General features: G+C 47.3%; 226 protein-coding genes, 22 tRNA genes, 3 rRNA genes, 1 pseudogene, 2 riboswitches and 1 other annotated feature (2 of these 255 running past the window's edge). Of the genes and pseudogenes, 178 read left to right on the plus strand and 74 right to left on the minus strand.

All coding sequences use genetic code 11. The features are described 5' to 3' along the window. The 3 genes from thrC to SB24_RS14055 all read left to right on the plus strand — a co-directional run. Positions 1-410, plus strand: the end of a protein-coding gene (thrC, locus tag SB24_RS14045; RefSeq protein WP_039254004.1) for a threonine synthase. Its footprint begins 649 nt before the window's first position; only the last 410 of its 1,059 coding nucleotides appear in the window; its start codon lies off the left edge, out of view; it ends in the stop codon at positions 408-410. Next, entirely contained in the window at positions 407-1,336 is a 930-nt protein-coding gene (gene thrB / locus SB24_RS14050) for a homoserine kinase (RefSeq protein ID WP_003151940.1), read from the plus strand. The genes thrC and thrB overlap by 4 nt, the downstream gene beginning before the upstream one ends. A gap of 103 nt (positions 1,337-1,439) precedes the next feature. Beyond that, a complete protein-coding gene (locus tag SB24_RS14055; protein WP_039254006.1) occupies positions 1,440-3,416 on the plus strand; it encodes a S9 family peptidase in 1,977 nt (658 codons plus the stop codon). 40 nt (positions 3,417-3,456) lie between these two features. Here the strand turns inward: SB24_RS14055 and SB24_RS14060 are convergent, their stop codons facing one another. Further along, positions 3,457-3,792 carry a NifU family protein gene (locus SB24_RS14060; RefSeq protein ID WP_169510385.1) on the minus strand — a complete coding sequence of 112 codons (336 nt, stop codon included), beginning with the start codon at positions 3,790-3,792 and terminating at the stop codon, positions 3,457-3,459. A 79-nt stretch (positions 3,793-3,871) separates the two neighbouring features. Here SB24_RS14060 and SB24_RS14065 point away from each other — a divergent pair, with 79 nt between their 5' ends. Further along, on the plus strand, positions 3,872-4,198 hold the full coding sequence (locus tag SB24_RS14065; RefSeq protein WP_015418136.1) for a YuzD family protein: 327 nt from the start codon (positions 3,872-3,874) through the stop codon (positions 4,196-4,198). A gap of 37 nt (positions 4,199-4,235) precedes the next feature. On the opposite strand, the gene SB24_RS14070 is transcribed toward SB24_RS14065, so the two are convergent. After that, positions 4,236-5,303: an NAD(P)/FAD-dependent oxidoreductase gene (locus SB24_RS14070; protein WP_015418135.1), complete on the minus strand. Its 1,068-nt coding sequence runs from the start codon at positions 5,301-5,303 to the stop codon at positions 4,236-4,238. Between the two features lie 266 nt (positions 5,304-5,569). On the opposite strand from SB24_RS14070, the gene SB24_RS14075 reads away from it, so the two are divergent. The 6 genes and pseudogenes from SB24_RS14075 to SB24_RS20670 all read left to right on the plus strand — a co-directional run. Next, positions 5,570-5,806: a YuzB family protein gene (locus tag SB24_RS14075; protein WP_007408721.1), complete on the plus strand. Its 237-nt coding sequence runs from the start codon at positions 5,570-5,572 to the stop codon at positions 5,804-5,806. Between the two features lie 133 nt (positions 5,807-5,939). After that, on the plus strand, positions 5,940-7,157 hold the full coding sequence (locus tag SB24_RS14080) for a NupC/NupG family nucleoside CNT transporter (protein ID WP_012118346.1): 1,218 nt from the start codon (positions 5,940-5,942) through the stop codon (positions 7,155-7,157). Positions 7,158-7,280: 123 nt separating this feature from the next. Further along, positions 7,281-8,135 (plus strand): diaminopimelate epimerase, encoded by an 855-nt coding sequence (gene dapF / locus SB24_RS14085; protein ID WP_012118345.1) that lies wholly within the window; start codon positions 7,281-7,283, stop codon positions 8,133-8,135. Positions 8,136-8,213: 78 nt separating this feature from the next. Further along, positions 8,214-8,576 (plus strand): HesB/IscA family protein, encoded by a 363-nt coding sequence (locus SB24_RS14090; protein ID WP_003151967.1) that lies wholly within the window; start codon positions 8,214-8,216, stop codon positions 8,574-8,576. 451 nt (positions 8,577-9,027) lie between these two features. Beyond that, a complete protein-coding gene (locus SB24_RS14095) occupies positions 9,028-9,393 on the plus strand; it encodes a hypothetical protein (RefSeq protein ID WP_033574898.1) in 366 nt (121 codons plus the stop codon). After that, positions 9,372-9,512: pseudogene (locus SB24_RS20670) on the plus strand (iron-sulfur cluster assembly accessory protein); the annotation flags it as partial. The gene SB24_RS14095 and the pseudogene SB24_RS20670, both read left to right, overlap by 22 nt. Positions 9,513-9,655: 143 nt before the next feature. Here SB24_RS20670 and SB24_RS14100 read toward each other — a convergent pair. Next, positions 9,656-10,417 carry an SDR family oxidoreductase gene (locus SB24_RS14100; RefSeq protein ID WP_015418134.1) on the minus strand — a complete coding sequence of 254 codons (762 nt, stop codon included), beginning with the start codon at positions 10,415-10,417 and terminating at the stop codon, positions 9,656-9,658. Between the two features lie 375 nt (positions 10,418-10,792). Here SB24_RS14100 and SB24_RS14105 point away from each other — a divergent pair, with 375 nt between their 5' ends. The 7 genes from SB24_RS14105 (at position 10,793) to SB24_RS14135 (ending at position 15,751) form a co-directional block, all read left to right on the plus strand. After that, complete coding sequence (locus SB24_RS14105) at positions 10,793-11,320, plus strand: GNAT family N-acetyltransferase (protein ID WP_039255048.1); 528 nt, start codon at positions 10,793-10,795, stop codon at positions 11,318-11,320. A 258-nt stretch (positions 11,321-11,578) separates the two neighbouring features. Next, positions 11,579-12,151, plus strand: coding sequence for a hypothetical protein (locus SB24_RS14110; protein ID WP_007408715.1), 573 nt, complete (start codon positions 11,579-11,581; stop codon positions 12,149-12,151). Between the two features lie 67 nt (positions 12,152-12,218). Next, complete coding sequence (locus SB24_RS14115; protein ID WP_003151973.1) at positions 12,219-12,554, plus strand: uberolysin/carnocyclin family circular bacteriocin; 336 nt, start codon at positions 12,219-12,221, stop codon at positions 12,552-12,554. Between the two features lie 82 nt (positions 12,555-12,636). After that, positions 12,637-14,292 carry a hypothetical protein gene (locus tag SB24_RS14120; protein ID WP_015418132.1) on the plus strand — a complete coding sequence of 552 codons (1,656 nt, stop codon included), beginning with the start codon at positions 12,637-12,639 and terminating at the stop codon, positions 14,290-14,292. Beyond that, positions 14,285-14,989 carry an ABC transporter ATP-binding protein gene (locus SB24_RS14125; protein ID WP_015418131.1) on the plus strand — a complete coding sequence of 235 codons (705 nt, stop codon included), beginning with the start codon at positions 14,285-14,287 and terminating at the stop codon, positions 14,987-14,989. The genes SB24_RS14120 and SB24_RS14125 overlap by 8 nt, the downstream gene beginning before the upstream one ends. Then, complete coding sequence (locus tag SB24_RS14130) at positions 14,986-15,513, plus strand: stage II sporulation protein M (RefSeq protein WP_015418130.1); 528 nt, start codon at positions 14,986-14,988, stop codon at positions 15,511-15,513. Before SB24_RS14125 ends, SB24_RS14130 begins: the two co-directional genes overlap by 4 nt. A 16-nt stretch (positions 15,514-15,529) precedes the next feature. Further along, positions 15,530-15,751 carry a DUF5970 family protein gene (locus tag SB24_RS14135; RefSeq protein WP_003151978.1) on the plus strand — a complete coding sequence of 74 codons (222 nt, stop codon included), beginning with the start codon at positions 15,530-15,532 and terminating at the stop codon, positions 15,749-15,751. A gap of 60 nt (positions 15,752-15,811) precedes the next feature. On the opposite strand, the gene guaC is transcribed toward SB24_RS14135, so the two are convergent. Continuing rightward, positions 15,812-16,792, minus strand: a complete 981-nt coding sequence (guaC, locus tag SB24_RS14140) for a GMP reductase (RefSeq protein ID WP_039254014.1) — start codon at positions 16,790-16,792, stop codon at positions 15,812-15,814. A gap of 217 nt (positions 16,793-17,009) precedes the next feature. On the opposite strand from guaC, the gene SB24_RS20245 reads away from it, so the two are divergent. Then, complete coding sequence (locus SB24_RS20245) at positions 17,010-17,153, plus strand: hypothetical protein (protein WP_003151982.1); 144 nt, start codon at positions 17,010-17,012, stop codon at positions 17,151-17,153. Between the two features lie 40 nt (positions 17,154-17,193). On the opposite strand, the gene yumC is transcribed toward SB24_RS20245, so the two are convergent. After that, complete coding sequence (gene yumC, locus SB24_RS14145; protein ID WP_003151984.1) at positions 17,194-18,189, minus strand: ferredoxin--NADP reductase 2; 996 nt, start codon at positions 18,187-18,189, stop codon at positions 17,194-17,196. 311 nt (positions 18,190-18,500) lie between these two features. Here yumC and SB24_RS14155 point away from each other — a divergent pair, with 311 nt between their 5' ends. The 4 genes from SB24_RS14155 to SB24_RS14165 all read left to right on the plus strand — a co-directional run bounded on the left by SB24_RS14155 (position 18,501) and on the right by SB24_RS14165 (position 21,151). Then, positions 18,501-19,721 (plus strand): NAD(P)/FAD-dependent oxidoreductase, encoded by a 1,221-nt coding sequence (locus tag SB24_RS14155; RefSeq protein ID WP_015418128.1) that lies wholly within the window; start codon positions 18,501-18,503, stop codon positions 19,719-19,721. A gap of 173 nt (positions 19,722-19,894) precedes the next feature. Beyond that, a complete protein-coding gene (locus tag SB24_RS20030; protein ID WP_007408708.1) occupies positions 19,895-20,020 on the plus strand; it encodes a YuiA family protein in 126 nt (41 codons plus the stop codon). A gap of 68 nt (positions 20,021-20,088) precedes the next feature. After that, positions 20,089-20,409, plus strand: coding sequence for a YuiB family protein (locus SB24_RS14160; protein WP_003151989.1), 321 nt, complete (start codon positions 20,089-20,091; stop codon positions 20,407-20,409). Between the two features lie 100 nt (positions 20,410-20,509). Beyond that, complete coding sequence (locus SB24_RS14165; RefSeq protein WP_012118336.1) at positions 20,510-21,151, plus strand: 3D domain-containing protein; 642 nt, start codon at positions 20,510-20,512, stop codon at positions 21,149-21,151. 28 nt (positions 21,152-21,179) lie between these two features. Here SB24_RS14165 and SB24_RS14170 read toward each other — a convergent pair whose 3' ends face one another. Next, a complete protein-coding gene (locus SB24_RS14170) occupies positions 21,180-21,656 on the minus strand; it encodes a divergent PAP2 family protein (RefSeq protein WP_039254019.1) in 477 nt (158 codons plus the stop codon). 147 nt (positions 21,657-21,803) lie between these two features. Between SB24_RS14170 and SB24_RS14175 the strand changes: the two genes are divergently transcribed. Continuing rightward, positions 21,804-23,294 carry a leucyl aminopeptidase gene (locus SB24_RS14175; protein WP_039254021.1) on the plus strand — a complete coding sequence of 497 codons (1,491 nt, stop codon included), beginning with the start codon at positions 21,804-21,806 and terminating at the stop codon, positions 23,292-23,294. 132 nt (positions 23,295-23,426) lie between these two features. Further along, positions 23,427-24,755: a Na+/H+ antiporter NhaC family protein gene (locus SB24_RS14180; RefSeq protein WP_025650207.1), complete on the plus strand. Its 1,329-nt coding sequence runs from the start codon at positions 23,427-23,429 to the stop codon at positions 24,753-24,755. 45 nt (positions 24,756-24,800) lie between these two features. Here the strand turns inward: SB24_RS14180 and SB24_RS14185 are convergent, their stop codons facing one another. Continuing rightward, entirely contained in the window at positions 24,801-25,394 is a 594-nt protein-coding gene (locus SB24_RS14185) for a biotin transporter BioY (RefSeq protein ID WP_039254025.1), read from the minus strand. A gap of 99 nt (positions 25,395-25,493) precedes the next feature. On the opposite strand from SB24_RS14185, the gene SB24_RS14190 reads away from it, so the two are divergent. From SB24_RS14190 to SB24_RS14225, 8 genes are all read left to right on the plus strand, one after another. Further along, positions 25,494-26,090 carry a sulfite oxidase-like oxidoreductase gene (locus SB24_RS14190; RefSeq protein WP_039254026.1) on the plus strand — a complete coding sequence of 199 codons (597 nt, stop codon included), beginning with the start codon at positions 25,494-25,496 and terminating at the stop codon, positions 26,088-26,090. Positions 26,091-26,265: 175 nt separating this feature from the next. Continuing rightward, positions 26,266-27,135, plus strand: coding sequence for an alpha/beta hydrolase (locus SB24_RS14195; protein WP_039254028.1), 870 nt, complete (start codon positions 26,266-26,268; stop codon positions 27,133-27,135). 135 nt (positions 27,136-27,270) lie between these two features. Next, positions 27,271-28,056 carry a 2,3-dihydro-2,3-dihydroxybenzoate dehydrogenase gene (locus SB24_RS14200; protein ID WP_039254030.1) on the plus strand — a complete coding sequence of 262 codons (786 nt, stop codon included), beginning with the start codon at positions 27,271-27,273 and terminating at the stop codon, positions 28,054-28,056. 23 nt (positions 28,057-28,079) lie between these two features. Beyond that, positions 28,080-29,276 (plus strand): isochorismate synthase DhbC, encoded by a 1,197-nt coding sequence (gene dhbC, locus SB24_RS14205; RefSeq protein WP_039254033.1) that lies wholly within the window; start codon positions 28,080-28,082, stop codon positions 29,274-29,276. An 18-nt stretch (positions 29,277-29,294) separates the two neighbouring features. After that, positions 29,295-30,920: a (2,3-dihydroxybenzoyl)adenylate synthase gene (locus tag SB24_RS14210; protein ID WP_031378404.1), complete on the plus strand. Its 1,626-nt coding sequence runs from the start codon at positions 29,295-29,297 to the stop codon at positions 30,918-30,920. A gap of 18 nt (positions 30,921-30,938) precedes the next feature. Then, positions 30,939-31,865, plus strand: a complete 927-nt coding sequence (locus SB24_RS14215) for an isochorismatase (RefSeq protein WP_033574909.1) — start codon at positions 30,939-30,941, stop codon at positions 31,863-31,865. Between the two features lie 14 nt (positions 31,866-31,879). Continuing rightward, the gene (locus SB24_RS14220; RefSeq protein ID WP_039254036.1) at positions 31,880-39,007 is read left to right on the plus strand and encodes an amino acid adenylation domain-containing protein; all 7,128 of its coding nucleotides are present in this window, start codon (positions 31,880-31,882) and stop codon (positions 39,005-39,007) included. 18 nt (positions 39,008-39,025) lie between these two features. After that, positions 39,026-39,241 (plus strand): MbtH family protein, encoded by a 216-nt coding sequence (locus tag SB24_RS14225; RefSeq protein ID WP_039254037.1) that lies wholly within the window; start codon positions 39,026-39,028, stop codon positions 39,239-39,241. Positions 39,242-39,285: 44 nt separating this feature from the next. Here SB24_RS14225 and SB24_RS14230 read toward each other — a convergent pair whose 3' ends face one another. The 3 genes from SB24_RS14230 to SB24_RS14240 form a co-directional block, all read right to left on the minus strand. Further along, positions 39,286-39,963 (minus strand): YukJ family protein, encoded by a 678-nt coding sequence (locus SB24_RS14230; protein WP_039254039.1) that lies wholly within the window; start codon positions 39,961-39,963, stop codon positions 39,286-39,288. A 117-nt stretch (positions 39,964-40,080) separates the two neighbouring features. Next, positions 40,081-41,211, minus strand: coding sequence for an alanine dehydrogenase (gene ald / locus SB24_RS14235; protein WP_003152011.1), 1,131 nt, complete (start codon positions 41,209-41,211; stop codon positions 40,081-40,083). Positions 41,212-41,314: 103 nt separating this feature from the next. After that, entirely contained in the window at positions 41,315-42,544 is a 1,230-nt protein-coding gene (locus SB24_RS14240) for a sporulation transcriptional activator AdeR (protein WP_039254041.1), read from the minus strand. A 315-nt stretch (positions 42,545-42,859) separates the two neighbouring features. Between SB24_RS14240 and SB24_RS14245 the strand changes: the two genes are divergently transcribed. From SB24_RS14245 to SB24_RS14320, 16 genes are all read left to right on the plus strand, one after another. Continuing rightward, positions 42,860-43,153: a WXG100 family type VII secretion target gene (locus SB24_RS14245; protein ID WP_003152013.1), complete on the plus strand. Its 294-nt coding sequence runs from the start codon at positions 42,860-42,862 to the stop codon at positions 43,151-43,153. 75 nt (positions 43,154-43,228) lie between these two features. Beyond that, positions 43,229-43,468, plus strand: a complete 240-nt coding sequence (locus SB24_RS14250) for an ESX secretion system protein YukD (protein ID WP_003152015.1) — start codon at positions 43,229-43,231, stop codon at positions 43,466-43,468. A gap of 14 nt (positions 43,469-43,482) precedes the next feature. Further along, positions 43,483-44,769: a type VII secretion protein EssB gene (gene essB, locus SB24_RS14255; protein ID WP_039255050.1), complete on the plus strand. Its 1,287-nt coding sequence runs from the start codon at positions 43,483-43,485 to the stop codon at positions 44,767-44,769. 54 nt (positions 44,770-44,823) lie between these two features. After that, positions 44,824-49,299, plus strand: a complete 4,476-nt coding sequence (essC, locus tag SB24_RS14260) for a type VII secretion protein EssC (protein WP_039254043.1) — start codon at positions 44,824-44,826, stop codon at positions 49,297-49,299. Next, positions 49,296-52,421, plus strand: a complete 3,126-nt coding sequence (gene esaA, locus SB24_RS14265) for a type VII secretion protein EsaA (protein ID WP_039254044.1) — start codon at positions 49,296-49,298, stop codon at positions 52,419-52,421. Before essC ends, esaA begins: the two co-directional genes overlap by 4 nt. A gap of 7 nt (positions 52,422-52,428) precedes the next feature. Next, positions 52,429-52,902 carry a type VII secretion protein EssA gene (essA, locus tag SB24_RS14270; RefSeq protein WP_039255053.1) on the plus strand — a complete coding sequence of 158 codons (474 nt, stop codon included), beginning with the start codon at positions 52,429-52,431 and terminating at the stop codon, positions 52,900-52,902. 60 nt (positions 52,903-52,962) lie between these two features. After that, positions 52,963-53,694, plus strand: a complete 732-nt coding sequence (locus SB24_RS14275) for a (S)-benzoin forming benzil reductase (RefSeq protein ID WP_007408685.1) — start codon at positions 52,963-52,965, stop codon at positions 53,692-53,694. Positions 53,695-53,858: 164 nt separating this feature from the next. Next, positions 53,859-54,389, plus strand: coding sequence for an HD domain-containing protein (locus SB24_RS14280; protein ID WP_003152022.1), 531 nt, complete (start codon positions 53,859-53,861; stop codon positions 54,387-54,389). Between the two features lie 137 nt (positions 54,390-54,526). After that, positions 54,527-54,763: a DUF2642 domain-containing protein gene (locus tag SB24_RS14285; RefSeq protein ID WP_003152023.1), complete on the plus strand. Its 237-nt coding sequence runs from the start codon at positions 54,527-54,529 to the stop codon at positions 54,761-54,763. A 135-nt stretch (positions 54,764-54,898) separates the two neighbouring features. Then, on the plus strand, positions 54,899-56,005 hold the full coding sequence (locus SB24_RS14290; protein ID WP_039254048.1) for an AI-2E family transporter: 1,107 nt from the start codon (positions 54,899-54,901) through the stop codon (positions 56,003-56,005). A 61-nt stretch (positions 56,006-56,066) separates the two neighbouring features. Next, positions 56,067-56,288: a spore germination protein gene (locus SB24_RS14295; RefSeq protein ID WP_003152026.1), complete on the plus strand. Its 222-nt coding sequence runs from the start codon at positions 56,067-56,069 to the stop codon at positions 56,286-56,288. Positions 56,289-56,360: 72 nt separating this feature from the next. Next, positions 56,361-56,609 carry a YueH family protein gene (locus tag SB24_RS14300; protein ID WP_003152028.1) on the plus strand — a complete coding sequence of 83 codons (249 nt, stop codon included), beginning with the start codon at positions 56,361-56,363 and terminating at the stop codon, positions 56,607-56,609. Between the two features lie 65 nt (positions 56,610-56,674). Further along, positions 56,675-57,073 (plus strand): YueI family protein, encoded by a 399-nt coding sequence (locus SB24_RS14305; RefSeq protein ID WP_003152031.1) that lies wholly within the window; start codon positions 56,675-56,677, stop codon positions 57,071-57,073. A 96-nt stretch (positions 57,074-57,169) separates the two neighbouring features. Continuing rightward, on the plus strand, positions 57,170-57,721 hold the full coding sequence (locus tag SB24_RS14310; protein WP_025853916.1) for a cysteine hydrolase family protein: 552 nt from the start codon (positions 57,170-57,172) through the stop codon (positions 57,719-57,721). 17 nt (positions 57,722-57,738) lie between these two features. Beyond that, positions 57,739-59,205, plus strand: a complete 1,467-nt coding sequence (locus tag SB24_RS14315; RefSeq protein WP_099686880.1) for a nicotinate phosphoribosyltransferase — start codon at positions 57,739-57,741, stop codon at positions 59,203-59,205. 129 nt (positions 59,206-59,334) lie between these two features. Beyond that, positions 59,335-60,555 carry an EAL and HDOD domain-containing protein gene (locus SB24_RS14320; protein ID WP_039254052.1) on the plus strand — a complete coding sequence of 407 codons (1,221 nt, stop codon included), beginning with the start codon at positions 59,335-59,337 and terminating at the stop codon, positions 60,553-60,555. 6 nt (positions 60,556-60,561) lie between these two features. On the opposite strand, the gene SB24_RS14325 is transcribed toward SB24_RS14320, so the two are convergent. Continuing rightward, positions 60,562-60,903, minus strand: a complete 342-nt coding sequence (locus SB24_RS14325; RefSeq protein ID WP_014305721.1) for a YuzC family spore coat inner layer protein — start codon at positions 60,901-60,903, stop codon at positions 60,562-60,564. A gap of 465 nt (positions 60,904-61,368) precedes the next feature. Between SB24_RS14325 and degQ the strand changes: the two genes are divergently transcribed. The 6 genes from degQ (at position 61,369) to SB24_RS14355 (ending at position 66,169) form a co-directional block, all read left to right on the plus strand. After that, entirely contained in the window at positions 61,369-61,509 is a 141-nt protein-coding gene (gene degQ / locus SB24_RS14330; RefSeq protein ID WP_003152043.1) for a degradation enzyme regulation protein DegQ, read from the plus strand. Between the two features lie 151 nt (positions 61,510-61,660). Further along, on the plus strand, positions 61,661-62,572 hold the full coding sequence (locus SB24_RS14335) for a polyprenyl synthetase family protein (protein WP_031378407.1): 912 nt from the start codon (positions 61,661-61,663) through the stop codon (positions 62,570-62,572). Further along, the gene (gene comX / locus SB24_RS14340) at positions 62,572-62,736 is read left to right on the plus strand and encodes a competence pheromone ComX (RefSeq protein WP_007613432.1); all 165 of its coding nucleotides are present in this window, start codon (positions 62,572-62,574) and stop codon (positions 62,734-62,736) included. Before SB24_RS14335 ends, comX begins: the two co-directional genes overlap by 1 nt. 11 nt (positions 62,737-62,747) lie before the next feature. Next, positions 62,748-65,039: a sensor histidine kinase gene (locus tag SB24_RS14345; protein ID WP_039254056.1), complete on the plus strand. Its 2,292-nt coding sequence runs from the start codon at positions 62,748-62,750 to the stop codon at positions 65,037-65,039. Between the two features lie 80 nt (positions 65,040-65,119). Then, entirely contained in the window at positions 65,120-65,764 is a 645-nt protein-coding gene (locus SB24_RS14350; RefSeq protein ID WP_003152052.1) for a two-component system response regulator ComA, read from the plus strand. Between the two features lie 21 nt (positions 65,765-65,785). After that, entirely contained in the window at positions 65,786-66,169 is a 384-nt protein-coding gene (locus tag SB24_RS14355; RefSeq protein WP_007613430.1) for a hotdog fold thioesterase, read from the plus strand. A gap of 39 nt (positions 66,170-66,208) precedes the next feature. On the opposite strand, the gene mnhG is transcribed toward SB24_RS14355, so the two are convergent. From mnhG to SB24_RS14390, 7 genes are read right to left on the minus strand one after another with little or no spacing between them, the layout of a single operon-like run. After that, a complete protein-coding gene (mnhG, locus tag SB24_RS14360) occupies positions 66,209-66,583 on the minus strand; it encodes a monovalent cation/H(+) antiporter subunit G (protein WP_003152056.1) in 375 nt (124 codons plus the stop codon). Next, positions 66,567-66,851: a Na(+)/H(+) antiporter subunit F1 gene (locus SB24_RS14365; protein ID WP_003152057.1), complete on the minus strand. Its 285-nt coding sequence runs from the start codon at positions 66,849-66,851 to the stop codon at positions 66,567-66,569. Before SB24_RS14365 ends, mnhG begins: the two co-directional genes overlap by 17 nt. Continuing rightward, positions 66,851-67,327, minus strand: a complete 477-nt coding sequence (locus tag SB24_RS14370; protein ID WP_003152059.1) for a Na+/H+ antiporter subunit E — start codon at positions 67,325-67,327, stop codon at positions 66,851-66,853. Before SB24_RS14370 ends, SB24_RS14365 begins: the two co-directional genes overlap by 1 nt. A gap of 5 nt (positions 67,328-67,332) precedes the next feature. Continuing rightward, the gene (locus SB24_RS14375; protein ID WP_039254060.1) at positions 67,333-68,814 is read right to left on the minus strand and encodes a Na+/H+ antiporter subunit D; all 1,482 of its coding nucleotides are present in this window, start codon (positions 68,812-68,814) and stop codon (positions 67,333-67,335) included. Beyond that, positions 68,807-69,148, minus strand: a complete 342-nt coding sequence (locus SB24_RS14380; RefSeq protein ID WP_039254062.1) for a Na(+)/H(+) antiporter subunit C — start codon at positions 69,146-69,148, stop codon at positions 68,807-68,809. The genes SB24_RS14375 and SB24_RS14380 overlap by 8 nt, the downstream gene beginning before the upstream one ends. Then, on the minus strand, positions 69,148-69,579 hold the full coding sequence (locus SB24_RS14385) for a Na(+)/H(+) antiporter subunit B (RefSeq protein WP_007613424.1): 432 nt from the start codon (positions 69,577-69,579) through the stop codon (positions 69,148-69,150). The genes SB24_RS14380 and SB24_RS14385 overlap by 1 nt, the downstream gene beginning before the upstream one ends. Then, positions 69,576-71,978: a Na+/H+ antiporter subunit A gene (locus tag SB24_RS14390; protein WP_039254066.1), complete on the minus strand. Its 2,403-nt coding sequence runs from the start codon at positions 71,976-71,978 to the stop codon at positions 69,576-69,578. The genes SB24_RS14385 and SB24_RS14390 overlap by 4 nt, the downstream gene beginning before the upstream one ends. Positions 71,979-72,221: 243 nt before the next feature. On the opposite strand from SB24_RS14390, the gene SB24_RS14395 reads away from it, so the two are divergent. Then, positions 72,222-72,440 carry a hypothetical protein gene (locus SB24_RS14395; RefSeq protein WP_039063527.1) on the plus strand — a complete coding sequence of 73 codons (219 nt, stop codon included), beginning with the start codon at positions 72,222-72,224 and terminating at the stop codon, positions 72,438-72,440. Between the two features lie 45 nt (positions 72,441-72,485). Here the strand turns inward: SB24_RS14395 and SB24_RS14400 are convergent, their stop codons facing one another. The 6 genes from SB24_RS14400 to malK form a co-directional block, all read right to left on the minus strand. Beyond that, positions 72,486-73,445 carry an ABC transporter permease gene (locus tag SB24_RS14400; protein ID WP_039254069.1) on the minus strand — a complete coding sequence of 320 codons (960 nt, stop codon included), beginning with the start codon at positions 73,443-73,445 and terminating at the stop codon, positions 72,486-72,488. Then, positions 73,446-74,492, minus strand: a complete 1,047-nt coding sequence (locus SB24_RS14405) for an ABC transporter permease (protein WP_012118308.1) — start codon at positions 74,490-74,492, stop codon at positions 73,446-73,448. It abuts the gene before it with no gap. Then, on the minus strand, positions 74,485-76,017 hold the full coding sequence (locus SB24_RS14410; RefSeq protein ID WP_039254072.1) for an ABC transporter ATP-binding protein: 1,533 nt from the start codon (positions 76,015-76,017) through the stop codon (positions 74,485-74,487). The genes SB24_RS14405 and SB24_RS14410 overlap by 8 nt, the downstream gene beginning before the upstream one ends. Positions 76,018-76,158: 141 nt before the next feature. Further along, positions 76,159-77,232, minus strand: a complete 1,074-nt coding sequence (locus SB24_RS14415; protein ID WP_007408665.1) for a BMP family lipoprotein — start codon at positions 77,230-77,232, stop codon at positions 76,159-76,161. Between the two features lie 401 nt (positions 77,233-77,633). Next, positions 77,634-78,341: a response regulator gene (locus SB24_RS14420; protein ID WP_003152077.1), complete on the minus strand. Its 708-nt coding sequence runs from the start codon at positions 78,339-78,341 to the stop codon at positions 77,634-77,636. Next, entirely contained in the window at positions 78,334-79,935 is a 1,602-nt protein-coding gene (gene malK, locus SB24_RS14425) for a malate sensor histidine kinase MalK (RefSeq protein ID WP_003152078.1), read from the minus strand. The genes SB24_RS14420 and malK overlap by 8 nt, the downstream gene beginning before the upstream one ends. Positions 79,936-80,109: 174 nt before the next feature. On the opposite strand from malK, the gene SB24_RS14430 reads away from it, so the two are divergent. After that, the gene (locus tag SB24_RS14430) at positions 80,110-80,667 is read left to right on the plus strand and encodes a YufK family protein (RefSeq protein ID WP_007408662.1); all 558 of its coding nucleotides are present in this window, start codon (positions 80,110-80,112) and stop codon (positions 80,665-80,667) included. Between the two features lie 14 nt (positions 80,668-80,681). On the opposite strand, the gene SB24_RS14435 is transcribed toward SB24_RS14430, so the two are convergent. The 3 genes from SB24_RS14435 to SB24_RS14445 form a co-directional block, all read right to left on the minus strand. Then, positions 80,682-81,095 (minus strand): thiol-disulfide oxidoreductase DCC family protein, encoded by a 414-nt coding sequence (locus SB24_RS14435; protein WP_003152080.1) that lies wholly within the window; start codon positions 81,093-81,095, stop codon positions 80,682-80,684. Between the two features lie 21 nt (positions 81,096-81,116). Beyond that, positions 81,117-82,991, minus strand: coding sequence for a transglycosylase domain-containing protein (locus SB24_RS14440; RefSeq protein ID WP_014305709.1), 1,875 nt, complete (start codon positions 82,989-82,991; stop codon positions 81,117-81,119). Between the two features lie 89 nt (positions 82,992-83,080). Beyond that, positions 83,081-84,325: a multidrug efflux MFS transporter gene (locus SB24_RS14445; protein ID WP_039254077.1), complete on the minus strand. Its 1,245-nt coding sequence runs from the start codon at positions 84,323-84,325 to the stop codon at positions 83,081-83,083. A gap of 150 nt (positions 84,326-84,475) precedes the next feature. On the opposite strand from SB24_RS14445, the gene kapD reads away from it, so the two are divergent. Further along, on the plus strand, positions 84,476-85,093 hold the full coding sequence (gene kapD, locus SB24_RS14450) for a 3'-5' exonuclease KapD (protein ID WP_003152084.1): 618 nt from the start codon (positions 84,476-84,478) through the stop codon (positions 85,091-85,093). Between the two features lie 24 nt (positions 85,094-85,117). On the opposite strand, the gene SB24_RS14455 is transcribed toward kapD, so the two are convergent. The 3 genes from SB24_RS14455 to SB24_RS14465 all read right to left on the minus strand — a co-directional run bounded on the left by SB24_RS14455 (position 85,118) and on the right by SB24_RS14465 (position 88,121). Further along, entirely contained in the window at positions 85,118-85,504 is a 387-nt protein-coding gene (locus SB24_RS14455) for a kinase-associated lipoprotein KapB (protein ID WP_003152087.1), read from the minus strand. Between the two features lie 47 nt (positions 85,505-85,551). Beyond that, entirely contained in the window at positions 85,552-86,835 is a 1,284-nt protein-coding gene (locus SB24_RS14460) for a sensor histidine kinase (RefSeq protein ID WP_031378408.1), read from the minus strand. A gap of 122 nt (positions 86,836-86,957) precedes the next feature. Beyond that, positions 86,958-88,121: a MalY/PatB family protein gene (locus SB24_RS14465; protein ID WP_031378409.1), complete on the minus strand. Its 1,164-nt coding sequence runs from the start codon at positions 88,119-88,121 to the stop codon at positions 86,958-86,960. Positions 88,122-88,207: 86 nt separating this feature from the next. Here SB24_RS14465 and SB24_RS14470 point away from each other — a divergent pair, with 86 nt between their 5' ends. After that, entirely contained in the window at positions 88,208-88,468 is a 261-nt protein-coding gene (locus SB24_RS14470; protein ID WP_039254081.1) for a DUF1871 family protein, read from the plus strand. 25 nt (positions 88,469-88,493) lie between these two features. Here SB24_RS14470 and SB24_RS14475 read toward each other — a convergent pair whose 3' ends face one another. Then, positions 88,494-89,315, minus strand: coding sequence for an alpha/beta fold hydrolase (locus SB24_RS14475; protein WP_003152096.1), 822 nt, complete (start codon positions 89,313-89,315; stop codon positions 88,494-88,496). A gap of 152 nt (positions 89,316-89,467) precedes the next feature. Between SB24_RS14475 and SB24_RS14480 the strand changes: the two genes are divergently transcribed. From SB24_RS14480 to yugI, 3 genes are all read left to right on the plus strand, one after another. Further along, complete coding sequence (locus tag SB24_RS14480) at positions 89,468-89,968, plus strand: Lrp/AsnC family transcriptional regulator (RefSeq protein WP_003152098.1); 501 nt, start codon at positions 89,468-89,470, stop codon at positions 89,966-89,968. Beyond that, a complete protein-coding gene (locus tag SB24_RS14485) occupies positions 89,969-91,138 on the plus strand; it encodes an aminotransferase (protein WP_003152100.1) in 1,170 nt (389 codons plus the stop codon). It abuts the gene before it with no gap. A 195-nt stretch (positions 91,139-91,333) separates the two neighbouring features. Further along, positions 91,334-91,726 carry a S1 domain-containing post-transcriptional regulator GSP13 gene (gene yugI, locus SB24_RS14490; RefSeq protein ID WP_003152102.1) on the plus strand — a complete coding sequence of 131 codons (393 nt, stop codon included), beginning with the start codon at positions 91,334-91,336 and terminating at the stop codon, positions 91,724-91,726. A 47-nt stretch (positions 91,727-91,773) separates the two neighbouring features. Here yugI and SB24_RS14495 read toward each other — a convergent pair whose 3' ends face one another. Then, positions 91,774-92,010, minus strand: a complete 237-nt coding sequence (locus SB24_RS14495; RefSeq protein ID WP_039254086.1) for a DUF378 domain-containing protein — start codon at positions 92,008-92,010, stop codon at positions 91,774-91,776. Between the two features lie 229 nt (positions 92,011-92,239). Here SB24_RS14495 and SB24_RS14500 point away from each other — a divergent pair, with 229 nt between their 5' ends. Beyond that, entirely contained in the window at positions 92,240-93,403 is a 1,164-nt protein-coding gene (locus SB24_RS14500; protein ID WP_039254089.1) for an iron-containing alcohol dehydrogenase, read from the plus strand. An 87-nt stretch (positions 93,404-93,490) separates the two neighbouring features. Next, positions 93,491-94,663, plus strand: coding sequence for an iron-containing alcohol dehydrogenase (locus SB24_RS14505; protein ID WP_039254091.1), 1,173 nt, complete (start codon positions 93,491-93,493; stop codon positions 94,661-94,663). Between the two features lie 301 nt (positions 94,664-94,964). Here SB24_RS14505 and ycaC read toward each other — a convergent pair whose 3' ends face one another. Both ycaC and SB24_RS14515 read right to left on the minus strand, forming a co-directional pair. Next, positions 94,965-95,609, minus strand: a complete 645-nt coding sequence (gene ycaC, locus SB24_RS14510) for an isochorismate family cysteine hydrolase YcaC (RefSeq protein ID WP_003152112.1) — start codon at positions 95,607-95,609, stop codon at positions 94,965-94,967. A 124-nt stretch (positions 95,610-95,733) separates the two neighbouring features. Then, positions 95,734-96,300, minus strand: coding sequence for an NADPH-dependent FMN reductase (locus SB24_RS14515; RefSeq protein WP_039254094.1), 567 nt, complete (start codon positions 96,298-96,300; stop codon positions 95,734-95,736). A 397-nt stretch (positions 96,301-96,697) separates the two neighbouring features. Here SB24_RS14515 and SB24_RS14525 point away from each other — a divergent pair, with 397 nt between their 5' ends. Genes SB24_RS14525 through SB24_RS14535 form a run of 3 tightly spaced genes read left to right on the plus strand, consistent with a single transcriptional unit; the run spans position 96,698 to position 98,896 of the window. Beyond that, positions 96,698-98,050, plus strand: a complete 1,353-nt coding sequence (locus SB24_RS14525; protein ID WP_007408647.1) for a glucose-6-phosphate isomerase — start codon at positions 96,698-96,700, stop codon at positions 98,048-98,050. A 20-nt stretch (positions 98,051-98,070) separates the two neighbouring features. Next, a complete protein-coding gene (locus tag SB24_RS14530; RefSeq protein WP_039254099.1) occupies positions 98,071-98,469 on the plus strand; it encodes a hypothetical protein in 399 nt (132 codons plus the stop codon). Between the two features lie 22 nt (positions 98,470-98,491). Then, complete coding sequence (locus SB24_RS14535) at positions 98,492-98,896, plus strand: YugN-like family protein (protein WP_003152121.1); 405 nt, start codon at positions 98,492-98,494, stop codon at positions 98,894-98,896. Here the strand turns inward: SB24_RS14535 and SB24_RS14540 are convergent. After that, positions 98,893-99,879: a potassium channel family protein gene (locus SB24_RS14540; protein ID WP_003152122.1), complete on the minus strand. Its 987-nt coding sequence runs from the start codon at positions 99,877-99,879 to the stop codon at positions 98,893-98,895. The two genes, SB24_RS14535 and SB24_RS14540, sit on opposite strands and share 4 nt — an antisense overlap. After that, positions 99,876-100,130 (minus strand): protein mistic, encoded by a 255-nt coding sequence (locus tag SB24_RS14545; protein ID WP_039254102.1) that lies wholly within the window; start codon positions 100,128-100,130, stop codon positions 99,876-99,878. The genes SB24_RS14540 and SB24_RS14545 overlap by 4 nt, the downstream gene beginning before the upstream one ends. Positions 100,131-100,262: 132 nt before the next feature. Here SB24_RS14545 and SB24_RS14550 point away from each other — a divergent pair, with 132 nt between their 5' ends. From SB24_RS14550 to SB24_RS14580, 7 genes are all read left to right on the plus strand, one after another. After that, positions 100,263-100,526: a YuzI family membrane protein gene (locus SB24_RS14550; protein WP_014305698.1), complete on the plus strand. Its 264-nt coding sequence runs from the start codon at positions 100,263-100,265 to the stop codon at positions 100,524-100,526. Between the two features lie 46 nt (positions 100,527-100,572). Next, positions 100,573-101,250 carry a zinc metallopeptidase gene (locus SB24_RS14555; protein WP_003152125.1) on the plus strand — a complete coding sequence of 226 codons (678 nt, stop codon included), beginning with the start codon at positions 100,573-100,575 and terminating at the stop codon, positions 101,248-101,250. A 42-nt stretch (positions 101,251-101,292) separates the two neighbouring features. Beyond that, a complete protein-coding gene (locus SB24_RS14560) occupies positions 101,293-102,582 on the plus strand; it encodes a hemolysin family protein (protein ID WP_007408640.1) in 1,290 nt (429 codons plus the stop codon). 89 nt (positions 102,583-102,671) lie between these two features. Then, entirely contained in the window at positions 102,672-104,330 is a 1,659-nt protein-coding gene (locus SB24_RS14565) for a glycoside hydrolase family 13 protein (RefSeq protein ID WP_039254106.1), read from the plus strand. A 121-nt stretch (positions 104,331-104,451) separates the two neighbouring features. Then, on the plus strand, positions 104,452-104,874 hold the full coding sequence (locus SB24_RS14570) for a secondary thiamine-phosphate synthase enzyme YjbQ (RefSeq protein WP_012118289.1): 423 nt from the start codon (positions 104,452-104,454) through the stop codon (positions 104,872-104,874). Then, positions 104,867-105,898, plus strand: coding sequence for a nitronate monooxygenase (locus SB24_RS14575; RefSeq protein ID WP_039254108.1), 1,032 nt, complete (start codon positions 104,867-104,869; stop codon positions 105,896-105,898). The genes SB24_RS14570 and SB24_RS14575 overlap by 8 nt, the downstream gene beginning before the upstream one ends. A 25-nt stretch (positions 105,899-105,923) precedes the next feature. After that, positions 105,924-106,175 (plus strand): hypothetical protein, encoded by a 252-nt coding sequence (locus SB24_RS14580; RefSeq protein WP_007408636.1) that lies wholly within the window; start codon positions 105,924-105,926, stop codon positions 106,173-106,175. 17 nt (positions 106,176-106,192) lie between these two features. On the opposite strand, the gene SB24_RS14585 is transcribed toward SB24_RS14580, so the two are convergent. Beyond that, on the minus strand, positions 106,193-106,930 hold the full coding sequence (locus SB24_RS14585) for a protein-glutamine gamma-glutamyltransferase (protein ID WP_039254110.1): 738 nt from the start codon (positions 106,928-106,930) through the stop codon (positions 106,193-106,195). Positions 106,931-107,073: 143 nt separating this feature from the next. On the opposite strand from SB24_RS14585, the gene tlpB (SB24_RS14590) reads away from it, so the two are divergent. The 5 genes from tlpB (SB24_RS14590) (at position 107,074) to SB24_RS14610 (ending at position 116,057) form a co-directional block, all read left to right on the plus strand. Further along, on the plus strand, positions 107,074-109,059 hold the full coding sequence (tlpB, locus tag SB24_RS14590; RefSeq protein ID WP_039254112.1) for a methyl-accepting chemotaxis protein: 1,986 nt from the start codon (positions 107,074-107,076) through the stop codon (positions 109,057-109,059). Positions 109,060-109,243: 184 nt separating this feature from the next. Beyond that, complete coding sequence (gene tlpB / locus SB24_RS14595; RefSeq protein ID WP_039254114.1) at positions 109,244-111,232, plus strand: methyl-accepting chemotaxis protein; 1,989 nt, start codon at positions 109,244-109,246, stop codon at positions 111,230-111,232. Positions 111,233-111,359: 127 nt separating this feature from the next. Further along, a complete protein-coding gene (tlpB, locus tag SB24_RS14600; RefSeq protein WP_007408632.1) occupies positions 111,360-113,345 on the plus strand; it encodes a methyl-accepting chemotaxis protein in 1,986 nt (661 codons plus the stop codon). A gap of 115 nt (positions 113,346-113,460) precedes the next feature. After that, complete coding sequence (gene tlpB / locus SB24_RS14605; protein ID WP_039254117.1) at positions 113,461-115,467, plus strand: methyl-accepting chemotaxis protein; 2,007 nt, start codon at positions 113,461-113,463, stop codon at positions 115,465-115,467. A gap of 65 nt (positions 115,468-115,532) precedes the next feature. After that, entirely contained in the window at positions 115,533-116,057 is a 525-nt protein-coding gene (locus SB24_RS14610; protein ID WP_003152143.1) for a type 1 glutamine amidotransferase domain-containing protein, read from the plus strand. A gap of 31 nt (positions 116,058-116,088) precedes the next feature. Here SB24_RS14610 and SB24_RS14615 read toward each other — a convergent pair whose 3' ends face one another. Continuing rightward, positions 116,089-117,075 (minus strand): Gfo/Idh/MocA family protein, encoded by a 987-nt coding sequence (locus tag SB24_RS14615; protein ID WP_015240454.1) that lies wholly within the window; start codon positions 117,073-117,075, stop codon positions 116,089-116,091. Positions 117,076-117,254: 179 nt separating this feature from the next. Here SB24_RS14615 and SB24_RS14620 point away from each other — a divergent pair, with 179 nt between their 5' ends. The 4 genes from SB24_RS14620 to SB24_RS14635 all read left to right on the plus strand — a co-directional run bounded on the left by SB24_RS14620 (position 117,255) and on the right by SB24_RS14635 (position 119,971). Further along, positions 117,255-118,415, plus strand: a complete 1,161-nt coding sequence (locus tag SB24_RS14620) for an AI-2E family transporter (protein WP_007613339.1) — start codon at positions 117,255-117,257, stop codon at positions 118,413-118,415. Positions 118,416-118,506: 91 nt separating this feature from the next. Beyond that, positions 118,507-119,337 (plus strand): undecaprenyl-diphosphate phosphatase, encoded by an 831-nt coding sequence (locus SB24_RS14625; RefSeq protein WP_039255061.1) that lies wholly within the window; start codon positions 118,507-118,509, stop codon positions 119,335-119,337. Positions 119,338-119,464: 127 nt separating this feature from the next. After that, positions 119,465-119,537 (plus strand) — tRNA-Ala (locus SB24_RS14630). Between the two features lie 113 nt (positions 119,538-119,650). Beyond that, positions 119,651-119,971 (plus strand): hypothetical protein, encoded by a 321-nt coding sequence (locus SB24_RS14635; protein ID WP_039254122.1) that lies wholly within the window; start codon positions 119,651-119,653, stop codon positions 119,969-119,971. A gap of 60 nt (positions 119,972-120,031) precedes the next feature. Here SB24_RS14635 and SB24_RS14640 read toward each other — a convergent pair whose 3' ends face one another. Beyond that, positions 120,032-120,673, minus strand: a complete 642-nt coding sequence (locus SB24_RS14640) for a cupin domain-containing protein (RefSeq protein ID WP_039254125.1) — start codon at positions 120,671-120,673, stop codon at positions 120,032-120,034. Positions 120,674-120,891: 218 nt separating this feature from the next. On the opposite strand from SB24_RS14640, the gene hmpA reads away from it, so the two are divergent. Continuing rightward, complete coding sequence (gene hmpA, locus SB24_RS14645; protein WP_039254126.1) at positions 120,892-122,067, plus strand: NO-inducible flavohemoprotein; 1,176 nt, start codon at positions 120,892-120,894, stop codon at positions 122,065-122,067. A gap of 141 nt (positions 122,068-122,208) precedes the next feature. Beyond that, positions 122,209-123,054, plus strand: coding sequence for a glucosaminidase domain-containing protein (locus tag SB24_RS14650; protein WP_039254129.1), 846 nt, complete (start codon positions 122,209-122,211; stop codon positions 123,052-123,054). A gap of 33 nt (positions 123,055-123,087) precedes the next feature. Here SB24_RS14650 and SB24_RS14655 read toward each other — a convergent pair whose 3' ends face one another. The 3 genes from SB24_RS14655 to cudC all read right to left on the minus strand — a co-directional run bounded on the left by SB24_RS14655 (position 123,088) and on the right by cudC (position 125,174). Beyond that, the gene (locus SB24_RS14655; protein ID WP_007613331.1) at positions 123,088-123,756 is read right to left on the minus strand and encodes a potassium uptake protein KtrA; all 669 of its coding nucleotides are present in this window, start codon (positions 123,754-123,756) and stop codon (positions 123,088-123,090) included. Positions 123,757-123,919: 163 nt separating this feature from the next. Next, positions 123,920-124,459, minus strand: coding sequence for a biofilm surface layer hydrophobin BslA (gene bslA / locus SB24_RS14660; protein WP_015240450.1), 540 nt, complete (start codon positions 124,457-124,459; stop codon positions 123,920-123,922). 160 nt (positions 124,460-124,619) lie between these two features. Then, on the minus strand, positions 124,620-125,174 hold the full coding sequence (cudC, locus tag SB24_RS14665; RefSeq protein WP_032869843.1) for a transcriptional regulator GbsR: 555 nt from the start codon (positions 125,172-125,174) through the stop codon (positions 124,620-124,622). A 200-nt stretch (positions 125,175-125,374) separates the two neighbouring features. Here cudC and betB point away from each other — a divergent pair, with 200 nt between their 5' ends. From betB to SB24_RS14680, 3 genes are all read left to right on the plus strand, one after another. Beyond that, positions 125,375-126,847, plus strand: coding sequence for a betaine-aldehyde dehydrogenase (betB, locus tag SB24_RS14670; RefSeq protein WP_015418071.1), 1,473 nt, complete (start codon positions 125,375-125,377; stop codon positions 126,845-126,847). 17 nt (positions 126,848-126,864) lie between these two features. Next, on the plus strand, positions 126,865-128,073 hold the full coding sequence (gbsB, locus tag SB24_RS14675) for a choline dehydrogenase (protein WP_039254135.1): 1,209 nt from the start codon (positions 126,865-126,867) through the stop codon (positions 128,071-128,073). Between the two features lie 71 nt (positions 128,074-128,144). Beyond that, positions 128,145-128,726, plus strand: a complete 582-nt coding sequence (locus SB24_RS14680; RefSeq protein WP_003152182.1) for an MOSC domain-containing protein — start codon at positions 128,145-128,147, stop codon at positions 128,724-128,726. 1 nt (position 128,727) lies between these two features. Here SB24_RS14680 and SB24_RS14685 read toward each other — a convergent pair whose 3' ends face one another. Next, positions 128,728-129,216, minus strand: coding sequence for a DinB family protein (locus SB24_RS14685; protein ID WP_015418069.1), 489 nt, complete (start codon positions 129,214-129,216; stop codon positions 128,728-128,730). A 146-nt stretch (positions 129,217-129,362) separates the two neighbouring features. Here SB24_RS14685 and SB24_RS14690 point away from each other — a divergent pair, with 146 nt between their 5' ends. Both SB24_RS14690 and SB24_RS14695 read left to right on the plus strand, forming a co-directional pair. Then, a complete protein-coding gene (locus SB24_RS14690) occupies positions 129,363-129,893 on the plus strand; it encodes an NfeD family protein (protein WP_007410165.1) in 531 nt (176 codons plus the stop codon). Positions 129,894-129,912: 19 nt separating this feature from the next. Beyond that, on the plus strand, positions 129,913-131,442 hold the full coding sequence (locus tag SB24_RS14695) for a flotillin lipid rafts scaffold protein FloT (RefSeq protein ID WP_039254138.1): 1,530 nt from the start codon (positions 129,913-129,915) through the stop codon (positions 131,440-131,442). A gap of 30 nt (positions 131,443-131,472) precedes the next feature. Here SB24_RS14695 and thiT read toward each other — a convergent pair whose 3' ends face one another. Then, complete coding sequence (gene thiT / locus SB24_RS14700) at positions 131,473-132,054, minus strand: energy-coupled thiamine transporter ThiT (RefSeq protein WP_007410163.1); 582 nt, start codon at positions 132,052-132,054, stop codon at positions 131,473-131,475. 100 nt (positions 132,055-132,154) lie between these two features. Beyond that, a riboswitch (TPP riboswitch) is annotated at positions 132,155-132,255 on the minus strand. A 366-nt stretch (positions 132,256-132,621) separates the two neighbouring features. On the opposite strand from thiT, the gene SB24_RS14705 reads away from it, so the two are divergent. The 24 genes from SB24_RS14705 (at position 132,622) to SB24_RS14820 (ending at position 139,364) form a co-directional block, all read left to right on the plus strand. After that, positions 132,622-134,171: ribosomal RNA gene (locus tag SB24_RS14705) — 16S ribosomal RNA — on the plus strand. A gap of 175 nt (positions 134,172-134,346) precedes the next feature. Beyond that, positions 134,347-137,276 (plus strand): 23S ribosomal RNA (locus tag SB24_RS14710). Between the two features lie 50 nt (positions 137,277-137,326). Continuing rightward, positions 137,327-137,442 (plus strand): 5S ribosomal RNA (rrf, locus tag SB24_RS14715). The 16S, 23S and 5S rRNA genes sit together here with 21 tRNA genes alongside, the layout of an rRNA operon. Positions 137,443-137,465: 23 nt before the next feature. Then, a tRNA-Val gene (locus SB24_RS14720) sits at positions 137,466-137,541 on the plus strand. Positions 137,542-137,570: 29 nt separating this feature from the next. Beyond that, positions 137,571-137,646, plus strand: a tRNA-Thr gene (locus tag SB24_RS14725). Between the two features lie 37 nt (positions 137,647-137,683). Then, positions 137,684-137,759, plus strand: a tRNA-Lys gene (locus tag SB24_RS14730). 10 nt (positions 137,760-137,769) lie between these two features. Beyond that, positions 137,770-137,853 (plus strand) — tRNA-Leu (locus tag SB24_RS14735). 9 nt (positions 137,854-137,862) lie between these two features. Then, positions 137,863-137,937: transfer RNA gene (locus SB24_RS14740), tRNA-Gly, on the plus strand. A 19-nt stretch (positions 137,938-137,956) separates the two neighbouring features. Further along, positions 137,957-138,042: transfer RNA gene (locus SB24_RS14745), tRNA-Leu, on the plus strand. A 9-nt stretch (positions 138,043-138,051) separates the two neighbouring features. After that, a tRNA-Arg gene (locus SB24_RS14750) sits at positions 138,052-138,128 on the plus strand. A 17-nt stretch (positions 138,129-138,145) separates the two neighbouring features. Beyond that, positions 138,146-138,222 (plus strand) — tRNA-Pro (locus SB24_RS14755). A gap of 4 nt (positions 138,223-138,226) precedes the next feature. Continuing rightward, positions 138,227-138,299: transfer RNA gene (locus SB24_RS14760), tRNA-Ala, on the plus strand. A gap of 19 nt (positions 138,300-138,318) precedes the next feature. Next, positions 138,319-138,395, plus strand: a tRNA-Met gene (locus SB24_RS14765). Between the two features lie 2 nt (positions 138,396-138,397). Next, a tRNA-Ile gene (locus SB24_RS14770) sits at positions 138,398-138,474 on the plus strand. A gap of 7 nt (positions 138,475-138,481) precedes the next feature. Beyond that, positions 138,482-138,574: transfer RNA gene (locus SB24_RS14775), tRNA-Ser, on the plus strand. Between the two features lie 19 nt (positions 138,575-138,593). Further along, positions 138,594-138,670 (plus strand) — tRNA-Met (locus SB24_RS14780). Positions 138,671-138,677: 7 nt separating this feature from the next. Next, a tRNA-Asp gene (locus SB24_RS14785) sits at positions 138,678-138,754 on the plus strand. A 10-nt stretch (positions 138,755-138,764) separates the two neighbouring features. Continuing rightward, positions 138,765-138,840: transfer RNA gene (locus SB24_RS14790), tRNA-Phe, on the plus strand. 20 nt (positions 138,841-138,860) lie between these two features. Further along, positions 138,861-138,936: transfer RNA gene (locus SB24_RS14795), tRNA-His, on the plus strand. Positions 138,937-138,944: 8 nt separating this feature from the next. Then, a tRNA-Gly gene (locus SB24_RS14800) sits at positions 138,945-139,018 on the plus strand. Positions 139,019-139,033: 15 nt separating this feature from the next. Next, positions 139,034-139,110: transfer RNA gene (locus SB24_RS14805), tRNA-Ile, on the plus strand. Positions 139,111-139,120: 10 nt separating this feature from the next. Then, positions 139,121-139,195 (plus strand) — tRNA-Asn (locus SB24_RS14810). A gap of 3 nt (positions 139,196-139,198) precedes the next feature. Beyond that, positions 139,199-139,289: transfer RNA gene (locus tag SB24_RS14815), tRNA-Ser, on the plus strand. A gap of 3 nt (positions 139,290-139,292) precedes the next feature. Then, positions 139,293-139,364: transfer RNA gene (locus tag SB24_RS14820), tRNA-Glu, on the plus strand. 35 nt (positions 139,365-139,399) lie between these two features. On the opposite strand, the gene SB24_RS14825 is transcribed toward SB24_RS14820, so the two are convergent. Both SB24_RS14825 and SB24_RS14830 read right to left on the minus strand, forming a co-directional pair. After that, on the minus strand, positions 139,400-139,870 hold the full coding sequence (locus SB24_RS14825; protein WP_020956249.1) for a TspO/MBR family protein: 471 nt from the start codon (positions 139,868-139,870) through the stop codon (positions 139,400-139,402). A 156-nt stretch (positions 139,871-140,026) separates the two neighbouring features. Beyond that, positions 140,027-140,746: a TraR/DksA C4-type zinc finger protein gene (locus SB24_RS14830; RefSeq protein WP_015418067.1), complete on the minus strand. Its 720-nt coding sequence runs from the start codon at positions 140,744-140,746 to the stop codon at positions 140,027-140,029. A 282-nt stretch (positions 140,747-141,028) separates the two neighbouring features. On the opposite strand from SB24_RS14830, the gene SB24_RS14835 reads away from it, so the two are divergent. From SB24_RS14835 to menC, 6 genes are all read left to right on the plus strand, one after another. Continuing rightward, positions 141,029-142,444 carry an isochorismate synthase gene (locus SB24_RS14835; protein ID WP_032868316.1) on the plus strand — a complete coding sequence of 472 codons (1,416 nt, stop codon included), beginning with the start codon at positions 141,029-141,031 and terminating at the stop codon, positions 142,442-142,444. Next, entirely contained in the window at positions 142,441-144,177 is a 1,737-nt protein-coding gene (gene menD / locus SB24_RS14840) for a 2-succinyl-5-enolpyruvyl-6-hydroxy-3-cyclohexene-1-carboxylic-acid synthase (RefSeq protein ID WP_032868315.1), read from the plus strand. The genes SB24_RS14835 and menD overlap by 4 nt, the downstream gene beginning before the upstream one ends. Then, the gene (gene menH, locus SB24_RS14845; RefSeq protein ID WP_007408847.1) at positions 144,165-144,989 is read left to right on the plus strand and encodes a 2-succinyl-6-hydroxy-2,4-cyclohexadiene-1-carboxylate synthase; all 825 of its coding nucleotides are present in this window, start codon (positions 144,165-144,167) and stop codon (positions 144,987-144,989) included. The genes menD and menH overlap by 13 nt, the downstream gene beginning before the upstream one ends. A 58-nt stretch (positions 144,990-145,047) precedes the next feature. Continuing rightward, positions 145,048-145,866: a 1,4-dihydroxy-2-naphthoyl-CoA synthase gene (menB, locus tag SB24_RS14850; protein WP_015418063.1), complete on the plus strand. Its 819-nt coding sequence runs from the start codon at positions 145,048-145,050 to the stop codon at positions 145,864-145,866. Between the two features lie 87 nt (positions 145,867-145,953). Continuing rightward, positions 145,954-147,417 (plus strand): o-succinylbenzoate--CoA ligase, encoded by a 1,464-nt coding sequence (locus tag SB24_RS14855; RefSeq protein WP_015418062.1) that lies wholly within the window; start codon positions 145,954-145,956, stop codon positions 147,415-147,417. Continuing rightward, complete coding sequence (gene menC / locus SB24_RS14860) at positions 147,414-148,529, plus strand: o-succinylbenzoate synthase (protein ID WP_007408844.1); 1,116 nt, start codon at positions 147,414-147,416, stop codon at positions 148,527-148,529. The genes SB24_RS14855 and menC overlap by 4 nt, the downstream gene beginning before the upstream one ends. A gap of 381 nt (positions 148,530-148,910) precedes the next feature. Here menC and SB24_RS19710 read toward each other — a convergent pair whose 3' ends face one another. The 3 genes from SB24_RS19710 to SB24_RS14870 are packed head-to-tail and all read right to left on the minus strand — an operon-like array spanning position 148,911 to position 151,521. Continuing rightward, positions 148,911-149,069 (minus strand): DUF1540 domain-containing protein, encoded by a 159-nt coding sequence (locus SB24_RS19710; RefSeq protein ID WP_007408842.1) that lies wholly within the window; start codon positions 149,067-149,069, stop codon positions 148,911-148,913. A 57-nt stretch (positions 149,070-149,126) separates the two neighbouring features. Continuing rightward, positions 149,127-150,167 carry a cytochrome d ubiquinol oxidase subunit II gene (locus SB24_RS14865; RefSeq protein WP_033574245.1) on the minus strand — a complete coding sequence of 347 codons (1,041 nt, stop codon included), beginning with the start codon at positions 150,165-150,167 and terminating at the stop codon, positions 149,127-149,129. A 22-nt stretch (positions 150,168-150,189) separates the two neighbouring features. Then, a complete protein-coding gene (locus SB24_RS14870) occupies positions 150,190-151,521 on the minus strand; it encodes a cytochrome ubiquinol oxidase subunit I (RefSeq protein WP_015418060.1) in 1,332 nt (443 codons plus the stop codon). Positions 151,522-151,718: 197 nt separating this feature from the next. Between SB24_RS14870 and SB24_RS14875 the strand changes: the two genes are divergently transcribed. Continuing rightward, positions 151,719-151,967 carry a type B 50S ribosomal protein L31 gene (locus tag SB24_RS14875; protein ID WP_007408839.1) on the plus strand — a complete coding sequence of 83 codons (249 nt, stop codon included), beginning with the start codon at positions 151,719-151,721 and terminating at the stop codon, positions 151,965-151,967. Between the two features lie 118 nt (positions 151,968-152,085). Next, a complete protein-coding gene (locus SB24_RS14880) occupies positions 152,086-152,655 on the plus strand; it encodes a beta-class carbonic anhydrase (RefSeq protein ID WP_003152233.1) in 570 nt (189 codons plus the stop codon). Here SB24_RS14880 and yidD read toward each other — a convergent pair. Then, a complete protein-coding gene (gene yidD / locus SB24_RS14885) occupies positions 152,652-152,879 on the minus strand; it encodes a membrane protein insertion efficiency factor YidD (protein WP_003152235.1) in 228 nt (75 codons plus the stop codon). The genes SB24_RS14880 and yidD overlap by 4 nt on opposite strands. A 125-nt stretch (positions 152,880-153,004) precedes the next feature. Here yidD and SB24_RS14890 point away from each other — a divergent pair, with 125 nt between their 5' ends. Together SB24_RS14890 and SB24_RS14895 are read left to right on the plus strand one after the other, a co-directional pair. Further along, positions 153,005-153,478 carry an S-ribosylhomocysteine lyase gene (locus SB24_RS14890; RefSeq protein ID WP_003152237.1) on the plus strand — a complete coding sequence of 158 codons (474 nt, stop codon included), beginning with the start codon at positions 153,005-153,007 and terminating at the stop codon, positions 153,476-153,478. 114 nt (positions 153,479-153,592) lie between these two features. After that, positions 153,593-154,036, plus strand: coding sequence for a FixH family protein (locus SB24_RS14895; RefSeq protein ID WP_015418059.1), 444 nt, complete (start codon positions 153,593-153,595; stop codon positions 154,034-154,036). Here the strand turns inward: SB24_RS14895 and ytzI are convergent. Next, positions 154,033-154,182, minus strand: coding sequence for a YtzI protein (gene ytzI / locus SB24_RS14900; RefSeq protein ID WP_015240433.1), 150 nt, complete (start codon positions 154,180-154,182; stop codon positions 154,033-154,035). The two genes, SB24_RS14895 and ytzI, sit on opposite strands and share 4 nt — an antisense overlap. Before the next feature lie 124 nt (positions 154,183-154,306). Between ytzI and SB24_RS14905 the strand changes: the two genes are divergently transcribed. From SB24_RS14905 to ytkD, 3 genes are all read left to right on the plus strand, one after another. Then, positions 154,307-154,744, plus strand: coding sequence for a Dps family protein (locus SB24_RS14905; RefSeq protein ID WP_007408835.1), 438 nt, complete (start codon positions 154,307-154,309; stop codon positions 154,742-154,744). A 151-nt stretch (positions 154,745-154,895) separates the two neighbouring features. After that, positions 154,896-155,300: a phage holin family protein gene (locus SB24_RS14910; RefSeq protein ID WP_007408834.1), complete on the plus strand. Its 405-nt coding sequence runs from the start codon at positions 154,896-154,898 to the stop codon at positions 155,298-155,300. 132 nt (positions 155,301-155,432) lie between these two features. Further along, entirely contained in the window at positions 155,433-155,912 is a 480-nt protein-coding gene (ytkD, locus tag SB24_RS14915) for an RNA deprotection pyrophosphohydrolase (protein ID WP_007408833.1), read from the plus strand. 34 nt (positions 155,913-155,946) lie between these two features. Here the strand turns inward: ytkD and SB24_RS14920 are convergent, their stop codons facing one another. The 3 genes from SB24_RS14920 to SB24_RS14930 are packed head-to-tail and all read right to left on the minus strand — an operon-like array spanning position 155,947 to position 158,532. Continuing rightward, positions 155,947-156,759: an ABC transporter permease gene (locus SB24_RS14920; RefSeq protein ID WP_039254148.1), complete on the minus strand. Its 813-nt coding sequence runs from the start codon at positions 156,757-156,759 to the stop codon at positions 155,947-155,949. Further along, a complete protein-coding gene (locus SB24_RS14925) occupies positions 156,734-157,516 on the minus strand; it encodes an ABC transporter ATP-binding protein (RefSeq protein ID WP_003152246.1) in 783 nt (260 codons plus the stop codon). Before SB24_RS14925 ends, SB24_RS14920 begins: the two co-directional genes overlap by 26 nt. Positions 157,517-157,527: 11 nt before the next feature. Beyond that, a complete protein-coding gene (locus tag SB24_RS14930; RefSeq protein ID WP_039254151.1) occupies positions 157,528-158,532 on the minus strand; it encodes an ABC transporter substrate-binding protein in 1,005 nt (334 codons plus the stop codon). A gap of 139 nt (positions 158,533-158,671) precedes the next feature. Here SB24_RS14930 and SB24_RS14935 point away from each other — a divergent pair, with 139 nt between their 5' ends. Both SB24_RS14935 and SB24_RS14940 read left to right on the plus strand, forming a co-directional pair. Continuing rightward, on the plus strand, positions 158,672-159,445 hold the full coding sequence (locus SB24_RS14935; protein WP_015418056.1) for an alpha/beta hydrolase family protein: 774 nt from the start codon (positions 158,672-158,674) through the stop codon (positions 159,443-159,445). Between the two features lie 57 nt (positions 159,446-159,502). Further along, positions 159,503-159,745, plus strand: coding sequence for a DUF2584 domain-containing protein (locus SB24_RS14940; protein ID WP_003152249.1), 243 nt, complete (start codon positions 159,503-159,505; stop codon positions 159,743-159,745). A gap of 42 nt (positions 159,746-159,787) precedes the next feature. Here SB24_RS14940 and pckA read toward each other — a convergent pair whose 3' ends face one another. Beyond that, on the minus strand, positions 159,788-161,371 hold the full coding sequence (gene pckA, locus SB24_RS14945; RefSeq protein ID WP_015418055.1) for a phosphoenolpyruvate carboxykinase (ATP): 1,584 nt from the start codon (positions 161,369-161,371) through the stop codon (positions 159,788-159,790). A 197-nt stretch (positions 161,372-161,568) separates the two neighbouring features. Then, positions 161,569-161,708: riboswitch (SAM riboswitch) on the plus strand. A 169-nt stretch (positions 161,709-161,877) separates the two neighbouring features. Between pckA and metK the strand changes: the two genes are divergently transcribed. From metK to alaP, 3 genes are all read left to right on the plus strand, one after another. After that, on the plus strand, positions 161,878-163,080 hold the full coding sequence (gene metK, locus SB24_RS14950) for a methionine adenosyltransferase (protein WP_003152253.1): 1,203 nt from the start codon (positions 161,878-161,880) through the stop codon (positions 163,078-163,080). Positions 163,081-163,223: 143 nt separating this feature from the next. Continuing rightward, positions 163,224-165,122, plus strand: a complete 1,899-nt coding sequence (gene asnB / locus SB24_RS14955; protein ID WP_003152255.1) for an asparagine synthase (glutamine-hydrolyzing) — start codon at positions 163,224-163,226, stop codon at positions 165,120-165,122. Positions 165,123-165,325: 203 nt separating this feature from the next. Beyond that, positions 165,326-166,729, plus strand: a complete 1,404-nt coding sequence (alaP, locus tag SB24_RS14960) for an alanine permease AlaP (RefSeq protein WP_017418420.1) — start codon at positions 165,326-165,328, stop codon at positions 166,727-166,729. Positions 166,730-166,905: 176 nt separating this feature from the next. Here the strand turns inward: alaP and SB24_RS14965 are convergent, their stop codons facing one another. Next, positions 166,906-167,421 carry a gamma carbonic anhydrase gene (locus SB24_RS14965; RefSeq protein WP_025285156.1) on the minus strand — a complete coding sequence of 172 codons (516 nt, stop codon included), beginning with the start codon at positions 167,419-167,421 and terminating at the stop codon, positions 166,906-166,908. Positions 167,422-167,467: 46 nt separating this feature from the next. On the opposite strand from SB24_RS14965, the gene SB24_RS14970 reads away from it, so the two are divergent. The 3 genes from SB24_RS14970 (at position 167,468) to SB24_RS14980 (ending at position 170,267) form a co-directional block, all read left to right on the plus strand. After that, positions 167,468-168,247 (plus strand): alpha/beta hydrolase, encoded by a 780-nt coding sequence (locus SB24_RS14970; RefSeq protein ID WP_003152261.1) that lies wholly within the window; start codon positions 167,468-167,470, stop codon positions 168,245-168,247. Between the two features lie 20 nt (positions 168,248-168,267). Next, positions 168,268-169,347 (plus strand): tetraprenyl-beta-curcumene synthase family protein, encoded by a 1,080-nt coding sequence (locus SB24_RS14975; RefSeq protein ID WP_031378716.1) that lies wholly within the window; start codon positions 168,268-168,270, stop codon positions 169,345-169,347. 110 nt (positions 169,348-169,457) lie between these two features. Beyond that, the gene (locus SB24_RS14980) at positions 169,458-170,267 is read left to right on the plus strand and encodes a glycerophosphodiester phosphodiesterase family protein (protein WP_031378717.1); all 810 of its coding nucleotides are present in this window, start codon (positions 169,458-169,460) and stop codon (positions 170,265-170,267) included. A 16-nt stretch (positions 170,268-170,283) separates the two neighbouring features. On the opposite strand, the gene SB24_RS14985 is transcribed toward SB24_RS14980, so the two are convergent. From SB24_RS14985 to SB24_RS14995, 3 genes are all read right to left on the minus strand, one after another. Further along, positions 170,284-170,478: a hypothetical protein gene (locus SB24_RS14985; protein WP_031378718.1), complete on the minus strand. Its 195-nt coding sequence runs from the start codon at positions 170,476-170,478 to the stop codon at positions 170,284-170,286. A 122-nt stretch (positions 170,479-170,600) separates the two neighbouring features. Next, the gene (locus tag SB24_RS14990) at positions 170,601-171,182 is read right to left on the minus strand and encodes a tRNA 5-(aminomethyl)-2-thiouridylate-methyltransferase MnmM (RefSeq protein WP_031378719.1); all 582 of its coding nucleotides are present in this window, start codon (positions 171,180-171,182) and stop codon (positions 170,601-170,603) included. Then, positions 171,179-172,147, minus strand: a complete 969-nt coding sequence (locus SB24_RS14995; RefSeq protein WP_007408822.1) for a tRNA modification radical SAM protein MnmL/YtqA — start codon at positions 172,145-172,147, stop codon at positions 171,179-171,181. The genes SB24_RS14990 and SB24_RS14995 overlap by 4 nt, the downstream gene beginning before the upstream one ends. A 237-nt stretch (positions 172,148-172,384) precedes the next feature. Here SB24_RS14995 and SB24_RS15000 point away from each other — a divergent pair, with 237 nt between their 5' ends. The 14 genes from SB24_RS15000 (at position 172,385) to SB24_RS15065 (ending at position 186,027) form a co-directional block, all read left to right on the plus strand. After that, positions 172,385-172,657 carry a YtzC family protein gene (locus SB24_RS15000; RefSeq protein WP_003152272.1) on the plus strand — a complete coding sequence of 91 codons (273 nt, stop codon included), beginning with the start codon at positions 172,385-172,387 and terminating at the stop codon, positions 172,655-172,657. Between the two features lie 347 nt (positions 172,658-173,004). Beyond that, a complete protein-coding gene (ytrA, locus tag SB24_RS15005; RefSeq protein WP_003152275.1) occupies positions 173,005-173,397 on the plus strand; it encodes a GntR family transcriptional regulator YtrA in 393 nt (130 codons plus the stop codon). Continuing rightward, positions 173,390-174,268, plus strand: coding sequence for an ABC transporter ATP-binding protein (locus SB24_RS15010; protein WP_031378720.1), 879 nt, complete (start codon positions 173,390-173,392; stop codon positions 174,266-174,268). The genes ytrA and SB24_RS15010 overlap by 8 nt, the downstream gene beginning before the upstream one ends. Further along, complete coding sequence (locus tag SB24_RS15015; protein ID WP_031378721.1) at positions 174,262-175,248, plus strand: ABC transporter permease subunit; 987 nt, start codon at positions 174,262-174,264, stop codon at positions 175,246-175,248. The genes SB24_RS15010 and SB24_RS15015 overlap by 7 nt, the downstream gene beginning before the upstream one ends. A 15-nt stretch (positions 175,249-175,263) precedes the next feature. Then, positions 175,264-176,250: an ABC transporter permease gene (locus SB24_RS15020; protein ID WP_039254158.1), complete on the plus strand. Its 987-nt coding sequence runs from the start codon at positions 175,264-175,266 to the stop codon at positions 176,248-176,250. Positions 176,251-176,286: 36 nt separating this feature from the next. After that, on the plus strand, positions 176,287-177,267 hold the full coding sequence (locus SB24_RS15025) for an ABC transporter permease ytrC (RefSeq protein WP_039254161.1): 981 nt from the start codon (positions 176,287-176,289) through the stop codon (positions 177,265-177,267). A 15-nt stretch (positions 177,268-177,282) separates the two neighbouring features. Beyond that, positions 177,283-177,978, plus strand: a complete 696-nt coding sequence (locus SB24_RS15030; protein ID WP_007408816.1) for an ABC transporter ATP-binding protein — start codon at positions 177,283-177,285, stop codon at positions 177,976-177,978. Then, positions 177,968-179,278 carry an ABC transporter permease gene (locus SB24_RS15035; RefSeq protein ID WP_012118242.1) on the plus strand — a complete coding sequence of 437 codons (1,311 nt, stop codon included), beginning with the start codon at positions 177,968-177,970 and terminating at the stop codon, positions 179,276-179,278. The genes SB24_RS15030 and SB24_RS15035 overlap by 11 nt, the downstream gene beginning before the upstream one ends. A 63-nt stretch (positions 179,279-179,341) precedes the next feature. Beyond that, positions 179,342-180,037, plus strand: coding sequence for a response regulator transcription factor (locus SB24_RS15040; protein WP_033574239.1), 696 nt, complete (start codon positions 179,342-179,344; stop codon positions 180,035-180,037). Further along, positions 180,030-181,034 carry a sensor histidine kinase gene (locus SB24_RS15045; protein WP_039254164.1) on the plus strand — a complete coding sequence of 335 codons (1,005 nt, stop codon included), beginning with the start codon at positions 180,030-180,032 and terminating at the stop codon, positions 181,032-181,034. The genes SB24_RS15040 and SB24_RS15045 overlap by 8 nt, the downstream gene beginning before the upstream one ends. Before the next feature lie 102 nt (positions 181,035-181,136). Continuing rightward, positions 181,137-181,892, plus strand: a complete 756-nt coding sequence (locus SB24_RS15050; RefSeq protein ID WP_033574237.1) for an ABC transporter ATP-binding protein — start codon at positions 181,137-181,139, stop codon at positions 181,890-181,892. Then, the gene (locus tag SB24_RS15055; protein ID WP_039254165.1) at positions 181,889-183,829 is read left to right on the plus strand and encodes an FtsX-like permease family protein; all 1,941 of its coding nucleotides are present in this window, start codon (positions 181,889-181,891) and stop codon (positions 183,827-183,829) included. Before SB24_RS15050 ends, SB24_RS15055 begins: the two co-directional genes overlap by 4 nt. 107 nt (positions 183,830-183,936) lie before the next feature. After that, positions 183,937-184,647, plus strand: a complete 711-nt coding sequence (locus tag SB24_RS15060) for a YwaF family protein (protein WP_033574235.1) — start codon at positions 183,937-183,939, stop codon at positions 184,645-184,647. Between the two features lie 195 nt (positions 184,648-184,842). Then, positions 184,843-186,027, plus strand: a complete 1,185-nt coding sequence (locus SB24_RS15065) for an MDR family MFS transporter (protein ID WP_031378729.1) — start codon at positions 184,843-184,845, stop codon at positions 186,025-186,027. 41 nt (positions 186,028-186,068) lie between these two features. On the opposite strand, the gene SB24_RS15070 is transcribed toward SB24_RS15065, so the two are convergent. Then, entirely contained in the window at positions 186,069-186,854 is a 786-nt protein-coding gene (locus SB24_RS15070; protein WP_031378730.1) for a YtvA family blue-light photoreceptor, read from the minus strand. A gap of 388 nt (positions 186,855-187,242) precedes the next feature. On the opposite strand from SB24_RS15070, the gene SB24_RS15075 reads away from it, so the two are divergent. The 4 genes from SB24_RS15075 to SB24_RS15090 all read left to right on the plus strand — a co-directional run bounded on the left by SB24_RS15075 (position 187,243) and on the right by SB24_RS15090 (position 191,402). Continuing rightward, positions 187,243-187,578 (plus strand): DUF4257 domain-containing protein, encoded by a 336-nt coding sequence (locus SB24_RS15075; RefSeq protein ID WP_015418038.1) that lies wholly within the window; start codon positions 187,243-187,245, stop codon positions 187,576-187,578. A gap of 102 nt (positions 187,579-187,680) precedes the next feature. After that, positions 187,681-187,894 (plus strand) — a binding site (T-box leader). A gap of 108 nt (positions 187,895-188,002) precedes the next feature. Then, positions 188,003-190,417, plus strand: a complete 2,415-nt coding sequence (gene leuS, locus SB24_RS15080) for a leucine--tRNA ligase (RefSeq protein WP_031378731.1) — start codon at positions 188,003-188,005, stop codon at positions 190,415-190,417. 115 nt (positions 190,418-190,532) lie between these two features. Next, positions 190,533-190,844, plus strand: coding sequence for a rhodanese-like domain-containing protein (locus SB24_RS15085; protein ID WP_003152299.1), 312 nt, complete (start codon positions 190,533-190,535; stop codon positions 190,842-190,844). A gap of 9 nt (positions 190,845-190,853) precedes the next feature. Further along, positions 190,854-191,402 (plus strand): GNAT family N-acetyltransferase, encoded by a 549-nt coding sequence (locus tag SB24_RS15090; protein WP_079891305.1) that lies wholly within the window; start codon positions 190,854-190,856, stop codon positions 191,400-191,402. A 35-nt stretch (positions 191,403-191,437) separates the two neighbouring features. Here the strand turns inward: SB24_RS15090 and melA are convergent, their stop codons facing one another. From melA to SB24_RS15115, 5 genes are read right to left on the minus strand one after another with little or no spacing between them, the layout of a single operon-like run. Continuing rightward, positions 191,438-192,736, minus strand: coding sequence for an alpha-galactosidase MelA (gene melA / locus SB24_RS15095; protein ID WP_031378733.1), 1,299 nt, complete (start codon positions 192,734-192,736; stop codon positions 191,438-191,440). A gap of 22 nt (positions 192,737-192,758) precedes the next feature. Further along, a complete protein-coding gene (locus SB24_RS15100) occupies positions 192,759-193,580 on the minus strand; it encodes a carbohydrate ABC transporter permease (RefSeq protein ID WP_031378734.1) in 822 nt (273 codons plus the stop codon). After that, positions 193,577-194,491, minus strand: coding sequence for a carbohydrate ABC transporter permease (locus SB24_RS15105; RefSeq protein ID WP_031378735.1), 915 nt, complete (start codon positions 194,489-194,491; stop codon positions 193,577-193,579). The genes SB24_RS15100 and SB24_RS15105 overlap by 4 nt, the downstream gene beginning before the upstream one ends. Then, a complete protein-coding gene (locus SB24_RS15110; RefSeq protein ID WP_031378736.1) occupies positions 194,488-195,765 on the minus strand; it encodes an ABC transporter substrate-binding protein in 1,278 nt (425 codons plus the stop codon). The genes SB24_RS15105 and SB24_RS15110 overlap by 4 nt, the downstream gene beginning before the upstream one ends. A gap of 41 nt (positions 195,766-195,806) precedes the next feature. Continuing rightward, the gene (locus tag SB24_RS15115; RefSeq protein ID WP_015418031.1) at positions 195,807-196,832 is read right to left on the minus strand and encodes a LacI family DNA-binding transcriptional regulator; all 1,026 of its coding nucleotides are present in this window, start codon (positions 196,830-196,832) and stop codon (positions 195,807-195,809) included. A gap of 200 nt (positions 196,833-197,032) precedes the next feature. Here SB24_RS15115 and SB24_RS15120 point away from each other — a divergent pair, with 200 nt between their 5' ends. Further along, the gene (locus SB24_RS15120) at positions 197,033-197,215 is read left to right on the plus strand and encodes a sporulation protein Cse60 (protein ID WP_003152309.1); all 183 of its coding nucleotides are present in this window, start codon (positions 197,033-197,035) and stop codon (positions 197,213-197,215) included. A gap of 35 nt (positions 197,216-197,250) precedes the next feature. Here SB24_RS15120 and opuD read toward each other — a convergent pair whose 3' ends face one another. Both opuD and SB24_RS15130 read right to left on the minus strand, forming a co-directional pair. Then, positions 197,251-198,786, minus strand: coding sequence for a glycine betaine transporter OpuD (gene opuD / locus SB24_RS15125; RefSeq protein WP_007408799.1), 1,536 nt, complete (start codon positions 198,784-198,786; stop codon positions 197,251-197,253). Positions 198,787-198,965: 179 nt separating this feature from the next. Further along, entirely contained in the window at positions 198,966-200,231 is a 1,266-nt protein-coding gene (locus SB24_RS15130) for a BaiN/RdsA family NAD(P)/FAD-dependent oxidoreductase (RefSeq protein ID WP_007408798.1), read from the minus strand. Positions 200,232-200,438: 207 nt separating this feature from the next. Here SB24_RS15130 and SB24_RS15135 point away from each other — a divergent pair, with 207 nt between their 5' ends. Together SB24_RS15135 and SB24_RS15140 are read left to right on the plus strand one after the other, a co-directional pair. Beyond that, on the plus strand, positions 200,439-202,076 hold the full coding sequence (locus SB24_RS15135; protein WP_039254168.1) for a putative polysaccharide biosynthesis protein: 1,638 nt from the start codon (positions 200,439-200,441) through the stop codon (positions 202,074-202,076). Between the two features lie 56 nt (positions 202,077-202,132). Next, positions 202,133-202,852, plus strand: a complete 720-nt coding sequence (locus tag SB24_RS15140) for a pseudouridine synthase (protein WP_007408795.1) — start codon at positions 202,133-202,135, stop codon at positions 202,850-202,852. A 127-nt stretch (positions 202,853-202,979) separates the two neighbouring features. Here the strand turns inward: SB24_RS15140 and SB24_RS15145 are convergent, their stop codons facing one another. Then, positions 202,980-203,201 (minus strand): DeoR family transcriptional regulator, encoded by a 222-nt coding sequence (locus tag SB24_RS15145; protein WP_003152337.1) that lies wholly within the window; start codon positions 203,199-203,201, stop codon positions 202,980-202,982. 280 nt (positions 203,202-203,481) lie between these two features. Between SB24_RS15145 and SB24_RS15150 the strand changes: the two genes are divergently transcribed. Further along, positions 203,482-204,186 carry an ABC transporter ATP-binding protein gene (locus tag SB24_RS15150; protein ID WP_031379302.1) on the plus strand — a complete coding sequence of 235 codons (705 nt, stop codon included), beginning with the start codon at positions 203,482-203,484 and terminating at the stop codon, positions 204,184-204,186. Then, positions 204,183-205,343, plus strand: coding sequence for an ABC transporter permease (locus SB24_RS15155; protein WP_039254170.1), 1,161 nt, complete (start codon positions 204,183-204,185; stop codon positions 205,341-205,343). Before SB24_RS15150 ends, SB24_RS15155 begins: the two co-directional genes overlap by 4 nt. Positions 205,344-205,376: 33 nt before the next feature. Here SB24_RS15155 and SB24_RS15160 read toward each other — a convergent pair whose 3' ends face one another. Then, positions 205,377-206,681 carry an NCS2 family permease gene (locus SB24_RS15160; RefSeq protein WP_014418668.1) on the minus strand — a complete coding sequence of 435 codons (1,305 nt, stop codon included), beginning with the start codon at positions 206,679-206,681 and terminating at the stop codon, positions 205,377-205,379. A 95-nt stretch (positions 206,682-206,776) separates the two neighbouring features. Here SB24_RS15160 and pepV point away from each other — a divergent pair, with 95 nt between their 5' ends. Further along, the gene (gene pepV / locus SB24_RS15165; protein WP_039254172.1) at positions 206,777-208,168 is read left to right on the plus strand and encodes a dipeptidase PepV; all 1,392 of its coding nucleotides are present in this window, start codon (positions 206,777-206,779) and stop codon (positions 208,166-208,168) included. A 37-nt stretch (positions 208,169-208,205) separates the two neighbouring features. On the opposite strand, the gene cysK is transcribed toward pepV, so the two are convergent. Next, the gene (cysK, locus tag SB24_RS15170) at positions 208,206-209,177 is read right to left on the minus strand and encodes a cysteine synthase A (RefSeq protein ID WP_095352847.1); all 972 of its coding nucleotides are present in this window, start codon (positions 209,175-209,177) and stop codon (positions 208,206-208,208) included. Positions 209,178-209,266: 89 nt separating this feature from the next. Between cysK and thpR the strand changes: the two genes are divergently transcribed. From thpR to SB24_RS15190, 4 genes are all read left to right on the plus strand, one after another. Further along, positions 209,267-209,818, plus strand: a complete 552-nt coding sequence (thpR, locus tag SB24_RS15175; protein WP_015418027.1) for an RNA 2',3'-cyclic phosphodiesterase — start codon at positions 209,267-209,269, stop codon at positions 209,816-209,818. Positions 209,819-209,844: 26 nt separating this feature from the next. Beyond that, positions 209,845-210,777: a hypothetical protein gene (locus tag SB24_RS15180; RefSeq protein ID WP_015418026.1), complete on the plus strand. Its 933-nt coding sequence runs from the start codon at positions 209,845-209,847 to the stop codon at positions 210,775-210,777. Between the two features lie 52 nt (positions 210,778-210,829). Further along, positions 210,830-211,759: a YegS/Rv2252/BmrU family lipid kinase gene (locus SB24_RS15185; protein ID WP_033574223.1), complete on the plus strand. Its 930-nt coding sequence runs from the start codon at positions 210,830-210,832 to the stop codon at positions 211,757-211,759. 270 nt (positions 211,760-212,029) lie between these two features. After that, positions 212,030-212,827, plus strand: coding sequence for a phosphotransferase family protein (locus tag SB24_RS15190; RefSeq protein WP_003152355.1), 798 nt, complete (start codon positions 212,030-212,032; stop codon positions 212,825-212,827). On the opposite strand, the gene SB24_RS15195 is transcribed toward SB24_RS15190, so the two are convergent. Then, a complete protein-coding gene (locus SB24_RS15195) occupies positions 212,828-213,106 on the minus strand; it encodes a YtzH-like family protein (RefSeq protein WP_003152357.1) in 279 nt (92 codons plus the stop codon). A 185-nt stretch (positions 213,107-213,291) separates the two neighbouring features. On the opposite strand from SB24_RS15195, the gene trmB reads away from it, so the two are divergent. From trmB to SB24_RS15210, 3 genes are all read left to right on the plus strand, one after another. Then, entirely contained in the window at positions 213,292-213,945 is a 654-nt protein-coding gene (trmB, locus tag SB24_RS15200) for a tRNA (guanosine(46)-N7)-methyltransferase TrmB (protein WP_003152359.1), read from the plus strand. Between the two features lie 58 nt (positions 213,946-214,003). After that, positions 214,004-214,849, plus strand: a complete 846-nt coding sequence (locus tag SB24_RS15205) for a YtnP family quorum-quenching lactonase (protein ID WP_039254176.1) — start codon at positions 214,004-214,006, stop codon at positions 214,847-214,849. A gap of 78 nt (positions 214,850-214,927) precedes the next feature. After that, positions 214,928-216,625 carry an NAD-dependent malic enzyme gene (locus SB24_RS15210; RefSeq protein ID WP_031379297.1) on the plus strand — a complete coding sequence of 566 codons (1,698 nt, stop codon included), beginning with the start codon at positions 214,928-214,930 and terminating at the stop codon, positions 216,623-216,625. A gap of 55 nt (positions 216,626-216,680) precedes the next feature. On the opposite strand, the gene SB24_RS15215 is transcribed toward SB24_RS15210, so the two are convergent. Beyond that, complete coding sequence (locus SB24_RS15215; RefSeq protein ID WP_003152366.1) at positions 216,681-216,998, minus strand: PepSY domain-containing protein; 318 nt, start codon at positions 216,996-216,998, stop codon at positions 216,681-216,683. Positions 216,999-217,156: 158 nt separating this feature from the next. On the opposite strand from SB24_RS15215, the gene SB24_RS15220 reads away from it, so the two are divergent. Further along, positions 217,157-218,230 (plus strand): M42 family metallopeptidase, encoded by a 1,074-nt coding sequence (locus SB24_RS15220; RefSeq protein WP_003152370.1) that lies wholly within the window; start codon positions 217,157-217,159, stop codon positions 218,228-218,230. A 32-nt stretch (positions 218,231-218,262) separates the two neighbouring features. Here the strand turns inward: SB24_RS15220 and SB24_RS15225 are convergent, their stop codons facing one another. Continuing rightward, the gene (locus SB24_RS15225; protein ID WP_007408781.1) at positions 218,263-218,709 is read right to left on the minus strand and encodes a YtoQ family protein; all 447 of its coding nucleotides are present in this window, start codon (positions 218,707-218,709) and stop codon (positions 218,263-218,265) included. A 197-nt stretch (positions 218,710-218,906) separates the two neighbouring features. Between SB24_RS15225 and SB24_RS15230 the strand changes: the two genes are divergently transcribed. The 12 genes from SB24_RS15230 to motS all read left to right on the plus strand — a co-directional run bounded on the left by SB24_RS15230 (position 218,907) and on the right by motS (position 230,520). Then, positions 218,907-219,230: a thioredoxin family protein gene (locus tag SB24_RS15230; RefSeq protein WP_003152373.1), complete on the plus strand. Its 324-nt coding sequence runs from the start codon at positions 218,907-218,909 to the stop codon at positions 219,228-219,230. Between the two features lie 15 nt (positions 219,231-219,245). Then, positions 219,246-220,055: a DUF1444 domain-containing protein gene (locus SB24_RS15235; RefSeq protein ID WP_012118213.1), complete on the plus strand. Its 810-nt coding sequence runs from the start codon at positions 219,246-219,248 to the stop codon at positions 220,053-220,055. A 14-nt stretch (positions 220,056-220,069) separates the two neighbouring features. Further along, complete coding sequence (gene ytpR / locus SB24_RS15240; RefSeq protein ID WP_033574220.1) at positions 220,070-220,675, plus strand: YtpR family tRNA-binding protein; 606 nt, start codon at positions 220,070-220,072, stop codon at positions 220,673-220,675. Between the two features lie 167 nt (positions 220,676-220,842). Next, a complete protein-coding gene (locus SB24_RS15245) occupies positions 220,843-223,446 on the plus strand; it encodes a DNA translocase FtsK (RefSeq protein WP_039254181.1) in 2,604 nt (867 codons plus the stop codon). A 240-nt stretch (positions 223,447-223,686) separates the two neighbouring features. Beyond that, positions 223,687-224,985 (plus strand): UDP-N-acetylmuramate--L-alanine ligase, encoded by a 1,299-nt coding sequence (gene murC / locus SB24_RS15250; RefSeq protein WP_039254183.1) that lies wholly within the window; start codon positions 223,687-223,689, stop codon positions 224,983-224,985. A 155-nt stretch (positions 224,986-225,140) separates the two neighbouring features. Beyond that, positions 225,141-225,563: a DUF948 domain-containing protein gene (locus SB24_RS15255; protein WP_007408777.1), complete on the plus strand. Its 423-nt coding sequence runs from the start codon at positions 225,141-225,143 to the stop codon at positions 225,561-225,563. A gap of 32 nt (positions 225,564-225,595) precedes the next feature. Continuing rightward, complete coding sequence (locus SB24_RS15260; protein WP_003152380.1) at positions 225,596-226,009, plus strand: YtxH domain-containing protein; 414 nt, start codon at positions 225,596-225,598, stop codon at positions 226,007-226,009. Between the two features lie 25 nt (positions 226,010-226,034). Beyond that, positions 226,035-226,361, plus strand: a complete 327-nt coding sequence (gene ytxJ / locus SB24_RS15265; RefSeq protein ID WP_033574218.1) for a bacillithiol system redox-active protein YtxJ — start codon at positions 226,035-226,037, stop codon at positions 226,359-226,361. 236 nt (positions 226,362-226,597) lie between these two features. Continuing rightward, a complete protein-coding gene (locus SB24_RS15270) occupies positions 226,598-227,674 on the plus strand; it encodes a bifunctional 3-deoxy-7-phosphoheptulonate synthase/chorismate mutase (RefSeq protein ID WP_003152383.1) in 1,077 nt (358 codons plus the stop codon). Positions 227,675-227,952: 278 nt separating this feature from the next. After that, a complete protein-coding gene (ccpA, locus tag SB24_RS15275; protein WP_003152385.1) occupies positions 227,953-228,957 on the plus strand; it encodes a catabolite control protein A in 1,005 nt (334 codons plus the stop codon). 68 nt (positions 228,958-229,025) lie between these two features. Further along, complete coding sequence (motP, locus tag SB24_RS15280) at positions 229,026-229,841, plus strand: flagellar motor protein MotP (protein ID WP_007408775.1); 816 nt, start codon at positions 229,026-229,028, stop codon at positions 229,839-229,841. After that, positions 229,831-230,520, plus strand: a complete 690-nt coding sequence (motS, locus tag SB24_RS15285) for a flagellar motor protein MotS (RefSeq protein WP_039254186.1) — start codon at positions 229,831-229,833, stop codon at positions 230,518-230,520. Before motP ends, motS begins: the two co-directional genes overlap by 11 nt. A gap of 9 nt (positions 230,521-230,529) precedes the next feature. On the opposite strand, the gene SB24_RS15290 is transcribed toward motS, so the two are convergent. Then, positions 230,530-230,686: the end of an acetoin utilization protein AcuC gene (locus SB24_RS15290; RefSeq protein ID WP_039254188.1), read on the minus strand. It continues 1,010 nt past the right edge of the window; only the last 157 of its 1,167 coding nucleotides appear in the window; its start codon lies off the right edge, out of view; it ends in the stop codon at positions 230,530-230,532.

A 230,686-nucleotide genomic window follows, 5' to 3' on the forward strand; every position in this document is an offset into this window, starting at 1 on the left:
AAGGTTCTGCGGCCATCGTTCGCGGCGAGGTCATTAAAAATCCCGAAACCGTTGCGACGGCAATCCGGATCGGGAACCCTGCCAGCTGGGACAAAGCTGTGCTTGCAGCGGAAGAGTCAGCCGGAAAAATTGATGAAGTCACAGATGGAGAAATCCTTCACGCTTATCAGCTGATTGCCCGTGAAGAAGGCGTATTTGCCGAGCCGGGCTCCTGTGCATCCATCGCCGGTGTTTTAAAACAGGTGAAATCCGGTGAAATTCCAAAAGGCAGCAAGGTTGTCGCAGTCTTGACCGGAAACGGCCTGAAAGATCCGAACACGGCTGTGGACGTATCTGACATAAAACCGATCACGCTGCCGACAGATGAGGACAGTATTCTGGAATACTTAAATGGAGCGGCGCGTGTATGAATGAGGCGGAGATGCTGTTTTCCATTACGGTTCCGGGAAGCACCGCCAACTTAGGGCCTGGGTTTGATTCCATCGGGATGGCGCTCAGCAGATATTTGAAGCTTTCGGTTTTCCGAAACGATGAATGGCAGTTCTCGGCGGAAACCGAAACTGTCGCGGGCATCCCTCAAGGAACGGACAACCTCATCTACCAAGTCGCCAAACGGACGGCTGACCGCTATCAGAAAGAGCTGCCGCCCGCCCATGTCAAAGTTTGGAGTGACATCCCCCTTGCGCGGGGTCTCGGAAGCAGCGCGGCCGCTATCGTCGCTGCCATTGAGCTTGCGGATGAGTTATGCGGCCTGCAGCTGTCGGAAAGCGACAAGCTGCACTTAGCCAGTCTTGAAGAGGGACACCCTGATAATGCCGCTGCTTCCCTTGCAGGAGGGCTTGTGATCGGCCTTCACGAAGAAGATGAAACACATATCGTGCGTGTTGCCGAAGCGGATATCGACGTTGTGGCAGTGATTCCGTTTTACGAAGTTCTGACCAGGGACGCAAGAGACGTGCTCCCGAAAGAGCTGCCGTACCGACGCGCCGTTAAAGCAAGCGCCGTCAGCAACCTTCTCGTTGCTGCGATCATGTCAAATGACTGGGCGCTCGCCGGGAAAATGATGAGAAAAGACATCCTCCATCAGCCGTACCGTGCCATGCTTGTTCCTGAGCTTTCAAAGGTGGAACATGCGGCCGAAATGAAAGGCGCTTACGGAACGGCGCTGAGCGGAGCGGGACCGACGATTCTTGTCCTGATTGAAAAAGGAAAGGGAGAAGAGCTGAGAAAGCAGCTTTCTGAGCATTTCCCTCACTGTGAGATTGCGGCGCTTACTGTCCCGTCAGAAGGAAGCGTAATTGAACGGAATCCTTTAGAACAGGTGAAAAGTGTATAATGATAAAAAAGCGTTCTTCCCATCAGAGAAGGACGCTTTCTTTTTCTGGAGAAGGATTTTTATTTAGGGAAGCGAAATAAAAAAGAAAAGGAGGAGAAACGATTTGAAAAAACGCATAACCGAGGAGGACATTGCGTCTCTCGTATCCGTGACAGACCCGCAATATGCCCCTGACGGCAGAAGAGCCGCTTACGTCCGGACAACAGTCAATCATAAGCGGGATTCCTATTCCTCAGCCATTATGGTATATGACACAGAATCCGGCATCTCAAACCCGTGGACTTTCGGGGACGATAAAAATACAAGTCCGCGGTGGTCGCCTGACGGACGGCGCCTCGCCTTTGTTTCTGACAGGGAGGACGGCATCCCTCAGCTGTACATCATCGACGCTGCCGGCGGAGAGGCGGAACAGGCGGCCGATATTCCTTGGGGCGTATCAGATCCGATATGGGCGCCCGACGGCAGATCCGTGCTTGTGTCCGTCAGTCTGACATCAGCGGAGCGCGCCGAGGAGAAAGAAAAAAAGAAGCATGACGAGTATGAGCCGGTTGAGATTCAGTCATTAACATATAAACGTGACGGGAAAGGCCTGCTGAACGGAAGCTGGGCCCAGCTTGTGCTGATTCATCTTGAAACGGGTGAGATTCAGCAGCTGACGGATCATGAAGCGGATCATTATGGCGCGGCCTTTTCACCGGATGGCAGGCAGCTTGCGTTTACCGCCAATTTATGCGAGCCGGGTGACGCCGGAAAGCCGAGCGATGTCTATCTGATGAATCTGGCGGACGGAAGCCTGAAGCAGATTACGCCGCACCGCGGTTCTTTCGGTTCCTGCGTGTTTTCACCGGACGGGTCTTATATCGCGATGCTGGGCCATGAAAATGAATTTCGCAATGCGACTTTAGAGAAAGCGTGGCTGTACGACGTGAAAACTGAGCGGCTCTCCTGCCTGACCGACATGCTGGATGTTCATTTGAGCGATGCGCTGATTGCGGATTCAATCATAGGAGGGGTGACGCCCCGGCCTGTATGGACAAACGACGGGCAGGGTTTTTACGTTCTCGGGAGCGAGCAGGGAAGCACCGGTATTTATTATATCTCGATTGACGGCCTCGTCTATCCGATCCGATTAGAAGAAGAGTACGTGAATGGTTTTGCTTTTCATCCTGATCAGAAAAGCTGTATCGCTGTCATTGCCAAACCCGCACAGCCTTCCGAGCTTTACAGCATTTCACTCGAAGAAGGGGAAGAGAAGCAATTGACATCCGACAATGATCGGTTTATTGAGGAGCGCATCATATCCGTGCCGGAAAAGCTGCAATATGAAACAAAGGACGGGCTGACGGTAAACGGCTGGTTTTTAAAGCCCGCCGTTTTTGAAGAGGATCAAACTTATCCGCTCATTCTATACATACACGGCGGGCCTCACATGATGTACGGCCATACGTATTTTCACGAATTCCAAGTGCTGGCCGCACAAGGATATGCTGTCGTGTATGTCAACCCGAGAGGAAGCCACGGCTACGGGCAGGATTTTGTCAATCGTGTCAGGGGTGATTACGGAGGCGGAGATTACCGTGATGTCATGCAGGCGGTGGATGAAGCTGTTCAGGCGTATCCGTTTATTGACAGCGGCCGTCTCGGTGTGACGGGCGGAAGCTACGGAGGGTTTATGACGAATTGGATTGTCGGGCAGACCGGCCGTTTTAAAGCAGCCGTCACGCAGCGCTCCATTTCAAATTGGTTCAGCTTCCACGGTGTCAGCGATATCGGTTTCTTTTTTACTGACTGGCAGCTCGGACATGATTTGTTTGAGGAAGCGGATAAGCTTTGGGATCGTTCTCCTGTAAAATATGCGTCCCGCGTTTCGACGCCGCTTTTGATCCTGCATGGTGAGCGAGATGACCGCTGTCCGATAGAGCAGGCGGAGCAGCTCTTTACCGCATTGAAGAAACTGAACAAAACGACGTCGTTCATCCGGTTTCCGAAAGCCACGCATGAGCTGTCGAGAAGCGGCCATCCGGAACAGCGGATGAAACGCATCCGTTATATTTGTTCATGGTTTGATGGCTATTTGTAAAAAATAAAAAACCAGGCTGTCATGCAGCCTGGTTTTATGATTAAAATACTTGTTCTACTTCAACGACACCCGGTACTTCTTCAAGAAGGGCGCGTTCGATTCCGGCTTTCAGCGTAATCGTTGAACTTGGGCAGCTGCCGCATGCGCCAAGGAGGCGAAGCTTTACAATGCCTTCGTCTACGTCAACAAGCTCACAGTCACCGCCGTCACGAAGCAGAAACGGACGTAATTTATCCAATACTTCCTGTACTTGCTCTTTCATTTCAACCTCAGTCATGAGATTCGCTCCTTTCATATACATAAAACCATTATATTCACAGTAACGGTAAAAATCTAATGTTTGGTTTGCAAAGCTGCTTTCCCCATTATAGCATATTTAAACTTGAACATAAAAACCGTTTTTTATACAAAAGCTGCCTCGTCCTTTGTATACTGGTGTAAAGGGGATGATATACATGATTAAGCCGGTTACGCTCAGTGTTTACGGCGCTGAAACGCTTTGCGCAAGCTGCGTGAATATGCCGAGCGCCAAAGATACATTTGAATGGCTGGAGGCGGCGCTGCAACGGAAATATCCGGAACAGCCTTTTCACATGCGGTATATTGATATTGACGCACCGCCTCAGCAAAAGGAGACAGAAGAGCTTGCGGAGCGCATCAGAAACGATGAATTTTTCTATCCGCTCGTGCTGGTGGAGGATGTCATTGTGGGGGAAGGGAATCCGCATTTAAAAGATATATATGAAGAAATGGAAAAGCGCGGCTATGTTGCAGGCTCTTAAAAATGGCCGCTGATCGCAATCAGCGGCTTTTTTCTTATCAGCCGTTATGATGCTTGTACATCCATAAAAGGCCTGATTTTAATAAACGGGGCACACGCCCGATGAGCGGACGGTCGTTGACAAGACCGAAGCCCGCTTTTTTTCCGAGTGAACCGAGAACGCCTTTCAGCTTAAATTGCGGCATTGTTTCCGGCAGCTCTTCATTGTTCCAGCGTTTCAGGAGGATCTGCACAATTTGTTCCGCTTGCGCTTCAGCCAGCTGGGCGCTCGGCGCATGCGGCAGGCTCGCGCAATCACCGACGACGTAAACATGCTCATCGCCCGGAAGGTTGTGATGCGGTGTTAAAACGATGCGGCCTTGCGGATCTTTTTCAGCGTCCAGTTCTCTGACGGCTTTATTCGGCTGAATTCCCGCCGTCCACACGATGGCATCGGCCGGTATTCCTTCATCATGATTATAAACGATCCCGTCTTCCACTTTTGTAATATTCGCATTATTGATAATGGTGACGCCGTGTTCTTCAAACCATTTCTGAACATACTTGCTGAGTCTTTTCGGAAAGCTTGATAAAATCAGGTCGCCCCGGTCAAATAACATAATCTTCAGATCGTCACGGCTCTCTCTTAATTCACTGGCAAGCTCCACGCCGCTTAATCCCGCTCCGACGATAGCGACAGATGCATTGGCGCCGAGGTTGTTCAGCTTTTGATAGGCTTCGCGTGACTGATCAATGGTCTGAATGCTGTAAGTATGTTCCGGCGCGCCGGGCACGTTATGATACTTATCCTCGCAGCCCAGTCCGATCACCGCGTCATCGTAAGAAATCGGTTCGCGGTCATGAAACAGAACCTGTTTGTTTTTCGTGTCGACGGAAGCCACATCACCGTATTGAACATCCAGATTCGGATGCTCAGGAAAAGACACCCTGATATGATGATCAGAAATCGTGCCGGCGGCGAGCGCATAATATTCTGTTTTTAAGCAGTGATACGGGTTTCTGTCAATCAGCGTGATGGATATATCTGACGGAAGCTGGTTCGGCAGTAAGCGGTGCAGCACCCGCATGTTTCCGTAACCCCCGCCGATCAAGACCAATTTTTTCATAATGATTCCCCTTTTGCCCGAAAAATATGGTAGTCAATGTTGTTACAAAATAACGAACTATGTAAAATAACATCTAGAATTATATCGAATTTGATCTAAAACCACAATAATAGTTTTAAAATAACCTACAAATTGACCAGAAAACACGTAATAGTAAAACCTTTAACCTGAATTAATATGTTACGATAACATTGAGCGTGAAACCCGATCTTTGACGAATAGAGGAAATTCCGTTAGGATAAGGTACATATGTGAGGTGAAACCGCATGAATCCGATGATTGAATTCTGTGTCAGCAATTTAGCGCGCGGTTCCCAGGAAGCACTTGAGATCTTAGAGAAGGATCCGAACTTGGACGTGCTTGAATACGGCTGTTTAAGCTATTGCGGGAAATGCATGGAGTCCCTGTTCGCCCTGGTTAACGGCGAAGTGGTCACGGGAGGCACGCCTGCTGAACTGGTTGACAACATATATACATTCATAGAAGAAAATCCGATGTTTTAATCAGAGGCTCCGAACGGGGTCTCTTTTTTATTGCGCCCGGGTTTTGGCAAAATAAAAAATTTGTAGACAGCAAAAATAAATATTGTTATCTTAATAAAGACTTTTTTTAAATAAAATTTTAGAGGTGGATTCATTGAATATCGTTTGGGGGCTGCTCGGGGCAGTTGCTATATTAGCCATTGCTTTTTTGTTATCAGAGAAGAAAAGCAAAATTAACCTGCGAACCGTCATTGTCGGTTTATGTTTACAAATGGCCTTCGGATTCATCGTATTAAAGTGGGACGCCGGACGGGCCGTATTTTTATGGTTCTCAAGCCGTGTGCAGCTTCTCATTGATTATGCGAACGAAGGCATCAGCTTTATTTTTGGCCCGCTGTTAAAAGTGGGCAGCAGCCCGGCTTTTGCGCTGAGCGTTCTGCCGGTCATTATCTTTTTCTCAGCGCTGATTGCCGTTTTGTATCACTTGAAAATCATGCAGCTCATCTTTCGCGTCATCGGAGGCGGACTGTCAAAACTTCTTGGGACAAGCAGAACGGAATCGCTTGCGGCGGCTGCGAATATTTTTGTCGGACAGTCTGAATCACCGCTTGCCATTAAACCGCTGATTGCGGGATTGACCCGTTCCGAGCTGTTTACGATTATGACGAGCGGCCTTTCGGCTGTAGCGGGTTCGACGCTTTTCGGTTACGCCCTGTTAGGCATTCCGATCGAATACTTGCTGGCGGCCAGCTTTATGGCGGCTCCCGCCGGTCTCGTGTTCGGAAAAATTTTAATACCTGAAACGGAAAAAACGCAGACGATAAAAGGCGATTTTAATATGGACGAAGAAGGCGAAGGCGCCGCTAATGTGATTGATGCAGCGGCAAAAGGCGCGTCCACGGGCCTTCAGATTGCTCTAAATGTCGGCGCCATGCTGCTTGCGTTTGTCGCGCTCATCGCCGTAGTGAACGGAATTCTCGGCGGAATCGGCGGCTGGTTCGGTTTCAAACATATTACATTAGAATCCATTCTCGGTTACGTGTTTTCACCGATCGCATTTGTAATCGGCGTTCCTTGGCATGAAGCGCTCGGAGCGGGAAGCTATATCGGACAGAAACTTGTGCTGAATGAGTTTGTCGCTTATTCAAACTTCGGTCCGCATATTGCGGACTTTTCTAAAAAAACGTCTACGATTATCAGCTTTGCGCTGTGCGGATTTGCCAACTTCTCTTCGATTGCGATTATGCTCGGCACACTGGGCGGTTTGGCCCCAAGCCGCCGTTCGGACATTGCGCGCCTCGGATTAAGAGCGGTTATTGCGGGAACACTCGCAAACCTTCTCAGCGCGGCGATTGCCGGCATGTTTATTTAGTAAACGATAAAAGCTCCCTGCATATGCAGGGAGCTTTTATGTATGAAAAACGGGGGATATTTGTATTGTGTCCGAGCAGAAGAGCTTTTATACTAAGTAAAAGAAAAAAAGTTGGAGGCCGATATGAATTCATTCCGTTTTACCAAGATGCACGGTCTTGGAAACAGTTATATATATGTAAATCAATTTGAAGAACAGCTGCCGGAAGAACGGCTGGCTGAGATTGCCGTTAAAGTGTCCAGTATTCACACGGGCATCGGCTCTGACGGAATGATCCTCATCTGTCCGTCAGAAAAAGCGCCCGTCAAAATGCGGATTTTTAATAATGACGGCTCAGAAGGGAAAAATTGCGGCAACGGCCTTCGCTGTGTGGCAAAGTACGCATACGAACATAAGCTGACAGAAGAAACGTCCTTTTTCATTGAGACGCTTTCAGGTCTTGTGAAAGCAGACATTACGGAGGACAACGGGATTGTGCGTGAAGTCGCCGTTGATATGGGCGAACCGCGCCTCACCAAAAAAGAGCTGCCGATGCTCGGCAATGAAGATGAACGGACGATCGATGAAACCTTTGTTTTTGGAGAAACGGAGCTTTCCGGAACAGCCGTATCAATGGGAAACCCCCATATTGTTTTTCCGGTTGCGGATATCAATCAAGCGCCTCTTACAACGCTCGGTCCCGTCATTGAAAAAGACCCGAGATTTCCGGAAGGCGTCAATGTCGAATTTGTGGAAACCGTCAGCGCCGATGAACTTCATTTCCGCGTATGGGAACGCGGCTCCGGCATTACACAGGCTTGCGGAACAGGCGCCTGTGCGGCGGCTGTCGCATCCGTATTGAACGGTGTTTCCGAACGAAACCGGGATATCACCGTTCATTTAGCGGGAGGCGACCTTGTGATTAATTGGCAGGACAACGGGCACGTGCTGATGACGGGACCCGCCGAAACCGTATGCAGCGGCGTCTATTATTTGTAAACAGCTCGTTTGAGAAATACTCTCCTCAAGGTTTATAATAGATATCAGCATCCGTTTTTAAAAAAAGGAGGTCTACCTATGAGTGTTCCAGTAACCATCACTGAAGCAGCGGCTTTGCATATAAAAGATATGATGAAAGAGCATGAAGAAGAAAACGCGTTTCTCCGTGTGGGCGTAAAAGGCGGCGGCTGCAGCGGCCTGTCTTACGGAATGGGATTTGAGCACGAAAAAGGCGAAAAAGACAGCATGTTTGAACAGCACGGAATCACCGTTTTGGTCGACAGCGAAAGCCTTGATATTATGACCGGCACGATCATTGACTTCAAACAGTCCATGATGGGCGGCGGTTTCACCATTGACAACCCGAATGCCATCGCTTCCTGCGGCTGCGGTTCATCTTTCCGCACGGCCAAAAACGCCGGTACGCCGGAAGAGTGCTAAGGGTCAACCCGCCATTATTAGGATGAAAAAATATGACGTCTTTCTTTCCGGTGGCGCTTGCACCATTGTTAAGGAAGGCGTTTTTATTATAGGTATAAACCAAAAACGGGGGCGAGTTGCGGGCGTTTTCAAGAGAAAGTTGCTACTACTCAGCGAAGCAATAGAAATATTTTGAGCGAAAAAAGGTCGGGAGAACTGCGTGAAGTGATTAATAAAAGAATCGCACGTTTTCTAAGATTGTAAATTATATCTAATTAACGCAGTGTGGTTGATACATAGAGGAAATATAAGGATGTCGAAAATGGTATAAGTAATGTAAACAATGATAACGAAGAGCTTTACGGGCACTTGCGCATGAATACGTAGGTGTCCGTGTTACATAACGAACAAGCATTGCGGAAAATGGTGGGTTTTTGGTATAATTTTACTATAAATAGAGGAGGCGTGAAATTTGGAGAAGATTACTGTTAAAGTGCTCATGTATTTGAGCGTTATTTGTGTAATAGTGGGGATTATTGCGGGTTTCGTAATATATGATAGGGACGTAGCAGAAGATGCAAAAACGAGTAAGAAGGTAAGCGAGGAGCTATACGATAATTCTGTCGCACAAGCGCAATATAAAACGGACAAAGCACTAGCGAACAGTATGCAGTTTTCCGTATTCTTTAGTGTCTTGGCCGGTGTAGTATCCGGCGCCATCCTTTTCGGGCTAGCAATTATTGTCCGAATCTTAGATGAAGCGAATAGTAGAGCGTATGAGTCAGCGAGTGATCTACGATTAATAAAAAACGGTATTCAGGAACAAACCGCGAAATAAAAAGCAGCCCGAGTGCAGGTAGATCATTTATCGTAACTGAAGTAAACGCCATCGCTTCCTGCGGCTGCGGTTCATCTTTCCGCACGGCCAAAAACGCCGGTACGCCGGAAGAGTGCTAAGGGTCAACCCGCCATTCTTAGGATGAAAAAAATATGACGTCTTTCTTTCCGGTGGCGCTTGCACCATTGTTAAAAAAGGCGTTTATCTGTTTAATAAAAGGAAAACCCGCTCAACAGAAGCGGGTTTTCCTTTTTCAAAGAGGTTATTCAATTGTATGTTTCATCGCATGGTACATATTTGCCGTATGTTCATCGGCTTTATCCCGTGACATGCGCAGCCGTTCTTCTGAAGAACCATATCCGATTTCTTGTTTGCCCTCTTTCAGTCCTTTAAAAATCCCATCAGCGAATTCATCCAGCGGTTCTCCTTGAGTATGCAGCCCTGCTCCGCCTAAATCTGTATTCACCGCCGGAGGCGCAACTTCAATCACTTCTACAGATGAATCAGAAAGCTGATGTCTCAGACTCATTGTAAATGAGTGAAGCGCCGCTTTCGTTGCTGAATAGATCGGTGCAATGGCAAGCGGTGTAAAAGCCAATCCCGAAGAGACGTTAATGACAGCCGCATCTTCTTTTCCGGCAAAAAACGGAGCAAACAGCATAGACAGGTGGAAGGGAGCTTCAATGTTCGTTGTGATTTCTTTATTGAAATAGTCCCAATTGTCCTTCGCATCCGCTTTCAGCACATGAAACCGTTGTTGAATCCCCGCGTTATTTACTAACACATTCACTTCCGGATAATTTTCTTTCACCCAATCAAACAGTGATATACGTTCAGATGGAATGCTCAAATCACTGACATATGTAATAAGATCCGGGAATGTTTCCTTTGCTTTTTGAAGAGCGTGCTCACGCCGTCCGGTCACGATGACTTTATTTCCCGCTTTTAAAAACCGTTCTGCGAAAGCCAATCCTATTCCGGCATTTCCGCCTGTAATCAGTATTGTATTTCCCGTCAGTTTCATATTAACTCCTCTTTTCTGATTGTTTTTACATTTCTTTGTCACATTTCAGCTTTGATCCAATCAATATATTCATCCCGCAAATAGGCATGAAATAAGACAGCAGTGATTCTGTAAAATTGATTTTTAGATCATCGGGAAACCCGCCAAAACTATTCTTTCCTTGTCACAATATGATGATACGGCTTAAAGCACGGTTTAAGTCAACAAAAGAACCTTGTGCTTCCGTTTCGGTTACTCACATCAGACATAGGTCACGACAGGAAAGGGGAACGTAAAGTCTTGGAATTTTCTTGATGCGATAAAGCGTACCGTATCACATGGGTGAGAGGCAATTAAAAAAACGTTTCTGATCAAAACAAAAGGACGGCGATGCATATGCAGGAAGGTATCAGGCCGCTCAGCTTGAATGATGCAGAGCAGGAACTGATTTTGCAGAGGGAAAACCGCATGTTTTTTGAACGGTTTGCCATGTCGAGACAAGGGGATTTTTATACGCTGGAAGGCCGGAAAAAACGAATTGAACAATCACTGAAGAATGCAGAAAATGATACTGAATACAGCTTCGGCATTTTTCTTCAGGATCAGACCCTGATTGGCACGATCAGCCTTTTTCAGGTGGTTCGGGGTTCCCTCCAAAGCGCTTTTATCGGTTATTTTTTAGATGGCAAATATAACGGGAAAGGCTATGCGACGAAGGCTGTCAAGCTGGCAGTCGATTATGCATTCAACGAGCTGAAACTGCATCGGATAGAAGCCGGAGTCATGCCGAACAATAAGGCGTCAATCCGGGTGCTCGAAAAAGCTGGCTTTCATAAAGAAGGCATTGCGAGAAAAAATGTAAAAATAAATGGAAAATGGGAAGATCATCAGGTGCTGGCGATCATACATCCGGAGGATACATGACGATATCCTCCTTTTTTATATCCTGCGTCTCTTTCGACAGATTCTTCCTAAAACTTCAAATCAATTGTCTAAATCATACTATTTGCAAATTCGAAAAAAAATAAAGGGTACATAGCACCAAAAACTCTGAAAGTTGTGCTCTTTGTCAACACGTTCTAAAGTCATATTTTTCGAAAGGATATTGATTTTTTGATAGGATTAAACTAAATTGTAAAAGTATAGAATAGTTAATTTATTTTGTAAGAAAAGGATGATAATATGATAGGTCAATTGAGCAATAAAAAAATATTTTTAAGTTCTTTTTTCATCATTTTGATCTGTTCATTACTCTTCCAATTCAGTATTTCAGATAAAGTTCTGCAGTCGTATTATTCTTCCGTCGGAGAAAATACCTACGATATCGGGGAGAAAAGTGTTCGTACGATTGTCATGTTTCTGCAAGGGTTTATGATCTTCACAACTTTTGTGGAAATTCTGATAGGCGGATTTCTGTTATTCGTTGCCGCTTTTATTCTCGGTACAAAAAAACCGAAAAAAATATATTTGCTTCTATATACGCTGACTTCTTTAATCTCGGCATTTAAAATGTTGATTCTTTCAGTTGTTAACTACTTAACGGCTGATTCCTCGCTTATATATTCTGCCGGCGGCACCAGCTTGAGTCTGCAGCTGCTGGATCCATTTCTGCTCATATCAATCGCGGCTCTTTATGCTGCTGCGGGAAAACTGACCGATCTCAGTAAAGGCAAGAGAATCATTTTGACTGGATGTTTTGTTTTACTAAAACTCTTTACTATTTTCTTAAACTATTTTATGGCGGATAAAATTTAGCTCGGGAGAGAGTCAATTAAGCTGAATTTTATTATAAATTAAAAAAACAGAGTAGGGAGATGTTATGATGAACTTAGTAAAATCTAATAAAAAGTCTTTCATTTTGTTTGGCGCGGCTCTTGCTGCAGCAACATTGGTTTATGCACTATTATTAACGGGAACTGAATTAAACGTGGCGGCGGCTCATGCATTCTCAGCCAATGCTGAATTAGCTTCTACTCTCGGCATCTCTACAGCCGCAGCTAAAAAAGCAATTGATATTATTGATGCGGCATCAACAATTGCTTCTATCATTTCTCTTATCGGTATCGTTACAGGCGCAGGCGCGATTTCTTATGCAATCGTTGCAACAGCAAAAACAATGATTAAGAAATACGGCAAAAAATACGCAGCTGCTTGGTAAAATCGATCAATAAATAATTGCTCTTTTTGTACAAGCTGCAAAAAGAGCCTCTCTCCCAAATACATATGTAAGGATTGAAAGTATGATAGTCAAACAAATTGCGGCTCTTATCAAATATAATACCCTGTCATCGTTTCGAAAAAGAAAGGAAGATTGGGGCATTCCTCAACTCAACAGCAAACTGCTGTCTGCCATTATTATTTCTCTGTTATGTTTATATCTCGTTTTCCTGGGATGCGGTGTTGTATTCGGGACAAAACTGATTCAGCTGCCCCTCAGCGCATGGGGGCAATTTGTTTTAATCGCCGTTTCACTTGAGCAGCTTTTTTGGGCTGCCGGCTTCTTTAAAGAACACCACAATGCCTTTCTGCTTGATACGCGCAAGGTCATTCATCAATTAAAAAAGGTGCGTTTTTTACAGTTGTTTTCTGTTTTTGCCGGCCAGGCGATCAAAAAAACCATTTTCGTATGGTATCTTTTTGTTTTTCCGGTCTTTTTGTTTTTATCAAGCGCAGGCATGACCGGGTCTGCGGCGGTCATCGTATTTTTCTTGGGCTTCGTTTATTTTCTTCTCAATTTATTTTTATCTATGCTGTTTTCTTATGTTGTTTATCTTCTTACAAATATGTGGAGCAAATTGTTTTACTTGAAAATCATGAAAGGCATTTTATTCAGCGTCAGCCTGCTGGTTCCGCTTGCAGTCGGGTATGCCGTTTATCTTCTCGTGTTTGGGGAGTATACCGCAAAGGATATTTCAAGCTTTACGGAGTCACCGGCTTTCCGGAACATCCTCATGAATACGCCGTATGTATGGTTAGCATTCCGCTCACATTCCGTGCTCGTTTTCGCTGCGGTGTTTGCGGTCGCCGTCCTTTTAACGGCGGGGATGTTTAAACTATGGTCGGCCACGCTGAGGAAAATGGACCTTATTCCTTATATGTTTTTGACAAATGCAGATTTTGCGCCAAAGCTGAAATTATATAGAAATAACAAAATATTTCATGCCGTTTTTCAAAAGGATCTGCTGTTTTTATCGAGAATTGACGGGTTTTTTATCAGGAACTTCGGCAGTATGCTGTATTTGTTCATGCTGTTTTTAGGTTTTTGTATTCCGCTTCTGTCGCATCATTTTATCGGGTATTCGGCAGCCGCCATCGTGTCTGCGGCGGTTATCATTGCGAACTTTTCGTATCAGCTCGTCGGAGATGCGCTCAAAACAGTATTGTCAGTTGACGGGGAAATAAAAAATCAGCATCTGTTTCACCGGAATATCAAACATGCGTGGCAGCTGGTGTTTCCGAAAGTATGTATTTATAATCTCGCCGCTCTTATCTATTCGTTCATCATCACCATTTTGATTACGGTGTTTTTTCCGTCTTCCGCTGCGCTGACGATTTACTTGTTTATTGTGTTTTTATGTTCGGGTTTTTTATACAGTCTTGTCCAGATTTCAAGCACCGCCCTGTATCCTAAGAAAAACTGGGAGCATATGTACGAAATTGGAGAAGCGGGGAAAGCAAAGACGTATAACAACTTATACGGATCTTTCATTTTCATTGTGTCGCTTCAAATCGCTGCGATCACGTCGTATTTTATCTATAAAAAGCCGGAAATTGAAACGATGCTTATTCATTCTGCATCAAGTATTTTTGTCCTGTTCACACTATTAAACTATGGAGTCATGTTTCTGTTTCTTCGCAGAATCAATATGGCGGAAAGGTTTGCGAACAATGATTAAATTAGTGAATATACAAAAAAACTATAGTGAAAAACAGGTGTTGAAAGATATTTCGTTTGAGGTGAAAAAAGGCTCAATTTATGCTTTGCTGGGGACTAATGGAGTCGGGAAAACAACGACTTTGAAAATCATTTCGGGCCTGCTTAAACCGACTTCAGGCAGCGTCATGATTGACGGTAAGGAACTGGATTCAGAAGAGGGGGGGCAAATATCGGCTGATATCGGTTTTGTGCCCGACCATGCCTTTTTATATGATTACTTAACGGGAGTCGAATACTTGCGTTTTACAGCGGAGATGTTTGAAGTACCGTCTCAGCGGACAAATGAGTATATAAAGAATATGTTAGAGACGCTGAAGCTTGCTCAAGACGGAAATCAGCTGATTAAAACATATTCACATGGGATGAAACAAAAATTATCAATTGCGGCCGCCCTCATTCATCAGCCAAAGATATTAATTCTTGACGAACCGCTGACGGGCATTGATTTAATCAGCGGTAAAACGATACGGACGTTATTAAAGGAGTACGTCAAGCAGGGACATACGGTCCTGTTATCGACTCACTTGCTGGAGCTGGCGCATTCGCTGTGCGATACAATCGGTATTATACATGAAGGCGTTTTTGCGGCGGAGTATCAGTCATCCGAGCATTCATTAGAAGAGATTGAAAAATTGGCTGAGAGTATCTATACATGATGAACCGCATGTTGCCGGCAATCAGGACGTCCGCCATTCCGTTAACCGCATCATTGCTGTTTTTTTCAGGCGGTGTGATCGCTGCGTTTTTTTCCGATCACTTTGTTTCAACCGCGTCTTACAACGGCTCGTCAGGCGCGGTTGAACTGCTGAAAAACAATGCAATCGCTTGTCTGTTTTTAGCCGCGGGTTTTTTTACCTTTGGGTTGACCTCAATCTTTTATTTATTCACCAACGGGTTTATTTTAAGCGGCTCTATTATAGAAAATCTGCATAGCGGGGTTCCTTTTTATCAGATTTTTTTACTGCTAATTCCTCATGGTATATTTGAAGTTCCCGCGTTATTATTAAGTGGCGCCATTGGTTTTAAGGGCGTTGAATTGGTCATCAGGCTGTGTTTTTCTAAGGAAAAAAAGATAATGGCTTCAATGTTCAGGCATATTGGAATATTGGTGCTCATAATTATTTGTCTGCTGATCGCCGCTGCCATTATTGAAGCTTACATCACACCAATTTTTAAGTAAAAGGGGCAGAAATCATATGAGAAGTAAATTATCATTAATCGGTGTGCCGATTGTTATGATTATCGGTTATATCATTTCTTTATCCTTTGAGTGGCTGTTTCCTGTTCTTACTTTTGGGGTGGCAGGACTATATCTCTTTATATTTGCACCGGTGCAAAATAAATTCATTCGTTACATCTTTTTGTTTATTTTTGTGATTAATCTGTTGGCCAGTGCGGCTCTTTATTTCGGTATTTAATAAAAAAATGACATTCATATTGAATGTCATTTTTTTATCTTTGAGCGGCCCTGCTGCGTGTTAAAATCTGTCGCCGTTGAAAATAGAGTTTTTTACGATCACGTAGTCGACATTGCGGATGGCTTCGAGTGTATTGCCGCCGGCGTAAGAGATGGAAGATTGCAGATCCTGCTCCATTTCAACCAGCGTGTCCTGTAAAGACCCTTTATGCTCGACATGCATTTTTTTGCCTTCGACGTTTTTCTTTTCGCCTTTTTGAAATTCGGAAGCGGAGCCGAAATATTCTTTGTACAGCTTTCCGTCGATTTCGATCGTTTGTCCCGGTGATTCTTCGTGGCCGGCGAATAATGATCCGATCATGACCATAGACGCGCCGAAACGGATGGACTTCGCGATATCGCCGTGCGTGCGGATGCCGCCGTCAGCAATGATCGGTTTGCTCGCCGCTTTTGCGCACCAGCGAAGCGCGGCTAATTGCCATCCGCCGGTTCCGAAGCCGGTTTTAATTTTGGTGATGCAGACTTTCCCGGGGCCGATTCCCACTTTTGTCGCGTCGGCGCCCGCGCGTTCCAGCTCCCTTACGGCTTCAGGCGTCCCGACATTCCCTGCGATGACAAAGCTTTCCGGGACATGTTCTTTAATAAATTGGATCATGCTGATCACGGAATTGGAATGGCCGTGCGCGATATCAATGGTAATATAATCCGGCACAAGCTCCTGTGCTTTCAGCTCCCGGATGAATTCATAATCATTTTCCTTTACGCCGACACTGATGGAAGAAATCAGTCCGCGCGCTTTCATATCCTGGACAAAAGCCAGGCGTTTTTCCGGCTCGAAGCGGTGCATGATATAAAAATACCCGTTTTCCGCGAGCCAGGCCGCGATATTTTCATCTATAATCGTCTGCATGTTGGCCGGCACGACCGGAAGTTTAAACGTGTGTCCGCCCAATGTAACTGATGTATCACATTCAGATCGGCTGTCCACAATGCATTTTGCAGGAATCAGCTGAATATCTTCGTAATCAAATACATTTTCCATATATAACACCCCTAAAAGCGAATAATATAATTAAATAAAATTAAAATGTTCGTCTTTTTATAATGTACTTTGTTTTGTCAGGAATGTCAAATGATTTCATGCCGCCTCATATGCGGTCAGCTTGTCATCCATTTGCAGTTTGGTTATCATAGTAGTATTGGGTGTTGTAAGACATTTGTTACGATAGATAGATTTGCAAAGAAGGGAGGGGGCCGGTGTGGAACAAAAACAGCCCGGGCACAGCCCGAAAGCCCAGAAAATTCAGGACCGGATTATTTTAGGCACGATTTGGGTCGTGTCGGCGCTTGTCATTGCGCTCGTTGTCGGAACCGTCATGAATTATATTTGGATGTTTAAATAAAAAAGAGTCTGTGCCGGTATGACACAGACTCTTTTTTATATTATTTTTCAAACATGCTTGTAGAATGCAGAGGCTGGACGCGCGCTTTCGGGTCCATGTAAGCCTTCGCGTTGTTCACGGCTGTCGGAGCTTCGCCGAAACCGCTGGCGATCAGCTTGACTTTGCCTTCATATGTGCAGATATCTCCGGCGGCAAAGAAGCCTTCAATATTCGTTTCCATCGTGCTTTTAACGACGATGGAATTTTTCTCGATGTCAAGTCCCCAGTTTTTAATCGGGCCGAGAGAAGAAACAAAGCCGTAGTTTACGATCAGGTCATCAATTTCGATGATTTCTTTACGGTCGCCTTTCACTTCTTCGAGAACGAGCTGTTCGATCCGGTCTTCACCGACAAGTTCAGCGGGAACAAACGGTGTCAGCACGTTGACTTTAGAATTATGCAGGTTTTCGACACTGTGCTCATGCGCGCGGAATTTATCACGGCGGTGGATGATGCTGACTTCTTTCGCGATCGGCTCAAGCATGAGCGCCCAGTCAACCGCGGAATCGCCGCCGCCCAGAACGGCAACGCGTCTGCCTGCGAATTGATTGAGGTCGTCAATGAAGTAGTGCAGGTTTTTGCCCTCATATTGTTCCGCTGATTCCAGTTCAAGCTTTCTCGGCTTAAATGCGCCGTTTCCCGCGGTGATAATAACCGTTTTTGAATAATGCGTTTCTGAATTCGTGACAAGCTTAAACACACCGTCCGCCTGTTTTTCAACAGATTCAACGGCCTGCTCTAAGCAGATGGTCTGATCAAACTTCGCCATTTGCTCTTTTAAGTTGTTCACAAGTTCTTGGGCGCGGATTTTCGGGAATCCGGCTACATCATAAATATATTTTTCAGGGTACAGCGCGCTGAGCTGGCCGCCAAGCTGAGGCAGGCTCTCAATGATTTTGACGCTCGCCTGTCTCATTCCCCCGTAAAAAGCGGTAAACAGGCCGACCGGGCCGCCGCCGATGACCGTAATATCATAAACCTTTGAATCCTCTTGCATACCAAATTGCCTCCTAATTGAAAATTGTTATTAATTATAACATACAATTTAAAAGGATGACGAGTGCCGAAAACCGCCCGGCCGCTTCATTCTTGAAAAAAGTTGCGGCCGCCGCTAATATGGGGACAAATTCCAATCTGTTTTTTCCTGAATGTTTTCTGATTCTTCCGGATAGTATGGTGATATGCAGACATGTGCGGTTTTCTAAAAAATTTTATATTTCATTTCATAAAATCCCGCCAATAAGCTGAAGCTAATACAAATGTTGATTTGATTATGCGTCTAACAGCAAAAAAAAGAAGGTGGATGTGATGGCATTGAATAAACCCAAAATCGTGGTTTTAGGTGCAGGTTATGGTGGATTAATGACAGTAACAAGGCTTCCGAAGCATATCGGGGCAAATGACGCTGACATTACTTTGGTCAATAAACACAATTATCATTATGAAACGACATGGATGCATGAAGCGAGCGCAGGAACGCTGCATCATGACCGCTGCAGATATCAAATAAAAGATGTAATCAATGAATCACGGGTCAAATTTGTGCAGGATACCGTAAAAGCGATAGATGTGCAAAATAAAAAGGTGACGCTTTCACAAGGGGACATCCCTTATGATTATCTTGTCATCGGGCTTGGCGCCGTCCCTGAAACATTCGGGATTAAAGGCTTAAAAGAATTCGCTTTTCCGATCGCGAATATTAATACGTCGCGCCAGCTGAAAGACCATATTGAGCTCCAATTTGCGACATACAATACGGAGGCCGAAAAACGCCCTGACCGCTTAACCATCGTTGTCGGCGGAGCGGGCTTTACGGGAATTGAATTTCTCGGTGAACTTGCGAACCGCAAGCCGGAGTTATGCAGATATTATGATATAGATGAAAGTCTCGTCCGGATCGTCTGTGTCGAGGCCGCCCCGACGGTTTTGCCGGGATTTGATCCGGAGCTTGTCGAATACGCCGTTCAATACCTTGAGAGCAAAGGCGTTGAATTTAAAATCGGCACCGCGGTTCAAGAATGCCGCGCAGACGGTGTCACAGTCGGCAAGAAAGATGAAGAGCCGGAAGAAATCAAATCGCAGACCGTTGTCTGGGCCGCGGGCGTGCGCGGACATCCGATCGTGGAGGAAGCGGGTTTTGAAAATATGCGCGGCCGTGTCAAGGTCAACCCTGATCTTCGGGCGCCGGGTCATGATGATGTTTTTATTCTCGGCGACAGCTCGCTCTTTATCAATGAAGAGACGGAACGGCCGTACCCGCCGACTGCTCAGATCGCGATGCAGCAAGGAGAAACGGTCGCCAAAAATCTGGGCGGTTTGATTAAAGGAGGCCAGCTTGAAGAGTTCAAGCCTGACATTAAAGGAACCGTCGCCTCTCTCGGTGAGCATAACGCCGTCGGAGTCGTATACGGCAGGAAGCTCAAAGGCATGCCGGCGTCCTTTATGAAAAAGGTCATTGACAACCGATCGCTCTTTATGATCGGCGGGCTGGGCCTGACGCTGAAAAAAGGGAAGTTTAAATTCTTCTGAAAACCCGCAGCCGCGGGTTTTCTCTTCTTTTAAAAAAGAGCGCTATCAAAAGAATGTAAAAGAAAGTAATGAATGTTTTCGCTTACATGAGTTATTTTGTTACATATTCTGACTTGGTGCTTGACAAGTAAATATGATATATTATCAGAAAATTAGGAAAAAGGGTGATCCGCATGAAAACGACAGCAAAAAGCACGGCGGCGTGTCCGTTCTGCTCAGGTAAAGGGTATTTTCAATTGCTTCTTGGCGGCTCCGAAACATGTCCCTCCTGCCAGGGAAGCGGCAAAGAGAGACGCTGATTTTTCCAGACGTTGACTTTTTTACCGCCCCCGAGGTACACTGAAAGTGCTGTAGGGGGTGGATGTTTGTGATTAGTTTGCCGGTTGTCCTGATCTCAATTGTACTATTTTTTGTACTGTTTTTCGGCATAGGCTTTCTGTTGAACATGCTGCTTAGAATGTCGTGGATTATGGCTGTTGTCTATCCGATTGTATGCCTTTTCATTATCAGCAATAAAAAGATGATCAGTTACGTGCAGGCGCCGGGGGAATCCTTTCAAAGCCTGTTTCAGCGCATCATGTCATTAGCGGTTGCGGATGTCGTGATTTTGGCGGGCGGACTGGCGGGAGCCATCATGTCAGGCATTGCCATAAAGGCGCTCAGAAAAAGAGGATATCAAATGTTTTAAGCCGCTTTCTTATTCGAGAAAGCTTTTTTTGTGCCGCGGCGCTTTTTGTATAGCACCTCACCGAGTTGGGAACAATGACTCGGAGGAGAGTGATTTCAGATTGACGATAATCAGACGAGTATTCATGATCGTGCTCTTTTTGGGCGCATGCCATGCGACATATTTTTCCATAACCGGTGTTGAAGCAAAGGATCTGACAAATTGGATGACGGAACATCGCGGCGCCGTTTTGAAAAACATCGGCACTCCGTTTCAATCCTTACAGAATCAGCCGGAAAAGAAGGCATCAGGCAGGATAAAACCGCTGGAAGAAGCTTTTGACTGGGAACGCTATCCGTCACAAAAGGTGACGGCCACCGGTTATACCGCCGGAGCGGAATCTACCGGAAAATCTCCCGGGCATCCGCAGTACGGAATTACATATTCAGGCGTGAAGGTCAAACGCGATTTATATTCAACTGTTGCGGCCGATCCGTCTGTTTTCCCGATCGGGACGATTCTGTTTATACCGAATTACGGATACGGGGTTGTCGCCGATACCGGCTCAAAAATTAAAGGAAGCCGCCTTGACCTCTACTTTGACACCGTCAAGGACGTCTATAACAATTGGGGCAAAAAAACACTTGATGTCTACATGATTAAAAAAGGGAACGGCACAGTGACCGAGGACGAACTTGTAAAGCTGAACGAAACCAAGTCGATGCAAGTGTTCAGAAATCAATACAAAACGGTAAAAGAATAAAAACGCTTCAGCATCCGCTGAAGCGTTTTTACATAAAGAAATAATCTAAAATCAATGTCAGCACAATACCGGTGACGCCGCCGAAGAACACTTCAATCGGCTGATGGCCGAGCAGCTCTTTCAATTTCTTCTGTTTTTCTTTCTCTTCCGCTTTCTGAAAGTCCTTCGCTTCGCTGACAAACCGATTAAAGTCGATGACCAGTTTATTAATGACTGTCGCCTGTTCACCCGCATGCCGCCTGACACCTGTAGCATCGAACATCGTAATGACGGCGAAAATCGCGGCGACTGCAAACAGGGGCGAGTCCAGTCCCTGTTCCAAAGCGATTCCGGTTGACAGCGCGGTGACGGCGGCGGAATGGGAGCTCGGCATGCCGCCGGTGCTCGTCACAAGAGACCAGTCAAGTTCTTTGGATACGATAAATTGAATAGGCACTTTTACAACTTGGGCAAAAATAATGGCGGCAAAACTCGCCAGTAAAGGAAAATTCATAAGTACATCCATATGCGACATCCTTTCTGTATCTGCTGATTCCGATCGTATCGAAAAACTGCAGAAAACGCCCTTGGTTTGGTAAAATAAAATCAATGAAAAATGTTTTTTCATTATACCACTTTACATAACAAATACCCACATAAGGAGTGTGTACTCATGTTTTATGCATCTGATCAACTGCGGCATCCCGAAACACTGGTCATCGGTCTTTTTCAAAAAAGCACGCTGAACGGATTTACGAAGGAATTGGATGTTAAATTGGACGGTCATCTGACCCAGCTGTTAAAGGATGGTGATGTGTCCGCCAAACGCAATCGTGTATCAAAAGTATACCCTCCGGCTGCGACCGGTATGAAACGTATTTATTTTATCGGCCTGGGAAGAGAAGCGGATTATTCGTTTGAAGATACGAAAGAATGTTTTGCACGAGTATTTCAGCGGATTCATCAAGATAAAAAACAGGAAGTATCCGTGTTGCTCGATACATTCGTCTCCGGGGAAGTGCCTGCCGCCGATGCCGCTCATGCGCTTTCGGAAAGCTGTCTGCTTGCGGTTTATGAGGTGCAGGATTATAAACATAAATCGAATGAGCCGGATCAGGAACTGAAATCAGTCTGCGCCGTGACCGAAGAAGACCTGAGGGAAGTGCAGGCCGGCCTGAACGTCGGCGCGGCATACGGCCAAGGGACGAATTCAGCCCGCACGCTTGTGAATATGCCGGGTAATATGCTGACGGCCACTGATTTGGCGTCATATGCCGCTGAGCTTGCGGCAAAATACGATTTCGAGTGTGAAATTTTAGAAAAAGATGAAATGGAAGAGCTCGGCATGGGCGGGCTGCTTGCCGTTAACAAAGGCTCATCCGAACCGCCGAAAATGATCGTTCTGAAGTATCAGGGCAAAGATCAGTGGGAAGACGTCATCGGCCTGGTCGGTAAAGGAATTACCTTTGATACGGGCGGATATTCAATAAAGCCGAAAACCGGCATCGTCGGCATGAAAAGCGATATGGGAGGGGCCGCCTCAGTATTGGGCGCAATGGAAATTATCGGCGAACTCCGGCCTGAACAAAACGTGCTCGCCGTCATACCGTCTACGGACAACATGATTTCGTCCGATGCTATGAAGCCTGATGACGTCATCGTTTCGCTCAGCGGAAAAACCATTGAGATCCTGAACACCGATGCGGAAGGGCGTCTCGTGCTTGCCGACGGCATCACATACGCCAAGCAGCACGGAGCCTCTGTCCTTGTAGACGTCGCAACGTTAACGGGCGGTGTCATTGTCGCCTTAGGGAACGAAATGACGGGCGCCATGACCAATCACGCCGCTTTTTATGAACAGGTGGCGGAATCGGCGAAAGAATCCGGCGAGCCGATCTGGCAGCTTCCGATTACAGAAAAGGATAAAAAACGGGTGAGAAACAGTCAGATGGCTGATTTGAACAATTCTCCGGGAAGAGAAGGCCACGCGATTATGGCGGGGGCATTCCTTGGTGAATTCGCGGAAAACACGCCGTGGGTTCATCTCGATATTGCGGGAACTGCGACAGCGAATAAAGCGACATGCTTCGGCCCTGCCGGCGCAACAGGCGTCATGGCAAGGACGTTGGCTGTTTTGACTGAGCGGTTTACGCCCGAAAGATAACAGCATCCCGCTGCCTTGATGCAGCGGGTTTTTTGATTTCCAAAATCTTTAGTTGACTAAAGCGCGGAATGTATGTTAACTTTAATTATCTACTACATTAGCAAACTAAAGGATTTTTGGAGGGACTCATCAATGAATGCTGTTGTTGTCGCAGTATTGCTTATGCTCGTCTTAAGCCTGCTGCGTGTCAATATTATTATAGCTTTAATGATCGGCGCGCTTGCCGGCGGGCTGACCGGCGGCTTAGGCCTCGGAGAGACGGTGAAGGCTTTTACGGACGGTCTCGGCGGAAATGCCACCGTCGCGGTCAGCTACGCGCTGCTCGGAGCATTTGCCGCGGCGCTGACAAAGACGGGGCTTCCCGATGCAATGGTGGAAGCGTCTGTCAAACTAATCGGAAAAAAGGAAGATTCGCGGAAAAAAGCACTGTCAAAAGTGTTAATCGTACTGATTATTTTAATCATATCCTGTTTCTCGCAAAACGTGGTGCCCGTTCACATTGCGTTTATTCCTGTATTGATTCCGCCGCTTTTAAAAATATTTAACGAACTTGAAATAGACCGCAGACTGATCGCGTGTGTGATGACATTCGGACTGACTGCGCCGTATATCGTTCTGCCTGTCGGTTTCGGACAGATTTTCCAAGGGATGCTGAGAGATAATATGGCGTCAGCCGGTTTAAAGGTGCCGCTCAGTGATATTCCGTATGCTTTAATCATCCCGACGGCCGGGATGGTAGTCGGATTAATTTTATCCGTCATCGTCTTCCGGAAACCGAAGAAATATGAGACGAAGGAGATTGCCGGACTATCGTCTTCTCCTTATACGAAAAAAAGCATTGCCATCGCCCTGATCTCCATTGCCGTGTCGCTTGCCGTTCAGCTCTATCTGTCACAAGTGCTCGGAGTGGAAGGTATGATCATGGGCGCGCTTGCCGGTTTGTTTACGCTGTTTATCAGCGGAGTCATGAAGCGCAATGAAGCGGATAAGCTGATCACGGACGGCATGATTCTGATGGCTTTTATCGGGTTTGTCATGCTTGTTGCGGCCGGTTTTTCAAATGTATTGAACAAAACGGGTGATGTGGCTTCCTTGGTCAAAGCATCAACAGGCTTTATCGGTCACAGTCAATCATTAGGCGCGCTCCTGATGCTGGTGGTCGGTTTATTAATCACGATGGGAATCGGATCATCATTTGCAACCGTACCCGTCATTACGACCATATTTGTCCCGCTGTGCGCTCAGCTCGGATTCAGCCCGATGGCGACGATCGCCGTAATCGGAGCGGCCGCCGCGGTCGGTGATGCGGGTTCTCCTGCAAGTGACAGTACGCTCGGGCCGACGTCAGGCCTCAGCGCCGACGGACAGCACCACCACATTTGGGATACGTGCGTACCGACATTTATTTTCTATAACATTCCGCTTGTGATATTCGGGTGGATTGCCGCGCTTGTTCTGTAAAAAAGGCTCCCGGAAAGGGGAGCCTTTTTGTATGCTGAGAACATCTTACGCCGGATTTCTGCTGAACCCCGTCGCTTTATGAATAGACCTGTATACGGCAGGCGTGATAGATGCCAATAACAGTGCTAAAATGATATCTTTTATGAAAAACCATATCATGTACAACCAGGCCATTCCGTAGCTGATCGGAGCATGAAGCCATAATTTCAGCGCAATATACGTATAGGTCGTGCCAATGATATAAATGACGGCGGTACCGATCAAAGAGGCCCATGCATAATGCAGGCGGCCGGGTTTTTTTGTTTTTTCCAGCAGCCATCCGGCTGCAAATGCCGCCGGGATGTAAGCGAGAATAAATCCGCCGCTCTTTCCGATAAACGGCGCAAAGCCTGCTGAGAATTGAGCGAAAACAGGCGCCCCCGCGAGTCCGGCCAATGCGTATACCGTCATTGCAATGGCTGCCCGTCTGGCGCCGAGAAGCATCGCGGCTAACAGACAAAAGAAAGGCTGCAGCGATAACGGAATTCCCGCAACTTGCAAAAAAGGAGCCATTGATGTAATGTTGGCGCCGACGGCCATCAGGGCGGCAAACATGCCGATAAGCGCCATATCGCCCGCGCGAAGGTTGCGTTGTTTCATTTGTTTTTCCCCCTTACACTTGTACCAGATTAGCGTAATCGAAGGGTGATTGATTGTCAACAAAGATTTAATACAGGTTTACTAAATGGAGGGAGCCATATGTTTTTCGGGAAAACGAGACAAACAAAACAGTCGAAACGGATTCCGCCAAATCAAAATGTCACAACGAAGTTTCCCGTGCTTCACGCCGGAAATGTTCCTTATTATGAAGATATGTCAAAATGGAATCTGCAAGTGTACGGGCTTGTTGACCGTCCTATGCTGTTAAGCTTTGAAGATATCAAAGCCTTTCCGGAAGCCGAAGTGAAAAATGATATTCATTGCGTCACGGGCTGGTCCCGTCTTGATAATATCTGGCAGGGAATACGCGCCAAAGACATCGCTGAGAAAGCGGGTGTGCACAAAGAAGCGGGATTCGTCATTCTGCACGCTGAAGAGGGCTGGACGGCCAACCTGCCGCTTTCTGATTTTACGCGGGAAACATCCCTGCTGGCATATGCGTATAACGGCGAGCCGTTAACGCCAGAGCACGGCTATCCGCTCCGAGGCGTTTTCCCCCATCTTTATTTCTGGAAAAGCGCAAAATGGCTGCGCGGCATTCAGTTCACAAAGGAAAACCACCCCGGCTTTTGGGAGAAAAACGGCTACCATATGAGGGGAGATCCATGGAAGAATGAGCGCTTTACATGGGATTAAGCCCCTATCCCTATATAGTTCTTAGGTACCTTATTAAAATAAGGTGCTTTTTTTATATCAAAAATCCATTGACTTTGTTTGGCAAAAAACCTATTATTTGAGGTGTCTTTTGATATTGAAAATCATTATCAATGAGGTTAGATAAAGCAATTGCCACAAAGGGGTTGAACACATAATGGACGGAAAACAAATAAACCGGGGGTTCGCGCCGGCCGGCCGATACGCGGTTCCGGGCACAGAAGTAAGAGAAATGCGCTCAAAAGGAGGCCGTACGTTTCGTATCTTTGTCTCTTTTCCTCAGGAAGAACCGCCTGCCTCCGGCTTCCCCGTCATATACCTGCTCGATGCGAATTCCGTGTTCGGCACAATGGCCGAAGCTTTGCGGGTGCAAAGCCGGCGGCCTGAAAAAACAGGCGTTGTTCCGGCGGTGATTGTCGGAATCGGCTACCCGACAGATCAGCCGTTTTCCGCCGAACGGCACAGTGATTTTACGATGCCGCTTTCTGAATCAGAATTGCCGGTGCATCCGCGCGGCGCGGCATGGCCCGAACAGGGAGGGGCGGAAGCGTTTCTGGAGTTTATAGAAGAAGAAGTAAAGCCCGCGATGGAGCGGGATTATCCGATCGACAGAGGCAGGCAGACGATTTTCGGCCATTCGCTGGGCGGTCTTTTTGTGCTGCAAGTGCTTTTGACGAGGCCGGACATGTTCCAGACCTATGTTGCGGGAAGTCCGTCAATTCATTGGAACAAGCGTTTTATTCAGGAAAACGCAGAACGTTTGTCAGACCGGCTCTCTGCGGAAAATCTTCAAGTCAGCGTATTGCTGGCTGCGGGAGAAATTGAAAAAACACATAAAAGCAGAATCCCGCAGCACGCAGAGGCGCTGTACGCTTTATTATCCGGATTTGAAGGTGATGGAGTCCGCGCTGAATACAGCGAGTTTGAAGGAGAGGGCCATATTTCTGTCCTGCCCGTTTTAATCAGCAGAGCCCTGCGTTTCTGCCTGAATCCGGGAGGGCCGCATACCCCGTATTCTCCCGCATGAGAAAAAACAGGCCCTTCGAACTAAATGCGGCTGATTCTAATTTTCTAATTGACTGCGTGTTTTGATTTGGATATGATTGTCTTGAATCATAATTGATAATGATAATCATTATCAATATAGAAAGGGAATGATAATATGGACGCATTGGGAATGAAAGGGAAAACAGCCGTTGTCACCGGCGCCGCTCAAGGCATCGGGGAAGCAACAGCGCTTGCCCTTGCTGAACAAGGCGTAAATGTGGCAGCTATAGATACAAATGAAGACCTGCTTCCCGGGCTTACTGACAGACTCCGGCAAAAAGGCGTGCAGGCGCAGGGGTTTGCCGCAGATGTATCTGACAGTGCGGCTGTCAATGATATCATCGCTGCCGTTGAACGTGATATGGGGCCTATTGAAATATTGGCGAACGTTGCGGGCGTGCTGCGGCCGGGTCCGGTGCAATCCCTCAGTGATGAAGATTGGGATCAAACATTTTCTGTTAATACGACCGGCGTATTTCATGTATCGCGTGCTGTAAGCCGGTACATGATTGAGCGTCAAAAAGGCGCCATCGTTACGGTCGGTTCGAATGCAGCCGGCGTTCCGCGTGCTTCCATGGCGGCTTATGCGGCGTCAAAAGCGGCTGCCGCCATGTTTACGAAATGCCTCGGACTGGAGCTTGCGGCCCATCATATCCGCTGCAACATCGTATCTCCGGGTTCAACGGAAACCGACATGCAGCGTGCGCTGTGGCGGGATGAAAACGGAGCACAGGACGTTATCAGAGGTTCGCTTGATACATATAAAACGGGAATTCCGCTTCAAAAGCTGGCAAAGCCTTCTGATATTGCAAATGCCGTTTTGTTTCTGGCCTCTGAACAGGCAAGCCATATCACGATGCATGATTTATGCGTGGATGGCGGCGCTACTTTAGGCGTTTGATGTAACGAGAAGGAGGGATAATCATGACAAATCAACATGTATTGACGGAAGTGTCTGCAAAAGAGGTGCTGGACGCTTACAAGCCCGGAGCGTTCTTTTTAGCTTCCCCGAAAAGTACGCTCCTTGCAGAAGGTGTGTTTGCAAAAGTGCCGGATGCAGACGCGGAGAATCAGCTGGACTCACTGCCTGAACGTGTGAGACAGACGCTTCTTGAGGCAAAGCAAGCCGGCATCAAACATCCGATTGCGGCCGGCGCCATTCCTTTTGACGGCAGAAAAGCTTCCCGGCTTTTTGTACCGAAGAATGTCCATACGGCAGGCCCGCTTTCGTTTGCGGAATCTTCCGCAGAAAAGCCGCAATCCAATACATATGACATCTGCCCTGTTCCGGAGCCTGAGGGCTTTATGAGCGGTGTGGAACAAGGCGTATTCAACATTACGGACGGTCCGCTCAGCAAAATCGTGCTGTCAAGGACGCTTCATCTGACCGCTGAAAAGGATATCGACATTCCTCAGGCCGTCAAGCATTTGGCGCAGCACAACCCGCGCGGCTATACATTCGCTGCCGATGTGACGGGAACGTCAGAAACAAGAAAAACGCTTTTCGGCGCAAGTCCTGAACTGCTGCTGTCCAAAAACGGAACATCGATTCTGTCCAATCCGCTGGCAGGTTCCAGACCTCGCAGCACAGATCCCGCCGAGGATCAGAGAAGAGCGGAAGAACTGCTGCAATCAGCAAAAGATCTGCATGAACATGCCGTAGTCGTGGCCGCCGTGGCCGCCGCCCTAAAACCGTTCTGCCGTGTGCTTGATGTGCCGGAAAAACCGTCACTCATTAAAACTGAGGCGATGTGGCACCTGTCCACTGAGGTAAAGGGAGAGCTGTGTGATCCGTCAACGACATCACTTGAGCTGGCCATCGCCCTGCATCCGACGCCCGCGGTATGCGGAACGCCGACGGATGCGGCGAGAGAAGCGATTCAGGATATTGAACCGTTTGACCGCAATTTCTACACGGGAATGGCGGGCTGGTGTGATGCTGAAGGCGACGGAGAATGGATTATCGCACTCCGCTGCGCCGAAGCGGAAACAAGGTCTCTCCGGCTCTTTGCGGGTGCCGGGATTGTCGCCGGATCAAAGCCGCAGGATGAATTGGACGAGACATCGGCGAAATTCCGCACTATGCTCCGGGCGATGGGGCTTTACCAAGATGAGTTGTAAAAAAGGAGGGAACGGATCGTGCTGACTGGATTTACGCCATGGCCGGAAGAATGGGCTGACAAATACCGAAAAGACGGCTGCTGGAAGGGTGAGACGTTCGGAGGAATGCTGAAAGAGCGCGCGGCTTTATACGGAAATCAAACTGCCGTGACGTGTAAAGATGTACATTGGACCTACAAAGAATTAGATGAAAGGGCCGATCGTTTGGCGGCGGGACTGCATAAGCTCGGAATTCAAAAGGAAGACCGCGTTGTCGTGCAGCTGCCGAATATCGCTGAGTTTTTTGAAGTGATTTTCGCGCTGTTCCGTCTCGGAGCACTGCCTGTTTTCGCGCTGCCTTCTCATAGAAGCAGTGAGATTACGTATTTCTGCGAGTTTGCAGAGGCGAAAGCATACATCATTCCTGATACGCATTCAGGTTTTGATTACAGGGCGCTGGCCAGACAGGTGAAAGACAAACTTCCGGATTTGGCGCATGTCATTGTGGCCGGCGAAGCTGAAGAGTTTCAGGAACTGAGCAGCCTGCATAGAGAGCCTGTTCAGCTGGAAGAGGTAAGCCCGGCGGAAGTCGCTTTTTTACAGCTTTCAGGAGGCAGTACGGGGCTGTCCAAGCTGATTCCGCGAACACACGACGATTACATATACAGTTTGCGCCTCAGCGCGGAAATATGCGGCTTGGATCATCACAGCGTTTATTTGGCCGCACTGCCGACAGCGCATAATTATCCGCTCAGCTCGCCGGGTGTGCTGGGAACTTTATATGCCGGAGGACGGGTTGTTCTGTCACCGACGCCGAGTCCGGATGACTGCTTCCCGTTAATTGAAAAAGAACGTGTCACGATTACAGCGCTCGTCCCGCCGCTTGCGATGGTGTGGATGGACGCATCCGGTTCGCGAAGTGATGATTTATCAAGCCTTCAAGTGCTGCAGGTGGGAGGCGCCAAATTCAGTGCTGAGGCGGCCCGCCGCGTAAAGAGCGCTTTCGGATGCACCCTTCAGCAGGTTTTCGGAATGGCGGAAGGATTGGTGAATTATACGAGACTGGATGATCCTGAAGAGATCATTGTCAATACGCAAGGCAGACCGATGTCACCTTTTGATGAGGTCAGGGTTTTAGACGATGACGGGCGGGATGTCGCCCCCGGTGAAGCGGGACATTTGTTTACACGCGGCCCTTACACGATTCGCGGATATTATAAAGCGCCTGAACATAATGAAAGATCATTCACAGCCGACGGATTTTATCAGACCGGCGATATCGTCAAACTGACGGCGGACGGCTATATCATCGTCGAAGGACGTGCGAAAGATCAAATCAATCGGGGCGGTGAAAAAATAGCCGCTGAGGAGGTGGAAAATCACCTTCTTGCGCACCCTGCCGTTCATGATGCGGCCATGGTTTCAATGCCGGATGATTTTCTCGGAGAGCGGTCCTGTGTGTTCGTCATTCCGAAAGGAGAAGCGCCGAAACCGGGAGAGCTGAAAGCGTTTTTACGGGAGCGCGGGCTGGCGGCATATAAAATCCCCGACCGGATTGAATTTATCGCTTCTTTCCCGAAAACCGGCGTCGGCAAGGTCAGTAAAAAGGATCTTCGCGAAACGATCGCCCAAAAAGTAAAGCCGGCTGAAATCAAACAATCTTAAAAAAAGGAAGTGTTTACATTGGCTATACCGTCTATTCCCGCATATGCGCTGCCGACAGCGTCAGATATGCCTGAAAATAAAGTATCGTGGACGCTGAATCCGAAACGCGCGGTGCTTCTGATCCATGACATGCAGAATTATTTCGTCGATGCTTTTGCGAAAGGTGAAGCTCCGATCACGGAGGCGGCTGAGAATATCAAAAAAATAAAAGAGCAATGCAAAGCACTCGGCATTCCGGTGGTGTATACCGCGCAGCCGGGCAGCCAAGACCCGGCGGACCGTGCGCTGCTGACGGATTTTTGGGGGCCGGGGCTAAAAAGCGGGCCTTATGAAGAAAAGGTCATTCCGGAGCTTGCACCGGATGATCAGGACATTGTCCTCACAAAGTGGAGATACAGCGCGTTTAAACGGACGAATCTCCTTGAGATCATGCGTGAAAGCGGCAGAGACCAGCTCATGATTACGGGAATTTATGCACACATCGGCTGTCTCGTCACAGCCTGTGAAGCATTTATGGATGATATCCAAAGCTTCTTTATCGGAGACGCCGTTGCTGATTTTTCTTCAGAAAAACATAAGATGGCCATCGAATATGCGTCTCAGCGCTGCGCTTACACGGCTTTGACAAACGAAGTGCTGGAGCTGCTGGGCGGCGCGCCGGTTTCTGAAGGAGAAGAGAAGACTTCCGCCGTATTGACAAAAGACCGGGTGCGTGAACAAATTGCGGCGATTCTTCAAGAATCACCGTCTGATATTCCGGATCATGAAGACCTGCTGGACAGAGGTCTTGACTCCGTCAGAATCATGAGCCTTGTCGAACAATGGCGCCGTGACGGAGCTGAAGTGACGTTTGTGGAACTGGCGGAGAACCCGACGCTGGAAGAGTGGTGGAGACTTCTTTCTTCCCGATCTCAAAAAGTCTTGCCGAACGCAGATTATTTATAAAGGGAGAGAATAGAATGCATGATACACAACAGCTGCCTCTGACAGGCGCACAGGCCGGTATCTGGTTTGCGCAGCAGCTTGATCCTGATAATCCGATTTACAATACAGGCGAGTACGTTGAGATAAACGGCGCGATCGATGTGAACATATTTAAAACCGCTCTCGAACGCGTGCTGACGGAAGCCGCGTCATTACACGCCCGCTTCGAGGAGGGGGCAGACGGGCCGAAGCAGATCATCAATCCTCCATTTGAAGCTGCGATCGATGTCATAGATGTGAGTTCAGAAGCTGATCCGAAGCAGGCCGCACTCAGACTCATGCAGACAGATTTGGCTGAGCCCGTTGATATGGCGGCCGGGCCTTTGTTCCGCGACATTTTATTTCAGGCGGGATCGGAACGCTTTTTCTGGTATCAGCGCATTCACCACATTGCGATAGACGGCTACGGTTTTTCTCTGCTGGCACGGCGTACGGCGCAAGTGTACACCGCAATACGGGAGGGACGTCCGGATAACGGGCGCTCCTTCGGTTCTTTGGAGGAGCTGGTAAAAGAAGAACAAGAGTACCGCGCGTCTGATCAATTCCTGAAAGATCGGGAATTTTGGATGGAGAAATTTGCGGATGAACCTGATGTCGTCAGTTTGGCAGAAAGAGCGCCGCGAACGTCAACACGTTTTCGGAGAAGCACGGCTTATCTTTCTGAAACGGCTTTACAGCATGTAAAAGCGATTCCGAACTGGCATGAAGCCGTCACGGCCGCAACGGCGGTATATGTCCACCGGATGACAAACGCAGGGGATATCGTGCTCGGTTTACCGATGATGGGGCGGATCGGCTCAATTTCACTGAATATTCCGAGTATGGTTATGAATCTTCTGCCTTTACGGCTTTCGCTCCGCCCGGATATGAATTTTCATGAGGCCGTCAGCCAAGTGGCAAAAGAAATCCGAAACATCCGGCGCCATCAGAAATACCGCCATGAAGACATGCGCCGCGACCTTAAATTGCTCGGAGAAAATCGCAGGCTGTTCGGCCCGCAAGTCAATGTGATGCCGTTTGACTACGCGCTTGATTTCGCCGGAGCGCCAGGGACCGTCCATAATTTATCAGCAGGACCCGTTGATGATTTGTCAATTAACGTTTACGACAGAGCGGACGGAAGCGGAATGCGTGTGGACTTTGATGCGAATCCGGAAGTGTACAGCGCCGAAGATATTGAAAACCATCAAAAACGATTCCTGCTTCTGTTGGAATCCGCTGTGAAAGACCAGACACAAAAAATCGGCACACTCAACCTTCTGCTTGAAAGTGAACGTCTCCGCGTACTGGAAAGCTGGAATGACACGCGCAAGGCCGAGAAGCAGAAAAGTCTGCCGGAGCTGTTTTACGAACAGGCCGTAAAAACACCGGACCGGCCGGCAATCATCACCGAAAACGAAGAGCTCAGCTATGCCGAATTGAACAAGCGCGTGAACCAGCTTGCCGGCATGCTAAAGGAAAAGGGGCTCGGACCGGAACAATTTGCCGCTTTGCTGCTTCCGCGGTCACAGGAGTTGGCCGTGAGCATGCTGGCCGTTTTGAAAACGGGAGCCGCATACCTGCCGCTTGATCCTGATTTTCCTTCTGAGCGAATCACATACATGCTCAAAGATGCACAGCCTGCATGCCTGATTACAACGATGGAATTATCCGGCCGCATGCCGGAAGACAGTGATGCAAAAAGGATCATTCTCGATGACCCGGATACGGTAAAAACCGTTGCTGTTCAAAATGCTGACTGTTCCGATCAGGCGGAATGTTCGCCTTTGCACCCCGCTTATGTCATCTATACATCGGGTTCAACGGGCAAACCGAAAGGCGTAGTCGTGACATTAAAAAGCGTAAGCAATTTCCTCTTATCCATGAGGGAAATGTTCCCGCTCGGCGCACAAGACCGCCTGCTTGCCGTTACGACTGCGGCGTTTGATATTTCCGGACTTGAGCTCTTCCTTCCGCTCATCAGCGGGGCGGGGTGCGTCATCGCACGTAAAGAGACGATTCAGGAACCGCGGGCGCTTGCGAACATGATTTACTCATACGGTATTTCAATCATGCAGGCAACGCCGACATTGTGGCATTCATTAGTCACCAATGAACCGGATTCACTCCGGGCGCTGCAGGTGCTTGTCGGAGGTGAGGCGCTTCCGAACGCGCTTTTGCATGCTCTGCTTGAATCAGGCTGTACGGTGACGAATCTGTACGGGCCGACTGAAACAACAATCTGGTCGGCCGCACAGCCGCTCGCAAAAGGCCTTACAGGGGCGCCTCCGATCGGAAAGCCGATTTGGAACACGCGGGTATACGTGCTGGACGCCGCATTGCAGCCAGTCCCGCCGGGAATTGCGGGCGAGCTTTATATAGCGGGCGAGGGGCTTGCCAGAGGTTATTATAATCGTCCTGATTTAACAGCTGAAAGATTCATTGCCGATCCGTACGGACCCGCGGGCGCGAGGATGTACCGGACGGGAGATCTCGTGCGCTGGCGTGAGGACGGCTCGCTTGATTATATCAGCAGAGCCGATCACCAAATTAAAATCCGCGGGTTCCGGATAGAATTAGGAGAAATTGAGTCAGTGCTGTCGAAATACCCGGGTATTTCGCAGGCCGCCGTCATTGTCCGTGAAGACCAGCCGGGAGATAAGCGGCTGGCGGCTTATGCTGTCGCGGATCAGCCCCTTGATATCGGCGGACTTCGTGAATATATGGGCGAAAGCCTGCCGGATTATATGGTGCCGGGCGCGTTTGTACAGCTGAAAGAATTGCCGCTGACGCCGAATAAGAAGCTCGATCGCAGCGCTCTGCCTGCACCTGATTTTTCCGCTGTCCTGTCTGACAGAGGGCCGCGGACGCCGCAGGAAGAAATATTATGCGATCTGTTTGCCGAAGTTCTCGGTCTCGCGCGGGTCGGAATTGATGACGGGTTCTTTGAATTGGGCGGACATTCGCTCTTAGCCGGACGCCTGATGAGCCGGGTCCGGGAGACGATGGGCGCAGAGCTTGGCATCGGCCGTCTGTTTGATACGCCGACCGTTGCCGGGCTCGCCGCACAGCTTGACACCGCAAAGAGTGCGCGGCCTAAGCTCAAGCCGTTTGACCGGCCGGAACACATCCCGCTGTCATTTGCGCAGCTGCGTCTTTGGTTTCTCTACTGTCTTGAAGGGCCGAGCCCGACTTACAACATTCCGGTGATTGTCCGCATGTCAGGCAAGCTTGACCAATCAGCGCTGAAACACGCCTTTTACGATGTTGTCAGCCGTCATGAAAGCCTGCGCACCGTTTTTCCGGAAAATAAGGGATCATCTCATCAGCTCATTTTACCTGCTGAAGAAGCCCGCCCTGTGTTTACAGTGACACAAGCAGACAAAAACGAGCTCCAAGACATGCTTGCCGCTGCGGCACGATACCGGTTTGATCTCGCTAAAGAGCCGGCCGTCCGGGCTGAGCTGTTTGATCTTGGTGATGGCGAATATACGCTGATGGTTCTCCTGCATCACATCGCAGGCGACGGCTGGTCCTTGAATCCGCTCATGCGTGACTTATCCATAGCCTATATCGCCCGGCAAACAGGTGAAAAAGCAGAATGGGCGCCGCTGGCGGTTCAATATGCGGATTATGCGCTTTGGCAGCAGCAGCTTTTAGGCAGCGCGTCTGATTCTGAGAGCTTAATTGCGCGCCAGCTGGATTTCTGGAAGAAAACGCTTGAAAATGTACCGGATCAGCTGGAGCTGCCGTCTGATTTTCCGCGTCCCGCTGAATCAAGCTACAGGGGCGGCGTCATTCCGGTCAACATCGGCCAAGAGCTTCATGCCCGTCTTCTCTCACTAGCCAGAAATCAGCGCGTAAGCCTGTTTATGGTGCTTCAATCAGGGCTTTCCGCACTGCTGACCCGGCTCGGGGCGGGAACCGATATTCCGATCGGCAGTCCGATAGCCGGCCGCAGTGATGACGCATTAGGAGACCTTGTGGGTATGTTCATTAATACACTCGTACTGAGAACCGATACCTCTGGCGATCCGAGCTTTTGTGAGCTTCTTGAAAGGGTCAGGGAAATGAATCTCGCAGCATATGAACATCAGGACGTGCCGTTTGAACGTCTCGTGGAAGAATTGAATCCGGTTCGCTCCCGGTCAAGACATCCGCTGTTCCAAGTGATGCTCGCATTCCAAAATACGCCCGATCCTGTACTCAGTCTTCCTGATATGGAAACAAGCCTGCAAATCAGCAGTGTCGGATCGTCCAAATTTGATTTGACGCTGGAATTGGCTGAACAGCGCCATGACGACGGCACGCCTGCCGGTATTGATGGCCTGCTGGAGTTCAGTACGGACTTATTCAGAAAAGAAACGGCTGAAGCACTTGCCGGACGCCTGCTTCTTTTGCTCGAAGATGCCGCATCACATCCGGATAAACCGATCGGAAGCTTAACCATTCTTTCTGATGAAGAGCGCCGGAAGCTTTTGCCGGTTAAACAGGCAAAACAGCATATTCAGCCTCGGCAGACACTGCCTGAACTGTTTGAAATACAGGCCGCCGCAAAATCGGATGAAACGGCGGCAGTATTTGAAGAGAGCGGACTCACTTATCAAGAGCTGAATGAAAGAGCCAATCAGCTCGCCCACATGATGATTGCCCGCGGCGTCGGCCCGGAGCAGTTTGTCGCACTGGCGCTGCCGCGTTCTTTAGATATGATTGTCGGGCTGTTAGCCGTCCTGAAGACGGGGGCAGCGTATTTGCCGCTTGATCCTGATTATCCCGCGGACCGCATCGCTTTTATGTTACATGATGCCAAGCCTGTATTTATGCTCACCAATCGTGAAGGCGCAAGTAAGCTCTCTGGCGAAAACGGCATGCCGGCCTTCATCCTGGATGATCCGCAGAATAAGGAAACACTTCGGCAATATGCCGTCACGAACCCTGAGAATGCCGACCGGATTCGTCCGCTGTCACCGCTTCACCCGGCCTATGTCATTTACACGTCGGGATCAACCGGTGTGCCGAAAGGTGTCATCATTCCGCACAGCAATGTTATCCGGCTGTTTGAGTCGACGCGGCATTGGTATCACTTTAATTCTGATGATGTGTGGACGATGTTTCACTCCTACGCTTTCGATTTCTCTGTCTGGGAAATATGGGGGCCGCTGCTTCACGGCGGACGTCTCGTCGTCGTGCCGCATGACATCAGCAGATCGCCGGAAGCGTTTCTACATCTCCTCGTGAAAGAGCGAGTGACCGTACTTAACCAAACGCCGTCAGCGTTTTACCAGCTGATGCATGCGGAAAAAGAACACAAAGAGCTGGGGCGTCAGCTCGCACTCAGATATATCATCTTCGGCGGCGAGGCGCTTGAGCTGAGCCGGCTTGAGGATTGGTACAGCCGCCACGCGGACAATCAGCCGGTGCTCGTGAATATGTACGGCATTACGGAAACGACGGTGCACGTCAGTTACCTTGAATTAGACAAAAACATTGCCGAACTGAGAGCAAACAGCCTCATCGGCTGCGGCATTCCTGATCTGAACGTATATGTGCTTGATGACCGGCTGGAGCCTGTGCCTCCGGGCATAACGGGCGAAATGTATGTTGCCGGAGGGGGCGTGGCGCGAGGCTACTTAGGGCGGCAAAGTCTGACCGCCGAACGCTTTGTGGCTGATCCGTACGGCCCGCCGGGAACGAGAATGTACCGGACGGGGGATTTAGCCCGTCTGCGGACGGACGGTTCTCTTGATTATATGGGCAGGGCGGACCACCAGATTAAAATCCGCGGCTTCCGGATTGAATTGGGAGAAATCGAAGCGGTTCTCGTCAAACATCCGGATGTCGAGGATGCCGCCGCAGTCGTCCGTGAAGACCGGCCGGGAGATAAACGGCTGGCCGCCTACCTTGTCCGATCTGCCGGCAGCACCTTGGACGCTGGGGACATCCGCCGGTTTGCCGAAGAAAGCCTGCCGGATTACATGATTCCGTCAGCTTTTGTCCAAATGAATGAACTGCCGCTGACACCGAATGGAAAGCTTGACCGAAAAGCGCTCCCTGCGCCTGACTTCCAAACGGAGGTCACCGGCCGGGGACCGAGAACGCCGCAGGAAGAAATGCTGTGTGAGCTGTTCGCAGAGGTGCTTCATCTGCCGCGTGTCGGTATTGATGACAGATTTTTTGATTTAGGCGGCCATTCTTTGCTTGCGGTTCATTTAATGAGCCGTATTCGGGAAGCGATGGGAGCCGAGCTCAGTATCGGAACATTATTTGAAGCTCCTACGGTGGCAAGCCTTGCTGAAAGACTTGAGTCAGGAACGGGCACAAGCGCGCTTGATGTTCTTCTTCCGCTCAGAACGGCAGGAGAAGAAACACCGTTGTTCTGTGTCCATCCGGCCGGCGGTCTCAGCTGGTGTTATGCCGGGCTGATGTCTTCTTTAGAGGCTGATTATCCGATATACGGCTTACAGGCGAGAGGCATCGGAAAAAAAGAACCGCTTCCGCAAAGCTTAGATGACATGGCGGCGGATTATATTGAAAAAATCCGCACCGTGCAGCCGAAAGGGCCGTACCGTCTGCTCGGCTGGTCTCTCGGAGGGAATGTCATTCAGGCCATGGCGACACAATTACAGAGCCGGGGCGAAGAGGTTTCGCTTTTGGTGATGCTTGACGCGTATCCGAATCATTTTCTGCCGATAAAAAATGCGCCTGATGACGAGGAAGCCGTCATTGCGCTGCTTGCCCTGGGAGGGTACGACCCGGACAGCCTCGGGGATCAGCCGCTTGATTTTGACACCGCGCTGACCATTCTCCGCCGTGAGGGGAGCGCATTAGCCAGCCTGGACGAGTCAGTGATGATGAATCTGAAAGACACGTACGTTAATTCTGTCGGGCTGTTAGGAACATACAAGCCGAAGCCGTTCCACGGAGATGTGCTGTTCTTCAGATCCACGATTATTCCGGAGTGGTTTGACCCGATTGAGCCGGATACTTGGAAACCGTATATTACGGGGAAAATCGAGCGGTATGACCTAGACTGCCGCCATAAAGATATGTGCCAGCCGGGCCCGCTTGCCGACATCGGCGCGATTCTGGCAGAGAAATTAAACGGACGGCGTACAGTCCGGTAAAGAAAGGAAAGAGATGATATGACAAATCCATTTGAACGGGAAGACGGTTCATACCATGTGCTCGTCAATGCTGAAGGCCAGTACTCACTGTGGCCGGCCTATCTGGATGTGCCGGACGGCTGGGAAACCCGCCTGACGAATGAAACCCGCCCCGTTTGTCTCGAATATATTGAAACAAACTGGCGTGATATGAGGCCGGAAAGCCTGAAACAGACCGAAGCCGCTAAAATGTAATAAGAAAAGCCTGCCGTTATCTCGGCAGGCTTTTTATGCGGACATCAGCCGTTAAGCTGTGTATGATCACAAAATGTATAAGGGTGGCCTTCTTCATCCGTGCACCATGACTGAGACAGAAAAGCCAAAAAGACCGCGGCCCACTGGTCTGCAAACTGGATTAAAATACCGCCGTCGTGCCACGTTCCGTTATCCTTCTTCCAGCGTGTATCAATTGGGTTTCCCTGATTCATATGAATATTATGCATGCCGTTTGTCGGCTTGAAACCGAAAATCTTATCAGCGCCCGGCTCCGGCCCGAATTTAGAGCCGTAAATATAGACGGTGGCTTTTTCTGATTTGGCTTTTTGCATGTACGTCTCAATAAAGTCATTTAAGTCATTATCCGGACCGGTGACTTCATGCGGGAGGGGCACCATGTTCCGGGGATCAAACAATCCGCCGCGGACATAATCCAGCGCCAGCTCACGGCTGGTTTCATCAATTGGGGTATATCCGTACGGAATGTTCGGCAGCAGGGTGATCGCGCTTGCGTCAAAATGATCGCGTGCCGCATACAGAACCTCTGATTCTTTTGAACTTGACATGACATTGATCGCACAGCGATAGCGCGTATCAGGCTCGCCTAGCACCTCGACTTGAAAATGCGGAGAATCATCATCTGTTTCCCTTTTCATATCTAACACAGTGCCTTTTAATACACCATAGTGCTGAACAGCCATATGAATCCTCCTTTTTCTTCCGGGATATGAATTGATATTCGAGACAGGGGGCCGTTTTTCCTTTTATGAGAAAGCAAAAAGGACAGCCCGCTGATCAGGCTGTCCTCTTCATATCTATTAAGCTTTTGCAGCCGAACCTTGCATTGCTTTTTCAGCAGGCACATAGTCATAGCCTAAGTCTTTGGCTACCGCTTCATACGTGACATGTCCGTTAGCCGTATTTAAGCCCGCTTTAAGCGCAGGGCTGTCTGCAATGGCTTGTGCCGCGCCTTTATTGGCGATTTGCAGCGCGTAAGGAACGGTTACATTCGTTAATGCGAGCGTAGACGTACGCGGTACGGCGCCCGGCATATTGGCGACAGCGTAGTGAACGACGCCGTGTTTTTCGTAAGTCGGATTATCGTGGGTTGTAATATGATCGACGGTTTCCACAATGCCGCCCTGATCGATGGCAACATCAACAATGACGGAACCCGGTTTCATTTGTTTAACCATTTCTTCCGTAACGAGAGTCGGCGCTTTGGCTCCCGGGATGAGCACGGCGCAGATCAGAAGATCCGCTTCCGCGACGGAATCTGCAATATTTACAGGGTTTGACATCAATGTTTTAATCTGATGCCCGAAAATATCATCAAGCTGACGCAGGCGGTCTGCGTTCAAATCGATCATTGTCACATCGGCACCGAGTCCGACAGCCATTTTCGCGGCATTTGTTCCGACACCGCCCCCTCCGATGATCGTGACTTTTCCGCGGGATACACCCGGTACGCCGGCTAATAAAATTCCTTTTCCGCCCTTTGGTTTTTCAAGAAACTGTGCCCCGATCTGCGCGGCCATTCTGCCGGCCACTTCGGACATCGGCGTAAGCAGCGGAAGGGAACGTCCGTCCGTTACCGTTTCGTACGCGATAGCTGTCACGCCTTTTTCTGTAAGCGCTTTAGCTAATTCCGGCTCTGCGGCTAAATGAAGGTAAGTGAACAAGACCAGACCTTGACGGAAATACGCATACTCTTCAGCCAGCGGTTCTTTTACCTTCATGACCATTTCCGCATCCCATACTTGCTTTCTGTCCTCCAGAATTTCCGCCCCTGCTGATACATAATCTTCATTTGTAAAGCCGCTTCCGAGTCCGGCTCCGGATTCCACAAGAACCCGATGGCCGTTTCCGATAAGCTGTGAAACGCCTCCAGGTGTTAATGCCACTCGATTTTCATTGTTTTTGATTTCTTTTGGAACCCCGATAATCATGTCTGTTTCCCCCAATGTTTGTGTGATGCTTCAAGTGTAGCGCGATTTTTGCGAAAATTCTTTGTTTGAAACAGAAAATAAAAAAACACGGATTTGTGAAATTTCACGAACCCATGCTGCGAAGTTTGATATCCAGGTAAATCGTAAACTTCTCATTCACATTTTTTAAGTCGATTTCTGCGATCTGGCTGATTCTTTTCAGCCTGTAATTCAATGTATTGACATGGATGTTAAGCGCTTTGGCGGCGGTGTTGACGTTGCTGTCGGCATCAATAAAATGTTCGAGCGTTTTTACCATATCGGCTTGGTGCTCCCTGTCATACTGCTCAAGCTTTGACAGGGAATAGTTCATATAGCCGCTGTGCTTGCGTTTTTCATCCAACACATCAAGGTACTGATAAATGCCGAGTTCAGAAAAGCTGAAAAGGTGTTTGGTTTCTCTCACAAACCGCTCTTTCGCTTTTAATACGGAGAGCGCTTCCTGATAAGATCGGTAAACGTAAGAAATCGATTCGTAAATACCGCCGATCGCAATCGACGCATCCTCAATTTTATATCGTTCCTTCAGCTGTTTTTGAATATGAAGAGCGAAGTGCTTTAAATCTTTAAAAGGCTGATCGGTTTTCGGCGCGGCTAATAAGATTAATTCATTTGAATCAACAGTCGCCAGCATGACATGAATCTGCTGTGTCGTTTCCTGCAAATATTGCAGCTGCTGTTCCGTCTTTTCAGTCAGCTCATCATGTAAACGGATGATCATGACGCTGAACACGGACGGCAGCGCCATTCCGAGCTTATGAAACCCTTCGGCCATCTCGGCTTCCTGATAGGTATGGCCGGTCAGCATTTTCCAAAAAAACTCCTGGCCCCGCTCTTCGATTTTCGTTTTGCGGATCTGCAGGTGCAAAAGCTTGTTCCGCACCGCTTTGGCGGCCAGCTGAAGTGTCTTCAGATCTTCGTCATTGAGCTTTTTTTTGATCTCAAGCGCCCAAATAAATCCGAGAACCTGGCTGTTTTTCCAGATGGAAATCGCCACGCGGTTGCTTAGGCCCACCTCGTCAATTTCTTTCACTTTAATCGGCTGGTCCGTTTTTAAAAGGGCCGGAATGGTTCCGTCTTTCCACAGTTTGTTGATGACTTTTTCCGGCACCCTCCGCCCGATAATCGTCGACGTCCGGGCCGGATCTGTACAATCGCTGTGCGTGCTGTATGCAAGCAGTTTATGATTAACGTCTTCTATTGTAATGGGGCATTGAAGAACTTCACTGATATGGTCGGCAACATCTTCAAGTCTGTCGAAACTGTACTTAAATGGATCCTTTGGATTGGTCATCTGTATCCCTACTTTTTCATAGCTTCATATCTTGATCTTACCATCTTGGTTTTCAGACTGAAAGGCATCTTTGCAGGGAAATAGACTAGGACAATAAGATCATTCAGTGAAAACGAAAATAATAAGAAAATCATACTATTTTATTTACAAAATGTGTAAATATGACGAAAAATCCAATATATCATAAGACTCATTTTGTAAAATTAAAACAGATTTGTTTGACTGTGCCGATTGGTTGTTTTTATAATAATGACGTTCAAAAAATAAGTGAATTAGCCCATATTTAGGCTGATGACACAGGAGGGTATAAGGAATATGTCTGGATTAATTCGTGTCACACCCGAAGAGCTAAGAGCGATGGCTAAGCAATATGGCGTTGAAAGTCAGGAAGTCATGAATCAGGTTGACCGCCTGAACCGCATGATTTCTGATTTGAAAGGCATGTGGGAAGGTGCTTCAAGTGAAGCATTCGCGGATCAATATGAGCAGCTGAAACCTTCATTTATTAAAATGTCTGAATTGCTTCAAGATGTGAATCATCAGCTCGATCAAACGGCAAATACGCTTGAGTCTACCGACCAAGATATCGCTAACCAAATTCGCGGATAATAAGATGAATGAAGAAACGGAGCGCCTGATTCAATCAAGAAGACGGCGCTCTTTCTATGTAAGGGTGATATGAATATGTATATCGATATTACAATAGATTTAACACATTATAACGGCAGTGTCTTCGATCTCAGATTGTCAGATTACCATTCTGTGAAAAAAGTCATTGATATTGCCCGGCAGGCTCAGCATGTATCCGTTCCGCCGCGTGAAGGCTATTGGATCAGAGTGGTCAATAAAGAAACGGTTTTTTCCGGAGAACAAAAGCTATCTGACTGCGGCATTACGAACGGAGACCGCCTTGAAATTTTATGAAAGGACATGGTGGAATGACAGGTCATAACAGATCTTATTTAGAAACAGAATTAGACGCCGTCCGGGAAGAAACCGAATCAGGCTTCACGTTCACCTTCCAGCGGGAAAAAATCAAGCTTCTTGACGGGCTGGAAGCGAATGTGATTAAAGATGCCGATCCTTTTTTTCAAAAAGAGGTCTCAGTTTCAGAAGACGAAGTAACCATCACAATCAAACCTCCTTCTTCTTATCAGGCTTTCCGCTATATAAAAGGAAAAGATAAAAAAAGCAGGTGGCAATTTGCCTACCGTCTCGTCCAAGCCGTGAAACAGCATAAGCTGAAACGTCTCAATCTGATTGCCGCCCCTGAAAATATCGTGTTTGATAAAGCGCTGACGCCTTACTTTCTTCATTACGGCGTAAAGGAGAGCCTTCCGCCTTATGAGGAAGATAGAGAAAGGGTGTTAAAAGAGCTCAAAGCCTGTGCGGCGCTTGCGGCTGACGGGGCGTACACCTTCGATGAATATTTGAAGTACAAGGAGACGCTTCATTTCTCTCCTGAGGTGAAAAGCGTGTTAGAGGCGGAGACGATTAAAGAACTGGAAGAAGCCATTCAAACCGAAATTGATTCCCTCGAAGAAAGGGACAAGACATACATAAAACTGCCGAAAAAGAAATGGAAAATCCAAAGATACGCCGGTCTGGCGCTTGCCGTCCTCCTTGTGCCGGCACTTCTTTACTCCTTATACGTTCTGTTTTTCGCCCAGCCGAAGCAAGAGGCAATTACGGAAAGCAACCGCTATTTTTTAAATCAGCAGTACAGCAAAGTCATTGACACACTCGCTAAATACGATGCGGAAAGCCTCCCGGAATCTGTGCAGTACGAGCTTGCTTCCTCTTATGTGGCAGTTGAAAATCTGAGGGAAGAACAGCGGAAAAACATCGGGAATCTGGTCACGCTGCAATCAGACCCGAAGCACTTCCTTTATTGGATTGATATCGGCAGAGGGGAAAATGAAGAAGCCATCAAAATCGGCCGCAATCTTGAGTACAACCCGTACATCTGGCTCGGACTTACAAAATATAAACAGCAATTATTAGCAGATGACAGTATGAAAGACGACGAAAAGCAGAAAGAACTGGACGCCGTGGAAAGCGAGCTTGCGAAGGCGAAAAAAGAGGCGGAGGAACAGCATAAAGAAGCGGAGGAAAACAGTGACACCGCCGAAGCTTCCGCCGGACAGGATGAAAGCAAACAAGACAAAGCGAAAGATAACAAAGAGAACGACAAGAAAGATGAGAAAAAAGATGAAAAAAAATAACAGCACACATCAAATGGCCGCATGTAACGATCAGGCTGTCAGGAGGTTCGCCATATGAGTCTGTTATGGGTCTTTTACCGAGAGCACGTACAAAAGGTTCAGCTGTCTGAACTCCCGCCCTCTCAGCCGATTACGATCGGTCCGGATATGAAAGATACAATCACGGTCGGCACACTTCCGTTACGGCAAAACGCCGCAACCCTTTATCGGAAAGAAACAGATCGTTATGATGTTTTCCTGGGAAATAACTGTGCCGGCGAATTGACAATAGGAAATGAAATGCCCTGCCGGATTGAAGAAGAGACGATGCGGCTTCTGCTCACCCCTGACCAGGAAGAATCCTCCGTTTATTTTATCGGCGGGAAGGATGAGATCGTTTTCTCATCAGAAACAGAGGAAGCGGATATATACAAAGAGCCGTCCTCCGCTCAAACAGGGGCTTTTTATCTGCGAAAGTCGGGAGGATGCTGGTCTGTCGTCCCTGATGGCCAGGAAGTTTATGTGAACGGAAAGCTTGCAGAAGCTCCCGAAAGGCTCCGGACGGGAGATGAGCTGATGTGGAATTTTCTGCGTGTGAGGCTGACGGAGGACGACCTTTTAGAAATCGTTCATCACGAAAAGCTTCAAGCCGGTTTAACCAAAACGGTAAAACCAAGCACCGAAATGAAAAAGAAATACCCGCAATATCGTAGAACGCCGCGCATGGTCTACGATCTTCCCGAAGACCGCGTTTCATTCAGCTTTCCCTCGCAGGAAAGCGAACAGAATAACCGGGGGCTGTGGCTCGTCATTCTGCCTCCTGTGGTCATGCTGATTGTAATGGGGGTTGTCGCCATTATACAGCCGAGGGGCATATTCATCCTTGTCTCTTTGGCGATGTTTATGATGACTCTCATTACGTCCACCGTGCAGTATTTCCGTGAAAAAAACCAGCGGAAAAAACGGGAGGAAAAACGGGAGCGTGTGTACAAGCAGTATTTAGAAAGCAAACGGAAAGAGCTTCAGACGCTGTCGGAAAAACAGCTGCAAGTGCTGACGCATCATTTTCCCCCGTTTGAAAAAATGAAATATTTAACTTCTGAAATCAGCGGCCGCATTTGGGAGAAATCGCTGGAAAGCAGGGATTTTCTGATGCTTCGGCTCGGAACGGGCACGGTCCCGTCAAGCTACGAGATTTCAATGAGCGGCGGAGACCTGGCGAACCGTGATGTGGATGACTTGATGGAGCAGTCGCAGCACATGCAGCGTGTGTATAAAGATATCCGCCATGCGCCCGTGACCGTTGATTTACAAGAAGGTCCGATGGGGCTTGTCGGGAAACCTCAGATCGTCAAAAATGAAATTCACCAGCTGATCGGCCAGCTCGCGTTCTTCAACAGCTACCATGACCTGCGATTTGTCTTTATCTTTCATGAGGACGAATATAAGGAATGGGAATGGATGAAGTGGCTGCCGCAATTTCAGCTGCCTCATATGTATGCGAAAGGATTTATTTACAATGAACAGACCCGCGATCAATTGTTATCGTCCATTTACGAGCTGCTGCGGGAGCGGGATTTGGAAGAGGATAAAGAAAAAAAGATCTTTCAGCCGCATTTTGTCTTTGTCATCACAAATCAGCAGCTGATCGCAGAGCACGTCATTTTAGAATACATTGAAGGCCGGCATGAGCATCTCGGCATCTCGGCAATCATCGCCGCAGAAACGAAGGAAAGCCTGGCAGAAAACATTCACACCCTCGTCCGCTACATTAATGAAGATGAGGGAGACATTCTCATTCAGCAGAAAAAAGCGGTGCAGATCCCGTTTAAGCTGGACAGGCATGAACGGACAACCAACGAGCGGTTTTCCCGGACGCTTCGGACATTGCACCATCAGGTCGGAATGACGAATTCCATTCCTGAAACGGTCACATTTCTCGAGCTGTTTCATGCGAAGGAAGTAAAAGAAATCGGCATCAGGCAGAAGTGGGAGACAAGTGAGTCTGCAAAATCGCTGGCTGTTCCGATCGGCTATAAAGGAAAAGACGACATCGTCTATTTAAACCTGCATGAAAAAGCGCACGGGCCGCACGGATTGCTGGCGGGAACGACCGGCTCCGGGAAAAGTGAATTTCTGCAAACGTATATCCTGTCATTGGCCGTTCACTTTCACCCGCATGAAGCGGCGTTTTTGCTGATTGACTATAAGGGCGGAGGAATGGCGCAGCCGTTCCGCAAGATGCCGCACCTTCTCGGGACGATCACGAATATTGAAGGAAGCAGAAACTTCAGTATCAGGGCGCTTGCATCCATTAAGAGCGAGCTGAAAAAACGGCAGCGGCTCTTTGATCAATATCGCGTCAATCATATCAATGATTATACAAAGCTGTATAAACAGGGAGAAACGGATATTCCGATGCCGCACCTGTTTTTGATTTCAGATGAATTCGCCGAGCTGAAAAGCGAAGAGCCTGACTTTATCAGGGAGCTTGTCAGCGCGGCCCGCATCGGACGGAGCCTTGGTGTGCATTTAATTCTCGCCACGCAAAAGCCGGGCGGCATCATTGACGACCAAATATGGAGCAACTCACGCTTTAAGGTCGCGCTGAAAGTGCAGGATGCAAGTGACAGTAAAGAAATCCTGAAAAACAGTGATGCGGCGAATATTACGGTCACCGGACGCGGCTACTTGCAAGTCGGAAATAACGAAGTGTATGAGCAGTTCCAGTCTGCCTGGAGCGGCGCCCCTTACATGGAAGATGTATACGGCACCGAGGATGACATTGCTATCGTTACCGATACCGGCTTAATTCCGCTGTCTGAGGTGGATGCGGATGATGCGGCGAAAAAAGACGCCCCGGCAGAAATAGAAGCCGTAGTCGAAGAAATCGAGCGGATTCAAAATGAAATGGGCATTGAAAAGCTGCCGAGTCCGTGGCTTCCGCCGCTTGCCGAACGTATCCCGCGCACGCTTTACCCCGCGCAGGAAAAAGACCGCTTCTTCATCGCCTGCGTTGATGAGCCTGATCAGCAAAGACAGGCGCCTCTCGCTTACACGATGATGGATGACGGCAACATCGGCATTTTCGGCTCATCCGGCTACGGCAAGTCAGTGGCTGCCATCACCTTCCTGATGAACTTCGCGGAAGGATACACGCCGGAAGAGCTTCATATGTACATCTTTGACTTCGGAAACGGCACGCTTCTGCCATTGGCAAAGCTTCCGCACACCGCAGACTATTTCTTAATGGATCAAATGAGAAAGATCGAAAAATTCATGATCCGCATCAAGGAAGAAATCGAGCGGCGGAAACGGCTGTTCAGGGAAAAAGAAGTCAGCCATATCAAAATGTACAATTCGCTCAGTGAAGAAGAGCTGCCGTTTATATTTATCACAATTGACAATTTCGACATCGTCAAAGATGAAATGCATGAATTAGAAACGGAATTTATCCAGATTTCACGCGACGGGCAAAGCTTAGGTATTTACTTCCTGCTGACCGCAACGAGGGTAAACGCCGTCCGCCAGTCGCTGTTAAACAATATAAAAACGAAAGTCGTCCATTATTTAATGGATCAGTCAGAAGGATACTCCATTTACGGGCGTCCGCCGTTCAGTCTCGAACCGATCCCGGGCCGCGTCATGATCCAAAAAGAAGAACTGTATTTCGCGCAAATGTTTCTTCCGGCTGAAGCGGAAAATGACCTCGAGATGTTCCAGACGCTGAAAGCCGATGTCAAAGCTTTAGCTGAGCGCCACGCCGGAACAGCCGGCCCAGACCCGATTCCGATGCTTCCGGATATGCTGACGGCCGGCGAATTTTCACTCCGTCTCGGCCCGGAACAAGAACCGTTCCGCATTCCTGTCGGGCTTCATGAGGAAAAGGTCAGCCCTGTGTACTTTGATCTGGGTAAAAATAAACATTGTCTCATTTTGGGCCAGACACAGCGTGGAAAAACAAATATCCTGAAAGTGATGCTGAATCACCTGCTGCGTGAAGGTACGGAACGGGTCGGGCTGTTTGACTCGATTGACCGCGGACTGTCGCAGTATGCGCAGGAAACAAAGGTCAGCTATCTGGACACAAAAGAAGACGTCCGGCAGTGGATCGAAACGGCAGAAGCCATTTTCACGGAGCGCGAAGCTCAGTATACGCAGGCCGTCAAAAATGGCGATGTGCACAAACTCAGTTTCTCTCCGGTCGTGTTAATGGCCGACGGCATTACAAGATTCCAGCAGACGATCGACACCGCCATACAGGACAAGCTGGCTATGTTTATGAAATCTTACGCGCATGTGGGCTTCAGTTTTATCCCGGCGGGCAATCACAGCGAATTCTCAAAAGGCTATGATTCCTTAACGACGGAAATGAAACAGATCCGCCACGCAATGCTGCTTGTGAAAAAATCCGAACAAAATGTCATTCCGCTGCCTTACCAAAGGCAGGAACCGGACATTCAGCCGGGCTTCGGTTATTTGGTTGAAAACGGGAAGGAGCAAAAAATCCAAATACCTTTATGTTCAGCGGAAAGGGAGGCCGTCAGATGACCGAACAACGAAAAAGCCTGATCAAATTAATAGCCGCGGTCGTCATCATTCTGCTGCTGCCGGTGCTGTTTTTCCGGTTTATCGGCGATGACCCGGGAAAACAAAAAATCAACGCCACCCGTCAAATCGCAGTCGTGAATGAAGATATGGGCTTACAAACAGATGAAAATGAGGAAGAGGAATCCGTCCATTTCGGCAAAGAAGTAGCGGCCGCTCTCGGCGGCCGTCCGGATTATTCATGGACGGTTGTCAACAGGAGCGCGGCTGAAAACGGTCTGGCAGCTAAGAAGTATGACGCCGTCGTTTACATTCCATCCGATTTTTCAAAAGACATCTTAAGCTATGACAAGGAGCGTCCGCAAAAAGCCACGCTGACATTCAATATTCAAAGCAACCTGAACGCCGTCAACAAAGAAAAAGTGCAGCGTGAGCTTGAAGACGCCCAAAAATCAATGAATAAAAAAATGTCGGCATTATATTGGAATTTCGTCTCACAAAAAGTGAACAATGTCCGAGGCGATTTTGACAAGATCGTCAATAAAGAATCAGAGTTTCAAAACGTCATGTACAACTTTTACAAGCCGAGCTCCAATGACTTGGCAGGTGAAATCAAACGGCAAAAAGACCTGATTGACGAACTGAAAAAATCAATGAATGAAGCGCAGGGCGCGGCAAAAGAAAAACTGACTTCGGCAGATGAAGCCAAAACCACGCTCAAAGACTTTGCCGACACGGTCGAGCGCTACAAACAATATCAAGAAAATCAGAAAAAACTGCTGATGGCCGCGCAGGAACAAAATCAAAAGCAAATCACAACCGGATTGAACGCCATTAAAGCACAGCAGGCCGCCAACCAGTTCAGCACGATGATGAGCGGGCTCTCTTCAGGAATAAATCGGGCGCAGACACAGCTTGACCAGACGGGATCGGCTCTTTTTGCCGCCCAACAGGTGAGAGAAGCGCAGGTTCCTGATCAGGAACGCGGGATGGCGAATATTCAATCCAATTTACTGGACAATTATTTGACTCAATATAAAGCGCAAGCAAGATTTGAAACATTGAACAGCATTCAAACCCTTATGAAAAGGGATCGGCCGGCATTAACCGTTCCGGAAAAGGACCCGGGTGATGACGGCTCGGATGAACCGAAAGAAGAAGAAAAACCGGAAGAAGAAAAACCCGGCGATCTGAAAATTGACCTTGACGATCAGCGTGAAGAATTAAAACGCATCTCCGCTGAAATCAATCACATTTCTGACGGATTAAAAGAACCGGAAAAAGAAAAACCGGAACCGGAAAAACCGGGCCAAGGCGATGACGGTGAAAACTCCGGCGATACCGATCCGAATAACGGAACGAATCCCGGAGAAGACGGAAAAACGGAAGACGGCACAAAAGAAGAGCAGCCTGCTTCCGATAACACAGGCGATCAGGAGCCAAAAACCGTCCAGACCTCGACAGCCGCTGAAAACGTCACTCCGCCTGCTGATGAGCCGGCGGACGATCCGAACGATTCTGAAGGGGACGGCGGCACGGACATATCTGAGGCAAAAGAAAGGCTGAACCAAGCCGCAGAACGCATTCAGCAAATTGAAAAAGAGCTGGAAGAGAAACAGCAGACTCATAATGAAGAACTGAAAAAACGTCTCGATGCTCTTGATGAAGAAATCCAAGGCCTTAAAGACCAGATTGATGACGTCAAAAAACGCGCAGAAAAATTAAAGAAAAAGCTGGAAGAATCAGAAGAAACGAGAAAACAAGACTTCAATACCGTTTACAGAATGATTGTAAGAACAGAACAGAACATTCTGAACTACCCGTCATTGGATAGCGGCCGCAAATCTGCTCTTGAACAGATGTTTGCCGCTGACATCAATACAAAAAAGATATCCGATTTAATGAGTTACTATAATGATTTATCCCTGTATGAGGCGACACTCTATCACTCTCTTGACGCGGGCTCGCTGCCTGATGTGAAAAACCGGGTGCTGAAAGCCCAGCAAGGTGAAGTCCAAACCGTTCTCGCCATCAAACCGGAAGAAACGGCAAGCTGGGAAAATCTGAAAAACAACAAAATGCAGACAGACGAAGACATCAGCAATTTCATTAAAGGCATGACCGAATTCTCGGATAACTACAGCTCGTATATCAGAGATGAACAAGCCGGGGTGCTCAATGAGCTCGCCAGCATTTCAGACAGCGCGGCGAAAGCATCCGATCAGCTGGCTGAAGGCGCTGTGCAGGAAGCGGCCGCGTTCAGCGGAGACGGATTAACCGGAACGATGGCGCTCGGCGCTCAGGATACCGTCGGCCGTGAAGTCCTGCAAATGTCTGACACGATGGGCCATCTGTCAGAACGCCAGTCCGGCATCATCAGCTATACCGACAATATGCAGCAAAGCGTAAATGACGTCCAGCAGAAAGCGGACACCTTGAACAGCAACTGGGGCAAAAACGTCAATTCCACGAAATTGATCAGAAATGACGTGTACGGCATTTTAGGGAACGCGCTTGTTGACGGACAGGAAAACGGCTATGTTTACGATTATCTCGCCAACCCGCTTAAAATCAGCGGAGAGGTGCCGGAAGACCGGGTTCAGAATGTTCCGCCGGTCGTCATTTTGGTGATCGTCCTGATCAGCAGTCTTCTGATCGGCTATTTCAGCTCGTATTATCAGCAGGCGCCGCTTCTTGTCAAAGGCGCGCTCTTTGGGATTTTAAACATTATGGTCGGATTGATGATCAGTCTGTTCGGTCTGAATATCTACTCGCTTCCGGACGATCAGACGATTAAATGGTCAGTCTTTACGATTCTCCTGCTTGCGGCGAGTTCAGCTTTTATCCGGGCAGCCTTTGTCTTCGGCTCGATTACCGGATGGATCGCATCATCAGCGCTCATTCTCTTTTATGTGGCGCCTTTGATCGACCTGATTATGCCGAACTTCACCTTTGACAGTCCGGTTTCGAAAGTCTATATCGATATTCAATACGGAACGGGCCATCTGTTTGCGATGGGGGTAACGGTTCTTGCGATCATTACGCTGATTGCGGCGGCGCTTCCGCTCGTCATTCGGCTGTTTGCGGAAAAAACGGAGGAAAGTGATCAGTCTTATGAGGCGTAACATGTTCATGGAAAAAGGATTGCTGCTGTTTGCTCTCTCCTTTTTCCTTTTCCTTCCCCAAGCCGCAGCCGCGAATGAGGAAAATACTGATGTCAAGCCGAATGAATATGAAAAGAAAGACATTGAAATTCGTACGGATTACCTGCACGACGATGCCTACTCCGAGGAAAAAACGGCGCTTCCGAAAGAACAGAAGGATATCATGTTTGATCAGCCGGCCGAAAACCCGGATGACAAACTGATATCAAATTTGTTTACATCGTCAGACACGGAGCCGAATACGATCAAAGCGCAATCGAAAAAACTGGGTATCACGTTTGCCGAGCCGGCGGTGCGGCATACCTCGGCAGATATGGAAACGGAAGAGAAAAAGACTTCTTATCTGCTTCCTGTTATTTATGCCGTCTTGATCCTCCTCGGGATTGCGGCGATGATCTATCTGATCCCGAAAGTCACGGCGCAGGAAAAGGCAAGGCGGTAAACGGATCGCTTGTGTTTGCGGGAAGACAGCCCGTAAAATAAGAAAAAAAGGAGGAGTTTCATGCAGTTTTTTCTTATAACAGGCGCGTCAAAAGGCTTGGGCCGGGCGCTTACGGAACAGGCGCTTCAAGAAGGAGCCGAAGTCGCCGCGCTTTCAAGAACGATAAGCGGGGAAAAGCGCGAGGGACTGACAGAATACAGTGTTGATCTAACCGATCTCGCAGATACCGGGCGGCAGATGAAGGCGATTCTTGATCAAGCAGAGGAGAAGGGGTACTCCGCCGTCACACTGATCAACAATGCCGGAATGGTGGAACCGATCAAGCGGGCGAAAGAGGCTTCCGCCGAAGAATTGAACCGCCATTACACCCTTAATCTGACGGCGCCCGTTTTGCTCAGCCAAATGTTCACAAAGCGTTTCGAAGCGTTCAGCGGCAGCAAAACAATTGTCAACATCACATCGGGCGCGGCGAAAAATCCTTATAAAGGCTGGAGCGCGTATTGCAGCTCAAAAGCGGGGCTTGATATGTTTACGAGAACATTCGGGTTTGAACAGGAAGATGAAGAGCTGCCGGTCCGCATGATCTCATTCTCGCCGGGAGTGATGGATACAGACATGCAGGCTGTCATCCGTTCTTCGTCAAAAGAAGATTTCCATGACATCGAACGGTTCCGCAATCTGAAAGAAACGAAAAACCTCAGAAGTCCTGAATACATCGCCGGCGTCATTCACTCACTGATCGCGGGCGAGCCGGAAAACGGACGGATATACGATATCAAAGAATTTTTGTAGAGCAGCTTTCACGCTGCTCTTTTTTTGTTTGTACAATCACTCCGGGGTCCGGCGGCATATGATGAATGAAACAACGTATAAGGGGTATAAGAAATGTATCAGATGAATTGAGTTTCTCCTCGATTTATGTTAGGATTCTAAAAATATATGAAGGAGGGGTTTCCATGAGAAATGTAACGTTAATGGATGTCTTCACCCATCCAATCGCACAAAAGTATTTACAGCGTTCCGGTGTCGCCCATGCGATCGCCTGCGCGTTTCATGCATACCGTCTTGCCGTAAAAGCAGGTGTCAGCCCGGATCTGGCGGCGAAAGCGGCATTACTGCATGACGTCGGCCATTATGAATGGTACACAGACGGCAAATGGGATTATGAAAAGTACAGAAGAAACGATATCCATGCCATTAAAGGCGCGGAACGGGCGCATAAGCTGCTCATCCGGCTCGGTGAAGAACCGAAAGCGGCGAAGGACATTGCGCTGGCGATTCTGCTTCACACCGATTCCTATCTGCCTGAAGGCGAACTGGACAAGAATACGCTCCAGCAAATCGTGAAACAAGCGGATGAACTCGATGAAGAACCCGGCGGACATCACCATTACCGCCAAATGGATCACACGGCCGCGCTCAAACAAATCCAAAAGCTTGATCAGTTAATTGACCGAGCCCAATATCCCATAAGAAGCTCAGTCTAGGCCACTCATGCGGCCTTTTCCGCTTACATAACTCCGCATGCTCACTAACACCTTTTCCGCTCCGATAGACGTACTGTGTCAAAGCCTTTGTCCGCTGCATATGCTGAAGGAAAACATAGTAAAGGGGATCAGCGAAAATGGCCCATCAAGGAAGCCCGCAAATCGTCTCGTTAGTGGATCCTTACGTTTATCAGACCATCCATAAGCTTATCGGCTCAAGGTTTATCATTCAAACCGTCAGACGCATTGTCAGAGGACGGCTGATTGATGCCACTCCGGATCACATCGCCATTGAAGAGACGCATGACCGTGTATTTTATATCAGAAACCGCCATGTGGTTTCCGTCATGCCTGATTATACCGAACGCGTGTAACAGCCCGAAAAGGCGCAAACCGGAGGCGGCACTATAGAACCCCGGTGCGTCTTCTTTTTTGAGATACATAGATGCACGGCGGCTTTTTTTGGTACAATCACAGTACAAGTTCGCATGACAATAGGAGGAAATCGCTTGTTGAAATCAAAGGTCCATTTTTGGACGCTGCAAATTTTGCTCGTTTTGCTCATTATTTACGTATCAACGAAAGTCTCGTTTATTTTTCAGCCGTTTTTCGGTTTTATCACCACTCTGTTTTTTCCGATTTTGATCTCGGGCATTTTGTTTTTCATTTTTAATCCGATCGTGCGCCTGCTTGAGAAAAAAATCCCCCGGACATTGGCAATCCTGCTCATTTATCTCGTTTTCATAGGCCTGATTGCCTTTATGTTCACCGCCATCGGGCCGATTGTGGCTTCTCAGGTCACGGGGCTGATTAACAATTTCCCTGATTACATTCATCAGATTCAAGTCTTGACGGCGCAATTATCCCATTCCAAATGGTTTACGTGGATGATGACGCAGGATTATGTGTCGATAGACAAAATCCAGCAGTCTCTGACGGGGTTTTTACAAAGCCTTCCGCAAAATATTACGGCAAGCCTGTCGGCCGTGTTCGGCGTCGTTACGAATATCACGCTTGTCGTGATCACCGTTCCGTTCATTTTGTTTTATATGCTGAAGGACGGCCGGCGGTTTCCGCTCTTGGCAGTCAAAATCCTGCCTTCTTCCTACCGGGCGGAAGGTCGGAAAATATTTAACGACTTATATGTCACATTGGCCGCCTATTTCCAAGGCCAGCTGCTGATTTGTCTCTTTGTCGGAACGGCATGCTTTATCGGATATTGGATCATCGGCCTGCAGTATGCGTTAATTCTCGGGATGGTGATCGCCGTCACCAATATCATTCCGTACCTGGGGCCGTTTCTCGGGGCGGCGCCCGCGGTGATTATCGCGTTTATGGATTCGCCGGCTAAGGCGCTCTTTGCCGTTATTGTTGTCGTTGTCGTCCAGCAGCTTGACGGGAACCTGCTTTCTCCGCTTGTGATTGGGAAACGGCTGAATACCCACCCGCTCACCATTATTCTTCTGCTTATCGGAGCGGGCAGTTTCGGCGGCATTCTCGCAATGATTCTGGCCGTGCCGGTTTACGCAGTTTTAAAAGCTTTCGTCTTAAATATCGTCCGGCTTATCAAACTTCGTCAGCGGTCAAAGCTCGAAGACAGCCGCAAGCCGAAATAAAAACGGGCACAACTCCCGGTGCAGCGCATAAAATGCTGTAAAGAAAAGCGGAGGTGTGGGTATGCCTGCAATTGTGGGACCGATTTATATTATGAGTTTAGCCGGAGACGCTGCGGCGAGCTTCGGTGACGTGTTTGCCATTTCTCCCAAAGCCGTTGACCACTCAGGCGCGGGGGCAGGGGCGTTTCATTCCGGAGATTTTGTCAAAATTACTAATAAATTCAGCAAAACGCGCTTTGAAGACATCGATGTGTTTGACGAACCTGATTGGTTTAACGCGTGACAGCCTCCTTTTAGGAGGCTGTCGCTTTTTTGTAGTATAATAGAATCAGTCTTTATAAAAGGGGAATGTTTTATGAAAATCAGAAAAGCGAATATTACCGTGCAGTCCGGAATGATCGGTGATGTATATCTGCATGAAAATAAAAAAGAACAGCATACCCTTGTAGCTGTTCCGGAACTTGAGTGGAGCACGATCATTTCCTATGAGGAAGAGAAAAAGGCGCTGGCGCAGCGGCTTTTACAATCATTCAGCAAGCTGATTGAAGAAGAACCCGCCGGAGAGCTCGCCGGCAAGATCTCCCATTGGGTGGCTGAAATGTAACGAAAACGGTTTACCGCGTCCCGTCCGGGGCGATAATTGTAAAACAAGCTGGGAGGGACAGGCCGATGAGCGACAAAACGGTTGACCTTTATTTACAGCAGGGGATGTACGGCCCTCTGCAGACGAAACCGGATGAACGCCATTTATTTTTAGGCTCGCTGCGTGAAAGAGTCATCATTGCCCTGACGAAGGGACAGGTGCTGCAAAAGCAGCCGTATGAAGAAGTGAAACAGGCGCTGAAAAGCCGAAAAGACGCGGTGCTCTATATAAACGGAAGGCTCCCGTATCATGCTTATTCACCATATATGAAGCTTGCCGCACTTGCCGGTGTCCGAAGCTCCGTCATCTCGGACCTTCAATTCGAAACGCCGCTCGGCCTGGTTTTTGCCGCCGATTATGCCGTGAACCTTGACGGCATTTACGTGCAGGATGACATTTTTCAGCGCTCACTCCTGAAATCTTAAAAGGGCAAAACACCGTTTGTCATTTTACAATGCCAATTCACTTACAAGTGGAGATAGGATATAATGGTTTTCATATGAATGGCGGGGAGGCCGGCTATGAAAAAAGCATTTATATGCATTGATTATACGAATGATTTTGCAGCTGAGAACGGGGCATTAACTTGCGGAGAACCCGCGAGACAGATTGAAGATACGATTGTCAGTTTGACGCAAGCATTTATAGAAAACGGTGATTACGTTGTCTTTGCGGTAGATTCGCATGATGCAGACGATGACTTTCATCCCGAGACACACCTGTTTCCTCCGCATAATATTAACGGCACGGAGGGCAAAGAGCTGTACGGAAGGCTATCGCCTCTTTATGAGAAACATAAACACGCAAAAAACGTAAATTATATGGAAAAAACGAGATATTCTGCTTTTGCGGGAACGGATTTAGAGCTGAAACTGCGGGAACGGCAGATCACTGAGCTGCATCTTGCGGGCCTGTGCACCGACATCTGCGTTCTTCACACGGCGGTTGACGCCTACAACAAGGGCTTTCAGATCGTCATTCATCAAAACGCTGTGGCCAGCTTTAATCCGGAAGGGCATGAATGGGCCCTGTCCCATTTTAAGAACAGCATCGGAGCGCAAGTGGCAGAGTAAGGAAGGGGAAAACAATTTTGGTGGAGCATGGTTTTAAAGACGACAGTTTGTCTTTACATACAGATCTTTATCAAATTAATATGGCCGAAACGTACTGGAGAGACGGCATTCATGAGAAAAAAGCGATTTTTGAGCTTTTTTTCAGAAAGCTTCCCTTTGAAAACGGCTATGCGGTATTTGCGGGCTTAGAAAAAACAATCGAATACTTGGAGAACTTCAAATTTACCGACAGCGATCTGAATTATTTAAAAACGGAATTGCACTATGCTGATGATTTCATTGATTATTTACGGGATCTTTCTTTTACCGGATCTCTTTACAGCATGAAAGAAGGCGAGCTCGTTTTTAACAACGAACCGATTATGCGGGTCGAAGCGCCCCTGATTGAAGCGCAGCTGATTGAGACGGCTCTGCTTAACATTGTGAATTACCAAACATTAATCGCCACGAAAGCGGCCCGCATTAAAGGCGTTGTCGGTGATGAAGACGCCCTCGAATTCGGAACGCGGCGCGCCCATGAAATGGATGCGGCCATGTGGGGAGCGAGAGCGGCTTTGATCGGCGGCTTCAGCGCGACGAGTAATGTAAGAGCCGGAAAGCGTTTTAATATACCGGTATCCGGCACGCACGCTCATGCGCTCGTACAAGCGTACCGCGATGAATATACGGCATTTAAGAAATATGCGGAGACCCACAAAGACTGCGTATTTCTCGTAGATACGTACGATACGATCCGTTCGGGCATGCCGAATGCGATTAAAGTCGCAAAGGAATTCGGCGACCGGATCAACTTCATCGGCATCCGCCTGGACAGCGGGGACTTGGCGTACCTGTCAAAAAAAGCGCGTGAAATGCTTGATGAAGCGGGTTTCACAGACGCAAAGGTCATTGCTTCAAGCGATCTTGATGAGCACACGATATTAAATCTGAAATCCCAAGGAGCGAAAATCGATACGTGGGGCATCGGCACGAAGCTGATTACCGCATACGATCAGCCGGCTCTCGGCGCGGTTTATAAGCTTGTCGCCATTGAAGAGGACGGCAAACTGACCGACACCATTAAAATTTCGTCAAACCCTGAAAAAGTGACAACGCCGGGAAGAAAGAGAGTATACCGAATTATCAACAAGCTGAATCACCACTCGGAAGGTGATTATATCGCGCTTTATGACGAGCGGGTAAATGATCAGAAACGCTTAAAAATGTTCCATCCCGTCCACACGTTCGTCAGCAAATTCGTCACTGATTTCTATGCGAAAGACTTGCATGAGCCGATCTTTGAAAACGGCGTTTTATGCTATGATAATCCCGAAATTACCGACATCCAGCAATACGTGCAGGATAACCTCAAACTTCTGTGGGAGGAATACAAACGGATCAGCAAGCCGGAAGAATATCCGGTCGATTTAAGCGAAGACTGCTGGAGCAACAAGATGCAGCGGATTCATGAAATCAAAAGCAAGCTGAAACGGGAACTTGAATAGAAAACAAAGCGGCCTTTCCTATCTCTGGAAAGGCTTTTTTGTTGTGATAATATTTTTCACATTTAGACAAATTTCGTCAAGTTATTTGATATACTTATGTTCGAAGGCCGCATCTAAGGGGGTAAATGAATGAAGGTGTTTGTTGCGAGACAGCCTATCTTCAACAGAAACGAACAGGTTGTTGCTTATGAACTTCTTTACCGGGAGAGCGAAGAGAACCGTTATTCGGCCGCGGACGGAGATAAAGCTACGACGGATCTCATTATTAACAGCTTTATCAACATCGGAATCGAAAAGCTGACTGAGGGGAAACGCTGCTTTGTGAATTTTACAGAAAGCCTGATGTTTTCAGATCTCCCTACCTCCTTTGATCCTGACCAGCTTATTATCGAAATTCTTGAGGACATACCGATCACTCCGGCACTCATCTCAAGATGCAGACAGCTGAAGAAATTAGGATATACATTAGCACTTGATGATTTTTACGCCATCAATTCGGAAAATGAAGAGTTAGTGGAACAGCTGATGAAATATATTGATATTTTAAAAATCGACTTTTTGCAATCCTCGCGTCTGGAGCGCAAAAAAATCATTCAGACGTACAGCTGTAAAAGTCTGATTTATTTAGCGGAGAAAGTGGAGACGAGAAAAGATTATAAACAGGCGGCCATAGACGGCTTTCACCTGTTTCAAGGATATTTTTTCAGTGAACCGCGTGTCATCAGCGGAAATGATCTGACGTTTCATTTTCATTCTTACTACCAGCTTTTAAGCGAATTAAACAATGACCAGCCCAATATACAGCGCGTGACGGAATACATAGAGCGGGACGTCAGCTTATCGTATCAGATTCTGCGTTTTTTAAACGGATCGCAAACAAGGCTGAAAAAAAAGATAGACAGCATCCAGCAGGCTATCATGATGCTCGGGCTGAATGAGATTAAGCGCTTGATTTACATTCTTTCATTCAGAGATTTAACGGCGAAAAGCCACTCAAGCCAAAAAGAAATCATAAAGATTTCCTTAATCAGGGCCAAACTGTGCGAACTGCTGGCGAAAAGAACCGGAAGGCCCCAGCCCTCTTCTTACATGCTGATCGGCATGTTTTCGCTCATCGATACGCTTCTCCACAGGGAGCTGGAGGATATCATCAAAGAACTGCCTTTAATCGATGAAGTCGGACAGGCGCTGCTCGGTTATGAAAACGATTATTATAAGATGCTCGCGCTCGTCAAAGCCATTGAATGCAACAACTGGGACTGCGACGAGTGGGGAAAAGAACTGAACAAAGAAGAAGCGTATGAATGTTACTTACAGGCGATCGAATGGTGCCGGCAGCTGATCGATTGAGCCGCTTTAAGCCGACCACCTGAGGGCGATGATAAACCGGCTTTGCTCTCTGATCAGACTGACACGGATGCCGTCGGGATTATACGTCACGTCAAAGTCATTTTTGATGCCGGTCTGCTTAATGAGCCGCTTGACCGCTGCGGTGTCAGATGATTGCGCTGCGGTGAGGATGCTGCGCGCAAGCTCTTTTGACGCCGACAGCCGCGCAAGGAGCAGGCGCGCATCCTCCAGCATGCCCGCAGCTTCTTTTGCGGACGCTGTCAAAATATCTGCGTGAACCGGGGCACTGGGCGCTGGATGCCGGTATGGCGCGGCGAAAACAGGGCAGCATGGATACACATAATGCATACGGCGGCCTCCTTCCTGAGAAAACATTCGTTATACATGAGTATAGGCGGCGTGATAACGAGTTATGACATGCAAAAAGACCACAATGCGGGGGTTGCGGTCTTTTCGGTGTTTGTCGGTGGTTATGCGACGCTGTTCGCCCATTCTGTTTTGAAATTGCGACGGCAGGGACTATAGTCCCTGCCGGTTTGTCGGAAAACCGTTGAAAAAACAGCAGAACCGTCAGACTGGTCTGCTTTATCCTAAACGTCTGCCTTTATGGTAGTTATATAGTCCTGTTCGCTAAATGCCCTGTTCGGGACTATGGGATTACCATGGTTTGCGGTGTCACGCAGATACTTTTACACATACTTTTCGGTGAAAAATCCCGCAAAAACGTTTACACTATTAGTAACAGATCAAATACCTAGGACTCGTTCACCATACACAATTCATTGATCTTTCAAAAAAAGGAGTGTGGAAACGGTGGAAAACAAATTAGAAGAAGTAAAGCAATTATTATTCCGACTTGAAAATGATATCAGAGAAACAACCGACTCATTACGAAACATTAACAAAAGCATTGATCAGCTCGATAAATTCTCATATGCAATGAAAATTTCTTAAAAAGACTTGGAAACAAGTCTTTTTTTTGTGCATTTTTTATCCATTTCATGGATAAAGTATTATACGATTGTTAAAAAACGAAAAACCTGCTGTCTTTCATCACCTGCATTTAGTAAAATAGAATGGGAGGGTGAAGACAATTATTGAGCAAATGTGTTTAGATGCCGAAACGATTAAAGAGAAGATGAAGGAAATTGTGGAGCACAATATATGCAATACTAACTTGAAAATGTACCTTCTAAAATTTATTGCATCAAAAGATTCATTTGGATTTGCTGAATTGGCATATCAACATTACAAAGCGTTCAATGGCAGAGACACAGAGGCGATTTTAAAGTTAGCCGCAGGCATAGAATTATTAGTCCTGTCATACGACATTTATGATGATTTGGAAGATAATGATAATCTGAAAATGGAATGGATGAAAACAGGTCTCCCCATTACGCTGAATACTGTAACGGCCCTCTATACATTAAGTATACAGGTTATGAATCAGGTTAGTGAAAATCTGGATTTTCTTAAGCAAATATTAAACTTTGCATTGAATTCAATTGAGGGCCAGCAAGATGATATTTTGAATGCACCGCAAACTGAAGAAGAGTGCTTGAAAATGATTAAGAATAAATCGGGCTCTTTAACTGCAATGCCTTGCGTTATGGGAGCGATGCTGGCGACAGGAAAGTTAAACCCAATCGTTCAATCATATTCATATGAACTCGGAATAATATCCCAGATTGATAATGATTATCAAGGTTTGTTTTACTTGAATAATGATTTTGTTCAACGCAAAAATACACTTGCTTATTTATACTTAAAAAAGAGATTCAATAAAGCTTCTGAAGAAATCTTACAATGGTATGAAAACCCGGAGTTATTCAAAACCTTAAAGACTCGAGACATAAAAAAGAAATTAATTGAAGCAGGTGTAACCCAATACTTATTGGTTTTGAAGCATTTGTCGTTAAAAAAAATAAAAAGTAAGATATTTGAATTGGAGATAGAAAGAAATAAAACGGAAGCTTTATTAAATGCGATTGTTAATTTAGAGGAGGATGAAAAATAATGCAGGAAATTGTAGGATACTTAACCAAAAATCCAGAAGTTTTAAATAAAGTGATTGAAGGCAATGCTAGTCTGATTGGAGTTAGCCAGGATCAAACAGATTGTGTTATAAATGCGTTTAAGGGTATAGATGTTATTTCTTTCGGCGGTGATTGGAAATATTGAGGATGATATAAATGAAGTCCAAGTACAATAAGATTTCAGTTGTCTTAATTCTGCTTACATTGGTATATGTCATTTATCTGACTTATATAAGCACAAATAATCTTTTAGTCGGCGCCACCATTTCTGAAAATAAACAGGGCGAAATTAAAATAAAAGATGTAGAAGATTTTACAATGGCATATTACGCCGGAGTGCAAAAGGGAGATATAGTAAAGAATATTAACGGCCAAAATGTAAAGTCAATTAATATTCAAATGAATAAGCTGAAAAATGTAAACTCGATGGTCGTTGATAGAAACGGTCATGATATTGAGATTAAGCTCAATTTATTTAATGATAGGAACTTCAGTACTTACTTAATACCGATAATTTTTTATGTAGTATGTTTATTTTGCTGTTTCTTCATCATCAAGATAAATGAAGAAAAAAACTTGAAATCTGCTTTGGTGCTAATTGTATTTCTTTTGTCTGCTTCAATCGCATATATCAGTGCTGGAGGATCGGCAAAAGGCGATTTGCTTAGCAGATGCATTATGTTGTTAACATTAATAACTGTACCTTTAAATTATCTTCTGTTTCTTTATCATTACTTTAAAGAATTAGGTACAGTGCTTTTCAGCAAAAAAGTTTTCGTTTTGTATTTATTTCCAACTATAAATATATTATTTGAATTATTTCGGTCGCGATTATCTTTTGGTGATTTTATTCCAAAATTTAATTTGATTTCGTTTTTTCTTCTTTTTTTGATTGTAGCATATTACTTTATTGTTATTTTGAGAAGAAACAAAGATACTGATCAGGCACATATTATAAAGGTGCTCGTAGTTATAAATATATTGGCATTTTCGCCTTTTTTATGTCTGTATCTTATACCGTATGTATTTTTTAATGATTATTATGTCTCTTCTTTCTTAACAGCGTCATTTATGCTGCTGATACCTTTTTCACTTGTATATCAATTCATGTCGAATAAAATATATAACGTTGATTTTATCTTAAGTAAGTTAAAATATTACGGCTTTTTAGCGTTAACCCCAACTATAATTCTGGTTACGACAATTGAGTTATTACGTGAGCCGGAAGAAAATTTTTACAATCTCAAACTGACATTTTTAATTTATATTTTAATGTTAGCTGTTTTTTATTATAAAGAAATACTCGATTTCCGGTTTAAATTAAAAAGGGTCTCTGAAAGATTCAATTACCAAGACAGTATTTATAAGTTTACCCAATTAATCAGAAACTCGTCTTCTTTAAATCAGGTTTTTGGAGAATTAAAAACCACCATTCTCGAAGTAACTCTTACAAGTAAAGTGTATATATTTGAAGTTACGTATGATGGGAATGTAAAGGCATTTGACGAAAGGGATTCAAGTTTGATAGATGATTATCAAGTGCTTTTAAATAGTGTTACTGTTGAGATAGGAAAAATAACGGAGTTTAATCAAGGTTTCGCAATGAAAGTAGGAGAACGGGGAGATAGATCATTCGTTGTTCTCTGTTTGTCTAAGATGAATACGCCCCGTTTATCACGTGAAGAAATTTCTTGGTTAAAAACATTATCTTTTTACGTTAATGTTTCAATAGAAAACGTGATGAAAATCGAAGAACTCATGAATCATCTCGAAGATTTAAAGAAACAGGAGACAAACCCGGTCTGGCTCAAAAAGCTGATGTTTACGATTGAGGAAAAGCAGCGTTCGGATTTGGCCCGTGATCTGCATGATTCGGTGCTGCAGGATTTGATTTCTTTGAAGCGCCAGTGTGAGCTGTTTCTGGCCGATTTTAAGAAAGAAGAGCCTTGCCAGTTAGAGGTGCAGGACAAGCTTCATCAGATGAATGAGCAGATGTCGGATGTTATTTTGATGACCCGGGAGACGTGCCATGAGCTTCGGCCTCAGCTGCTGTATGATTTGGGTCTGGTCAAGGCGGTATCCAAGCTTGCCGCGCAGCAGCAGGAGCGTGCGCCGTTTCATATCCGTCTGAATACGGGCCGGTTTACGGCGGCGCTGGATTTGGATACGCAGCTGAATTTGTACCGCATTATTCAGGAATTTCTTTCGAACGCCATGAAGCATTCACAGGCGAATGAGGTGCTGATTATGCTGATCAGCATTCAAAATAAAGTGATTCTGCATTATGAAGACGACGGTGTCGGCTGCAATCAGGAAGAAGGCGGCGGACAGTCGATGAGCATGGGTCTTTCGGGTATTAAGGAGCGCGTCCGTGCGCTTGACGGACGGATGAAAATCGACACAAGTGAAGGAAACGGTTTTAAAGCGGATATTGAAATGGAATTGTAACCAATTTATCACCAAATCGACTTGGCAGAAGCCAAGTCTTTTTAATAAAATGGAAATGAGTGAGTAAAAGGGAGGAAACCATGAAAAAGATACTAGTGATTGATGATCATCCGGCTGTCATGGAGGGCACCAAGACGATTCTGGAAACGGACACGAATCTTTCTGTCGATTGCCTTAGTCCTGATGCCAGTGAACAATTCGTTCTCCGGCATGATTTTTCAGCTTACGATCTCATATTAATGGATTTAAATCTGGGTGATGACATCAGCGGCATAGAGCTTTCCAAGAAAATCTTAAAAGAGAATCCTCTCTGCAAAATCATTGTCTACACAGGCTATGAGGTTGAAGATTATTTTGAAGAATCCATCCGCGCGGGCCTGCATGGCGCCATCAGCAAAACCGAATCTAAAGAGAAAATCATGCAATACATATATCACGTGCTCAACGGACAGATTTTAGTTGATTTCTCCTATTTCAAACAGCTGATGACCCAGCAAAAAACAAAAACGTCTTCTTCCCCTCAAAGTGAGCAGGATCGGTTAACTCCGAGAGAGCGCCATATTCTCCAAGAGGTCGAAAAAGGTTTGACCAATCAGGAAATCGCAGATGCGCTTCACTTAAGCAAGCGGTCGATTGAATACAGCCTGACATCCATTTTTAATAAGCTGAATGTCGGCTCCCGTACTGAAGCGGTGCTGATCGCCAAGTCAGATAACGTACTATAAATCTTGAAGGGAGAATGACCTATGAATCTGAACAATACATTGCTCGGCGCACTCGGTATTGAAATCACTGAAAACACGCCGGAGAGATGCGTGGCGGTGATGCCGGTGGATAAGAGGACGGTGCAGCCTTTCGGATATCTGCATGGGGGCGCGTCAGCAGCGCTGGCGGAGACTGTTGCAAGTGTCGGGGCCCAGCATTTTATCGACCGGTCGAAACAGGCGTGTGTCGGGCTTGAGATTAATGCCAATCATTTAAAGTCCGTGAAAGAGGGCGGAACGGTCACGGCGATAGCGGAACCCGTTCACACAGGCAGGGCAACCATTGTGTACGGGATTAACATTTTCGATGAACGAGAAAGGCTGATCTGTGTTTCCCGCTGCACGCTGGCTGTTATAACAAAATAAACAAACAGCCGGAACCCTGAATCGTCCGGCTGTTTGTTTTTACAAATATGAATCTTCTTTTCGTTTGATCACAAAGTTTCTGATCCCTTTGTAATCATCCTGAACGCTTCGTTTATCAAGCGCCGCTCCCGAATTGTACGCGGCCCTGCATATGAGGTGCGCTCCGACCGGCGCCGTCAGCAGGATAAAAATGATGCCGAGCAGTATTTTTACAGAAATTTCTCCGGTCAGCATCCACAAGTAGCCTAACACCCCGAGCAATACCAAATTAACGCCGAGTGTCGAGCCTTTTGAAGAGGCGTGGGCGCGCGTATACACATCAGGAAGCCTGAGTGTGCCGAAAGACGCGACCAGGCAGATCAGCGATCCCATCAGAATACAAACGGCGACGGCCCATTTAACGATTTCGATCATTTTCGATAATCTCTCCTTTCTCCAAAAACTTAGCAAAGGCAATCGTGCCGATAAACGATAAAATGCCAAGCAGCAGAATGATGTCCAAAAAGGCCGATGTGTTTAAGAGAATGGATACAAGTGCGGTCATGGCAATCAGATTAATGCCGATCCCATCAAGCGCGACGACCCGGTCCGGTATCGTTGGCCCTTTCATGACGCGAATGACGTACAGAAGAGTCGAAACCGCCATAATGCCGAGTGATAATTGCAGAATAAACGTAAACATCAGCGGCTCACCTCCTGAATGGCTTTCTCAAAAGAGACGCGGATGTCATGGATCGCTTTCTCCGCATCTTCAATGTCCATGGCGTGTATATAAAGAATCGACCGGTCATCGGAGATATCCATCACGAGCGTACCCGGTGTTAAAGTGATTAACAGCGAGAGCAGCGTGATCTCCCAATCCTCCGTCAATTCCGTCTTAAACGCGAAAATGCCCGGGCGGATGTTCAGTTTCGGCGCTATAACGGTTTTCAGCACGCTGACATTGGCCAAATATAATTCCTTTATAAAGATCAGCACCAGTCTGATGACTGACCATATTTTCCAAATGTAAAACGGCCGCGAGAAGAAGCGCCGGAAAAAAAACAGCGCCGCCAAGCCCGCGATAAATCCGGTTATAAAACCCGCCGTGCTGAGGCTGTTTGTGAGAAACATCCAGCAAACAGCGAGAAGAACATTTAATAATAGTTGAAAAGCCATGCCATCTACTCCTCCAAAACAGCTTCAATGTATTTTTCCGGATTCAGCAGATTCTCAGCCGTCTGATTGACATACGGAGAAACCCATTCGGTTCCGAGCCCGAACAGAAGCGACAAAAGGAGAAAAGCGGCTGCCGGATAAAGAAGTCCTTTTGCGGACCGTCCGCCTGCGCCGGGGATTTCTTTTTCTTCCCCCCAAAAAGCCGTCGTAAAAACCTTCAGCACGGAATAGAGCACAAGCAGGCTTGATAAGAGAATCAATACGGAAAACAATGTTTCCCCCTTATCGAACCCGCCTTCCGCGATCTTCAGCTTGCCCACAAATCCGCTGAACGGCGGGATGCCGGCCAAAGATATGGCTGAAATAAAGAACATCCATCCTAAAACGGGATAACGGTTGATCAGTCCGCCCATTTTATGCAGGCTGGCAGTGCCTGTCAATGCGATAAGCGAGCCGGCAAGCATAAACAGCGCTCCTTTAATCAGCATATCGTGAATCAAGTAATAAACCGCTCCTTGAATGGAGGCCGGCGTGTTCATGGCAATGCCGAACAAAATCACGCCGACGGCTGTAATAATATTGTAGATGACGATTTTCATGACATCCGAAAAGGCGATAGATCCGATTACGCCGAATAGCACCGTCAGCATCGCAAGCCACATCATCAATTGGTGGGTAAAGCCCGTATCGTGAATAAAGATCAGGGTGAATACTCTTAAAATGGCATACAGGCCGACTTTCGTTAAAAGAGACCCGAATAAAGCCGAAATTGCAGCCGGCGGGGCGTAATAAGAGCCCGGCATCCAGAAATACAGCGGGAATATCCCGCCCTTTAAACCGAAAACGACGAGAAGAAGGACGCCGATCACGGTTATCAGCCCGGTCTGGCCCGATTCGCTTATTTTTACGCTTAGATCAGCCATATTCAGCGTGCCCGTCACCGCATATAAGTAACCGACGCCGATGACAAAAAACGCGGATGACACAATGTTAAACACGATGTACTTCAATGATTCTCTTAATTGAATTTTCGTTCCGCCAAGCACGATCAGCATGTAGGACGCGATAAGCAGAAGCTCAAAAAAGACGTACATGTTGAACAGGTCACCCGTCAAAAACGCTCCGCTTACGCCGGCCAGAAGAAACTGCACCCCTGAATAATAGAAAGCGCGCTCCCTTTTTTCTCCGATGGAGCGGAAGGAGTACAGGGTGACGAGCAGCCCGATTATGGCAGTTGTCAAAACAAGCAGTGCGGCAAGCTGATCCGCGGCGAGCACAATGCCGTACGGCGCTTTCCAGCCGCCGAGTGTCAGCGTCTGAATCCCGTGTGTGAAAACCGTCTGAACGAGAGCGGCGCTGATGACGATGGAGACACAGGAAGCGGCAGTGCTGAATATCCGCATCAGCATCACGTGCCTGTTCATAAAAATCAGCAGCACTGCGGCAAGCAGCGGCACCAGAATAGGCAATATCACAAAGTTATTCATGTTGATCATTTCCCCTCATTCGATCCATATCATCCGTTTTCAGTTCCTGATAGGCGCGAAACGCCATCACAAGCAGGAAGGACGTGACGCCGAACGAAATAACGATCGCCGTCAGTATGAGTGCCTGCGGCAGCGGATCGACAAACGATGTGCTTTTTCCGCCCAGTATGGGAGGAGCGCCTTTTTTCAGTCCGCCCATGGTCAGGAGCAGCAAATGGACGCCGTGGCTCAAAAGCGCGGTGCCGATAATCACGCGCAGCAGACTTTTAGAAAGCAGCAGGTAGGTTGCCGCCATAAACAAAATACCGGTAATGACAGACATTAAGATTTCCACTATTCTTCCTCTCCAATCGTTTGAATAATGGTCATCGTCACGCCGACAACAACGAGATACACACCTAAATCAAACAAAGTGGCCGTCGCAAGCTCCGTATTCCCGAGCACCGGGAGATGAAAATGGCCGAATGTATGGGTGAGAAAGGGCGCTCCGAATAAGAATGAACCTGCACCCGTTGCAATCGCGATAAGCAGACCCGCGCCCGCCACATAAATAAAATTGACGGGCAAAATCGATTTGACGGTTTTTAAATCAAAGGCCAAAAGCAGCAGCACGATGGCCGAAGACGTAATCAGTCCGCCGACAAATCCTCCGCCGGGAGCGTTATGCCCCGATAAAAATAAATAGAAAGAGAAAAGCAGAATGATAAAAGATACAAGCTTCGTTGCCGTCTGAAGGATGATGTCGTTTGTTTTTTGCTGTCTCAACGCTCTTCTCCCTCCTCTTTTACTTTTGTTCTGATCATGCCGTAAATCCCGAGTGCGGCAATCGACAGCACCGTGATTTCAAACATCGTGTCAAATCCCCTGAAATCAACGAGGATGACATTGACGATATTGTTTCCTCCCCCGAGCTTATGGCTGTAAGCGGTGAAAAAGGAGGAGATGCTGTCTTTTGTTTTTTCGCTGGAAGACGCGATTCCGAGCATTGTCACGATGAGGCCGACACCGAGAGAAATGATAAAATTCGTCATCCGGAATGTTCTTGTCTTCTTTTTCCGCCGCATTTTCGGCAGATGGTAAAAACAAAGAAGAAACAAGGCGACGGATATCGTCTCAATGACGAGCTGCGTGAGCGCCAGATCGGGCGCTCTGAAAATCACAAAAAACAGCGCGAGTGTGTACCCGACAACACCGAGTGAGATAATGGCCGTCAGCCGCGATTTGGCGAACACAGTCGCAATCGTTGCGCTCACCATAACGAGGGACAGCACGATTTCATACAGGCCGATCTCAGCCATGCCTTTCGCTGTCATGGAAAAGCCGCCTTTCATGACGAACGCCGCTCCGATGAGAATGATAAACGCCGCAAAGATATACAGCAGATAATCCCGCAAAAATCCGGTCATATAAGATGACGTCAGCTGGTAAGATCTTTTTTCCATACTGCCCGTCACCGCATCGTAAAGCTTGTTCAGCGTCAGTTTTTTCGGAAACAGACCGTACAAACGCTCCCATTTAGACAGCGTTACGTAACCGATCGTGCCGACAATGATGATGCCGAGGGTCATCATTACCTCAGCCGTCACCCCGTGCCACTGGGAAATATGGACATGGAATGTATCTCCGCCGGTTAACAGAGCCGGATAAATGGAGTTCATCGCCGGTTCAATCAGGCTGTAAGACAAAACGTTCGGTGCAAAAAACAGACTGACGGCGCAAGCGGCAAGAATCACCGGCGAAATCAGCATGCCGAGCGGTGCTTCATGCGGCGTCTTTTCAAGCTGATCAGGTTTGCGCGCGCCGCTGAACGTTCTGAAAAACAGCTTCATGCTGTAGATGAAAGTGAAGACGCTCCCGATCCATGCGAGAACGGGGAACAGCACGCCCCACGTATCCAGGCTGAAAATATCTGCATGAGCAATCCGCAGCATACTTGTAAAGAACATTTCTTTACTTAAAAAGCCGTTAAACGGAGGGAGGCCCGCCATGGAAAACGTTCCGATCAGTGAAACGGTGAACGTTACCGGCATAAGCGCCATCAGTCCGCCGAGCCTGCGGATGTCCCGTGTTCCCGTTTCATGGTCGATAATGCCGACCGCCATAAATAAACTTCCTTTAAAAGTAGCATGGTTAATTAAGTGAAACACAGCCGCGGTGACAGCCGCCGTAAAATACTCTGAATGCTGGTAATGAAGCGCGGCGGCTCCTGCGCCGAGCATCGATACAATCATACCGAGCTGGCTGACTGTGGAAAATGCCAGAATCGCTTTTAAATCGGTTTGTTTAATCGCATTAAAGGAAGCCCATACCATCGTGATCAGACCGACTGAGGCAACCGTCCAAAACCAGACGGGTGAAAATGCAAAAACCGGACTGAATCTGGCAATCAGATAAATGCCCGCTTTCACCATTGTAGCCGAGTGCAGATAGGCGCTGACAGGAGTCGGCGCCTCCATGGCATCAGGCAGCCAGATATAAAACGGAAACTGCGCTGATTTCGTAAAGGCCCCCAATAACAGGAGAACCATCGCCGGAATAAAGAACGGATGGCCTGCGATAATATGCACCTGGTTGACCATTTCCCTGATACTGAAAGAATCCGTCATCAGATACAGCAGGATAAAGCCGCCGAGCATGCACAGCCCGCCGCCGACGGTAATCAGCAGTGACTTTTCCGCACCGTAGCGTGATTTCTTCCGCTTATGCCAATACCCGATTAATAAGAAGGATGACAGGCTTGTCAGCTCCCAGAACATATAAAGCACGATAACGTTATCGACGAGCACAACGCCGAGCATCGCGCCCATAAACATTAGCAGGTACACATAAAAGGGGCCGAGCTTTTCTTTGTCCTTCGATAAGTAAAAAATACTGTAAAGCGTCACCAAAGAGCCGATGCCCGTAATCAATAAAGCGAATAACAGCCCGAGTCCGTCAAGATAAACGGTATAGTTAATACCGAGGGACGGAATCCATTCGGCCGCATATCGGACGGTTTCCCCAGCCATTGTTACAGGGAGCTTGCTGATAAAGTAAACAAACAGCACAACGGGCACTATCAGCACAAACCAGCCTGTATGGACTTGTTTTACCCGTTTATAAAGAAAGGGAACGATAAATGCAAATAAAAAAGGCGCCAAAATCGCGAAATGTAACAGCTGCAACAGAAGACCTCCTTTGCTTGTTTTTTCATCAAGCAACTGCTTTATGTAAGAGTGAATTAATCAATTCACGGTCATAGGACCCAGTACAAATTATATCGCACTTTTTTTTACCCTGCTACGGCATAATGTATTCCTTTCTGTATTTTTGTGGTCTTTTGAACCCAAAATAAATTTATCAAATATCCTGATCTTTGTATATACATTTATCTTTCAGATCAAGCTTTTAAAAAAGGAGCTGGTCAGATGAAGAGAAAGGCGGCGGCCTGTATTGGAATATTTTGTTCTATTATTGCAGGAACATTCATAGCGGACGATTTCTGCAAAACGCGGCAGCAGACGGAGGCAGATGAATGGGAGCGTTTTTTTCTCGGTGCGGAATACGCGGAAGACAAGCTGAGTGCGGCTGAATCAATGCAAACACCGTTTCAGCCGCGTGAGTATATCAGAATCGTATATAGATGAAAAGAGTTCCGGCACCAGGGTGCGGAACTCTTTTTTTTGTGGCAATCAGCGTTTTCCTTTAATGTAAGGGATGCCGTTGGCTTTAGGCGCATCCGCGCGGCCGATGAAGCCGGCAAGCGCGAGAATGGTCAGAATGTAAGGAGCCATCAGCATGTATACATTCGGAATGTCTTTGAACAGGGGCAAAAGCGAGCCGATAATGCTCAAACTCTGCGCAAATCCGAAGAACAGCGCAGCCCCGAGCGCGCCGATCGGATGCCATTTGCCGAAAACCAGCGCGGCAAGAGCGATAAAGCCTTGCCCGGAAATGGTGGAGTGCGTGAAATCAAGCGCGATCGTGGAAGCATATACACCGCCGCCGAGCCCGCCCAACAGTCCGCTGATCATGACGCCGATATAGCGCATGCCGAACACGTTGATTCCCATCGTATCGGCCGCCATCGGATGTTCCCCGACAGAACGGATGCGGAGGCCGAACGGCGTTTTGAATAAAATAAACCAGGAAACAAAGGCCAGTACGATGGCTAAAATTGACGTATAATATACGTCGGAAAAGAAAATCTTTCCTAAAACCGGAATATCGCTTAACCCGGGAATGTTCGTTTTGTAAAAGGGCTCCGGGATTTTATCAGTCTGCGCCTTTCCGTAGATCAGCTTGACGATAAACAGTGTCGCTCCTAATGCGAGCATATTGATCGCCACACCGGTTACCGTCTGATCGGCGCGGAAAGAAACCGCGGCGGCCGCGTGGATCAGTGAGAACAGTCCGCTGGCAATCATAGCCGCAGCCAAGGCGAGCCACGGAGCGGCGGCGCCAAGCTCGCGTCCGAAAAATAAGTTGAACATGACGCTTGTAAAGGCGCCGATAATCATCAGTCCTTCAAGACCGATGTTGACAACTCCCGATCTTTCAGAAAACACGCCGCCGAGAGCAGTTAAAATAAGCGGAGCCGCATATACGAGTGTTGCCGGGACAATAATGGATAAAATCTGCAGGAAGTCCACTTACTTCGCCCCCTTTTTCTTCAATTTATCAAGGATGAGACGGATGGCGTAGCTTGATGCCACAAACAAAATAATAATGGCGATGACGATGTCAACGACTTCAGAAGGCACCCCGGATTCAATCGGCATATTTAATGCCCCGACTTTAAGGCCGCCGAGAAGACATGCCGCCAGAACAACGCCGATTGCCGTGCTGCCGCCGAGAAGCGCAACCGCAATGCCGTCGAAGCCGACGCCGGTAAAGGCGCCCTTAACCGCCGCGTATTGAAAGGTTCCGAGTCCTTCCATCGCGCCGGCAAGCCCCGCGAAGGCGCCGGAAATCATCATGGCGTACATCATATTTTTTCTGACGCTCATTCCGGCGTATTGTGCGGCGTGCTGGTTAAAGCCGACAGCCCGGAATTCAAATCCGCTTTTTGTTTTATGAATGATAAACCACATGAGGACTGCCGCAAACAGAGCGATCAGAATGCCCCAGTGAAGGCGGGAGTAATCTGTCAGCTGCTCTAAAAACGGCGAGCGGAGCGACGCGCTTTCATGAATTTTGTCTGTTTTGTCCCGGTGGTCCGTCATGACATCGGAAATGAGATAATTGGTTAAATGAAGAGCGATATAATTCATCATGATCGTGACAATCACTTCGTGGACAAAAAAACGGGCTTTTAAAAATCCGGGAATCAGGCCCCAAATGCCGCCCGCAGCCGCAGCCGCCAATAACGAAAGCGGAAGGTGGATGTAAGCGGGGGCGTCAAAGGAAGCGCCGACCCACACCGCAGCGGTCCAGCCGACAAGGAGCTGTCCTTCAACCCCGATATTAAACAGGCCGGTCCGAAATGCGAATGCCACGGCCAATCCGGACAAAATATATGGCGTAATCTGCCGGATCGATTCCCCGATGTAATACACTTCACCGAAAATGCCGCTCCAAAGAGCCGAATACCCGCTTACGACATTGTAGCCGCTGGCGAGCATGATGACCGCACCCGCAGCTAATCCAAGGATGATCGCAATCAGCGGCACAGCCAGATGAGAAAGTCGATTAATCATGTGTTTTCCCCGCCTCCATTTGCTTACTTCCCGCCATTAAAAGTCCGAGCTCCTGCTCGTTTGTTTCAAGCGGATTGACGTTTGCGATGATGCTGCCTTCAAAGATGACGGCGATGCGATCGCTGAGATTCATTATTTCATCAAGTTCAAAAGATAACAGAAGCACCGCTTTACCGGCGTCACGCTGCTCAATGATCTTTTTATGGACGAATTCAATCGCGCCGACATCGAGTCCCCGCGTCGGCTGGGCCGCAATTAAAAGATCCGGATTTCTGTCCACTTCCCGGCCGATAATGGCCTTTTGCTGATTCCCTCCGGAGAGAGCGCGCGCAGGCGTATATTCATCAGGTGTTCTGACATCGTATTCTTTAATCAGGTTTCGCGCTTTGTCATAAATCGTGTGTTTATTTAATATGCCGAAAGAAGAGTAGGGCTTTTGGTAATAACTTTGCAGCACGATATTTTCTCCGATCGGAAAATCAAGGACGAGCCCGTGTTTATGCCTGTCCTGCGGAATATGCCCGATGCCGGCTTCAGTGACTTTCCGCGGCGGCATGTTTTGCAGCTGTTTGCCGTTTAACGTGATCGTGCCGGCATTCGTTTTTCTGAGACCTGTAATGGCTTCAATTAATTCAGACTGGCCGTTTCCGTCAACGCCCGCAATGCCGACGATTTCACCGGCTCTGACTGAGAGGGAGAGCTGTTTGACCGCCTCAACGCCGCGCGCGTCTTTAACCGTTACATCAGAAAGTGAAAGCACTTCTTGTTTCGGATCGGCCACTTGTTTATCCGTCTTGAATGACACTTCGCGTCCGACCATAAGGCTTGCCAGTTCATCTTGATCCGTATGTGCGACATCGAGTGTTGTAATGCCTTTTCCTTTCCGGATGATGGTGACACGGTCGCAGACTTCCATAATCTCTTTTAATTTGTGGGTGATGAGGATGATTGATTTTCCTTCATTGACAAGATTTTTCATAATCTGAATCAGTTCTTGAATTTCGTGCGGGGTCAGCACCGCGGTCGGCTCGTCAAAAATGAGAATGTCGGCGCCCCGGTAGAGGGTCTTTAATATTTCCGCCCGCTGCTGCATACCGACGGAAATATCGGCAACTTTGGCTTCAGGATCAATGTGCAGGCCGTAACGGTCGGAAATATCGCGCACGTCCCGGGCGGCGCGCTGTCTGTCAATTCGGCCGAAAGTTTTCGGCTCTTTTCCGAGAATGATATTTTCTGAGACGGTAAAGGTATCCACAAGCATAAAATGCTGGTGCACCATCCCGATGCCGAGATCGTTGGCTTTGTTCGGGCTGTTGATGTGAACGCGTTCGCCCCGCACCCGGATCTCGCCTTTTTCCGGCTGATACAGGCCGAATAAAACGTTCATGAGTGTCGATTTTCCGGCGCCGTTTTCACCGAGAAGGGCGTGTATTTCGCCTTTTTTCACTTGAAGCGTGACGTCATCATTGGCGACGATTCCGGGAAACTCCTTGCGTATATTAAGCATTTCAATGATATAATCCACCGATTTGACGCTCCTTTTCAGAGATACTTTGATGAGAAAGAGCTTGGCAAAAGAAAAGCTGCAAGAGATGCAGCTTTTCCTTCACCGCTCTTTTCATAAAAGAGAGGGGATAAGCACGGAAGTCACCTTATCCCCTGGTTCTTACTCAGCCTTGAAGGATTTCAATTCTTTTTCAGTTGAAGGGATCTCGAGTCCGTCCGCGATTTTCTTCTTCCAATCGTCTGTTGCTTTGATGACATCGTCAGAAAGGTTCTCCTTATGATCCGAGATACCGACTGCATCTTGCGCCAAACCGTATGTTAATGTTTTGCCGCCCGGGAATTTACCGTCACTCGCTTTTTTCGTTAAGTCCTCCACGGCAGTATCCACTTTTTTGACCATTGATGTGAGAGTGACATTGTCTTTTGTGCCTTTGACTTGGCCTTCCGCGTACTGGTCTTTATCAACACCGATAACCCATACGTTCCGCTTCGGATCTTCTTTTTTCAGATTTTTCGCTTCTGTGAAGACGCCCGTTCCCGTTGCGCCGGCCGCGTGATAAATGACGTCAACGCCTGATTTGTACATGCTTTCAGCCGTCGCCTTGCCGACATCGGCTTTGTCAAACCCGCCCGCATATTTCACTTCGACGGTCGCTTTCGGATTTGCGGCTTGTACACCCGCGCGGAAGCCGATTTCGAATTTTTTGATCAATTCAGACTCCATTCCGCCCACGAATCCGACTTTTCCCGTTTTGCTCGATAGCGCAGCGGCCGCTCCCACGAGGAATGAGCCTTCCTGCTCTTTAAATGTAAGGCTCGCCACGTTGTCTTTTTTGACAACGGCATCAATGATCGCAAAATTTGTGTCTTTGCGCTGATCGGCGATTTCGCTGATGGAATCCTGCATCAGATACCCGACGCCGTAAATCAGGTCAAAGTGTTCCCGCGCTAATTTATTTAAGTTCGTTGTATAATCTGCATCTGATTTTGATTGAAGATAGTCAAAACCGCTTTTGCCTTTTGTAAGCCCGTTGTCTTTTCCGAATGCCTGGATGCCTTCCCAGGCGGACTGGTTAAATGATTTGTCATCAACACCGCCGATATCCGTTACCATGCCGACGGTAAAGTTTTTGCTGCCGGAGCCGTTTGCTTTATCACTTGAACCGCATGCGCTTAATATGGTTCCGGCCGCTGCGATGAGCGCCATCGCCATTCCGATTTTGCGTTTTTTCAAAGATATAACCCCCCTGTAAAATATGGCTGTGCCGTTCAATTCAGACTTGAGTCCCCGTGCCGGATGCAGAATCGAAAAAACTTTCTGATAATAATGATGAGACGTCTCTTTTTTTCCCGCCTTGAGCGGCTGTCTCTTCCGGGTTCGGGACTTATGACTTATCTGAAAAGATCTGCTAACCAATCATAATTTATCATTTTACCCGCCATAAATAAATAGAAATTTGCTTATTTTTTAAAAAATATCAATTTTATGAATCGGCTTCCTCATCTGGTTAAAACAGAGGAGGATCAGCCGGGTCATTATCCTTATATAGCATATCAAAAAGGAATCTCAAGCCTTTTGTCACGGGATATGACAGTAAAAAAGCACCGTTCACAGCGAAACGGCGCTTTTTGACATTATAAATATTGTTTGATGCTGCTGACATTGCCGGTGTTGATATGATATTGAAAGACGGGTCTGCCGATCGTGCCGTACGCCATCTCTACATTCAGCACTTGTATGTCTTCCAGAAATTTAAGGTATTTCCGGATGGAGACTTGCGAGATTTCAGTATGCTTGGCGAGATCTTCCGTGGTAAAAGAGCCGTCGCCGAAAGACTCAATGCTCGCCCAGATGAGTTTAAGCGTGCTCTTTGTCAATCCCTTCGGAAGGTGAACCTTTTCCGCCGCTTCTTTCTTTTGAAAAAGCTCGGCATCCAATTCTTTCTGTGTCATGCTTCTGTGTGATTGATAAACTTTCTGCTTGCGTCTGTAGTCGGAAAGAGCGGTTTGAAAGCGGTCAAATTCAAATGGTTTGATTAAATAATCGACGGCGCCGTACCGAAGCGTTTTTTTAATGACGTCCAGCTCGCTTGCGGCCGAAATGACGATGACATCAACCGATTCATTCTGCTTGCGGATTTCCGTTAAAAGCTCAAGCCCGTTTTTTCCCGGCATGTAAATGTCAAGAAGGATGAGATCGATATGATGCTCGCTCAGCACGTGCAGCGCGCTTTGAAAGGATGATGCGATCCCTTTCAGCTGAAATCCTTCAATCTGGCTGAGATAGCGTTTATTTAATTCACCCACCATGGGGTCGTCTTCAACTATGAGTACATTAATCATCATTTTCCTCCTTCGGTTCATACGGAATGCGAAGACTGAAAGTCGTTCCTTCATTCTTTTCACTTGTCACAATCATATGGCCTTTTAAATTTTCTGTTGCCTGCTGGGTGAAATAGAGGCCGAACCCCCGGTTTGTCCCTTTCGTGGAATAACCTTGTTCAAAAATACGGGCTTGGTCTGCCGCAGACATTCCGGCTCCCGTGTCCGTAATCTCTATATCAAGCTGGCGATCCTGAAACCGCATCGAGCACGTAATGTTTTTTTTCGGCATCTGCGCCACCGCGTCGAGCGCGTTGTTTAACAGGTTTCCGATAATCGTAATGAGCTCATGGATGACGGCCGGATCCGCCGCATTCGGAATCAGGCTGCCGAGCTGAATGTCCAGATCAGCGCCCTGCTCGCGTATGTAGCTTTGTTTTCCCAGAAGAAACCCTGCGAGAACCGGACTTTTGACATCACTTATAATCTCGCTTGTTTCCGTCTTCTGCTGAATGGCAATGTCTTTAATGTAAGTGCCGAGATCGTCGTATTCTTTTAACTGGACAAGCCCTAAAATGACATGAAGCTTATTCATGAATTCATGAGACTGGGCTCTTAATGCGTTTGCATACATTTTAACACCGGACAGCTGTTCTGCTAAATGTTTGACCTCCGTTTTGTCCCTGAACGTGGCGATCGCTCCCACGGTTTGTCCTTTCAGATGAATCGGAACTTCATTAAAGACCAGCTCAAGTCCGTTAATGCGGATATCCCTGTCCTGAAGCGGTTTTTTCGTTTCAATCACCTGTTTCAGCCGGCTTTTCGGGAGAATATCGTTCACATCTTGATCGACCGGATTAGTCGGAATACCCATTTTAATAAAAAGCCGTTTCGCTTCCGCATTGGCAAGCTTTATTTTTCCCCGCGCGTCAACCGCCAGGATGCCTTCCTTCGTTGATTCGAGCATGGCGCTCCGCTCTTCCAGGAGGGTGGCGATTTCATAAGGCTCAAGACCGTACATAATGTTTTTGACGGTGCGGGCGACAATCACGGCTCCGATGACGCCGACAAAAATACTTACGCAGATGATGAAATAAAGCGGTCTCAAACTGTGGCTGACGACATCCTGTATTTTGTTAAGCGAAATTCCGACCGAAACGACGCCCACTTGTTTTTTATCTTTTCCATAGATCGGTACGAAGGCTCTCATGGATTTTCCGAGAGTGCCCGCTGATGTGCTCGTTTTGATATGGCCGTGCATTGCCGGCTGTTCGTCTCCGCCGGTGAATTTCTTCCCGATTTTATTTGCGTCGGGGTGGGTGAGGCGGATGCTGTTCATATCCATCACCACGACAAATTCGGTTCCTGTCGTATGCTGGACATCCAGTGTATAATTCCGGAGCTCTTTCAGCCCTTTTCTTGTTTGCAATGCCTGCGCGACACTCGGTGTTTCCGCGACCAGCTTTGCGGTGCGCAGCGCGGTTGTCCGTTCTTCTTCTTTCACGCGGTCCGCGGTCTGGACGCTGATCGTGAAAAAGGTGATACAAAGTGCGATAAGGACGACAATACAGACGAATATCGTTAATCGGGTTTGCAATTTTAATGTTTTTTTCATAACAGCCTTCCTTACGTTTATCATTCCCGCGTTCTACTTTACTCCGAAAAAGCCGGTTTGTGAAGATCAGGCCCTTATTTCGTAAAAGTGAGGAAAAATGGAATTTTTTATCTTGTCAATGTGTTTTAAGTCCTCCATAATAAGTGAGGTAGATTACAGAAAGGGACTTTTTATATGAAAAATACTTATTGGACGGGTTATTTTCCGCTCGTTGCGATTCTGCTTTTTAGTTCGTCATTATCCATTTCTACCTCGCTTTATGTCATGAAGATACTTCAGACGCTCGGCATGTATCAGGGGATGCTGGATTATTTCTCTGAGAAAGGGATCAGACTGGCGCTTTTTGCAGCGTTCGCCCTTGTGTATTTTATGCTTTTTTCGGCTTTGAAGCTGATTGCAAACACAGTGACAGAGCTGTCTCTTTTGTTTTTCACAAATGACCCTGAAGGGGACAATCTGAAAAAAATCAGATTAGGCTCTTTAATTTATGTAGGCGGAGGAATTCTTTCCTTTGCGCTCGTGCAGAATGGTTTTTGGATTGCGGCGTTATTTGCCGTTGTTACGCTCGTTTATTTGATTTTCATGGTGTACAGAATCTATTCGACACTCTCGATCGTTTCGCTGATCGGTTTTATATTGCTTGAGATTCTGTTTTGGTTTACTTTTGTTATCGGTATTTTGTACATCTTTATCAAGCTTTATAATAGCATAATGGCTAGCTTACCTGTGTAAGCTAGCCATTTTTGTTAAGACAGAAATCTGTTTTTGATCTCAGGGGAGGGGAGCATGCATGCTTCCCTTTTTCCGAACCATTTGTAACGGCGCCGGGCGATGAAAGAATAGGCTCTGTCCCTGAGTGGGCGGGGCACTGCGAAAAAAATCGCTGACAGCCGCCAGGCTCCGCGGAGATGACGGGAAACCTTTAACACGGCTGCGGATTTTTTGTATATCCGCCCGTTTTCGATGAAAATCATGCTGTCAAATTGTTCTGTCGGAAGTCCTTCTGATGCCAAAAGCTCCCGGGCGGTATCTGATTGCAATGAAGCAAATGAGATTTTGCCGGCCGGATCGCGTTTAATGATGAATTGAACGGCGCCGCTGCATAAGTTGCAGACGCCGTCAAACAAAAGCACGCGGTCCGGAAGCTGAGCTGGTTTCAAAGCGGATCCCCTCCGTTATCTTTAATAAGCTGCCTGCAGCGTGTTTTTCCAGATTGAAAGCTGAGGGCTTGCGTCATGAAGGTATTCGACGCTTGACGGTGTATCCTTGCCGACCCATACCCCCATCGTATAAGCATCCGTCAGGCCGACAAACCACATATCGTGATAGTCATTTGACGTTCCTGATTTTCCGCCGACGTACGGAGCTTTAAAGTTCGCTTTCTTTCCTGTTCCGCTTTTGACGACGGCTTTCATCATTTCTTTGATCTGCATGTTGGTCCGCACGCTGAATACCTGCGCCGGCTCATCTTTCCATTTTAATATCGTTTTTCCTTTTAAATCAGTCACTTTTGTAATCGCGTGACTCGGCGTATAAACACCGTTGTTGCCGAACGTGGTATACGCATTGGTCATTTCAAGCGGCGTCATGCCGTTTGTAAAACCGCCCAGCGCCGCAGGCAGACGGTAATCCGCGCTGACCAGCTTCGCGAAATGAAACGGTTCAAGGTAGCTGAACGCCTTATTGACGCCGACGCGGTCCATGATTCTGATGGCCGGTGTGTTGTACGAGTATTTAAACGCCGTTTCCAGGGTAACCGTGCCGTACGTGCGGTTATTATAGTTCTGCGGGCAGTAATCCGCACTGCAGAATTTGCTTGCGTCAATCTTGCTGTGTGGCGTTGCGCCGGTCTTTTCAATGTAAGGTCCGTAATCAAGCAGCGGCTTAATGGATGAACCGGGCTGTCTGTATGCTTGATAGGCGCGGTTGAAATCATATTTATGATAATCTTTCCCGCCTGAAAGCGCGATAATCTGATGTGTCTGATGATTAATCACGGCCGCTCCGCCCTGGACGCCTGCATACGGCAGATTTTGATTCACTTGGGCGACGACTTGGTTTTGCATATACGGATTCAGCGCCGTATAAATCTTCACGCCGTCTTTTAACAATGTGCTGACTCTGTCGGAAAGCTCACTCTGTATTTTTTGTTTCGCCTTTCCGGAAGCTTTTTCAAGACGTTTGTCATAGCCTTCAGATGAGGAAACAAGCTGTGTGAATTCATCATTTACATAGGAAACATAGTCAGGATATTTATTTGTTTTTTCGTTTATATCAAGCTTGATCTTTTCCTTTTCGGCTTTTTTCAGCTGTTTCCCGGATATAACGCCTGCTTTTTTCAATCCGTTAAGCAATCTGACTTGTCGTTTTTTCGTATAATCAAAATGCTTGAGAGGATCATATAATGTAGGGTTATTAGGAATGGCGCAGATAAAGGCCATCTCTCCCAAAGTGAGAGATTTCAGCGGCTTGCTGAAATAAAATTGTGCCGCTGAACCGACACCGTATACGCCGTTATTAAAATAAATTGTATTTAAGTAGCCTTCTAAAATCTCATCTTTGCTGTATTTTTTCTCAAGCTGATAGGAATAGGCCAGCTCCGTCAGCTTTCGGCTGAAGGTGCGTTCATGGCTTAAATACACATTCCTTGCCAGCTGCTGGGTGATGGTGCTGGCGCCCTGGTCAATTTTATGATCTTTGAAATTGGAGGCGGCCGCCCTGACCATCCCCATAAAGTCAAACCCTTTATGCTCATAAAAATGGCGGTCTTCAGAGGTTAAAAACAGCTGTTTTACCTCATTCGGTATTTTATTAAAGGGCACGATCACGCGGTTCTCATGATCGCTGACAATCTCAGAAACAAGGCTTCCGTCCCTGTCATACATGTAACTGTTTTGAACCAGGTTGATCGCTTTTAAGTCAATATGTTTATCGAGCACCTGATCAAAAGGCTTGATTTGTTTTACCTCTTTGCCGGAAGCAATAACTGTAAATGCACACAACGGGATAATGCCGAGCAGCAAAATCCATCCGATTATTTTACGTACCATGGTCACTCTCTTTTCTCCTGATTTCTAGCCATATCGTATCATTCTTTTAAGAATACGAGAAGGTTAAATTTAGAAGAAATCGTGATCGCTGCCGGTCAGCCCGCATTTGACGCTGTATCCTTTTGCAGATGTCCCGCCATCCATAAAAGCCCCGCGCCTATTAAAAAGAGAAAGGCGGTGACGTAGAAAGCAGCCGAAATAGAATAACCGCTTGAGACCGCACCTCCGAGCAGAGGGCCGAGCACGTTTCCGAGAAAACGAAAGCTGACGTTATAGCCGAGCACCTCTCCCTGGATGCTGCCCGGCGCCCTGACGCGGATCGCGGCCGTAATGCAGGGGAGCGTGCCGCCCATGACCATGCCGAACAGAAATCTGAAGACTAACAGAATGGAGAGGGAGGAGGCGAGCGCCTGCGGAATAAAAAACACCGCTGATGCAATCAAAAGCACGATTAAGATCCGGCTGTGGCCGAAGCGGTCGCCGAAGTCCCCCCATTTCCGGGCAAGCAATAAGCTTCCGAGTCCGGTCGCTGAAAACGCCATTCCGGAGAAAAAGGCTAAATTAACAGGTCCGTGCAGCTCATTGACATATAAAGCGAGCAGCGGCTGGATGCTGAAATTGCCGGTCTGCACGATCATGGTAAGCACCATCATCGCCCAAAGCGCGGGCTGGTGAAAAATATAGGAGAGCACCTGTTTTCTGGAATAGGTTTTCCGCTTGTTTTGTTTCTCGCCGAGCGGCTGCTCATTCACCTGAAATAAAACGAGAAGCACGGATACGAAAATAACAAAAGACGTAATAAAAAATGTGTACGTAAACCCGAAGCTGTCAGCGAGCAGCCCGCCCAGCATCGGTCCGAATAAAGTGCCTGACACCTGACCCATCTGCAGCGTGCCGAGCGTCTTCCCGGCAGTCTCTTTCGGCGTCTGCGCCGAAATCATGGCAAGCGATGTCGGAACAAAGCCTGTTACTAGACCCATAAGCAGCCGCAGGACAAACAGCTGATAAACGGATTTCACAAACCCCATCAATAAAATGCTGACGGCAATGCCGGTTCCTGTAATCAAGAGAATTTTTTTGTAGCCGCGCTTATCGCCGAATCTTCCCCAAAACGGGGAAATCACAAACGCCATTAAAAACGTGACGCCGAACACATACCCGCTCCATCTCTGCACATACCCGCCCGAATGGGGGCTGATCGTTTCGATATATAACGAAAGAAACGGAACAATCATGGTCATGCTGGCGGAAATAAAGAAATTTGTAATCCAAATGACGACGAAGTTCTTCTTACGGACAGAAATAACATCACCTTCTTTAATTTTCGTGTGTCTAATCATTAGTATATAGGAATGAATCCGGTATTTGTATTTTCGATGCGGATATAGGAAAATTCATTATTTTTAGAAAATGAAGAAAGTTTCAGAGGGGAAACTGATATACTATCATAAAATATCATTTTTGATCGGAGGAAAGGCAGGTGTAAAAAAGTGGATCAGCGCAGTCTGCTCATTATTGATTTTGAATTTACGATGCCTGACGGAAAATACAGCCCGCAAAATTTCTTTCCTGAGATTATTGAAGCGGGGATTGTCAAGACGGTGAATGATGAAGTGACTGAAACGTTTTCGAGTTATATCAAACCGAAAAAATTTCCAAAGCTGACGAAACGATGCAAAACCTTTCTGAACATCACCCAAAAAGACGTGGACGGCGGAATCACGTTTAATGAATTCATCCGCAAATTAAATGAGCTTGATCCTGATAAAAACTGCACGATCGTCACCTGGGGAAATATGGATATGAAGGTGTTGAAGCAAAATTGCATGTTTAACCACATCCCTTTTCCGTTCAAAGGAGAACTTCGGGATCTGTCCCTTGAATACAAAAACTTCTTCGGCGACAGAACATTGACCGGCCTTTGGAAAGCGGCGGAAGAGTATGGCGATAAAGGAACGGGCACACATCACAAAGCGCTGGATGATGCGCGGACGACATACAAATTATTCAAGCTTGTCGAGCGGGATAAACAATATCTTGAAAAACCGAAACCTCCGACGATCGGTGATCGCGTCGATCTGACTGAACTGTTTCGCCGGGCCACATAAAAAAACCCAATCATGCCGACTGGGTCAAGTTCTTTTAAAATAGTCACGCTCTAACGCGGCCAAGTTGGCGAGCGAACGTTCCGCCCATTCTGAGCCGTCCGCTGTAAGCTGATCTTTCAGCCGGGCAGACGCCGCTTGTAAGGAAGCCGTATAATCAGGAACTTCGCCATCAAACGGTTTGACCATCTGATGCGGTATGTTTGTCTGTTCCCCGAATGCAAGCGCTCTTCTTTCATGAAAGAACGGAACATCCGCCTGCTTCGGATGATGAAGATCTCCTTGAGCGGGATGCGTCAGAACGGCTTTAATTTTCACTAAATAGTGATTGGGCCTGACGTCTGTCACTTCCCCTATGTATGCTCCTGTTTTATAAAACCCTTTTACGATTGTGCCGATTTCAAACGAATTCATAGCGTTCACCTCTCTCTAGTTATTCTATAAAAGATCAACGAGATTGGCTAGTGAACAGCTGCCGGAAGCCTGACTGAAGCCGTTGTGCCCGAGTACTCGCCGCTGGTGAAATAGACGGAGCCTTCATGATGCTGAATAATCGAGAATGTCACGGTAAGCCCGAGCCCGGTGCCGTTCGTTTTCAGCGTATAATACGGTTTGCCGAGTTTCTGCAGTTCTTCATCGGACATGCCGATTCCGTTATCCGTAATCTGAATGAGAATCATCTCTTCCTGTTTTTGGACGGAGACCTCGATTCGGCCGTTTTCAGAGGGCACGGCTTCAATACTGTTTTTAATCAGATTAATGAAGGCCTGTTTCAGTTTTTTTACATCGCCGAACACATATAAATCAGGCTCGCTTTGAACAGTCACGGTCACCGATTTAAAATTGGCATAAGACTCCATTAAGGAACCTGTTTCCTTTACGAGCAGAGAAATATCAAACTTTTCTTTTTCATAGTCATCCTGCTTCGCCATATCAAGATAATTCGTAATGATCGTCTGAGCCCGGTCGAGTTCGGACAGCACAAGTTTCTGATATCCGGAGTGGGATTTGTCCTGAAGCTGCTCGCCGCTGAACAGCAGCTGCACAAAACCTCTGACGACCGTAAGCGGATTGCGGACTTCATGGGCGACGCTTGCCGCAAGCTCGCTGACGACGGCCATTTTTTCTGAGTGAATCAGCCTTGCCCGCATGGACGCATTCTCATCGATGATCTCAATCAAATAAATGCACAGCAAAAGGGCGCTGACTTGAAAAAAAACGGATACTGCCGCCTCATAATAAACGGAAGATAGATTTTGAAAATTGAAAATATTGGTCACGGAATAGATGAAGACAGATGCGGTTAATAAGGCGGTTTCAGTGCAGCCGATGAGAAGAGCGAAAAGCAGTTTCTTCCGCTTTGAGAAAAAAGGCCATTTCGTTTGGAGCTGGATAGGGATGATGATTAAAAAAGGAATTAAGGATAAGAAAAAAAGAGCGGAAGGTTCAAACCATATGAGCTGAAAAAAAACGGATGCCGCCCCTGCGGCAAGTCCTGCTGCGGTACCGGAATAAAGCAGGCAGACGATAATGGGAATCAGCTGCAAACCGTAACGGACGGAATGAAGCTCCTGGATGGGAAAAGCCGTACATAATAATGAAGATGCCGCTGCAAATACGGCGACCAGCAGGCGGTTCGCTCTCGGTACAAGCAAATCGGGCTTGCTGAGCCAGAAGACTTGATAAAGAAAAATAGGGAATAAAATAAAAGAGAAGTGAAGCAGGTAATCCTTTACAATCTCCATTTATGCGAAATCCTTTCCTATGTAAATATGAATCTATTATAACATCTTTACCGGCAAAAAAAGTATATATTTCTCTAAAGCGAACGCCCTTATCTCGTCTGATAAAGGCGTTCTTTCCGCTGCTAAGCGAGCGCTGCTTTCATTCTCTCAAGCCCTTCTTTTACGGTTGCGGCTGAACAGCCGACATTAAGTCTCATAAATCCTTCGCCGCCCGGTCCGTATTTCGTTCCCGGCTCTAATATGATTTTCCCTTTTTTGAGCATTCTTTCTTTGAGCTCGGCATCCGAAAATCCGTATCCGCTGAAATCCATCCAGATCAAATAGGAAGCGTCAGGTTTCATCATGCGGACTTTCGGCAATTCTTTTCTTAAAAAGTCCTCAGCCAATTTCATATTCCCTTCAATGTAAGGAATCAGCGCGTCAAGCCAAGGGCCTCCCTTTGTATAAGCCGCTTCGATTGCTGCAACCGCAAATGTGTTGAGGCTGGAAATCCCGTTCTGATGCAATGCGGCGGAGAATTTCGCCCGCTTATAACGGTCGGGAATGATAATGGCGGATGCCTGAATGCCGGCAATATTAAACGTCTTGCTCGGCGCGACACAAGTAACGGAAATCCGCGCAAACTCCTCAGACAGAGAAGCAAAAGGCGTATGCGGCTTTCCGTACAGCATCAAGTCGGAATGTATCTCGTCAGAAACGACGGTGACGTTATGGGCGGCGCACAGCGATCCGAGCTTCATAAGCTCATCCCGGCTCCACGCTCTGCCGGACGGATTGTGGGGATTACAAAGAATCATCAGCTTGACCTCAGAATCGTTCAGCTTTTTCTCAAGATCCTCAAAATCCATGCAGTAGACGCCGTTTTCTTCCCGTAATGGGTTATGTAAAACCTGCCGTTTGTTTTCCTTGATCATCTGATAAAAAGGCGTATACACCGGTGATTGAATCAACACCGGATCGCCCGGTTCGGTAAAGGCTTGTACTGCCATGCTGATTGCCGTGACAACTCCGGGACTGAACGTGATGCTTGCGGGATCGGGCCGGTAGCCGTGCCGTGTCTCAAGCCATGAAGCGACGGCTTCTCTTGTGTTTTCGTCAGGAGCCGTATAACCGAATATGCCGTGGTCAAGGCGGGCTTTTAAGGCGTCAGTGACCGCTTCGGGAGCGCGGAAATCCATATCGGCAACCCACATCGGAAGTGCATCCGATACGCCGAATAACGCTTCCGCCTTGTCCCATTTCACCGATTGTGTGCCAAGACGGTTTTCTCGAAGATCAAAGTTCATGTATGTCACTCCTGTAGTATCATTATTTTGCACAGCGTATCTATGATAAAATAGATTTGCAAACTTTATTATAAGCGGTGATGAAAATGGAAGAAAGCCAAGCGGTCATGGAAATGATGAAAATCATTGCCAAGTGGGACCCGTTTAAATATGGAGAAGATTTTTATGAGACAGAAGCCGCCGACATCGTTCAGGCCGTCTACAGTGAAGACCGTGCCGACAAGCTGGCAGCAGCCATTCAGGATATCTTTGAAGCTTCATTTGAGCAAAAGCTTCCGATCGAAGGCTGCCAAAAGGCCGCCGAGCAGCTTCTGTTCATAAAAGAAAGCAGCTCCTGCACCCCTTAAAAACCGGCGGTTCCCGCCGGTTTTTTTATTGAATAAATTCAAAAATCCGCTCTGAAACAAACTCCGGGCGCTCTTCGGGTACGAGGTGTCCCGTATCTTTGAGTGAATACAGAATGGAATCCGGCAGGTCGTCATGAAGCCGTTTTCCGACTGAGACCGGAACGACCCGGTCTTCTTCTCCCCATATTAAAAGAGCGGGGTTTTGCACTTTCTTCAAATCCTCGGGCTCTAAATCGCCCTCCCTGTGTCTGATGAACCTTGTCATCGCTTTGAAAATCTGGCGGTCTGTAAATGGTTTTTCGTAACCGTCAATCATTTCCTGATCGATAAGCGTCCGGTCGTGAACGACATTTAACAGGTTTTTCAGCACACCGTCTTTTGAAAGCCAATACTTAAGATACAGGTCAAAACAAGGGAGGTGCGTCCCGAATATAATCGACGGGTGCGAGCGCTTTAAATACCCCGAGCTGCACAGCAGGACGATTTTTGAAAAAAGCTCGGGTCTGAGAAGAGACGCGGATAAGGAAATCTGGCCGCCCATCGAATGGCCGATGAGTGCGGCCCGGCTGATACCGAGCTTTTCCAGAAGTCCGATCAGAAGCTTGGCGAGGTTTGCGTAAGTATATACGAAAGTCCGTGACTTTTCCGATTGCCCGAAAGGAGGCAGGTCAACGGCGATAATATCATAATGGTTTCTGAGCAGCGGGATCAGTTTTCTGAAGCTGAATGCCGAAGATAAAAAACCGTGTACGCAGACGAGTGTCTGTCTGCCGGGATTTTCATAATGCTCGTAATACAGCTCAACTCCGTCTATCGCGGCCCGTTTAATCGGTGAAACAGCTTCCATGAGAGCCTTCGCCGTCCTTTCTTTGTTGTAATGTAAAGGCTTTTTTGATTGTCAGATTTTAGCTCTGGTTTCTTTCGGGTTTTTCTTAGCATTTGTCGAAAATCGTGATATAATGTCATGAAGATTTTTGATAATGCAAAGGTGTGAAACGTATGAAGCTGACCGAAAAAGAAACAGAAATATTAGAAATTTTAGACGAAAACAGCCGCGTTGATGCGGAAACGATCGCGAAAATGGCGAACATTCCCGCCGAAGAAGTCAAAAGCATCATTGAAAAGCTTGAAAAGGAAAAAGTCATCATTGATTATGCGGCGATGATCGACTGGCGCAAAGTCGACGGGCTGGAAGGCGTCACGGCGATGATTGACGTAAAAGTCACTCCGAAACGAAATGTCGGCTTTGATGAAGTCGCTGAACGGATATACAGATTCCAGGAAGTTGAATCAGTGTACCTGATGTCAGGGGTGTATGACTTATCTGTCGTCATCCGCGGCAACACGATGTCAGACGTGGCAAGCTTCGTGTCTGAAAAACTGTCCACCCTTGAGTCCGTCGTTTCCACGACGACGCACTTTATCCTGAAAAAATATAAGCATGACGGCAAAGTCTTTGAAAGCGGAGACGATGACAAAAGAATCGTGGTGTCTCCGTAAATGGAAACGAAGACTTCTTATTTATCTGACTACGTGCAGCAGATTAAACCGTCAGGCATCCGCAAATTCTTTGATCTGGCTGCTACGATGGAAGGCGTCATTTCACTGGGAGTAGGAGAGCCTGACTTTGTGACGGCCTGGAACGTGAGGGAAGCGAGTATTCTTTCTTTAGAACAGGGTTATACGGCTTATACGGCAAATGCGGGTCTTTATGAACTGAGAGAAGAAATCAGCCGCTATTTAGATCAGCGGTTCGGCCTGAGTTATTCGCCTGACAGTGAACTGATCGTTACGGTAGGGGCAAGCCAGGCGCTTGATCTCGCTGTCCGCGCCATTATGAATCCCGGAGAGGAAATGTTAATTCCCGAACCGTGTTTTGTCGCATATGAATCACTCGTGACCCTGACGGGGGCGAAGCCGGTGCCGATTCAGACTGTAGCTGCAAAAGGTTTCAAAGCATCAGCAGCCGATTTTGAAGCGGCCCTGACGGACAAAACAAAAGCGCTGCTTCTATGCTCGCCGTCAAATCCGACTGGTTCCGTCTATTCGAAAGAAGAGCTTGAATCCATCGCTGCTTTCGCTGAAAAACACGACTTGATCGTGCTTGCCGATGAAATTTATGCCGAGCTGACGTATGATGAGCCATTCACGAGCATGGGGGCCATCCGCGGCATGAAGGAGCGGACGATTTTGATTTCAGGTTTCTCCAAAGCATTTGCCATGACGGGATGGAGACTCGGATTTACGGCGGCGCCTCCCGTGATCAGGGATGCCATGCTCAAAATTCATCAGCACGCGATGATGTGCGCGCCTTCCATGGCTCAGTACGCGGCGCTTGAAGGGCTGAAAAACGGCCAGGAAGACGTCGAAAGAATGAAAAAAAGCTACCGGAGACGCCGAAACCTGATTGTGGAAACATTGAACGAAATCGGACTCGGCTGCCACCACCCCGGCGGAGCGTTTTACGCCTTTCCTTCCATTCAATCGACCGGCATGAGTTCAGAAGAATTCGCGGAACAGCTGCTCATTGAAGAAAAAGTAGCCGTCGTTCCGGGGAATGTATTCGGCCCGAGCGGCGAAGGCTACATCAGATGTTCCTATGCGACATCCATTGAGCAGATTCAGGAAGCGCTCGTCAGAATCAAACGGTTTGTTGAAAAAAGGGCATGAAAAAAGATACGAACCCGGTTCGCATCCAAATAAAAGGGGGGAATACTAGAAAGCCTTCGTAATCATAGTATACCCCCTTTATCTGTGCTTAAACATGATCATGTAAAAAAGTTCTCTTTGCGAAAAACAAACTTGTATGATATAATTTTAAATTGCGTATAATCTGTATTTAATTTAACTTAGGAGTTGTTATGAATGGCAGCAAAATTTGAAGTGGGCAGTGTTTACACTGGTAAAGTAACAGGATTACAAGCGTATGGTGCGTTTGTTGCATTAGATGAAGAAACTCAAGGACTTGTTCACATTTCTGAAGTCACTCACGGTTTCGTAAAAGACATTAACGAACACCTTTCAATCGGTGACGAAGTACAAGTAAAAGTACTTGCAGTTGACGAAGAAAAAGGCAAAATCAGCCTTTCTATCCGTGCGACTCAAGCGGCGCCTGAAAGAAAAGAAAGCAAACCAAGAAAACCGAAAGCGGCACAAGTTTCTGAAGAAACATCTGCTCCGCAAGGTTTCAACACATTGAAAGATAAGCTTGAAGAGTGGATCGAACAGTCCAACCGCAAAGACCTTATCAAAAAATAACCATCAAAAAAAGCACCGGATATGTATGTTCGGTGCTTTTTTTATGTTTATCTGACTTCAGGATTTGCCGCTTCCTCGCGGGATGTTTCTTCGTTCTGCTTAAACAGCAGGCCGAGATTGATCAGACCGGCGATGCCGACAAGACCGTAAATAATCCGCGACAGAGCTGATCCTTGGCCGCCGAAGATGGCTGCTACTAAATCAAATTGGAAAAATCCGATCAGTCCCCAGTTAATAGCGCCGATAATCGTTAATACGAGACAGATACGCTGAATAACACTCATGTAAACAACCTCCTCTATGAATTCGTGAAACAGTTATAGATTGTGACAAAGCAAAGAATCTATGCATACTTTCTCTGCCGTGTAAATCACACACTGTCTCAAGCTGTACAAGTGCCTTTCCCGGGAAGCCGCTGTCTGTAAACCGTGTGATGTGTGCCGTCAAAAAAGCGGATTGCTTTACATTGAACGTCAACTTTCTGCATAATATAAATCCAAAGGAGGAGATGTCATGCAAAACTTTACATATTGGAATCCGACCAAATTGATTTTCGGAAAGGGAGAGGTCGAAAAACTTCCTGAAGAAATCAAGCCGTACGGAAAGAACGTACTGCTCGTATACGGAGGCGGCAGCATTAAGCGCAGCGGTCTTTATGATCAAGTAACCGAACTGCTGAAAAAAGCCGGAGTTACCGTACATGAATTGGCAGGCGTAGAGCCGAATCCGCGTGTCTCAACAGTGAACAAAGGTGTTGCGCTCTGTAAAGAAAACAGCATCGATTTCTTATTGGCCGTCGGCGGCGGAAGTGTCATTGACTGCACGAAAGCCATCGCGGCGGGCGCTAAATATGACGGCGACGCGTGGGATATCGTCACGAAAAAACACCAGCCGAAAGAAGCGCTGCCGTTCGGAACAGTGCTGACACTTGCGGCGACCGGTTCAGAGATGAACTCCGGATCAGTCATCACAAACTGGGAGACACAAGAGAAATACGGATGGGGGAGCCCGCTCGTTTACCCTAAATTCTCTATTCTCGATCCGGTAAACACCTTTACCGTTCCGAAAGACCACACTATTTACGGCATGGTCGATATGATGAGCCATGTGTTTGAACAATATTTCCACCACACATCAAACACGCCGTATCAGGACCGGATGTGTGAATCGCTTCTGCGCACGGTGATTGAAACAGCGCCGAAGCTGATCAATGATCTGGAGAACTACGAGCTTCGTGAGACGATTTTATATACAGGCACGATCGCATTAAACGGAATGCTGTCAATGGGCGCAAGAGGGGATTGGGCCACACACAACATCGAGCATGCGGTATCAGCGGTTTACGATATACCGCACGCCGGAGGTTTAGCGATTCTGTTCCCGAACTGGATGAGGCATGTGCTCAAAGAAAATCCGACCCGCTTTAAACAGCTTGCCGTCCGTGTTTTCGATATTGACGAGACAGGCAAATCAGATGAAGAGATCGCACTTGAAGGAATCAGCAGGCTGTCTGATTTCTGGACGAGTCTCGGCGCTCCGAACAGACTCGCTGATTATGATATTTCTGATGAGAAGCTGGATACGATTGCAGATAAAGCGATGGCAAACGGAGCATTCGGACAGTTTAAGTCACTGCAGAAAGAAGACGTGCTTGCGATACTGAAAGCATCATTGTAATAACATAAAGGGGGGCGGCCGGATTGGCAGCTCCTTTTTTTCTGTGTTATAGTAATTCCCTTACGATTTTTTTGGAGGTCATGATAAATGGAGAACTTTACGTACTACAATCCGACGAAACTGATTTTCGGAAAAGGTCAAATCGACCAATTGAAAAAAGAGCTGAAGCAATACGGGAAAAACGTGCTGCTTGTTTACGGAGGCGGCAGCATTAAGCGAAACGGCCTGTATGACCAAGTAACAGGCATCTTAAAAGAAGAAGGCGCAACCGTTCATGAGCTTGCGGGCGTTGAACCGAACCCGCGTCTGGAAACGGTAAATAAAGGAATTGAGCTGTGCAGACAGCATGAGATTGATTTCCTTCTCGCAGTCGGCGGCGGAAGTGTCATCGACTGTACAAAAGCGATTGCGGCCGGTGCGAAATATGACGGCGACGCATGGGACATTTACAGCAAAAAAGTAACGGCGCAGGACGCGCTCCCGTTCGGCACGGTGCTGACGCTTGCGGCGACAGGCTCTGAAATGAATCCTGATTCCGTTATCACAAATTGGGAAACAAACGAAAAATTCGTATGGGGCAGCAATGTCACTCATCCGCGTTTCTCCATTTTAGATCCTGAGAATACTTTCAGCGTTCCGGAAAACCAAACCGTATACGGCATGGTGGATATGATGAGCCACGTATTTGAACAATACTTCCACAATGTTGAAAACACGCCGCTTCAGGACAGAATGTGTTTTGCGGTCCTTCAGACGGTAATTGAAACAGCGCCGAAACTTTTGGAAGACCTTGAGAACTATAAGCACCGCGAAACGATTTTATACGCGGGTACGATCGCATTAAACGGCACGCTGCAAATGGGCTATTTCGGCGATTGGGCTTCCCATACGATGGAGCACGCCGTATCAGCGGTTTATGACATCCCTCACGCGGGAGGACTTGCGATTCTGTTCCCGAACTGGATGAGATACACGCTTGATACAAATGTAGACCGTTTTAAAAACCTCATGCTTAATATGTTTGACATTGATACTGAAGGCAAAACGGATAAAGAAATTGCGCTTGAAGGAATCGATAAATTGTCCGCGTTCTGGTCAAGCCTCGGCGCGCCGTCCCGTCTTGCGGATTATGACATCGGCGAAGACAAGCTTGAGCTGATCGCAGACATCGCCGCAAAAGAAATGGAATACGGCGGATTCGGCAATTTCCAAAAACTGAACAAAGATGACGTACTTGCCATCTTAAAGGCGTCACTGTAAGATCACATTCCAGGCCGGAGTGGTTTTCAAGCTGCAGATGTAACCGTCTTGGGAGTCCCTCTTTCCGGATTTTCTATTAGTTCATTAGGAGCAAGTGAAACACCCTTTGCCATGAGACAACTATGGAAATCGTTTCATCCGTATCACATGATGCGGATTTGACTCCCTGTTTCTGTACATTTAGCAGAAAAGGACCAATTAACTTTGCGATTGCCTGTCATCTATTTACACGAAATCTAAATCATGAAGATAAAGAGCCGCGAATTTAAAAAAGGGGCGCTGATTCAATCAGCGCTCCTTTTTATGCATTTTGTGTACTAAGGTCCCGCTGCGCCCCCATATAGCTTCCCATTAAGTTTTGATAACCGGGAAGATGACTGGAGATTAATGCGCCAAAACCTTCAACGTCGTTGCGCCAATCACGCTGTAACTCGCATGCTGCGCTAAACCAGTTCATCAGCTGCGCGCCGCCATGAGCCATACGGGTTAATGAAGCATCTGCTACTTGCTTATTAAACGTCCCCGAAGCATCTGTCACAACAAACACTTCGTAGCCTGCTTTAATGGCAGAAAGCGCAGGAAAAGCAACGCAGACGTCTGTTACCACCCCCGCGATAATCAGCTGTTTTTTGCCGGTCGCTTCAATGGCTTTAACAAAGTCTTCATTATCCCATGCGTTAATTTGTCCGGGACGGGCTATTTTTGGCGCATCAGGAAAGAGATCAGCGAGTTCTTGCATGAGCGGTCCGTTGGGTCCATTTTCAAAGCTGGTTGTTAAAATAACCGGTAAATCAAAGAATTTAGCCGTATCACCGAGAGCCAATACATTGTTTTTAAATTCATCAACGCCATAGTCACGCACGAGACCGGAAATAAGGCCGGTTTGATGGTCAACTAAAAGCACGGCAGCATCATCTTTTGAAAGACGGGAATAAAGATCAGACATTTTATCATCCTCCTTGAATTAAGGCAAGTCAGTTTGTCAATGGAAAACGGTAAATCTATTCATATGCTGTATAGATAGAAAGTTATTTCTGAGGTGACTTTTCGTGAGGGTGATGATCTTTCAATTAATCCGGAACGGGAACCGGAGCATGATCAATCCAATGGATGAACTGTTGTAAATAGCGTTGAAGATAACGTTTTGTTTGTTCATCCGTAAGTATGTTTTGAGCGGAATCAATTTTCTCATGGACTTGCGAAATCAGCATTTTTTGAAAGGGCAGAACATTGACTTGCATAGCTTCGAGTACTTCTCTCATTTGCATTTGACCAAAGGAGGTGCCGAACCCTCCGGGGGTTGCGCCGATTAAGCCAACCGGTTTTCTGTTTAAAACAGAAGAGGTCCGCGGTCTCGATGCCCAGTCCAATGCATTTTTTAATACCCCGGGAATCCCGGAATTGTATTCTGGACTTACAATGATGACGCCGTCAACGTCTTGTAAATCAGCTCTAAAGGATGTTACGGAGTCTGGTGCTCCTGCAATTTCTAAATCTTCGTTAAAAAAAGGAAGATTGTCTATTTCAACCCAGCGAAATTGAGCCGCATTATCGAAGTCAATCAATGATTGAGCAATCACTCGATTATACGAGTTTTTTCGTAAACTTCCACAAATAAGACCAATGGTTTTAGTCATAAAATCACCTCCCGGTTTAAAATTATTTTCATCTTAACACGATACCCCAAATATAGACACTATTTTTAAAAATGGACATTTATTACTTAATATACCTGCGCGTTAGCCTCTCAAGAGGAGTACTATATAAAAAGAACCGTCCCATCGGTATTGGCGATGGATGTCAACCTGCTCCAAAGTAAAGGTGATACGTTCCTGGATCACCAACATTCGATTCGTTACCTCTTTCACGATTATTACAAATATAACTATTTCGAATCCGGGATATTGTATAAAAAATGAACGCATCCTTAGCGCAAATCCCGTATTCATCATGCCTTCTTCATGACTTGATTTAGCGGGTGAGTTCATATAAAGTGAAAGAGAAAACAATTCACCGTGATGGAGGGACAAGCAAATGACGCATGTACGCTTTGATTACTCAAGAGCGTTACCTTTTTTCAATGAACATGAACTTACATACGCACGTGATTTCGTAAAAACGGCACACCATAATATCCATGAAAAAACAGGCGCCGGAAGCGACTTTTTAGGCTGGGTGGACCTCCCTGAAAACTATGATAAAGAAGAATTCGCGCGCATTAAAAAAAGCGCTGAAAAAATCAAATCAGATTCAGACGTGCTTCTCGTCGTGGGTATCGGCGGTTCATACTTAGGCGCCCGCGCGGCGATTGAAGCGCTCAATCATTCTTTCTATAATGTTCTGCCGAAAGATAAGCGCAAAAACCCTCAAGTTATCTTTATCGGCAACAATATCAGCTCAACTTATATGAAAGATGTTATGGACCTTTTGGAAGACGCTGATTTCTCTATCAATGTCATTTCTAAGTCAGGCACGACGACGGAACCTGCAATCGCTTTCCGGATTTTCCGCAAACTTCTTGAAGAAAAATACGGAAAAGAAGAAGCGAAAGCGCGGATTTATGCGACAACTGATAAAGAGCGCGGCGCTTTAAAAACGCTTTCTAATGAAGAAGGCTTCGAATCGTTCGTTATTCCTGATGATGTCGGCGGACGTTTCTCCGTTCTGACTGCGGTAGGCCTTCTGCCGATTGCGGTAAGCGGGGCTGATATCGATGAAATGATGAAAGGCGCTCTTGATGCAAGCAAAGACTTTTCCAGCTCGGAATTAGAAGAGAACGCGGCTTATCAATACGCCGTCGTCCGCAACGTTCTGTATAATAAAGGAAGAACCATTGAAATGCTCATCAACTATGAGCCTGCGCTGCAATACTTTGCGGAATGGTGGAAGCAGCTCTTCGGCGAAAGTGAAGGAAAAGATGAAAAAGGCATCTATCCTTCTTCCGCTAACTTCTCAACTGACCTTCACTCTCTCGGTCAATACGTGCAGGAAGGCAGACGCGATCTGTTTGAAACCGTATTAAACGTTGAAAAACCGAAGCATGAGCTGACAATTGAAGAAGCGGAAAATGATCTCGACGGCTTAAATTACTTAGCCGGCAAAACGGTCGATTTCGTCAACAAAAAAGCGTTCGAAGGCACGATGCTTGCCCATACAGACGGAAAAGTGCCTAACTTAATTGTCAATATTCCAGAGCTTAATGCATATACATTTGGATATCTCGTTTATTTCTTTGAAAAAGCGGTGGCGATGAGCGGTTATCTGCTCGGAGTCAACCCGTTTGATCAGCCGGGTGTTGAAGCCTATAAGGTGAATATGTTCGCGCTTCTCGGCAAACCGGGCTTTGAAGAGAAAAAAGCAGAGCTTGAAAAACGCCTTGAAAAATAAAAAGAAGGCTGGCCCTCAGCATGACGGGTCAGCCTTTTTTAAACCGTGAAAGGTGTGATGATGAATTGATGCGGCTTTTATGTAAGCATGTCTTCATTTCCGTCTGTTCCGCCGCTGTCGCCTATTCGGCACTAAAACTGTCTCCTGAATCCCTCTTGCAAACCATCCTGTTTTTCGCTTTCCCTCTCGGCTTGTTTACGGACATGGTCCGGCTGAAACTGAAGATTGGCCGGATGCATACGCTGATCACGAAGTGCTGTCTCTATGCCGCCGTTTTCTATATTTCAACGGAAGCCGTTCTCTCCGCAATTGTGACGTATGTTCTGATTGAATGCGCCGTTACCTCTTTTCAGCGTCTGTCTGCCGCTCCCGGTTCTTCCCGGACGACGTATGAAGATGCCGCAGAGCGGGGACGCTAAAGACAAAAAGGAGCATATGCACATGATCAGCATACCATCTTCACTTGAAGGGCAATCGTTTTTACTCCGCGAACTGGAACAGGTGATGAAACCGATCGGTTATACCATCGGAGGCGGCTGGGAGTATGACCGCGGGTTCTTTGATTACAAAATTTCCGATCAGGACGGCTATTTATTTCTCCGTATCCCTGTTGAAGCAAATAAGGGACACCTGGATGAACGGGGGGCCGCCGTTACAATCGGCACACCCTTTTTGCTGAGGCACGTTTATCAGCAGGAAACGGATGATGCAGCAGGCGGCGGTGTTTTTGAGTCATTATTCAACCAATTCTCCGAGCCGAAACGGCGGGATGCGGCAATTGACCGCTCATATACAGATATCGGCATCTCGCTTGTGAAAGAGCTGGAAGACGTCCTGCTGCATTAAAGAGCCAAAAACAGATCAGTATCGAGCACCTGGTATGACAGGGGAGGGGTCAGCATCGGCCCCTCTTCTTTTTGTATGCCGATGATCGTGGTACTCCGTTTGAGATAATAGAGCGCACAGTCATGATAAGATGAGCCCTTCAGTTCCTCGGGGACGGGAATGATGCGCACCTTTTTCTCCAGCGTCAGATCTGACAGCGTTTGCGGTTTGGCAAGCTGCAGCTTGACCCGGTAATGCTCAAACATCACCCGGCTCGACAGGCGTGATGTGCACAGAATCTTATTGGCTCCTGCGCGCTCGGCGTTTTTGACATACCGTTCCGTTAAAATTTCTACGATACAATAAACGGACGGATGCAGCCCTTTGATGGCGAGAAGCGTTAATACCGACAGCATATCAGCTTCGGATTCATTTTTCTGCTGGTCCGCTGTCAGAATGACGGTATCAGCTTCCGTAATATTCGCCTTATTGAGCGTGCTGTCATCAGCGGCATGTCCGCGGATGAAATGGACGTTTTCAATAAGCGGCCCTTCCCTTAATGAATCATCAATCAGGACGACAGTTTTTGACGGTGCGATGTGCTGCAGTTCTTTCAGCAGCATATGCGATTTTTCATTCCATCCGATAAGAATGACGTGCCCCTTGCCTTTAAAGGCGACCTTCCCTTCGACATAGCGGTGCTGTTTGCTGAATACGGCTGAAGAAAGCGTGGCGAAATAGGCGGTCACAAAACTCGCTCCGCTTAATACAAGCACCATGCCGGCAATCTGCCCGAGCGGCGTCTGCGGAACGTAATCGCCGTAGCCGACTGTGGCCACCGTAATCACCGCCCACCAAACCCCTTCAAACACAGACGTGAACTGCTTCGGTTCGAGCATGTATATGAGTTGGCCGAACAATAAAATCAAGGCGATAATGATCAGCCCGATCCGAACATATAACGGCCATCTCAGCCAGGAAATAAATATACGGTTTGATTTCATTCGTCCGGCTCTTCTTTCGACAGAGAGATGGATAAAATCTGCTTAATAATGGTGTTTAGTTTTTTGTCCAGCTGTTCCTGGCCGTATGAGTCACGCGCATGTCTGATTAAATCGGCCGTCTCATCTTCAAACTGAATGAGAGGTTCGTCGTTTTCCGATTCATTATAGAGCTGGATGAAGGCGTCAAGCCCTTCGTTCATTCTGTCTATCGCATTGCTCAGCTGTTCTTTCTCGCCATTTGTCACTTTCATGTCGATCACACCTGTATCTTTTTTTATACAGTATGTCCCAGTTCGTTTGATGTCTTTCAAAAATCACCGAAAACATATTCACCCTTATTTTTTCATATGATAAAGAAAGCGGACCGAAAAAGGGTGAGTCAAATGACGGTCATTCAAAAACTGCTGGCGGCGCTGGCCGGAGCGCAGCTGCTTGCTTCGGCGGCCGTATTGCTTATTTTCGATTTGAATGGATACAATCACATGTCCGGCGGATTTTCATGGCTTGTTTTTGCAAAAGAGACCGCAGGCACGTTTCCGTTTTACATCGGAATGGCCGGGTGTATCCTCATCATGCTCGGAGGATTGATTCCTGTCAGAAAAAAGAAGCGGATTTCTGTACAGGAAAGCGGGCAATCATTAAAATAATATATAAGCAGATCGTACGATATAAGAGAAAAAGGAAGAGGATAATATGCTGTTTATCTTTTTAACAATTGCTGCATTGGGATTGTCGTTTTGGGCACAATTTAAAGTGAAAAGCAATTTTCAGAAATACTCAGACGTGGAAGCCTCCAGTCAGCGGACGGGGGCGGAAACGGCAAGACGGATTCTTGATATTAACGGTTTATATGATGTGCCGGTAGAACCGGTAAGAGGCACTTTAACAGACCATTACGACCCGACGGAGCGGGTGGTGCGTTTATCTGAGCCGGTATATTACGGCCGCTCCATTTCCGCCATTTCCGTCGCTTCTCATGAAGTCGGACATGCTTTGCAGCATCAGGAATCATACGGCGCGCTTGTGCTGAGGCACAAAATTTTTCCGGTCGTCAATTTTGCCTCCGGGGTTGCCCCTCTGCTTTTCTTGGGCGGGATGCTCCTGGGCAGCTTGAACTTAATCGGACTCGGCATTATTTTGTTTTCGGCCGCTGTTTTTTTCCAGCTTGTCACACTGCCTGTCGAGTTTAATGCCAGCGCGAGGGCGAAGCGGATTATCGTGTCGGAAGGATTCATTCGCAACAGTGAAGAACACGGCGTGAATAAAGTGCTGAACGCCGCCGCGCTGACGTATGTGGCTGCGGCGCTCGTTTCATTATTCGAGCTGCTTCGTTTTGTGATGATTTTCTTAAATGGTCGTGATGAGAATTAACACGAAGGAGGTGGCCCCTTACCGTTTGCGGTAGGGGTTTTTTTGCTTATATTAAAACTGATTCTCATTATGCTGTTAATCGGATTAACGGCCATCTTTGTCGCTGCGGAATTTGCGATTGTCAAAATCCGCGGTTCAAAAATCGCGGAGCTGGTTGAAACCGGAGACAGCCGGGCGCTCGCGGCGCACAGGGTGATTTCAAATCTCGATGAATATTTATCAGCGTGCCAGCTCGGCATTACGATTACGGCGCTCGGACTCGGCTGGCTCGGTGAACCGACGATTCAGCGGCTTCTTCATCCTGTTTTCAGCCTGATCGGAATGCCGTCATCTATTACGCACGTCGTCACGTTTATTGCGGCGTTTATCGCCGTCACGTATCTGCACGTCGTCATCGGAGAGCTTGCGCCGAAAACGATATCCATTCAAAAAGCCGAAGCCGTCAGTTTGTGGACGGCGAAACCGCTCATTCTGTTTTATAAAGTGATGTATCCGTTTATTAAGCTGTTAAACGGCTCAGCCGGATTTTTGGTCAAGCTGTTCGGTTTTCATTCGGTGAAAGAACATGAGGTCGTGGTCAGTGAAGAAGAATTGCGGCTGATTTTGTCCGAAAGCTATAAAAAAGGTCAAATCAATCAATCTGAATTCCGTTACGTTAATAAAATATTTGAATTCGATAACCGGGTCGCCAGAGAAATCATGGTGCCGCGCACCGAAATCGCCGCCATCTCGCTTGAACAGTCAGTTGATGAAGCCATACATTTGATCATCAACGAACGGTATACGCGATATCCGGTTATTAAGGAAGACAAAGATCACATTCTCGGCATTATTAACAATAAGGATTTATTTAAAGCGTATTTTCTCGGCCGCTCCATTGAATTAAAAGAAATTATGCGTCCGGTCATCAGAGTCATTGAAAGCATCCCCGTTCAGGAGCTTTTGATCCGCATGCAGAAGGAGCGGATTCATATGGCGATTCTCGTTGACGAATACGGCGGCACGGCGGGACTTGTGACCGTCGAAGACATATTGGAGGAAATCGTCGGGGAAATCCGTGATGAATATGACCAGGATGAAATGCCCCACATCGTCAAAAAAGGCGAACACCATTATGTGATGGACGGCAAGGCGCTCATAGAAGAGGTGAATGATCTCCTTGATATCGCCATCGAAAATGAAGACATTGACACGATTGCCGGCTGGCTCTTAACACAAAAAATGGAGCTGAAAAATGGTGATGTGTTTCATGCCGAAGGGTGTGAATTTAAGGTGCTGGAAGCGGAAGACCATCATATCCGCTTCGTTGAAATTAAAAAAACTGATTTCTGAGCCTCCTGCTTTTGCAATGAGGCTTTTTTTATGGAAAAAATGCTTCTTCGTCCCGCTCCTTCATATGATGTAAAGAAAGGAGTGTCGGTATGAAAACGGATTGGTGGAAAACGGCGGCCGTCTATCAAATTTATCCCCGAAGCTTTATGGATTCGAACGGGGACGGAATCGGCGACATGAACGGCATCAGAGCAAAGCTTCATTACATAAAAGAGTTGGGGGCGGATGTGATCTGGCTTTGTCCCGTTTTTGACTCGCCGGGCGCGGACAACGGCTACGATATTCGGAATTATAAACAAATTGCCGGCGAATTCGGGACGATGGAGGATTTTGACCGGCTCCTTGCGGATGTCCATGCGCTCGGCATGAAGCTGATTATAGACCTCGTCATCAACCATACAAGCGATGAGCACCCTTGGTTTATCGAATCACGCTCGGCGAAAGATTCCGAAAAACGGGACTGGTACATCTGGAGAGACGGAAAAAACGGCAAAGAGCCGAACAATTGGGAAAGCATTTTCGGCGGATCAGCGTGGGAATATGATCAAGAGACCGGCCAGTATTACCTGCACCTGTTTGACAAAAAACAGCCTGATTTAAATTGGGAAAACGAAGCGATGAGGCAGTCCGTTTATGAGATGGTCCGCTGGTGGCTTGATAAAGGCATAGACGGCTTCCGGGTGGATGCCATTTCTCACATTAAGAAAAAAGAAGGGCTCCCTGACATGCCGAATCCGGACGGTCTCCCGTACGTCCCGTCTTTCCCGTATCATATGAATGGGGAAGGCATAATGGATCTCTTAAGAGAGCTGAAACGGGAAACATTTTCGCGCTATCCGATCATGACGGTCGGCGAGGCGAACGGAGTGGCGGCTTGGGAGGCGGCTGATTGGGCCGGTGAAGAAAACGGCGTCTTTCAAATGATTTTTCAATTTGAACATCTCGGCCTCTGGGATACGGAAGATGATCAAAGCATCTCCATTCCGGCGCTTAAGCGCGTCTTGTCCGGCTGGCAGAACAGTCTTGAAGGAAAGGGCTGGAACGCGTTATTTATGGAGAACCACGATCAGCCCCGTTCCGTCTCGGTATGGGGTGACGAACGGTTTTTGACAGAAAGCGCCAAGGCACTCGCCGCGATGTATATGCTGATGAAAGGCACGCCGTTTATTTACCAGGGGCAGGAGCTCGGAATGACCAATGTTTCGTTCCCATCCATTGAAGATTATGATGACGCCGCAATGAAATATCTGTATGAAAAAGAGACGTCCCGCGGCGTTCCGCATGAAAAAGTGATGAAGATCATCTGGAAGAAGGGCCGGGATAATTCACGGACACCGATGCAATGGAGCGGTGAGGCGAACGGCGGGTTTTCTGATGCTTCTCCGTGGCTCGGAGTGAATCCGAACCACACATGGCTGAATGCTGCATCACAATTGCAGGATGAAACATCCGTATACCATTTCTACAGACGGCTGCTCGCCCTCAGAAAAGAACACGGCGTATTGATCAGCGGCACATACGAATTGCTGCTTCCGAATGACCGGCAGATTTATGCCTATCTAAGAAAAAACGGAACAAAAACCGCCCTGATCATCACAAATCTGTCCCGAACCCCCGCTTTATACAGGCATCCCGGTTATCCGCTTGACTCCGATTCTCTCGTGCTTGCAAACGCAGAGACAGAAGCGCACCGCCATGTAACATCCTTTCTTTTAAAGCCTTATGAGGCCCGCGTATATATATGGTGAAAAACTTCAGTCCCGAGGCTGAAGTTTTTTGTGATCTGCGTTTATCATCGCGATCCGACAGGAAAAGACAAATACAGAAACGAATATGGGAAAGGAAGAGAAAAAGAAAGGAGGCATCTATATGCTGAAAAAATTGCAGATTCAAACAAACAGACGGGATGAAATGATCGACATCACACATGAAGCTGAAGCGTTTCTCCGCAAAACAGGCGTAAAAAACGGTTTGGCGCTCATATACTGTCCCCATACAACCGCCGGCATTACCATAAATGAAAATGCCGATCCGGATGTGAAGAGGGATATGCTCAGAAGGTTTGATGAAATGTATCCGTGGGAGCACGAACTGGACCGGCATATGGAGGGAAATACGGCAGCACATATGAAAGCGAGTACAACCGGCGCCTCCCAGCATGTCATCATAGAAGACGGGCGCCTGATACTCGGAACATGGCAGGGCGTTTATTTTTGCGAATTTGACGGTCCGCGAAACAGAACATGTTATATCAAAATACAGGCTGAACCGGAGGAAAACACAAATGAGTGAGTGGATGAGTGCATTATCATTAACAAAGCCCGTCATTCAGGCGCCGATGGCCGGCGGGCTGGTCACGCCGCGTCTGGCTTCGGCGGTATCAAATGAAGGGGCGCTCGGAAGCCTCGCTTCAGGATACGTCAGTCCGCAAGCGCTTGAAAAACAGCTTATCGAGATGAAAGAGCTGACGGACCGCTCCTTTCAAGTAAATCTTTTCGTCCCGGAAGAAAGGAAGATGCCTGAGCCGGAACTTGTTGAAAAATGGAAAGCCCGCATCCCGAGGGCCAAAGACGCCAAGCCGTTCTCTGATCTGAAAGAAGAATGGAATGATTTCGAGGAAAAAGCGGAGCTTCTGATCCGTTACGGAGTCAAAGCGTGTTCATTCACCTTCGGCCTGCCGCCGGAAGAAACGGCGGAAAAGCTGAAGAAAAGCGGTTGTTTCCTTTTCGGCACGGCGACAACGCCGGAGGAAGCGAAGGCCTTTGAAGAACGGGGGATGGACGCCGTTATCCTTCAGGGAATAGAAGCCGGCGGACATCGCGGGTCGTTTCTGCCGGTTAAAGGAGAACCGGCTCTCGGCCTTATGGCGCTGATTCCGCAGGCTAGAGACGCGCTGAATATCCCGGTGATTGCGGCAGGCGGCATTTTTGACCGCCGCGGCGTGCAGGCGGCCCGATGTTTGGGTGCGGACGGCGTTCAAGTAGGAACACCGTTTCTCCTTTGTGAAGAAAGCAGCACCTCACCGGCATATCAAAAAGCCATTGCCGAATCAAAAGGAGCCGACACGCGGCTGACCACTCTGTTTTCGGGAAAACAGGCGCGGGGAATCGTGAATCAGTTCATGAAAACATATGAGGCTGACGAGGGAAATACGCTGCCTTATCCGCTGCATAATACGCTGACAAAGCCGATGCGCGGGCACGCGGCTCAATCAGGAGACGCGGAGTATATGTCTTTATGGGCCGGCCAGTCCGCCGCGAAACTTGAAGGGCCGACAGACGTGAAAACCGTTTTGGACGGATTGTGCGAATCATAATCCAGAAATCGTGAGGTGATGGATGATGAAGATTCTTCAAATGTCCTATAAAAAAAGAGGGACTATTGAGTTTGTCTTTGAAGATTTTCCGCATTCCAAAGTCACCATGGCGCCGATTAAAGGGTATTACTTTGTCCGCGCCATTAAATGGAGCCGACGGGACAGAGCCGTCACCCGACATGATTTAGAGAAGTTTGAATGGGCTGCAAACCAAGCGCTCGGCACGACGGCTTTTTACCGGAAAAGAAAAGCATTCCGCATCCCATCGTCACAATGACAGACGATGGGATTGTTTTAATGCATGATCTGATAAAGCGCGGGTGCATCAAGCCTTGTTGCCTGGTTAAGCAGATAAGCCGGCTGCACGGCATTTTTTTTTCTTAAAGAATTCAATCTCTGAATGATTTGTTCAGCGGTCAGAATCCCGAGACCGTGGGCGAAATATTGATCATTCCCCATCACAATGACATTCTCTCCCCGCCACTGAGCCTTTGCAGGATTAAAATCAGGATTTTTAAAATATAAACAATCTCCCCGTAAAATGTGGCTGCCGGTTTCCGTGTAGATCGGCAGATGCTCATAGTGCCAGTCATACAAAGTGATATCCCGGAAACGCCGGTTAAACCGTTCTTCACCGATTGTCTTTAAGACGGCCAGATAATAAATCACAACAATGGCGGTAGCGCATTCAAATGCGTAAAACGCCCCGTGTTCAATAATGTCCCGAATCGCTTTTGAAGCGGGGATTCTGTACTTCAGCTCCAAGGCTCCTTCCGGCGTCACTCTCCAATAAGCCGTATTTCCGTATGTTTTGGCGAAAGTTGCAAATTTCACACCTGATCCGTGCAGTTCTCTTGCGGCTTCCACAATATGGCGGCGCAGCCGCACCTCGAACATCAGTTCAGCAATCGACCCGTAATCGAATTGTACGGGAGAATTGAGCAGTTCATTTATATACGGAACAAGGCTTTCTTCCGTCTGCCAGTTCGCGATGTCCTGAGGACGAAGCACTTGGCCGGATATGATAATCATCTGCGCGCCCCCCTTCTCTTTTTTTATAAGATATGCAGGAAGCTTGGGCAATGAAAATCAAGTCATAAAAAAGGAGGAAATGTTAACAAAATGTGAAGACTGAGCCGATATATAAGGTATCACACTTGAGGGAGCAGCTTAATATGAAAAAATTCATTAATTGGTGCACAAAGGCATCGATTTCACGTAAATTAATCATTTCATTTATCGTGATCTTAATCATACCGATTCTCGTGTTAGAATTCAGTTCATACCATACGGCGAGCAATTCGCTGGATGATCAGATTTCAGGCAACGCGAAAAATAACATCGAATCTTTTAACACAACGATTACAAATGATATCGGCGCAAAAGCAAAGGCAATTGAATTTTTCAGTGAAACGTTAAAAGGGTCATCCTTCTCAAAGAAAAACATGTCTGCTCTTGAAGAAAAGTTCGGGCAATACACGTCTATTCATAAGGACGTAGCCCGCATTTACGGAGGAACGGAAGACGGCAGCTACGCACAGGCGCCGAAGGAGAATACTCCGGCCGATTACGATCCGAGAACACGCACTTGGTATAAAGACGCTGTGAAGGCTGGCGGCACGCTCGTTGTCACCGACCCTTACACCGCGGCAAGCGACGGCAGCATGGTCGTTACCGTGGCAAAGCAGATGCAGGACGGAACAGGCGTAGTGGCCATGGATATTACGATTGACCAGCTGCTGAAGCAAATGCAGGGAATCAAAATCGGGCAAAAAGGATTCGTGTTTATCACGTCCAAAAATAAAACCTATGTCGCGCATAAAGACCACAAACCGGGCGACAAAGTTTCAACCCCGTGGCTGAATGAGGTATACAGCAAAGACAGCGGCATTATTTCATACAAGCTCGATGATCAAAATAAAAAAATGGCGTTTACGACAAATAAACTGACCGGATGGAAAATAGAGGGGAGCATGGAGCTCACCGAAATTAAAGACGCCTCACAACCGGTGCTGACGATGGGAATGATCGTCCTTGCAGCATCCATTATCATCGGGGGAATTTTAATTCTGTTGATTGTCAGATCCATTACGTCACCGCTGAAACGGCTTGTCCGCTCTTCTAAACAAATCAGCGGCGGAGACTTGACTGAAACCATTGATATCCGCTCGAAAGATGAATTGGGCGAACTCGGCGCGAGCTTTAATGAAATGGGAGAATCTCTGCGCGGACTGATCAGCGCGATCCAAAACTCTGTCGACAATGTGGCCGCGTCATCAGAAGAGCTGACTGCTTCAGCTTCGCAGACAAGCAAAGCGACGGAACATATTACGATGGCGATTGAGCAGTTTTCAAACGGAAACGAAGAGCAAAGCGAAAAAGTCGATTCAAGCTCAGCCAAGCTGAATCATATAAATGACGGACTCGCCGCCGTTTCCCGCACATCATCATCCATTACGGAAGCATCTAAACAATCGAAGGAAGCTGCCGGCACAGGGGAAGAATATGTGCAGCAAACCGTCGGGCAGATGAATCTCATCAATCAATCGGTCCAGCAGGCGGAAGCGGTTGTAAAAGGCCTTGAGGCCAAATCAAAAGACATCACTCATATTTTAAGAGTCATCAACGGCATTGCCGATCAGACAAACCTGCTTGCTTTAAATGCAGCCATTGAAGCGGCAAGAGCCGGTGAATACGGGCGGGGCTTCTCAGTGGTAGCCGAAGAAGTGCGCAAGCTTGCCGTCCAATCCGCCGGTTCTGCCAAAGAGATTGAAAAACTCATTCAGGAAATCACGGCTGAGATTAATACATCACTTCACATGTTCACATCCGTTAATGAAGAAGTTCAATCAGGACTTGCCGTGACGGACCGCACGAAAGAAAGCTTCCAGAATATCTTCGGCATGACAAACGATATCGCCGAGAAGCTTCAATCGATGAACGGCACGGTTGAACAGCTGTCAGACAGCTCCCAGCACGTTTCAGCCGCAGTGACGGATATTGCGGACGTATCTAGGGAAAGCGCAGCAAGCATTCAGGATATTGCCGCATCCGCAGAAGAACAGCTTGCATCAATGGAAGAAATCAGCACATCCGCCGATACTTTGGCGCAAATGGCCGAAGAACTGCGGGAATTAACGAAACAATTTAAAATCAACTAGTAAAAAAGGACGCTTTCCGGAGGGAAGGCGTCCTTTTTTATAGTGACAGCCGGATAATTGAATAAAAAGTCTTGCATACAAAGGGAGTACATAGAACTATTTTTCATTTATGACTTAATTTTCAATGTAATAAAAAGGGAGTTGGCCGATATAAACAGTAAATGATTGAAAGAGGTTTACAAAATTGAAAAAAACAGCAAAAAAAATCGCCAGAAAATCAATAGCCAAAAAACTGATCATTTCATTTTTACTGATCTTAATCATTCCGGTAGCAGTATTGGCTGCCGGCGCCTACCGTTCGGCGGCTTCATCCGTTGAAAAGCAAATGATGGAAAGCGCCGAAGGAAATGTGCAAATCTTAAACAATATGATTGATGACCGGATCGGAATGTTTACAAAAAGCTCAGCATATTTCAGCGAATGGGCGACAAGCGCTAAATTTAAAGAAAAAAACCAAACGGAAATGCAAGAAAGGTTCAAACAGTTTATTGAAAGCAATGATAAAGCATCCGCCGTATTTTCAAGCAGCAAGGAAGGAACGTTTACCCGTTATCCGCATGCCGATATGCCGGCCGATTTCAATCCGCTTGAAAGAAGCTGGTATCAGGAAGCTATGGAGAATAAAGGCCAAACCATCATCACAGACCCTTATGAGTCCATCTCAAACAAAAAGATGGTTGTCACCATGGCCCGCGCGGCGCAAGACGGATCAGGCGTCGTCGCCATTGATATAAAAATCGACGATCTCATCACGATGACAAAAGAAGTGAACATCGGAAAAGAAGGATACGCCTTTATCCTCAGCAAAAATAAAAAAGCCGTTGCCTACAGTGATGAAAAAGCCGGCGCGGCGGTATCGGGAAAATGGGTTGATACATTATTCAGCGGGCAAAAAGGCGACTTTGAATATACGCTGAACGGGAAAGCGAAAAAAATGGCGTACGTGACCAATGAAGCGACGGGCTGGAAGATCAGCGGAACCATGTCCGTGGAAGAAATCAAGGATGCGGCAAGACCGGTTCTGACTCTGGCCGTTATCATATTGGCGATAGCCATTGCCGCAGGGATGATTTTCATTTATTTTGTCATCCGCTCAATTACCAAACCGTTAAAACGTCTCGTAGCTTCAGCGGAAAAAATCAGCGGCGGAGATCTGACGGAAACCATTGATGTCAGCTCTAAAGATGAGCTGGGCGTGCTCGGTAAAAGTTTTAATCATATGACAGATTCACTCCGTTCGCTTATTCAGGGAATTCAGGACTCTGTTGAACATGTCGCTTCTTCCTCAGAGGAGCTGACGGCTTCGGCTGAGCAGACGAGCAAAGCAACGGAACATATCACCCTTGCGATTGAACAGTTTTCTAATGGAACGGAAGACCAAAGTGAGAGTATTGATAAAGCGACAGCCCAAGTGAATGAGATGAAAGACGGGCTCAGTGATCTGGCGGAAGCGGCAGCCGTGGTGACGGAAACGTCAATTGAATCGGCGGAGATATCCGGCGCCGGTGAGCGGCTTGTCAAGAAAACAGCCGGCCAGATGGGCGCCATTGACCAATCCGTAAGTAAAGCGGAGCAAGTCGTACAAGGGCTTGAACTCAAATCGCAGGACATCACCAGCATTTTGCGCGTCATTAACGGCATTGCCGATCAAACGAATCTCCTTGCTTTAAATGCAGCCATTGAAGCGGCAAGAGCGGGAGAATACGGACGCGGTTTTTCAGTCGTTGCCGAAGAAGTGAGAAAGCTTGCCGTCCAATCCGCCGATTCAGCGAAAGAAATCGAATCCTTAATTCATGAAATCGTCAAAGAAATTCATACTTCGCTCGGAATGCTGGAATCCGTCAATCACGAGGTGAAAAGCGGACTTCAATTAACGGACGAAACGGAAAAAAGCTTCCGGGACATTTCCGTTAAAACAAATCAGATTGCCGGTGAACTGCAAAATATGAATGCAACCGTGGAACAGCTTTCTGCCGGGTCTCAGGAAGTATCAAACGCTTCAGAGGATATCGCGGCCGTCTCCAGACAAAGCGCGGCCGGCATTCAGGACATCGCGGCTTCAGCTGAAGAGCAGCTTGCGTCCATGGAGGAAATCAGTTCCTCCGCCGTCACGCTGGAAAAAATGGCGGAAGAATTACGCGAACTGACAAAGCGTTTTAAGATAAACTCTTAATTAAGTCTAAAAGACTAATTTTAAGATAGGTAAAAAGTATGTTTCGTTATATTTCTTCTTTTTGGATGTGTATAATTACCCATAATTGCCGATATGAAGGGTAAACACGCAAGAGGAGATATAGCAGATGAAAAAAATTGTGCAAATCATCAAGCAGAGATCGCTTACAAGAAAACTGCTCATTTCTTTTTTGGCCATACTCATTCTTCCTATTTCAACGCTGGCTTTTATCGCCTATCAATCGGCGGTAAGCACGCTTGACAGGCAGATGATGGGAAGCGCACTAGATAATGTGCAGCAGATTAACGATATGATCAACACAAGCATCAGCCAAAAGGAAGACGGAACGGCATATTTCAGCGACTGGCTCACAAAGGATCGGTACAAGCCGAAAAACCAATCGCAAATTACCGATAAATTCACAGAGTACATGAAGATCAATAAAGACGTGGAATCCATTTATACGAGTGACACGGAAGGACATTTCACACGGTATCCGGATCTGCAGATGCCTAAAGGATATAATCCGCTTGAAAGAGACTGGTATAAAAAGGCCGTGGAAAATAAGGGGAAAGTTGTTGTAACAGATCCTTACCGCACGGCTTCCACCAATACGATGGTCGTGACGGTCGTTCAGCAGACGAAAGACGGCTCAGGAGTCGTCGCCATCAATATGAAAATCGATGAGCTTCTGAAAACGACAAAGAAAGTGAACATCGGAAAATCAGGCTACGCTTTTATCCTGACGAAAGACAAAAAAGTGGTCGCCCACCCGAACCGCACGTCAGGCACAGTATTAAACGGGGAGTGGGCTGAACAGCTGTTCACCAGCAAAAAAGGTGATTTTCAATACAAATACGACGGCCAGGAAAAGAAAATGGCTTATGATACAAACGGGCTGACAGGCTGGAAGATTACCGGAACGATGTATCTGGACGAAATTCATGAAGCGGCCCTGCCGATCCTTCATCTGTCCCTGCTCGTTCTCGTATTAGCGATTGTGATCGGAACCATCGTCATGGTGCTAATTATCCGTTCAATCACAAAACCGCTCAAGCAGCTTGTGACATCATCGAAACAGATCAGTGAAGGCGACTTAACAGAAACGATCGAGATTCAGTCAAAAGATGAATTAGGCGAGCTTGGCAAAAGCTTTAACAATATGGCCGCTTCGCTCAGGTCTCTCATCCATGCCATCCAGGATTCCGTGAATAACGTCGCATCTTCCTCAGAGGAGCTGACGGCTTCAGCGGAGCAGACAAGCAAGGCAACCGAACATATCACACTGGCGATCGAACAATTTTCTAACGGAAATGAAAGCCAAAGTGAAAACATTGAAAGCGCGGCGGAACATATTTACCAAATGAACAGCGGGCTTAAAGATATGGCGAAAGCATCTGCCGTCATTACCGAATCCTCCGCCACATCAGCGGAAGTCGCCAATTCAGGCGGAAAGCTCGTCCACCAGACGGTCGGCCAAATGAACGTCATTGACCGGTCAGTGAAAGAAGCTGAACAAGTGGTGCGCGGACTTGAAACAAAATCAAAAGACATTACAAACATTCTCCGTGTCATTAACGGAATCGCTGACCAGACAAACCTTCTTGCGCTGAACGCGGCAATTGAAGCCGCACGTGCGGGTGAATACGGGCGGGGCTTCTCAGTCGTCGCCGAAGAGGTCAGAAAACTTGCGGTCCAGTCTGCCGATTCAGCGAAAGAAATCGAAAGCTTAATCATAGAAATCGTCAACGAAATCAATACATCTCTCGGCATGTTCCAATCCGTCAACAAAGAGGTGGAGAGCGGACTGGATATTACGAATCAGACCGAAACGAGCTTCAAACGGATTTCTGAAATGACGAACCAGATCGCCGGAGAAATTCAAAATATGAATGCGACGGTAGAACAGCTGACAGCAGGCTCTCAGCAGATTTCAGGAGCTTCTGAGCAAATCGCGTCCATCGCAAAAGAAAGCTCCGCCAGCATTCAGGATATTGCGGCCTCCGCCGAAGAACAGCTGGCTTCAATGGAAGAAATCAGTTCGTCTTCGGAAACGTTATCCCAAATGGCGGAAGAATTACGTGATATGACGAAACGATTTAAAATAGATTAATAGGTCATAGAACACCCAAATGTGCTGTTTGGGTGTTTTTTTTAGTTTTTTTAATAAATCTTTTGTCCTATCTGACGATATTAGATTTAGCTTTTCAAAGAAGGAGACTGAAAAAATGAAACAACTGATACATTGGATCAAACAGCCATCCATCAGCAAGCCGCTGATCGCGGCATTTTTAGCCGTATTGGTGCTTCCGGTCGGCATACTCGCCTACTTCAGCTACCAAACGGCGGGGAGTACATTAGAAAGCGAACTGACCCACAGCGCCCAGGGAAATGTCAGCGAACTGAACAGCGTGCTGGAAAACATGCTCGAAGGCAAGCTGAAAGCGATTGACTACTACAGCGAATCAATCACTAAGGAAAAACTGAACACAAAAAATAAATCGGTACTGCTCGACAATATGAAGCAGTATGTCACCGTAAATGACGATGTCGCGTCAATTTACGCCGCGTCTCGCGACAAAGCGTTCGTGAAATATCCGTCCGTTGATATGCCGTCCGATTATAATCCGCTCACGCGCGAGTGGTACACAAAAGCGGTTGAAAAAAGCGGACAGCCGGTGTTTACCGAGCCTTATAAAGACGCTGCAACCGGACAGACGGTCGTTACGATTGCCCAGCAGACAAAAGACGGATCAGGCGTTGTGGCGCTTGATATTAATCTGGGCGACCTGCTGAACGCTTCCGAACGTGTGCAGATCGGTCATAAAGGATTTGCCTTCATTACAACGGGAGATAAAAAATACATCGCCCATCCGACTATAAAAGCGGGAACGGAGGGCTCCGGAGAGTGGATGAAAGAAGTATTTTCCAAATCAAGCGGATCGTTTGAATACATGTTTGAAGGACAGCAGAAGAAAATGGCCTTCACGACAAACAAACTGACGGGCTGGAAAATCGCCGGCACATTTTTTGTCAGTGAGATCCATGACGCAGCCTCGCCTGTCATGAAAATGGCGCTGATCATCCTGGCGGTTTCTCTTATCGTCGGCGGTATTTTAATCTTTTTTATCATTCGCTCGATTGCAAAACCGCTCAAAAAACTTGTTTCAACATCAGCTAAAATCAGTGACGGCGATTTAACGGAAGTCATTGACATCAAGTCAAAAAATGAATTCGGGCAGCTCAGCCAAAGCTTCAATGAGATGTCGGCATCACTCCGGTCTGTCATCGGCGTCATCCAATCATCCGTCGAACATGTCGCTTCTTCATCCGAAGAGCTGACGGCATCCGCCGGACAGACAAGCAAGGCGACAGAGCATATTACACTGGCGATTGAACAATTCTCAAACGGAAACGAATCACAAAGCGAGAAATTGGGAGAAAGTGCTGATCATCTTTCCCAAATGAATGCCGGCATTGCCGAGACGGCGAATGTATCGGCGGAAATCACTGAATCCGCCATCCAAACCTCTGAAACGGCCGGAAGCGGAGAAGAATTAGTGGCGAAAACGGTAGGCCAGATGAAAACAATTGATCGTTCCGTACAGCAGGCGGAAGCGGTCGTAAAAGGGCTGGAAACGAAGTCGCACGACATTAAGAGCATTCTCAACGTCATTAACGGCATTGCCGATCAAACAAATCTGCTTGCCTTAAACGCTGCCATTGAAGCAGCCAGAGCAGGCGAATACGGGCGGGGCTTCTCCGTCGTTGCGGAAGAAGTGAGAAAGCTTGCCGTACAATCAGCCGGCTCCGCGAAGGAAATCGAAACGCTGATTCAGGAAATCGTCAAAGAAATCGCCACATCGCTTTCCGTATTCCAAGCGGTGAATCAAGATGTGAAGGAAGGCCTCGATATTACGGATCAAACGGCCGAAAGCTTCAAAAAAATCTCAGAAATGACGACTCAGATTTCAGGCGCCTTGCAGCATATGAACGGAACGCTTGAGAAGCTTGCAGCCGGGTCGCAAAATGTGACAAACGCGGTGGAGGACATTACCTCAGTCGCCAAAGAAGGGTCCGCCGGCATTCAAGACATCGCCGCCTCAGCTGAAGAGCAGCTGGCCTCCATGGAAGAAATCAGTTCATCCGCCGAAACGCTTGCGCATATGGCTGAAGAACTGCAGCAGGTCACACGGAAATTTACGATTCAGTCTGAAGACGAAGAACAGCTGTAGCGAGCTGTTTCTTTTCCTCATCTGAAAAAAGCGATACACTAATATAAAAGAAGGGAGTGGCAGTGATGAGATTAGAAGGTAAAAAAGTCATAGCGCTTGTCAGTGACGATTTTGAAGACTTAGAGCTTTGGTATCCCGTCTACCGGCTGAGAGAGGAAGGCGCGATCGTTCATTTAATAGGAGAAGAAGCGGGCCGTTCATACAAAGGAAAATACGGCGTGCCCGCGACGGCGGATTACGATTTTAAGAGCCTGATTATTCAGGAGTATGACGCCGTGCTCGTGCCCGGCGGCTGGGCTCCTGACAAACTGCGAAGATATCCCGAAGTTTTGGACATCATCCGTACGATGAACGAGCAGAAAAAGCCGATCGGCCAGATCTGCCATGCGGGCTGGGTGCTCATATCTGCCGGAATTCTCGCAGGAAAAAAAGTAACGAGCACGCCCGGCATCAAAGACGACATGACAAATGCAGGGGCACAGTGGCTGGATGAAGCTGTCGTAACTGACGGCCACATTGTATCAAGCCGCCGCCCGCCCGACCTTCCGCAGTATGCAAAAGCGTTTGCTGACCTGTTAGCGTCCAAATAAAAAACATCCGCCCGAATCAGGGCGGATGTTTTTAGTTTTGATCGGCGGGAAAGACAATTCCTATTTGTTTTCTCGCTTCTTCCATAATGCTTGCCGTAATGAAAGAACGTTCAAATGTATTTTCGGAAGACTCCCGCTGTCCGTTTCGAAGAAGATTGATGAATTCAGCCGTTTCGTAGTACATCGATGGTTTCAGATCAGGGACTGAAATGTCTTCCGTCCGGCCGTCACGATAGCGGATTTCCGCCCGTTCCGGTCCGTGAATGCTGTCCAGAACGATCGTGCCGTCTTCACCCTGAATTTCCGCCGGGGCAAACGAATTTGAGATTTTCGAATGCATCAGCACCGCTTCAAATCCGTCGTATGACAGAATGACCGTACCTTCGCCGTCAACGCCGGATGCTAGTTTATGACCGGTCGCAATGACGTTTTTCGGTTTGCCGAACAGGACGACGGCCGGATAAATGCAGTACACGCCGATGTCCATTAACGAACCGTTCGATAATTCAGGCTTAAACGCGTTTAGCACCGTACCGTTTTTATATGCATCATATCGTGATGAATATTGGCAGTAGCTTGCCGTGAATCTCCTGACGGGTCCGATTTTATGTAAGTGGTTTTGAAGCATGCTGAAGTTCGGCAGGAACGTTGTTTTCATGGCTTCCATCAAGAGAACGCCGTTCGTTTTGGCTGCGTGAATCATTTCATCCGTTTCCCTTGCGTTAGACGCAAACGGTTTTTCGCACAGTACATGCTTGCCGTGTTCCATAAAAAGGACCGCCTGCTCTTTGTGAAATGCATTCGGGCTGGCGAGATACACCGCGTCATAAGCTTTGCTTTCCGCCATTTCTTTCAGGCTGGTGAAATAATGAGCAGCGCCGTGTTTGCCGGCGAATTCCGCCGCGCGTTCCTCAGTTCTGGAATAAACCGCCGTTAATTGAAAATCATCAATAGCAGAAGCCGCCTCCAGAAATCGTTCTGTAATCCAATTCGTTCCGACTGTTGCAAATCGAATCATTGCTATCGCTCCTTCTATGTATTGGCTTACATTATAGCTTTTTTTCTGAGAAACATAAATGGAAAAAAGGCTGCCGGCTAAAGGGATAGGAAAAATTCCCATAGAGACCGGTTATTATTTTTCATTACAGGAACGATAGTGTACAATTTAAGTAAAATACATATGATGGAGGAACAATAGTGGAAACATTGCAAACATGGGGCGGCAGATTTAAACAGTTTTTCTTAGACAATAAATTTGTCTTGTTTTTGCTTGTATTGCTGCTCATCGGTCTCAATATCCTTGTCTTTATGAAGACATCATTTATTTTCACACCTATTATCGTCCTGCTCAAAACGATTGCGCTCCCCGTCATTTTGACAGGAATTGTTTATTATCTGCTTAATCCGATCGTAGATATATTGGAAAAAATAAGAGTGAAAAGAGTCTATTCCATCCTGCTCCTTTACCTCATTATTATAGGGCTGATTACGATTACGGTCGTTTCAATTATTCCGTTTTTAAAGGAACAGATCATGAGCCTGATCGACAATCTGCCGAAATATGTGGACATCGTTGAAGATCAGACGAAAAGCCTGATCGGAAGCGATTTTGTAAATCAGGCGCAAAAGACGATGAATATCAACATTTCCGATCTTGCTAATAAAGTATCGGCGCAGGCGGCGACAATTGCAAACAGCACATTTACCGGAGTCGGGAATTTTATCGGCGCGCTGACGGAAGTGATTATTTCAATTGTGACCGTGCCGTTTATTCTGTTCTATTTGCTGAAAGACGGCAAAAAACTGCCGATTTATATCTTAAAGTTTGTGCCCACCCGTCTGAAAGAACAAACGTATACGATGCTTAGTGAAATGAACCACAGATTAAGTTCCTATATCAGAGGACAGGTCATCGTCAGCTTCTGCATCGGGTTTTTATTATTTATCGGCTATCTGATTATCGGACTTGATTATGCGTCACTGCTTGCGGTCATTGCCGCTTGTACGAGCGTTGTTCCGTATTTAGGGCCGACCATTGCCATCACGCCGGCGATTATTATCGCGTTGGTCACTTCGCCCCTTATGCTGCTGAAGCTTGCGATTGTATGGACCGTTGTCCAGCTCGTGGAAGGGAAATTAATTTCGCCGCAGATCATGGGGAAAAATCTTCACATTCACCCGATTACCATCATCTTTGTTCTTTTAACCGCCGGAAAGCTGTTCGGGGTTGTCGGCATTATTTTAGCCATCCCGGGGTATGCGGTCATCAAAGTGGTCACGACCCATCTGTTTGATTGGTTCAAAATGCGTTCGCATTTATATGAAGAAGAAAAAAATGATGCTGTATCGAAGTCATAAAATCGGAACGGACATGATATTTATTATAAGACAGGCTTTCCTTCAGAGGAGAGCTTCTCTTTTGTAAATGATGAATGAAGGGAAGAATGGGATGACACTATGGGAGATGTTCACAGCAGCCGTTTTGGGAATCGTGGAAGGGCTGACGGAGTACGCGCCGGTTTCTTCCACGGGACATATGATCATAGCGGATGACATCTGGCTGAAATCCGGAAGCCTGATGAATCCGGAAGCCGCCAATTCCTTCAAAGTGGTGATTCAGCTCGGTTCGATTCTGGCGGTAGCCATTGTGTTTAAAGATCGGATATTACATTTACTCGGCCTCAAAAAAAACGTCGCGCGCGATCAGCAGAAGGGATACAGGCTGACCATCGCGCAAATCGCCGTCGGTCTTGTTCCGGCGGCGGTGCTCGGCTTTTTATTTGAGGATTTCATTGACCGCTATTTATTCTCCGTCAGAACGGTCGCTTACGGATTAATTGCCGGAGCCGTGCTTATGCTTATAGCGGACTGGATCAATAAAAGGAAAGAAACGATCGATACGGTAGACAGAATCACCTACAAACAGGCTTTCTGTGTCGGATTATTCCAGTGTCTCGCCTTATGGCCCGGATTTTCCCGCTCAGGCTCAACGATTGCCGGAGGTGTCATTGTCGGCTTGAATCACCGGGCAGCCGCAGACTTCACATTTATTATGGCCATTCCGATCATGGCGGGCGCAAGCCTTCTGAAGCTGGTGAAATACTGGAGCAGTCTTTCTTATGACATGATTCCGTTTTTTCTTGTCGGCTTTATCTGCGCCTTTGTCGTCGCCCTCTTAGTCGTCAAGTTTTTTCTTCGGCTTATTAACCGGATTAAGCTTGTCCCCTTCGCCATTTACCGTGTCATCCTCGGCATCATTTTAATCATGCTCGTGCGATAAACGAAGAGGCCCCCGGAGGGTCTTCTTTTTATGTTCGAAAAACGTCTCAGGAAAATATGAGCAAACTGAATTTTCTGCTTGAAATTCAAAGAAGACTCGTCTATAATAAAACATGACGTTACAGCACGGGGCCATAGCTCAGCTGGGAGAGCGCTACGCTGGCAGCGTAGAGGTCAGGGGTTCGAGCCCCCTTGGCTCCATACCTTTAAACCCTTATTCTATAAATAAGGGTTTTTTTGTTTTTTTCATCTTCTGCGGCAGCCTCTATGTTCTGCTTCATTTCTAACAATTCAAAATAAAGGAAAGAGAGAAAATGAAAAAGAAAATCTATCTTATATTATCTCTGTCAGCGGCACTGGCACTTCTTTTAACAGCGCTCCCGGCTCTTTCTCCCGTCGTCTTCACGTCTGCTTCAGAAAAAGGAGCCATCAGGCATGACATTTATAAAAAAGGATATCCGTATCAAAGCTACTTTGCGATTCTTCGAAAAGAAGAAGGCGGCGGAGAGGCCGGGAACCTTTATTATGTAAATTGGTTCAATTGGAAAGATGAAACCGGACAGACGCCGCACGTATGTTATTCAAAAAAATCGTCCGAAGGCGAGTACAAAGTAAGCTGCGGAACCGGACCGTGATGATCAAGAGCCCCTCTTCAATGAGGGGCTCTTTCTGTCAATGCCGCTCTGGCTCTCCGTTTAATATCCCCAATATAACGGCGTATCATAATGCCGATACGGATCATTCGGATAATGCGTATTTGGCTGATAAGGCTTATTCATATCATGAATACCCGTGTTTTCAGACTGTCCGCAGTATTTATCGGGACCTATCACAGTTGATTGCCGGATCGGTGAAACGGCTTTTTCCCACTCATGCTCATTCAGACAGTACGTATGCGCCATGATCTCAGGCGGCGTCAGACGGAGAATATCCGAGCCGTATATCACTTCAGGCGAAGGGGCGTCAAATATGGCCAAAAGGTGGGTTTTGTCTGAAGTGGCGACTTCATAATGCCACCACCCCTGCGGAACATTCGCTACTTGTCCTGAAGAGATCGGATAATTCCGTATTTTCTGCGTGAACGGATTCAGCATCGACACCACCGCGGAACCCGAAATACAGTACACCAATTCAGCGGCGTTTTGATGGGTATGCGGTTCAATCACATTTGTTTTGCTCAGAAAGATATCTAATAATGAAATATTTTCAAGCGTGTTTAACTGTTTAATCCCTAATACATTGATAAAGTTCCGAGCATCTTTCGTAAAAAAACGGCTCTCATTCACATCATAAGTGAACTGTGTATTCGGAGACGTGTAATCGATATTGGAAACCATGCACTCCCCCGCTTTCATCTTTAAACGTATATTCCCAAATATATGTGTCCCTGTTTCACCGGGTGATAAAAAAAGGAGGTGAAATCCATAAATTCCAAATCCAACACAATATTGTGACGACTTTTTTAAAGATTCATTTTCAATATATCTTTTATTCGAAATATCTCTTACTATAAAGATATATTGAAAATACATCTTTAGAAGGGTTGAGGATTAACATGCTGGATGAGAGAACAATAGACATCATCAAAAGCACAGTACCCGTATTGAAAACACATGGAGAAAACATCACCGGACGCTTTTATAACCTGATGTTTCAAGATCATCCCGAACTGTTAAATATGTTTAACCAAACGAACCAAAAGAAACAGACTCAGCGCGCAGCATTGGCAAATGCAGTCATTGCGGCTGCGGCGAATATTGATCAAATAGAACAAATCATTCCGGCGGTCAGACAGATCGGCCATAAACACACAAGCATCGGTGTAAAACCGGAACATTATCCGATTGTCGGAAAGTATCTGCTTCTGGCAATTAAGGATGTGCTGCAGGATGCCGCAACTCCTGAGATTATGCAGGCATGGGAAAAAGCTTACGGTGTTATTGCGGAGGCTTTCATCGGCATTGAAAAAGACATGTACAATGAAGCCGGATGGCAGGGGTATAAAGAATTTACGGTTATACAGAAAACGAAAGAAAGCAAAGATATCACATCATTTTATATCAAACCGAGTGACGGCTCTTCGCTTCCTGGATTTGAAGCGGGACAATATATCAGCATTAAAGTGCTGATTGCGGATTCTCCTTATACGCACATTCGCCAGTACAGCCTGTCTGATGCTTCTCAAAAAGGGGCATATCGGATTTCTGTGAAAAAGGACGGAGTGGTTTCTTCTCATCTCCACAATGAAGTTCAAGAGGGAGATAAACTTGAAGTCAGCGCACCCGCTGGGGATTTCAAGCTGTCTTCTTCCGAAAAACCGGTTGTTCTTATCAGTGCCGGTTCCGGAATCACGCCGATGATGAGCATGCTGAAAACAGCCGCCGAAAAACAGCCGGAGCGTGCCGTTACTTTTATTCATGCCGCGAAAAACGGAGTGTACGCCGCGTTCCGCAAAGAGGCTGAACAAGCTGCGGAGAATCATCCGAATATTAACGTCATTTATGTATACAGTGAACCGGCAGAACAAGACCGCTCAGGAGACAAGCCTTTTCACAGGGGCAGGATTGATCAAACCTTTCTGGAGCAGCTTCATCTGAATCAAGATGCTGAATTTTACTTGTGCGGATCAGCACAGTTTATGACGGAAATGAAAGACATGATTCTTGCTCTCGGGTTTGACACTGATTCCATTCAATATGAATTGTTCGGCCCTCAGCTGAGCATGGCATAACAAAAAAGACTCCTCAAAGAGGAGTCTTTTTTATTTGCACAATGTGTTCTTTCTCCGTCTTTTTCCCTATTTTATTGAAATTTTCATCAATGACCAGTAAAATTATAAATCTAGTGATTCCGGAATTAAAGGAAGGTTGATATGAAAAAGAAAGCAAAGACCAAAAGGGTGCTTGGGTGCCTTTTTGCTGTATCTCTTATATTCGGATTATTTCTGGTATCAATGGTGTTTTCGAAATTCATAGTGACGGAAGAAAAACCGCCTGAAGAGGTGGACGAGCAGCAGGTCTTTATTGACAGCCTTTCGGGGCATGCTCAAATTTTATATGAGAAATATCATGTCCTTCCGAGCATCACCCTCGCACAGGCCATTCTCGAATCGGACTGGGGGAACAGTGAGCTTGCGGGGAAAGCGCGCAACCTGTTCGGTGTAAAAGGTGATTATAAAGGAAAACACGTCACGATGAAAACGGATGAATTTGAAAAAGGAAAACGAAAAACGATTCGGGCAAAATTCCGTAAATACAGCACGTTTTTTGAATCAATGGATGACCATGCCAAATTATTTGTCAACGGAACGTCTTGGAATAAAAAGAAGTATAAGCCTGTCATTGAAGCGGACAATTATAAAACTGCGGCGGCTGCCCTTCAAAAATCCGGTTACGCCACAGACCCCGGCTATGCTGAAAAAATTAAAGATGTCATAGAAACCTATAACCTGAATGAATATGACAAAATCAATGCCTCTCTTAAAGCAGTTGATATGAAAGGCGCCATCAAAGACCACGCCATTGAAGACGTGTGGTCCAAGCCGTCAAAAGAGCGGCATTCTATTAAACTGGCATCGGCGCAAAAGTTTACCGGCGAGCTTATTAAAGTCGTATCTGAAAAGCAAAACGGAGAATCCGTCTGGTACCAAATCCAAGTGAAAGATGAGCTGATCGGCTGGGTTGACCAAACCGCCGTCCAGTTAAGTGAAGAAACATAAGCATCAAAAAAAGCCGGCAGCCCGCCGGCTTTTTTACATTCCTTCAGTTTCAAACCTTTTAATATCACGTTTATGCCCCATCAGCACAAGGCAGTCACATTCATGAATGACAGTCTCCGGAGAAGGGGACAGCTGAATGTCGCCGTTATGTTTCAAGGCGAGAATGGTGCAGCCGAATCTGGCCCGGACGCCGAGATCAAGAATGGATTTTAAATGCAGCTTTTTCGTGGCTGAAAGCTCCACGATGCTGTATTCATCTGACAAATCAATATAATTTAAGACGTTTTCATCCGAAAGGCTTTGCGCAATCCGCACGCCCATATCCTTTTCGGGATGGATAATACGATCAGCACCGATCTTTTCAAGCACTTTGTGATGATAATAGTTTTGCGCTTTCACCCAAATATTAGGGATGTTCAGCTCCTTCAATAACAGCGTCGTCAGCGTGCTTGCCTGAATGTTGGCGCCGATTGCTACGATGACATATTCAAAATTTCTGATGCCGAGCGACTGAAGCTCGCTTTCTTCCGTTGAATTTGCCCGCACAGCATGCGTGGCATAAGAGGAGTATGCGTTGACCCGCTCTTCGCTGATATCGACCGCAAGCACCTCATGCCCCATTTTAAAAAGCTCTTTACAGATGCTTCCGCCGAAACGGCCGAGTCCGATGACGGCAAATTGTTTATTTTTGATTTTTCCCAATCCTCATAACTCCTTAAGAAACTGTTTTCGTCACTCCAAATACAACAAACAAGAATGTACTCCTGTTTCAAGGGTTTGTCAATGCGAGGGCCGGAAGAAAGAAAACAGCACAAAAAAAGACCGGCTGACAAGCGATGGGCTTGTGCCGGTCCGTTTTTCGCAATTATTTGCAGTTGCAAGGCTGTGTCGGCGGTGTGCTGCGTTTTTGAACAACAATTGTGTCCTCAGCATAGAATTTAGAGCCGATGCTTAATGATTTATTTTCTGCACGGAACTTATATGTACCTGCAGCAGGCAATGTTTTATTATTAAGAGAAAGTTTAAATTCCGCTGCGCCGAGCAAATCAATGTTTAACGGAAGTCTGACTGTTTTGCCGTTATTCAGAATCTGTCTTTCACGCAAAGCGTGTCCGTTGACTGTATCTTTTGTTGTAGCCGCAAATCCGCTAGGAAGGGTAAATTCCATAACGCCTAAGCTCAGGATCGTGTTCGGACGGTACGTCAATTCGATATCAGAAAATGACCATTCCTGCTGGCTGGCACCTGTATATTTTGCAAATAAGGTAGCAGTCGCTTTCGTGGACATTTCCGGCTCGTGAACGGTTGAGCCTGACTCAGCGGCGAATGACGCTGTCGGCAGAGAAAGAAGCAAAACCAGGCCGAATAAACTTGCCATGACAGTTGAGAAAAATTTCTGTTTCATTTTCATAAATCCCCCTAAAAAAAAATTTGCTGATTGTTCTTAAAAAAGAACGACCATACCTATAAAAATTTACCATCAATTTTAATGGAAGTAAATGGGGTTATGTTCCTATATTTTCTCAAAAATAATCAAATCACGACAAAAAACGCCTGATTTTGATTCAGGCGTTTTTTTCGTCCGTTTCTATCGGAATAAATTTAAAAATCTCCCCGCTCTGAACCGAGTCAGCGAGACGCTTCAGCCAATGATAATAAGCTTTCGAACTTTCAAGCTGATCATATAACTGCCGCGCTTCTTCCTGTAATTCCGTGTTGCCTTCCTCGGCCAGCAAAACGGACTGCAAATCCGCCTGGGCCTGTTCGATGGCGGACAAATTCACCTGAACTTCACGATCCCATTTCGGCGGGAAGAAATTCGTGAAAAACGTAAAGAAATCTTTTTCCGCTACAAACGTATGCTTCCGTGTGCCGCGGTGAAAGGTTTTTTTGACCACATTTAAATCCTGCAGCTTTTTTACGCCTGTGCTCATACTCGGTTTGCTCATCTGCAGTTCCTCACGCATTTCGTCAAGCGTCATTTCATCCCTCATATACATTGTTCCGTATAAAATCCCGACACTTCGAGTGATTCCGTAAAGATCCATCGTCTCTGCAATGGAATCAATGACAAGATCCCTGGCTTGTTCTATAGCTGCGAATTCTGGATTCTCATCCATACTGTCCCTCTTTTCCTCTTGAAGTTTAAATTTGTTAAGTCATTTCTTTATGTTCTTAATCTTAACGAATCATGACAAAATGTCAAAATCTAAACGGACTGACCGGGTTTTGACAGGCAAAAAAACATATGTTAAATTAATATTGTTAAAAACATTAAATTTTTATTTAACAAACTTACTTTTCGGTAAGGAGGACTTTTATGAGCAAAACGCTTTATATCGGCGGCGAATGGATCAGTGCAGAAAAAAAACAGACCCGCCGTATCATTAATCCATTTAATCAAGAAGAAATTGCAACGGTATGCGAAGGAGACCGGAACGATGCGGTGAAAGCCATCGCCGCAGCCAGAAAAGCATTTGATGAAGGGGAGTGGCCGGTGCTTTCCGGGCTCGAGCGCGGACAATTTGTTCTGAAAATTGCGGAATTAATCAGACGCGATCTGAACGAATTAGCTGAGCTGGAATCGCTCGATACAGGAAAAACGATTGAAGAAAGTAAAGCCGATATGGATGATATCGCAAATGTATTTCAATATTATGCCGGTTTGGCGGATAAAGACGGAGGCGAGGTCATTTCATCTCCGATTCCCGATTCCGTAAGTAAAATCGTCAGAGAGCCAATTGGCGTATGCGGACAAATTACGCCGTGGAACTATCCGCTCCTTCAGGCGAGCTGGAAAATCGCTCCCGCTCTTGCGGCCGGAAACACGATCGTTTTAAAGCCGAGCGAGATTACTCCGCTGACAACCATTAAAGTCTTTCAATTAATAGAAGAAGCCGGTATTCCGAAAGGGGTCGCCAATCTTGTGCTGGGGCCGGGCGCCTCTGTCGGCGACGAGCTGGCGAGAAACCTCGACGTCGATTTGGTCTCTTTTACGGGCGGAATTGAAACAGGCAAAAAAATCATGCAGGCGGCAAGCGGCAATGTGAAAAAGATTGCCCTGGAGCTTGGCGGCAAAAATCCGAATATCGTATTTCGAGATGCAGATCTCGAAACAGCTGCAGATCAAGCGCTGAACGCCGTGTTTTTCCATGCCGGCCAAGTTTGTTCGGCAGGGTCACGTCTTTTGGTGGACGAAGCCATTCATGATGAATTTTTAGCCGAGCTGATCAAGCGCACGAAACGCATCAAATTAGGAAATGGTTTTCATGAAGATACGGAAAGCGGTCCGCTGATTTCCGCCGAGCATCGGGCCAAAGTCGAAAAATACGTAGAAATCGGTATCGAAGAAGGGGCAAAACTGGAAACAGGCGGCAAACGTCCTGATGATCCCGCCCTTCAAAACGGTTTCTTCTATGAACCTACTATTTTCTCAAACTGCGAGTCTGATATGCGGATAGTCCAAGAGGAGATTTTCGGCCCCGTTTTAACAGTTGAGTCATTTTCATCTGAAGAAGAAGTGATCAGACTTGCCAACGATACCATTTACGGGCTGGCCGGAGCGGTATGGTCAAAGGATATTGAAAAATGCGAACGCGTAGCCGCCAAACTGCGGATGGGAACGGTATGGATCAATGATTTCCACCCGTATTTCGCGCAAGCGCCATGGGGCGGGTACAAACAATCGGGCTTCGGCCGCGAACTCGGCAAAATCGGTCTGGAAGAATACACGGAAATCAAACATATTTACCGCAACACGAAACCTGCGGCAGTGAACTGGTTTCAAGCATAACGAGGAGGAGATACAATATGACATTAAATATGAAAGTAGAAAGCATGCATAAATTCCATACATTCGAAATCCCGACAGTCATTAAACACGGAATCGGTGCGATTCAGCACGCGGGAAGTGAAGTCAGAGCGCTTGGCGTCACAAAAGCGCTGCTCGTAACAGACCCGGGAATTTATAACGCGGGAGTGGCAAACCCGGTCATTGAATCTTTACAGGAAGCGGGCATCGAAGTCGTCCTGTTTAACAAAGTGGAGCCGAACCCGCCTGTACGTCTTGTAAACGAAGGATCAGAACTGTATAAAAAAGAAAACTGCAACGGTCTTGTGGCTGTCGGCGGCGGAAGCTCCATGGATACAGCGAAAGCGATCGGGGTAGAAGCGACACACGAAGGAAGCGTGCTTGATTATGAAGCCGCGGAAGGCAAAAAGCCGCTGGAAAACCGTATTCCTCCGCTGACAACGATCCCGACGACTGCGGGAACAGGTTCAGAGGTCACACAATGGGCGGTCATTACAGATGAGGAAAGAGAATTTAAATTCAATACGGGCGGACCGCTTATCGCCGCGCATTTAACGGTCATTGACCCTGAGCTGCACACGTCCATGCCTCCGCATGTGACGGCCATGACAGGTATTGACGCACTTGCGCACGCCATCGAGTGCTATACGATGAAATTCGCGCAGCCGATCACTGATGCCGTTGCTTTAATGGCCATTGAATATGCGGCGCATTATATTAAGCGCGCGTTTGCGGACGGAGAGGATTTGGAAGCAAGATACGGCATGGCGCAGGCGGCGATGCTTGCCGGCCTTTCATACGGCAGTGAATCAGCAGGCGCGGCGCATGCGATGAGCCAGACGCTCGGCGGCATCATCCCTGTCGCTCACGGACAATGCGTCGCAGCTATGATGGGGCCGGTAATGGAATACAACTGGAAAGGCTATCCGGAAAAATTCGCCCGCATCGCCAAAGCATTCGGAATCAATACAAGCAACATGACAACCGAAGAAGCGGCAAAAGCGTCCGTCAACTGGATGTATGATCTTGTAAAAGATTTAGAGGTGCCGAGTTTAGAAGAACAAGGTGTGTCTCCGGACATGATTGAACGTTTATCAAAAGAAGCCATGAAAGATCCGCAAACTTTCGGAAATCCAAGAGATTTGAATGAGAAAGCATACAACTGGATTTACAAACGCTGCTTTGACTTAACGCCGAAAACGGTATAATAAATGAACCCCGCTCCTTTACAGAGCGGGGTTTTTTAAGGATAATGTCAAGAAAAAGGCGGTGGCGGCTAATGTGGAAACGCATAACAGCAAAGACGGAAGGCGTATATATAGCGGATACCGAACAATTTGTTACCAAAAAGATGGACAAGCTTCGTGCGGAATACGGCGGGTTTCCCGGTGACCTGCATTTCGGACTGACAAAAAAGGCCGGCGCGCGCGAGCCGATGTATGAAAGAGGAACAGAAATTTTTAACCGGAGACAGATTTCAATCGTGTCTATGGAGGAATGTGATGACATTGCGGAGAAGATGGGGATTTCTCATATCTTTCCCGAATGGCTCGGCGCTAATATCGCAATCAGCGGTTTTTCTGCACTGACGCCGCTTAAAGAAGGAAGCAGAATGATATTTCCAAGCGGTGCGTCTCTGTTGTGTGAGGGAGAAAATGATCCGTGCATTCAGCCGGGAGAAGTCATTCAATCCTTTTATCCGGATCAGCCAAAACTCGCCGCGGCGTTTGTGAGGCACGCGATGGGCAGAAGAGGAATTGTCTGTATTGTTGAACGCCCGGGTGACATATGCACGGGCGATGCGGTCACCATCCATTCTTATGAACCGAAACGCGCCAAGAAAAAAATCGAGAAGGTCTGACTCAGACCTTTTCGATTTTTTGTTTGATTTCTTTTATTTGATTAATGTGACGCTTTTCATGATGGCCGATAAAATCAATCCACTGACGGATCGTCAGTTCTTGAAAAACAGGATGGGGAAGCACACGTTCAAAGTCTTCCTCGTTTAATGATGAAATAACTGCGGTCAGCTGCTGTCTTGCCATATCTAATTCCTGTTTTGCTTCAATGACTGATAATCGGTTTTGCTCAGGTTCGAGGTGTGAGGGCGCCGGCCGTTTATCTGTTCTGTCCTCTATAAACTCCATCGGTTTTTCTTCTATTTCTTTTAACGGTGCGTCTTTTGCCTGCTTTGATAAAAGGGTCTGCGCTGTTTCGTCAATTTTCTTTAAATGGTCAAGGACTTCCCGCACGCTCCATTCATCAGCCGCGGGCTTTCGGTTGAATTCCTCATCAGAGAGTCCTTTCAGTTCTTCCCAGATCTGCTGTCTGGCTTCATTAAAAATGCTCATCCTATCTCCTCCTTTAGAGTAAACATATCATATCCGGATTGGATAATCATGTAATCAGCCTCCCTTATCAGAAAATTGAAACCATTTACCTTTACATCCGTATATAAAGTAACACTCCGACACATCGGCTGAAAGGAGGATAGAAGATGGACATATTTCATCTGCCGCTTGAAACGGTCTATCTTTACACATTGATTATTTCGGGAAGTCTCACGCTTTTGATTCTGTTTTTTCAAGATGTGTTTCACGGCCTCTCGGAAGCCATTCCTGTTTCATTTTTAAATCCTGCATTGATTCTGTCTTTTTTAACAATCTTTTCAGCCTCAGGTTATATCGGCGAAATCGCCGCTCCGCTATCAAGTTCTGTCATTGCGTTGCTTTCATTTGTTCTTTCGGTTCTTTTGGTCAGCCTGCTTCACTTCTTCGTCCTTGTCCCGCTTTCATCAGCGGAAGAATCGCTCGCTTACCGGGAGACGGATTTAAAGGGCAGAGTCGGCAGGGTCATTACTTCCGTCCCGAAAGACGGCTATGGAGAAGTGATCATAGAGGGAATAGGGGGCGCCATTTCTAAATCAGCCGTCAGCTTTGATCAAGAACAGATCAAGTACGGAACTGCCGTATTAGTGATTGACGTGAAAGACGGAGTGCTTTTTGTGACGCCGCATGAACCAATCTGATATCTAAGGGGGAACTGTTATGACTATGCCGATTATCATCGTTATCGGAATCGTATTCTTTTTACTCATCGCACTTATTGCTGTATTTATTACGAAGTACCGGACAGCGGGGCCGGACGAAGCCCTTATCGTGACCGGAAGTTATTTGGGAAATAAGAACGTCCACATTGATGAAGGCGGAAATCGTCTGAAAATCGTCCGGGGCGGGGGAACGTTCGTGCTCCCGGTATTCCAGCAGGCAGAACCTCTCAGTTTACTGTCAAGCAAACTTGATGTCTCTACACCTGAAGTCTATACAGAGCAAGGCGTGCCGGTAATGGCCGACGGAACCGCCATTATTAAAATCGGAGGCTCCATCGGTGAAATCGCCACAGCAGCTGAACAATTTTTGGGGAAATCCAAGGACGACCGTGAGCAGGAGGCGCGGGAGGTGCTGGAAGGCCATCTGCGCTCCATCCTCGGCTCCATGACCGTTGAAGAGATTTATAAAAACAGGGAAAAGTTTTCTCAGGAAGTCCAGCGGGTCGCGTCTCAGGATCTTGCTAAAATGGGGCTTGTGATCGTTTCTTTTACGATTAAAGACGTCCGCGATAAAAACGGCTATCTTGAATCATTAGGTAAGCCGAGAATCGCCCAAGTCAAGCGGGATGCGGACATTGCCACGGCAGAAGCGGATAAAGAGACGAGGATTAAACGCGCGGCCGCTGATAAAGACGCAAAAAAATCAGAGCTGGAGCGGGCGACGGAAATAGCTGAAGCGGAAAAAATCAATCAGCTGAAAATGGCGGAATACAGAAGAGAGCAGGATACAGCAAAAGCCAATGCCGACCAGGCATATGATCTTGAAACAGCAAAAGCCCGCCAGCAGGTGACAGAGCAGGAAATGCAAATTAAAATTATTGAGCGGCAAAAGCAGATTGAATTGGAGGAAAAAGAAATTCTGCGCCGTGAGCGCCAATATGACTCTGAAGTGAAGAAAAAAGCCGATGCTGACCGTTACTCGGTGGAACAAGCGGCCGCGGCCGCAAAAGCGAAGCAGCTCGCAGAAGCGGATGCCGAGCAGTACAGCATCGAAGCGATGGCCAAGGCGGAAGCGGAACGCGTGAGAATTGACGGTCTTGCTAAAGCGGAGGCTGAAAAGGCGAGAGGAGAAACCGAAGCGGAAGTCATCCGCCTGAAAGGTCTCGCAGAAGCGGAAGCTAAAGAAAAAATCGCCGAAGCATTCGAAAAATACGGGCAGGCTGCAATCCTTGATATGATTGTGAAAATGCTGCCTGAATATGCGAAGCAAGTCTCAGCGCCTCTTTCCAACATTGATAAAATAACCGTCGTTGATACGGGAGGAAGCGGTGAAAATGGCGGGGCCAATAAAGTCACAGGCTACGCAACCAATTTAATGGCCGGTCTTCAGGAAAGCTTAAAAGCATCTTCCGGAATCAATGTAAAAGAGCTTATTGAGAATTTTTCAGGCAAAGGAAACATAAAACAAAGTATAAATGAACTTACAAAAGAACTGAGTGATTCAAACGAACGGCACAGCCCGGAATAAAAAAACAGCAGGCGTAAACCGCCTGCTGTTTCAGTTTGTCCGCTTAGCTTCAAGAAGCCGCGGCGCAGTCATGAATAATAAGATAAGGACAATGGCCGAAAGGATAAAAGAAGGAATCATATAAGTCGCGTTGTAGACGGACGAATAAATCCATACCGGCGTGCCTTTCGGAGCATAGCTTCCGAAAAAGACAGCTCCGGAGACCACATGTGCCGCATAGCGCAGCACACTGCCGATGAAAACACCGCCTATAACATACATCGTTAAAGCGCCTCTTTTTTTATTCAATGCCGATTCTCGTACACCGGAAGCAAACAAGCCGCTGAAACCGAGAACTGCAAATGCCGCGATGTAATCAAGAAATAGCTGCACCGGGTGCTGCAAAAACAAATTGCCGATGGCGATCTGGACAATCCCTGTCAAAAAGCCTGTCGTAAGCCCGGCTTTCACTCCCCAGCGGAATGAAATCAAAAAAATCGGAATCATCATAATAGAGACCGAACCGCCTTGGGGCATCCGGAGAAACATACCTGAGACAATGTCCAGAATGACAGCCGCCCCGGTCATAATCGCTATTTCAATTAAGCGCACAAGCTGTGTTGAATGATTCATAGTTTTCCCCCTGGTCAGACAACCGTAACAAGGATAAACAAAAAAGCAGCGCGGGGAAGGATGGGAAAAGGTCCGCGCGCTGCTTGCATAAACTGCAAATCATTTGGCTTTGCCACATCCCTACGCCAGCGTTAACTAACAGGTTCAAAGGGTCAGAACAAAACGTTCACTCTCAGCTTTAATGCTCCCCTTGTGGTCATCAAGTATTTAGTTCAATCTTACTATACAAGAAAATATGCCAAACCACAAGACAGCTTATCTTTCTATAGAAGAGAAACTGAAATAAGTATGAAAGAAAATAATTAATGATTTTTTTAAAAAAACTATTGTCATATTTTCAAAAGGGTGTTATATTATTAAACGTCGCTGATGAACAGCAGACAACAACGAAAAGCTTCGGAAACAACTTGAAAAAAGTTGTTGACATAAAAGAAGCTGAGTGGTAAGATAATAAAGCTGCTTCAACAAGCGGTAATGATCTTTGAAAACTAAACAAGACAAAACGTACCTGTTAATTCAAAGTTTTAAATAAATCGCACAGCGATGTGCGTAGTCAGTCAAACTACTTTATCGGAGAGTTTGATCCTGGCTCAGGACGAACGCTGGCGGCGTGCCTAATACATGCAAGTCGAGCGGACAGATGGGAGCTTGCTCCCTGATGTTAGCGGCGGACGGGTGAGTAACACGTGGGTAACCTGCCTGTAAGACTGGGATAACTCCGGGAAACCGGGGCTAATACCAGATGGTTGTCTGAACCGCATGGTTCAGACATAAAAGGTGGCTTCGGCTACCACTTACAGATGGACCCGCGGCGCATTAGCTAGTTGGTGAGGTAACGGCTCACCAAGGCGACGATGCGTAGCCGACCTGAGAGGGTGATCGGCCACACTGGGACTGAGACACGGCCCAGACTCCTACGGGAGGCAGCAGTAGGGAATCTTCCGCAATGGACGAAAGTCTGACGGAGCAACGCCGCGTGAGTGATGAAGGTTTTCGGATCGTAAAGCTCTGTTGTTAGGGAAGAACAAGTGCCGTTCAAATAGGGCGGCACCTTGACGGTACCTAACCAGAAAGCCACGGCTAACTACGTGCCAGCAGCCGCGGTAATACGTAGGTGGCAAGCGTTGTCCGGAATTATTGGGCGTAAAGGGCTCGCAGGCGGTTTCTTAAGTCTGATGTGAAAGCCCCCGGCTCAACCGGGGAGGGTCATTGGAAACTGGGGAACTTGAGTGCAGAAGAGGAGAGTGGAATTCCACGTGTAGCGGTGAAATGCGTAGAGATGTGGAGGAACACCAGTGGCGAAGGCGACTCTCTGGTCTGTAACTGACGCTGAGGAGCGAAAGCGTGGGGAGCGAACAGGATTAGATACCCTGGTAGTCCACGCCGTAAACGATGAGTGCTAAGTGTTAGGGGGTTTCCGCCCCTTAGTGCTGCAGCTAACGCATTAAGCACTCCGCCTGGGGAGTACGGTCGCAAGACTGAAACTCAAAGGAATTGACGGGGGCCCGCACAAGCGGTGGAGCATGTGGTTTAATTCGAAGCAACGCGAAGAACCTTACCAGGTCTTGACATCCTCTGACAATCCTAGAGATAGGACGTCCCCTTCGGGGGCAGAGTGACAGGTGGTGCATGGTTGTCGTCAGCTCGTGTCGTGAGATGTTGGGTTAAGTCCCGCAACGAGCGCAACCCTTGATCTTAGTTGCCAGCATTCAGTTGGGCACTCTAAGGTGACTGCCGGTGACAAACCGGAGGAAGGTGGGGATGACGTCAAATCATCATGCCCCTTATGACCTGGGCTACACACGTGCTACAATGGACAGAACAAAGGGCAGCGAAACCGCGAGGTTAAGCCAATCCCACAAATCTGTTCTCAGTTCGGATCGCAGTCTGCAACTCGACTGCGTGAAGCTGGAATCGCTAGTAATCGCGGATCAGCATGCCGCGGTGAATACGTTCCCGGGCCTTGTACACACCGCCCGTCACACCACGAGAGTTTGTAACACCCGAAGTCGGTGAGGTAACCTTTATGGAGCCAGCCGCCGAAGGTGGGACAGATGATTGGGGTGAAGTCGTAACAAGGTAGCCGTATCGGAAGGTGCGGCTGGATCACCTCCTTTCTAAGGATTTTAACGGAATATAAGACCTTGGGTCTTATAAACAGAACGTTCCCTGTCTTGTTTAGTTTTGAAGGATCATTCGATTCTTCGAGATGTTGTTCTTTGAAAACTAGATAACAGAAGTAATTCACATTCAATTAGTAATGCAAGATATCACGTAGTGATTCTTTTTAACGGTTAAGTTAGAAAGGGCGCACGGTGGATGCCTTGGCACTAGGAGCCGATGAAGGACGGGACGAACACCGATATGCTTCGGGGAGCTGTAAGCAAGCTTTGATCCGGAGATTTCCGAATGGGGAAACCCACCACTCGTAATGGAGTGGTATCCATATCTGAATACATAGGATATGAGAAGGCAGACCCGGGGAACTGAAACATCTAAGTACCCGGAGGAAGAGAAAGCAAATGCGATTCCCTGAGTAGCGGCGAGCGAAACGGGACCAGCCCAAACCAAGAGGCTTGCCTCTTGGGGTTGTAGGACACTCTGTACGGAGTTACAAAGGAACGAGGTAGATGAAGAGGTCTGGAAAGGCCCGCCATAGGAGGTAACAGCCCTGTAGTCAAAACTTCGTTCTCTCCTGAGTGGATCCTGAGTACGGCGGAACACGTGAAATTCCGTCGGAATCCGGGAGGACCATCTCCCAAGGCTAAATACTCCCTAGTGACCGATAGTGAACCAGTACCGTGAGGGAAAGGTGAAAAGCACCCCGGAAGGGGAGTGAAAGAGATCCTGAAACCGTGTGCCTACAAGTAGTCAGAGCCCGTTAACGGGTGATGGCGTGCCTTTTGTAGAATGAACCGGCGAGTTACGATCCCGTGCAAGGTTAAGCAGAAGATGCGGAGCCGCAGCGAAAGCGAGTCTGAATAGGGCGAATTGAGTACGTGGTCGTAGACCCGAAACCAGGTGATCTACCCATGTCCAGGGTGAAGTTCAGGTAACACTGAATGGAGGCCCGAACCCACGCACGTTGAAAAGTGCGGGGATGAGGTGTGGGTAGGGGTGAAATGCCAATCGAACCTGGAGATAGCTGGTTCTCTCCGAAATAGCTTTAGGGCTAGCCTCAAGGTAAGAGTCTCGGAGGTAGAGCACTGATTGGACTAGGGGCCCCTACCGGGTTACCGAATTCAGTCAAACTCCGAATGCCGATGACTTATCCTTGGGAGTCAGACTGCGAGTGATAAGATCCGTAGTCGAAAGGGAAACAGCCCAGACCGCCAGCTAAGGTCCCAAAGTATACGTTAAGTGGAAAAGGATGTGGAGTTGCTTAGACAACCAGGATGTTGGCTTAGAAGCAGCCACCATTTAAAGAGTGCGTAATAGCTCACTGGTCGAGTGACTCTGCGCCGAAAATGTACCGGGGCTAAACGTATCACCGAAGCTGCGGACTGTTCTTCGAACAGTGGTAGGAGAGCGTTCTAAGGGCTGTGAAGCAAGACCGGAAGGACTTGTGGAGCGCTTAGAAGTGAGAATGCCGGTATGAGTAGCGAAAGAGGGGTGAGAATCCCCTCCACCGAATGCCTAAGGTTTCCTGAGGAAGGCTCGTCCGCTCAGGGTTAGTCGGGACCTAAGCCGAGGCCGAAAGGCGTAGGCGATGGATAACAGGTTGATATTCCTGTACCACCTCCTCACCATTTGAGCAATGGGGGGACGCAGGAGGATAGGGTAAGCGCGGTATTGGATATCCGCGTCCAAGCAGTTAGGCTGGGAAATAGGCAAATCCGTTTCCCGTGAAGGCTGAGCTGTGATGGCGAGCGAATTATAGTAGCGAAGTTCCTGATTCCACACTGCCAAGAAAAGCCTCTAGCGAGGTGAGAGGTGCCCGTACCGCAAACCGACACAGGTAGGCGAGGAGAGAATCCTAAGGTGATCGAGAGAACTCTCGTTAAGGAACTCGGCAAAATGACCCCGTAACTTCGGGAGAAGGGGTGCTCTGTTAGGGTGCAAGCCCGAGAGAGCCGCAGTGAATAGGCCCAGGCGACTGTTTAGCAAAAACACAGGTCTCTGCGAAGCCGTAAGGCGAAGTATAGGGGCTGACGCCTGCCCGGTGCTGGAAGGTTAAGAGGAGCGCTTAGCGTAAGCGAAGGTGCGAATTGAAGCCCCAGTAAACGGCGGCCGTAACTATAACGGTCCTAAGGTAGCGAAATTCCTTGTCGGGTAAGTTCCGACCCGCACGAAAGGCGCAACGATCTGGGCACTGTCTCAACGAGAGACTCGGTGAAATTATAGTACCTGTGAAGATGCAGGTTACCCGCGACAGGACGGAAAGACCCCGTGGAGCTTTACTGCAGCCTGATATTGAATGTTGGTACAGCTTGTACAGGATAGGTAGGAGCCTTGGAAACCGGAGCGCCAGCTTCGGTGGAGGCATCGGTGGGATACTACCCTGGCTGTATTGACCTTCTAACCCGCCGCCCTTATCGGGCGGGGAGACAGTGTCAGGTGGGCAGTTTGACTGGGGCGGTCGCCTCCTAAAAGGTAACGGAGGCGCCCAAAGGTTCCCTCAGAATGGTTGGAAATCATTCGCAGAGTGTAAAGGCACAAGGGAGCTTGACTGCGAGACCTACAAGTCGAGCAGGGACGAAAGTCGGGCTTAGTGATCCGGTGGTTCCGCATGGAAGGGCCATCGCTCAACGGATAAAAGCTACCCCGGGGATAACAGGCTTATCTCCCCCAAGAGTCCACATCGACGGGGAGGTTTGGCACCTCGATGTCGGCTCATCGCATCCTGGGGCTGTAGTCGGTCCCAAGGGTTGGGCTGTTCGCCCATTAAAGCGGTACGCGAGCTGGGTTCAGAACGTCGTGAGACAGTTCGGTCCCTATCCGTCGCGGGCGCAGGAAATTTGAGAGGAGCTGTCCTTAGTACGAGAGGACCGGGATGGACGCACCGCTGGTGTACCAGTTGTTCTGCCAAGGGCATCGCTGGGTAGCTATGTGCGGACGGGATAAGTGCTGAAAGCATCTAAGCATGAAGCCCCCCTCAAGATGAGATTTCCCATTCCGCAAGGAAGTAAGATCCCTGAAAGATGATCAGGTTGATAGGTCTGAGGTGGAAGTGTGGCGACACATGGAGCTGACAGATACTAATCGATCGAGGACTTAACCAATTTGAATGTATGCTTACTGTTATCTAGTTTTGAGAGAACACTCTCAATGGTTTGGTGGCGATAGCGAAGAGGTCACACCCGTTCCCATGCCGAACACGGAAGTTAAGCTCTTCAGCGCCGATGGTAGTCGGGGGTTTCCCCCTGTGAGAGTAGGACGCCGCCAAGCTATTACACGTAAGTGTAATATATGGAGGATTAGCTCAGCTGGGAGAGCATCTGCCTTACAAGCAGAGGGTCGGCGGTTCGAGCCCGTCATCCTCCACCATTCCTATCATACATAAGTTGGCGTATTAAGCCGGTGTAGCTCAATTGGTAGAGCAACTGACTTGTAATCAGTAGGTTGGGGGTTCAAGTCCTCTTGCCGGCACCACCTTTATATGTTATACTATATAAGTCTCTTGTAATAAGAGCCATTAGCTCAGTTGGTAGAGCATCTGACTTTTAATCAGAGGGTCGAAGGTTCGAGTCCTTCATGGCTCACCATGTTTTTCTTGCGGATGTGGCGGAATTGGCAGACGCGCTAGAATCAGGCTCTAGTGTCTTTACAGACGTGGGGGTTCAAGTCCCTTCATCCGCATTGCCAAACGCGGAAGTAGTTCAGTGGTAGAACATCACCTTGCCAAGGTGGGGGTCGCGGGTTCGAATCCCGTCTTCCGCTCCAACTATACTATATCATCCATGCCGGGGTGGTGGAATTGGCAGACACACAGGACTTAAAATCCTGCGGTAGGTGACTACCGTGCCGGTTCAAGTCCGGCCCTCGGCACTTATTGTTGCGCCCGTAGCTCAATTGGATAGAGCGTTTGACTACGGATCAAAAGGTTAGGGGTTCGACTCCTCTCGGGCGCGCCATACATACTTTTGAAAAACGGGAAGTAGCTCAGCTTGGTAGAGCACATGGTTTGGGACCATGGGGTCGCAGGTTCGAATCCTGTCTTCCCGACCATTTTGGGGCCTTAGCTCAGCTGGGAGAGCGCCTGCTTTGCACGCAGGAGGTCAGCGGTTCGATCCCGCTAGGCTCCACTTGATTTTAATTGTTTTTGGCGGTGTAGCTCAGCTGGCTAGAGCGTACGGTTCATACCCGTGAGGTCGGGGGTTCGATCCCCTCCGCCGCTACCATTGGACCTTTAGCTCAGTTGGTTAGAGCAGACGGCTCATAACCGTCCGGTCGTAGGTTCGAGTCCTACAAGGTCCACCACTTATACGGAGGAATACCCAAGTCTGGCTGAAGGGATCGGTCTTGAAAACCGACAGGGGTGTCAAAGCCCGCGGGGGTTCGAATCCCTCTTCCTCCGCCATATCTAATTTAATTATCATCGCGGGGTGGAGCAGTTCGGTAGCTCGTCGGGCTCATAACCCGAAGGTCGCAGGTTCAAATCCTGCCCCCGCAACCAAAAAAATGGTCCGGTAGTTCAGTTGGTTAGAATGCCTGCCTGTCACGCAGGAGGTCGCGGGTTCGAGTCCCGTCCGGACCGCCATTTATAAAAAGGCTCGGTAGCTCAGTTGGTAGAGCAACGGACTGAAAATCCGTGTGTCGGCGGTTCGATTCCGTCCCGAGCCACCATTTAATTTAATATTGTTTTGGCGGTTGTGGCGAAGTGGTTAACGCACCAGATTGTGGCTCTGGCACTCGTGGGTTCGATTCCCATCAATCGCCCCAAACAACATGCGGGTGTAGTTTAGTGGTAAAACCTCAGCCTTCCAAGCTGATGTCGTGGGTTCGATTCCCATCACCCGCTCCATTTTTATATTGTCATGGGCCTGTAGCTCAGCTGGTTAGAGCGCACGCCTGATAAGCGTGAGGTCGGTGGTTCGAGTCCACTCAGGCCCACCATGATGATTTTTCCACAGTAGCTCAGTGGTAGAGCTATCGGCTGTTAACCGATCGGTCGCAGGTTCGAATCCTGCCTGTGGAGCCATACGGAGAAGTACTCAAGTGGCTGAAGAGGCGCCCCTGCTAAGGGTGTAGGTCGTGTAAGCGGCGCGAGGGTTCAAATCCCTCCTTCTCCGCCATAAGGCCCGTTGGTCAAGCGGTTAAGACACCGCCCTTTCACGGCGGTAACACGGGTTCGAATCCCGTACGGGTCATTAAAAAAACCTTGCATACTATGCAAGGTTTTTTATTATGCGTTCATAGTGTAAATGGTAAAAGACAAGTATGTGGCAAAAGCGCTCCATAATAAATAAGGAACCAGAAGCCAGGCTGAAGCTTTACTGTATTTACCGGCAATGAGCAACAGAATGAGTGTTGTCACAGCCACAAGCAGGCAATCGATAGATGCAGCAAGCAAATTTTTCTGTGTGAATTGAAAATAGCTGAATCCTTGATTCACGATATAATTGATGAGAAGCATCACCCAAAAAGCTTTGGATTCTTTACATGAAAACTTTGCGTATATCAAGGCTGCTGAGAGCGAAATAAGCGCAAACAAAACCGCCCATATGATGCCGATCACTGATCCGCTCGGCGTCCAGTCAGGTTTTTGCAGCGCGTCATACCATTCCCGGTCGATGGGAAAGAGAACCCCCGCTAAAGAAAACAAGACATATGTAATGATAAATACAATAATCGCACCGATATACTTCTTTTTCATTTGTTCCCTCCGTCATTCAATGTCAATACGTTAGTTCCCTTTTTTGGAAAGATTAAACCTTTTAAAAGGTTTATGCATCATTAAGTGTATGAGTTTTCAGTGTGAAAATGCATCAAACCATTTATTTGTATTCAAAAACCCCGGCAGGCCGGGGTTTTAATCAGCATGAAGATCGCCAAAGGTCGTCATAATTCCTTCTTCGTCCAGTTCCTGTTCATATTTTTCGTGTGCTTTGCTTGGATACACGGAAATGTTTTTTCCGGTAATATCTGTCGCGATAAAGTTTTCATAATCCTCAGCATAGCCGATGTTTTCTTCTGAGTTCATTGTCATATCCCCATAGCTGAGCGGAGGATCTTCTAAATCCTGAGGCGTTTCTGAGTTTCCGTATTCCTCAACATCCTGATAAGCATCTTCACTATCGTAAGCCGCCCGGATTGATTCATCATCATCAAATTCAAACTGTCCGAACGGTGTTTCCTCTTCAATCGGCCTGTCTTTGGAAACGGCATCCTGCGAGGAATATTCCGCCAATGTCGTAGCCGTCGGCAGAGCTTCGAGTCTGTCATAAGGAATGTCCTTGCCGCTGACTTCACATGTGCCGTATGTGCCGTTTTCAATTTGCTTCAGAGAGTAATCAATGTCGCGAAGGTGCTCCCGTTCATGGTCGAGCAGAGCCAGGTCTTTTTCCCGCTCGTATAATTCGGTCGCCTGATCGCCGGGATGATTGTCATAGGAAGACAATTCGCCGGATGACTGATACGGGAATTCATCAGCTAACTGAAATTGATCATTTTCTTTAAAGCGGCTTAAAATATCATGTCTGGCTTCTTCCAATTCTTTTTTTAAGTGTGTGATCTGTTCGTTTGTAAGCACATCAATCCCTCGTTTCTATGTGATGCTTACTGTTAGTATGAACGCTTTTGCGCAGAAAAATGGTGGATAAAAATAGTCATTTTCCCATGAGGAAGTAAAAGGATACAGTGATTGCCGAGAGTGGGGAAAGAAAATTCAAGTTTGTTTCTTTATTCATTTGCGCAAAAAGGTTTATAATAAGAAATGCAGGCATTTTGTCGTGCTCACATCTGTGTGTTTGACACAAAGTCATCACAGGTGTATTGTATTAAAAGCATTTAACGGATTATGGAGGAATGTCTCATGGTGACAACGGTGCAGCATACGTTCCGAGAGGAAGCAGATCATGCATTACATAAAGCCAAACAAGTCAACCATGCTGTCTTATTGAGCTATTCAAGACGTATTGCGTCTTTAGACCCTCTATCATTTTTCAAAGACGGAGCAAAAAAATATAAAGGCAAACGATTTTTTTGGTCAGAACCCGGTAGTGAATTAACAATAGTCGGTCTTGGCACAGAAGCGCTGTTCCAATCGAATGAAAAAAATGGAAAGCGTTATCACGACGTTTTTGAACAATGGGAGCGCTTTAAAAAGACGGCTTTTCATATTCATGAAGAAGAAGAGGCGGCGCATACCGCGGTCGGCCCTGTCTTATTCGGAGGTTTTTCATTTAATCCTGCTGAAGAGAGAGGAGACGAATGGAACGGGTTCGAAGAAGGACTGTTCTTTATCCCCTCACTCATGCTGACAAAGACGGCAGATGGTGATTATTTAACCGTCAATCAATGGGCGGCAGACGGTAATCAGGCAGAAGATACGCTGAAACGTCTGAAATCTTTTTCGGAAGCTTTTTCAGTTTCTTCAATCGAGTATGAAGAATATCCTGTTTTAACAAAAGCGGAAGAACTTGATGTGGAAAACTGGCTTGAAGCCATTAAAACAGCAACAAATGATATGAAAGCAAATCAATATGATAAAGTCGTGCTGGCAAGGGAAGTCGTTTTGTCATATGATGGGCCTATTCCGGCGGAGAGCGTTGTCCGCAAGCTTTTGACGGACCAAACGACAAGCTATGTTTTTGCGATTGAGCAGGGAGATAAATGCTTTGTCGGCGCTTCACCGGAACGGCTGATCAAAAAATCCGGCAAAGACGTTATGTCCACCTGTCTGGCAGGTTCAATTAAGCGCGGAGAAAATCAACAAGAAGATGAGCGTCTCGGCAAAGAGCTGCTGCATGACGAAAAAAATCTCGCGGAACATGATTTTGTGGTTCAGATGATACACGATTCTTTCTTGTCGAGCTGCAGCGATGTGAAAAAGCCTGCAGGTCCGCAATTATATAAAACGAAAAGTGTTCAGCATCTATATACACCGATCACAGGCCATCTTAAAACGTCCGCTTCGCTGTTTGATTTAATTGAAAAGCTGCATCCCACACCGGCATTGGGCGGAGCTCCCCAGCAGAAAGCTGTTGAAGTTATCGCTGATATTGAACCGATGACACGCGGATGGTACGCGGCACCGATCGGCTGGATGGACGGCAGGGAAAACGGAGAATTTGTCGTGGCTATCCGATCAGGGCTGATTGAAGGCAAAAGTGCGCGGCTTTTCGCAGGCTGCGGCATTGTTGAAGATTCAGATCCGCAATCAGAATATGAAGAAACACAAATTAAACTAAAGCCGATGATCTCTGCTTTAGGAGGTGAAAGGCTTTGACAAACCCGATTACACATTATATCGGAAGTTTTATTGATGAATTCGCTCTATCGGGTGTCACCGACGCAGTTGTTTGCCCGGGGTCGAGGTCAACTCCCTTGGCGGTTTTGGCGGCGGCCCACCCGGATATTCAAGTCCATATACAGATTGATGAACGATCCGCAGGTTTTTTCGCACTCGGTCTTGCAAAAGCCCGCCAGCGTCCGGTCATGCTGATTTGTACGTCAGGAACGGCGGCGGCTAACTTCTATCCGGCCGTGATTGAAGCTCATTATTCAAGAGTGCCTCTTATTGTCCTGACTGCTGACCGGCCTCATGAATTGAGGGAAGTGGGGGCGCCTCAGGCGATTAACCAGCATTTTCTGTTCGGTAACTTTGTTAAGTTTTTCACAGACTCGGCTCTGCCTGAGGAAAATCCTCAAATGCTGAGCTATATCAGAACATTGGCCGGCAGAGCCGTAAGTGAAGCCGGGAAGCGCCCGATGGGGCCAGTCCATATCAATGTGCCGCTCAGAGAGCCTTTGATGCCGGATTTATCAGCCGGACCTTTTGAAAGAATGAGAAAGGGGCGGCACGTCTCAGTCACAACAGGGATTCAGTCAGCTGCTCAAGACTCTCTCTGTCATATTACAGAGCGTCTCGCGGGTACCGAAAGAGGTATGATCGTCTGCGGCGAAATTCACGGTGAAGCAGAAAAGCAGCAAATCATCGCGCTTGCCGAGATGCTTCAGTTCCCGATTTTGGCTGATCCGCTTTCAAACCTCCGAAACGGGGAGCATGATAAGACGCTGATTATTGATGCTTATGACTCGTTTTTAAAAGATGAAGAAATAAAAGAGGCGCTGCGCCCTGACGCTGTGATCCGCTTCGGTCCGATGCCGGTTTCTAAACCGCTCTTTTTATGGCTCAGAGATGATCCTGCCATTGAGCAGTTTATCGTCGATGAAGACGGAGGATGGAGAGATCCCACCCAGGCCGGCGCGCATATGATTCATTGCCATCCGTCGGTGTTTTTGGAAGCGGTCCGTTCAGCTGAAACCGGAAAGCGGCCGTCCGGATGGCTTGAGAAATGGCAGTTTGTCAATGAGCGTTTCCGGAGTCATTTACAGGACGCGAGCATGGATGATTTATCATTTGAAGGAAATGTATATCGTCAGCTTCAGCACCTTGTCCCTGAAGGCAGTTCGATTTTTGTCGGAAACAGCATGCCGATTCGCGACGTGGATACGTTCTTTGAAAAACAAGATCGCTCCTTCCGTGTCTATGCCAACCGCGGCGCTAACGGAATTGACGGAGTTGTCTCCTCGGCTATGGGACTGTGTGAAGGTACAAAAGCTCCTGTCACGCTTGTAATTGGAGATTTATCGTTTTACCATGATTTAAACGGGCTGTTAGCGGCTAAAAAACTTGGAATTCCGCTTACGGTTATTTTAATAAACAATGATGGCGGCGGGATTTTCTCGTTTTTGCCGCAGGCATCTGATAAGACTCATTTTGAAGAACTGTTCGGTACGCCGACGGGTCTTGATTTCCGGCATGCCGCCGCACTGTACGGCGGGACGTATACTTGCCCTGAGACATGGGAAGCATTTAAGGATGCGTATCAGCCGCAGGCGGACAAGCCCGGACTTCATATAATCGAGCTGAAAACAGATCGGACATCAAGAGTTCAATTCCATCGCGATCTGCTGCAGGCCGCAGTGCGGGAAGTGAAAAAAGAATGGAAACTGTAACAGTTAAAACGGCCGACGGCGTATGCTATCGTGCTGCTGATAGCGGACACGAATCATCTGAAGCTATTGTTTGTCTGCATGGATTTACGGGCAGCAAAGAATCATGGATGTTTTTACGCGGCATGTTTCCCGGCGAACGAATGGTGATGATTGACTGCCTGGGTCACGGGGAGACAGACGCGCCTGTGCAAGCGGCAAGGTACAGTGCGAGCCGGCAGGTTGCGGACCTTGCCGCCGTTTTTGATCAATTAAAACTTCACAAAGTGAAACTTATTGGTTATTCTATGGGGGGAAGACTTGCGTATTCCTTTGCACAGGCATTTCCGCATCGGGTGTCAGCGCTTGTTTTGGAAAGTACAACCCCGGGCCTCAGCACGCTTCAGGAACGCAAAAAGCGGATTCAGTCAGACCGGAAGCTTGCTGACTTTATATTGCGGGAAGGTATAACATCGTTTGTCGATTATTGGGAGGGCATTCCGTTGTTTGCCACGCAGCTTTCTCTGCCGGACAGCGTAAAGGCGTCCATCCGTGCCGGCAGGATGAAAAATAATCCGTCCGGACTTGCAGGCAGCCTGCTCGGAATGGGGACGGGCTCACAGCCTTCCTGGTGGGAGGCATTACACCGCATCAAAGCACCCGTTCTGCTCATATGCGGTGAATGGGATGAAAAGTTTTGCGCTATTAATCAAAAGGTGCATAACCTGCTCCCATCAAGTAAAATAGAGGTTGTCAAACAGGCGGGGCACACGGTACATGTGGAACAGCCGCGAATTTTTGGTAAGATAGTAAGTGAGTTTTTATACGGCTTGTAAAGCATAAAGAAAATAGCTTTTCGGCCGGACTCAGGCAAAAATGAAGGAGGTCATATCAATGGCTGCAGAATGGAAAAGTGAACGTCAGTACGATGAAATCCTGTACGAGACGTATAACGGTATTGCAAAAATAACAATTAACCGCCCGGAGGTACATAACGCATTTACTCCTAAGACGGTATCAGAAATGATTGACGCGTTTGCTCGTGCGCGTGATGACTCCAATATTGGTGTCATCGTTCTTGCGGGAGCGGGAGATAAAGCATTCTGTTCAGGCGGAGACCAAAAAGTCCGCGGTCACGGCGGATATGTCGGAGACGATCAGATCCCGCGTCTGAATGTGCTTGATCTTCAGCGTTTGATCCGTGTTATTCCTAAACCGGTCGTAGCAATGGTATCAGGCTATGCCATCGGCGGAGGCCATGTGCTTCATGTCGTCTGTGATTTAACGATTGCGGCCGATAACGCGATTTTCGGCCAAACCGGACCGAAAGTGGGAAGCTTTGATGCCGGTTACGGCTCAGGTTACCTGGCGCGTATCGTCGGACATAAGAAAGCCCGTGAAATCTGGTACTTGTGCCGTCAATACAACGCGCAGGAAGCGCTCGACATGGGGCTTGTCAATACAGTTGTCCCATTAGAGAAACTTGAAGAGGAAACAATTAAATGGTGTGAAGAAATGCTTGAGAAAAGCCCTACAGCCCTTCGTTTCCTTAAAGCGGCATTTAACGCTGATACAGACGGCCTCGCCGGAATTCAGCAATTTGCAGGAGATGCAACGCTTCTTTATTACACGACTGACGAAGCGAAAGAAGGCCGCGATTCCTTTAAAGAGAAACGCAGTCCCGATTTCGGTCAATTCCCTCGTTTTCCGTGATCAGATGACACTACGAAACAGCTTGAGCCGCTCTGGTCCAAGCTGTTTTCTTTTCAAAAACAGTACTTTTACCTCGGAGATGATAACATGCTGACAGAACAGCCGAATTGGCTCATTCAAAGGGCTCAGCTGACACCAGAGAGAATCGCTCTCATATTTGAAAACAAACAGATGACATTCAGAGAATTATATCATGCTTCTAAACAAATGGCCGCGCGGCTGTCCAAATACTGCTCGCTTAAAAAAGGAGACCGGGCCGCGATTTTGCTTTCTAACAGACCGGAAATGGTTTATGCCGTTCACGCCTGTTTCTTATTAGGGGCGGAAGCTGTGCTGTTGAATACGAAGCTCTCAAAACAGGAACGGATGTTTCAGCTCAAAGATTCACAGGCTAAGCTTTTATTGACGGAGGACGGTTTTTGCCGTGAAGAATATGAATCTGCGGTCGCCGCTGCGGACGTGGACGAGCTGCAGGCTGAAGCCGCGGGAGACATTGAACCTGAAGCTTATGTAACGCTTGATGATACGGCGACTCTTATGTATACGTCAGGAACAACGGGAAGGCCGAAGGGGGTGCAGCAGACTTTCGGTAATCATTATTCCAGCGCTGTATCGTCTGCGCTGAATCTGGGGGTCACGGAGCGGGACCGCTGGCTTATTGCGCTGCCGCTGTTTCATATCAGCGGTCTGTCTGCGCTGTTTAAGTCGGTCATTTACGGCATGCCTGTCGTGCTTCATCAAAAATTTTCTGTCACTGATGTGCTGGACAGCATCAGCTCCCATCAGGTCACGATCATTTCAGCGGTGCAGACCATGCTTTCGGGCCTGCTTGCGGAAACTGAACAATGTCCTGAATCACTGCGCTGCATTCTGCTTGGCGGGGGTCCGGCACCGCTGCCGCTCCTTGAAGAATGCCGCAGGAAACAATTTCCGGTATTTCAATCTTACGGCTTGACTGAAACCTGCTCACAGATTGTCACGCTTTCTCCGGAATTCAGTATGGACAAGCTCGGCTCGGCCGGTAAACCGCTGTTTTCATGCGAAATTAGAATTGAAAAAGACGGAAGCCCTTGTGCGCCGTTTGAACACGGTGAAATTACGGTGAAAGGCCCGAATGTAATGAAAGGGTATTATCATCGTGACGACGCGAACCAGGCCGCTTTTCATAATGGATGGTTTAAAACGGGCGATCTTGGCTATTTGGATGATGAAGGGTTTTTATACGTGCTGGACAGGCGGTCGGACCTCATTATTTCAGGCGGAGAGAACATCTACCCGGCAGAAGTGGAAGCGGCGCTGCTTGCCCATCCGGCTGTAGCGGAGGCCGGTGTTTCGGGAGCCGAAGATCCGAAGTGGGGGAAAGTGCCGCATGCTTTTCTCGTGCTGACTTCTTCTGTCAGTTCTGAGGAGCTGACCGCTTTTTGCCGTGAGCGGCTTGCAAAATATAAAATACCGGCTGCTTTTTTCAAGGTTGACGGGCTCCCGCGGAACGCGTCCAATAAACTGATGAGGCATCGGCTGAATGAGCTTCGTAAAGGAGAATTGTCATGATTAAGATTGAAAAAATCACCCTTTATCATGTAAGTATGAGGCTGAAAAAACCGTTTAAAACAAGTATTGAAACGCTGCAGGATCGTAAATTTTTGATCGTGGAAGCGATCGATGAAACCGGGAGAACCGGCTGGGGGGAGGTATCGGCGTTTTCTTCTCCGTGGTATACAGAAGAAACGATTCAGACATGTGCGCATATGCTGAGAGATTTTTTCATCCCAAATGTCGTAGGCCGCGAGTTTTTCCATCCGTCAGAAGTTCCTGACAGTCTCGCGCGTTTCAAAGGAAACCGCATGGCAAAAGCGGGGCTTGAATCAGCCGTGTGGGATCTATATGCCAAGAAAAAGGGGATATCTCTCGCAGAAGCCTTAGGGGGCAAAAGAGATAAAGTGCCCGCCGGCGTGGCGGTGGGTCTGGCTTCGGCTGATGAGATGCTTCGGGAAATTGAGCAATACGTAAAAGAAGGTTATCAACGTATAAAAATAAAAATTCAGCCCGGCCATGACGTTGATCTGGTCAGATCCATCCGCAGCCGTTTTCCGAACGTACCGCTGATGGCGGATGCCAACTCGGCATATGAACTGAAAGACATCAGCAGGCTGAAAGAGTTGGATGAATTCCAGCTCATGATGATAGAACAGCCGCTTCAGGCAGATGATATTGTCGATCACCGCCACCTGCAGAAACACTTGAGAACCGCGGTATGCCTTGATGAAAGCATATGCTCATATGATGACGCGAGGCGGGCGATTGAGCTTGGGAGCTGTAAAATCATTAACATAAAACCGGCGCGTGTAGGAGGCCTGACAGAGGCTTTAAAAATACATGACTTATGCAGAGAGCATCACATGCCGGTTTGGTGCGGCGGAATGTTTGAAACCGGCATTTCGAGAGCGCAGACAGTCGCGCTTGCTTCGCTGCCGCAATTTACGATACCGGGTGATATTTCCTCATCAGACCGATACTGGGAGGAGGATATTGTCACTCCCGACATACGTATCGAAGAGGGATTCATCTCTGTTCCGGACGGTCCCGGACTGGGTGTTGAAGTCAATCAGGAAATAATGAGAAAATACGTCACGCAAATGGACGTTTTTACGACAAACAATTGATAAAAAGACATTTCAGCGAGTTGAGCTGCCTGTATGCTGCTGTTATATTGAAATTGTTCATTATCACCCCTTCCCCCGTTTGAACCGGCTGTATCAGCCGGTTTTTTTAATAGGCGGATGCGATGATTTTTTTATTCTTCAAACAGTGTCGGCTTTACATCGCAGGTGTTGCTTTCTGGCTGGGGCAAACATGTACATCTTGATAAAAAATTCTGTGCTTGTCATGAATGCGATACTGATCGTACCGTCTGCCGCCTATACTGACAAACTGCCTTTCTTCCATGCTTTTCATCAGCGCGATTTTCCCCGGCTCAGGTGCTGATTTCAAAAAGGCTTGCGGCGCGGAAATGAAAAAGAGCTGTATAAAACAGCTCTTTTCTTTTATAAATCATGCGGTTTAAAGGTTTTGCAATCCGTTTCTTCACTTTTTTCAGCGGTTTCGCCTGTATGGCTGACCACATAAATCGCGTCGGCCGTGCATTTGTTTCCTCTGCCCCAATATGAACAGTTATTGACTTCACACAGAATTTTTTGGTCCATGCTGGCTCCCCTCCAAGATAAAAGGTACGCCATTAGTATGAGCCGCCCTGATTTTTGTTATTCCTCCTGGCGGATATAACGTCTGTCTTTCATAAAGAGCTTCCAGAAGAAATAAAACCCGGGAAACAAAATGATGAAAGCGACGATATACGTCATAAACAGCGCCCTGAAGGTGGCCGGCTCCGTAAATCCTGACATGACCGTAATATCCGGATAAATCATATAAGGAAGATGCGCCCGTCCGTATGCATAGCTTGCCAGAAAGTATTGAAGCGCAATGGCGATCATGGCGATTCTCGGTTTGCCGAGGTTGCGGCCGAAGCGTTTATTCGGCAAAAACAGGGCCGCGCCGGCAATGAAAAACATGATAACAGACAGGATAAGCCATGTCTTGTCTTTCATCATCCCCGTATACAGCCAGCCGGCTTCGTTGCGTAATGTCAGCATAATGAAGAAGGCAAATAGAAGCGAAAGCGGCCCTGTTAGTAAAGAACTCCGTCTGTAGATGCGGTACGCATGCTCCTCTTCCGCAACATTTGAAAAATCGGCCAGAAGCAGTGAAGATAAAAATAAAGTGCTTAAAATGGCAAAGCCGATAAACGCATACGCATTAAGGCTTGTAAAGACATTTGCCAAATTCAGTTGATACACTCCGCCCGTCTTCTCAATAAATCCTCCGTGTGTGACCGGAAGGACCAAAATCAGCACAGCGGGAATAATGAAGCCCGAAATTCCGGAGATATATCTCATGATTTTTCTTTCCTTCGCCGTATTGGAGAAGACGAGAAAGCCGCTGCGGATGGCTAAAAGCAGCAAAATAATACTCCCCGGGATCAATAAAACGGTTCCCAGCACGAAGGTTGCCCCTGGAAAGAAGCTGAATAGGGCGACAACGATTGCGACGATAAAGACGTTGGTCACTTCCCATGTCGGGGACAAATAACGGTTGGCGATGTTTGTCGCCTTTGTTTGTTCTTTATTTAAATAAATCATCGACCAAAAGCCGGCTCCGAAGTCCATCGTTGCCATGACCGCGTAGATAAACACGAAGCCCCATACGATTGATATCGCAATGAGAGCATCCATGGTAATGTCCATTTTAATTCAGCCCTTTCTATAGTTAGGATTCCGCCGCTTTTACATCCTCCTCAACGGGATGTTTGCGGAAATAATAAAGCAGCACATAAATGACTGCGGCTGCCAAAATGGCGTAAACGACCGTAAACAGGATGAACAGCAAACCGATTGAACCGGTTGTCGTGACGACATCAGACGTTTTCAAGAGATGGTAAATCACCCATGGCTGCCGCCCCGTACAAGCGAATATCCACCCGAATTCAATTCCGATCAGACTGAGCGGTCCTGCGGTTAAAAATAAAATCAAAAGCCAAGTCGGAAAGCTGTCTTTCTTTAAAATTTTTCTCCACACGATGCCGATGATTGAGTACAAAATGAGCAGCATTCCAATGCCGACCATTCCGTTAAACAGTGTATGGATGAATAAAGGCGGCCACTCGTCTTTCGGAAACGCGTTCAATCCTTTGACGACGGTATCAAAGCTGTTTGCAGCCAAAAAGCTTAAAGCCCATGGCACTTCTATCGCCCATTTTACTTTTTCTTCTTTTGCATCAGTAAAACCCCCGATCGCAAGCGGAGCGTGTGATCTAGTTTCAAAGAGCCCTTCTGCGCCCGCAAGCTTCTCAGGCTGGTATTCGTAAAGAAGCTGGGCTGACTCGTGACCGTTTAAAGAGGCAAGAATGGAAAAGATTCCGCCGATCGTTAAGGCGAGCAGCAGCGCTTTTCGGTGAAAGCGGTATACCTGCTCCTGTTTTCTCGTTCTCAGCATTTTATAAGCCGCAACTGACGCAACGATAAATGCCCCGGTCATGAAAGCCGTCAGAACGACATGGCCCGCGGTGGTGAAAAAGCTTGGATTAAAAAACGCTGCCCAAGGTTCGACGTCAGTGATTTTGCCGTTTAAAATTTTAAAGCCGGCCGGCGTTCCTTCAAATGCGTGAACATTTGTGATTAAGACGGCGGATGCCGCGGCGCCGATCAAAACGAAAATTACGGCAATGATGCGCATCGCCGGAGTCAGCCGGTCAGCGGCGTAGACATAAATGGACATAAACAGCGCTTCGATAAAGAATGCATAAATTTCAATCTGAAACGGGAGGGACATCACCCTGCCGATGACTTCCATAAATCCGGGCCACAAAAGGGCAAGCTGTGTACCCGCGATCGTTCCGGTCGGTATCGCCACGCCGAGCAGAACAGCCTGCGCCTTCGTCCACCTTTTCGCCATAATGGCATAATGCGGATCTTTTGTTTTTTGATAAATCAATTCAGCCATTAAAATCATCAGAGGCAAGCCGACACCAAGCGTCGCAAAAATAATATGAAAGCCCATGGTTGTCCCGAACAGGCTTCTGGCTAATACTAAATCATCCACGATCATAAACCGCCTTTCTAAATTACCGTTTTATGTAATGTGGTTATATTATTTGCTGAAGCGATTAGATTATTCTTCCGATTCCATATATGTGCAGGGTTTAGAAATCAAGGGATCAGGGCATATATGATTGACAAGCGGTTATTTAAGGTTTAAAATAAAACGTAATAATTACGATTTGAGAAAGGGAGATCAGCATGAAAAAAGATATTCATCCGGATAACCATCAAGTGATTTTTCAAGATGTGAACAGCGGCTATCGCTTTTTAAGCCATTCTACGAAAACGTCAGCGGAAACGGCAGAGTGGGAAGACGGAAAAACATACCCGCTGATTAAAGTAGAAGTCAGCTCAGATACGCATCCGTTTTATACAGGCCGCCAAAAGTTCAACGAAAAAGGCGGGAGAGTCGAACAGTTCAACAAAAAATACAATATGGGAAAATAAGACAAGCCCAATGGGGTTTGTCTTATTTATTGAGCACTTTGTCATCTCGTGCGGGGAGTGACGAAATGACCCGTCTTATGTTATATTGTGAATAAAAAAGCAGAAAGGAAACACCAAGATGAGTCTTCTAAACGATATCATGCAATTTAATGAGCAGTTCACTAAAAACAAAGATTATGAAAAATACCAAACATCTAAATTCCCGGATAAAAAAATGGCGATTTTGTCCTGTATGGACACACGTCTTGTAGAATTGCTTCCGCATGCGATGAATATGCGAAACGGCGATGTGAAAATTATTAAAAGTGCCGGCGCGCTTGTCGCCCACCCGTTCGGAAGTATCATGCGCAGCCTTTTAGTGGCCGTATACGAATTAAACGCCGATGAAGTCTGCGTTATCGGCCACCATGATTGCGGCATGAGCAAAATCAACAGCGAGGATATGCTCGATAAAATTATCGACCGCGGTATTCCGAAAGAGCGGATTGACATGCTGAAGCACTCAGGAGTTGATCTTGATCAATGGCTGAAAAGCTTTGATTCAGTAGAAGCGAGTGTTACAGACAGCGTAAACGTCATTAAACACCATCCGCTATTCCCTGACAATGTGCCGGTGCACGGTCTGGTGATTGATCCTGAAACCGGTAAACTTGATCTGGTGATCGACGGCTACCAGCATATGGACTAATGTTTTTGTTTTTTGTCCGGTACGGGATCAACACCGCCCGGATGAAAAGGGTGGCACTTTAAAATCCGCTTCAGTGTCAGCCATCCGCCTTTTAATGCGCCGTGAGTCTTGACGGCTTCGATTCCGTACTGCGAACACGTCGGATAAAAGCGGCATGACGGCGGCGTCAGCGGAGAGATGAACTTCTGGTATCCGCGAATTAAAGCAATCATTATGGTTTTCATCAAAAAAACCACCTTTCTGATGCTAGTATAGAAAAAAAATTTCAGATTGAAAAGCTTCCGCCACAATTCTTATCGGAAAACTGTGTTATAATGGATGTATATTCTGAAAAAAAGGGAGTGCAATTATGCCTTCAGTAGAAAGTTTTGAGCTTGACCATAATGCGGTTGTGGCTCCGTATGTAAGACATTGCGGAGTGCATAAAGTCGGAACAGACGGCGTCGTGAATAAGTTTGACATTCGCTTCTGCCAGCCGAACAAACAGGCGATGAAGCCGGATACGATTCATACGCTTGAGCACTTGCTTGCGTTTACGATTCGCACACATTCTGAGAAATACGATCACTTCGACATCATAGATATCTCACCGATGGGCTGCCAGACAGGCTATTATCTTGTTGTCAGCGGCGAGCCGACAGCGGAAGAAATTGTAGACCTGCTTGACGCTACGCTGAAAGAAGCCATCGATATTACGGAGATTCCGGCGGCCAACGAAAAACAGTGCGGCCAGGCGAAACTTCATGATTTAGAAGGCGCGAAACGTCTGATGCGTTTCTGGCTGTCACAAGATAAAGAAGATTTGCTGAAAGTGTTCGGATAAAAAACAGGCCTTTTTGCTGACATGCAAAAAGGCTTTTTTACATATTTCTAAAAAATGTCACACCTTATGTGTAAGCGTTTGCTAAAATAGAAGCAAACATGAAGGAGTGATGGGATGAAACGGGCTGTATTGGCAGGTATGTGCGGTATGGTATTTCTATTATCTTCCTGCGGGGGCAATTCGGACAAAACCTCCGCGGATGAAGAGCCTAAAGCGCTTGAGGTCAAGCTTACAGGACCGGAAACGGCAGCACCGCATGAAAAAGCGGAATACAAGGCGGAAGTTTTTTACGGCGGCAAGCGTGTCACGGATGCGGATGAAGTCATGTTTGAAGTATGGAAAGAAGGAAAAAAAGGCAGCAGCAAAACAAGCAAGGCCAAGGAGGAAAAAGGGGCGTATCACCTGCGGACTGAATTTGATGAAGAGGGTGTGTATACCGTTCAATCCCACGTAACGGCAAAACAGCAGCATAATATGCCGACTGTAAAAGTGCGTGTCGGGAATGCTGAAGCTGCCGATGATTCCTCCGGCCATGAGGAACAGACGCATCATCATTAAGGATTTTTTTTATCCGTCAAGCCTTTTGATGCGTCCTCCGGCGGGTCAATCGTATGTTTTACATTATAAGCTCTTACAGTCGACCAGATGGATAAAAGCAGCACGGCGAGCACGATAAGAAAGCCGAAGCTCAGAAGAAGCACCATGAAATCCCTCCTTTTTAACAAATCATAACATATTTTCCATCCGTAAAATCAAGGGCTAAAAATTTATGTTTTAACACACGATATATAGGGTATATCAATAGTAAACCAAAGGAGGAAGATAGGCATGTCAGAAAAACTATTGGATGCAGTCAATAAGCAAGTTGCAAACTGGACGGTCATGTACGTGAAATTACATAACTATCATTGGTACGTCAAAGGGAAGGACTTTTTCACATTGCATGAAAAGTTCGAGGAGCTGTATAACGAAACGGCTACATATATTGATGATCTGGCAGAACGTCTGCTGGCATTAAACGGCAAGCCGATCGGCACAATGACGGAATCATTGAAGACAGCGTCTGTAAAAGAAGCGGAAGGCAATGAGAGCGCAGAACAAATGGTACAGAACATTTATGATGATTTCACTGTCATTGCGGAAGAGCTGAAAAGCGGCATGGATCTCGCAGATGAGGTAGGAGACGAAACGACCGGTGATATGCTGCTTGCCATTCACCAGAATATCGAAAAACATAACTGGATGCTGAAAGCGTATTTGGGATAATCAACAAGGGAAGACCGGGGCTATAAAGCACTCGGTCTTTTATTTGGCTGCCGAAGAGAGGTGTTGTCCATTTTTCTGAAAAATCCAGTCCGTTCCATTCACTTTTCATAGAATAATGTAAGGCCGTTTCTGTGAAAGGATGTTGGATCAAGTGGGCAAAGACTTTGGCATCTTTTCGTTTTTTGCAGTGATCGTGTCGGCAGCGGGGTTTTTCTTCGGAGGTTTTCAGTATTCGTTTCTGATTTTGCTATCGGTTATGGCGATTGAGTTTATCAGTACAAGCTTAAAAGAATCTCTTTTGCAGCAGCTGAGCGCAAGAAAGCTTTTTGCGCGGCTGGTCAAAAAAATCGTGACCCTGGCATTAGTCTCAGTTTGCCATTTTTTTGACCAGCTGCTTCATACCGAAGGCGCCATCCGTAATTTGGCTATCATGTTTTATATCTTATACGAATCGGTTCAGATCGTGATTACGGCAAGCTCGCTGGGCATACCGGTTCCGCAGGTGCTCGTCGACCTATTGGATACCCTGAAAAATAAATTCAAGCGCAAACCGTAACATTTGCTTCAAAGGAGGCTATACTAGCGGGTATGATGGTTTTCCTCTGAATTTTTGATAAAGGGCTTCCGAACAAACGCAACTGTGGTATGATGTATGGAAGATACGAAGGAACGGATTAGAGGGATAAACATGTACGAGTTTAAAGACTATTATCAGAACACTGTTCAGCTCTCCTTTGAACACCAGCCTTTTTCAGACAGCCCGAAGCACGTATGGGTCATATGCCGATATGGAGATAAGTGGCTTTTGACTGAGCACGAAGACCGGGGGTTTGAATTTCCGGGCGGAAAAGTGGAGCCGATGGAATGTGCGGAGGAAGCGGCCCTGCGCGAGGTGAAAGAAGAAACCGGCGCCGCGGTAAGACATCTGAAGTACGTCGGACAGTATAAAGTTCTCGGCAGGGAAAAGGTAATCGTGAAGAATATTTATTTTGCCGATATTGAAAAGCTTGAACAACAGGCTGACTATTTTGAAACAAAGGGGCCGGTGCTGTTCAGCGAACTGCCGGAGAATCTCCCGCGAAATAAAAAATTCAGTTTCATTATGAAAGATTCGGTGCTTCCGATCAGTCTGAAAAAGCTGAAAGAGGACGGCGTATTTCAATCATAAAAACGAAGACCCGGCGTTTACGCACGGGTCTTTTTTAAATTTTTCCTTTCGTCCATTTTCTTTCTAACAGTTCGACTCCCTGATACATCAATGTCGCAAAAATCGCGATGATCAGAAGGCTTAAGAACACAAGAGTGAAATTGAAGACCTGGAATCCGTAAATGATCATGTAGCCCAGACCTTTTTCGGAAACGAGAAACTCGCCGACGATGACACCGACCCAGGATAAACCGACGTTCACTTTAAGCGCGGAAATGATCGCGGGGGAGCATGCCGGCAGAATGACTTCTTTAAACATGATGCTTCTTTTCGCTCCGAAGGTTTTCATCACTTTAATATAGTTTTCATCCACTTCCTGAAAAGCCGTAAAGACGACGATTGTCGTGATAATGACACTGATGACTGCTCCCATGGCGACAATGCTTGTGAAATTCGGTCCGAGTGCCACGATGAGAATCGGTCCGAGTGCGACCTTCGGCATCGCGTTTAAAATGACGAGGTACGGGTCTAAAACCCGGGCGAGCCTGTTTGACCACCATAACAGAGCGGCGAGGCATGTGCCGAGGAGCGTGCCGAGCAAAAAGCCGAGAACGGTTTCTCCTAAGGTTACGCCGATGTGCGCCGCAAGGGATCCGTCCGCAATCTTTTCAACTAAAAGCCTGCAAACGGAGGAGGGTGAGCTGAAGATTAACGGATCGATCCAGCCCGCCCTGCTCGATATTTCCCAGCCGGCAAAAAATACGATGAAAATGGCGGCCTGATACGCACGGATCCGGAGCTTTTCTTTTTGGTGTCTTTTCTTAAACTGCTGATGAAGCTGTTCAATCGTGCCGCTGCTGTTTTTCAAGGGAATTCAGCTCCTTCCATATGGTTTGAAACAGCGGCTGAAAGGCCGGATCCTGACGCGCGTCAAACGGATCTAAAGCCGCGAGCTCCTTAGGCACGGTGAATATTTGGTGGATGGTGCCCGGCTGATTCGAAAATAAATAGATCGTATCGCTCATGGCGATGGCTTCACCGATATCGTGGGTGACGAGCACGGCGGTTTTTTGAAAATCCTTTAATGTTCTGAATACAAGATTTTCCAAGGAAAGCTTCGTTTGAAAGTCCAGCGCGGAAAACGGTTCATCAAGGAGCAGCAGTCCCGGGTCCGGCGCAAGAGTTCTGGCAAGTGCCGCCCGCTGCCGCATCCCGCCTGACAGCTCTTTCGGGTATTTCTTTTCAACGCCGATTAATCCGAGCTTAGGCAGAAGGCTGAGAACTTCAGCTCTTTTTTCTTCTGTTAATGTTTTTGAAATGTGTAAACCGAGCAGCACGTTTTCCTCAATTGATTTCCAAGGAAATAAATAATCCTGCTGAAGCATATAACCGATTTGGTGTTCTTTATGGTTCGGCACACTTCCTTCAATCAGCACCCGGCCTTGCGCAGGAGTAATAAGGCCGGCCAGAATGGACAGGAGTGTTGTTTTTCCGCATCCGCTCGGTCCGAGAAAGGAGATGAAATCCCCTTTTTCAATCTGAAAATGTATATCTTTCACGGCGGTTGTCTTTTCTTTCAGCGAGAAATAAGTATGTGTTACATGATCCACATGTAAAAAAGACATTCATGTTCCTCCTATTGTTCTGAGGTGACTTTTTTGGCGATTTTTGTGTTGACGAGTTTGCTGTACGGAATGTGTTTCGGGAGCTCTCCGGCTTCATCCATAATAGATTGAAGCTGTTCCCATTCATCCTTTTGCAGAACTGGGTCTGCAGAGAATGACTTTTGTTTTTTATATCGCTCTATTGATGTTTCGATAATGGCCGGATCGGTATCGGCAAATTCCTTCTGAATCGTTTTTGCGATGTCTTTGGCCGGATGGCTTTCCACCCATTGCTGGGCGCGATAGATGGCGCGGGTGAATTTTTCCGCCGTCTTTTCATTGGTTTTCAAATAACTTTCTTTTGCCATAAAGGTTGTGTATGGCATTTGGCCGGAAGCTTCTCCGAAGGATGCGACGATATGGCCGATGCCTTCTTTTTCAAATTGGGATGCCGTCGGTTCAAACAGCTGCACATAATCACCCGTTCCGGATGCGAATGCGTTGGAAATATTGGCGAAATCAATGTTTTGAACGAGGTTAATGTCTTTTTTCGGCTCTATGTGATTCTTTTTCAGGACGTACTCACCGGCCATTTGGGGCATGCCGCCTTTTCGCTGGCCGAGAAATGTTTTTCCTTTTAAATCGTTCCATTTGAATGATTTCTCATCCTTCCGTGACACGAGAAATGTGCCGTCCGTCTGTGTCAGCTGTGCGAAGTTGATGACCGGATCTTTTGCTCCCTGCGCCTCCACGTAAATGGATGTTTCAGAACCGACCAGCGCGATATCAGACCCGTTTGATAAAAGCGATGTCATTGTTTTGTCTCCGCCCCATGTTGTTTGAAGTGACACTTGGAGCCCTTCTTTTTTAAAGAAACCTTTTGCTTCAGCGACATACAGAGGCGTATAGAAGATGGAGTGTGTGACTTCCGCCACCTTTATCTTTGTCAGACTTTCTTCCTGTCTGCAAGCCGGAAGAATGAGCAGGAAAAAGGCGCATATGACAAAAACGCAGCCCGTTTTGAGCCATTTGTTCACGGTGTAACCTCCTTGTTTTAAGCGTTAAAATAACCTTTTCTGCTTTACATATCGTATGATGGGTATAAAAAATGTGTGAGTGCCCATATTCACGTTGGGAAAGAATAAAAAAACTGATGATATAAGGAGGCTCATTGTTTTGCTGGTAGAAAAGAAAAGGTTCCCGTCTCCGAGTCCGCATGTCCGCCTCTTTGCGGTGTGCTATGAGTCAGAAGGACTGAAGGTAAAGGGGCTCCTTGCCGAGCCTGCGGCGCCGGGAACATATGACGGTTTTTTATATTTGCGCGGCGGCATAAAAAATGTCGGCATGGTACGCCCCGGAAGAATCGTTCAATTTGCTTCCCAAGGCTTTGTCGTGTTTGCGCCTTATTACAGAGGCAACCAGGGCGGCGAGGGAAATGAAGATTTTGCGGGAGAGGACAGAGAGGACGCGTTTTCCGCTTTCCGCCTGCTTCGGGAGCATCCGAACGTCAGGGAAGGGCGGGTGCATATTTTCGGTTTTTCCCGGGGCGGTATCATGGGGCTTTTGACCGCGATTGAAATGGGGCATCAAGCGGCTTCGCTCGTATCATGGGGCGGTGTGAGCGATATGGTGCTTACTTATGAAGAGCGGAAGGATATGCGGCGGATGATGAAGCGGGTGATCGGGGGCACGCCGAAAAAGGTGCCGGATGAATACAGATGGCGTTCGCCGTTTGAAAAAGCAGACCGCATTCAGGCCCCTGTGCTGCTCATCCATGGAGAGAATGATGAGAATGTTTCGATCGAACACGCCCGAATGATCGAGGACAAGCTGAAAGAGGCGGGGAAACCGGTGGAAACTTGGTATTACAGCGGTTTTACGCATTATTTTCCGCCGCAGGAAAACAGACGCATTGTCCGGCGGCTGGCGGAATGGATGAAGACACGGTAAGATGCCTGATTTATGTTATGATAATAAAGAATAAGAGAATGAAAGGGGATTTTCATTTTGGGAATGCCTGTTGAATTTAATACCATGATTGTGACAAAAGGCAATGAAAAAAGGATAGAGGAAAATATCTTTTTATTGGAGAAAGAGGGCTACCGCGTCTATCCTCTTGATATTCCGATGGACGTGCGCAAAACGAAAACCGGCGAGAAATCCGGCACCGGCGAAGTCCAGAAGCTCGAATGGGCGAACGGCCGGACAAGCATTACATACAGACTCACGTCGCTTCATTCGACAAACTGAAAAAACAAAAGCCGAGGGCATAAACGCCCTTGGCTTTTTTGATTACACGAGAGGTCCGCCGGCTTTGGCAATCGAGTCCGCATGGGAAAACTTTTTAAAGTTTTCTTTAAACTCATTGGCTAAAAACAGCGCTTTTTCGTTGTATGCCTGTTTATCGCTCCATGTGTTTTCAGGCTGAAGAACTTCATCCGGAACGCCCGGAACATGAACGGGACTGCGCAGGCCGAAAATGCTGTCTGCCGTCATGTCAGTCTGGTTCAGTCTGCCTTCAATAGCGGCCTTGACCATCGCTCTTGTATACGAAAGTTTCATCCGTTCTCCGACTCCGTACCCTCCGCCGGTCCAGCCTGTGTTGACCAGGAAGACTTGAACGCCGTGTTCGTCGATTTTATGCCCGAGCATTTCGGCATATACATGCGCCGGAAGCGGAAGGAACGGTGAACCGAAGCACGTCGAGAAAGTCGTTTGCGGAGATGTCACGCCGCGCTCGGTTCCCGCGAGTTTACTGGTGTACCCGCTTAAGAAGTGATACATCGCCTGTTCCTTCGTCAGTTTGCTGATCGGAGGGAGCACGCCGAATGCGTCCGCCGTTAAAAAGACGATCGCCTGCGGATGGCCGGCAATGCTCGGCTGCACGATATTGCCGATCATCTCAATCGGATATGCGGCTCTTGTGTTTTCCGTGTAGAAGGAATTGTCGTAATCCGCTTCACCCGTTTTTTCATCAAGCACGACATTCTCAAGAACAGACCCGAAGCGGATCGCACGAAAAATCTGCGGTTCTTTTTCCTCGCTCAGATTGATACATTTAGCGTAACATCCGCCTTCAATGTTGAAAACGCCGGAATCTGACCAGCCGTGCTCGTCATCGCCGATCAGTTTGCGGTCCGCATCGGCTGAAAGCGTCGTTTTCCCTGTGCCGGAAAGGCCGAAAAACAGGGCGACATCGCCTTTTTCACCGACATTGGCTGAGCAGTGCATCGGCAGTATATCCTGCTGCGGAAGCAGGAAGTTCATAATGGAGAATATTGATTTTTTCATTTCTCCGGCGTATTCGGTGCCGCCGATTAAAATGACGCGCTTTTCGAAAGAGACAATGATAAATGTTTCCGAATGCGTGCCGTCTGTCTCGGGATCTGCTTTAAAATGCGGAGCTGAGAGAATGGTGAAAGGCTGCGCTTGCCTGTCTCTTTCATCCGTCTCCGGTCTGATAAACAGCTGGCGCGCGAATAAATTGTGCCACGCAAATTCATTTACGACTGTAATCGGGAGTCTGTATTTTTCATCCGCTCCCGCGAATCCTTCAAACACAAACAGTTCATCCCGCTGTTTTAAGTAGCTGACGACTTTGGCGTACAGCTTTTCAAATGCCTCTTCAGAAATGGGCTGATTCACCGCGCCCCAATCAATTTGATTTTCTGTGCTTTGTTCACGGACGATAAATTTATCTTTAGGTGACCGGCCTGTATATGCGCCGGTGGTGGCGCGTACGGCGCCCGTTGATGTCAGCGTTCCTTCATTTCGGCTGATCACTTTTTCGGTAAGTTTTGGAGCCGATAAATTATGATGCACATTCGGACTTGCAAGTAATGCTTGAAGATCTGCGGTTAAATCAACTAATTTCATAAAAACCTTCCTTTGCCGGTTTATTTGTATTTCGCTGAATGTGGAATTAGTATAACATATATCTGAAAATAGTCTATACTATTTGCGGTTTTTTGTTTGTGTTTTTCCATTGCTTCCCGAAATAAAGGCGCGTAATCGCTTTAATTCATATTGACACTTTCCGCCCTTTTACGATAAGATATTTCATTGAGCGGATACTCTTATCCCGAGCTGGCGGAGGGACAGGCCCGATGAAGCCCAGCAACCGGTTTCTCTGTAAAAAAGCAGGTGAAAACACTGTGGGAAACCAAGGTGCTAACCTGATGCAAGGTTTAATATTTTCCTTGAGCGATAAGAGTGAAAGGCACACAGACCAAACCCTTTCCTCGAGTGGAAAAGGTTTTTTTATTTCATAAAATATGCCAATTAACATTCTCTGATATAGTATGACATTGTATTAAGAGGGAGCGAGTTCCGTATCATATGAAAAGGTCTTGCAAAAGATCTTTTTTCAGGAGGAAAAGTGAATGAGTAAAAACCGTCGACTATTTACATCTGAATCTGTTACTGAGGGTCATCCGGACAAAATCTGTGACCAAATTTCTGACAGTATCTTAGATGAGATTTTAAAAAATGACCCGAACGCGCGCGTAGCCTGCGAAACATCTGTAACGACAGGACTTGTGCTGGTAAGCGGAGAGATTACTACATCAACATACGTTGACATTCCGAAAACAGTCCGTGAAACGATTAAAGAAATCGGCTACACACGCGCCAAATATGGATTTGATGCGGAGACTTGCGCTGTTTTAACATCAATTGATGAACAGTCTGCGGATATCGCAATGGGTGTCGATCAGGCTCTTGAAGCGCGTGAAGGCACAATGAGCGATGCTGAAATCGAAGCAATCGGAGCGGGAGACCAAGGCCTGATGTTCGGTTATGCGTGTAACGAAACGAAAGAGCTTATGCCGCTTCCGATCTCTTTAGCGCATAAATTAGCCCGCCGTTTGAGCGAAGTCCGCAAAGAAGACATTCTTCCGTACCTTCGCCCTGACGGCAAAACGCAAGTTACCGTTGAATATGATGAAAACAACAAGCCGGTCCGCATCGACGCGATCGTCATTTCAACTCAGCACCACCCGGAAATTACGCTTGAGCAGATTCAGCGCAATCTGAAAGAGCATGTCATTAATCCTGTCGTGCCTGAGGAACTGATCGATGAAGAAACAAAATACTTCATCAACCCTACGGGACGTTTCGTAATCGGCGGACCTCAAGGTGATGCGGGTCTTACCGGCCGTAAAATCATCGTTGACACATACGGCGGATATGCACGCCACGGCGGCGGCGCATTCTCCGGTAAGGATGCGACGAAGGTAGACCGTTCTGCGGCATACGCTGCGAGATACGTAGCGAAAAACATCGTGGCAGCAGGTCTTGCTGATTCTTGTGAAGTGCAGCTTGCATACGCAATCGGCGTGGCACAGCCTGTTTCTATTTCTATCAATACATTTGATACAGGAAAAGCTTCTGAAGAAAAACTGATCGAAGTCGTACGGAATAACTTCGACCTGAGACCTGCCGGCATTATTAAAATGCTTGATCTGCGCCGCCCGATCTATAAGCAGACAGCTGCTTACGGCCACTTCGGACGTCATGATGTGGATCTTCCTTGGGAGCGTACTGACAAGGCGGATGCGCTTCGCAAAGAAGCACTAGGAGAATAATTTTATAGCCGCTTACTTAAGCGGCTTTCCCTTTTTGTAGATGCTGCCATGCTTATTTTTTACATAGCGTGAAACCAATGGCGTAACAAAGCGTCTATAAAAAGGGGGTCCAATTAGAAAATTACACTTATGGAGGCTATACTATGTGTGGATTTGTCGGTGTTTTTAATAAGCATCCATTAACTCAAACCGCAGATCAAGAAGAGCTAATCAAACAAATGAACCAAATGATCGTTCACCGCGGTCCTGACAGCGATGGGTATTATCATGACGAGCACGTCGGATTCGGCTTCAGACGGCTCAGTATTATTGACGTAGAAAACGGCGGACAGCCTTTATCATATGAAGACGAAAAATATTGGATCATTTTTAACGGCGAAATCTATAACTACATTGAATTGAGAGAAGAGCTTGAAGCGAAAGGCTACACTTTCAATACAGATTCCGATACCGAAGTGCTCCTTGCGACATACCGTCATTATAAAGAAGAAGCTGCTTCAAAGCTTCGCGGAATGTTTGCGTTTTTAATCTGGAACAAAGCTGACCGCGTCATGTACGGCGCGAGAGACCCGTTCGGCATTAAACCGCTGTATTACACAACCATCGGGGACAAAGTATATTTTGCATCTGAAAGAAAAAGTTTAATGGCCGCTCAAAACGGCATTGATCTTGATACAGCTTCTTTACAGCAATATATGTCTTTCCAATTCGTTCCTGAACCGAGCACGCTTGACGCTGAAGTGAAAAAAGTCGAGCCGGGCAGCCAGTTTACGATCCGTCCGGAAGGCGACATCGCGTTTAAAACATATTTCAAAGCGAACTTCAAGCCTGTTCAGTCTGATGAAGATAAATTGGTGAAAGAAGTCAGAGACGCAATCTTTGACTCTGTCAAAGTCCACATGAGAAGTGACGTGCCTGTCGGTTCGTTTCTATCCGGCGGTATTGACTCTTCTTTTATCGTCTCAGTTGCGAAAGAATTTCACCCGAGCCTTAAAACATTTTCCGTCGGTTTTGAGCAGCAGGGCTTCAGTGAGGTTGACGTAGCGAAGGAAACGGCTGCCGCGCTCGGAATTGAAAACATCAGCAAAGTCATTTCTCCTGAGGAGTATATGAACGAGCTTCCGAAAATCGTCTGGCACTTTGATGACCCGCTTGCAGATCCGGCGGCGATTCCTTTGTACTTTGTCGCGAAAGAAGCGAAAAAACATGTAACGGTCGCGTTATCCGGGGAAGGCGCGGACGAGCTGTTCGGCGGATACAATATTTACCGCGAACCGCTTTCGCTTAAACCGTTTGAACGCATTCCGTCCGGTCTGAAAAAAATGCTTCTTCATGTGGCGTCCGTCATGCCTGAAGGAATGAGAGGGAAAAGCCTCTTAGTCCGCGGCTGCACACCGCTTGAGGAGCGTTATATCGGTAATGCGAAGATTTTTGAAGAGCCCGTGAAAAAACAGCTGCTCAAACATTACAATCCAGAGCTTTCATACCGTGATGTCACGAAGCCGTACTTTACGGAAAGCCGTTCATACAGCGACATTAATAAAATGCAGTATGTTGACATCCATACGTGGATGCGCGGCGACATCCTGTTAAAGGCTGACAAAATGACGATGGCCAACTCATTGGAACTGCGCGTGCCGTTCCTTGATAAAGTCGTGTTTGACGTGGCTTCTAAAATTCCGGATGAACTGAAAACGAAAAACGGCACGACGAAATACCTTCTGCGCAAAGCTGCTGAAGGGGTAGTGCCTGATCATGTGCTTAACCGCAAAAAACTCGGCTTCCCTGTGCCGATCCGCCACTGGCTGAAAAATGAAATGAACGAATGGGTTCGCAACATCATTCGTGAAAGTGAAACAGATGCTTATATTGAAAAGGATTATGTCCTTCAGCTTCTGGAAGATCATTGTGCCGACAGAGCGGACAACAGCCGCAAAATCTGGACCGTGCTGATCTTCATGATCTGGCACAGCATCAATGTTGAAAAAAGACTGGTGCCGGAAGAGCTGAATCATCAGCCGAAAGAAGTCATTTTCGTTTAATCCAAAAGGCTTTCGATGTTATCGAAAGCCTTTTTTCTATTGTTTTTTTGTAAACCGTCTATTCCGCTCTGTTTTCGACAAAGTATTACGCAATATTCAGAAAAAGGTTATAATAGGACTAATCGGGTAGATTCCGGAAAGTGTTTTCTGGCTATTTCGTCTCGGTTTGTGTTTCTTTGTCAAAATCAGGGGGAGGGAGAGTTATGCAAAACAAAGAAAAAACGCTTCACCGCGGCTTGGAAGAGCGGCATATCTCGCTTATGTCGTTGGGCGCCGCGATAGGAGTCGGGCTGTTTCTCGGGTCGGCTTCTGCCATAAAGCTTGCCGGGCCGGGGATTTTAGCCGCTTACGCCTGCAGCGGGCTGATTATGTTTTTTATTATGCGGGCATTAGGGGAAATGGCGATTCAAAAGCCTGTAGCCGGCTCATTCAGCCGGTATGCCAGAGATTATCTCGGTCCGCTTGCCGGGTTTTTAACAGGCTGGAATTATTGGTTTTTATGGGTTGTTACCTGCATGGCGGAAATCACCGCGGTCGGCATTTATATGGGCTACTGGTTCCCTGACGTGCCGTCATGGATATGGGCGCTTTGTGCACTCGTCATTATGACGGCTGTCAACTTTCTGGCGGTCAAAGCGTACGGTGAGCTTGAATTCTGGTTTGCGCTCATTAAAGTCTTGGCGATTCTGTCAATGATCGCGATCGGTCTGGTGATGATCGTATTCGGTCTCGGAAACGGAGGCGTTGCGCTCGGAATCAGCAATTTATGGAGCCACGGCGGCTTTTTCCCGAATGGGATTAAAGGGGTGCTGCTGTCGCTTCAAATGGTCATGTTTGCCTATCTCGGGATTGAGCTGATCGGTGTCACAGCCGGTGAGGTCAAAAATCCGGAAAAATCACTGGCGCGGGCCATAGATACTGTTTTTTGGCGCATTCTCATTTTTTACGTCGGAGCTTTGTTTGTCATTATGTCAATTTATCCGTGGCAGGAAATCGGTTCAGGCGGAAGCCCGTTTGTTTTGACATTTGAAAAAATCGGAATACCCGCTGCAGCCGGAATCATTAATTTTGTCGTATTGACGGCGGCTCTTTCTTCCTGCAACAGCGGGATCTTCAGCACGGGGCGCATGCTGTTCAATCTGGCGGAGCAAAATGAAGCGCCTAAAGCATACGGTACGGTCACAAAAGGCGGTGTGCCGGGAAAAGCGGTATTGGTTTCAGCGGGCGCGTTATGCATCGGCGTTTTGCTGAACTACGTGGTGCCGGCGAAAGTGTTTACGTGGGTGACGAGCATTGCGACGTTCGGGGCGATTTGGACATGGTCGATTATTTTGCTTTCCCAAATGAAATACCGGAAAAGCTTACAGCCGGAACAACGGAAAAAACTCAAATATAAAATGCCTTTATACCCCTTTTCCTCATATATCTCGCTGGCATTTCTCGCTTTTGTCGTTGTGCTGATGGCTTTTGATGCAGAGACCCGGGTGGCCGTCATCATCGGGCCTGTCTGGTTCGGCATATTATTAGCCGCCTATTACGGGAAAGGTTTCCATAAAAGAAAAGACATAGGTCTGGAAAACGGACAGACATTCGCCGAAAAAGCGTAAAAAAAGAGCCCGGGACATGGGCTCTTTTTTTCATAGGATCGGGCCGGCGGGGAAAGAATAAAACAAATTCCTGAACATTTTGCTTCTGTTTCCTGACAATCGGGAGAATGCAAATGGTTTTTACTTAAATAATATTTTGAAAAATGGTACAGTAGTAAAACAAAGCTGATCTATTTTTATTTCTCTTGCAGTGTTTTATAGTATCGGCCTTTTTCAACATATTCCGTTCTGATTCTTTCCATGTCCCGTATGTCTTCTTCTGTCAGCCGGCGGATAACCTTTGCGGGCCGGCCGAACGCAAGACAGCCGGGAGGAATGGTTTTGCCCGGAGGAACGAGACTTCCGGCGCCGATAAACGCGCCTTCTCCGATTTCCGCCCCGTCAAGAATGACGGAGCCCATACCGATTAAAGCATTCTTTTTGATGATTGCGCTGTGCAGTGTAACCTGATGGCCGATCGTGACGTCATCTTCAATAAGAAGCGGGCGGTTCGGACTTTGATGCAGACAGCTCAAGTCTTGTATGCTGACTCTTTTTCCGATTCTTGTCGGCGCAACATCCCCCCGGATGACGGCTGAGAACCAAATGCTTGATTGTTCTCCGATCACGACGTCGCCCGTAATGACGGCGTTATCCGCAATGAACGCTTCAGGATGTATGTCAGGCGTAAATTGTTTATAAGGGTAGATTATCATGTCTCATCCTTCTTTCTCTAAATTTATGTAAGAGGTGAACTGCATGTGGACTTGGAAAGCAGACAGGCCCGTTGGTACCATTGTCATTATCCACGGGGCAAGCGAATACCACGGACGTTATAAATGGCTCGTTGAAATGTGGAGATCTTCCGGATATAACGTGGTGATGGGTGATTTGCCCGGTCAGGGAACGTCGACCCGCGCCAGAGGGCATATTCGCTCTTTCCAAGAATACATTGATGAAGTAGATATATGGATTGATAAAGCGAGAACGCTTGAAGCGCCCGTTTTCCTTTTGGGCCACAGCATGGGCGGACTGATTGCGATAGAATGGTTTAAGCAGCAGAGAAATCCCCGCATTACGGCACTCATTTTATCATCACCTTGTCTGGGTCTGCAAATAAAAGTCAATAAAGTCCTTGATTTTGCGTCTAAAGGACTGAACGTCCTCGCTCCGTCCCTCAGAGTGGATTCCGGCTTATCACCTGATATGGCAACGAGGAATGCGGATATGATTGAAGCGGATCAAAACGATTCTTTATATGTCACGAAGGTATCCGTAAGATGGTACAGAGAGCTTTTAAAAACCATTGATGCCGCTATGGTGCCGACTGATGCGTTTTTAAAGGTGCCGCTTTTGCTTATGCAGGGCGGAGATGACAAAATCGTCGATAAAATGAAGGTCCGCAAATGGTTTTCCGGTGTGGCTTCCCATAATAAATCGTACCGGGAATGGGAAGGGCTTTATCATGAAATTTTTAATGAACCGGAAAGAGAAACTGTGTTTAAGGCGGCAAAAGCCTTTACAGATCAGTATATTTGAATTCGCTGGGGGTGCATATGTTGACAGTACCGGAACATCCTTTTAACCTTATGGCAAAAGTGTATCGGGAAATTTTTCCGCTCGTTCATCAGGAATTGAACATGTGGCGGGAAAAATCAGATTCCATTAAAAATACCGAACTGCGGCAGCAGGCGGCCGCAAGTATCCGCGATAAATCGTTTCATTGTGAAGGCGGCGGCATTTTAGCCCTGCTTTCGGGAGAGCAGAAACAGAAATGCGTGCAATTTATCATCGCGTATCAGACAATCAGTGATTATCTGGACAATCTGTGCGACCGCAGCACCTCGCTTGATCCCGAGGACTTCCGCATGCTTCATCTCTCCATGCGTGACGCGCTGACGGTCGGTGCCGAGGTGCGGCCGTACTATCAGTACAGAGACGAGCGGGATGACGGCGGTTATCTTCATGAGCTGGTCAGAACATGCCAGCGGGTGCTCGGGTCAATAGAACATTACGGTATCATTAAACCTTATTTGCTTGAGCTGTGTGATTATTATTGCGACCTTCAGGTTCATAAGCATGTCGTTGAGCATGAACGCGTTCCGAGGCTTAAAGCCTGGTTTGAGCAGTACCGGTCACAGCTTCCGGAAATGGAGTGGTTTGAGTTCTCGGCCTGCGCCGGATCGACGTTAGGCATTTTCTGTCTCGTTGCTTACTCATTCCAGCCTGATTTTAACGAACATACCGCTGAGAAAATCCGCAGCAGTTATTTTCCGTACATACAAGGGCTCCACATACTGCTCGATTATTTAATTGACCAGGAAGAGGATCTGCTTGAAGGCGATCTGAATTTCTGTACGTATTATCAGTCTCATGAAGAAATGATGCAGAGACTGCAGCATTTTATTGAAAAAGCGGATGAACATTTGCAAGGCATTCCGCATGAAAATTTTCACCGGCTGATCAACAGGGGGCTGCTCGGCGTCTATTTATCCGATGACAAAGTCGCCGGCCAAAAAGAAATGGGTCGCCTCGCGCGAAAGCTGATCAGGGCAAGCGGGAAAACGTCATTTTTCTTTTATATCAACGGAAGAGCCTACCGCAAATTTCAGAAGATGGCTTGGACGAAAAGTTCGTAATGGGTGAACTGCGCCTTTCGTGTAAATCACGACGGCGCAGTTTTTTATTTATGACGTGAAGTATGAAATGAAACATTGTTTGCGCCTGCAGAATATGATACTTTAATTTTATGAAAAAATTAAAGTATTTAGCGGTCATAGCATTACTTTCCATTTCCGGAGGCTGCTCCGTCATCCACGCTTCCGCCGGCTATCATCCTGTCTTGATAGCGCACAGGGGCTCTTCTGCGATTGAGCCGGAACATACAGCTTTGTCTTATGCGCGTGCCATTAAAGACAAAGCAGATTATATTGAGATAGACTTACGGGAGACAAAGGACAGCCATCTGATTGCAATTCACGATAAAACGGTAGATCGGACAACAGATGGTAAAGGGATGACAGATGATCTGTCTTTGGCTCAGATTAAGAAACTGAATGCGGGAAAAGGAGAAAAGATTTTAACATTAGAAGAAATCATACAGAAATTCGGACAAACTGCCAATTACTATATTGAGACAAGAGAAAGCAACGGCAGCCTGGTGATGGAAAAGAAACTGATTGACATATTACAAAAACATAAGCTGATTTCCAGCCATAAAGCAGTCATTGAGTCTTTTAGCGGGAAGAGCTTAAAGAAAGTTCGATCTATGGATAAAAAAGTTCCTCTTGTTCGATTATTAAAAGATAACGAGGCTGAGGAGATAAATGATAAGCAGCTCCAAACCATCAGAACGTATGCTGATACAGTCGGGCTCAACGCCAAATTGGCAAATGAAGCAGTCGTGAAGCGTATTCATCACAATAAGATGAAAGTGCACGTGTTTTTTGATAAGGAAGACGAGCATACGCTGACGCCTATTATGCTGAAACAAAAAGCAGATGGTGTCTTTACAAACAATCCCGCTTATACACGCGGCGTGCTGCAAAACAGTAAATAAAAAGAGACATGCGCATTTACGCTGTCTCTTTTTTTAACGGTTTCTTTTTTGCCGCAAGGTGCATTACGAATTTGCCGATCAGCCCGATGACAAAAAATGCAGCAAACCACCAGTAATAGGTTTTTGCGAACTCAAATCCTAAATGTCTTGATAATATGATGACGAACATCACATAGGGAACACTTGAAAATATGATGCGAAGAATATTCAAACTGCCGCTCCTCCCAGATGTTACACTTAAAAGATGAACTTTTTTCCATTACTTCATAGTAATTGATTTTTCAGAAATAGTAAACACAAAAAGAATCGGCCCGCTTATGACAGGCCGATTCTTTATTTGCCGGCAGATTTCTTTTCAATCGCTATAATAAACGGCGGGTCGTTTCGCTGGTTGAGAAAGCCGTAGCTCAGCACGCGCGCTTTTTCCTGATCAAGATTGCTGCAGTAGTCCAGTAATGCACTTTTTTCCGTCTTGCCTTCAGGATGCCCGTGGTACACAACGAGAACGATCAGCCCGTTCTCCTTCAGCAGTTCAAGGAGCTGTTCGATCGCGGAAATGGTTGAGTGGCCGTTTGTCGTAATGCTTTTATCGCCGCCGGGCAGATAGCCGAGATTAAACACGGCGCAAGCCACACGACCGTGCGCATCCTCAGGCAGCGATGCCTTTATTTGATCATGGCTCTTATGGTGAAGCGTGACGCGCGGACTGAAGTCGGCACCGAGCCGCTCCTTCGTTTTAGCGAGTGCGTCCGCTTGAATATCAAAGGCATGGACATGTCCTGTCTCACCGACAAGGCCGGCCAGGAAATATGTATCATGTCCGTTGCCCATCGTCGCGTCAACCGTGATATCACCTTCCTGTGCGGCGGACTTCAGCAATTCTTTACTGAAAGGGAGGATGTGCATCAAGGTCATAGGGCGGTCTCCTCCCCGATTTTTCTGAAGAGCTTTCCTTGATAGCTTCCCCGTGTTTCCAGCTCTTTTTGAATGGCGCCCAGTACTTCCCACTTATTGACGCTCCACATCGGTCCGACCATTAATTCGATCGGCCCGTCTCCCGTAATGCGGTGAACGATCATTTCCGGGGGAATGATTTCGAGCTGATCACATACAAGACTTACATATTCTTCTTGAGAAAGGAACTCCAGCTTTCCTTTTTCATATTGCTTCACCATCGGTGTGCCTTTTAATAAGTGAAGCAGGTGAATTTTAATGCCTTGGACATCCAAATCAGCGACGGCTTTGGCCGTCTCCATCATCATGTCCCTGTTTTCAAGCGGAAGCCCGTTAATGATATGGGAACAAACGCGGATGCCGTGTTTTCTCAGTTTATTGACACCCTCAACATAGCAGTCAAAATCATGGGCGCGGTTGATCAGAAGGGCAGTCCGCTCATGCACGGTCTGCAGCCCGAGTTCAACCCACAAATAGGTCCGCTCATTCAGTTCGGCCAAATATTCCACGACATCGTCCGGTAGGCAGTCCGGACGGGTCGCGATCGACATGCCGACAACGCCGTCAAGCTTGAGGACGGATTCGAATTTTTCACGCAGCTCCTCTACCGGGGCATGCGTATTCGTGAACGCTTGGAAATATGCGATATATTTGCCGTCTTTCCACTTTTCGTGCATGCGGTTTTTGATATCGTGAAATTGCGTGAGTAAGTCATCGGCCCGATTGCCGGCAAAATCGCCGGAGCCCGCCGCGCTGCAGAATGTACAGCCTCCGTGTGCAACCGTGCCGTCCCGATTCGGGCAGTCAAAACCGCCGTCAAGCGCGACTTTAAACACTTTATGCCCGAAATGCTCCCGCAGATGATAATTTAATGTATGGTACCGTTTTTCCGTATTTGAATAAGGAAAAGGGTTATTCTCGTTCAATGTTCAAAAAGCCTCCCTCACATCAGATGCATCCTAAAATTGTAGCATGAATGATGGGGGTTCACAATCTGAAAACAGGATGCGGCTTTCTTTTGTTTATTATGACTGCGGGCAGGATTCTCATTCCTTTAGCTTAAACTCGGAAAATTTGGTTCTCTTTCCTGCAACCTTCGGGTGTTATTATTTTTGGTCCGCTCAAACTAAGTTTGATTTCCCATTCACTGAGGAGGGGTTTCGTTGGCAACAAGACAATCAGTAGATGAACATCTCCAAAGAAGCGAACAGGCGTATGAATTTGCGAATGAGCAATTTATGACCGCTTCGAAACAAGAGCATTATAATGATAATGAGTACAGTGAAGCGCAAATGATGCTTGAAAACGCGGTGAATGAATTAAACAAGCTGTCATTATCTGCGAATGATCAGCAAAGAGAGCAGCTTTACCGAATGAGATTGCAGCTGCAGACCTTGCAAAACAATATGATTTTGCAGCGTAATTTTGATTACTGACCGCGCCGTTTCAAATGGTTCAGCAAACCTGCCGGAATCCCGGCGGGTTTTTTTGTATTTTTTTAAAAAAAGAATTGACAATAGGGCGGAGTGTGTTTATTGTATTACGTGTACTACTTGATGTAATACACATAAAACACTCAAAAAATGAAATCGACATATAAATGTTAAGCATAGGGAAGGGGAACTTTCATGAAAAACAAAAGATCCGTAAAACAAGATGTGCCTCTTATTATCGCCGCCTCGGTTTTGGCAAGCAGTCTGTTTGTCGTTCTTGTCGTCATCGGTTTTCAATGGCAGAACATTTAAAGAAAGAGAGCAGCTCGTAAAAGAAAGAAGGGAAGTAAATGATTCAAATCGATCCGAGAAGCTCAACTCCGATTTATGAGCAGATCATACAGCAACTGAAAGAGCTTTGTTTAAAAGGGATCATGAAGCCGGGGGATAAACTTCCTTCTGTCAGGGAATTGGCAACGATCATTATCGCCAATCCGAACACAGTCAGCAAAGCGTACAAGGAGCTCGAACGCGATGGTGTCATTGAAACGCTGAGGGGAAGAGGAACGTATATATCGGAGAATGCAAAAACGACATTGGTTGAAGGGAAGATGACGATGATAAAAGAGCAATTGAAACAGCTCATCATCGATGCCCATTACGCGGGAGTTGAGCTGGAGAAGCTGCAGGAATGGATAAAGGAAATCAGCGCTGATGTGAAAGGAGGCAAGGATCATGATTGAATTGCGGAATCTCTCAAAAACGATAGACGGTAAAGAAGTGCTCAAGGATATTTCGCTCACTATCGGAAAAGGTGAAATTTTCGGGCTGCTCGGGCGAAACGGATCAGGGAAAACAACACTGCTCCGGCTTATTCAGCAGATTCTGCTGCCGGATCAAGGGACGGTTTTATTTAATCAGGTGGAAATAAAGCGGCATCCGAAAGTCAAACAGAACATCATTTATATGCCTGTTGAAAATCCTTTTTATGACAAGTATACATATAAACAGCTTGTTGCGATTGTAAGCAGAATCTATCCGAATTTTGATGTGACTTACGCCAATGAGCTGATGAACAGGTACGGCATTCCGGAAACGAAGAAATACCGTGAATTATCGACAGGCCTGAAAAAACAGCTTGCGCTCGTGCTTGCCTTTGCTTCACGCCCGGCTCTTATCCTTTTGGATGAACCGACGGACGGAATTGACGCCGTAACGCGTCATGACGTGCTGCAGCTTATGGTGGATGAAGTGGCTGAACGGGAAACGAGTATTCTGATTACCTCACACCGTTTAGAAGATATTGAGCGAATGTGCAACCGGATCGGATTTTTGGAAGGAAATCAGCTGACGAATGTGATGGACTTGGATGATATGAAGGAAGAGTACATGAAAATCCAAATGGCATTTGAAGAGGACGTCGCCTTGAAGATCAGAGAACAAAACATACCGATTCTCGACCATGCCGGTGTGTTTTATACGGTACTGATTCAAAAGAACGATGAGAAGAAAAAGAACTTTCTGAAAGAGCTGCGGCCGAAAGTATGGAATGAACTTCCTGTGAACTTAGAAGAGGTCTTCATCGCGAAGTTTGGAGGGAACCGGAGATGGTAGACAGGGGATTGCTGTACAGGGAATGGGTGCAGAATCGAACTGTTCTTGTGATGGTCGGCATTTTTTTAGCGGCGGTCAATCCATTTGAAGTGTTAAATACCTATCTGGTTTATCAAGGCTGTCTGGACACCCACGGAGCATATTGTAAGTTTTATGTGAATTCTTTGGATAGCGGAATGCTGAACTTAAACTGGGCGCCCGCTGTCATTTTGGCGGTTTGCTTATTCGGACTGGAACGTACGAAAGGAACGATTGATGCGCTTTTCAGTCTGCCTTATTCCCGCGCTCAGGTGTTTCACACTAAATTTTGGCTCGGAGCGGCGGTCATTGCCGGCGCTCAGGTGATCGGCTACGGGCTGGCTGAGCTGCTCATTCTTCTGTTAAAGCCTGAGCGTGTATATTTCTTTCACCATTACAGCGTCGGAGAGATTATTGTGAGTGTTTTGGCTTTTACATTGGTTGCGAGCGCGGGTTGCTTAACGGGGAATACGTTCGCCCAGCTGTTAACGGCGTTTACTGTGTCGATATCACCATACTTGATCATTACGTTGCCGTTGTCCAATGTAGAAGTCATCTTCGGAGCCGGCATGTATGAGCTGATGCCGTCAGTCGATGCTTATATCAAAGTATACAATCTTTTTCAATACTTGAATCCGATCATGTACATTGATACAGATTGGGTATCTGCCAGCAAGTATATATTACTCATCCCGGCAGTGATGAGCATTGTATTTTATGCCATCGGGTACTTTTGCTATGTCAGGCAGCCGGTGGAACGGAACGGCCGTTTTTTCCTTTGGAGACAGCTTGACCGGCCCATTCAGATTGTGGTGATCATAATCGCTGTTCTCGGTTTTGGCCTGGCGGGGTACTCGACGGGACATACGATGACAGGATATGTGGCCGGAATGATTGTCGGGGGAGCGGTCGGATTTTTGGTCAGTTATTTTGTGATTTATAAAAAAACAAAGCATGTGTAAGAGAGGAGGACCGGAATGATACCGCGGGGACTGTTGTACACAGAATGGAAAAAAAATCAGTGGTTGTTTTTATGCAGCGGCATTCTTTTAATGGCGGCAAACCCTTTTATGGTTTATAACAACTACTCAACATATCAAGAATGTTTGAATAACCCAGCTCTTCAAGATTGTGAATTCGTTGTCAATTATACGAATGGGTCGCCTCTTTCCTTCAGCTGGATTGTGAGTGTCATCATTGCCGTCTTCTTATTAGGCTTGGAACGGACAAAGGGAACGATGGATGCTTTGTTAAGCATGCCTTACAGCAGAGGCCAAATCTTTCAGACGAAATTCTGGCTTGGCGCAGCAGTCATTGTTGTTCCTCAGGCGATAGGCTATGGAGCGGCGTCATTGCTGATATCTTTGCTGAAACCGAGCCATACGTACGATTTTGATCATTTTTCAATCGGAATGATTGTCATCAGTTTTATGGCTTACGCCTTGTTAATGGCATCCGGCGCATTAACGGGACAGATATTCGCCCAGCTGTTAACGGCGTTTACCGTCACGGTTCTGCCCTTTTTACTCATCGGTCTGCCGGCCGCGAATTTGGAGGTCGTTTTCGATATTAGTGTGGGAAGTCAATTTTCTTTTATCAGCAGTTATATCGAATCCCGTCTTTTTATATTTGTAACCCCTATTGGATATGTGTTTAACGACTGGATCAGAGAAAGGGATTTGGTTTTAATCATTCCGATTGTGATGAGCCTTGTCTTTTATCTGATCGGTTACGTCAGCTTTCTGAAACATCCGAATGAACGGAACGGCAGATTCTTTCTTTGGAGTAAGTTGGACCGGCCGGCGCAGATCTTGGTGATTGCCTTTGCCGTTATGGGTTTCGGCGTTTTCGGATACGGGGTCACAGACACGATGTTCGGCTATTTAGCCGGCATTATCTTCGGCGCGGTTATCGGGTTTTTCATCAGTTATTTTACGGTTTACAGGAAGTCAAAGCATATGTAGATCTGTTTGAAAATGAGCAGTTTGGAGGAAGGCAAGGTGCCGATTAGCGGTTTGCTTTATAAAGAATGGAAGCAGCGGCAGACACTGCTGCTTCTCACAGCGGGGTTCTTAGTTATTTTAGGCCCTTTGGCAATTATAAATGAGTATTTTCACTATAAGGATTGTTTGAGTGTGCTTCATCAATATTCAGGTTCAGTTTGTACGTTCAGCATTGATTACAGCAATCGGAATTTGATTGGGCTTCATTTCATTCCTCCGGTTATGATGGGGCTTTTTCTGATAAGAGGAGGCCGGGCTGAAAGGATGTTTACACTGAGCCTTCCGTATTCGAGAAGCCGGATATTTCATACGAAGTTTTTCTTGGGAGCAGCTGTGTTAGCCGGCTCGCAATTTGTTTCTTACGGAGTATCTGACATATTGTTTCTAGCGCTTAAACCTGACGCTGTCCATCATTTTCAATCATTCAGCGCAGGGATGCTGGTCATCAGCTTGATGATTTATGCATTAGTGACAGCTGCCGGCACGATAACGGGCAATTTAGCGGCGCAGCTGATCACAGCGTTCACGGTTTCCGTCTTTCCGATCGTGGTTATGACGATTTACCTGTTAAACGCCGAGTTCCTTTTTGGCAGGCAGGCTGTGCCGGATATTGATTTCCCTTGGAGCGGATTTCTGATCTATTTCATGCCTGCCGCTTACATCCATACATCATGGATGTATTACATGAAACACGCATTGTTAATCTCCGCATTAATGGGATGTTGTTTCTATCTATTCGGCTATGTGAATTTCCTTAAAATGCCGAGTGAACGAAGCGGACATTTTATCCTGAGCAAACACATTGAACGCATCATTCAAGTGCTCGTCATGTCGCTCAGTATGCTGGGAAGTGCGGGGGTGTGCGGATATGCTTATAACGGTTCGTATACCGGTTACATATTCGGCATGCTTATCGGCGCGGTTATCGGGTTTTTCATCAGTTATTACTTCATCTATAAAAAAACGAAACAGATATAAGGGGGAGTGGTGTACGTGATAGAAGTACAGCATATTGATCATTCATTTAAAATCGGCAGGAAAGGCAGAGAGAGTGAGGTTCCGGTGCTGAAGGATGTCTCTTTGACCGTTGAAAAAGGGGAAATTGCCTGTATCGTCGGGCGGAGCGGTTCCGGAAAATCAACGCTTCTGAATTTAATATCCGGATACATAGCGCCGACGAAGGGCCGTATCGTCATTAACGGCACTGATGTGACGGGCTTCAGTGAAAAAGAGTGGGCGCAGTTCCGCCTCGGGCATTTCGGCTTTATTTTTCAAAGCTTTCAGCTCATTCCGAGTCTGACAACCTATGAAAATGTTGAAATGCCGCTTGCCTTAAAAGGCGTCAAACCGTCTGAACGCAAGCAGAAAGTCGCGGACATGCTGAAACGGGTCGGACTTGAGAATCATGCGAATCATTATCCGAATGAGCTGTCAGGCGGCCAGCAGCAGCGTGTCAGTATCGCAAGAGCCCTGATTTTAAATCCGTCGATTATTTTAGCTGATGAGCCGACGGGAAGCCTTGATTCAGAAACGGAACTTGAGGTGCTTGCATTAATTCAGCAGCTGAACCGGGAGCGCGGGATTACATTTGTCATCATTACGCATGACGATGAAGTCGCTTCGATCGCGCATTCAAAATTCCAGCTGCATGACGGTGTATTAAAAGGGGGCGTTACTGTTGAGATTTAAGGATCAGATTCACTTTATCAGAAGAAATATGAAGAAAAACCGGCTGCGTGTTTTCATGACGGTGCTGGCGACGACAATGGCGTGCGCGTTTTTAGTGGTGCTGGCTTCCGTCGGATTCGGCATCCAAAAAACGATTACAGACATTACCATGAGCCAGCAGATTGTTACGGAAATCAATGTGCTCGGCCAAGAGAACGGAAAAGCCGTGAAGAAATCAGACTTGGAAAAGTATAAAAATGTCAAGTCTGTCGTTGAAAGAACACAAGTGTATGAACCGAACAAAGCGTCATTGGGAAACCGAACAAATGAAGATTCAGCCATTGTGCTGACAAACATGAACGATGAAGTCAAAGCCAATATGGAGCTTGATCAGGGAAGAGTCGCCCGCACAGAGAATGAAATCGTGGTCGGCTATGATTTTGCGAAGAACCTATTGACGAAAAAAGAGGCTGACGCTTACGACAAAGAGTTAAAGGATCACCAAGGCGACATGTCGGAGGTGAAAAAACCAAAAGGCTATACGAAAGACCTGCTTAATAAAACGATACAGCTGAGCATCTCCAAAACTAACAAAGACGGAGACGTTGAGAAAACGAAAACGTACGACTTTAAAGTAGTCGGAATTACAAAAAAACCGTCCCAAGATTGGATGGAGGATACAAATATTTTTGTGAGTGATCAATTCAAGAAGGACTTCTCAACATTCTTGGATCTGAAGAATGGAAATGCGGAAAAAAGCATCAATGTGTATGCAGACAAATTCGATCATGTCGATCAGCTTACCCATGACCTCACGGATGACGGCTTTTATGTCAGATCTGTCACAACCGAGCTGAAGGGCGTCAACACTTTTTTCCTCGTCTTTAAAATCGGCCTGATCTTTGTCGGCTTTATCGCCGTCGTGATTTCTGCCATCGGTATTTTCAATACGATGACGATGGCGGTGACGGAACGAACGCAGGAAATCGGGATTATGAAAGCGATCGGCGCAAGCCCGTCCATCATCCGCAGAATGTTCCTGATGGAAAGCGCCTATATCGGGATATTAGGTTCTGTCATCGGGATTATCATTTCTTACGGAGTGAGTTTTGCCGTCAATCTGGCTGTGCCGGTTATTTTGAAAGCGGTAGGGGGAAACACCGGAGCCGAAGATCTTCATTATACCTTCTCCTATATCCCGCTCAGCCTCGTTGTGATCGCAGTTGTCATTTGTGCGGGGGTCGCGGTGATTTCCGGTATGAATCCGGCCCGCAAAGCGACAAAAACCAACGTTCTGACTGCATTAAGAAGAGAACTGTAAAGGAAAAAAGCCGGCTGGACATCAGCCGGTTTTTCCTCTATCTATCAGAAAAGGGCGGATACCATGTTTCACATTTTGTTAATAGAAGATGATAACTCTTTGTTTCATGAGATGAAAGAGAGATTAACGGGCTGGTCATTTGCGGTGCACGGAATAAAAGATTTCAGCCGGGTCATCCGGGAGTTTACCGAAATCAAGCCTGATTTGGTGATCATTGATGTACAGCTGCCGAAATTTGACGGCTTTCATTGGTGCAGAATGATACGCTCCCAATCAAACGTGCCGATTCTCTTTTTGTCCTCGCGCGATCATCCCGCGGATATGGTCATGTCGATGCAGCTCGGGGCAGATGATTTTATTCAGAAGCCTTTTCACTTTGATGTGTTAATCGCGAAAATACAGGCGGTGTTCCGCCGTGTGCATCAATACGGCACAGAACCGGCGCTGATGAAAAGATGGTGCGGGGCGGTCATTGACACAGAAACCAACACGGTCAGCCGTAAAAACGGTTCGGTCGAGCTGACCAAAAACGAAATGCTGATCTTAAAACTGCTGGCTGAGCAGAAAAATAAAATCGTCAGCAGGGAAGAACTCATCAGAAGCCTATGGAATGATGAGCGTTTCGTCAGTGATAATACGCTGACGGTGAATGTCAACCGGCTGCGGAAAAAACTCGATCAATTAGGCATCGGGAAAATGATTGAAACCAAGGTGGGGCAGGGATACATCGCAAAGGAAGAAGACGGTCTTTATGATTAAATCATTTCTGCTCGAAAGAAAGAGCTGGATCGCGATGTTTCTTTTGCAGCAGGCTGTGCTCCTTTTTGCGGCATATATTGATCCGTCTATTCCGTTTCTTTCAGTGCTGTATTTTGTTTACCTGTCTCTTCTTGTGTTTCTTGTATTTCTCTTGTTCCGCTATCGTAAAGAGACCGCCTATTATAAAAGCTTAAGAGAGTGGGACGCCAATTTAGACATGTCTTATCTTAAAGCGCCTGAAAGTCCGTTTGAGTCTATCGTTGAAGAAAGCATTGAAGGGCAGACAGAGCAGTTAAGAAAAAGCTCACTTGATCTTCAGGCGGCGTCAGAGCATGAAAAGGACGATCTGATGTCATGGATTCACGAGGTCAAAACACCGCTGACAGCGATGCATCTCATGATTGAGCGCCTTGATGAACAGCCGCTCAAAGCCCCTTTGCTGTATGAATGGCTGCGGATTCACCTTCTTCTGGACCAGCAGCTTCATCAGAAACGATTGTCCTTTATTGAAAATGATTTATCATTCCAGCGCATTCAGCTCAGGCCGCTCGTTTTCAAAGAAATTAAAAATCTGCAATCATGGTGTATACAAAAAGGGATCGGGTTTGACATTCAGCTTGATTCACCAGACGTTCACAGTGACGGAAAATGGCTTTCCTTCATCATCAGGCAGCTGTTAAGCAATGCCGTCAAATACAGTGAGGCGGATGACATTACCGTAAAAAGCTATGAACAAAACGGCCGGGTGCATGTGGATATCGAAGACCGCGGCATCGGCATCGAGCCCAAAGATCTTCCGCGCATTTTTGAAAAGGGATTTACCTCGACGCGAATGAGGCGTGATCACGCGTCAACGGGGATGGGCCTGTATTTGGCTCGAAAAGCCGCGGCTCCGCTTCTTATCCAGATCAGCGTGCGCTCTGAGCCGGAAAGCGGCACGGTTTTTACCTTGGTGTTTCCGAAACAGAACGATGCCGTCAGCATGTTCAGCGTGTGACAAAAGTGTCACATGCTTTTCTCTTTTGTTCGCTTAATCAAACGAAAAAAACGGCTTCTGTTTTTAAAATAAAGATAACCAATGTAAAAGGAGAATCAGAACGTGATGATTTTAGAAGCAGGCAATATCCAAAAAAGCTACGGAAACAAGCTGAATAAACAAGAAGTGCTGAAAGGAATTGATCTTCAGATTCACAAAGGGGAATTCGTCAGCATTATGGGCCCTTCGGGATCAGGGAAAACGACCCTTTTGAATGTGCTTTCCTCCATTGATAAAGTGAGCGCGGGCACCATTAAACTGAATGAGACGGAGATTACATCCATGAAAGAAAAGCAGCTTGCCGAATTCAGAAAACGGCATCTCGGCTTTATTTTTCAGGATTATAATTTATTGGACACCCTGACCGTGAAAGAAAACATACTCCTGCCGTTATCCATTACGAAAATGTCTAAGAAAGAGGCGGACCTGCGATTTGCCGAGACGGCAGAGGAGCTTGGGATCTATGATTTGCGACATAAGTATCCGAGTGAAATTTCCGGCGGGCAAAAACAGCGGACGTCTGCCGCAAGAGCTGTTATTCACGAACCGGGCATTATTTTTGCTGATGAGCCGACCGGAGCGCTCGATTCAAAGGCTGCCATGGATTTACTGAATAAACTCAGCCGTCTGAATCAAAAACGCCGCGCCACCATTGTGATGGTGACGCATGATCCGGTTGCCGCCAGCTATTCCGGACGTGTGATTTTCATTAAAGACGGCCGTGTGTATACACAGCTGAATAAAGGCGGCCAGGACAGACCGGAATTTTTTCAGGATATTATGAAAACGCAAAGTGTATTGGGCGGGGTTCAGGCATGAGTATTCATCATTTGATCTTCCAGAACCTGAAAAAGAATTTGAAAAACTATTACCTTTACGTTTTTGCGCTGGTGTTCAGCGCCGCCCTTTATTTCGCGTTTGTCACGATGCAATACGATCCGGCGCTTGATGAAATGAAAAGCTCCATAAAAGGAGCGGCGGCAATCCGGGCCGCCTCTGTACTGCTTGTGGCGATCGTGTCGGTATTTCTTTTATACGCCAACACTATTTTTATTAAACGGCGCGGCCGGGAAATCGGCTTATTCCGATTAATCGGCATGACGAAAATGCACATTTTCCGCATACTCAGCACAGAAAATTTCATTTTGTATTTCGGATCGATTTGGATCGGTATTTTTGCCGGCTTTTCTCTCTCGAAATTATGTATGATGATGCTGTTTCATACAGTCGGTGTGAAAGCCTCTGTCTCACTGTTTTTTTCAAGCAAGGCGCTCGTTCAGACGTTAATTGTGTTCGGGGCGATTTACGTGCTGATTATGATGATGAATTACTTATTTATTAAACGCCAAAGCATTTTGTCTTTATTTAAAACCGCGTCATCGTCAGAAAGCGGCATAAGGCGGCTCTCTTGGGTGCAGATGGCGATCGGCGTTGTCGGTATTGCGGCCATTATCGCCGGCTATGCCGTGTCCGCGGATTTATTCGGAGGCAGTTTTACGAGCATGAATGAACTGTTTTCGGCCATGGTGTTTATTCTCGGCTCGGTCATTATCGGAACCTATCTGTTTTATAAAGGTTCGGTCAGCTTTCTGGCAAATCTCATCCGAAAATCAAAAGGCGGGTATCTGAATGTCAGTGAAGTGCTGTCTTTGTCATCCATCATGTTCCGGATGAAGTCAAACGCCGTCCTGCTGACGATTATTACGACTCTTTCGGCGCTGGCAATCGGTTTGCTGTCTTTAAGCTACATCTCGTACTATTCCGCGGAAAAATCGGCTGAGCAAAATACAGCCGCGGACTTTGCGTTTGATAACCAAAAGGAGACTGACTCATTTACCGCTTTATTGAAGAAAAACGGAATTGAACACAAAGTGAAAACAATCAAGACCATTCTAGCCGGTGTCAATATGAAGAACATCATAAACGGCGATATGAAAAGCTTTCAACAAGACCCGTCCAGCTTGGCGCTGCCGATTATAAGCGAGAAAGACGCGGAAGGGACGGAGCTTTCTGACGGAGAAGCCGTGTTTACCGGATATAATGATATGATGAAAAGATTTCTCGACCTGAAAACGTCAGGATCCATTGATATAAACGGTAAAACGGATAAAATACCGCTGGCGTATAAGGGCTTGAAGAACGACTTCCTCCTGTCATATACATTTACAAGCGGAGGGCTGCCGACCGTTATCGTCACGCAGCAGGTATTTGACCGGATCGAGAAAGATATCGACCCGTCCATTCAGGGAAAATCAAATCGTTTTTTCGGCATTACACTCAAACGTGAAGAGGACATCCAAAAAGCTGATGGTCTGTTTCAGGCGCAGCACTATTCAGACGGTGCGCTTTCACAATTTGAAACGGCTGACACGCAAAAGAAAAACATGGGGCTGGTCATGTTTATTGTCGGGTTTTTAGGATTAACCTTTCTGATTACCTCAGGCTGTATCCTTTATTTTAAACAAATGGGCGAGTGTGAGGATGAGAAGGCTGATTATACGATATTGCGGAAGCTCGGCTTCACAACGGGAGATCTGCTGAAAGGCATCCGCCGGAAGCAGGCGTATCATTTCGGCATTCCGCTCGTTCTCGGGCTGTTCCACAGCTATTTTGCCGTTCAGTCAGGATGGTTTTTATTCGGAACGGAAGTGTGGACGCCGATGATCATCGTCATGGCGCTGTATACGCTGCTGTACTCCATCTTCGGCATGCTGTCGGTGCTATACTATAAAAAGGTCATTCAATCCGCCTTGTAAAACAAGTTGAGGAGCCTCCGCATAAGCGGAGGCTTTTTTTGTATGAATAGAAGAAAGCGATTTTTAAAAGAATAGACATACGTCATTTTTTCGCACGGGGGAGCCTTATGCAGAAGTATTTTCAATTGAAATCTGAAACAGGAGCCTTTCATCTATTTTCCAGGGAACACATTTTCACGCTTTTGATCATCGGATTGCTTGGGGTGTGCGTGATCATATTCCGGAAACAGCTCAACCAGAGTCGCATGATCCGCTATGTACTATTCATTCTCCTTGCCGTGTCGCAGATCAGCTATCATATATGGCTGCTTTGTCATCATGCCTGGTCGCTGAAAACAGCTCTGCCGCTGCAGCTGAGCGACCTTTCCGTCTATTTGGCGATGCTGATGGTCATGACAAAAAGCAAAAAACTGTTCGCCTTCCTCTATTTTGCCGGTTTGGGCAGCGCCGTACAGGCGATGACAACACCTGATTTAGGGGCGTATTCTTTCCCTCATTTTCGGTACATCGTGTTTTTCGTCTCCCACGGCTGTGTTTTTCTTACCTGTCTATTCATGGCCGCTGCAGAAAGGTACAGACCGTCGGCGCGCGGACTGTGGGTATCGGTGCTGATCGTAAATCTGTACGGGGCGTGTGTCTTTTTTATTGATCGTATGCTGAATGCAAATTACTTATATTTAATGAAAAAACCGAAGACCGCTTCGCTTCTGAATGTTTTCGGACCTTGGCCGTGGTATCTTCTATCAATGGAAGCGGCGGTGATATTGAGCTTTTTCATTCTGTATATCCCGTTTTGGCTGCTGAGGAAAAGAGCATGAGGCCGGCCTGTTTTTGTGAATCCAATCATTTGTAATTTTTTCAACATTCCGGCATTATTTTTTTCAGATTCTGATGTTGAAAAAAGATGTCCGCGGCGATAGAATGAATGTGCTATGATAACGTGTTCGATACGGAGCCGCGGCTTGCGGTTTCCGTTTTTTCATGGGGTTTTTTATAGAGAGAGGGGGATCGGTATGCCGCGCGCTTTGAAGATATTAATCATCGGAATGTTTATCAATGTGACGGGCGCATCTTTTTTGTGGCCGCTGAATACGATCTATATTCATAATCATTTAGGGAAATCGCTGACTGTTGCGGGGATAGTTCTGATGCTGAATTCCGGTGCCAGTGTGGCGGGCAATTTATGCGGCGGATTTTTGTTTGATAAAATCGGCGGATTCAAATCCATTATGCTGGGCATTATGATCACATTGGCTAGTCTTCTCGGACTCGTTCTGTTTCACCAATGGCCTGTTTATATTTGGCTGCTCATCATTGTCGGCTTCGGTTCCGGTATCGTGTTCCCGGCCAGTTACGCCATGGCGGGAGCGGTATGGAAAGAAGGCGGGCGGAGAGCTTTTAATGCGATTTATGTAGCTCAGAACGCAGGTGTCGCCGTGGGCTCGGCACTCGGCGGGATGGTTGCGGCGTACTCGTTTACGTACGTGTTTTTAGCCAATGCTATGCTGTATGTGCTGTTTTTCCTTATCGTATTTTTCGGGTTTCGAAATATCAAAACTCAGCATGCGAGCCAGGTTTCTGTTCTGGACTACGAGCCTGTCAGCAGCAGAACGAAATTTACGGCGCTTCTCATATTGAGCGGCGGGTATGTTCTCGGGTGGATCGCCTATTCGCAGTGGTCCACAACCGTTGCGTCACATACTCAAAGCATCGGTATGCCGCTTTCATTATACAGTGTGCTCTGGACCGTAAACGGAATATTAATTGTCGCCGGACAGCCTCTCATGGGAGCTGTTCTGAAAAAATGGTCCGGTGCGTTAAAAACGCAGATGGTCATCGGCTTTTGTATTTTTATCGTCTCGTTCGGCGTGCTTCTCAGCGCCAAGCAATTTCCGATGTACCTCACCGCAATGGTGATTTTAACCGTCGGAGAAATGCTTGTATGGCCTGCCGTGCCTACCATTGCCAATCAGCTTGCGCCTAAGGGGAAAGAAGGATTTTACCAAGGATTCGTCAACAGTGCGGCGACGGGCGGCAGAATGATCGGGCCGCTCCTTGGCGGCGTGCTGGTTGATCAGTACGGAATGAGCGTGCTGCTGTGGATCCTGATGGTGCTTCTTGTTGTCAGCATCGCAGCGACGGTGCTGTACGACAAACGCCTGAAAACCGTTAATAAACAAAACGTCCAAGTACGATGACGACATAAAAAAATCCCGCTGTTTCGGCGGGATTTTTTTGTTTATACGACCGGAAGCACGTTGACGGCGTCCTTAACGTTTAAATACGTCTTTAATGAAGAAAAGCTGGCATCAAGCTGATTCATTCTCATGGCGAGGGTAGGCTTGATACCGGTGATAATCAATTCCGTGCCGATTAATTTAAGCAGGTGGTGCAATTTGAAAATCCGGTCTGCGGTCTGTTCGTTTACCTCGGCCAGACCTGATAAGTCTATAATTAAGTAATCATCTTTAGATGCGGTTAATATGTCCGTCAAAGTTGTCACAATTGAATCAAATCGTTCTTCCGTTAAGTTTCCCACTAACGGCAAAGCGGAGATGCCGTTTCGGATCGGAACAACCGGTGTTGACAGCGTCGTGATTTCTGTGAGGGAATCCTCAAGGAGCTTTTCGTATTCTTTCTGCTCTGTAATGTCTTTTTGAAAACCGACAAAATAGAGCTTGTCTTCAACATAAAGAGGATCAATGTTGAGTTCATTCCAAAATGGGGTGCCGTCTTTTTTGACGTTTTTCAGCCGCACCGTGATCTTTTCTTTCTGGGTTAAGCTCTTTCTGATTTTCGCGACTTGTTGACGGTCGGTTTCTTTGCTTTGCAGAAATCTGCAGTTCTTACCTAATATCTCTTCGGAAGAGTAGCCTGTCATATCCATAAATCCCTGATTTGTATATATGATGGGATTGTCCTCAAGAGAGGGGTCTGTAATCACCACGCCGATGCGTGCGTGATCAAGCGCCTTTTTGATAAGCTCCAGCTGCTCCAGTTTTCCGGATACATTTGAGTCAGCCATGTAAAACCCCCTTTTGGCCGTAAAGCTGCGCGCTTTTTCAGCCATTGTTTCTCCCCTTTTTAAATGAATCTACAGTAACCGTAGCATAACATATGTTCTGATTCAAGCAACCGAAGTTTGCAATTTGTCATTCGGGCTTGTCCTCATATACACTGAATATATAAGGGGAAGGCACATCATCGCTAAGTAAGTGACTAGGTCATTGTCACTGGATGAAAAATGAATCTAATGCATCAAGCTTACCGATCATGTGTTCACATATAATGGAAGAAACAAGCTTTTTACTTTCCTGCTCAATCGCCGGTATGTAGATATCGAAAATCATCGTATTCGTAAGGGGGCTGGATGGCCTGAAGTCGCTTTACTAAATAAGGGCTTTAGGAAGGTGATGAAGATGCTGCATCAGGTAATAATTGCTTGTGTAATTGGAGGAATCATGGGGGTTCTCGGTCATGTGAAAAAGAGAGGCAGGCTGGAGAAACCCAGAATGACAAAGCGGTTTATCTATCTCGGTTTTTTGGAAGATGGTTTTATCGGAATGGCTGCTTCCATCTTACTTGTCTTATCCGCTGACCCCGATTCAGGAATTCAACTCGTCATCTTATCCATAATCGCAGGCTACGGCGGAGAAGCTGTTCTCAGGAGCTTTGATTTTGTCAGAGAACAAAACAGTGATTCGGCCGAAGCAAAACCACACCAGCAAAAAAATCCTCCATCAAAATAATATCCCCGCTCATGACCCGTTCCGGGTACATTCCCATTGTATACAAACCTGCTTGCACTTATGAACAGAATTCTATAAAATACAGGTAAGATTACGGTAGCGATAAGAACAGTGAAGAGGAGCAGTAAGAAGCAGATTTTGCAATCAGAGAGTTGACGGCCGGTGCAAGTCAATCAAGTCTGTTTCCGAACTCGCCTCAGAGTTGCAGCGGCAAAACCGCTGACGCATAACTGCGTTAAAAGTATCAAGTGAGTGCGGCTCAAAACCGCGCTAACGAGGGTGGTACCGCGGGAAATAAAAATCTCTCGTCCCTTTTTGGGATGAGGGAGTTTTTTTAGTTTTAGAATAATCTGAATATAATCTTTCTCATCCCGTCAATACTTGGACTACATACGCCGTATTCAATCAGAAGGAGGTTTTTACGTTGAGTTTTCAGCATGAAAAAATAGAAAAGAAATGGCAGAATTACTGGTTGGATCATAAAACGTTCGCCGTCAGTGAAGAGAATGACAAGCCGAAGTTTTACGCGCTTGACATGTTCCCGTATCCTTCAGGAGCCGGCCTTCATGTCGGACATCCGGAAGGCTATACGGCAACCGATATCCTTTCGCGCATGAGACGCATGCAAGGATACAATGTGCTTCATCCGATGGGATGGGACGCGTTCGGGCTTCCTGCCGAGCAATACGCGCTTGACACGGGGAATGATCCGGCTGAGTTCACAAAACAAAATATAGATAATTTCCGCCGCCAGATCCAATCGCTCGGATTTTCATATGATTGGGATCGTGAAATCAATACGACTGATCCGGACTATTACAAATGGACGCAGTGGATCTTCACCAAGCTGTACGAAAAAGGGCTCGCTTACGTAGACGAAGTGCCGGTCAACTGGTGCCCGGCGCTCGGAACGGTGCTTGCGAACGAAGAAGTCATTGACGGCAAAAGCGAGCGGGGCGGCCATCCGGTTGAACGCCGCCCGATGAGACAATGGATGCTGAAAATCACCGCTTATGCGGACAGGCTTCTTGAAGATTTAGAAGACCTTGACTGGCCGGAAAGCATTAAAGACATGCAGCGCAACTGGATCGGACGCTCAGAAGGCGCAAACGTGCATTTTGCGATCGACGGCACTAATGACACGTTTACCGTGTTTACGACAAGACCGGACACGCTGTTTGGCGCGGCTTATGCCGTACTGGCTCCTGAGCATGAGCTTGTTGAGGCCATCACGACGCCTGAACAAAAAGAAGCGGTAGATGCTTATGTTAAAGAAGTTCAGGCGAAAAGTGACCTGGAACGGACGGATCTTGCGAAAACAAAAACGGGCGTCTTCACGGGCGCATATGCCGTAAACCCTGCAAACGGGGAAAAGCTGCCGATCTGGATAGCGGATTATGTCCTCGCCTCTTACGGAACGGGCGCTGTAATGGCCGTGCCGGCGCATGATGAACGTGATTTTGAATTCGCCAAAGTGTTCAGCCTGCCTGTCAAAGAAGTCGTAAAAGGCGGAAACACGGAAGAAGAAGCGTACACGGGGGACGGAGAGCATGTCAATTCCGGCTTTCTGAATGGACTGTATAAAGCGGAAGCGATTGAAAAAATGATCGCCTGGCTTGAAGAAACGAAAAACGGTGAGAAAAAAGTGACATACCGTCTGCGTGATTGGCTGTTCAGCCGCCAGCGCTATTGGGGCGAGCCGATTCCGGTCATTCATTGGGAAGACGGCACGTCAACAGCCGTTCCGGCGGAAGAGCTGCCGCTGATTCTGCCGAAAACCGATGAGATCAAACCGAGCGGAACAGGTGAATCACCGCTTGCCAACATTAAAGAGTGGGTGGAAGTCACTGATCCTGAAACGGGCAAAAAAGGCAGAAGAGAAACGAACACGATGCCGCAATGGGCGGGAAGCTGCTGGTATTTCCTCCGCTTTATCGACCCGAAAAATCCGGATCAGCTCGCTTCACCTGAGAAACTGGATAAATGGCTGCCCGTTGATATTTACATTGGAGGAGCGGAGCATGCCGTGCTTCACCTTCTGTACGCGCGTTTCTGGCATAAATTCCTCTACGATATCGGTGTCGTGCCGACGAAAGAACCGTTCCAAAAGCTGTATAACCAAGGAATGATTCTGGGGGAAAACAATGAAAAAATGAGTAAATCCCGCGGAAACGTCGTCAATCCGGATGAAATTGTGGCGTCTCACGGAGCAGATACGCTCCGCCTGTACGAAATGTTTATGGGGCCGCTTGATGCATCTATCGCCTGGTCTGAATCAGGTCTTGACGGAGCGCGCCGCTTCCTTGACCGCGTATGGCGTTTGTTTATCGAGGAAAACGGAGAGCTTACGGGCAAAGTGACAGAAGGCGCAGGCGAAACTCTTGAGCGCGTCTATCATGAAACGGTCATGAAAGTGACAGAAAACTTCGAAGCCCTTCGTTTTAACACGGGCATTTCTCAGCTGATGGTCTTCATTAATGAAGCTTACAAAGCGAATGAACTGCCGAGAGAATATATCGAAGGTTTTGTGAAGCTGCTTTCTCCTATTGCGCCGCATTTGGCGGAAGAACTGTGGGAAAAACTCGGCCACGAAGGTTCAATTGCATATGAGGCTTGGCCTGCCTATGACGAATCAAAACTGGTGGACGATGAAGTGGAAATCGTCGTCCAGCTGAACGGAAAAGTAAAAGCGAAATTAATGGTTCCGGCTGATGCTGATAAAGCAGCGTTAGAACAGCTCGCACAAGCTGACGAAAAAGTAAAAGAGCAGCTTGAAGGAAAAACGATCCGAAAAATCATTGCCGTACCGGGCAAGCTTGTCAATATCGTGGCAAACTGACCGGGCGAAGCCCCTCTCCTACAGAGAGGGGCTTTTTTATCAGCCTCTATCATAGAAATTGCACCGCGGGCTTTGGTATACTTAATACCATAAAGATGAATGGGAGTGTCACACATTGAAAATAAATGAAATCAGCACAGCCGCACTGGAAGAAAAATTAAAAGCGGGAGAAGAGCTGTATCTGATTGATGTCAGAGAAGACGAAGAAGTTGCCGAAGGAATGATTCCGGAGGCCGTTCACATCCGCATGGGGGACATCCCTGAGAAGATGGATGCGTTAGACAAGGACAAGGAATATGTATTTATCTGCCGTTCCGGAAAAAGAAGCATGAACGTTTGTATGTATTTACATGAGCAGGGCTTCCGTACGGTTAATGTTGAAGGCGGCATGCTGGAGTGGGAAGGCGAAACAAAGCCGAAGAAATAACGCTTTGAAGTGAAAGAAGAAAAGGGATGTGCGTCTTTTTCTTCTTTTTTTAAAAAACGGGAGGCGAATCAGGTGAAACCGATGATCCGCGCGATGAAAACAAACGATATCAAACAGGTCCGGCAAGTCGCAGAACGCAGCTGGCATCATACGTATGAAGGGATTATTCCCAGACACATTCAAGATCAGTTTCTCGAATCCGCCTATCAGGATGAGATGATGGAACGCCGGCTCTTGCATTCTCTGTTCTTTGTGGCAGAAGAAGAGGGGCGAGTGCTCGGTTTTGCAAATGCCACCCCGGTTCAAAAAGACGGAAATGCGGAGCTGACCGCCATCTATATTGACCCGGATTGCCAGGGAAACGGGATAGGCACGGCACTCCTTAAAGAATGCATCAGGCAGTCCGGCGGGGTAAAAAAGCTTTATGTCCATGCAGAAAAAGAGAACCGCATTGCCTTATCCTTTTATCAAGCGAAAGGGTTTCAATGGGTATATGAATTTGAAGAAGACTTTAAAGGACACACTTTACAGACGGTCAAACTGGTACTGAACATATAAAAGCGTCCGGCCGCCTAGGACCGGAACGCGAATGATCAGTGATAAGCCGGAAGCCGGTCTTTGTGCGCTTCAAATAAGTCATCGCACAAAGATATGATGTCATTCATGGAAAGCTCGGCGCTCGTATGCGGATCAAGCATGGCCGCCTGATATACGGCTTCCTTTTTTAATGTAACGGCCGCTTCGATGGTTAAAAGCTGTGTGTTAATGTTTGTTCTGTTGAGCGCCGCGAGCTGCTCGGGAAGTTCGCCCGAATAGCACGGCATAATGTGGTTTTTGACGGCTGTGCAAGGCACTTCAACGACCGCTTTCGCCGGCAGATTCGGTATCAGCCCGGTATTCAGCACATTGCCGCCGAATGTGAACGGTTTGCCCGTCTCCATCGCTTCAATAATTCTCGAACCGTATTCTTTTGAGCGTTCATGCGTCAGGTTTTGGTTGTTGATAATGCCGTCTCTCATCGTTTCCCAATTGTTGATTTGTTCCGCGCATCTCCTCGGATATTCATCAAGCGGAATTTGGAGTTCATCTATCAGCTCAGGATACCGGCTTTTTATAAAATACGGGTGATATTCGGCATTATGCTCAGATGATTCCGTTACGTAGCAGCCGAATTTATCCATCAGCTCAAACCGCACCATGTCCTTATGTTTCGTCTTTTGTTTTTCGCGTGCCCGTCTTTTAATTTCAGGATATAAATCAATTCCGTCTTTTTTAATCTCCAAAAGCCAAGCCATATGGTTGATGCCGGCAATGCGTTCTTCCGTCCCTTCGTGATCCATGCCGAGTGAGTCAAACAGATCTTTGGTACATACCTGGACGCTGTGGCACAGGCCGACCGTTTTGACATTTGTATGTCTGAGCATCGCTCCGGTCAGAGAGGCCATCGGATTTGTATAATTTAACAGCCACGCATCCGGGCAGACCTCTTCCATGTCTTTTGCGATGTCAAATAAAACGGGGATGGTGCGAAGGGAACGGAAAATACCGCCTATTCCGACGGTATCGGCAATCGTCTGGCGGAGACCGTACCGCTTCGGGATGTCAAAGTCAATGACCGTCGCGGGTTTATAACCGCCGACCTGAATGGCATTTATCACATAGCCGGCGTGTGTAAGCGCCTGTTTTCGGTCATCGTAGGAGATGATGGATATACTCGTATTGTAGCGGTCTCTCATGTTTTCCAGCATGAGCTGGGATTCTTTCAGCCGTACAGCGTCAATATCATAAAGCGCGAATTCAAACCCGTTTAATGCTTCAGTCAGTAAGCAGTCCCCCAGTACATTTTTGGCGAAAATCGTGCTCCCCGCTCCGATAAACGTAATTTTCTTCAACAGAAATTCCTCCCTTTTCTTCTCAGCCTTTGACCGCCCCGGAGGACAGCCCTGAGATAAAATATTTTTGAAGCGCCAAAAACAATACGACCATCGGCAGCATCGCCATGATCGCGGCTGCGGCGACTAAGTGAAGATTGTTCGCGTTTTCGCCGAAGAATCCCGCCATGGCCACGGTCAATGTCTGCACCTTTTGATCTTGTAAAAAGAAAATCGCAAATTGGTAATCGTTCCAGATAAACACGCAGGAAATTATGCAGACCGTTGCGGTAATCGGTTTCAACAAAGGAAACACGATTGTATAAAAAGTCCTGATCAATCCCGCGCCGTCGATCCTGGCGGCTTCCTCAAGCTCTTTCGGAATGGAGGAGCGGATAAACCCTGAATATAAGAAAACGGTCAGCGGCATATATGCAGCCGTATTAATGAGAATGGCTGCGGCATGCGTATTGATCAGCCCCGCATCAGCGACCATCTTGTATAAAGGAACCATGGAAGTCAAAGGCGGGATGATCATGATTGAAATCAAAAGTCCGAAGACGATTTTGTTCAGCTTTGTATTTCTTCTTGCGAGCGGGTATGCGGCAAGCGAACCCATGAAAATTAACAAAGCGGCGGAAACGGCTGTAATGATGATCGTGTTCAGAAAGGATTGCCCGAGAGAGGCACGTTCCCATGCTTCACGAAAATTCTGAAATGAAAAGGCGGATGGCAGCGACCATTTTGAACTGTAGTCACCTTTTGCTTTTAATGACGTGGTCAGCAAAATATAAAAGGGGACAATATGAACGCACGAGATAACGGCTGCCAACAGCGTAAAAATCCGCATTCGGGCTGTTTTCATGACATTTCCGTCTCCTTTCGCTTGAAATACACGAGAGCCGAAAAGCTGATGACAAGAATCATGACGGACATAAACACGCCTTGGGCGGCGGCATATCCCGCATCCTGCCGTTTAAAATATAAATCATACATAAACGTTGACATCGATTGAGAGGAATTGCCCGGCCCGCCTGCGGTCAGCGCGAAAATGACATCAAACAGCTTCAGCCCGCCGATGATATTGATGACCATGTTGATGGTGACAGCCGGAATCAATAAAGGCAGGGTGATGGTGAAAAACGGCTGAAGACCGCCAGCGCCATCCATTTTTGCCGCTTCGTAATAATCTTTCGGAATGCTTTGCAGCCCCGCCAAATATACAATCATCGCAATCCCTGCGTATTGATACGTGTTAATCATGACGATAATCCACGGGTTTGCCGCAGGGCTTGCCAAGGCATTGACAGGACCGATTCCCAGTGCGCCAAGCACATCATTCAGCGCACCCCCGTCATATGAGAAAATAAAATACCAAATGTATCCCATAATCAGCGGACTGATAATGACGGGCAGGTAGACGATCGTTCTTGTGAGCGCCTTCATTTTTAAGCTCTGATTCAAAAGCAGCGCATATAAAAGTCCGAGCATATTCTGAAAAAAAGTGCTTCCGATGCCGTAAAGCAAAGTGTTTTTCACAACAAGCCACGTGTCCGGATCTGTAAAAAGCCTTTTATATTGAGTGACTCCCACCCATTGATACGTCTGTGAGAAGCCGTTCCAGTTTGTAAACGTAATAAAAGCGCCTTTGACAAACGGAAAAATCATGAAAATAAAAACCGTGGCAAGGGCGGGAACGTACATCCACCATAGTGACGCGGATTTTACCGGCTTTTGATGTTGAAATCCTTGGGTTTCTCTTGCAAGATCACTCATTCTTTTTCAGCTCCCCGTGAATCAGATTGAAGCCGGAGCCGCTTATATTCCCTGCCGAGTTTCGCTGAAATTTCAGCGGGGGTTAAGATATCGGCCATCAGCTCCTGCCCGGCTGTTCCCATCACATCCCACATTCCGTTTGGCAAATAAAGGCGGTCAAAATAAGGCTGCACCTTAATATGCTGATAGCGCTTATAGTCATTTGCGTAGAAAATGTCCGTTTGCACATTCACTAATCCGGCCGGAAGCGAGGTCGCTTCGGCAATTGATTTTGCATGCTCGGGTCGGGCCATAAATGCGATAAACTGTTTCGCTTCTTCAAGCCGCGGGGAATCCTTGAATGCCGCCAGCGTGTAACGTTCGCCTCCGATCCAAACCGGCGCGTCTCCCTTGTGGACGGCCGGGGTCGGTATGATGCCGACTTTTACCTTCGGATTGATTTGAGCGACGTCTTGGCCGAGGGTGCCGCCCTGCAGCGTAAAGGCGATTTTGTTTTGCGCCATCAGTTCAATGAGCTGGGACCGTTTCGCCGTCACGGCATCTATATTGAGCAGGTTTTCCTTTTGCATCTCTTTCAGTTTGTCAGATAAATAGGTGAAGTGTGTCCAGCGGAAGGTTCCGTTTAACAGTTGTTTTTTGTAACGGTGTGCGGGATCTGTGATGAGAAGCGGTGCGGCGAATTGATCGTAATATTGGGCAAATGAGCTTTTCTCATAGCCGGCAAACCAGAAGGGGATGACTGTTCCGCCGCTTTTTTCTTTAATCTGTCTCAATGCCTTCATAAAATCATCCATTGTTTCCGGCGGTTTGATTCCGTATTTTTCCAACATTGTGCGGTTGTAGGCCAGTCCGTCCTTTGCCTGATTCAGAGGGAAGGCGTATATTCTGCCTTTGGCGTCTTTGAGCATGCTGTTTAAATTCGGATCGAGCCGCTTCGTCCAAGACATGCCGCTGAGATCGGCGGTATATTCTCCGTAGCGGATTTTGGCCCAGCCGTGTGTGTCGAAAAGATCGGGCATATCACCGGCCGCCATCCTGACCCTCATCATATTTTCGTAGTCATTGCCTGGGAAATGAACGTTTACTTGAATGTCCGGATGTTCTTTTTGGAATGAATCAGCCAACTTTCTGAATACGGCGCGTTCGCTGTCTGAGGATATGGTGGAATAGACTGTCAATGTTTTCTGCTTTTCTCCGTCGCCGCTCTGTTCTGCCGAGCAGCCGGGAAGTATCATGCAAGTAAAAGAAAGGAACAAAGCCAGTAAGCGTTTCATCTTTTCCTCCTTTAAATATGATATAAACGCTGCGGGACACGTCACCTCCTTTCTTGTGAGCCGCAGCTTTGTCTGACAATCAATGAAGTGGGGAGCGTCACGGCCAGCGGGACGGTTCTGCCGTTTAAACGGTCGAGAAGCAATTTGACACCCGTCCGGCCCATCTCTTCCGTGTATACTTTTACCGTTGATAACGGCGTGCTGGCGTATTCTGCCTCATCAATTCCGTTGAAGCTGACAACCGCCGTATCGCGCGGGACTTGAAGGCCGGCTTCCTGCAAGGCTTTTAAAGCGCCGACAGCCATCGAATCACTTGCGATAAAAAAGGCATCGGGGAGACTTCCGCCTTTGATGGCTTCATTCATCAGCCGGAACCCTTCGTGCATGCTGTATTCGCCGATCAGTACATGCTCCGGCTCGGCGCCGGCCATTTGTAAGAAAGCGGTCAGACGCTTATCCTCAATCGTTTTATTGCTGTTTACACCGTCTATGACGGTATGCTCCCGCTCCCGGCCGCCGATATAACCGAGCCGTTGGTAACCGAGCGACAGAAGATGTTCTATCGCCTTTTGCGCTGCGGCATAAAAATCCACGCTGACAGAATCGTAGCGGGCGGGATCGGGGGTGCCGTTAACAAACACCGCGTGCCTGAAAGCGGCGCTGATATTCGTAAGCGCCTCGTCTTGCAGGCTGCCGATGACGATGACGCCGTCCAGTTCGTGAAACATATGCTCTTGAAAAGAACCGAGATGGATAGAAGATGTGATAAAAATTTTTTGCCGAAAGCATTCTTCCTCAATGCCTTTTCGGATCGCCGAAAAATAAGGATCCTGCCGTTCTTCTTCCGGTGACAGGCAGCTGACAACGCCGATCAGGGGCGCTGAATCGCTGCGGCTGCGGTTCTTCTGTCTTTTTGCCGACGGCTGATAGCCCAGCTCATCGGCGATCCTCAGAACTTTTTCTCTTGTTTCATCAGTCACAGCCAAAGAGTCATCCTTATTCAAAATTCTCGATACTGTCGCGCTGGATACAGATGCCTGTAAGGCAATATCTTTGAGACGGACCATTTCGCATCTCCTTTTTACTAAATATTTACTAAACAGAAATGAACTGGTTATTGTTAAAATGATATTATCATACGAGAGTAAGCGTTTTCAACAACTATTTTCGGTTACTTTTAGTAAAAATCAGTAAAAAAGAAAATCTGTTTTTCTCTATCATATTTCAATTGAACCGGAATAAATTGATAGAGAAAGGAGAGGGTGATGTGCTGAAGATAGCTGTTTTTGATGAGGAGCATGAAAAGGATCTGCAGACTGAAGTCAATACATTTTTAAAGGGGATTTCTGATGAACAGCTCGTTGATATTAAATATACGGTAGCGGCGGCCTGTGATCCTGAAGGTGAGCAGCTTTATTGTTTTTCCGCTCTCATTTTATACCGAAAATAAAGAAGCCCGGACGAAATGCCGGGCTTCGTTGTTCATTATGCTTTTTTGACGCGGGGACTTCTCGGTTTTTGGTATTTCTCCGCTTGTTTGATTCCTTTTCGCTCGCTCGCTAATGACTTGTACAGAGACACAATCATCAGAAGAATCACGACTGAAAACGGAACCGCGGCGAGAATGGCGGTGTTTTGCAGTGCGGCCAGACCGCCGGAATATAACAATACCGCTGCCACGGCGGACTGGATGACGCCCCAGATGATTTTCACCCGGTTTGACGGGTCTAAAGAGCCGTAAGACGTTTGCATTCCAAGCACAAATGTCGCTGAATCCGCTGATGTGATAAAGAATACAGCGATCAGAACAAGCGTTAATACGGATGTCACCATTGTCAGCGGATAGTGGCTGAGTGCGCCGAACAGCATCGTATCCGTTGACATTCCCGCGACATTGAATACGCCTTTCTGCTGAAGATCCATCGCGGATACACCGAAGATCGCAAACCATAAGAAAGCCAATATACAAGGTGTCACCAATACCCCGATTAAAAATTCCCGGATCGTCCGGCCCCTTGATACACGGGCGATAAAAATGCCGACAAACGGCGACCAGGATATCCACCAGGCCCAATAGAAAATGGTCCAGCTGTTAATCCATTCGCGTTTTTGGGGATCATTCGGAGACAAGCGAAAGCTCATCTGCACGATATTTTGGATATATTGGCCGATAGAATCGGTAAATGAGTTCATAATCAGCACCGTCGGGCCTGCAATGAGCATAAAGATCATTAAAATAGCCGCGAGCGCCATGTTGGTATTGCTTAAGTATTTAATCCCTTTGCCGATGCCGCTCCACGCAGAAATCAAAAATAACACGGTCACGACAGCGATCAGGATCAGCTGAACGGAAAATGTTTTCGGAATGCCGAATAAATAATGCAGACCGCCGTTGATCTGAGTCGCTCCGAGCCCTAAGCTTGTCGCCACACCGACAACGGTCGCAAACACGGCGATACAGTCAATCGCTTTGCCGATCGGCCCGTTTACTTTATCGCCCAAAAGCGGTGTCAGTGTGCTGCTGATCAAACCGGGCGCGTCTTTTCTGAATTGAAAATATGCGATACATAAAGCGACAACCGCATAGATGGCCCAAGCGTGCAGCCCCCAGTGGAAAAATGTGTACCGGAGCGCATCACGAAATGCTTGGGGCGTTTCTGTTTCACCTGAGGGAGAGCTGATGGCGTAATGGCTGATCGGTTCCGCAGCCCCGTAAAATACCAAACCGATTCCCATGCCTGCGCTGAAAAGCATGGCAAACCATGATAATAAGCCGAATTCCGGTTTTTCCCCGGGTTTTCCGAGTTTTATTGTGCCGATCGGACTTACAATGAGAAAGAGACAGAAACCGACAAATATAGAAACGACCAGCAGATAATACCAGCCGAAAGAATCCGTAATAAATTTTTGTGCCGTATCAGTGACTTGCTGCAGGCTGTCAGGAGAAATGGCTCCCCATAAAACCGCAGCGGCTGTGATGACAATCACAATCCAAAAAACACTGGAGATGTTCTTCTTCAAACGTTCTCACCCTCTGACTATTTTTTTCAATACGCCATTTTGTTTTAGTATGGTCGTACGATTGCAGATCAATCCTTTCTTCCTATTCCCTCAATCAGGTGAAACAAAACGCAGAAAACTCTATCATGTTTTTGGTCAATTATCAACGGGGACGCTCAGGTAAGTGCGCTTTAAACCATTTAGAGCGAGCGTGAGAAACGTCCTGCATTCAAACCGGCGAGACGCCCCGTAACAAAGGCTGAAGTGATATTGTAGCCCCCGGTATAGCCGTGAATATCGAGTATTTCTCCGCAAAAATATAAGCCTTCCATTTTTTTTGACGCCATCTGTTTCGGCTCAATCTCTTTTACGGAAACACCTCCGCCTGTGACAAACGCTTTGTCCAAAGAAAGCGTTCCGTCAGCGGCAACCGTAAATTGTTTGCAGTCTTTGACAAAAGCCCTGAATTGATCCTTCGGCAATTCCGTAAAGCTTGTCTGCGGATCAAGACCGTTCCGTTCCAGAAGAAAAAGCAGGTACCGTTCCTGCATCCACGGCTTCAGCGCATTTTTGAGCGCTTTTTTCGGTGCGTCTTTCAGTTCCTTGTGCATCTTTTGAAATAACTCTTCCTCGTTGATGCCGGGAAACAGATCGATGCGGAGTTTGACCTCTGGCTGCTTTTTCAGTTCTTTGACGACAAACTGGCTGCAGCGGAGAATGGCGGGGCCTGACAAGCCGAAATGGGTAAACAGCATGTCCATCACGTGTGTGACGATTGGTTTGCCTTTTTTATTCAGAACGCTGACGGCCGCGTTTCTAAGAGACAGCCCCTGAAGTGTTTTTTGTTTAATAAACGGTTCTGACGACGTAACCGGCACTTCCGTCGGAAAGAGTTCGGTCACGGTATGACCGGCCGCTTCCGCCCATGCATAGCCGTCTCCGGTGCTGCCGGTATGCGGGACTGATTTTCCGCCGACCGCGATAATGACGGCGTCTGCGTTAATGTGTTCGTCATTGTTTGTCGTAATGCCTGCTGTCCTGCCGTTCTCGTACCGCACTTCTTTGATTTTTTCATTTGTACGGATGGTGACATTCAGTTGTTTTAATCGGTTCAAAAGCGCATCGACAACGCTTTGTGCTTTGTCCGTCACCGGGAACATGCGCCCGTGGTCTTCTTCTTTCAGCTGAATGCCGAGTTTTTCAAAAAAGGCGATGATATCTTCATTATTAAATTCGGAAAACGCGCTGTATAAAAAGCGGCCGTTGCCGGGGATGTGTTTGATGATTTCTTCAACGGGGAGGCGGTTGGTCACGTTGCAGCGCCCGCCGCCGGAAATCGCCAGCTTCCGTCCCAGCTTGTTTCCTTTATCGATTAATAATACGTCCGCGCCTTCTTCGCCTGCCGCAATCGCAGCCATTAAACCGGACGGGCCGCCGCCGATCACAATCACGTCATAATGTTTCATCTTTCATCAACAACTTTCTTTTTCACGTATAATAGGCGGAAATGTCCGCTTTCTGCTATTATAGCGAAAGAAAGGGAATCCTTAAACGTATTTTGTTTTTTAAAGAGTTTTCCCAAAAAGTTTCCCGCTGTAATTATTACCGTCTAATTGCCCAGTTGTGTTAAAATAGAAAAGTTGAATCTTCGTAGAAAATGGTGATGAGGAAACATGTCAAGCAAATTGTTAAGGGGCACGTTCGTGCTGACGCTCGGCACCTATATATCGCGGATTTTAGGGATGATTTATCTGATCCCGTTCGGAGCGATGGTCGGAGCGACGGGCGGAGCTTTGTTTCAATACGGATATAATCAATATACACTGTTTTTAAACATTGCCACGATGGGATTTCCCGCCGCGGTTTCAAAATTTGTCTCGAAATATAATTCCAAGGGAGACTATGAGACAAGCAGGCGGATGCTGAGAGCGGGAATGTCGGTTATGCTCGTAACCGGGATGATCGCTTTTTCAATTCTTTATATTTCGGCGCCGTTTTTTGCGGAAACATCTCTCGGCGGCACGAGTAACAACGGACTTACGATTGACCACGTCGTTTATGTCATCCGGATGGTGAGTCTGGCACTTTTGGTCGTGCCGATTATGAGTCTTGTGCGCGGTTTTTTCCAAGGTCATCAGATGATGGGGCCGACAGCCGTTTCACAGGTTGTGGAGCAGCTTGCCCGGATCATCTTTTTATTGGGCGCCACGTATTTGATTTTAAGAGTGATCAACGGCGGCCTTGTCATCGCAGTCGGATACGCGACTTTCGCGGCGCTGATCGGATCATTCGGAGGGCTTGTCGTCCTTTATATTTACTGGAATAAGCGGAAGGGCGATCTTCTGGCGATGAAGCCGAATCTCGTCCCGTCTGCGAACTTAAGTTATAAAAAAATGTTCATTGAGCTTTTCAGTTATGCCGCTCCTTACGTATTTGTCGGACTGGCGATTCCTTTGTATTCTTATATCGATACGAATACGTTTAATAAAGCGATGATTGCGGCAGGCCATAAGGATATCAGCCAGGACATGCTTGCGATTGTCACTCTTTATGTGCCGAAGCTTGTCATGATCCCGGTTTCTCTGGCGACCGCTTTCGGTCTGACGCTGATTCCGACGATTACTGAATCGTTTACGAGCAGGAATTATAAGCTTTTGAACCAGCAGATTAACCAGACGATGCAAATCATTCTGTTTTTGGTTATTCCCGCAGTTGTCGGGATGTCCGTGTTATCGGGTCCGGCCTATACGTTCTTCTACGGCTCTGAAAGTCTTCGCCCGGATATCGGACAGGATATATTGTTCTGGTACGCGCCTGTCGCGATTCTGTTTTCTCTGTTTACCGTAAACGCCGCGATCCTGCAAGGGATTAATAAGCAGAAATTTGCTGTCGTGAGCCTTTTCATCGGCGTCATTATAAAAGTGGTGCTGAACGTGCCGCTGATCAAGCTGTTTCAGGGAGACGGGGCCATCTTGGCAACGGCGCTCGGTTATATCGCTTCTCTTCTGTACGGTTTTATTATGATTAAGCGCCATGCGGGCTATTCGTATACGGTACTTATAAAACGGGTCATTTTAATCGCAGTCCTGTCCGTCGTGATGGGAGTCGCGGTCAAGCTGACTCAATGGCTGCTCAGTTTCTTTGTAACATACCAAAGCGGCCAGGTGCATGCGGCGATTTTCGTCTTTGTCTGCGCCGCTGTCGGCGGTGCGGTGTACATGTTTGCCGCGTACCGAATCGGATTTTTACAGAAAATGTTTGGAAACCGTCTGCCCCGTGTTTTGAGGAGAGGCAGGCATTCCGCCCATTGAGAAATAATGAATAGTCCGCTTATCGCGGGCTTTTCTTTTTAAAGGAGAGGATCAGGATGAGACTTGATAAACTGCTTGCCAACAGCGGATTCGGCTCAAGAAAAGATGTGAAAAAAATCGTCAAGGCCGGGGCTGTCATGATTGACGGAGAGCCGGCGAAAGATGTGAAAACCCATGTCGATCCGGAAAAACAGGACATCACGGTATACGGAGAGCCGGCAGACTATCGTGAATTTATTTATGTCATGATGAATAAGCCGCAAGGAGTCCTGTCCGCTACCGAAGACAGCCGCCAGCAAACGGTGGTTGATCTGCTGACGCCTGAAGAACAGCGATTTGAACCGTTTCCGGCGGGACGTCTTGATAAGGATACGGAAGGCTTTTTGCTTCTGACCAATGACGGGCAGCTCGCTCATCGCCTGCTTTCTCCGAAAAAGCATGTGCCTAAAACATATGAGGTCCGGTTAACCTCGCCTCTGTCACCGGAAGACATCGTTCATCTGGAAAGAGGCGTCGTCATTGAAGGAGGCTATAAAACGAAGCCGGCAGCCGTTGAAATCATTACAGAAAGCCCGGATGAAACGGTGATTCATTTGACCATTACAGAAGGCAAATATCATCAGGTGAAGCTGATGGCAAAGGCTGTCGGAAATGAAGTGGCTTATTTGAAGCGGCTTTCGATGGGGGCTGTTTCTCTTGACCCGGATCTTAAACCGGGAGAATTCCGCGAGCTGACTGAAGAAGAGCTCGAAACGCTGAGAGGCGCTGAAGTGTAATCGATATCAGAAAAGCCCAAAACAGATTTGTTTTGGGCTTTTTATATAGAGGAACAAAAAACAAGGCAAAGACGCTGCTTTGCCTTGCAGCATGTCAGGCCGAAAAGGGCCTTATGTAATTGTTCGCTTAAGATGTAATTTTCACTTTTTTTCGTGTTGTCTCCCACTTGCCTCGGCTAGGACTATGAACAAGATCATTGTATGCTAACACATTTAAGTCTCGCTGAATGGTTCTAGGTGTAATGCCGAATTCATCAACCAGTTCCTGTGTTGTCACAAGGCCTTTTTCCTGGATGAACATGTAAACTGATTTAATCCGAGTCAGCATACGATTTGTTGAAGGTTTCAAAAAACCACTCCCTATCATAAGATCGGATGGACTTGATATACCACAACTTTCGACTCTAAAACTTCGTACGAATAAGCAACAAAGGATGACATTCTGTTTTTTCTCTTTTAACTGCCTCCATTATACACGATATGGACAACATGAATCTAGGAATAAGCGCAGATAATTTTTTCCAAATGAGTGCCGCCTTGGTGCATTACTATGCTCGGTCCGCTTTTATTATTATGGAAACTGAAACTTTTTTTATACATGTCCGTATGAAAACGGGGGAGTGAGAAGTTTGGGAGAATTATTGAATGCAAACATTGTCTGCGCCGGTTATGCTGACAGGCCGAAGGTGATTTCTGATGTATCTCTGTCAGTCAACGCTGGTGAAATTGCCGGTTTAATCGGAGCGAACGGCGCGGGGAAAAGCACAGTGATAAAGGCGGTTCTCGGGCTGTCCCGGGATATAGAGGGCGGAATTGAGTGGAATGATTCATCTTATGCTTACATACCGGAGCGTCCGAGTTTTTACGATGAACTGACGCTTTGGGAGCATCTCGAGCTGACCGGGTCATTGCGGGGCATGGAAGGGGAAGAGTGCCGTGAACGGGCAGGGCGGCTGCTTGAAGAGTTTTCGCTGACGTCTGTAACACATGATTTGCCTTCCGGTTTTTCAAAAGGGATGCAGCAAAAATTGATGCTTATACAGGCATTTTTGGCGAAGCCGGATATTTACATCATTGATGAGCCTTTTATCGGACTTGATCCGATCTCAACGAAGCTGTTTACCGACATGCTGATTGCTGAGAAAGAAAGGGGCGCGGGAATTTTGATGTGCACTCATGTTCTGGATACGGCGGAAAAAATCTGCGACCGGTTTTATTTGCTGGATCAGGGCGCTCTGCTTCTTCAAGGCACGTTAGAGGAGCTTCAGGAAAAAACGGGGAGCCGTTCACTGCTGGATTGCTTTTATTCAGCGGTTCGGAGCAGTCAGCGATGACTGGGCGGGCTTTGTTTTTTCAAAGGCTGTTTCATTATTGGCGGTATCAATGGAAGGTGTTTCAGACGGTCATTGATTGGACGGTCGCGCTGTATATCGTTCTTCCCGCTGCCGCATTTGCCGTTTATCAATATGCTGAATGGCTGAACGGCAGGGGGCTTCTTAATGGAGCGGCAGGAGTATTAGGATGGGGCTGGCTGTATGTATTCAGTGCCCTGCTGTTGTGCACGGGTTTTATTCATACCTTTTTGCTGGAAGCGGATCACGTATTTTTGGTGCATGCAAAACATCTGATGCAAAAGCTGAAACGGTACGCGCTTTTGTATTCGATGTTCCTTTCCCTTATCAAATGGGGTGCGCTTGCCGTATTGTTATTTCCCTTATGGCGCCAATACGGTGACTGTACCTTACCGGCATATTCGGGTATGTTTTGCTGTCTGTTCGGCTTCCATACTGCAATATTAGCGGTGCACCGGCACAGAAAAAACAGCAGGCGGACATTCGGGAATCAGGCGGCGGGCTGGCTGAAAGTGATGGTTCTGATGGCGGGTGCGTTTTTTATGATCGTCTTTGCCGCCGAATGGTATTGGCTTTGGCCGGCGGGATGTATATTGTTCATCTGTTCCGCTCTTTTGACTCGGAAAGGGACGGAGACATTATCAGCCTTTGAGGAAGAAGTGCTTGAGGAGAACAGGCGCAAGCTTTCATTCGCGGCCTCTGTTTTGATGCTCAGCCATGATGTGCAGCTCCCGAATGGTAAACATAAAGGGCGGAGCAAGCCGTTTTTATATCCCGGCTCAAAGCACATCTTTACAAAACGGTCGGCGTATACGGCGTGGAAAGAATTGTTCTTTAAAGTGCTGATCCGAAACGGCGGGTATCTCCGGCAGCTTTACCTTTTAACCGCGGCTTTTACAGCTCTTATTCTCGTTCTTCCGCTCTTAGTCAAGCCGGCAGTTCTCATTTTGTTTGCGATCGTCAGCCGCTATGCCGCGTCACTTTTATTTGACCGGATCATGGATAAACCGGTTTTAAGCGGTATCAAGAGAGACAGTGATGACTATTTCAGGGCGCGAAACAGCGCATTAACCGTCATCCAAGTCATCTGTTCCGCCTGGTGTCTCATTGCCGCGATTCTTTCCGTTCTTTATATGTGAAAATCCCTTTCCGAAAAAGGAAAGGGATTTTTCTTAATGTCCGTTCAAAATAAAAAGCTGAATAAAAAACAGCACGGCGAAGATGATGACTAAAGGATGGATTTCGCGCCATTTTTTCTTAGCTGCTTTAACAAGCGGATATGAAATGAAGCCGAGTGCGATTCCGGTTGAAATACTGGACGTTAAAGGCATCGCCAAAATGACGAGAAAGGCCGGGAACGCTTCATCAAGCTCATTCCAGCGGATATTCGACACAGCACCCATCATCAGGCTGCCGACAATAATCAGAGCCGGTGACGTAATCGCTGACACTTCCGATAAGACGCTGACAAGCGGGCTGAAAAACATGGAAACGGCAAACATAACCGCAATCGTCAGCGCCGTCAGACCCGTTCTTCCGCCGGCCGCCACACCTGCTGAAGATTCAACGAACGCGGTCGTCGGGCTGGTGCCGAAGATGCTTCCCACCGTCGTAGCGGTCGAATCAGCCAAAAGCGCTCTTCTGGCATTCGGCAGCTGATTGTTTTTGATCAGTCCCGCTTGTTCGGCGACACCGATCATGGTGCCGGTCGTGTCAAAAATCGTAACGAGAAGAAAAGAAAACACAACGGCGTACAGACCGTGATGCACGACATCCCCGAGGGCTCCGAACGGATTTGTGATCAAAAGCCCCTCCGGCAGGTGCGGGAAGGACATGAATCCTTTCGCGAAATGGATCTGTCCGGTCAAAAAGGCAATGATAGCGGTCAGCGCCATGCCGATGAACAGAGCCCCGTTAACATTCAGCACCATCAGTACAATACTGATGATAAGTCCGATAAGCGTTAAAATGACGGCGGGCGAATGAAGATCGCCGAGTGCGACCAGATTAGATTTATCAGCCGTGATGATTCCGGATTGGCGTAAGCCGATAAAAGCGATAAATAAGCCGATGCCGGTCGTAATTCCGTATTTTAAATTGTCCGGAATCGCTTCTATAAGTTGTTTTCTTAAAGGCGTTAACGATAAAATAATAAAGATGACTCCCGCGATAAAAACGGCGCTGAAAGCCGTCTGATACGTAATGCCGCTGCCTGTGCCGACAACGTGAAAGGCAAGATACGCGTTTAAGCCCATGCCGGGGGCAATGGCGATCGGAAAATTCGCAGCGAGAGCCATCCATAAAGTTCCGACAATGGAAGCGATAATCGTCGCGGTGAACACCTGGTCAAACGGAATTCCCGCATTGGAAAGGATCACCGGATTGACGACAATGATATACACCATTGTGAAAAAGGTGGTCAATCCCGCGGTAATTTCTCTTTTTATTGTCGTTTGATGCTTGTCGAGATGAAACATAAGTACCTCCAATGACGAACATTTTTTCAAAACATCATCTATATTATTCGTTTTATCGACATTTTGCAAGTCTTTATCAAGAAAGGGGATTTGTGATGAACTGGGAAGTTGAAGTCATCAGAAACAAAGAAGATCTGATCCGTGACACGCAGAAGTTTTTGCAGATCAACAGCGTAATGGACGAATCAACAGCCGGTCCCGGCCGGCCGTTTGGAGAAGGCGTCAATGCCAGCCTGACGTCACTGCTGGAATTCGGTGAAAAAGAAGGCTTCACCGTAAAGAATCTTGATGGCTATGCGGGCCATATTGAATGGGGAACGGGTGACGAAATCGTCGGCGTTCTGTGCCACGTCGATGTCGTTCCGCCCGGAGACGGCTGGACGAGCGATCCGTTTTCAGCCGATATCAGGGACGGCCGGATATATGCCAGAGGCGCCATAGATGATAAAGGGCCGACAATGGCGGCGTTTTATGCGCTGAAAATCGTCAAAGACATGCAGCTCCCTTTATCCAAACGCGTGAGAATCATCATCGGAACGGATGAAGAAAGTGATTGGAGATGCGTGGATCACTACTTCAAACACGAAAAAATGCCTGACATCGGCTTTGCTCCTGACGCAGATTTTCCGATCATTAACGCCGAAAAAGGAATTATAGATGCGTCACTGCGCATTGCAAAAAGCGCTTCTGACAAAGACGCAAAAAACGGGCTACTGTCATTCCGTTCAGGACTGCGCTTGAACATGGTGCCGGATGCGGCTGAAGCGGTTATTGAAGGGGACGGTCTTGATGCCGTGCACGCATATTTCAGCAAATGGCTTGAGCAGTCAAAAACACAGGGTGAAGCAGTTTCGGAAAATGGAAAACTGACGCTTCGGGTATACGGAAAATCATGCCACGCGATGGAACCGGATAATGGTGTTAATGCCGGCTTAAAGCTTGCTGAATGCCTTAACGGAACAGATCTGGATGAAGCCGGAAAGGACTTTGTCAAAACCGTCAGTGACTATTTTTTAAATGATACACGAGGCAAAAAGCTGAAAATTGATTGCAGGGATGACATCAGCGGAGAGCTTACATTGAATGTCGGCACCTTTACATACAGAAAGGGTGAGGAAGGAGAACTCGGCATCAACATCCGTTATCCCGTCACTTCAGACAGCAAAGTCATCCGTGATGCTTTTACGTCTGCTGAAGAATTCCGGCTTGAAGAATTTAAAGACAGCAAACCGCACCACGTTTCTGCCGATCATCCGCTCGTAAAGACGCTTCAAAAGGTTTACGAAGGACAGACGGGAAAGAAAGCGGATCTGATTTCAATCGGCGGAGGAACGTATGCGAGATCCCTTTCGGCGGGCGTCGCGTTCGGGCCGCTGTTCCCCGGCCGGCCTGACAGCGCGCATCAAAAGGATGAGTACATTGAAATCGATGACCTTCTCCGGTCAACCGCTTTATATGCCGAAGCCATTTATGAGCTTGCCAAGTGATAATAAAAAGGGACGCCGAAAGCGGCATCCCTTTTTATCATTCAAATGACCATAAATCCGTTGATAAATAACGTTCTCCCGTATCGGCCGTCATACAGATGACGATCTGTTCGGAAGGGAGTCGTTTTGCGGTTTCAATGGCGGCGAAGCAGGCGGCGCCTGAAGACGGTCCGACGAGTATGCCTTCTTCCCGGGCCAGACGGCGTGTTGTCGTATACGCATCTTCATCAGATATTTTCATGATTTCATCGTAAACGTCCTGATTCAGTATGCCGGGAATAAATCCGGGGCTTGTCCCGACAAGCTTATGGGCTCCGGGTTTTCCGCCAGACAGGACGGGAGATCCCGCCGGCTCGGCGACATGAACAATCATATCCGGGAAAAGCTCCCTCAGCGTTTCTCCAGTTCCGGTAATGGTTCCGCCCGTTCCCGCCGTTGCCACAAAAGCACCGAGCGGTCTGTTGAGCTGCTGAACGGCCTGATAGATTTCAATGGCTGTCGTTTTTCGGTGGGCATCTGGATTTGCGCCGTTATCGAATTGCATAGGGATAAAACTTCCCGGAATCTGTTCGGCGAGTTCTTTCGCTTTTTTGATGCTGCCGGGCATTCTTTCCGCCCCCGGTGTTAACACAACCTCCGCGCCGTACGCTTTCAGGAGGTTGATGCGTTCTTTCGTCATCGTGTCAGGCATGACGAGGATTGCCTTGTAGCCGCGCGCCGCCGCGTTCATCGCCAGGCCGATGCCTGTGTTGCCGCTTGTCGGTTCGATGATGACAGAGCCGGGTTTTAAATGCCCGCTGTTTTCCGCCTCAATGATCATATTGTAAGCCGCTCTGTCTTTGACACTGCCGCTCGGGTTAAACGATTCTAATTTTAAATAGACCTGCGCTGCATGTTCTGGCTGAAGACGATTGAGCTTTACGATCGGTGTGCCGCCGATCAGCTCCGCCGTGCTGTTTACGATTTTCAAGGCCGGCTCATTCCTTTCTGTATAAAACGTTCGGTACATAATATCCTATCATAATGAGCGGACAGGGTTCTCCTCTCCGCTTATCCGTTTTATAATAACACCATAACCAAAGAGGGGGAGATCCTCGTATGAAAGCTTCATTGCCGCATTATTTTATCGGCATTCCGATTCCGGCTGACATTGCTGAACCGATTTGGGAAGCAGCCAAAAAGGAGCCGGCGTTAACATTCAAAAAATGGGTGCACCCGCATGACTATCATATTACACTCATTTTTCTCGGAGCCGCGGATGAAGAACGGCTTGCGAAATTATCGTCGCTGCTCGCAGATGCTGCGTCGGCAGCGCAGCCGTTTACCGTACAGTTTCAGCATCTGGATATTTTCGGCGACCGCAGACAGCCGAGAGTGCTTCACCTTGAGCCCGAACGGAATGAACTGCTCTTTGATTTGCGGGAAAAAACAAAACAGGCTGTTTTGAAAGCTGGTTTTCAAGTGGAAAAACGCCCGTATCACCCTCATATGACGATGGCGCGGAAGTGGGCGGGAGACCGGCCGTTTCCTGACGATGTGCCGTTTGAAAGCGGCAGGGTGCAAAGTGCCGTCAGCCGGTTTTCCCTGTTTCAGACCCATCTTGACCGGTCGCCTAAATACGAAGAAATTGCACAGTTTCAATTGACATAAACAAATATTCGGAGTGGAGAAATCACATGGCACAGATCATCAAAATTCACGACTGCATATCCAGATATGAACTTGATCCATATCATTATATGAACCAGTTTATCCGGCTGAAGAAAGAACGCTTTGAGGCGCTTCTTGAAGCGTTTGACCGGATGACGGAAGAAAAAGAAACGGAAACGGCTGCCGGCGGGGAAACCGATCAAGCGCCGGCCAGGAAAAAATTTTCCTTAAAAAAGAGAAAAGAAGAAAATACGGCCGATATAAATGAAAAGAGGCACCAATGGTTTGATGAGCCGGAGGGAGAAGAGGCGCTGTTCGGGAATCTCCCGTCTCGAAAGTCTGAGCTCGCGCCTTTTTTCAAAGATCAGCTGTATGACTTTCAATTAAAATGGGCGAGCTCCACGCTTTCTCAAAAGTCTGAGCTTTCACAGGCGGTCAAAAGGGACGGGATGTTAAAAATGCTGGCTCAAAAGCTGCCCGATTCCTATTTTGTGATGTATCATCCGGTTCTGCAAATTCAGCAGGCGTCCGTCGAACTGAGCATGATCATCATCTCGCCGCTGGAGATTTTCTGCGCCGCTTTTATGGAAGCGGAAGAGGACACCGTATATATCGGATCAAAACACCGTTTTTGGGAAGAAAGAGGCTCCGGCAGCACGCGCCAAGTATTGAATCCGTCTCTCAGCCTGCACCGGACGGGCTCGGTCGTTTCGCAAATCGTAAAAGAAAAGCAGGCCGACATTCCCGTGCGGAAGCTTTTGCTCAGCAGAACGTCTTATATTGATTATCCGGAGCCGCCGTACGGGCTGGAAATAGCTGATAAACGGACTGCCGCAGAGTGGGTGGAAAAGCAGCAGAAAAATACGGCGCCGATCAAGCACCACCAGCTCAAGGCGGCGAAGGCTCTTTTGTCTTACGGCTTAAGCGATTCAAGCCGGAGACAGGAATGGCTTGATTAAAACGGACGTTTGCCGGCTGTCTCTTCATCTATGAAGCAGGTGAAAACAAACGATGAGTCAATGGTTTTTTATTATTAATCCGGTCTCAGGAGGCGGGCGGGGCCGGCGTGTCTGGAAATCAGTTCAAAAAGAGCTGAACAGGCGCGGGGTCAGCCACCGTTCTTTTTTGACCGGGCATCCCGGACATGCGGAAGTGCTGGCGAGACAGATTTCAATGATGCAGGATCATAAGCTTAAGCGGCTGTTCGTCATCGGCGGTGACGGGACGATGCATGAAGTCATTAACGGACTGAAAGGAACGGACCAGATTGAGCTGACCTTTGTGCCCGCCGGTTCGTACAATGACTTTTCCAAAGGGCTCGGTATTAAGAAGTCGGCGCTCCTCCAAGAAATCAAAAGTCTGCACCGCCCGCTCACACGGAAATTTTTTGCGGGAAACATCAACTTTTTTCATGACAAAGCGCAATCACTTTATTTTATTAACCACCTGTCTGTCGGCTTCGATGCCTCAGTTTTGAAGGCAGCGGCGAATTTTCCGTTATCGCGCGTTCTTCGGTTTTTGCGTCTCGGCTTTGTGATTTACCCGCTCGCGCATTTACATACGGCCTCGGGGTTTCAGCCGTTCAGATTTGTTTGCACGGCAGACGGCCAGAGGCGAGAATTCCGCAATGTCTGGTTTGTCATAGCGGCTAATCACCCTTATTACGGAGGCGGCATGAAAGCGGCGCCTTCAGCAAATCCCCGTCAAAACCATTTTGATATTGTCGTCGCAGAAAACCTGTCCTTTTTCTCGCTGTATCGTTTTTTATGGGCGATGAGCTTCGGCCGGCATATCAAAATGGACGGAGTGACGATGATAAAGGGGAAGGAATTCGTTTTTGAAACAGATGGGAAAATTCCGTTTCACGCTGACGGCGAGCTGATCGGAACGACGCCGTTTCGGCTTATGCCGGGCGGTGCGCCGTTGAAAATAAAAACATAATAAACAAATGAAACCCGTCAAATGTTTTACGGCAAAGAGCGGTTCGCGGCATAAATCTTCAGAATTCACAGGTGTTCTTGCTAGTTTTGCTTGACGAAGTTTGTGCTGTAGCGCTAAAATTTATAGGACGGCTATTGATTAGCATATGAGACTCTCAATAGCTGTCTTTTTTATTCTCATGAAATTGTTTATGACAGGCCGCTCCGCCAATAGAGAAAGGCTGGAGGCCTATTCTAAAATATTTTAAGAAATGATGGGTTGAACATTGATATGAACTGGTTGGGACAATTACTAGGTAGCGATTGGGAGATCTTCCCCGCCGGAGGAGCTACAGGAGATGCATATTATGCGAAACATAACGGCCAACAGCTTTTTTTAAAACGTAATAGCTCGCCCTTTTTAGCCGTGTTATCCGCCGAAGGCATTGTTCCGAAGCTGGTTTGGACGAAACGGATGGAAAATGGAGACGTCATTACGGCTCAGCATTGGATGGCGGGCAGGGAGCTGAAGGCAAAGGATATGAGCGGACGCCCGGTGGCTGAGCTGCTCCGCAAAATCCACACATCAAAAGCTTTGCTCGACATGCTGAAAAGATTGGGAAAAGAACCGCTTGATCCGGGCGCCCTTTTGTCGCAGCTGAAGCAGGCCGTCTTTGCCGTGCGGCAATTTTCGCCGCTTATTCAGGAAGGCCTTGCTTATTTGGAAGCTCATGTGGATCAGGTGCAATTCGGTGAAAAAGTCGTTTGCCATTGTGATGTGAATCATAATAACTGGCTTCTGTCTGAAGACAACCAGCTGTATTTAATAGATTGGGACGGCGCCATGATAGCTGATCCGGCCATGGATCTCGGCCCTTTATTGTATCATTACGTCGAAGAGCCAGCGTGGGACAGCTGGCTTGGGATGTACGGCATGAAGCTCACGGAAGGGCTTCGGCTGCGGATGGCGTGGTACATGTTATCGGAGACCATCACCTTCATCGCCTGGCACAAATCAAAAGGAAACGACAAAGCGTATCATGATGCCATGGAAGAGCTTCATGCCCTGATGAAGCGGATTGTCAAGTAGTCAGGAGTACGAATCCATCTGCTCCACCCATTGGGACAAATGGTTTTGGTGCTCCTGAATATGCGTGTCGATGGAATCGGCCGTGATGCCGGACTGGCTGTAGCGGTAGACATCCTCGAGCACGTTTTTTATATTTGAATCAAGCCCGGTGTTGGCCATCAGTGATTTGATGACGCGCTCCAGCTGTTCATACTCGGCAACCGTGCCGCAGCAATCCAATTGATGGTCGGCCAGTATGTCCTTTAATAACCGGACCTGATGTTCGCTTGTTAAGCCCATGATTCATATACACATCCTTTCTGTGTCATACATTGTGCAAAGCGGTGCGGTTTTATGCATCACATGAGTGTTCCGGACCGGGGAGCCTCTTTTTTTATGCGGCCGGCGCCTTTAAAAGGCGCTTGCGGCTCTTTATGTTTCATGGTATGTTGTTACTCGAAATTATAGATAGAGGTGTCAATCATATGAGAATGCGCCATAAACCTTGGGCGAATGATTTTCTGGCAGAAAACGCTGACATCGCCATCAGTGATCCGGCCCAGTATAAAGGGCGGTGGAACACGGTCTTTGGCAATGACAACCCGATCCATATTGAAGTCGGTACCGGAAAAGGGCAGTTCATTTCAGGAATGGCCAAGCAGAATCCGGATATCAACTATATCGGGATTGAGCTGTTTAAAAGCGTCATCGTCACTGCCGTCCAAAAAGTTAAGGACAGCGGGGCTCACAATGTCCGTTTGTTAAATATAGACGCGGAAACACTGAATGACGTATTTGAACGGGGAGAAATCAAGCGCGTATATTTAAACTTTTCTGACCCGTGGCCGAAAAACCGCCACGAAAAGCGCCGTTTAACTTTTAAAACGTTCTTGAAAAAATACGAAGAAGTGATGGGCGAAACAGGTGAGATTCATTTCAAAACCGATAACCGCGGTTTATTCGAATACTCTCTGAAAAGCTTTTCCGAATACGGCCTGCTTCTGACGGAAGTCAGCCTTGATCTGCACAACAGCGATCCGAAGGGCAATATTATGACAGAATACGAAGAAAAATTCTCCGCGCTCGGCCAGCCGATTTATCGGGCCGAAGTTGAATGGAGAACAAAAGACAGACTCTGATGCGGGAGTCTGTTTTTTTATGCCGCCATTTGCTACCATTACATCAGGAGGGATCAAGATGGAGACATTGAATATTGGGAATATTTCATTAACATGGCTGGACGGCGGTGTAACGCATATGGACGGCGGAGCGATGTTCGGCGTTGTTCCGAAACCTTTATGGTCGAGAAAATACCCCGTAAATGACAAAAACCAGATTGAATTAAGAACAGACCCGATTCTGATCAGAAAAAAAGGCCTGAATATATTGGTTGACGCGGGTATCGGCCGAGGGAAATTCTCTGATAAACAAAAAAGGAATTACGGCGTAACACAGGAATCCAATCTGAAACAATCTCTTCGTGACCTCGGGCTTTCTTGTGAGGACATTCATATTGCCGCGATGACCCATCTTCATTTTGACCATGCATGCGGCCTGACGGAGTACAGCGGAGAGGAGCTTGTCTCTGTTTTCCCGAATGCCCGCATTATCACTTCTGCAACAGAGTGGCGCGAAATGAGAAATCCTAATATCAGATCGAAAAATACATATTGGAGAGAAAATTGGGAGGCGGTACAAGATCAGGTCGAAACCTTTGAGAACGAGTATCAGCTGACAGAAGGCATTACGATGCACCACACCGGCGGCCACAGCGACGGCCACAGCGTCATCGTCTTAGAAGACGGTGGGGAGGCGGCTGTGCATTTTGCCGACCTGATGCCGACGAATGCGCATAAAAATCCGTTATGGGTGCTGGCCTATGATGATTATCCGATGACCTCTATTCCAGAAAAGCAGAAATGGCAGACGTTCGCGGCAGAAAAAGACGCCTGGCTGATTTTCTATCACGACGCGATTTACAGAGCGGTAAAATGGGGAGAAGACGGCGAAGTGGCTGCATCTGTCAAACGGGAGAAAAAATAAGCGGATCGATGATTTGCCTGTATGAATTTCGGGAATAAAAGCAAACCTAAGACAAATTGCTTTGAAAGGAAGAGACAGGTGAATCAATTTCAAGTGACGAAAGATGGAGAAATCAAAACAACACTGCGCGGATTAGAAGTGCTTTCTACGCCTTTTTTAAATAAAGGGGTGGCCTTTACACAGGAGGAAAGAAAGGAACTCGGGCTCGAGGGGTTTCTGCCGCCGAAAGTATTGACAATCGAAGAGCAGGCGAGGCGGGCCTACGAACAATTCAGTTCGCAGCCTGATGAGCTGAGCAAAAATGTGTACTTGACCGCTCTCCATGACCGGAATGAAACGTTATTTTACAGACTGTTAAATGATCATTTAGGCGAAATGCTGCCGATCGTATATACGCCGACCGTCGGCACCGCGATCCAGCGTTACAGCCATGAGTACAGAAAACCCCGCGGTCTGTATTTGTCAATAGATGATCCTGAGGGAATGCGCGCCGCATTTCAGCAGTTCGGAAAAAATGAAAACATTGACTTAATCGTTGCCACAGATGCGGAGGGCATTCTGGGAATCGGTGACTGGGGCGTCGGCGGCATCGCCATTTCTGTCGGAAAACTCGCGGTGTATACGGCGGCGGCCGGAATTGATCCGTCACGAGTGCTTGCGGTCGTATTGGACGCGGGGACAAATCAGGAAAGCCTCTTAAATGACCCGCTGTATGTCGGAAACCAGCATTCAAGAGTGCGCGGCGAGAAATATGACCGCTTTATTGATGAGTATGTCTCGCTTGCCCGGGAAACATTCCCGAATGCGCTGCTTCATTGGGAGGATTTCGGTACGGCTAACGCCCGCGGCATATTAAAACGGTATAAAGATAAAGTCTGTACGTTTAACGATGACATTCAAGGAACGGGCGCGGTATCGCTTGCGGCTGTTTTAGCGTGTGCAAAAGCATCAAAAGTGCCTTTAAAAGAGCATAAAGTCGTCGTCTTCGGGGCGGGAACGGCCGGTATCGGAATTGCTGAGCAGCTGCGCGAAGCCATGGTGCATGACGGATTAAGCGAAGAAGAATCCTACAGCCATTTTTGGTGTATCGACAGAAACGGATTGTTAACGGATGATATGAAGGACTTGCGTGATTTTCAGGTTCCGTACGCGCGCCCTGCTGATGAAGTGAAAGAGTACGGCCGCAGCGGTGAAGGCGGATCAATTGATCTGGCGGAGACGGTGCGTCAGGCCAAGCCGACGATTCTGATCGGCACATCCACCGTATCAGGCGCATTTACGGAAGAAATCGTCAAAGAAATGGCCTCACATGTCAAACGGCCCGCTATTTTGCCGATGTCAAACCCGACGACATTATCAGAAGCAAAACCTGAAGATTTGATTAAATGGACGGAAGGCCGCGCGCTTGTCACTACGGGTAGTCCGTTTCCGCCTGTTGCGTATAACGGCGTTACCTACCATATCGGACAGGCGAATAACGCGCTCGTATTCCCGGGACTCGGACTCGGCACGATTGTGACGAAAGCAAGGATCATTACGGACAATATGTTCGTTGCCTGCGCGAATGCCATCGCCGGTATGGTGGATGTCGGCAAGCCGGGGGCGCCAATGCTTCCGAAAGTGGAGGATCTTAGGACGGTATCGGCAACTGTGGCGGTAGCTGTAGCTAAAGCTGCGATTCAGGACGGTGTAGCGGAAACGGAACCCGAGGATCTGATCCAAGCGGTGCAGGACGCGATGTGGCACCCAGTATATAAACGAATTCGGCCGATGTAACCGAATAAAGCCCAAAACGCTGATGGTTTTGGGCTTTATTTTTTGCTTGTCCGAATTATGAGGCGACAGAATCAATGACATCGACAATCTGGCCTGTTTTTGCATTGACCATAACTTCATATTGCTCCAGTTCGCCGAATGCCGAACGTGTCACGCCGGTCTTGTATACCTGGATGGTTTCTCCGTTTACCTGGTAGGGCTCGGGCTCTGTGTAAATCCATGATCCGTCTATCGGCCCGCGCTGTTTAAAAGCCGCTTTCACGATACGGAGCGCTTTTTCTGAAGAGATATAAGGTTTCATCGCATACTTTTTCACTGCGATGGCAGCGCATAATCCGACTCCTGCACCTAAGAGAAAATGACGTAATTTCAATATGAAGCACCTCCAATTATGTCGTAATTTTTATTATACAGAAGATGCCAGACGGTGTTAAGTAAAGCGGCGGTTTTCCAGCCCATTCAATCTGAGCGCTTGGAAAACGGTTGTTTTTCTAATAAAATAAAAGCATTACATAGAAATGAGGGGAAAATATGAATGAGGAAACGAAAACGCTTTTCCGGACGCTGACGCAGCTTCCCGGCGCACCGGGAAATGAACATCAGGTCCGCTCCTTTATGAAACGGGAGCTTGCGAAATATGCGGATGACATCGTGCAGGACAGACTCGGAAGTGTTTTCGGAGTAAGGCGCGGCGCTGAAGATGCGCCGACCGTTATGGTAGCCGGCCATATGGACGAAGTCGGGTTTATGGTAACGCAGATTACGGATAACGGCATGCTGAGATTTCAGACGCTCGGCGGCTGGTGGAGTCAGGTGCTGCTTGCCCAGCGCGTCGAGGTGCAGACGGATAACGGACCGATTATCGGCGTCATCTCAAGCATCCCGCCCCACATTTTAACGGATGCCCAGCGCGCAAAGCCGATGGAGATCAAAAATATGATGATTGATATCGGTGCCGATGACAGAGAGGACGCGGTCAAAATGGGGATCAGACCGGGACAGCAGGTCGTGCCTGTCTGCCCGTTCACCCCGATGGCCAACGAGAAGAAAATATTGTCCAAAGCGTGGGATAACCGCTACGGCTGCGGGTTAAGCATTGAACTATTAAAAGAGCTGCACGGAAAAGACCTGCCGAACAATCTGTACGCCGGGGCCACCGTTCAGGAGGAAGTCGGCTTGAGAGGGGCGCAGACAGCGGCCAACATGATTCAGCCTGATCTCTTTTTCGCGCTTGATGCCAGCCCGGCAAATGATATGAGCGGCGATAAGGAGCTGTTCGGCCGTCTCGGCGAGGGGGTGCTGCTCCGCATTCTCGACAGAACGACGGTCATGCACCGCGGGATGAGAGAGTTCGTCCTTGATATGGCGGAAACGCACAATATCCCTTATCAATATTTCGCTTCAGGCGGGGGAACGGATGCCGGACGGGTCCACATATCAAACAGCGGAGTTCCGTCTGCCGTCATCGGCATTTGTTCAAGATACATTCATACAAATGCCGCCATCATCCATGTCGATGATTATGCCGCGGCGAAAGAAATGCTCATTAAGCTGGTCATGGCGAGTGACAAACAGACGGTCGAAACGATCAGAGAAAATGTGTGAAAAAATAAGCAGGACCGCATAAGGCGGCCTGCTTATTCTGTTTCAAATAAATAAGAGAGTGCTTTCATCGCTTGATTGACGGTTTCCACCGTAATATTCGCTTTGCCGGAAAGCTCTTTCAGCGGATGATGCAGCTCTTTCGGACGGATGAGAATGAGCGGCTTGCCTTTTGCGATGGCATAAGAAGCATCCATCGCGGTATTCCACTGCTTATATTTCTCGCCAAACAGGGCGATCACAAAATCGGCTTTTTCCATCAGCACCTCTGTACGGAAATTGTTGATATCAGAAGCTCTGGCGTCTTTTAAAACAGAATCGGGCTGCACGCCCATAATCTCTTCTCCGATATTGTCTGAGCGTTCATGGTTTTCCATCGGGCCGACAAACGTAATCGGCAGGTCCAGCGCCGTTGCTTTTTGCTTAATCTCATCCCGCCAATTACTGTGGATTTCACCCGCTAAATACACGACAAACTGCATCTTTTGCCCCTCCTTATGTACATATTCAGATTTTCGTACGGCTACAAGCAAAATGGTAAACGAAACTTGCTTGATAATGCAAATGAAATATGATAATGATATTGCATATAGTTGGTCTTGCTGTAAACAGTCTGGTATGATCCAATTGGACAAACATCAGCATATAAAAAACTCATAATCCAGATGGAGGAATGACAATGAAAAAGATTGAAAGCACGGAAGAATTGCAAAAAGCGGTACAAGACGATTGGGCGGTATTTATGTTTTCAGCGGATTGGTGCCCGGACTGCCGCTTTGTGGAGCCGTTTCTCCCTGAGCTGGAAGCGGACTTTCCTGAATTCACTTATTACTACGTAGACCGCGATCAATTTATTGATACATGCGCGGAATGGGAAATTTACGGCATTCCGAGCTTTGTTGTGTTTAACGGAGGAAAAGAAGTGAACCGCTTCGTCAGCAAAGACCGTAAAACAAAAGAAGAAATTGAGCAATTTTTAACCGATTCCCTTGCTAAAGCATAAAGGAGGCCACGGGCTTTGAAAATGACGTCAAGGAAGCTGGCGGATTTATTAAAACAGCGCCTGCAGCACGAGAACCGATCCTTCTTTTTTGACAGAGAAAAAGACACCCTCCGTGTTGAGGATCAAACGACCAAAAAAGGCATCACATTGGAGCTCCCGCCGATCATTGCGAAGTGGGAGACGAAAAAAGAAGAAGCGATCGACGAAATCGTCTACTATGTGTCAGAAGCAATGGAGGCGATGGAAGGCAGCGGACAGGAGATGTCCGGAAAGGAAGCCGGTATCTATCCGGTCATCCGCTCCACATCATTTCCCGATCAAACGAGCGACGGCATTCCGCTCGTGTATGATGACCATACGGCCGAAACAAGAATCTACTACGCGCTTGACCTCGGCAAGACGTACCGCTTAATTGACAGCCGTATGCTCGAGAAAGAAAACTGGACAAAAGAACGGATCAGGGAGACGGCGTCATTCAATCTCCGCTCTCTTCCTTCAGTTGTGAAACAGGATACGGTTGCGGACAATTATTTTTATTTTTTCAGGGCGAATGACGGCTATGACGCCAGCCGGATTCTCAATGATTCGATTCTTCATGAATACAAGCAGGCCGCTGAAGGCGAATTGGCGATTTCCGTCCCGCATCAGGATGTATTAATACTTGCTGACATTCGAAATGAATCGGGTTATGATATTTTAGGGCAAATGTCCATGAGCTTCTTTGCAAGCGGCACGGTGCCGATTACGGCCCTTTCATTTCTGTATAATGAAGGCAGACTGGAACCTGTGTTTATCATGGCGAAAAGCCGGCCGAAAAAGGATTAGAAAGGATTTTTCTTATGAACGCTTTTTACAATAAAGAAGGTGTGGGAGATACGCTTCTGATCTCTCTTAAAGATGCGGCACGCGAAGAAATCGCCTATGAAAGAGAAGGCGATGTCATCAGAATCTTTAACAAAGAAACAAAAGAAACGACGGGCTTTAACATTTTTAATGTGTCTTCTTATCTACAGATTGAGGACAACGGCCCCGTCGCTTTGTCTGAGACATTCGTTCAGGATGTGAATGAAATACTGAACAGAAACGGCGTTTCAGAAACGCTGACGGTTGACCTTTCTCCGAAATTTGTTGTCGGTTACGTTGAATCGAAAGAAAAACATCCGAATGCGGATAAACTGAATATCTGCCAAGTGAATGTGGGAGAGGAAACCCTCCAAATCGTTTGCGGCGCGCCGAACGTGGACAAAGGGCAAAAAGTCGTCGTCGCTAAAGTCGGCGCGGTGATGCCGAGCGGACTTGTGATTAAAGACGCTGAATTAAGAGGCGTTCCGTCAAGCGGCATGATCTGCTCCGCGAAAGAACTCGCTTTGCCGGATGCGCCGGCGGAAAAAGGGATTCTTGTTCTTGAAGACAGCCGCGAGGCCGGCGAAGCATTTCAATTCTAACTCCCATAAATAAGCGCACAGAATCGAATGATGTGAGAGAAAGCCGTTAAGCAGGCCTGCTTAACGGCTTTCTTCAGTTGGGAGCTTAATCTTTTCTGAGCCGCCCGGCAATGGTATACTAAATATCGTCCCAGACTACTAAAAAGGGAGTTAGAGAGTGATTAAACATGAGTTGGCTGAATAAATTTTTTGACTTATTTTTAGGTGAAAAAGAAGAAGAGCATGAACGTGAACCAAACACGCATGCCCAAATCCCGAAACAGCAGATACCGGATCAGCCAGAAGGCAAATTCACGCGCATGGAAGATCCTAAAATATATTACGAATATCCGAAAGGGAATTTCCGCTTCCCCGTCGTTCCGGACGGCTATAAGCGAACGGAGCAAAACCAAAGACAGCGGGAAAGGCACGAACGCCGCCAGCCGTCCCGGGATTATGCCGCCGGGAAGGATCAAACCGAGCGGAAACAGCATACACATAAAGAGCCTGAAACGGTGAAAAAGCCCTTTAAACCGTCATCCATTCCTTCACCGGTTTACGGCTTTCAATCTCAGCAAAGCATAAAAAAAGCGCCTATATCCGAAAAGCGGCGTGAAGAGAACGTAACATTGCTGTCAGAGGAGCAATTTGTTCCGCCAAAAGCCGGTCAGGAAACGGAAAAAGAGCCCGTCTTCACAACATCCGGCATAACAAAACAGACGAATGACCGGCCAGACCCGTTTGCGAAACAAGAAACGGAAGAAATCCCGGCCGTTAAAAAAGAGGAGCTTCACACCGAGGCTGAGAATGCAAAAGAGCAAGTGTTTGCAGCAGCAGAACCGCAGCAGACTGAAGAGCGGGAGCACACGGAAAGCGCGGAGTCTGCCGGCTTTACAGAAGAACAAGAGCATGAACAAACCCGCCCGCAGCCTATTAAAGAGCCTGAATATGAAGCATCCCGAACGGCTGAAAACACAGAGGAACAAGCGGCTTCGCAGGAGGAATATCAGGAGCCTGAGCCGGAAAAAGCACCGCCTTTTGAAACCGCGGAAGAACCGGTGTATACATACACAGAACCCGGATACGATGAGGAAGTTCAGCCGCAGTCTGAAGACAAGCCCGAATCAGCTGAAACCGACGCGGAACAGGAAACAGACTCGCAGCCTGAGTACAATGAAGTCACGCGGCATTCAGACCCCGAGCCTGAACCTGCAAGCATCGAGACGGCCGATGCCCCGTCCCGGCCTGCCGAAGAAAAAACGGAGCATCAAGGACAGCCTCAGACTGTGAAAAAAGCGGAGCGGCCGAAAGAGCGCAATGTACCGTTTAACGTCATGATGCTTAAAAGCGATAAACACAAGCAGGCGAAGACGCCAGAGGGCGGAGCGAGCTATGTCTTTCCGAATCTGTCGCTTCTGGACGTACCGCCGGCGCAAAGACATGACGACCAATCGTGGATTGAAGAACAGCGCGAGCTTTTAAACGTTACGCTGAAAAACTTTAATGTGCGCGCCCAAGTCGTTCATGTCACACAAGGCCCGTCCGTCACACGTTTTGAAGTGCATCCTGAGCCCGGAGTGAAAGTAAACAAAATTACAAACTTAGCAGATGATATTAAACTGAGCCTGTCTGCCAAGGATATTCGGATTGAGGCGCCGATCCCCGGTAAAAACACGATCGGCATTGAAGTTCCGAACCGCGTAAGCAAAGTCGTCGATTTAAGGCAGATGATCAGAAGCGCCGCTTTCAGGACGAATCCGTCTCCGCTTACAGCCGCGCTCGGTGTCGATATTTCCGGAAACCCGGTCGTCATTGATTTGAAAAAGATGCCGCACGGGTTGATAGCGGGTGCGACAGGATCGGGAAAAAGCGTCTGCATCAATACCATTTTGGTCAGTCTGCTTTATAAGGCGGATCCGAGTGATGTCAAAATGCTTCTGATTGATCCGAAAATGGTCGAGCTTGCGCCTTATAACCAAATTCCGCATTTGGTCAGCCCCGTCATCACGGACGCCAAAGCCGCGACCGCCGCGTTAAAATGGGTTGTGGAAGAGATGGAACGGCGATATGAACTGTTTGCCCATTCGGGTGTGAGAGATATCGGCCGCTTTAATGAATTAACCGCCGATCATAAGACAGGCGAAAAGCTTCCGTACCTCGTAGTGGTCATTGATGAGCTTGCCGATTTAATGATGGTCGCGCCGAACGATGTGGAAGAAAGCATTGCCAGAATCGCGCAGAAAGCGAGAGCCTGCGGCATTCATCTGCTTGTCGCAACACAGCGTCCGTCTGTCGATGTCATTACCGGAATGATCAAGGCAAACATACCGACGAGGATTGCATTCTCCGTCTCAAGCCAGGTAGATTCCAGAACGATCATCGACATGGCGGGAGCGGAAAAGCTGCTCGGAAAAGGCGACATGCTGTACTGGGAAAACGGTACCGGAAAACCGGTGCGCCTGCAGGGCAACTTTGTATCCGACAGAGAAATTGACCGCGTCGTCTCTCATGTCAGAAAGCAGCTGCCGCCTTCTTATTTGTTTGAACAGGAAGAACTGATCAGGCAGGGAACCGCCCTTAAGGAAGAAGACGAACTGTTTCCTGAGGCGTGCCAATTCGTCGTGGAGCAAAACAGCGCCAGCACCTCAAGCCTTCAAAGAAGGTTCAGAATCGGTTATAATCGCGCCGCGAGGCTGATTGACATGATGGAAGCCGAAGGCATGATCTCAGAAGCGAAGGGCAGCAAACCCCGTGAAGTGCTGATTACGGCCGCTGACATTGCTCAAGAATAAGAATATCGTTCATTTTTCTCACAAACATGGTATGATAGTGGATGGACCATCAAAACTGCATCACTGTCACGCGCTGAAATATCATGCGGCAGGTTTAATCAAAAAGAAAGTTACAGATACTGACGATAACGTAAAAATAAATGGAAGCGCCGCTGTGCGGGCTTTTTGCCCGCGGCGGTCGCAAAATGAAATGAGCGTCATATACTGGGGAACAGATAGACGTTTGTTGGAGGTACGATTATGACTGTTTATCATTTTGTTGGAATAAAAGGGACAGGTATGAGCCCGCTTGCTCAAATCCTGCATGATACAGGGTATCAGGTGCAGGGATCGGATATCGAGAAGCAGATTTTCACTCAGGCTGCCCTTGAAAAAAGAAATATCCCGATCTATCCGTTCAGCGCCGATAACATCAAACCCGGCTTAACGGTAATCGCCGGAAACGCATTCCCTGATTCTCATCCGGAAATCGCAAAGGCGCTCGCTGAAGGGATTCCTGTCATCAGATATCATAAATTTTTAGCTGAATATATGAAAAAATACACAAGTGTCGCGGTAACGGGCGCACACGGCAAGACGTCCACAACGGGCCTCTTGGCACACGTGATGCAGCAGGCGAAGCCGACTTCGTTTCTTATCGGGGACGGAACGGGCAGAGGAAATGAAAGCAGCGAATACTTTGTATTTGAAGCCTGCGAGTACCGCCGTCATTTCTTAAGCTATCAGCCTGATTATGCGATTATGACGAATATTGATTTTGACCACCCTGATTATTTCGCCAACATTGACGATGTGTTTGATGCTTTCCAAAACATGGCGCTTCAAGTCAACAAAGGCATCATTGCCTGCGGTGATGACGAGTACCTGCCGAAAATTCACGCCAATGTGCCTGTCGTTTATTACGGCACGGGAGAAGAAAATGATTTTCAAGCGAGAAACATCGTGAAAAATACGGAAGGCACGACATTTGACGTCTTTGTCCGCAATACGTTTTACGATACGTTCTACATCCCGGCATACGGGCATCACAATGTCCTCAATTCCTTAGCGGTTATTGCGCTCTGCCACTATGAAGAGATAGACGTGAACATGATTAAGCGCGGACTTGAATCATTCGGCGGCGTCAAACGCAGATTCAATGAAAAAGTGATCGGCGGCCAGGTACTGATCGACGACTACGCCCACCATCCGACTGAAATCAAAGTCACGATTGAGGCGGCGCGTCAAAAATATCCCGAACGTGAAATCATCGCGGTATTTCAGCCGCATACGTTTACACGGACGCAATCATTCCTGGATGAATTCGCAGAAAGCTTAAGCGCGGCCGATCGCGTGTACCTGTGCGACATTTTCGGCTCTGCCCGCGAGAACGTCGGCAAGCTCACGATCACGGATCTTCAGGAAAAAATCGCTAACGCAGAACTCATTGAAGAAAATGACACATCCGTGTTAAAAGCGCATGAAGGCGCAGTGCTGATCTTCATGGGCGCCGGAGACATTCAAAAATATATGAGAGCCTATGAAAACGTCATAGCGTAACGAAAAAGCAGTGGGGCTCTCACTGCTTTTTTGCGCGTGCTGCAAAGGGATTTACCGAGAAACGGAGAAATAGTATACATACAGATCTTTCATATATGTTTATCATTTTAAGAATTGGGTATATACCACTATATCCTGCATTAAGGAGGTATTAGATGATCATCATTCTTTACTTAAGCGTCGCACTCATTGCCGTTGCATTTCTCATCCTCGTCATCTATCTGTCCAAAACATTAAAGTCCGTGCAGATGACTTTAACAAACGTTGCCTCGACTTTAGACGGCCTTGAAGGGCAGATGAAAGGCATTACCGCAGAGACAACCGAGCTGTTACATAAGACAAACCGTCTCGCGGAAGACATTCAGGAAAAATCAGAGAAATTAAATACGGTTGTCCATGCTGTCCAGGAAGTGGGAACTTCCGTCCAGCAGTTTAATACATCCATAAAGCAGGCAGCAGGTTCCGTTACGGCCTCTGTAAGAGAGAATCAGGATAAGATCAGTCAGGTTGTCACCTGGAGCCAGGCCGCTATGGAAATATGGGACAAGTGGAAGCAAAAGAAAAAAACATCGCTTTAATCATAAGAAAAATCCACTAAGGAGGAATCATAATGAGTAAAGATGGAATCAATAGTAAGGATTTTTTAATCGGAACGCTGATCGGGGGAATTATCGGCGCGACAACGGCGTTGTTTCTGGCGCCTAAATCAGGTAAGGAGCTGCGCGACGATCTCGGCAGTCAGGCTTCTGCGTTAAAGGATAAGACGGACAGAATGACGGCCGACGCGAAAGAAAAAGGCTCTCAATATGTCAGCATCGCCAAAGACAAAACATCTAATATCACCCAGCTGGTAGCTGATCAGTCAGGCCAGATTATGAATAAAGTGAAGGATTTAAAAGACCGTTCTAAGAGCACACTAACCGAGAAAGCCGAAGAGACGAGAAGCGAAATGCAGGACACGGCCCAAAGCATCAAGGCCGAAGCGGAAGACGCCGGGGAAAAAGCCGGTCAGGCAAATCGCTGATCTTCAATAAGGAGAGATAACCGACATGACAAAACAGCTGATATCGTCTGAAGAAGAGTTCAAAAATGCCGTTGAGAAAGAAAACAAGCTGGTGTTTTTGAAACACAGCACAACCTGCCCGATCAGCCAAGCCGCGTTTCAGGAGTTTGACGCCTTTGCATCGGCGCATTCAGAAGTGCCTTCTTATTACCTGCAGGTGCAGGACAGCCGGCCGCTTTCAAACTATATCGCCGAGACATACGGCGTGAAACATGAAAGCCCGCAAGTATTCGTCATTGCAAACGGCGAAGTGAAATGGCACGCGTCTCATTCACAAATCACAAAAAACGCAATAGAGCAGCACCTTTCATAATTGCTGGCCGCCGGTTGATACCGGCGGTTTTTTTTTTGAAAAAAACTATTGATCATTTCAGCCGGATCATGTAGGATATCAATATATACCGCTTCAACGCATAAAAGCTTAAAAGCGTTTTGGTGATAAAGCCGAATGTGAAAAAATTTATTATTTCATATTCCTATTTTCGCATAACTGTAGTAAGATGCATGTTAACCATTAAAATAAAACATAGCATAGAAGGGATGAAAAAGATGAGCAACAAGGAATTAGAGAGCCTAAGACAGCAGGCAGACGCACTAAACTTAGAAATCCTTAAATTAATCAATGAACGCGGAGCCGTTGTAAAAGAAATCGGTAAAGCAAAGGAAGCACAGGGTGTCAACCGATTTGACCCTGTCAGAGAGCGTACAATGCTTAACCGCATAATTGAAAGCAATGACGGCCCATTTGAAAACTCAACGATCCAGCATATTTTCAAAGAAATTTTCAAAGCCGGACTTGAACTTCAAGAAGAGGATCACAGCAAAGCGTTGCTCGTCTCCCGGAAGAAAAAAGCAGAAGATACGATCGTTGACATTAAAGGCGAAAAAATCGGTGACGGCGATCAGAGATTCATCGTCGGACCTTGTGCCGTAGAAAGCTATGAGCAGGTTGCCGAAGTAGCGGCCGCAGCGAAAAAACAAGGCATTAAAATCCTGCGCGGGGGCGCGTTTAAACCCCGCACAAGTCCGTATGATTTCCAAGGTCTCGGCGTAGAAGGCCTGCAAATTCTTAAACGAGTCGCTGATGAATATGACCTCGCGGTGATCAGTGAAATCGTAACGCCCGCACACATTGAGCAAGCGATTGATTACATTGACGTCATTCAGATCGGCGCGCGGAACATGCAAAACTTTGAATTGCTGAAAGCCGCCGGTTCCGTTAAAAAGCCGGTATTGTTAAAACGCGGTCTTGCCGCAACAATTTCAGAGTTCATCAATGCAGCTGAATACATCATGTCACAAGGAAACGACCAAATCATTCTTTGTGAGCGCGGTATCAGAACGTACGAAACGGCAACGAGAAACACACTCGACATTTCTGCCGTGCCGATTTTGAAACAGGAAACTCACTTGCCGGTGTTTGTTGACGTCACACATTCAACAGGCCGCCGCGATCTCCTGCTTCCGACAGCAAAAGCGGCGCTTGCGATCGGCGCTGACGGCGTGATGGCCGAAGTTCACCCTGATCCTTCCGTTGCCCTTTCAGACTCTGCGCAGCAGATGGATATACCTGAATTCGAGAAATGGCTGAACGAATTAAAGCCAATGCTGAAAGTAAAAGCATAATACAACGTTCCGCTCTTTAAAGGCCGCCTCGCGCGGCTTTTTTTCGTATCTTCATTTTATTTAATTATAAAATGAAAGTGAACGTTTTCATCACTGGGAAAAACGTGTATAATTTCATGAGAGATATTTAAATTTGATGAATAATGAAAAATAATGTACACTACTGACTTACGCTTACAATCATAAACGACAGAATGCGAAATCGTACGACATTTCTTTACATAAAGTGTTTATGCTATAGATAAGGATAAGTGTATCCAGTAAAAGGAGTGGTTTCAGTGAGCAACATTACGATATACGATGTGGCCAGAGAAGCAAATGTCAGTATGGCGACTGTTTCCCGCGTCGTGAACGGCAACCCGAATGTAAAACCGACGACCAGAAAAAAAGTATTGGAAGCCATTGACCGGCTCGGCTATCGCCCGAATGCGGTGGCAAGAGGGCTTGCAAGCAAAAAAACGACTACGGTCGGCGTCATCATCCCTGATATCTCAAGCATTTTCTACTCTGAACTTGCGCGTGGAATTGAAGATATCGCGACGATGTACAAATATAATATTATTTTAAGCAACTCGGACCAAAATCTTGAGAAAGAACTGCATCTGTTAAATACGATGCTTGGCAAACAAGTGGACGGTATCGTATTTATGGGCGGCAACATTACGGACGAGCATGTCGAAGAATTTAAGCGCTCTCCTGTGCCGATCGTCTTGGCGGCATCAGTGGAAGAACAGGGCGAGACGCCTTCTGTCGCCATTGATTACGAACAGGCGATTTATGATGCCGTTAAGCTTTTCATTGATAAAGGGCATCGCGATATTGCATTCGTCTCCGGACCGATGCAAGAGCCGATCAACCGTTCGAAAAAACTGCAAGGGTACAAACGGGCGCTTGAAGAAGCGGCGATTCCGTTTAACGAGCAATTCGTAGCGGAAGGCGATTACACTTATGATTCCGGTATGGAGGCGCTTCAAAGCTTGATGGGCCTTGACCGGAAACCGACGGCGATTCTTTCTGCGACGGATGAAATGGCCCTCGGCATTATCCATGCGGCCCAAGATCAAGGTCTTTCGATACCTGATGATCTTGATATTATCGGTTTTGACAATACGAGATTGAGCCTGATGGTCCGCCCTCAGCTTTCAACAGTCGTGCAGCCTACGTACGATATCGGCGCCGTGGCGATGAGACTTTTGACAAAACTGATGAACAAAGAGCCGGTTGAAGAGCATATCGTCGAATTGCCTCACCGCATCGAATTAAGACAATCAACCAAGTCATAAAAAAACGGAAAAGCAAGCTTCACTCTGAGGGGTGGAATCTTGCTTTTTTACTTGAGTAAGGAGAAGATATGAAACGTTTTGATTATCTGACGCCCGTTGGCTTTATGTTAGGCTGTATTATTGTCGCAATCGGTATTCTGTCAGGGACGGGACTGGCGGGAATCAGTTCATTTTTAGATCTGACTTCTTTTTTAATCGTCACAGGCGGCCTTGCTGCGGCGATCTTTATCAGCTTTCCGCCGAGGGATTTAAAGAAAACCCCTTCTGTTCTGAAACAGGTATTCTCCCGTCAGGATGACAATGTGAAAGAGCTTGTCAGAGTATTTGTCAGCCTTTCGGAGCAGGCGCGCAGGCAGGGGCTTCTGTCTCTGGATGACCAGGCGCGTGAGATCAAGGATCCGTTTTTAAAAAAAGGGCTTTTGCTTGCGATTGACGGCTGGGACGAGGAAACGATCCGGCTGGTAATGGATTCTGAGATCGCCGCAATGGAAGAAAGACACAGAAAAGGAAGACGCGTTTTTGAAAAAGCCGGTGATTTCGCACCCGCCTGGGGAATGATCGGGACGCTCGTCGGACTCGTTCTCATGCTCAAAAACTTAAATGACCCGCATACCCTCGGACCGAACATGGCCGTTGCGCTATTGACGACGCTGTACGGAGCGCTGCTTGCCAACTTGGTATTTATCCCAATCGCGGCAAAGCTTGAAGAAAAAACGGAAAGTGAAATTTTCATCAAACAGGTCATGATCGAAGGGGTTGTCGGCATCCAATCGGGCAAAAATCCCCGCAACCTCGAAAGTCAGCTCGTCGTCTTCAGCTCAAGAGAAGACTGGCGTAAAGGACAGCCTGCGAACAAGAAAAAGGGCGCTGTCCATGAAGCTTAGAAAAGAGCGTTTTGAAAGAAGAAACAAACCGGAACATTCCGGCGGTTCACCGAGATGGATGGTGACGTTCGCTGACTTGATCACGCTCATTCTCGTGTTCTTTATATTGCTTTTTTCGATGTCGCAAATAGACGCGGAAAAATTTCAATCTGCCGTTTCATCGATTCATACAAACGGCAGCGGGGGTGAACCGGCGTCATCAGACAAAGCAAATGAACATAAAGAACAGGATTTGCTCCTGCAAAACGTGAAGACATACATAAAAGCGCATCATTTGAGTTCGAAATTGACAGCGAAGCGCGATGAGCGCGGAGTGGTTCTGGTGCTGCAGGAGGCCGTTCTGTTTCAGACAGGAAAAGCGGATGTGCTGAAAAACGCCGAGCCGGTTCTGCATCAGATCGCGGTGCTTTTAAAAACAATTCCGAATGACATACAGGTAGAAGGCCATACGGACAGCCGCCGGATTTCCACCTATCAATTTCCGTCAAATTGGGAGCTGTCGTCTGCAAGAGCGGCGAGTGTGATCCGGTATTTTACCGCGAATGAAGACTTTTCCGCCAAACGGTTTATCTCTGCCGGGTATGCGGATACGAAACCTGTGAAGGACAACAAAAGTCCCGGACATATGAAAGAAAACCGCCGTGTAGAAATTGTGATCAAAAAAACGACCTCCTCATAAGGTCGTTTTTTATTTTGTTTTATACCGCTGCTCAGACCGGATGGCAAAAAGTGCTTTTTCCACGGTTTGGGCATTTTTTTCTGAAATTTCATCTTTGCGGGGAATCGGAGGATATAATTGTTCAGGATCACTCCAAAAAGCGGGCAACGTGCAGGGGGAGTGCTTC

The sequence above is a fragment of the Bacillus sp. Pc3 genome (genome assembly GCF_000815145.1).
GTDB classification, from domain to species: domain Bacteria; phylum Bacillota; class Bacilli; order Bacillales; family Bacillaceae; genus Bacillus; species Bacillus velezensis.

Excerpts from the sequence above, each read along its gene's own strand:
- SB24_RS14865 (WP_033574245.1), bottom strand. The coding sequence starts at position 150,167 with ATGGACATTACCATGGATGCTCTCATTGCGATATCAATCGTATGGGGC.
- SB24_RS14420 (WP_003152077.1), bottom strand. The coding sequence starts at position 78,341 with ATGATTAATGTACTCATAGTTGAAGACGACCCCATGGTGGGTGAATTA.
- SB24_RS14345 (WP_039254056.1), top strand. The coding sequence starts at position 62,748 with ATGAAGTCCAAGTACAATAAGATTTCAGTTGTCTTAATTCTGCTTACA.
- SB24_RS15055 (WP_039254165.1), top strand. The coding sequence starts at position 181,889 with ATGAGTATTCATCATTTGATCTTCCAGAACCTGAAAAAGAATTTGAAA.
- SB24_RS14280 (WP_003152022.1), top strand. The coding sequence starts at position 53,859 with ATGAGAAATGTAACGTTAATGGATGTCTTCACCCATCCAATCGCACAA.
- SB24_RS14635 (WP_039254122.1), top strand. The coding sequence starts at position 119,651 with ATGAAAAAGAAAATCTATCTTATATTATCTCTGTCAGCGGCACTGGCA.
- tlpB (WP_039254117.1), top strand. The coding sequence starts at position 113,461 with ATGAAACAACTGATACATTGGATCAAACAGCCATCCATCAGCAAGCCG.
- SB24_RS14335 (WP_031378407.1), top strand. The coding sequence starts at position 61,661 with ATGTGTTTAGATGCCGAAACGATTAAAGAGAAGATGAAGGAAATTGTG.
- SB24_RS14525 (WP_007408647.1), top strand. The coding sequence starts at position 96,698 with ATGACGCATGTACGCTTTGATTACTCAAGAGCGTTACCTTTTTTCAAT.
- SB24_RS14110 (WP_007408715.1), top strand. The coding sequence starts at position 11,579 with ATGATAGGTCAATTGAGCAATAAAAAAATATTTTTAAGTTCTTTTTTC.
- SB24_RS14355 (WP_007613430.1), top strand. The coding sequence starts at position 65,786 with ATGAATCTGAACAATACATTGCTCGGCGCACTCGGTATTGAAATCACT.
- SB24_RS14890 (WP_003152237.1), top strand. The coding sequence starts at position 153,005 with ATGCCTTCAGTAGAAAGTTTTGAGCTTGACCATAATGCGGTTGTGGCT.
- SB24_RS14690 (WP_007410165.1), top strand. The coding sequence starts at position 129,363 with ATGGACATATTTCATCTGCCGCTTGAAACGGTCTATCTTTACACATTG.
- SB24_RS15155 (WP_039254170.1), top strand. The coding sequence starts at position 204,183 with ATGACTGGGCGGGCTTTGTTTTTTCAAAGGCTGTTTCATTATTGGCGG.
- SB24_RS14075 (WP_007408721.1), top strand. The coding sequence starts at position 5,570 with ATGAATCCGATGATTGAATTCTGTGTCAGCAATTTAGCGCGCGGTTCC.
- SB24_RS14375 (WP_039254060.1), bottom strand. The coding sequence starts at position 68,814 with ATGAATAACTTTGTGATATTGCCTATTCTGGTGCCGCTGCTTGCCGCA.
- SB24_RS14685 (WP_015418069.1), bottom strand. The coding sequence starts at position 129,216 with ATGAGCATTTTTAATGAAGCCAGACAGCAGATCTGGGAAGAACTGAAA.
- SB24_RS14555 (WP_003152125.1), top strand. The coding sequence starts at position 100,573 with ATGCTGTTTATCTTTTTAACAATTGCTGCATTGGGATTGTCGTTTTGG.
- SB24_RS14925 (WP_003152246.1), bottom strand. The coding sequence starts at position 157,516 with ATGTCTTTTTTACATGTGGATCATGTAACACATACTTATTTCTCGCTG.
- SB24_RS14470 (WP_039254081.1), top strand. The coding sequence starts at position 88,208 with ATGGAAGAAAGCCAAGCGGTCATGGAAATGATGAAAATCATTGCCAAG.
- asnB (WP_003152255.1), top strand. The coding sequence starts at position 163,224 with ATGTGTGGATTTGTCGGTGTTTTTAATAAGCATCCATTAACTCAAACC.
- SB24_RS14195 (WP_039254028.1), top strand. The coding sequence starts at position 26,266 with ATGGACGGAAAACAAATAAACCGGGGGTTCGCGCCGGCCGGCCGATAC.
- gbsB (WP_039254135.1), top strand. The coding sequence starts at position 126,865 with ATGACATTAAATATGAAAGTAGAAAGCATGCATAAATTCCATACATTC.
- SB24_RS15010 (WP_031378720.1), top strand. The coding sequence starts at position 173,390 with ATGATTGAATTGCGGAATCTCTCAAAAACGATAGACGGTAAAGAAGTG.
- pepV (WP_039254172.1), top strand. The coding sequence starts at position 206,777 with ATGAACTGGGAAGTTGAAGTCATCAGAAACAAAGAAGATCTGATCCGT.
- SB24_RS14065 (WP_015418136.1), top strand. The coding sequence starts at position 3,872 with ATGATTAAGCCGGTTACGCTCAGTGTTTACGGCGCTGAAACGCTTTGC.
- SB24_RS14155 (WP_015418128.1), top strand. The coding sequence starts at position 18,501 with ATGGCATTGAATAAACCCAAAATCGTGGTTTTAGGTGCAGGTTATGGT.
- SB24_RS14395 (WP_039063527.1), top strand. The coding sequence starts at position 72,222 with ATGAAGAGAAAGGCGGCGGCCTGTATTGGAATATTTTGTTCTATTATT.
- SB24_RS14480 (WP_003152098.1), top strand. The coding sequence starts at position 89,468 with ATGAAGCTGACCGAAAAAGAAACAGAAATATTAGAAATTTTAGACGAA.
- SB24_RS15065 (WP_031378729.1), top strand. The coding sequence starts at position 184,843 with ATGCCGCGCGCTTTGAAGATATTAATCATCGGAATGTTTATCAATGTG.
- thiT (WP_007410163.1), bottom strand. The coding sequence starts at position 132,054 with ATGAATCATTCAACACAGCTTGTGCGCTTAATTGAAATAGCGATTATG.
- SB24_RS14875 (WP_007408839.1), top strand. The coding sequence starts at position 151,719 with ATGAAAAAAGATATTCATCCGGATAACCATCAAGTGATTTTTCAAGAT.
- SB24_RS14895 (WP_015418059.1), top strand. The coding sequence starts at position 153,593 with ATGAAACGGGCTGTATTGGCAGGTATGTGCGGTATGGTATTTCTATTA.
- comX (WP_007613432.1), top strand. The coding sequence starts at position 62,572 with ATGCAGGAAATTGTAGGATACTTAACCAAAAATCCAGAAGTTTTAAAT.
- SB24_RS14125 (WP_015418131.1), top strand. The coding sequence starts at position 14,285 with ATGATTAAATTAGTGAATATACAAAAAAACTATAGTGAAAAACAGGTG.
- SB24_RS14535 (WP_003152121.1), top strand. The coding sequence starts at position 98,492 with ATGATCAGCATACCATCTTCACTTGAAGGGCAATCGTTTTTACTCCGC.
- SB24_RS14320 (WP_039254052.1), top strand. The coding sequence starts at position 59,335 with ATGAAGGTGTTTGTTGCGAGACAGCCTATCTTCAACAGAAACGAACAG.
- ytxJ (WP_033574218.1), top strand. The coding sequence starts at position 226,035 with ATGACAAAACAGCTGATATCGTCTGAAGAAGAGTTCAAAAATGCCGTT.
- SB24_RS14240 (WP_039254041.1), bottom strand. The coding sequence starts at position 42,544 with ATGACCAATCCAAAGGATCCATTTAAGTACAGTTTCGACAGACTTGAA.
- SB24_RS14545 (WP_039254102.1), bottom strand. The coding sequence starts at position 100,130 with ATGAAAGTGACAAATGGCGAGAAAGAACAGCTGAGCAATGCGATAGAC.
- SB24_RS15045 (WP_039254164.1), top strand. The coding sequence starts at position 180,030 with ATGATTAAATCATTTCTGCTCGAAAGAAAGAGCTGGATCGCGATGTTT.
- SB24_RS15260 (WP_003152380.1), top strand. The coding sequence starts at position 225,596 with ATGAGTAAAGATGGAATCAATAGTAAGGATTTTTTAATCGGAACGCTG.
- essC (WP_039254043.1), top strand. The coding sequence starts at position 44,824 with ATGAGTCTGTTATGGGTCTTTTACCGAGAGCACGTACAAAAGGTTCAG.
- SB24_RS14370 (WP_003152059.1), bottom strand. The coding sequence starts at position 67,327 with ATGGCTTTTCAACTATTATTAAATGTTCTTCTCGCTGTTTGCTGGATG.
- SB24_RS14680 (WP_003152182.1), top strand. The coding sequence starts at position 128,145 with ATGTGGAAACGCATAACAGCAAAGACGGAAGGCGTATATATAGCGGAT.
- SB24_RS14445 (WP_039254077.1), bottom strand. The coding sequence starts at position 84,325 with ATGATTAGACACACGAAAATTAAAGAAGGTGATGTTATTTCTGTCCGT.
- metK (WP_003152253.1), top strand. The coding sequence starts at position 161,878 with ATGAGTAAAAACCGTCGACTATTTACATCTGAATCTGTTACTGAGGGT.
- murC (WP_039254183.1), top strand. The coding sequence starts at position 223,687 with ATGACTGTTTATCATTTTGTTGGAATAAAAGGGACAGGTATGAGCCCG.
- SB24_RS14220 (WP_039254036.1), top strand. The coding sequence starts at position 31,880 with ATGCATGATACACAACAGCTGCCTCTGACAGGCGCACAGGCCGGTATC.
- SB24_RS14365 (WP_003152057.1), bottom strand. The coding sequence starts at position 66,851 with ATGTTTACGTTTATTCTGCAATTATCACTCGGCATTATGGCGGTTTCG.
- SB24_RS14880 (WP_003152233.1), top strand. The coding sequence starts at position 152,086 with ATGAGTCTTCTAAACGATATCATGCAATTTAATGAGCAGTTCACTAAA.
- motS (WP_039254186.1), top strand. The coding sequence starts at position 229,831 with ATGAAGCTTAGAAAAGAGCGTTTTGAAAGAAGAAACAAACCGGAACAT.
- SB24_RS14175 (WP_039254021.1), top strand. The coding sequence starts at position 21,804 with ATGTTTTATGCATCTGATCAACTGCGGCATCCCGAAACACTGGTCATC.
- SB24_RS14625 (WP_039255061.1), top strand. The coding sequence starts at position 118,507 with ATGACACTATGGGAGATGTTCACAGCAGCCGTTTTGGGAATCGTGGAA.
- SB24_RS14565 (WP_039254106.1), top strand. The coding sequence starts at position 102,672 with ATGAAAACGGATTGGTGGAAAACGGCGGCCGTCTATCAAATTTATCCC.
- SB24_RS14115 (WP_003151973.1), top strand. The coding sequence starts at position 12,219 with ATGAACTTAGTAAAATCTAATAAAAAGTCTTTCATTTTGTTTGGCGCG.
- SB24_RS15110 (WP_031378736.1), bottom strand. The coding sequence starts at position 195,765 with ATGAAACGCTTACTGGCTTTGTTCCTTTCTTTTACTTGCATGATACTT.
- SB24_RS14185 (WP_039254025.1), bottom strand. The coding sequence starts at position 25,394 with ATGAAACAACGCAACCTTCGCGCGGGCGATATGGCGCTTATCGGCATG.
- SB24_RS14275 (WP_007408685.1), top strand. The coding sequence starts at position 52,963 with ATGCAGTTTTTTCTTATAACAGGCGCGTCAAAAGGCTTGGGCCGGGCG.
- SB24_RS14695 (WP_039254138.1), top strand. The coding sequence starts at position 129,913 with ATGACTATGCCGATTATCATCGTTATCGGAATCGTATTCTTTTTACTC.
- SB24_RS14970 (WP_003152261.1), top strand. The coding sequence starts at position 167,468 with ATGTGGACTTGGAAAGCAGACAGGCCCGTTGGTACCATTGTCATTATC.
- pckA (WP_015418055.1), bottom strand. The coding sequence starts at position 161,371 with ATGAAATTAGTTGATTTAACCGCAGATCTTCAAGCATTACTTGCAAGT.
- SB24_RS15070 (WP_031378730.1), bottom strand. The coding sequence starts at position 186,854 with ATGGCTGACTCAAATGTATCCGGAAAACTGGAGCAGCTGGAGCTTATC.
- menH (WP_007408847.1), top strand. The coding sequence starts at position 144,165 with ATGGAAACTGTAACAGTTAAAACGGCCGACGGCGTATGCTATCGTGCT.
- mnhG (WP_003152056.1), bottom strand. The coding sequence starts at position 66,583 with ATGATCGAAATCGTTAAATGGGCCGTCGCCGTTTGTATTCTGATGGGA.
- essB (WP_039255050.1), top strand. The coding sequence starts at position 43,483 with ATGACAGGTCATAACAGATCTTATTTAGAAACAGAATTAGACGCCGTC.
- ycaC (WP_003152112.1), bottom strand. The coding sequence starts at position 95,609 with ATGTCTGATCTTTATTCCCGTCTTTCAAAAGATGATGCTGCCGTGCTT.
- SB24_RS14230 (WP_039254039.1), bottom strand. The coding sequence starts at position 39,963 with ATGGCTGTTCAGCACTATGGTGTATTAAAAGGCACTGTGTTAGATATG.
- SB24_RS15185 (WP_033574223.1), top strand. The coding sequence starts at position 210,830 with ATGAGTCAATGGTTTTTTATTATTAATCCGGTCTCAGGAGGCGGGCGG.
- SB24_RS15160 (WP_014418668.1), bottom strand. The coding sequence starts at position 206,681 with ATGTTTCATCTCGACAAGCATCAAACGACAATAAAAAGAGAAATTACC.
- SB24_RS15225 (WP_007408781.1), bottom strand. The coding sequence starts at position 218,709 with ATGCAGTTTGTCGTGTATTTAGCGGGTGAAATCCACAGTAATTGGCGG.
- yumC (WP_003151984.1), bottom strand. The coding sequence starts at position 18,189 with ATGCAAGAGGATTCAAAGGTTTATGATATTACGGTCATCGGCGGCGGC.
- SB24_RS15100 (WP_031378734.1), bottom strand. The coding sequence starts at position 193,580 with ATGAAAACAGCCCGAATGCGGATTTTTACGCTGTTGGCAGCCGTTATC.
- SB24_RS14455 (WP_003152087.1), bottom strand. The coding sequence starts at position 85,504 with ATGAATTCGTTTGAAATCGGCACAATCGTAAAAGGGTTTTATAAAACA.
- SB24_RS14130 (WP_015418130.1), top strand. The coding sequence starts at position 14,986 with ATGATGAACCGCATGTTGCCGGCAATCAGGACGTCCGCCATTCCGTTA.
- guaC (WP_039254014.1), bottom strand. The coding sequence starts at position 16,792 with ATGGAAAATGTATTTGATTACGAAGATATTCAGCTGATTCCTGCAAAA.
- ytpR (WP_033574220.1), top strand. The coding sequence starts at position 220,070 with ATGAACGCTTTTTACAATAAAGAAGGTGTGGGAGATACGCTTCTGATC.
- bslA (WP_015240450.1), bottom strand. The coding sequence starts at position 124,459 with ATGAAACAGAAATTTTTCTCAACTGTCATGGCAAGTTTATTCGGCCTG.
- thpR (WP_015418027.1), top strand. The coding sequence starts at position 209,267 with ATGAAAGCTTCATTGCCGCATTATTTTATCGGCATTCCGATTCCGGCT.
- SB24_RS15230 (WP_003152373.1), top strand. The coding sequence starts at position 218,907 with ATGAAAAAGATTGAAAGCACGGAAGAATTGCAAAAAGCGGTACAAGAC.
- SB24_RS14190 (WP_039254026.1), top strand. The coding sequence starts at position 25,494 with ATGTTTTTCGGGAAAACGAGACAAACAAAACAGTCGAAACGGATTCCG.
- SB24_RS15105 (WP_031378735.1), bottom strand. The coding sequence starts at position 194,491 with ATGAGTGATCTTGCAAGAGAAACCCAAGGATTTCAACATCAAAAGCCG.
- SB24_RS14285 (WP_003152023.1), top strand. The coding sequence starts at position 54,527 with ATGGCCCATCAAGGAAGCCCGCAAATCGTCTCGTTAGTGGATCCTTAC.
- SB24_RS15060 (WP_033574235.1), top strand. The coding sequence starts at position 183,937 with ATGCAGAAGTATTTTCAATTGAAATCTGAAACAGGAGCCTTTCATCTA.
- motP (WP_007408775.1), top strand. The coding sequence starts at position 229,026 with ATGAAACGTTTTGATTATCTGACGCCCGTTGGCTTTATGTTAGGCTGT.
- SB24_RS15245 (WP_039254181.1), top strand. The coding sequence starts at position 220,843 with ATGAGTTGGCTGAATAAATTTTTTGACTTATTTTTAGGTGAAAAAGAA.
- menB (WP_015418063.1), top strand. The coding sequence starts at position 145,048 with ATGGCTGCAGAATGGAAAAGTGAACGTCAGTACGATGAAATCCTGTAC.
- SB24_RS15020 (WP_039254158.1), top strand. The coding sequence starts at position 175,264 with ATGATACCGCGGGGACTGTTGTACACAGAATGGAAAAAAAATCAGTGG.
- SB24_RS14300 (WP_003152028.1), top strand. The coding sequence starts at position 56,361 with ATGAAAATCAGAAAAGCGAATATTACCGTGCAGTCCGGAATGATCGGT.
- tlpB (WP_007408632.1), top strand. The coding sequence starts at position 111,360 with ATGAAAAAAATTGTGCAAATCATCAAGCAGAGATCGCTTACAAGAAAA.
- esaA (WP_039254044.1), top strand. The coding sequence starts at position 49,296 with ATGACCGAACAACGAAAAAGCCTGATCAAATTAATAGCCGCGGTCGTC.
- SB24_RS20030 (WP_007408708.1), top strand. The coding sequence starts at position 19,895 with ATGAAAACGACAGCAAAAAGCACGGCGGCGTGTCCGTTCTGCTCAGGT.
- ytkD (WP_007408833.1), top strand. The coding sequence starts at position 155,433 with ATGTACGAGTTTAAAGACTATTATCAGAACACTGTTCAGCTCTCCTTT.
- ytzI (WP_015240433.1), bottom strand. The coding sequence starts at position 154,182 with ATGGTGCTTCTTCTGAGCTTCGGCTTTCTTATCGTGCTCGCCGTGCTG.
- SB24_RS14405 (WP_012118308.1), bottom strand. The coding sequence starts at position 74,492 with ATGATTAATCGACTTTCTCATCTGGCTGTGCCGCTGATTGCGATCATC.
- SB24_RS15220 (WP_003152370.1), top strand. The coding sequence starts at position 217,157 with ATGAATGAGGAAACGAAAACGCTTTTCCGGACGCTGACGCAGCTTCCC.
- alaP (WP_017418420.1), top strand. The coding sequence starts at position 165,326 with ATGCAAAACAAAGAAAAAACGCTTCACCGCGGCTTGGAAGAGCGGCAT.
- SB24_RS14460 (WP_031378408.1), bottom strand. The coding sequence starts at position 86,835 with ATGGAGATTGTAAAGGATTACCTGCTTCACTTCTCTTTTATTTTATTC.
- SB24_RS14465 (WP_031378409.1), bottom strand. The coding sequence starts at position 88,121 with ATGAACTTTGATCTTCGAGAAAACCGTCTTGGCACACAATCGGTGAAA.
- SB24_RS14855 (WP_015418062.1), top strand. The coding sequence starts at position 145,954 with ATGCTGACAGAACAGCCGAATTGGCTCATTCAAAGGGCTCAGCTGACA.
- SB24_RS14540 (WP_003152122.1), bottom strand. The coding sequence starts at position 99,879 with ATGAAATCAAACCGTATATTTATTTCCTGGCTGAGATGGCCGTTATAT.
- SB24_RS14650 (WP_039254129.1), top strand. The coding sequence starts at position 122,209 with ATGAAAAAGAAAGCAAAGACCAAAAGGGTGCTTGGGTGCCTTTTTGCT.
- SB24_RS15195 (WP_003152357.1), bottom strand. The coding sequence starts at position 213,106 with ATGGGCTTAACAAGCGAACATCAGGTCCGGTTATTAAAGGACATACTG.
- SB24_RS14610 (WP_003152143.1), top strand. The coding sequence starts at position 115,533 with ATGAGATTAGAAGGTAAAAAAGTCATAGCGCTTGTCAGTGACGATTTT.
- SB24_RS15015 (WP_031378721.1), top strand. The coding sequence starts at position 174,262 with ATGGTAGACAGGGGATTGCTGTACAGGGAATGGGTGCAGAATCGAACT.
- SB24_RS14530 (WP_039254099.1), top strand. The coding sequence starts at position 98,071 with ATGACGGGTCAGCCTTTTTTAAACCGTGAAAGGTGTGATGATGAATTG.
- SB24_RS14120 (WP_015418132.1), top strand. The coding sequence starts at position 12,637 with ATGATAGTCAAACAAATTGCGGCTCTTATCAAATATAATACCCTGTCA.
- SB24_RS14310 (WP_025853916.1), top strand. The coding sequence starts at position 57,170 with ATGAAAAAAGCATTTATATGCATTGATTATACGAATGATTTTGCAGCT.
- SB24_RS15040 (WP_033574239.1), top strand. The coding sequence starts at position 179,342 with ATGTTTCACATTTTGTTAATAGAAGATGATAACTCTTTGTTTCATGAG.
- SB24_RS14475 (WP_003152096.1), bottom strand. The coding sequence starts at position 89,315 with ATGGAAGCTGTTTCACCGATTAAACGGGCCGCGATAGACGGAGTTGAG.
- cudC (WP_032869843.1), bottom strand. The coding sequence starts at position 125,174 with ATGGATGAGAATCCAGAATTCGCAGCTATAGAACAAGCCAGGGATCTT.
- ald (WP_003152011.1), bottom strand. The coding sequence starts at position 41,211 with ATGATTATCGGGGTTCCAAAAGAAATCAAAAACAATGAAAATCGAGTG.
- SB24_RS14430 (WP_007408662.1), top strand. The coding sequence starts at position 80,110 with ATGAAAAATACTTATTGGACGGGTTATTTTCCGCTCGTTGCGATTCTG.
- SB24_RS14500 (WP_039254089.1), top strand. The coding sequence starts at position 92,240 with ATGCAAAACTTTACATATTGGAATCCGACCAAATTGATTTTCGGAAAG.
- essA (WP_039255053.1), top strand. The coding sequence starts at position 52,429 with ATGGAAAAAGGATTGCTGCTGTTTGCTCTCTCCTTTTTCCTTTTCCTT.
- SB24_RS15075 (WP_015418038.1), top strand. The coding sequence starts at position 187,243 with ATGAAGATGCTGCATCAGGTAATAATTGCTTGTGTAATTGGAGGAATC.
- SB24_RS14105 (WP_039255048.1), top strand. The coding sequence starts at position 10,793 with ATGCAGGAAGGTATCAGGCCGCTCAGCTTGAATGATGCAGAGCAGGAA.
- SB24_RS15135 (WP_039254168.1), top strand. The coding sequence starts at position 200,439 with ATGTCAAGCAAATTGTTAAGGGGCACGTTCGTGCTGACGCTCGGCACC.
- SB24_RS14295 (WP_003152026.1), top strand. The coding sequence starts at position 56,067 with ATGCCTGCAATTGTGGGACCGATTTATATTATGAGTTTAGCCGGAGAC.
- thrB (WP_003151940.1), top strand. The coding sequence starts at position 407 with ATGAATGAGGCGGAGATGCTGTTTTCCATTACGGTTCCGGGAAGCACC.
- SB24_RS14225 (WP_039254037.1), top strand. The coding sequence starts at position 39,026 with ATGACAAATCCATTTGAACGGGAAGACGGTTCATACCATGTGCTCGTC.
- SB24_RS14980 (WP_031378717.1), top strand. The coding sequence starts at position 169,458 with ATGAAAAAATTAAAGTATTTAGCGGTCATAGCATTACTTTCCATTTCC.
- SB24_RS14505 (WP_039254091.1), top strand. The coding sequence starts at position 93,491 with ATGGAGAACTTTACGTACTACAATCCGACGAAACTGATTTTCGGAAAA.
- yugI (WP_003152102.1), top strand. The coding sequence starts at position 91,334 with ATGGCAGCAAAATTTGAAGTGGGCAGTGTTTACACTGGTAAAGTAACA.
- SB24_RS15180 (WP_015418026.1), top strand. The coding sequence starts at position 209,845 with ATGGCACAGATCATCAAAATTCACGACTGCATATCCAGATATGAACTT.
- SB24_RS14245 (WP_003152013.1), top strand. The coding sequence starts at position 42,860 with ATGTCTGGATTAATTCGTGTCACACCCGAAGAGCTAAGAGCGATGGCT.
- menC (WP_007408844.1), top strand. The coding sequence starts at position 147,414 with ATGATTAAGATTGAAAAAATCACCCTTTATCATGTAAGTATGAGGCTG.
- hmpA (WP_039254126.1), top strand. The coding sequence starts at position 120,892 with ATGCTGGATGAGAGAACAATAGACATCATCAAAAGCACAGTACCCGTA.
- SB24_RS19710 (WP_007408842.1), bottom strand. The coding sequence starts at position 149,069 with ATGGACCAAAAAATTCTGTGTGAAGTCAATAACTGTTCATATTGGGGC.
- SB24_RS14990 (WP_031378719.1), bottom strand. The coding sequence starts at position 171,182 with ATGACCTTGATGCACATCCTCCCTTTCAGTAAAGAATTGCTGAAGTCC.
- SB24_RS15140 (WP_007408795.1), top strand. The coding sequence starts at position 202,133 with ATGAGACTTGATAAACTGCTTGCCAACAGCGGATTCGGCTCAAGAAAA.
- SB24_RS15255 (WP_007408777.1), top strand. The coding sequence starts at position 225,141 with ATGATCATCATTCTTTACTTAAGCGTCGCACTCATTGCCGTTGCATTT.
- SB24_RS14100 (WP_015418134.1), bottom strand. The coding sequence starts at position 10,417 with ATGAAACTGACGGGAAATACAATACTGATTACAGGCGGAAATGCCGGA.
- SB24_RS14325 (WP_014305721.1), bottom strand. The coding sequence starts at position 60,903 with ATGCATTATGTGTATCCATGCTGCCCTGTTTTCGCCGCGCCATACCGG.
- SB24_RS14580 (WP_007408636.1), top strand. The coding sequence starts at position 105,924 with ATGAAGATTCTTCAAATGTCCTATAAAAAAAGAGGGACTATTGAGTTT.
- SB24_RS14570 (WP_012118289.1), top strand. The coding sequence starts at position 104,452 with ATGCTGAAAAAATTGCAGATTCAAACAAACAGACGGGATGAAATGATC.
- SB24_RS14135 (WP_003151978.1), top strand. The coding sequence starts at position 15,530 with ATGAGAAGTAAATTATCATTAATCGGTGTGCCGATTGTTATGATTATC.
- SB24_RS15130 (WP_007408798.1), bottom strand. The coding sequence starts at position 200,231 with ATGAAACATTATGACGTGATTGTGATCGGCGGCGGCCCGTCCGGTTTA.
- SB24_RS14640 (WP_039254125.1), bottom strand. The coding sequence starts at position 120,673 with ATGGTTTCCAATATCGATTACACGTCTCCGAATACACAGTTCACTTAT.
- SB24_RS14305 (WP_003152031.1), top strand. The coding sequence starts at position 56,675 with ATGAGCGACAAAACGGTTGACCTTTATTTACAGCAGGGGATGTACGGC.
- SB24_RS14905 (WP_007408835.1), top strand. The coding sequence starts at position 154,307 with ATGTCAGAAAAACTATTGGATGCAGTCAATAAGCAAGTTGCAAACTGG.
- SB24_RS14495 (WP_039254086.1), bottom strand. The coding sequence starts at position 92,010 with ATGAGTGTTATTCAGCGTATCTGTCTCGTATTAACGATTATCGGCGCT.
- yidD (WP_003152235.1), bottom strand. The coding sequence starts at position 152,879 with ATGAAAACCATAATGATTGCTTTAATTCGCGGATACCAGAAGTTCATC.
- tlpB (WP_039254112.1), top strand. The coding sequence starts at position 107,074 with ATGAAAAAATTCATTAATTGGTGCACAAAGGCATCGATTTCACGTAAA.
- cysK (WP_095352847.1), bottom strand. The coding sequence starts at position 209,177 with ATGTACCGAACGTTTTATACAGAAAGGAATGAGCCGGCCTTGAAAATC.
- SB24_RS14825 (WP_020956249.1), bottom strand. The coding sequence starts at position 139,870 with ATGAAAAAGAAGTATATCGGTGCGATTATTGTATTTATCATTACATAT.
- SB24_RS14515 (WP_039254094.1), bottom strand. The coding sequence starts at position 96,300 with ATGACTAAAACCATTGGTCTTATTTGTGGAAGTTTACGAAAAAACTCG.
- ytrA (WP_003152275.1), top strand. The coding sequence starts at position 173,005 with ATGATTCAAATCGATCCGAGAAGCTCAACTCCGATTTATGAGCAGATC.
- malK (WP_003152078.1), bottom strand. The coding sequence starts at position 79,935 with ATGAAAAAAACATTAAAATTGCAAACCCGATTAACGATATTCGTCTGT.
- SB24_RS15270 (WP_003152383.1), top strand. The coding sequence starts at position 226,598 with ATGAGCAACAAGGAATTAGAGAGCCTAAGACAGCAGGCAGACGCACTA.
- SB24_RS14585 (WP_039254110.1), bottom strand. The coding sequence starts at position 106,930 with ATGATTATCATATCCGGCCAAGTGCTTCGTCCTCAGGACATCGCGAAC.
- SB24_RS14200 (WP_039254030.1), top strand. The coding sequence starts at position 27,271 with ATGGACGCATTGGGAATGAAAGGGAAAACAGCCGTTGTCACCGGCGCC.
- SB24_RS14180 (WP_025650207.1), top strand. The coding sequence starts at position 23,427 with ATGAATGCTGTTGTTGTCGCAGTATTGCTTATGCTCGTCTTAAGCCTG.
- betB (WP_015418071.1), top strand. The coding sequence starts at position 125,375 with ATGAGCAAAACGCTTTATATCGGCGGCGAATGGATCAGTGCAGAAAAA.
- SB24_RS14835 (WP_032868316.1), top strand. The coding sequence starts at position 141,029 with ATGGTGACAACGGTGCAGCATACGTTCCGAGAGGAAGCAGATCATGCA.
- SB24_RS14070 (WP_015418135.1), bottom strand. The coding sequence starts at position 5,303 with ATGAAAAAATTGGTCTTGATCGGCGGGGGTTACGGAAACATGCGGGTG.
- SB24_RS15205 (WP_039254176.1), top strand. The coding sequence starts at position 214,004 with ATGGAGACATTGAATATTGGGAATATTTCATTAACATGGCTGGACGGC.
- SB24_RS15115 (WP_015418031.1), bottom strand. The coding sequence starts at position 196,832 with ATGGTCCGTCTCAAAGATATTGCCTTACAGGCATCTGTATCCAGCGCG.
- SB24_RS14090 (WP_003151967.1), top strand. The coding sequence starts at position 8,214 with ATGAGTGTTCCAGTAACCATCACTGAAGCAGCGGCTTTGCATATAAAA.
- SB24_RS14485 (WP_003152100.1), top strand. The coding sequence starts at position 89,969 with ATGGAAACGAAGACTTCTTATTTATCTGACTACGTGCAGCAGATTAAA.
- dhbC (WP_039254033.1), top strand. The coding sequence starts at position 28,080 with ATGACAAATCAACATGTATTGACGGAAGTGTCTGCAAAAGAGGTGCTG.
- SB24_RS14170 (WP_039254019.1), bottom strand. The coding sequence starts at position 21,656 with ATGGATGTACTTATGAATTTTCCTTTACTGGCGAGTTTTGCCGCCATT.
- SB24_RS14350 (WP_003152052.1), top strand. The coding sequence starts at position 65,120 with ATGAAAAAGATACTAGTGATTGATGATCATCCGGCTGTCATGGAGGGC.
- SB24_RS14550 (WP_014305698.1), top strand. The coding sequence starts at position 100,263 with ATGACGGTCATTCAAAAACTGCTGGCGGCGCTGGCCGGAGCGCAGCTG.
- SB24_RS14250 (WP_003152015.1), top strand. The coding sequence starts at position 43,229 with ATGTATATCGATATTACAATAGATTTAACACATTATAACGGCAGTGTC.
- SB24_RS14615 (WP_015240454.1), bottom strand. The coding sequence starts at position 117,075 with ATGATTCGATTTGCAACAGTCGGAACGAATTGGATTACAGAACGATTT.
- trmB (WP_003152359.1), top strand. The coding sequence starts at position 213,292 with ATGAGAATGCGCCATAAACCTTGGGCGAATGATTTTCTGGCAGAAAAC.
- SB24_RS15190 (WP_003152355.1), top strand. The coding sequence starts at position 212,030 with ATGAACTGGTTGGGACAATTACTAGGTAGCGATTGGGAGATCTTCCCC.
- SB24_RS14575 (WP_039254108.1), top strand. The coding sequence starts at position 104,867 with ATGAGTGAGTGGATGAGTGCATTATCATTAACAAAGCCCGTCATTCAG.
- dapF (WP_012118345.1), top strand. The coding sequence starts at position 7,281 with ATGAATTCATTCCGTTTTACCAAGATGCACGGTCTTGGAAACAGTTAT.